We start from the raw sequence: 230,686 nt of genomic DNA, 5'->3' as shown, positions 1-230,686 counted from the left end.
CGCAGGTGTTGTTGCCGGCAGTGTTGCCAACTCTTACGGTTGGAACGCAGGTTTTCTGGTTGCCGGTATTGGTATGATGCTAAGTGTGGTACTTCAAGTTAGCCTTGGCCAGTCGTGGCTTGGGAAAATTGGTACCGTTCCTGCAGCTAAAATTGCACAGCAACAAAACAGCAATAAGCAGAAGGCTCCATTAACCAAACAAGAGATTGATCGCCTAAAAGTAATCATGGTGATGGGTCTATTCGTTATCGTATTCTGGGCTGGCTTTGAACAAGCCGGTGGTTTGATGAACATCTACACTCAGCAATACACAGACCGCATGTTAGGTAGCTTTGAAGTTCCTGCGGCTTGGTTCCAGTCTCTAAACCCGTTCTTTATTATGGTCCTTGCACCACTAATGGCGGCATTATGGGTGAAACTAGGCAAGCGTGAACCAAGCTCTCCTGTGAAGTTTGCTCTATCGCTGTTCTTCCTAGCAGTAGGCTTCTTATTCATGGTAGGCGCTGTGCTTCAACAAGGTGGTGACGAGACGGTGAAAACCTCAATGTTCTGGTTAGTAGGCGCGTTCTTCTTCCATACTTTGGGTGAGCTTTGCATCTCTCCAATTGGCCTATCTATGGTAACTAAACTTGCTCCGCTTCGCCTTGCATCATTGCTAATGGGTGCATGGTTTGGCTTCAACGCAATTGCTAACTACGTAGCGGGCTTCATTGGCTCTCACGTAGGTGATTACGGCGCTATGTCTATCTTTGGTGGTATTGCAGTCGCAGCAACCGTCTCTGGCGTTATTCTACTATTCATGTCGAATACGCTCGTTAAATGGATGCACGGTGCGGAAAGCAAGCCAGACACAATAGAAGACAAAGTGCACGATGCACAAACTCTTCCAGCATAATTTACACATTCTAAGGGTCGCATTTAGCGACCCTTTTTTATCTAAACACCCAGCGCGAGCTCAGCACATAATTACTCACTAGACCCGAGGCAACACCGCACACAAATGCAATAACATGAGTAATGGGGTTTTCCCCAAGAAAAAGCAGTATGCCTTTAAATACCAAAAGGTTGGGCAACATTGAGATGCAAGCTGAGAGGAAGAAGCGCTTCCATTGACCAAAGCGATCTGAAGTAACCTTAAAGGTATACAAACGATTACCGAGCCAAGTTGTGGTGGCAGCAACTATGAATGAAAGCACTCTCGATAGCATGGTAGGAAAGCCAAATCCGTAAACCAATATCGAGAATACTAAGATATCCACCACAAACCCTGCGGCGCCAACTTTAGCAAAACGCAAAAAGCGACCGTTTATCATTCCATACCTTTATATAAATTCGTTTTAATGTGAACAAATCATCTTGGTTTAAGGGGCAAATACCACTAAGATGTCGAACTTTTGCTGATTCGACTTACCGTATAACGATCGCTAAGCACACCTATGAAACTTGATACTAGTCCAGTTACACAACATATCTTTCGCGACCACTGCTTTTATTTAAAGCGCGATGACCAACTACATCAACATTTTTCTGGCAATAAAGCGAGAAAATTCATGCGGTTGTTACAAGATGACTATGCTGGCATCGACACTCTTATCGGTTACGGATCCATACAAGCGAACTCGCTCTACTCTTTAGCCGCTTTGTGTAAAATCAAAAAGTGGAAACTGGAATTTTACGTTCAGCGCATCCCACAATGGCTAAAAGACAACCCTAGCGGTAACTATCGAGGCGCTCTAGAGCTTGGCGCTAACATCGTAGAATGTGACAGTGCCTTTTCCGAGGGTATTCACCCTGCACAGTACATTCAAGATGTCAGGCAGCCCGAAGCAAACTGCTTAGTTATTCCCGAAGGCGGGCGCTCATATCTATCCGAAGAGGGTATTAAAGGGCTTGCAAGCGAACTCCTCACCTGGACTCGTTATCGCCCAAACCAAAAGTTTGCCATCGCCCTTCCCTCTGGCACTGGCACAACAGCGCTCTACCTGCACAAACACCTAAAGCAGCATGAAATCCCAGTACTCACCTGCGCCTGTGTAGGTGGTAAAGAGTATCTTCAGACTCAATGGCAAGAGCTGGGTGCAAAGGACTTTCCTACAGTTCTGTCAGCAGATTATAAGCATCACTTTGGCAAGCTCTATGAGAGTGAGTTTCGAATCTGGCAAGAGCTTGAAAAAAACACCAATGTGGAATTTGATCTGTTGTACGACCCGTACATGTGGAACTGCCTGCTCCCTTGGATGGATGAAAACCCAGACATCAATGTACTGTATGTTCACCAAGGCGGCATTTTAGGCAATGAAACCATGCTACCTAGATACTTGCGTAAGTTCGAAGTTCAGCCAGCGTAACGAGTCGTGAGATAGGTCGCATAATCGCAATAAGATAGCGACCGAATTACACTAATTTTGTGCCCTTTCCTCTCAATTTGTTACATTTAGCGCGTTTATCACTCTTTTGGCGTGGAGCGCACAATGAGAACATCAATCAAACCAATTTCACTGGCCGTTTTAGGTGGCATGCTAGCAATGGCTGGCCCTGCTATGGCAGACACTATTAAGCTTCGTATTATCGAAACGACCGACATCCATACCAACGTAATGGATTATGACTACTACAAAGATTCTCCTTCTCAAAAAATCGGTCTAACGCGTGCAGCAACTCTTGTTAAAGAAGCGCGCGCAGAAGTAAACAACAGTGTATTGGTTGACAATGGTGACCTTATCCAAGGTAGCCCAATGGGCGACTACATGGCCTCTAAAGGCATTAAGATGGGCGAAGTTCACCCTGTCTACAAAGCCATGAACCAACTTGATTACGATGTAGGTAATATCGGTAACCACGAATTCAACTACGGTCTTGAGTTTCTATTCGAAACTATCAACGACGCTAAATTCCCTTACATCAGCGCCAACGTATTTGACAAAAAAACTGGCGAGCACCTATTTAAGCCTTACATCATCAAAGAGCACACCTTTACAGATGTAGATGGCGAGTCGCATAAAGTTAAGGTTGGTTACATTGGCTTCGTACCACCGCAAATCATGGTATGGGACAAGAAAAACCTAGAAGGTCGTGTTTACGCTGAAGACATCAAAGAAACCGCTGAAAAGCTGGTTCCTCAAATGAAAAAAGAAGGCGCGGATATCATCGTCGCGATTCCTCACTCAGGTGTGTCACAAGACCCATATAAACAAGGCGCAGAAAACTCGACTTACTACCTATCAGAAGTTGAAGGAATCGACGCCATTGCCTTTGGTCACTCTCACGCAGTCTTCCCAGGCAAAGGCTTTGACAACATGCAAGGCATCGACAACGAGAAAGGCACCATCAATGGTGTAACGGCGGTTATGCCGGGTCGTTGGGGTAGCCACGTAGGTGTTATGGACTTAACCCTGGCACAAAAAGACGGAAAATGGGTCGTGACCGATGGTCAATCTGAAGCCCGCCCTATTTTTGATACTGCAAACAACAAGTCTTTGGCAGAACCTGATGCTGGCATTGTTAAAGCATTAGAAGAAGACCACAAAGGCACTCGCGAATTCGTTAACCAACCGATTGGTAAAGCAAACGACGTGATGTACAGCTTCCTTGCCCTTGTACAAGATGACCCAACGATTCAAATCGTAAACCTTGCACAAAAAGATTACGTTGAGCGCTTTATCCAAGGCGACCCTGATCTAGATGGCACTCCAGTGCTTTCAGCTGCTGCACCATTTAAAGTAGGTGGTCGTAAAAATGACCCAGCTAACTTCACCGAGGTAGAATCAGGCCAGCTCACCTTCCGTAACGCTGCCGACTTGTACCTATACCCGAACACACTTGTAGCACTTAAAGTAACGGGTAATGAAGTAAAAGAGTGGCTTGAATGTAGCGCAGGTCAATTTAACCAAATAAACGTGAACAGCACTAAGCCACAAGGCCTGATCGACTGGGACAACTTCAGAACGTACAACTTTGACGTTATTGATGGTGTTGAGTACCAAATCGATGTGACAAAGCCTGCTAAATACGATGCAAGCTGTAAGGTAATCAACCCTGAGTCTGAGCGTATTGTTGGCCTTACCTACCAAGGTAAAGCAATCGACATGAAGCAAGACTTCATCATCGCCACCAACAACTACCGTGCATACAGCAACAGCTTCCCAGGCACTGGCCCTGAGTTCATTGCGTTTGATTCTCCAGATGAAAACCGCACAATTGTTGCAAACTACATCTCACAAGTGAGTAAAGATAAGGGTGAGGTAACACCAAGTGCTGACAACAACTGGCGTTTTGCTCCGATTAAGGCTGAAACTAAACTTGATGTACGCTTTGAAACCTCACCAAGTGAGAAAGCGGCGCAGTTTATTAAAGACAAGGGTCAATACCCTATGAAGCAAGTAGCAACCGACGAAAGCGGCTTTGCTTTGTATCAGATTGACCTGACCAAGTAGGATATAACAGCCAAAACCTCGTCATCCTGGAAGCGACACCGTCGCTATCCAGGACCTTGGTGAGCACATGGCTAATTATGTGCTCTCTAGGATTCCGGCTAAAAGCATGCCGGAATGACGGTTGTTAGTAAGGTATGGTGACATAAGCGCAGTCTTTACTCTCTACCCTAGCTTCCAAAATAGTCGTCATTCTGGAAGTGACATCGTCGCTATCCAGAATCTTGGTGAGCACATTGCTTGATTATGTGCGCTCTAAGATTCCGCCTAAAAGCATGCCGGAATGACGGCTGTTGGGGGTTATGGAGGCATAGGTGTATTTGTCACCTTTCCTCGTATTCGCCCCGATACGTCATCCCGGAAAGTTCGCAGAACTTATCCGGGATCTTAGAGCGCACCCAATCAACTATCTGCCAAACTTACCTCTCCAATACCCTCTCAATCTCAGTAAGACTACTCGGATCATCAATCGTCGATGGCACCACGTACTGCTCACCATCCGCAATTTGACGAATCACTCGGCGTAGTATTTTACCCGAGCGCGTTTTAGGTAATCTATCCACCACCAGAGCCTGATCAAAACACGCTACTGCTCCAATTTCAGCTCTAACCTTGCCTACTAACTCAGAAGCAAGCGCGGCATCTTCCACCGATACTCCATCTTTAAGTACCACCAGCCCTAGGGGTTTCTGACCTTTAAGATCATCGTGAATACCGACAACCGCACACTCGGCAATTGCTGGATGTCCACCAACTACTTCTTCCATTTCGCCCGTCGATAGCCTGTGTCCTGCCACGTTAATCACGTCATCAATGCGTCCCATGATGAACAGGTAACCCTCTTCATCCATGTAGCCACCGTCACCTGATAAATAATACCCATCAAAGTGACTGAGATACCCAGATTGGAAGCGATCATGATTACGCCATACGGTTGGTAAACAGCCCGGCGGTAACGGACGTTTTAAGGTCACATACCCTTGCTGATTAGCCTGCGCCTTATCGCCCGACTCATCCAAGATCTCCACCTGATAGCCAGGCACAGGAACCGTAGCCGAGCCTGGTTTCACTGGCATCATTTCTATGCCCGTCATATTAGCAGCGATTGCCCAGCCTGTTTCGGTTTGCCACCAGTGATCGATAACGGGTTTGTTAGTCATCTCAGTGACCCATTCTAAGGTTGGAGGATCTAATCGCTCGCCGGCCATGAAAATCGTATCAAGCTTACTTAGATCATATTTTGCCAACTCTAAGCCTTGAGGGTCTTCTTTTTTAATCGCCCTAAACGCGGTTGGTGCCGAGAAGATAGCCTGGACCTGATACTCTTCGCACACTCGCCAAAACGCGCCAGGATCAGGGGTTCTAACAGGCTTACCTTCAAACAGTATTGTGGCGCAACCATGTATCAACGGTGCATACACAATGTAAGAGTGACCAACGACCCATCCCACATCAGAGGCCGCCCAAAACACTCTGTCTTGATCGATGTTATAGATGCTACTCATCGAGTATTTCATGGCCACCGCATGTCCGCCATTGTCGCGAACCACACCCTTTGGTTTACCTGTCGTACCTGACGTGTACAAAATGTATAAAGGGTCCGTTGCTTTAACGGGAACACACTCCTGAGGCTCAGCCTCACTCACTGCACTCTGCCAATCAACGTCTCTATCATGCCCCAGTTCTGCCAGAGCCTGTGGGCGTTGGAACACCACCACATTCGATGGTTTCCAACGGCTATCCATAATCGCTTTATCCACTAGCGGTTTGTATTCCAACACCTTGCTCACTTCGATACCGCAAGATGCCGTTAGCACAACCTTAGGCTCCGCATCTTCGATACGCACTGCTAACTCGTTTGGTGCAAACCCGCCGAACACCACAGAATGAATAGCACCCAATCTGGCACAGGCCAACATCGCCATTGCAGCCTCAGGGATCATCGGCATATAAATAACCACACGGTCACCCTTACCCACCCCAAGATTACTCAGCATCCCCGCAACTTTGGCCACCTCATCACGAAGCTCAACATAGGTATATTGCTTCTTGGTTGCCGTCACCGGTGAGTCATAAATCAGAGCCGTATTATTGGCCCTGCCATTAGCCACATGATAATCGAGCGCAAGCCAACACGTGTTGAGTTCGCCATCGGCAAACCAACGCTCAATGCCATTTTCATCATCAGACAGGATCTGAGTGGGAAAGGTAAACCAATCTATCTGCTGAGCCTGTTCTTTCCAAAACTGTTGAGGGTTGCTCGCAGCCTTGTTGTATTCATCCTGATAGTTCGACATAGCCTGTCTCCAATTAGTTGATGACCAACAGATTCATGAACTCTTGTACCGGGGTTTGCTCTAGGCGCTTCGCATCCTTGCATAAGCTAAAGACTTTTTGACAGCTTGCTTCTGGGTAGCGTGTGCGTAGATTGCTCAAGAATTTCTGCTCAAGCACTGGGATGCCCTCTTCTCTGCGACGACGGTGGCCAATTGGATATTCAACCTCAATCTTCTGCGTTGAACTGCCATCTTTAAAGAACACCTGAATCGCATTGGCAATGGAGCGCTTGTCTGGGTCAAGGTACTCTTCGGTATATCGAGAGTCCTCAACGATGCTCATTTTCGAGCGAAGCTCATCAATACGCTTGTCCCCTTGATGGAAGCTATCCTCATAATGCTCGGCAATTAAGTCACCGTGAATCAATGGCACTGCAATCATGTACTGTAGGCAGTGGTCTCTATCTGCTGGGTTAGCCAGTTCGCCCACCTTCGAAATAATGCGAATGGCTGACTCGTGCGTTGTCACCTCAATACGCTCTATCTCATCTAAGCGATTTTTTACTTCGCAATGCAGGGTTACCGCAGCCTCTACCGCAGTTTGTGAATGGAACTCCGCAGGGAAAGAGATCTTAAATAGAACATTCTCCATCACATAGCTGTTAAACGGCTGACTGACCTTAAATTTTTCACCTTTAAACAGCACGTCAAAGTATCCCCAGCCCGGAGCAGACAGAACAGTTGGAATGCCCATTTCTCCCTTCATAGTGATCATGGCAAGGCGCACAGCCCTTGATGTTGCATCCCCCGCAGCCCAAGACTTACGAGAGCCCGCATTCGGCGCATGACGATAGGTACGCAATGCACCACCATCGGCCCAAGCATGAGAAAGTGCATCAATCACCTGATCGCGATTACCTCCGAGCATTTTTGTCACGACCGCCGTTGAAGCAACACGCACCAAGAGTACATGGTCAAGACCTACACGGTTAAAGCTGTTTTCTAACGCTAATACCCCTTGAATCTCATGGGCTTTGATCATTGCGGTTAATACATCACGCATGGTCAAAGGTGCTTTACCTTCTGATACCGCAACTTGGCTCAAATAATCCGCCACAGCCAAAATTGCCCCAAGGTTATCCGAAGGGTGGCCCCACTCTGCCGCTAGCCATGTATCGTTGAAATCAAGCCAACGCACAATACAGCCAATGTTAAACGCCGCTGTGATAGGGTCTAGCACATGAGAGGTGCCCGGCACACGCGCACCATTGGCCACCTGCGTCCCTGGTACTAACGCGCCTAAATGCTTTGTACATTCAGGAAAGCGTAATGCCAGCAATCCACAACCTATTGTATCCATTAAGCAATTTCGCGCGGTGTCATAGGCTTCACTGGATTCAATGTCGGTGTTCATTACATAATCTGCGATGGTAACCAATAGCTCATCGGGTGCTTGACGTTCATTAATATCTACATTGTGACTCATGATAAATTCCTTTTATTTTCGCTTCTCAATCGGTAACCAGTCTTGATGTTCAGGGCCAGAGTAATCGGCGCTCGGTCGTATAATTCGGTTATTTTCACGTTGCTCATAAACGTGTGCAGCCCAACCCGTCAATCGGCTCATCACAAAGATCGGTGTAAATAATTTGGTGGGAATATCCATAAAGTGATAGGCCGACGCATGGAAAAAGTCCGCATTACAAAACAGGCCTTTTTCTCGCTTCATTACCGATTCAACACGCTCAGAAACAGCATAAAGGCTGGTGTCATTGACCGATTCAGATAACACCTTTGACCAGTGTTTAATGAGGGCATTTCTCGGATCTGACTCGCGATAAACCGCATGCCCAAAGCCCATGATCTTGTCTTTCGCCTCAAGCATCTGCAGGATCTTCTGCTCAGCTTCACCAGGGCTTTGCCAATCTTGAATCATTTCCATTGCAGCTTCATTGGCGCCGCCGTGCAAAGGTCCACGCAAGGTGCCAATGGCAGCGGTAATGCAAGAGTGGATGTCTGATAAGGTCGAAGCACAAACACGTGCCGCAAACGTAGAAGCATTAAACTCATGCTCTGCATACAAAATCAGTGAACAGTGCATCACTTGCTTATGAAGCTCTGAGGGAGCTTTATCCGTCAGCAATTTTAAGAAATAGCCACCAATACAAGACTCAGACTGATCTTCGGTATCCACTCGCACACCATCATGGCTATAGCGATACCAGTAGCAGATAATGGCCGGAAACAGCGCTAACATTCTTTCGGTTGCTTGCTGTTGTTCTGAGAAATCGAGCTCTTGTTCAAGGTTACCCAATACCGAACAACCTGTTCTCATCACATCCATTGGGTGCGCACTGGCTGGAATAAGCTCAAGGGCTTTCTTGAGAGCATCAGGTAAACCTCGCTGAGCTACCAATGCGGTTTTGTATTGATCAAGCTCTGTTTGATTAGGCAAATGTCCGCGCAATAATAAATGTGCCACTTCTTCAAATTCAGCATACTTGGCTAAATCGGAAATATCATAACCTCGGTAAGTAAGCCCAGTGCCAGACTTACCTACGGTACATAGCGAGGTAACACCGGCGCTTTGGCCTCTGAGTCCTGCGCCTCCAATTGGCGCCGTAGTTTCTAACGACATAATCACTCCTTGTTGCCTATCTGCGCGGTTGACTACTGCTCCATGAAAACGCGCTTTAGACTCTTCATTAATCTGTTATCACGACTGGCGAAATAGCTTGTCCAACTTATCTTCAAAATCGTGATAATTTAGGTAGTCGTATAGCTCTGCGCGGGTTTGCATTTCCCCAAGCAAGGCCTCTTGGTTTCGCTGTTTTAGCAGGTGCGTATAAGTCATTTCTGCCGCTTTATTCATCGCGCGAAATGCTGAGAGTGGATACAGCACCATGTCCACACCAACTTCGGCCAACTCATCGCAGTTATACAAAGGCGTTTCGCCAAATTCAGTAATGTTGGCCAAAATAGGCACATCTTTACCGGTCGCCGACTGCAATGCTTTTGAAAATGCCTGGTATTGGCTCAGCTCATTCATTGCTTCGGGAAAGATCATATCTGCGCCGGCTTCCACACAGGCTATTGCTCGCTCTATTGCCTTATCCATGCCTTCGACAGCAAGGGCATCGGTACGCGCCATAATCACAAAATCGGGGTCAAGACGGGCATCAACACAAGCTTTCACCCTATCGACCATCTCTTGCTGTGTCACAATCGCCTTGTTGGGTCTGTGCCCGCAACGTTTTTGCGCAACTTGATCTTCAATATGAACAGCACCCGCCCCTGCTTTTTCGATAGATTTAATGCAGCGAGAAATATTAAATGCGCCGCCAAACCCGGTATCTATATCGACTAGCAAAGGTAAATCACACGCGTTAGTCACACGCTCGACATCCACCAGCACGTCATTAAGGTCGGTAATACCTAAATCAGGCAGACCATAAGACGCATTGGCAATGCCCCCTCCTGACAGGTAAATCGCTTTATGGCCCGTCTGCTTAGCCATCAATGCGCAGTAAGCGTTAATAGTTCCGACAATTTGAAGCGGATGGTTATCTGCCACCGCCTGTCTAAATTTCTTTCCTTGGCTCATAATGTGTCCTCAATGGATCAATCAATTTCAGATTCGAGTAGGCGACGGCTACCAGAGATATGACGACGCATCAGTATCTCGGCCAGTTCTTCATCGCGGTTTCGAATCGCTTCTAATATAAATTGGTGCTCAAGCAGTGCTTTGTGTGGATCGTTATGCCTTCTAGGAGACTGATAACGGTACATTCGAATGAGGTGATACAGCTCGCCACAAAGCAGTTTTATTAAGTGAGAGTTACGGCTGGCATGAATGATTTGATGATGAAAATCAAAGTCCCCTTGTTGCAGAGCGTATGACTCTCCATCTCGGTTTGCTAGATGGTCGCCATGGGCTTCCAATAACAGAGCCAATCGTTCCACTTCCGAATCGGTAATGTGTTTTGCCGCAAGCCGTGCTGCCATTCCTTCAAGGGATTCACGAACGCAATACAACTCAACCAAGTGTTGCTTAGACACGCTAATCACTCGAGCACCAACATGCGGGATACGTTCAATCAGACCGACCCCTTCCAAACGCATTAACGCTTCGCGCAATGGACCTCGACTGACTTCAAAGCGCTTGGCGAGCTCAGGCTCAGAAATTTTGCTTCCTTCAGCTATGTCGCCACAGACCACAGCTTCAATAAGAAATTCGGTCAGGTTTTCCGATTTTGTTGAGTCTTTTACCAGTTGAGGAATGTTCATCTTCACCTAACATTGTCGACAATTTGTAATTTATGATTAAAAAATAGGCTTATTTTTCTCTTCACACAATCAAATTGTTTACAATTTAGACTAAAGGATAATACGAGACCCTTTGCAATTAGCTTTAGATCACGTTTTTATGGTTCAACTAGCAACGGAGAATTAATTAGGCGTGAAGTGACTGTTCACTTTGAGGGGTTGTAACGAATGGATAATAAAAAGGGACTTAGAGCTAGGTCTAAACCCCTTTTTAAAGATGATAGCAATAGATTAAAGGCTGATGCTATCAGGCATAGAAGCCTTGGCATGGAAAACTATTGTTGCCAGGCGATCTAATTCACGGCTTGTGGTTTCAGAAGTCATCAGCCAGCCCTTCTAATTACGTTAGATTAGATAACACAGCGTCGATATATGGCTTTATCTAAGTTCTGCTTAGTTGTGGCCCATCCATTAATCTATCACTTGCCGATTTTGCTGACGCAAACGGCTGAGTTCAATGGTACGAGGATCCTTCTTGTGTTCATACGCCTGCTGCTCTCTGAGGGCGTTTAGTTTTTTGGCTTTGCGACTTTGAATGATGGCTATACCAGTGCTTACAGCAGTAGTAATTGAGGCAAGTGTCAGTGCTCCTGCAAAATAGATATTCATATTCAATCCTTTGTTGATTTTTGATTAACTTTACAGCAGGAATGGCATGTTTTTGATACTGAAAACCTTGTTTTCAAACTAGAGTTTTGGCTTTTGGTAACAGGGTTTCTGCCAGGCTTGTCGCACGATTGGTTGAAGAGTAAGGATAGATTTCAATAGGATAATTTAACCATAAAATGATATATCGCAAGTTTCCAAAGCTAGAGCAGGAGGATACTGGGCTACTACAGAACATATAGGTAACAATCGAAATGGATAACCTGGTCGAGCGCTTTTTGCGTTATGTAAGCTTTGACACACAATCTAACGAAGCAAGTCAGCAATGCCCTAGCACACAGGGGCAACGTTTACTGGCAAAACAAATTGAATCCGAACTACTCGAACTTGACCTAAGTGATGTCCATTTAGATGATAACGGCTACCTATCTGCTCGCCTTCCTTCTAATGTCACCTTTGATGTTCCTGCTATTGGTTTTATAGCTCATATGGACACAGCGCCAGATGCCTCAGGCAAGGATGTAAAACCGCAGATCATAGACAACTATCAAGGGGGCGAGATAAGACTGGGGAAATCAGGAGAAGTACTGACTCCAGCACAATACCCTGATCTCGAAAAACTGCATGGACAAAGCTTAATCACCACCGATGGCACCACTCTACTTGGCGCAGATAATAAAGCCGGTATTGCAGAGATCATTACCGCTATTGCCTATCTAAAAGCGAATCCACAAATCAAGCATGGTGAAATTTGCATCGGCTTTACTCCAGATGAAGAGATCGGGCGAGGCGCAAATCTATTTGATGTAGAGGCTTTTGGTGCGCAGTTTGCGTACACCATAGATGGTGGGCCTGTTGGCGAACTGGAATACGAAAACTTTAACGCAGCATCAGCAAAAGTAACTTGTCATGGCGTAAATGTTCATCCCGGTACCGCAAAAGATAAGATGGTCAATGCCGCCAATATTGCGGCTCAGTTTCAACTGATGATGCCAAGTGAAGAAACTCCAGAGTGCACCGAAGGTTACGAGGGTTTTTACCACCTAAATTCAGTCACTGGTGCTGTCGCTAAGGCAGAGCTCTCCTACATTATTCGAGACTTTGACCGTGAAAGATTAGAAGCTCGAAAAGCATTCATGCAACAGCAAGTCGAAAAGTTAAACCAGCTGATCCCTAAAGGACATGTAGAGATAAACATCACTGATAGCTACTACAACATGCGCGAAATGGTGGAGCCTCACCCTCATATTATTGAGCTTGCAAAACAAGCGATGCTGGATTGTGATATTGAACCTAACATCAAGCCAATCCGTGGTGGTACTGATGGCGCCCGTTTGTCCTTCAAAGGCCTACCTTGCCCTAACATCTTTACTGGTGGCTACAATTTTCATGGCATTCATGAGTTCGCCAGCATTGATGGCATGAAGCAAGCCGTAGATGTGATTGTAAGAATCGCCGAAAACGCAGCCACTAACGCCCAATAAATAGTGTTTATCTAATATCAACTGATACCCAGCTTCTTGCTGGGTAATCTTTAGACATCGAACCCAATCAAAAGACACTTACAGTCGCTTTTAAAGCTAACCTATATACATCCGTCCTTTAACTAATACCGCGCCATGGCTACCCATTCATCTTTGTTTAATAAGCTCATCGATTGGCATCAAGCTAAACACCCTGATTTCGATGCTTCTAACACACCACAGTCAGACTCTGCGCTCTGCTTAACGTCATTAGTCACCGAGATCCTAGAACCTATTGAAAATAAGTTAGGGTCGGTATCCATCACTTATGGCTTCAACAGCGGTACGTTAAATCGATATATACAACGAGTCAGCCCAAAAGATACAGGACCAAAAGAAGATCAGCACGCCTCAATGGAACTCAACCTCGCAGGTAAGCGCATTTGCCAACGAGAGGGGGCCGCTTGTGACCTATTAGTAGAAGGTTATGAGCAGCGCATGCACCTAGTGGCCAAATTCGTAGCAGAACACCTCCCTTTCGATCGCCTGTACTTTTATGGCTCAAGCAAACCACTGCACATCAGCTTTGGGCCTGACCACAGCCGTTATATTCAATACCGCAAAACGCGAGAAGATGGCAAACGCGTGTTAGGTAAAGTCATTAAACTAGAACAAGCTTCGGTCTACTTCTCAAATGACATTCGATAAATTTCGTCAGGCATTGGCGCCTAGTGGTAAGCATTAATTTAGACTTCTCTGTAGTATATAAATCAAACAGGCATAACCTGTATCGAGCAGGATGTGCCTTCAGATTTATAGAGAGAGATTGATTATGTTTTCAGTTACGTTATTGCCAAGCGACTACAATTCTCAGCTTTGCTCAGACCTAAAAAGCACTCTGTCGCAAAAACTCTACGACTACTTTGATGCCTCTTCAGTCAAGTTTTGGGAATCATGTGAAGAACAAATCATCTTCATTGATGATACCCAAAAAGAAACTAACTGGGGAATCACCATCAACGCCAACAACCGTGTTGTCATTCAAGAGTTCTTAGAGCACATGGATAGCCCAGTTGAATTTAATGTGTTTGAGGCATAGTTAAGCTTATAAGCAAATAATGACAATGGGCGAAGTAGGATGACTCTGCTTCGCCCTTTTCACATCTCAGAATTACGCGTTTTTATAGACTAACTCATTGAAAAAGAGCTACATTGCAAAGAACAGTTTCATTAATGCATAGAGATCGTTAGCTACATGGATGCAGAGTTATTTAAAAAGCTTGTTTCACAAGTAAAGGTAGGCAAAAGCTTACCTGACGCAATTTATCTACATAAAGATGCTTTTGAAGAGTTGCCCCAAACTCTGGTTAAATTTATTCCTGCCGTAGCGAATGCTCTAAAACTAGATGAGTCGGATTGGGACCTAGTCAAGCTGTTCAAAAAAGACTTTCGATTATCCTTACTAAGCTATCCAACGTTTTACTCAGAAGCGTATCCTAGCCTTAAACAAAGCTTAAACGTCGATCTTTCAAAGCTATCGCACAAGATAGTGACCTACAATGAGACTGATAACCCACCCATACTCCACCGCAAGGAAACCATGATCCTACCTTCAAGTGATTACTACGAAGACTTCGTAAACATCACACAGGAAGGTGAGAACGCTGGATTGTATGAAAACGCACGTCTCATTGGGTTTAAACAATCTTGGGAAAACTTGATCCAACGCCACGGATATGAACTAGTTGATGGAAGGCTGTTTCGCTCATCTGCAATTGTAACTGGTAAGCAAGAGAGAGGGATAGACCGCCATAGAACAGCATTAGTCCGGCACGAACTCTCCTCACCGATGAAATCATTAATTAAGCATGGCTACCTTGAAGGCTCATATTCCATTTTTGATTACGGCTGCGGACGAGGCGACGACCTAAGAGAACTAGAGGCTCATGGTATAGATGCTATTGGCTGGGATCCTAATTTTAGACCAGATGCGGAGAAATCAGCCTCTGATATTGTGAACCTTGGATTCGTATTAAATGTGATTGAAGACCAAGATGAACGACTAGAGGCCTTACTGGGTGCGTATGATCTCGCAGAAAAGTTTCTTGTGGTTTCCGTAATGCTCGCAAATGAAAACTACATTGCTCAATTTAAGCCATATAAAGATGGCATCATCACTTCTCGCAACACTTTTCAAAAATACTACGCACAGTCAGAAATAAAATCCTATTTAGAACGAAGCCTAGGGGAAGAAGCAATCACTGTGGCCCCAGGTATCTTTTATGTATTCAAAGATAAGATAGAAGAGCAAGTATATTTACAAGGAAAGTATAAGCGACACCACAAGTGGAATCAGCTGACGACTCCGGAACTGCCCGACTCTAGAGATAAAGCGAAGCTCTTGATAACTCAACATGAGGCTCTATTCGCTGACTTTTGGAAGATCTGCTTAGAACTAGGCCGCATTCCTGCAAACGATGAATTCGAGCAATCTGATCGTATAAAAGAACTCATAGGATCTCATAAGAAAGTATTCAATCTACTAGTCGAAATGCACGGTGAGGATGACTTCAAACAAGCTGAGAAAGAGCACAAAGAAGATTTACTACTTTACTTCGCTATGGCCTTATTCGAAAAAAGAAAGCCATACACACAACAGCCAGAGAGTTTAAAGCGTGATATTAAGGCTCTGTTTATTGACTACAAAGCAGCCCTAGAACTTGCCGCTGAACTTCTGTTCGCCATTGCAGATACTGAACTGATCAATGCTCAATGTATAAAAGCGAACCAAACCCTGCCAGCAAGTCTTCTTAATGACGGACATTCACTCATATTTCACAAGCAGTACATACAAGACCTACCTCTACTCCTAAGAACCTACGTCGGTGCAGGACTACAAATGTATGGAGAACTAGACGATGACATTGACCTTATAAAGGTACACATAACATCAGGCAAGCTCACACTTATGGGATATGATGATTTTGAAGCCTCTGTTCCTTTCTTAGTAGAGCGAATCAAAATCAAAATGGCAGAGCAAGACATAGACTTTTTTGACTATGTAGATGTAAAACGCCGACCACCGCTACTCAACAAACACCTATTAATTCATGAGAATCACGAGAACTTTGAAAAGCAAAAAAGCTTCGACAAACGATTAGCGAAACTTTTAGATATTGATTGGGATAAAGAGGCGATTTTACATCGATCTGAATATGAGGTTTTACTCGATAAGCACAATAAGAAAGTGACCAATTTTACATTGACTAAACTCTAAACCATCAACTTACCGAACCCTGATAAGGAGGCAAGCTAATTCGATATGTCCTCCTTGCTTGTGACTCATCTAGGCCTATAGCAGTCAACACATGAGAAGGGGTGTTCGTCATAGCATTACACGCTGAACCTTGTGAAACCAGCCACTCATGCTTGGAAAAGAACCTCTTAACTTCAGCATCTGAACTAAAAGTAATATTCCAAGTTGTGGAAAGAAGGCGTTCTCCCCCATTTCTTTTAAAGTCAAACTCAGCAATCAAGCCATCAAAATCTCGATGTTGTAGGCTTTTATCTTCCGGAAATGCTTCTACTGCACAACCTAAGCCCACAATCAATGGTGTAGGTGACGTTCCACCTCGAAGTCCAAGTTCCTGGCCTCCTCCATGAATCAAAGGAACAATGTCCGAATCACGAGCATCTCGAATATAGAGCGCACCAATGCCTTTAGGCCCATAGATTTTGTGGCCAGACAGAGAAAGCATATCAATGTCCATGTCATCAACATCGATTTCTGCTTTACAAAAACTTTGAGCAGCATCGGTATGGAAAGGAATGTTATTATTAAAGGCTATTGCACCATATTCCCCAATAGGTTGCATAGTTCCCAGCTCATTGTTTATGTGGTGAATTGAGATGAGTATAGTGTTATCTTTAACAGCATTCATTACGGAAGTGCTATCTATAACACCATTACTATCTGGTGCTATATAAGTAACTTCAAAACCCAATGTTTCAAGAAAAGAACATGTATTGAGGATGCATTTATGTTCAATACTTGACGTAATGATGTGCCCTTTCTCATCTAAGTGTTTAAAGGCAATACCTTTAATAGCAAGATTATTAGACTCACTCGCCCCACTCGTAAAGAGAATCTCACTAGGCATAGCTCCGATTTCATCTGCTATCTTTTCTCTGGCGCGCTGTATCGCTTTAGTTGCATCTACCGCAGCGTGATGAGACGCAGACGGATTAGCAAAACTTTGTTGCTCCCAAGGCTTCATAGCGGCCAAAACCTCATCAGAAACTGGGGTTGAAGCGGCATAATCGTAGTATTTACTCATTATTCTATTTTAGTGAAATTCGTTGACTGTAATTAGGTCTATCTATATCTATCTGATCTTTAGCTAACAATTGTAAGTAAGACATCAAATTTACGATGTACTGCTTTATTTCGGACCTGTAGGGAAGAGTATCATCTTTCAATGCAGAGTGAACTAAAGCCGTCAACTCTCCAAAGTATAAATAACCATTTTCACTTTCTTGCAGACTACTTTTAACGAAACTAAATATTTTACTCGCTTTAAAGCGTCTCTCTATAGCACTAATACTTGATTCAAAGTGAAATATATCTCGATCATGCTCTATAGCAATACTATCTAGTGATGGTTCTGACAAATCAATCCAAGGTAAGTCTGTTACATACAAACCATCATCTATACTATACGTCTGGAGATCAAGAATAGCATCCCACCAACTATCAATCGGAACTTTTACAGTATCACAAGCTTTATTATCTCTTCTATATAATTCTAGTTTCTTTATCAAATCAGCCGTTACTAGTATCGAGTCTTGAATGATGGTCTCAATCAAACTCATGTCGGCATCACTTATATCAACCTTGGTCGATAACTCTAAGTTCCCATAGCCTGCTAATCTCAAACCATTATTCGTAAAATTGGCGCTACCTATGAATCCAAACGCTTGATCTATAATATAAATCTTGGCATGAACTTCTCTATTGAGATAGCATTTAACTCCACTGTAATGCATGGTTTTAATCGCATCTAGATCACAAGATCCGGAAAGAATATCTTCTGGCCTGGCTCGAACTACAAATGTTGCAGGTACACCTAGCGGCAATTTATCAAATAAAAAGTCTACTGCAGGCATGGTTAGATAGGCACTTACAACGACAAGAGAGTTCGCGTCGTTAAACGCGCTCTCTAAGTGTTTCGAAAAGTCTTTTCCTATTAAGCTCATTATGCCAATTTCTCATGTAGGTATTCGTCAAACTTATCATAAGAATAAGTAGATAAATGCTCCCTAGAGAATATCAATGCCTCATGGATGTTCTTCGATAAAGTTTCTTTCTCTGCAATCGCCCAAGAAAATATAAACTTATATATATTACTTCTTTTCTCTTCTTCTATATCGGATAGAAGTAACTCATAGAAAGGATGCCTTACGTTTAAACTTACTACTACTCTTCCATTAAACTGCTTAAAGTCCATCAACATAGTTGATGGTAATTTTTCTAAGCTCACGTTGACAGCTGTTCCCTCATGATAGAGCTGATGAAGAGACTTACCTAATACTGCCCTAGCTGTTTTTAACTTAGTCGTTGCTATTTCAGAATTGGTGTCTTTTCGCATAGATGCCCATAAGGTGAAAAACTCCATAAGAAATTTTTTTTCTAGATTATCCGTAAACCAATCAACACTTTCAAAAAACGCATGTTGCAAGTTAATCTTTACTTCTAGTTCGTTCTGCTCACTAATTTGAAACAAATCATTATCCAATAAAACGGTTGGCTTGAACGTTACAGTCACCCCAGCTGCTTCCGAGTAATACTTTTCTGCTATTGTGGGCTTTGATGAACTGTCGCTGTCTGCTTTTTCTACTTTAGTATATGTCAGTGGACTCTTTAAGGTTCGAGGCGATTTACTCTTAACACGTTTCCTAATGTGAAATTGCAAAGCGATAAGAGACATCGCAATTTGGCCAAGTTTAGCCTTATCTTCGTTATTGAGTCTCCTGACTTTCTCAACAGTAATATCAGCGCCTAGAGAACTTAAAATCTTAGACTTAACTTCAACCAAATGTTCTGGGACATCAACTTCAATTAATCTAGAAGAGTTTGTAACTATATCAACCAATTGCGATGCAAAAGTTACTTTTGTTATTGTATCGACTTCCTTAGATTCCTTAGATTCCTTAGATTCCTTAGATTCCTTAGACTCCTTAGATTCCTTAGATTCCTTAGATTCCTTAGATTCCTTAGATTCTGAAAATATTATTATCTGCTTTGCTTGTCTAAATTTAATTACTTCATCAGAATTTAGCCAAAGCCTTAGTTTTGCTTCTTTAATATCTAAACGATCTTTATTGTATTTGTGTATATGCTTTGTTCTTTCAACTACTTCGTGTAATTTACCAGGTAACATCGTTAGATCGAATTTGGAGTCTAAATTTTTATCGGACGACTCTGTTAGATCACCATTAGAACGTGTAAAACTATCTATTTCAGAGTTAGTAACTGTGCTTTCAGATATTTTATGTTCATTGCTACAAGCCTTTTCCTGTTCTTTTAATAAGGTGGCTATTTTATGAAAATGGTACCGCTTTACGTCTGAAGATAACGCATTCTTGAATTCAATTGAATCCAACTTTTTACAGCTATAGTTATGAAGATGAGCATTTAATCGAACTGTTTCGTGGTACCTTTTCGGTAACATAGACAAACTAAATGAATCATTATTAGTAGGCACGCTTTGAACAAGAACCGTATCGGATTTTACCTTCTTAGATAAAGTTCGATTAATTTCCCGTTGTTCAACTATTTCTCTTTCTAACTTTTCTATTCTTAATTTATAGTTAATTAGTTTCGAGTCATTGTTTTTTATGTACTCAACTATACCTTCTACTGCACTAAGTACGTCTTCAATATTTTTCACACACATATACCATTTCTAGTTGAAAGATGGGCTGCTTGATAATACATGCCCACCTAACATTTAATTACTCATCATCACTTAAATAGTCATGTAACATCTGGCCCCACAATTCCCTTGCAAACTGTAACTGCTTAAGTGAACGCTCTGACAGTGCTTCATTTTCCATGCGAGCCCATGCACCTAAACTAACTTTCAATAGATCACTCTGCTCATTCGGAGCATCAGATATTAACTTTTGATAAAATGCATGGTTTCTATTAATTTGAAGCAAAGTCAACCCATTAAACCTACTAACATCAAAGAATATATTTTGAGCAACTCCAATTTCCTGTATCTTGAAATGCTCATCATTATTAATTATCTCTTCAACTATCGTTTGAGCTTCTGGCTCAGAAATATTGATATCTCTTTTAATTGTTTTTATGATTTCAGGTTTATCTTTGGGTAGTATCTTCTCTTCTGGATCTGGGCCTTTACCACTTTCGCCACGTCTATTATTAACTTGTTCTATTATTTTTTCAAAAATAGGTCTTTCTACTACCCTATCACTAGTTCTACTAACAACTGTCAAATCTAATTTATTAACTTCTTTCGTGACTTCTTTTATCAGCTTCGAGAGACTGTCTGATACTTTATATAACTTTAATTTAGGATCATTGTTCTCTTCCAGATCTTTCTTATAGTCTTCAGAGTTTTCAAATCCTTGTTGTAAAGCGTCATCGTCAAAATCCATAAATTGAAAATTAACTGCTGCTTGCTTATTATTTAAGACTCCAAAAACTTTATCCAGACCAGGCGGAAAATTAACTTCTACGCCCATAAATCTAGCTTTTGTATTAAGAAAATCTTTTGGGAAGAAATCGGTTCTTGTCTCTAGTTCTCTATCGGCCCTTACTATGGATACGCCTGTATTTGTCGCCATATGTTTACCCCATGGCGAACTACCAACGAATTGCCCTGTTGATTGATCCGAGTTCTTAATTGCAGATAAAACCTCTGGTTTAATCATAGACACAACTAATTCAACATCAAAAATTTCCCCCTCGTAAGGTAGCTGCATTATTTCCCGCTGCATAACCTTAAAAGGTGCTTCTCCTTTCATATTACCAGGAAGCTCAGGTAAAGATGATTCATTGCACAGATAAAGTGGATCATTGGACCTAAAGTCAGTTACTTCTAGCGACTCTGACTCTAAGTATTTGCTCATATTTTCATTGTACAAATATGGGTGAAATCGAATTTTAACTTGATTCTGCTCAATATACTTTCTGTACATTCTCCCTACTAAGGCTTCCGAATGCTTGTAAATAGATGCAGCAGTCTTCCATTGCAGTCGATCTAATCTACTCCAAAGAATAAACGTACCTGATTCTGGAAAAATACCTGAACTTAGATGCTCTCGATATTCTAGCGGTAGCTGCGATTCAGTTGGATAAGGGATCGATTCAAGCTTTCCATCCTTCATCATATCGATATCAAGATAAGTATGAATAGGTGTACTTCCTTTTTCCCAGCTCCAAACATCGACTCTCTTACACTGAGAAATACTGGAGTTGGGAAGTCCCATGCCAAACTTTCCCATTCCATTTGGGTCGTCTCGATGCTTAGACCCTCCAAACTCTAGGGCTAAGTGTAAAGTTTCTTTGCTCATACCTTTACCATCGTCAAATATTCCAATCTTTTTAACTCGACGAGTAGTTCGATTTGAGGAAGATAACTCTGAATGTTCAAAGCACATCAAACGTACATTTGGAGCTCCAGCTTGAATACTATTATCTATTAGTTCGGCCAATGCATAGGCAGCATTCTTGTAGCCATTATCTCTCATAGATTCAATAGCTACTGCGCCTCTAATAAAAGGGCGTTCGTTTAAATTAGTCATTTTCTTCAATAACCTCACTCTGGTTTCCACATTTGATCCCAGTATGAAAATGCATGACATACACTTCTGAATTCTGGAATATTGTCGTTAACTGTATAAACTCGGCAATTCGTATTTCCGCCACTACGTTTACCACGCATAGCCCTTCCTGCCATTTGAGAATACTGAACCAACGAGTTAGTCGGCCTAGCAATAATCGCGACATTAGTACATGGAGCATCAAACCCTGCGGTAAGTACGCCATAATTTATGAGCACATTAATTTTCTTATTTTTGTAGTCACTAATAGCAGCAGCACGTACTATCGCAGGTGTGCCGCCATCTATACTTTGGCAAGATATACCCACTCCAGCCAATTGAAACGCCAATTCATTAGCATGCGCAACCGTACATGCAAAAACAATAAGTTGAGCGTTATGCTCTTCTATTTCACTACTTATAGTTTCTAGCAACTTAACATTTCGATTATCATTCGATGAAAGTACTTTCAAAAGCTCCGCATTACTAACTGTTCTATTATTTTTCCCAAATTTTTGATCTACTGACAAATCATCATAGTTAAGCTGAATAAACTCCGCCTTAGCTAAATATTGCTCTTCAACTAAATACTCAAGTGGGGATGTGTATCCTTTTACTATCATCGTAACTTTGTTGTTGTGAAAAAAATCACTCAGCTTTTGGTTCTCATGATGCATTTTTTCGTCATCGCCCATCACTCGACCAGGAGTTGCACTTAACCCAACTAAAAAAGCGTTGTTTTCCGAGTGATTTAGAAATTTCTCAACTGTATCTGCATAAGTTGGAGCGATAGCCTTATGTGCTTCATCAAATATGACTAAAGACGTTTTTCGCCTCAATTCACTATATAAGTAGTCAAGTGCATTCTTATCTTGCTTACCCAAACTACTCAATTTCTGTAGGCCTGCAACTAAAAAGCCGCGATTTAATCCACTAATGGATAGCTCCGAATCTCCAAAATAGCAATATGCAGGGAGACTATGATTTCCCAGAGTACCCCATGCTCTCTCAAATTCTTGAACAGCTTGTTCACAAAGTTCTTTGGTATCTGCTAACCAAACAACCAACTGATTAGGGTTATCTCGTAGAAAGTCACACACGACGTTCATCGAAGTTCGAGTTTTGCCTGCACCAGTAGGAAGATGCAAAAGCACCCTTTTTTCTGATTCGGAGTTTAGATAACGTTTGACTCGAGAAGCACAATCAATTTGATAATCGTAGAGAGGATAAGGAGGGGCAACCTGAGTTGTCCCTCTTACTTTCTCTTTCAATGAATCGTACTCTTCAAGTGATTCAGCTAAGCCTAATGCTTTAAAAAATTTTTCAGGGAACTGTTCGGCCACTACTTTTAATGTTTCATAAGCTACAAAAGATTCTTTTGGATCATACGAGATCCCTTCAATGTTTAACGCCTCTATGATTTCTTTGACTTGCTCTTTCTTGAGCCTTTCAATCACTAAATTACGCATTCCTTCATCAACAAGAAGCTTAACACCTAGGCTATGAAAGATAATGTTTACCAGGTCCAACTTTTCTTTTTGAATTTCACTAAGGCTATCAATAAGGTTGAGTTGTTCTTTAGACAATAAACGATATTTATCACTGTAAGACAAATTACTAATGATTTTCTTTAACATTTACGAACGCGCCTCTCAACAATAACAACAATAACAATAACATAGAGGAAGCTACCTAAATGTGAATTAAGCGGCTTTTCTTGTGAACATTGTTTGTTTATTAACTAAAAATTAACTTTATACTGAATAGCTGTTAATTGCTGATCATTTAACGCCATCACTGCATACTTATCAATATACGTACTTTGTACCTTTAAGTAAAATCAAATATACTCAATCACTCAGAAAGTGCAAAATGCAGTAGACGTTTAAGCTCAACTGCGTAAAATCAGCACGTGGATAAAATCTCCAAACAGCAAAGGTACGTAAATTGTCAATCGAGTCTAGTAGTCTGAAGTTTTCAGGTCATCAAACCTTCCCTGTCCGTTATGGATGGATTTACAAGATAATTCAAGAAGTTCAAACTAACGTTTCAATTTCTAGTAAAGAAACTATAGAACAACAAATGGTTTCAATGGGAATGGGTAAAAACATGGTCCTGTCAGTTCGACACTGGATCAAGACTCTTCAGTTAGTTCAACCTAGTCAAAATAAACAGCTAGATTTCGAACTTACAAAATTAGCTAAAGACCTTTTCGTTAACACTGAAGAGCAAAAAGCATGGGATGAGTTCTTGGATAAGATTGGAACGATTTGGTTATTGCATTGGTTGACTCAATCAATCCCTGCAAGTGATGCTGAGCTAAACACTGCTAGATGGTTTTTTAACTACTTCAATGGCGTTCGCTTAGATAAGCAGCAACTGGCTAGAGACATAAACCTGTCTTTAATCAATCATGACAAAGAGCTTACTGAAGCGACACTTCGCAAAGATATTGATTGCTTTTTTCAGACGTACTCTACTAAATATTCGATTAATAAAAAGCTGAGTGAAGATAGCTTTACGTCCCCTTTTACTGAGTTAGGATTATTAGTTCAACTTGATGGCAAGACATATTTATCAGAGCTCTCAAATCGAAAGTCCTTGCCGGATGAAATTTTCACCTATGCCATCATTGATTTTATGCAGAAAAAACAGATAGATAAATCGGGTAAAGTTATTAGTAACGAAAACACATTTTCATTCGATAACTTGCTAAATAGTGTTGGTTCTCCAGGAAGGATATTTAGGCTTACCGCAAATGGCTTAAGCGAAAAATTGGACTCTGTCGAAAGAATTACCGAGGGAAAAGTTGCCTGGACTGATACTCAGGGGTTACGACAAGTTCAACACTCTTTCGATGATTTACAAACCATTGAACCTTCAACTTACTTAACTGGCTACTACAAGAGATAAACATGACACTAGCAAATCAATACTCTATTTCTGTTAGGCATCAACGTTCTACACGCATTGATAGTGACCTAAGCGCAGAGTTTTTCCCTGGTCTTGTTTATCACGGTACAGCTCAGAATGCTTTGGAAACATTAGTTAGACAATATGCGCAAGCTGGGCAAAGTGCCTATACGCTAACTGGTCCTTATGGTTCTGGTAAATCCACAATTGCGCTATTGCTTACCGGCCTTCTTCATTTCGACCGTGAAATTAATAATGCAGCCCGATCTGTTTTAAATAATGAATCAAAGAAGCTTGTAGATAGTAGCTTAACTGTAGTTAAAGGCTGGCTACAAGTTAGATCTGTGGGTGGTGTAAATGCACCAATAGATACGTTTTGGAACGCTACTTTAGAAGCATTAAAAGAACACCCTAATACTGGATTGTTATTCAATCAATATTCAGACCTTATGCCGAAAAGCGAGTCAGAACTCATAGAATATTGGGAAAGGCTCTTCAATGAAATAAAAGATATCGTTGATGGTGTTTTAATCATAGGCGATGAGATGGGTAAATCCCTCGAGTTCATAAATAAGAACAAAGGCGAGCTTCATCTATACCAAGACTTAGCCGAAGTTTTAGGAAGGCTAGACACTCCTGTTTTATTCTTAGGCCTACTTCATCAATCATTCAGCGAGTACGCTAAAGAGCGCGGTACGAAGCTACAAGAAGAGTGGGCGAAGATCCAAGGACGCTATACCGATATTCTATACAACGTATCTACAGATGAAACAGTTTCACTGATAGCTAAATCTATTGTTCCTGCGAAAAAAACAACTACTGACCAGACTGCTTACGTTCAGTTGGTTCTGGATGCTCTCGAAGACACGAAGCAACGCAAAACGCAGTTACATGATCGTCTTAAAAACGTAGCACCATTACATCCTTTAGTAGCCTTAATCTTGGGTCCGCTCTCAAAGCGTCGCTTTAGTCAAAACGAGCGTAGTACTTTTGGTTTCTTGAATTCTCATGAACCTAGCAGTTTCCAACTATTTCTACAAAACACCGTAGATAAAGATGCAAGGTATGCGCTTCACGATCTTTGGAACTACCTTGAAACTAACTTGGAGCATGCAATCCTTAGCTCTCCTGATGGTCACGCATGGGCTGAAGCTTCAGAGGCAATTAATAAAGTAGATGTACCAGAAGACACACTAAATATACTCAAATCCATAGCCCTTATAAACTTGTTCGGCAAACCAGCAAAGCTTTACGCAACAGAAGCAATGCTCCAAGCAGCCAGTGGTATTGAGGATTCTTCGGAGCTAATAGAGCATTTAAGCATCCTAAAAGATGCATCGTCGATTATCTTCAGAAAGCACCAGTCTTCTTGGGTCATATTTGAAGGGAGCGACATAGATCTTCCATCTCTTCTAGAAGAAAAGATTGAACAATTGAGTTCGAGCTCTGAGGCAATTGAACATATTGCATACTCACAGCAGACAATGGCCAAGGGTCACTACCATTTGACTGGCTCTTTGCGTTGGGTAGAGCAAACGCTTTGTCAAAACCTTGCTATGTTAGATTTGGAAAGACTTACCGAAACTAAACTAGGTGAGTTTGCTCACTTTGTCTTATTAATGGAAGAAGCTAACGCACAAGAGCTCATTGATAAGTCGAAAAACTACCCGAATATTGCTTTCGCTGTTGCAAGCAATGCAGACGACATTACCGCTTACGCAAATGAAGTGTATGCATTAAATCTAATTAAAGCAGATAAAGAAGTCGGTGCGGCTATACAGCACGATAAAGTTGCTCAAAAAGAATTTGATAGCCGACTATCTGATGCTCAGAAAATGCTTTGGTCTTCAATTGAAGAAGGATTTACAACATCTTTTTGGACAGTTAGAGGGATACCGAGCGATAGAACTTATCCATTGAGTGAACTAGCTAGTGAATTAGCCGATCATATCTACTGCGATAGCCCGAAAATCCTAAATGAGCTGGTTAACAGGAACAAAATTTCTGGTACAGCAGTATCCGCTCGCAAGAAGCTTCTTGAAGCGATGCTAGATTTTGATGATGAAGAAAGTTTAGATATCGAAGGGTTTCCACCAGAGAAGTCTATGTATATTAGTTGTCTCAAGAACACTAACTTGCATATAGATAATGGCTCCGAATGGGAGTGGTCAACCGACAACATTGCTCCTGAGTTTAAAAAGCTCTTTAAATTTACTAGTGCGTATCTTAAAGAAAACGCGGGCGAGCAAATTAACTTAGCCACTATAGAACAAATGTGGGCTAAGCCACCGTTCGGTATCAGTAATGGTGTTTTCCCTATACTATTGCTCGCCTACTTAAAAACTCTAGGCCAAGACATTGCATATTACGAAAAAGCTCTATCGGGCGATTTCGAGTTCTTAGCAGAGCCTGACATAGATTATGTCCATAAGCTTCAAAAGGCACCAAAAGAGCTAGCAATTAAGTTTATTGTGTTAGAAGAAAATGATAAGCAGTGGCTACAACAGCTTGCAATGTATGTATCGATTCTTACTGGTCAGTCAACTCAGACTAACCTGTTATCAATTGCTACTCCATTAGTGACAACGATGCATTCTCTCCCCCATTGGGTAAGAAATGCTAGTAACCTTGTTGATGATGATCGTATGTTGAACAAAAAGGTTCTGCGTTTACGTGATATTTTCTTACAAGCGAATGATCCTCACGCACTGCTTATTCAACAGCTGAATGACGTTCTAGATCCAGATTCCAAGTTAACAGAAGCTGAAAAAATTGATGGGCTTGAACAATGCATAGCAATACTTCGTGCAGCCCATGGAAAAATGTTGAGTCGCATGCACTCTACTGTGAATCAATTTATACCCGAGGCTGGCGACTTGCTCTTACAGATGTGTCAAGCCGTTGAGAAGAGATCAGGCGATTTAAGACTCAAATCTTTTGCAAGAGAGTTAGGACGGAGTTCTGAAAGTGAATCTGGTTGGTTGGAATCATTAATCGCAGTAGTTGCTGGCCGTGGCATGACTAACTGGAACGAAAGCAATTTGCTTACTGCTGAACAGAAGATAAGCGATTTTTCACAAGATTTTTTACGCGTTTACAAAGCTTCTTCACAACGTAATAGCGATTTGACCGAGAACACGGTTCTGAACACAAGAAGTGTTTCACTTGTACTTGAAAATGAAGACGGTAAGTTCGTTAACTTTAGCAAAGAGATTAAAGCTGGCGATGATGCTATCATCTCGCCGATTAAGAAAAGTTTGTCTAAAGAATTAGATAAATTGAGTGAATTCGAAAAGATAGATGTGTTGAGACAGCTATTACAAGATGCATTAGAAGCTCAAGGTTAAGAAGTAGGTACCGATCATGAGTAATGATAGAAAAGTAAAACATGTCTTAGGTTTATCTGGTGGCAAAGATAGCGCAGCACTCGCAATATACATGGCTCGCGAATACCCAGAGTTAGATATTGATTACTTCTTCACTGACACAGGTTATGAACTTCCTGAGGTTTATGAGTTTATTGAACAGTTAGAAAGTATTCTCGGAAAGGAAATTCTTCGTCTCAACCACAACGAGCGAACCGTGAATAACGACGTGAAAGTGTTTGATAAACTATTAGTTGAACATAACAACTTCTTACCATCAGGGCGACAGCGCTGGTGTACTATTCGCATGAAGCTAGAGCCATTTGAAAAATGGATTAAGCCATACTTGAACGATGGTTATGAAGTGGTTTCATATGTGGGAATTCGAGCTGATGAACCATGGCGCGATGGTTATACACCCAATGAGTCTCAGAAATACTTGAAGATCAAAATGCCATTTGCAGATGATGGCATTAAACGAGCGGGGGTAATATCCCTGCTTGAAAGTTCAGGTATCGGCCTGCCTAAATACTATGAGTGGCGTTCTCGCTCTGGTTGCACATTTTGCTTTTTCCAACGAAAAATTGAATGGGTAAGGTTAATGGAACGATATCCAGAAGCATTCGAAGAAGCTAAAGCTTATGAAAAACGTGCAGAAACCAGTGCTAATGGAGAGACATTCTACTGGATGGGTCCAAATGAACCATTAACAACGCTTGAGGATCCTGCTCGTATTGCTCAAATCAAAGCTAACCATGAGAAATCATTAAAACGCTTTGAGAAGAAAAAGTCTCGTGAGCGCAAACGTAAACTTGGCCTTCATGCGATGGTAGACGAAGAGCAGCTTATCGATACTATGTTTATGGATGAGATTTACGATGAAGTAGAGGGTGGCGGTGCTTGTGTCACCTGCTATAAGTAGATACATGCCTAGTTTTCCTAAAACTTCTCACTCGTGGACCGTTATTAGTCCACGCTTGGGCCTTAAAGTTATCGATAAATCTTTGCTTGAAGCAAAGCAAACTGGGGTGCCTCACGATATTTGGAATGATCTTTTTCCTAATCTAACTCTAGAAACTGGCGAGAAAATAACTTGGTCGGCACTTTCAATCAACAATGAAGAAAAAAGCATCGTCATTGAAGTTACTAAAAGTGGTCGTGCTCGAGTTAATCACCTGCCAATAAGTTCAAACTTAAACATTGGCGACACCATTGCCTTTTATTTCGGTGATGGCCTAATCAAGATATTTGAGTGGCAATAAATGCTTCAAATCTCTAACACCGTCACCCTAGCCGACTGGGAAATCGAAATGACTGCTATCCGTGCTCAAGGTGCGGGTGGTCAGAACGTCAATAAGACTTCCTCGGCAATACATTTGCGCTTTGATATTAATCGCTCAAGCCTACCTGCCGTGTATAAAGAGCGATTGCTTGCTCTTTCGGACAGTCGCATTACCACTGAGGGTGTTGTGGTGATCAAGGCTCAGGCTTATAGAACCCAAGAGTTGAATAAACAAGATGCGCTTAATCGTCTGCAAGAGCTGATTAAAAGTGTCACTGTAGTACAGAAAAAACGCCGTCCTACAAAGCCAACACGAGCCTCTAAAACAAGGCGTCTTGAAGGTAAAAAGAAACGCGCTACGACTAAGTCACTACGTGGTCGAGTAGTTTAATTACTAGACGTAACCATGCTAACAAGCTTGAAGCTCATACTCTTTAAGCAATGAACCTCAATCATTAAGATAGAAAAAAGGGAAGACACATATGCATCTTCCCCTATTGCATTTTTAACGCTGGCGTTAATTCAACTCAATCTCAGGCCTCGGCCAACACAGACTGCTCAGCAGAATAATAAAAGTCTTCTGCCCTGCCCCAAATACCTTGTGGATCGCAATCTTTCGTCAAGTCGATAAGATGCGGAAGCAATTGACCCGCAAAGTCTTCACTGCTCTCTTTTGGTAATACCGTTGGCAGGTGATCAACAGCTTGAACGCGAACGCCTTCAACAATAGAGTCAATGATTGGCTTGGTTAGCTTAGTGCACTGGTTGTAGATTCTGATTGGGTTATCAGGGTTGTTTGGATCGCAACTTACATCGCTGATCATGCTCAAACGTGGTGAGTCACCAAGGCTTTCTTTGGTAAGGAACGGAGGCGTGCCTTCTGCAAGGTAGGCACAATTCACCAAGATATCGTAGTCATTGATTGCGGTGAACGGGCCGCCTGCTTTGGTTTCTTCAATATCCCAGCCTTGGGCTTGAATACCAAGTTCTGAAAATAGATCCATTGCGCCTTTTCCGCAGCGACCATACTGACCAATAACCAATACCTTTGGTGCTTCATTAGCGCTTTTTAACTGCTCTGCTAATACAGATAGGTACTCAGAGCGATCAGCGTAGCTTTGAACTGCTGGATAGGCTTCATTGCTTTGTGTGTGGTGTACATAGCCAGACAGCCCGATTGCGGCTCCCACATAGCCTGCCCAGTAACCAAAGGCACAAACACGACGACCTTGCTCATCACGAAGGAATTCAAGATCTAGCACTTGACCACTGCCCTCTTTAAAACGAGAAAGGATCTGAACGGCTTCGTCTTGCCCTTTAAAGGCATGCGCAAAGTAGATGTGCTTGTGTTTAAGCGCGAAGTTTTCTTCTGCTAATTCTTTTAGGCCAAGAATGTAGGCATGCTCCGGAGCATCAACCCATGAATGAGTCTCAGCGAGCTGACAGCCCACATCAACGTAAGCTTGGTCTGGAAAGATACGAGTATCACTGTGTTCAACTACGATCTCAGCGCCTGCTTCAATCAGTGCTTTGGCGCCAGAGGGAGTCAGCGCTGTGCGACGCTCTCCTGGTTTTACTTCATCGCGAAGCCAAAATAGAGTTTTCATAAATTTAAAGTCCTTCTTATACCGCAGGCGCGACGCGCTGGATTTTGCCTTGTCTACGCACCATAAAGGTTATGAGTGCAACCTGAAGAATTGCAATCGCTAGAATTGTGTATGGGCTACGAGTTATTTCTGCCAGCATAAAGCCAACCGATGCCGAAACGCCAGTCAAAATTGCATACGGGAACTGAGTGCGTACGTGAGAGACGTGATCACAGCCTGTCGACATAGAACTCAAAATCGTTGTATCAGAGATCGGCGACGTATGGTCACCTAGCATACCACCACTTAACGCCGCACCAATACAGATGATTGGGTCTGCGCCCAGTGCTGAAGCAACTGGCACTGCAATAGGAATCAAGATAGCAAATGTACCCCAAGATGATCCCGTTGCTACTGAAATAAAGCTACCAATAATAAAGATAATTGCAGGTAACAAGAATACTGGAAGGCGGTCATTCATCACTTGGCTAATGTAGTCGCCAGTACCTAGAGTTTTACAGATATCGCCAAGTGTCCAAGCCAAAAGCAAGATCATCAAAATCAGCATAATACGCTGCATACCCGCGACAAAGGTGTTGAATGCTGTAGAAGCTGTCATTGTCTTGGTGTAGGCGTAGTAACCAATAGCGGTAATGGAAGCAATCAAGTAACTGGTACCTAGACTTGCTCGAATCACTGGCCCATTAATAGTGCCATGCAGGTGGTAATTGTAAGTGAACAGTGCAATCAAAGAACCAAATAGCACGCCAAGCGGAAGAATAATCAGCGTCATAGATGCTGACTTACCTTCTGTTGCCTGTACTTTTACCTCTTCTACTTCAGAAGACAAACGTGCCTTAGCTTCCGCTTCAGCCATTGGACCCCAATCTTTTTTCAGCATTGCATATACAGGCACACTGAACAGCGCTAGCAGAGCATAAAGCTGATACGGGATCACTTGTAAGAAGGTGGTGAAGCCATCCACTTGTTGGCCCATATTGCTGTAGGCATTTTCAATCAAGCCTTGCGAATACACGCCCCAGCTAATGATAGGGATGAGCACACACACAGGTGATGAGGTGGAGTCGATAATAAAGGCCAGCTTTTCTCGGCTTAGCTTTAGCTTGCTAAAGATTGGCGAGAACATTGGGCCTAAGATAAGTGAGTTACCAGAATCAGTAAAAAACACGCCAATACCGGTTGCCCACGTCGCCACCTGCGCTTTTAAAGGCGACGAGATATAACGAGTTGCCATTGTCGAAAACGCCGTCATACCCCCGCTTTGCTCTACAAGGTAGATAAAGCCAGAGATGATGGTAATAACAATAATGATTTGTGCGTTGGTCGTTTGAGCGAGTTGAGTAAAGGGACCATCCGTTAGAAACATTAACGCCGTATCTACTGGGTTTCCTTGAGTGATAATCAACATACCACTGATCACGGCAACGCCGAGGGCCAAAACAACATGGCGAGTGGTGAACGCCAGAATCAATGCCAATATAGCGGGAACGATGGATAACAATCCATAATCAGCCATTCGTAAAATACTCCAAAAAAAGAAAAAATAATCGATTTAGAGGAAGGCTGTATTAGTGAGCACTGTTGAACAATAGACGGGCGTTAAAGCAATAGAAAATATGCAAGCGCATGACTGTTGTAGCTCCCCATCCCGACAGAGTCGGAGATGACAGTGTTATTCTTATTAAGAACAACCCCAGCAGTACGACTGACGATCAATACTGCTTCGGCATCGACTCCTTTCATTAAGCTTCGAAGGATGTCTACCTCCACTTAACTACTCTTAGGCGATGCGCCTCTACGTATCATCGAAGAACAATATTCTTCGCGACCGCAGAATAAAAACATATTTTATGGGATAGCAAATATTTTCAACCGACAAACGTGATGCGGATCACATTGCAATTCCGCGTTCGCATATGAATTGACCAGCACAAGCAAACGATTGCTCTAGCTTGTTATGGATGGAAAGATTGGTATAGCGAACTCTAGATATGAAAATAGCACCCTAATGAGTGCTATTTTGTCGTGATTTTCAGACGTTACGTCGCTTATCTACGAGAGCGATTTCTGCGCTCTTGCGCTTTTTTCTCTTTAAACGCTGATGCCGCTTTAGCTTGCGATGCCAAGATAGAATCTACCGTCAGTTCCATCGGCTCTCTAGGCTCAATACCATTGGCGAAGGTGCGCATTCTTGGTGGCATTTCTTTCTCTTCTTCTGTAGGACGCGGCATGCGCTTGAAGCGAGACAAGTAAAACGCCTCTAGCTTCTCTCTCGCCCACTCACTCTTACGAAGATACTTCACACTACTGGCTACAGATGGATTGGTATGAAAGCAGTTAAAGCGCATCGCAGTATCAAGAATATCCCAACCGTAATGGTCAACCAGCTCTTTAACCATGTCTTCTAGTTTAAGACCGTGTAATGGATTGTTTTGTAGTTCTTCTCTGTTAATGCTCATGTGCTGCTTATTACTCTGTATGGTTTGGCAGGATTATAGCAACGAGTTGAGGTTGTTGTTAGGGAAATATGCGGGATGTTTGTGTGGCTGGGCTTGATGGGTTTGTGTGAGGGGAAAGTACGGATTGTGCGCACTAAGATCCCAGATAAGCTATCGCTTTCTGGGATGACGGTACACATGGGCTAATACGACTAGTCCTAGCCCCATCAGCGTCATTCCGGAAACCCGATAGGGTTATCCGGAATCTTGGGTACCTCATAGCTACTGTTATGTGGGTAAAGCATACATTGTGCTCACAAAGATCCCGGATAAGCTGTCGCTTTCCGGGATGACGGTATACGTGGATTATTACAGCTAGACCCTGCCCCCATAGCCGTCATTCCGGAAACCCGGTAGGGTTATCCCGAATCTTGGGTACCTCATAGCTACCCTTGTGTGGGTAAAGCAGGCATTGTGCTCACCAAGATCCCGCTGGGCTGGCAATCCAGATAAGCTAGCGCTTTCCGGGATGACGGTTCAAAAGAACTAATGTACGTGAGTAACTAAACACCCGCGCGTCATTCCGGATGACAATACGAGTGCTCACTACAACTCAATATCGTTATCAGCCACAACTCCCTTAAATGAATCGTTCAAGTACTTCACATTGGTGTAGCCTTTTTTGCTGAGTAGCGTATACCCAAGCGCTGCTCTTGCTCCTGCTTCGCAGTGCAGAATGACTAAACCGTCTTTAGGCACTTTCGCTAGTTGCTTGTCGAGCTCAGACAGTGGGATATTGATGGAGCCTTTAATATGCCCGGTGGCAACTTCATCGGGATTACGTACGTCTATGATGGTGGCGTTGCCTTGTTTTGCTGCAGTAACAAAGACAGATTCTTCCACCGCTCCAGGCGCCATTTTTTTCTCGTAAACTAATTCAGTTGGAAAACCGTCGTCTTGGACTGGGTGCTTCGCTAAAGTCCACTCTTGCATACCACCTTTCAAGATAACTGCATTTTTGTATTTCCAGAACGTGAGTATTTCAAACGCTTCTATGGCTTCATCGCTATCATCCATATTAGCCACGATGATCACTGGCGCTTTTTTATCTCTAAGCCCCATAACCATGCGCTTTCCTACTGCAAATTTTTCAGCATTCCATTGGTCGTGCATTGTCACTAATTGACTTACTGGTACATGTACGGCGCCTTTGACGCTTGAGGTTGGGTTTTCTCGCACATCTAAGATCACATGGTGAATATCTAAGTTTTTCTCCATCCACTCAGGATTTACGTGCGCTGGATAAACGTCTGCCTTCCATGCAGGGAAGCCGTCAACGTAAGCTTTCACATTGGTGTATCCTGCGGCATTTGCAATCTTCAATGCAGCTGGGCTTAGTGGGCAAGTCACTCCGCCACAGTAAAACACTAACAACATATCTTTATCATTGGGTAGCCAATCTAAATTATCTTTCAATTGATTAGATGGGGTGGCTTTTGCGGTTGGAAGGTGGCCTGCATTATAGACAGACAAAGGACGTGCATCACCAATAAACACAGGTTTTCCTTCGTCCATTAAGTCCGCCAAGGTATCTGTATCGATGACTTTTTCAGGGGGCAGTTTTACTAGTACTCGTTTAATTTGAGTGGCGACATTGTCCTTATTAACTACCGCTTTAAATTTTGTGTTGACCGTTAAGTCTTCAAAAGAGCTCGCCTCCAATAGTTTGGTGTCGTCGGTATATTTCAAAACCTGCACTTCCTTAGTTTTAGGATTTAGGTATTGAATCACCTTCGATGAGTGAATAATGGATTGAATTTTACCGGTTACTTCTGCCGCGCTTGCTGTTATTGGCGTTGCCACTAAAGGTATTGCTAATAGCAGCGAGGCAATAATTCGATGAGTGGTTAACATAATAAATCCCTCTTTTGCTTTAGTCGCAGGCAGCTAACTCACCGCTGTCTGCTGCGTATTTCATGGCAAAGTCTGCTACGTCTGGCGCTATCTCTTGGAACTTAGCACTATTCAAAAACTCAGCAGCATCTGGGTGTTTACCGCTGTACTTTTTGATAAACCTAGCCGCATCTTTTTTAAAGTAGCGCTTCCACTCCACTTTCAAATGCTGACTCGCAAAATCCTGTCCGTTGTAGCCAAACAAGGGGCGAAGATATTCCAAATACGCCTCCTGCCCTTTTGCTGCATCTGCCTGCACGCTGCAAGAGAGCAAGCCTATCATCAAACCTAATATGAGCTTTTTCATCGTCATTACCTCGTATCTATCTGTCTGTATTCTCTGGCTTACTCTTTGCCCGTAATCATCGCTTTTAGGTGACTGGTCAATTTCTCACCCAAGGTGATCAAGTAAAGGTGCACAATAAGAAATGCCATCACGCTGTAGGCACAAAACGTATGTACAATCGCAACGAGCTCAGTGCTATTTAATATTCCAGCGGCTCTTAGCTCTGGATAGAAGAAGAAAATAATGCCCGTTAAGATCTGCAAAGGGACGAGGACAAAAAGCACCAACAAATACGCCACCCGTTGCAGGGGATTAAACTTATCATTAGGTGCCATATGATGCGGATGCTTTTGTCCTTTAAATATTCCAAATAGATAGAAACGTATTACGCCTTCAATGCCTTTGTGCTCTGGCATAAACTGGCGCCACTCTCCTGTGGTAAAAATCCACGTAAAAATGAGTACAACCAGTGCACCCCAAATAAACCCAGTCCAATGATGATATTCAGACGCGTTGCCCCACCCAAAAACAGAGACCAAACCGTGCAGCTCTAAACCTGAGACGATGAGTGTGAGAACTAGCACCGCCTGTGCCCAGTGCCAAAACCGCTCGAACCGTTTAAAAATGACTAAGGAATTACTCATAATTATTCTCCGAACTCTTTTTCAGCCAGCGATTTGCGTCGACGTATGCTGATTAATCGAACTAATAGATGTAAACCCACTCCCGCAAGACCGCCCCAAATAGCAATAGCGCCAAACCACTCTACGAACGCGTTTCTATCGCGACCTACTAAATAGAAGTCGTTCAATCCATTTAAGCGGCTATCAGTGCTGTGACATTCAGAGCAGCGAACAGACTGCTGCGCAGGTGCGACCATATGTTTAATTGGCCAATAACCTAAGGTCTCGATAAAACCGTAATCTCCGCTGAAATCCACCTCGTTTAACTTAGCTCCCGCGACCAAGGCTTTGTCCCAATCAAATTCTGTCCAAAAGGCTCCAGAGCCTTTTCGGCCGTAGAGTTTAATTGGCAGCATCTTGTTGTTCTGAGTATCAAAGGGCTGTTTGCCTTGATGGATTTTGAAAGGCCAGATACGCGCATCAGGGTCGTTGTAATCACCGGTTGGCGGGTTAATATCGATAGGTGCCATAGAGGGTTCAAAAGTGTCTTGGAATGTCATTTGTTCTAGCTCACCTTTATACCAGCGGTATTCAGGCACCACGTTCTTACCCCAAGTAAAGGTGCCTTTTTTGCTCATATAAGCGTGATGTTCGACACCGTCAAACTCAGCATCAATCACATAAGGTTTACCGTCTTTTAGGTTTCCGGCTGTCGACCAGTCCCACGACAGTTTAGTGAGATAAGGCCCACGGGCCATTTCAGGGATATGACATGAGGTACAAGCGACTTTCGCCGTATGATTGTCTATTTCACGGTTATCATGAGGAGTGCCACTATGGCAGCTTTCACAAGAGACATTGTTGCCCATGCGGTCTTCACGCCCCATGTTTAGCTCATGGTCTATGAAGGCTTTGCGATCATTATAGCGGCCGGAAATCTTATGATCGTTGGTGGTGTGACAGTCTTGACAGGCGAAGTCTAGCTTTTCGCTACTCATATGCACATCCAGCCCAAAGCTAGGATCAATCAACGAAAGATCCGTATCACCATGTTTTACGCCGTTACCTCCGCCTCCCACAGCATGGCATGCAAGGCAATTATCACGATCTGGCTTACCCACGTTTTGAGCGACAAAAGCTAAGTCGACCGCTTTTTGCAGTTTTCCACCAAGCATTTGATCTTCGTAGTAAGGGTGTCCCGATGAGGCAGCCGATTTCTTGTAAGTGCCGGTTGTGTCATGGCACACCAAACAATCCACATTCTCGGGGGCATCAAGTTCAAAGTCATCGTTGCGCCAGCCGTAACCCGTGTGGCATTGGGTGCAGCTTTGGTTTCCTCGGGCGGAAACGCAGTAGTTGTTAAATGCATTCTTTGCCTTCCCTACCATAATGCCATCTACTTCTTTAGCCCAATTCCAGTGGAAGGTTTCCTGCATCTGTTTTGAGGCTTCGGTATGACATTCTAAGCAGGCTTCAGTGACATCCGGCGCGTAGTCGAATTCTTGATGAAGGCTTTCAAAGGTTGAATGATCAGCAGTACTGGTGGGGGCTAGATTTGTTTTGGGTAATGGTTGCAGCTCTTCAGAAGATGCACCTAAGCAAGGAAGAGAGAATACGATAAGAAGTAAAAACCATAACTTGTTCATAAGCCACAACACCCTTTGTAAGCTAGCTTCACAAGCAATTGTTCCCTGCTTCATTACTTTATTTTTTATCGGCTAGAAGAGGTTAAATTGAGTATGAATAAGCTCTACTTACTTGCTACACCAAACACTAAATTAACTAATGCTAATGTAATAAATATAATACTGGATACTTATGTACGTACTCACATTGGTGGGTTTATGAACAGTTAGTTGATCTGCATCAACTAGGGGAATAATTGTGCAATACTGAGGTCTCAAATCTCATAATTAGCTTTGTTGCCAATATCAAAATGCAGTGGCATCTTCCATTTCTCTATGGCGAGAACCGTATAAATTAGACCGCTAAGACCGACTAATGCTGCTAGTATCGTGGGCTCTTTCATCCAAAGTACCAATACCGATAGGATTAATAATAGAGGCACGAGATTGAGCCCCTTCACTTTAAAACAGTAGGACTCTTTTAACGCGATTCCGGAAAAGGTAATGAAGATAAAGCCAATATACAGCCACTCTTTGCTAGGCAGAACGATAAACAAAGCCAATCCTATCCAACTCGACCATGCAATGATGGCGCGAACTTTCTTATCATAAACATGAATATTGGCGGCACTTAGCGCAGCTGAAACAGCAATAAAGTTGATACTCCATTCCCTGAGCACTGGAGCCGTTTCTAGTTCAAGCACACACAACAACTCGGCACTAAACAAAGAAAGCAATGACAAAGCAAACAGCGTAATGCCCAATCTATAGGACACTACGCTGATCTTATCTAACCCATCTAGTTGTTCTTTATGTTCAGGATTCGCCATCAGTTTTTCTGTGTGATTCATTCCTTACTAAAAAAGATATCACTAGTTAAGGTATTTACCTTAACTACAAACACACTATCGGGATCCGATTCACGCTTAAACTGAAACCTGAACTGATCTATGGGCGTAAAAATGGGAAGGTCGGTACGTTCTGTTAACTCATAGCCACCGTCGAGATAAAGATCGCTTTGAATTGCAAGATCATGTGCCCTTCTCTTGCGGGCATCACGATTAAAAATGGGCTGGCTGGATGCATTACTTGGATAGGAGTTACCATCGTATTTCAATAGACGCAGCGATCCATCACTCCAAACCGTTATGCTCTTCCAGCCGTTGGTGTCGGTATGCGAAATCAATACCGGTTTTTTAACAACAGTGAAGGTGTTCATTTTTTCAAACGAAGAATTGAACAGGTATGCCGAGCAACCTCCTGTTCCGCAGAAGTATGGGTCTTGCATCAATACAAAGACCTCGTCTTCCGTGTCGCCATTAAGATCGGCATAGCCGTAGTCAAATGAATAGCTTCTGTCCGTCAATCCCTCGGGCTCAAGAATCTGTTCAAACACCATTTTCTCAATGGGATCGCTGGGCGCTTCCATGACTGATTTCGGCTCAGGCTCAGATTGACAACCTGCCAACAGAGCAACAATAGGCAGTAAGGTCAGCGCTGATATCTTGTTAGTCGCTATAGGCATAGTGATTTCCCCCTGCTTAAAAACTAGGATAAAACACTATATTGATCAATAAGGTATGAGTTGTTAGACCGGCTGAACGTAGAAGTAAATGGCTAAGAAGTGGCATACCGCCCCTCCCAACACAAAGCAGTGCCAAATCGCATGATTGAAAGGGATCCGCTTATTGACATAAAAGACAATGCCTAACGAATAGATCAATCCACCTGCTGCTAATAGTGCCAATCCGCCAGAGTGTAGGGTTATCGCCAATTGATACACCACAATCAGCGATAGCCAACCCATCACTATGTAGCTAATTAAGGAGAAACGCTTAAAGCGATAGACAAAGGCCAGTTTCATCACGATACCCAGAATCGCAATACTCCAAATGACGATCATTAATCCGATGGCCAACGGCGTTCTCAGGCTCACCAACAAAAAGGGAGTGTAACTGCCTGCAATCAGCAAATAAATCGCACTGTGATCAAAGGTCTTCAGCCAACGCTTGGCGCGCTGATGAGGCACTGCGTGGTACAAGGTCGAAGCGAGAAACAGCACTATCATGCTAGAACCATAAATTGCCATACTGGCTATGGTCATAGTATCCGCGCGGTGGGCCAATGCTTTCTGTAGTAGCAACACAAGCGCCACAATACCAAAGATCATCCCTGCCCCATGAGTGACGGAATTGGCGATCTCTTCATTCTTACTGTACTGGTTACTGACTACACTGGACATGACACAACACTGGTTAACTTCCCGGCTGTTGAGTATGCCACTTTTAGCGTACACGTGTAAGCTTAAATGTTAGTTATCGAAAAATGAGGGTATATAAAGCTACGGCGCGCGTGGTCGCTGGGAGTTATTTGAAACGCTCTCGTCATCCTGACAAAAGTCAGGACCTTAGAATATTCAATCTTTACCATAGACCTCAGATCCTAAACCTTTGTTTTCATATGAGGTTATTAGAAAAGTTTGAGCTATCCTTTAAACAGATTTCATATAAAGGCGGAATAACTACATGAAAAAACTCATCATTATTGCAGCGGTAATTATTGTTGGTGGGCTATTTATCTGGAATAACAATACAGCATTGGCAAAAGTGTGCTCATCCATTGATGCAGTACAAAACCAATTCCCTGCAGATTGTACCAAGGCTCGTGCGCTGTCAGTGTTTGAGTAAACTCCCTTCATGAGTGGGCGGCTAAAGTTAGTCGCCCACTTTCACTATCAGGGTTTGTAATTACTAGATCAAAGCATGCCTTGCTTTTGCAGAAATCCATTCCGATACGATTACCGTCACCAGAATAGCGCAGAAGATTACTGTCACCTGAGGCCAAGCTAGCACAGCCATCGATTCTTGAAGCTTCAGACCAATGCCACCTGCACCCACTAAGCCCAACACCGTCGATTCTCGAATATTAATATCCCAACGAAATAGACTCGTGCCGATAAAGCTTGGCATCACCTGAGGTAGCACCCCGTAGTCAAGCACTTGCAAAGACGAAGCGCCTGTTGCGCGAATGGCTGACACTTGAGTGTGGTTAACCTCTTCAATTGCCTCGTACATCAACTTAGATACGAAGCCAATTGAGCGAAGTGCAATAGCAATAATACCGGCAAGCAAACCAGGACCAAGAATTGCGACTAACAACAATGCCCAAATAAGTGAGTTTATGGAGCGACTCGCAGCAATGATAAAAAGCGCAATAGGTCTGACAAAAACTACACTCGGCGTTGTATTTCGTGCAGCCATGAAAGCAACAGGAAACGCGAGCACAATACCTAGCAAGGTTCCGAGCGTCGCAATGTTTAACGTGTCCCATAACGGTAGCCAAAGCTGCTCTAAATAGCTCCATCTTGGTGGCCACATGCGAGAGCCTATGTCCGCGATTTGATTTGGCGAGTCAGTGACAAAGTACCAGATGGTATCTTGATTCATCACCTGCCAAGCAAACACCACCAATGCGACAAATGCTAACCAACATGCCCATTGGGTGATGGTTTGTTTCTGATCGTACTTTTGCCAAACAGTAGGCATCGATTGTAAATTTTTCATCGTATTTTTCCCTACTGTACGCGCTGGCGAATGATGGTTGAAACGTATTCACACAACATCACGATACCGATGATAATCAAAAGAATGGCGGCTGCAGCGCTGTATTCGTAGCGGTCCATTGCGGTGTTTAAGGTTGCGCCAATACCACCTGCGCCTACGATACCTATCACGGCGGATTCTCGGAAATTGATATCCAGACGGTACATAGATAAACCGATAAAACGCGGCATGACTTGCGCTTGTACTGCATAATTAACCTGTTGCAGCCAACTCGCCCCCGTGGCACGCATGGCGGTCAAGGGTGCTGGATCAATCGCTTCTATCTCATCAGCAAACAACTTGGCTAAAAAGCCAATGGTGGCGAATGTTAAGGTGACAAAGCCAGCAAAGGTACCAAAGCCAAACAATGCCACACATAAAATAGCAACGATGATTTCTTGAAAACTTCGCGCAATTGCTACAAATCCGCGACAAAAGAAATACACAGGCTTAGGTGCCAAATTCTTTGCCGCTCCCAGTCCAAACGGAATCGATAAAATCACACCCGCGACCGTTGAGGTGAGCGTCATAGTTAAGCTTTCTATTAAGCCTTGTGAAATATTGTCCCAACGACCTGCAAAATCAGGGTTCATGAAAGCGACAATAAAACGCCAACCCCTCTCGCTTCCCTCATAAATCCGCATCCAGTTAATGCTAATGGATTGCGTTGCCAAATAGAGATAAATCACCACAGACGCGGTAATGCCATAGCGAACCCAAGCATTGGAAATCAAGGGTGGCTTCTTCCACTGATTAGGGTAACTGCCACTCATGCTAGAGCCTCAGTCAACGTCGCTGTAGTCATCGAAGGCTCAGCTTCTTGTTCTGTCGTCGCATTCCAGTCTTCTTGACCATAGATGTTGGTCAGTACACTTTCATCCAGCTCACTTGGCTTTCCATCAAAAACGACCTGACCTGCATTGAGACCAACGATTCTCTGAACAAATCGCTTAGCGAGTTCAACATCGTGAATATTGATGATGGCAGGAAGCTGCTGCTCTTCGCAGATTTCACTGATCAAGCGCATGATCTGACGTGCAGTTCGTGGATCAAGGGCTGCAGTAGGTTCATCGATGAGTAACAACTTAGGCTTTTGAGCTAGTGCCCTTGCAATCCCAACCCTTTGACGCTGACCACCAGAGAGTGCATCGGCTCGTTTATTAGCGTGCTCCAGCAAACCTACGCGATCCAACAATGCGTAAGCTTCTTGTATATCTTCACCTGGGTAACGACGCGTAAAGCTACGCCAAAAGTTCACATAACCTAGGCGGCCTGACAGTACATTCTCCATCACCGTAAGACGCTCAATTAATGCGTACTCTTGGAATATCATCCCAATTTCTCGGCGAGCTTGTCTTAAGTTTGATGTTGAGAGTTTGACCAGATCTTTATCAGAAAACAGCACTTGCCCATCAGTGGGTTCAGTGAGGCGGTTAATACAGCGAATCAGAGTGGATTTACCCGCACCTGATGGGCCAATTAAGCCAACAACCTCACCTGGTTCGACGGTAAGATTGACATCGGTAAGCGCCTTATCCGATGAAGAATAATGCTTGGTTAAGCCCTTAAGAGTTAATGTAGACATGACCTTCCTTTGGGGAGGTTAGGTGGAAATTAAAATGATGTGAAGCAAGGCCCAAATTGCATTCTGGGCCTTTTTATTAAATGTATAGCTGGTTAGCTACAGGTATAAGAAACCTGGTTTGCCGTATCAATAGTGCGAATCACTTCCCAATGCTCTTGGTATGTGATCGGAACAAATTGTGCCTCACCATTGCGCTCAAACTCTTCTTGCAACTTAGTTCCTTGCCAATCGAAAGTGAAAAACGCTTGTTGAATCTTTTCTTGTAGCTCTGGAGCTAGGTTATGCGCCGTGCCGTAAGCCGTGGTAGGGAATGTCTGTGATTTATAAATCGACTTAATTTGCTGCTCGTTCACTACGTCACGCGACAACATACGATTTAGTACAGAGTTAGCAATCGCTGCAGCGTCATAGTCTTTGTGAGCCACACCTAGAATAGAGTTATCATGAGCACCAGAGAATGCAGGCTTAAAGTCCGCATCTGGTTTCAATCCATATTCTGCATCCAAAATAGCAGATGGTGCCTTAAAGCCTGAGTTAGATGTTTGTGCGGTGAATGCCAGGTTCTTACCTTTTAGGTCTTCAACGCTTTCAATGCCTGAATCAGGGTGAGTAATGATTTCCATCTCATAGCCAAAAGAGCCATCTTCTGCTGCCATCATAGTGAAAGGAGCAAAACCAGCACAGTTAACCGCAAGTGGCGTAGAACCCGTGTTAAAGCCAGCAATATGTAGGCGGCCAGAACGCATTGCCTCAATTTGGGCTGCGTTGTTCTGTACAGGGAAGAATCGAACATTCTTGCCCGTTTCTTTCTCTAGATGCTCAAGAAACTCACTCCATACATCTGCGTAAACTGCAGGGTCTTCAACTGGTGTGTAAGCAAAAATAAGAGTAGAAGGGTTTACCCATTCAGCTTCATTTTGTGGAACATCCGCAACTAGGTTTCCAGTGCGGTCTTGGTAACGTGAATCCATTGCTGAAACAGCTGCAGAGAACATTAACGCAGTAGCTACTGCAGTCTTAACGAGTTTCATTTTGCTTTCCTGTTGGCTAATAAACTGCGAAGAAAGGTAAGCAAATTAGATGACAGTTAAGTGGAATCTAGATGAAAGATTTATTTATAAAATGAATCTTTCATGACTATTCAGACTATTTATATTCAGAAAGTTACACTGAAACATTTCATTACAAATTGTTATAGATAGCTGTGTGGTAAAATATCAAAGCAAGGAAATGCTTTTGGTGGTGCATATTATATTGCAAATCTTGGTAGATTACTCAATAGATCAAATTGTATCTTTTATTCAATAACTCCAATTACTTCTATGTTTATGCCATTGGAAGTAGCCACTATTCCTATCTATTCAACCTTCACACACAATAGCGCCTATGCTAATAGACCTTATTTATTGTAAAGCAGCGAATTATCTACCAATGAGTATCCAATCTTTACTACGGTACATATACTTGCATAATGTCATACGATATTAATTCATATCGCAATGAAAATACGGAAGAAAGAAACTTGTATACTATTTAACAATATGAATGAAACCGATTTCATAGTAGTTAAATAGTATTTTGTAAACAGTTATTATTCATAACGCTTATGAATAGATATTCTAAGCTACAACGTTTAGCATAAACGTAATTCATTATTTTAGGCTACGCTGTAAGTAGCTATTTTACATGGTAGTTTTAGTAATCAATGAAGACTGTTTGTCAGTTCATGCTCGGGTTGGAGCCTGATCATAAAGGAAGAAGGATTGAGCAAATATGGGCTTTGGATTCATTCTGGTTAGAGTACGACCATGAGTACATTCAATGGTTGTTTCCAATCGACACCCCAAGCCGCTTTCACTCCCATAGCCCGATTGCCTGTCAATCAACGCAGGATTATTTCTGCGCTTGTGAAGTACTGCGTGAGGCGCAACTGCATTCACTAGGCATGATGCTCGACTTTTTTGGAATGCGCTTCTTTGGTAACTCTATTGTGCCAAAAGAAGATCTCAACATGCGCGACCACTCATGGTTAAAAGCCACTGACCATAATCATCTGCGAATCAGCCGTATCATCCGTAGCCTTGCCCTGTTAGGCCAACTAGAACTCAGCCAAACCTTTCAAATGGCGATGCTTAAAGCCGCTCGTGAGCAAGGTGAAGTTAATGAAGAGACGCTCGGCTATTGGCGCCAAGCGAATCTCATCGAAGAAATGATTAGTGAATAAGGCGAACAATCAGAGCACCCGTCGCCCTCATTGGTTCAACATTAAAACTCAATACAACCCCCGCTCTTGGTGCATAGTACCGCTTAACCTCTTTGCCAAACGAATCTGTTTGGACCGATAGAAGGTCGCCTTCCTTTACGGGTTGAAGTAACTCTACCTGAGGCTGATAGAAACCGCCGGTTTCTGCGCGGATGCTAGTCAACTCATTACCCTCCACAAACGGCGGTTCAGCGTCCATGGCTGTACCATCTGCCAATACCTGATAATCACTCAGCACATTCAGCACTCCGTTTGCGGAGCGCTCAACTAATGGGTAATCACTATAACGCCCTACTCCTACCTCAACAGTAATAGAAGGAATGTTATGTTGATTCCAAACGGTCTCTAAAATACCGGGATCACCCGGATCGTCAAAAATAACATCCGGATTCATTAGACGGGCCATGTTAAGGGCATCATCAAGACGGTAATCGGCAAATACATAGAGTGGATAGATAGTGCCACTGGTTTGGGTGTGAAGATCTATGGCAAGGTCGGCGTTAGGCTTTAGTAAATTCTCCCAAAGCTGATAAACATAGCGCTGCGCTTCATTGCCATTCTTATTACCTGGGAAAAAACGGTTAAGGTTGGCCGTGGAATGATCCGGATCGTTTGAACTGTAATCTCGGCTGTGGCTGAGCATCCCAGATAAATTCACCGTTGGAACGATCACCACCGAGCCTGAGATGTCGGCGGTAGCCAATTGAGATGCGACCTTTTGCGCCACCAGCACGCCATTGTACTCGTCCCCATGCACACCAGCTGTGATCATAAAACGCTTACCAGGCTTACTGCCCTTGTATACCATCACGGGTAAATGCAGCCATTGTCCTAGCGCATTACTACAGATCCGAAACCAAAAAGTGTGCTCTCCTACGCTCAAATCTGATACATCTAAGCTCTGAATCACCTTTTTACCATCAATAACATCTGCTAAGTATTCTGTTGCCATAATCTTCGCTTTATTCCTTGTTGCTTGGTGTTAATCTTCTAACCAAATTTGTTGAATGTCAGGCCAGCCCCAAGGGGTCATATCAACGCCATGAAACATATCCTGAAAACTCATAGACTGCATGTGGTGAAACAATGGCTTGGCGATTACTTCACTGATCAAGTAATTACCGATTGGCTCTAGTCGTTCTAGGTAGTGTGTGGATTGAACTTTCGAGCATAGCGCTGTTAGGTTTGAATCTAGCCATTGGCTTGTTTTATCGTTCATACAACTTCTGAGCGCAATATCGCTTTGAAACGCCAACAATGCCGACGTTGGCAGATTGTCGTCCAATAACAAATTCATTAACACGATGTCTTGAGTAAAACCGTCACCCTTAGCGCGTTTTGCGTACGTTTCAATCGGCACTTCTTCGATGTCAACTTCAATATCGTATTTGGCAAGCACGTTGCTAATAGCCTGCGCACATACCCTAAGCCCAAAATGGTTGTAGATAAGTATTGATAAACCTCTAAACGCTGTAGGTTTAGTTCCTGCTACGCACTCCCACGGCTTCCAAAACGGATAGAAATTATCAGCGGCTACGAGATTAATCGGCACTTTGTTTTTTTCTATATCCTGCCAAAGCGCTTCCCCTTGTATCACATGCGCTAACCATCGACGCGTTTCTGTGGGTAATTCCTTTGACGCATTTTGATTAAATACCGCGAGTAAACAACCATCCTCAACGCAAAGTTGCTTTGTAGGTGCTGCCGCTGACTTGGCATCATCTTCAGTTTGCTGAGACAGCATTTTATGACTGTATGAATTACCGCCATTTTCAGATTGTACATGCCAAACAGTCAGTTCATCGGTTAATGAGCGATACCCATGAAAAGCCTCATAAGCCCTTAGTTTTAGCCATTTGTCACTTTGTTCAAGTAAGGTAAAAGGGCCTGAACCAATCACATCCTTCTGCTTTGTGATGCTCTTAGTGACTTGGTTAACGGGCTGAATAGAGTACTTCACGTCTGACAGCTTTGATACAAAGTCTACATCCTCGGTACTTAAGTAGAATCTAACTACTCTAGATTGAGGTGACTCAACTCGCAGCAGATGCGAAAGATCCTTTTTATATCCCGGTAATTTTCGGTAGGCATTGAAGAGTTCGACAATCGCTTGCCCATGGATTGGGCTTCCATCATGAAATTGCACCTTGGGCCTTAAATAAAGTGACCACTGCTTACCGTCTTCACTCATCTGCCAGTGATGAGCAATATCGGGCGAGATATTCCCTTTAGCATCTTGTTTTACCAGACAAGAATAGAGTTGCCGTACAAAGAAGCGCTCGCTGTTTCGTAAAATATTGTGGGGGTAAAGAGCACCGAAGGTGCGGTTATAGGTCAACTGCACATGCAACTGCCCGTTGTACAAACCTGCGCCAGAAGATTGTTTGAGCAATTCACCAAACAATTGCTGATTATCCTGCAGTACCTCCAGAGCCTCTTCAAATTGCTTTTGAGAGATGAAATCTAAAGCTATTTGACGGCGAATATCGGCTTCTGAATACAGCTTTTTAAGAATTGAGCGCTGGTTCCTTCCGGTTTTTGGTGTCCACTGTAGCCAGTCATTCTTTTGCATGTCGCCGAGTAAAGTGCGCGCATAACGTGTTGTTGTATATAAAAGTTCCGATACTTCATCGAGCAATACTGCATTCTCTTCATGCACTGCATACGGCTCAAGTCGAGCAAAAAATCTCACCAGTTTAACCGGCTTCATAAAGCTTCCATTCTATTTTCATTCCTTATTTAGACTAAAAATAGCCTAACCAAGATGAAAAAGAAGTAATAAATACAATATGAGGAACATTTTTCTACTTTCCTATCTGTTTTAAAAGTTCGTAAAACAGCGATACTGAATGTGTTCACTAACAACGCGACTCATTTGAGGTGACGCTTATGAAAGCTACTCAACAAAACAAGTACGTTCTTTGCATTAACGATAGGTTAATCGCAACTAGAAATAACAAACGTAAAGTTGCAGTAGTGGCGTCATCCAAATTAAACAGCCCAACGAATAGCGGCTAACCAGTTTAAGGTGATAATTAATTTATCTGTGTTTTTTGCTCCATCCCCCCCCCCCTTGTAAAACACAAATAGGCTAATTATCACCTCCCTTTTCAGAGCTTGGTTCTTCTTCAAGGATTGAAGATAACCGGCTCTCCCCTATTTTAAAAACCAAACTTTCTTGCTCATTGACAAACCAGAATAACAAACCATAAGCATATAAAAATCAGAGAGTTAGTTTTCATTAATACGTTTTGAGTAATGGTATTGAAAGCGTTATTTTTCGATGCCTAAAAATATAAAATAGAAGGGTAATCACATGTTCAGTAACTTTTTTGCCAACCTGTCCAAGGTTGGTAAGGCGCTTATGCTGCCTATAGCATCCATGCCAGCAGCCGGTATTTTGCTGGGTATTGGCTCAGCTAACTTTGACATCATCCCACCAATCGTTTCACAGCTTATGGCTGAAGCAGGCGGCGCCGTATTTGGAAACTTACCGCTTATTTTTGCTCTAGGCGTTGCAATCTCCTTTACCGATAACGACGGTGTAGGTGCGGTCGCAGCAGGTATTGGCTATTACGTTCTGATCGCAACCTTAAAGGTTATGGCGGGTGTATTGGGCGTCTATCACATCGACATGGGCGTGCTAGGCGGTATCATTTCTGGTGCGGTTGGTGCGTACATGTTTAATCGCTTCTACACCATTAAGATGCCAGCTTATTTGGGCTTCTTTGCGGGTAAGCGATTCGTTCCTATCATCACTTCATTTGCGATGTTATTACTTGGTATTGTTCTTGCCTTTATTTGGCAACCCATCGGCTTAGGTATTGATGCCTTTGGTCATTGGGCAACAGAGCAAAACCCAGTAATGGCATTTTGGGCTTATGGCACTGCAGAACGCGCATTGATCCCATTTGGTTTACACCACGTTATTAACGTTATCATTCAACTGCAAGCCGGTGACTTCACCAATGCAGCTGGTCAAGTGTTCCATGGCGAGATCCCACGATTCTTCGCCGGTGACCCTAATTCCGGTAACCTTGCAGGCGGTTATTTGTTTAAGATGTTTGGTCTACCTGCTGCTGCTATTGCTATTGGCCGCGCGTCTAAACCAGAAAACCGCGTCAAGGTTATGGGAATCATGGTATCTGCTGCCCTCACCTCTTTCCTAACCGGAATTACCGAGCCAGTAGAATTTGCATTCTTGTTCATCTCACCTGCTCTGTATGCAGTGCACGCTATCTTGGCCGGACTGGCATACCCGCTTTGCATCATTCTTGGTGTTAAACACGGCTATAGCTTTAGTGCAGGTCTCATCGATTACGTCACCTTCTTTGGTATTTCCACTAAAGGCTGGATGATCATTCCTCTTGGGCTAGGTTATGCCGCGGTTTACTACGCAGTATTCACATGGTTTATCAAGCACTTCGATCTGAAAACTCCCGGCCGTGAAGACGTTAGCGAAGAAGCGCAAGACGCACTCCAAGGTGATGACTTCACAAAGGAATTAGTCGCAGCCTTTGGCGGTAAGGGAAATATCGTTTCTGCTGATGCGTGCATTACTCGATTAAGAATGCAGGTGAAAGATCAAGACCAAGTTGACGATGCCAGACTAAAAGCACTGGGCGCGGCTGGCGTAGTTCGTGTCGGCACAGGTGTGCAAGCCATCTTTGGTGGCAACAGTGATGTCTACAAAACACAGATGCTCGACTATATGAAAAATAGCTAACATAACTGAGTAAATAGTTTGTCCGTTTGGAGTGGAACCCTGTCCGGGGGAACCACTCCTTTTTTATTGCTCGTTATCTGGAAGTAGCGATTAAGTATCTCTGTCATTTTGCAATAAATTCAGCTTGTTACACCACTATTGTGACGTCAATCTGATGTAGCACAATAAAATAACCACACCATTGATACGGTTAACAATTCAGCAATAACTTCATTTCAAATCCCCACAAATCATGTGACCATTTATTAACCCAAAAGTGGTAGTCCCTACTCTTCGTTTTACAACGAATTCTTGATCATAAATACAACAAGAATGAGCTATTGAGGAATAATAATATGAACAGAAACGATAGTGTCCCTCTCCCCACTAACACCAGAGAGTGGTTTTTTAACCGGAACAGCCTGATTATCCTTGCCGATATTGTCCTTTTCTTTGCGCTATACAAGTCTTTACCTTTTGAACCACAAGTCGTATTAGGTATCAGTATATTGGTATTCATTGCTGTGCTTTGGTTAACCGAGGCACTCCATGTCACAATAACCGCTATCCTGGTGCCCATACTGGCTATTGTGTTCGGTATATTTAATACCCCAACGGCGCTAAGTAACTTCTCAAATCCCATTATCTTCCTATTTTTGGGAGGCTTTGCCTTAGCAGCTGCGATGCACGTGCAAGGACTTGATAAAGTCATTGCCGATAAGGTGCTAATTTTGGCTAAGGGCAAGATGAGCGCCGCGGTATTTATGCTGTTTGGGGTCACGGCGGGTTTATCCATGTGGATCAGTAATACCGCTACTGCGGCAATGATGTTGCCACTAGTACTAGGCGTGCTAAGTAAAGTAGATGCCGACAAAGAGCGTAAGACTTACGTGTTCGTGCTACTTGGTGTTGCATACAGTGCCAGTATTGGCGGCATTGCAACGATTGTTGGTTCGCCTCCTAATGCAATAGCGGCAGCGGAAGTAGGACTCACCTTTACTGAATGGATGTCCTTTGGCGTTCCTGCTGCAGTGATCATGTTACCGCTGGCTGTTGGTACCCTATATTTCGTACTTAAACCTAAACTAGAAGGCACATTTGAACTCAACAAAGAGCCGGTTAACTGGGATAAAGGAAAGATTGTAACACTGGCGATCTTCTCCCTAACGGTCTTCTGCTGGATCTTTAGTAAACCTATTAACTCTATGCTTGGCGGAATTTCAAACTTCGATACTGTCGTAGCACTGGCCGCTATTGTCATGGTGAGCTTTGCGCGAGTGGTTCACTGGAAGGACATTGAAAAAACCGCTGATTGGGGCGTGCTTATCTTGTTTGGTGGCGGTATCTGCCTAAGTAACGTGCTTAAGGCTACAGGTACTAGTGTGTTCTTAGCTAACTCATTGAGCACCCTAATTTCAGACTTTGGTATCTTGTTCATCATCGCCATCATTGCGTTATTCGTGGTGTTCTTAACCGAGTTTGCTAGTAATACCGCCAGCGCCGCACTGTTAATTCCTATCTTTGCGACCGTAGCTGAAGTGTTTGGTATGTCGCCAGTGGTTCTGTCTGTGTTGATTGCCGTCGCCGCATCTTGTGCATTTATGCTTCCTGTTGCCACACCACCGAATGCGATTGTGTTTGGCTCTGGACACATCAAACAGCAAGAAATGATGAGAGTAGGTATAGTGCTCAACATCGCTTGTATTGGCGCACTGACCTTTATTGCGTCGTTATTCTGGCTATAAGCCCACTCATAATAGAGAAGCGTTCGCCCAGATCGCTTCTCTTTTGTTCAAATACGCTCGAAAACTCCTCGCTTAAGCACAATCTACAGATACATTTCTTTAACGTTCCGTGATTTATTTGTAAGCTAGCACTAACAGTTACTACCCTTTCAGAGCAGGACGCTCGGCTATTGATGTTAAAGTCTTTATTAAAACCCATACCTAAGTTTTCCTCCCTCGCACTCTTCACGCTTAGTGTTTGTGCAACCAGTGTATTTGCCGCGACTCCCGTTGGTATGAAGTACACCATCACGCGCGCTGAAAACGCTAACAACACTAAAAATGCGATGGTACTGCCCTACTTCTTCTCAACAGAAAGCATGGGGCTCAACGTCGGTGTCGGTGGCGTTGTTCAAGGCGTAGGACAAGAACAAATGGTGATTGGTGGAACTGGCTGGGCAGGTGCTGAAAGCTATGGTGTGTCCGGCGGGTTATGGAACTATCGTCCTTGGTTTGCCAACCGCGCGTTTATTTCTGTTGCAGGTATGTACGCCTACTTCCCTGAGCAAAGAGCCTATACCAATGGCAATAGACCATTTGAAGATGATCGCTGGGGAAGTTCTGGTTCAAGCCAAGATGACTTTATTGAAGGTGATGGTTTTTCAAACTGGTTAGATTTTAAAATTGAATATGTACTGCCGATAGGTTCGGCCAAAAATGACCCTACCGCCCACTATCATTTAAGAAACGGTATGCTTGTCGATGGCATTACCAAAACCCACTGGAATCCTCTGGAAACCGGCACCACTATTTTACTGCTTCGCCAATTCAACCGATATCAGTCTTATGAAGACACTACTGGTGTCGAACGTGCAGGTGATATGAGCGCGTTTGAACTAGGTATCCAGTATGACAATACAGACTTTGCACCAAACCCCTCAATGGGAAGCAGGCAATACATTGGGTACACCTATGAGGGGCATATTGTCTCTCCAGACAGTACATGGGATTTCGTAGAGTTAGATGTCAGTAAGTACATGTCCATTGGTGAGAGTGATTGGGCTAGGCAACGTATTTTTGCATTCAATTTTTGGACTGGTTATTCACCGTCTTGGAATCTTGTTGATATAGACGGTCAGTCAAAAGTTGTAGAAGACGCTCCGCCATACAACGAAGGCGCAACTTTAGGTGGGCATGCTAGAATGCGCGGCTTTGACTCAAATCGCTTTCACGATAAGGCCAGTTTATACGCCACTGCCGAGTATCGATATACCCTTCGTTATAACCCAGTTCAAGACGTATCTTGGCTCAGATTCTTAAATATTGATTGGTTTCAATTAGTGGCGTTTGCCGAAGTCGGTCAGGTAGCCCCAAGCTACGATTTAGGCGAGCTAACATCAGACATGAAAGTTGATGGCGGTGTAGCGGTAAGGGCGCTGGCTGCAGGTTTAGTGGTTCGACTCGATTACGCGGTATCTGAAGAAGGCTCTTACATGTGGTTTATGGTCAATCAGCCGTTCTAGAGTGCTCTTCCTTTACTGCGCCAAAGTGCAGCCAACTCACCCAAAACAAGGGAAGTAAATAGATGATCGTGGATACCATATCAAGATAGGTATGGTAGTCCTGATGATTCATCAATTGTAGGTAAGCCAATAAAGAACCAACGGCTATGAGCTTACCCCACACTCCAACCTTTATTGCTATGTGCACCACTAAGGCCAATGCCACAGCAGTATGGGTGCTGTAATCAGCGCTAAATGCAGGCCAAATTCCTAGCCATTCATCGACAAATCTCGACACATACACAATACAGATAGTCACCACCAGAGCGGTTAAGCTTATCTTGCGATTATGTGTAGTCTCACGAAGAATTAAGCGCGCACTCCATAACGCGAGTAATGGAGTGTATATATCCGCAATAAGCGCCCACTGTTCAAAAGTTAGGTTTAACATGAGTCGCTTACTATTGTAGCGGTTCTAGCTTGATGATCTTGGTACGATCAAACGTGACACGGTAACGTGCAGTTCTCTCTTTAACGCCACCTGGCTCAGTCTTTTTCTCATGGATCTTAACCTCGATACGACCACGACGAGAAATGCTCACCTTACGAGATTTATTGCCCGTTGAGTACACATACATATCTCTGTTTTCACTTGGAAAACAGCGCATAATTGGCCCTAGATCGATAGTAGTATTGGTTTTGATTTTCTTAAAACCATTATATTCAAAGTTCTTAAGGCTCACTATCTCTCTAAAGAACAAAGAAATGTTTTCACGGTTAGCAATCGCGACTTTCGAATTCGGTTGAGAGTTAAACCAAGTTTCGCCAGTTCCAATACCGGTTTTTTTATCCGGCATGCCAAACCATGAGACAACACGAGGTTTATTGCGGATGATTTTCTCAAACACCCAAGCCTTTATGCTTTCCTTAAACACATCTCGCACCACATAAAGGGCGGCAAATGCGAGCACAAACTGCAAGTCGGTATCTAATCCCATTAAGCGGAACTGAAAGATCACCACACTAAAGCCTAACATGATTAAACCTGTCGCAATGGCTAGGGACAAGTAGCGTTCCTTTTCCCCTACTCGCTTACTGCTGCTGTGAACGCGAAGTGGAAGCTCGAGTAGCTTCTTTTGCAGATCAGTTTGGTTGAAAACACGAGTCAATTTTTCTTGGTCTTCAGCCTCTAAGCTCTTAACCGAGTAGATCCCCTCGTACATTTGGGTAACGCGATACTCATCTTCTGCGATTGAGAGCTGGGCAAGATAGTCTCTTGCTACTGTGGCACCTTTGATGTTTTGCAAAGTGGCAGTTTGACGAAGAAGGTACTGTTCGAATTCGTAGGAAAGAATCGCATCGACTTTACGAAAGCGCTCAAATTTCTGGTCATCTTCAAGAGAGAAGCGACGAAATGAGGTCAGGATATTGGAATGACCCTTCGCCTTCTCAATGATCTCTTCTACTGCCTGCTCTTCTTTTTCTTGATTGGTCTTAAACGATCGAATGTCATTGATAAAAAGATAAGCAAACAAGCTAATCGAGGTCTTGTAAGATTCGTAAGGAAGCTGCTCTTTTTCCAAGATCTTAATGTATAGCAACATTAAGCTGATGCTTTTTCCTTTGTGAAAGCGGCGAATCTGAGTAAATGATTTATCGAAGAAATCCCCAGCCGAGAAGGTGTCACCCAGATCGATACTACTAGGTATGACAAATTCTACTTTAGTTTCAGACTGCGAATCGGCTGAGAGTGTTTGTTGCAGTTCAATACTCTTCTTTGCCGTTACCTTCAGATCCAACATTTATTAGCACCATCCTTAATGTGACATTTTTATTACACGTCATTGTACCATTGATCCTGTTACAAAGAGTATGCCAAATTTCGGCAATAGGCACTTGAAATTACTAATAAAAAAAAGCTGACACTGTCAGCTTTAATGATTACTTTGCGATACGACTATTTTAGCCAAAACCACCACACAATAAAGGCGATTAGAAATAAGCCGATTATATTAACCATGACGAATACCTGCTGATGATTTTGGTGAGAATAATCTTAAGCGATTAGCATTACTCACTACCGTGATAGAAGAAAGCGACATCGCGACCCCTGCAACAATCGGACTTAGTAACATACCAGTCAGTGGAAATAACACACCTGCCGCAATTGGGATGCCTAAGGAGTTGTAGATAAACGCGCCCCATAGATTTTGCTTGATGTTCTTCATCGTGGCTCTACTGACCTCTATTACTTGAGACACGCCAAATAGCGAGCCTCTCATCAAGGTAATATCAGCGCTTTCAATCGCCACATCGGTGCCATGCCCAATGGCAAAGCCCACATCAGATTGTGCCAACGCGGGCGCATCATTAATGCCATCTCCCACCATAGCGACAACCAAGCCTTGCTGTTGATACTTAGTCACCCACTGCAGTTTATCCTGAGGCAGAAGCTCGGCATGAATCTCATCAACACCTGTTTCTGCTGCCACTGCTTGCGCTGTATGAGCATTATCTCCTGTCAGCATAACCACTTTAATACCTAAGGATTTAAGGGCTGCTATTGCCTGGGGAGACTCTTCCTTTATCGGGTCGCTGATAGATAACAAAGTGGTAAGCTGATTATCAATAGCAAAATAAACCACAGTCTGAGCCTGTTTCTCCCATTCATTAGCAATGGATTCAGCGCCTTCAATTTCGACACCGTGCTCGCTCATCAACCTTTGGTTTCCAAGTAGCACTGTATGGCCATCAATTTCAGCTTGTACACCCAAACCATTTAATGATTGGAAGCCCGCTACATTATGAGCGTCTAGCTGTTGTGTGTTCTCGCGACAATAGTTAATCACCGCAGATGCTAATGGATGGGTAGAACCTTGTTCTATGGCATGTAGATAGCCCAAAGTAGCGGTGTTTTCTTGGATAGTTTTTACATTGACCACACTTGGCTTACCTTGGGTAATAGTGCCAGTTTTATCCAGTACCACCACATCGATATCACTGGCTTTTTGTAAGGCATCACCATTACGAATCAGGCCGCCAAATTCTGCTGACTTTCCAATCCCTATCATGGTCGAGATAGGTGTTGCTAACCCAAGTGCGCAAGGGCAGGCAATGATCAGCACTGAGGTTGCAGTCACTAGCATGTTGATCACTGTTGGCGCTGGACCAAAGTTGTACCACATCAAAGCCGTGATGATGGACAGTATCATTACCGTCGGCACAAACACACTGGATACTCGATCAGCTAGGTGACTGATTGAAGGCTTAGAGTTTTGAGCGTTAGAAACCATCTCGATGATCTGAGCTAACATGGTGTCGCTGCCAATCTTGCTCGCCACTATGCTAAGGGTTTGATCACCATTTATCGTGCCCGCAGACACACTGTCATCTTTTGTTTTGATAACAGGAATGGGCTCACCCGTTAGCATAGATTCATCAATAGACGATTCTCCATCGACTACCTTGCCATCCACCGGTACTTTCTCACCAGCGCGAATCAACAGGGTATCGCCAATGACAACCTCCTCTACAGGTAAAGTAAGCGTTTTGCCGTCTCGAATCACTACCGCTGTTTTGGTTCGAAGATCCAGTAGACGTTTGATTGCTTGAGACGTTCTGCCTCTAGCTTTTAGCTCCAGTGCTTGTCCTAGATTAATTAGACCAATGATCATCGCGGAGGCTTCAAAATAGAGGTGACGAGCACTCTCTGGAAGCAAAGATGGCATGGCAACGACCACAATAGAGTAAAGCCACGCTGAACCTGTGCCTAATGCAATCAAGGTATCCATATTTGCGCTTCGATTTACAAAGGCTTTGCTCGCACCCACAAAGTAATGACGACCACTAAAATAGAGTACCCCTAGCGTCATCAGACCGACAACCAACCAAACAAGTTGCTCTGAGGTTGTATTCACTGTCATGGAGCCACCAAGCAAGCCGTAAAGCATCAGCGGAACACCCAATCCAAGGCCCACAATCGTGTGGCGAATCTTATCGCGATACTCTTGCTGCTCCGCCTGTTCACGCTCCTGCTCTGCTTGGGTTTCATCCAAAATTAGTGATGCGCCGTAACCTGCGCCTTCTACGGTTTCAATCAAGCTATCCGCAGAGATACTTGAATAGATACTTGCTGTTCGATTAGCAAAGTTAATATTTACTGAATCCACACCTTGTTTACCGGTTAGCGCTTTTTCTATGGTCGCAACACAACTGGCACAGGTAACACCTGACAGGTTAAGACGCGTTAAGTTGGATTCATTTGTTAAGGTCGGTTCACCCGAAGTTAGATTTTCAGTAGCTGACTCTTCGACATCTAGTGGGTTGTCTTCTGCCTCATCAGATGCAGCGTAACCTAAAGTTCGCAATACAGATTGCACTTGTTCTATAGACAGCAGGCTACTTACATCAATAGTTTGAGCTTCAATATCGACAGTAACCAACGCATCTTTATCAAGTTCAATCAGTGCATTGGTGATTTTCTTAACACAGCCTTGGCAAGATACCTTAGCTACTTTGCTGTGAATGTTTGGCAATGGCTGCTCGTTGGCTTTATAGCCGAGATTTGTAATGACAGCTAAGGTGCTATCAATACTCAAACTAGTCGCAACGCGAGCCCATTTCTTATCTTCGCTGCTTGCGATGGTAAACTGAGGATCTTGTTCAAGAGCGGCGCGTTTTATCTTATTGATACAGCCGCCACAAGAAACGCCCTCTAGTTGAAGGCTAAACTGGTTCATTACTTCTTCTCCTCAGTCCAAGACTCAATCAGACAACAAATAGAATCCCCCGTTGGTAAGCTATCTGGCAGTTCTCCCCACTGATCAAAGGTCTCTTTTAACATGGCAACATGTTGTTGTAGTCTGAGGATCTGCGCCTCTGTCTCTACAATCTTCTCTGCCATCATTTTCCGCACCTTAGGACACGGTGAACTGCCATCTTGTGTGGATGCCAGAATTTCCTCAATTTCCTTTAAACCAAAGCCAAGATCCCTTGCTTGATGGATAAACTTCAGCCTTTGCAATGCATTTAGATCATACTCTTTGTATCCATTGTCAGGATTTCGAGTCGCACTAATTAGTCCACGCTTGGTGTAATAGCGCACCGTATCAGGGGAGACATTGGCTGATTTAGCAAGTTTTGAGGTAATCATTGGCTACTTCCTAGAGTTCTCTTTTTTAACTATAACCTTAGTGTAAAACCTAGGAGCTACACACAGGTCAAGAATTTAATTAGCAAACATTGCAAGAATGAAAATGACTGCGAACAACAGTCCCACCAATTTAAGCAGTGGCCCTAAGGAACGCGTGCCTCCCGCTGGTGCTTTGTTACAACATCCCATGTAGATTCTCCTCATCAAATTAGGGTCACACTAGTCTAAAACCTATGAGCAGGTCACAGGTCAAATAATTTAAGGTATTGATTTATGGATGTTTAGGTTTCATCACTGAAACTAAGATTTGTATTGACGAGAAAAATTAATATGAGCTATAACGAATAGGAACTTTACGGATACTGACGATGCTAAAACGATTTCATTCAAATAGCTTAATAGCTTTAACACTGATACTGGCTCTGCTAGTTGCAGGTGTTTTGCCGTCAGTAGCTCAAGCAACTTCTATCGAGCATCACCAATCAGTCGAGACATCTATGACCGCGGACTGCTACGAGGAATCGCATCAACAAGTGGCAAGTGAGTGCTCTAGCGCCGCGCATCAGTGTTGCGAACAAGCCTGTGGCAGTTTAATTAGTTTACCGTCATCAGCGCTGTTACTCTCCAGCACGATTCTTGATGAAACAAGTTACTCTCTACCCTCTTCAGATATTCTACCGCCCTACAAACAAGCCGTATTACGGCCTCCTATTGTTTAGCGTTCTATTTAGCGAAATCGAATTATCAAAAAGTGTCTTACACTTTTCTAAACAATATTAATTTGCCTAGCAAGATGCTTGGCAATGGAGCAATACAATGAAAACGTTTAATAAAGTAATCCTTAGCGCATCCCTTCTATTTAGTGGCCTAAGCTTCGCCAGTAGCAATATTGAAATGTACAAATCCCCAAGTTGCGGATGCTGCACAGAATGGGCGAATATCATGGAGCAGAAAGGCTATCAAGTAGATATCCAAGAGCAAAAGGACTGGACTAACGTCAAGCGAGACTTTGGCATGCCAGCCAAGCTGCAATCGTGCCACACTGCGATTATCGATGGATATTTAATTGAGGGGCATGTGCCAGAAAAAGAGGTGGCACGCCTTCTTAAAGAACGCCCACAAGACATTAAAGGGCTGGCAGCACCAGGAATGCCAATGCACTCTCCTGGTATGGCTAAACCAGGGGATGCATACAAAGACTTTGATGTAATCGCCTTTCATGCCGACGGCACGACAAGTGTTTATGCTGAGTATTGATTGACTTAGGATGTACATTACGGGCTTTGGCAGTATCTAAGATTCCGGCTAAAGGACTGCCGGAATGACGGTAATCGGACACATTGAGCGTATCGAATGCATGGAGCACACTATAGACCACGTCATCCTAGAATTTACGCAGTAAATATCTAGGATCTTAGCGTGCACATTGCTGGCTTGGGCACTCCCTAAGATTCCGGCTAAAACACTGCCGGAATGACGGCAAGAGGACACATTGAGGGTATCGAATGCATCGAGTGTACTAGATACACCGTCATCCTAGAATTTGCACAGTAAATATCTAGGTTCTTAGCGTGCACATGGCTGGCTTGGGCACTCCCTAAGGTTCCGGCTAAAACACTGCCGGAATGACGGTAATCGGACACACCGAGCGTATCGAATACAACGTCATCCTAGAATTTGCACAGCAAATATCTAGGATCTTAGCGTGCACATTGCTGGCTTGAGCACTCCCTAAGATTCCGGCTAAAACACTGCCGGAATGACGTGAGTTGGAATTTTCGAGAGTATCGAATACCACGTCATCCTAGAATTTGCGCAGTAAATATCTAGGATCTTAGCGTGCACATTGCTAGCTTTGGCACTCTCTAAGGTTCCGGCTTAAAACACTGCCGGAATGACGGTAACTGGACACATTGAACATTCCGTACAGACCATAATGGCCGATCACTCAGATCGGCCATCTTTACTTAAACTCACTCAGGCTAAAGCGCCTGCTTGTATCCCAACATATAATTAAGCTTGCTGGTTTCACGCGTCATCTTCTGAAAACTTTTCTCATCGAAGTTGTCAAACTGCCCCATCGCTTTTGCAGACAGACCTGAGCCGCCTAAGTTCTCTGTATCCAGAGATAGAATGACCTCTCCTGCTTCCTTCACCGCTTTCATGTAACCTTGCTCTGTTGTTAGGTCATATTGGTTTAGGTCAAATACTGGCTTCAGTTCTTTAGCCCAGTAAAACTCAAGAAATGGTACTGGTTGCTTTGGCTTATTCCAGCTTACGTCACGTGAGTAGTACATCAGGGCGCGGTATGGATCATTAGCAAAATTAGTGATGCCCATTTGCTGTGGCAGGTCATCATGGGTAATCGCTGTATTGTTTAGATCATACAACCACGCATTTTTATCAGCCTCTAGCTCAGCCCAAAATGCCTGCATGTTTTCTAGGTGACGATAGTCTTTATCAACAATCACATGCACCTTAAAATCACTGCCGCCGCCTGACATATGCCAGAAGGTATTGAATGTATGATGGCCATCAGTTAGGTAAATTTCATTGTTCGGCGCAAGCACGATCGTTTTCATATCTTTACGCTTCTCACCAATACCTTGCTCACAAACGAAGGTCTCTGGCTTTGAAGGCACTGAATTGTCATCAAACGAGGTTAACCCTTTCTGACCATTCGCTTCACAAATTTCATCAAACTGCTTTTTCACATCGTGTTGGTAGCGACCTAGCTTGTAATAAATCTGATCGTAACCCACAGAAGGCTGTGTAGGCTTAAGCTCAGACAGAGTCACTTGATAGACATCCCCTTCTTTAACTAAAGCTAAATCTTGAGCCCATACTGACGTTGCGCCTATTAAAGTAGTTAGTGCAATAAGTGACTTGTTCAAACCGTTCATTGTGTACCTTTGTGTTTGTGCCGATGATGTTGTGCAAATACCCTAAAATCAGAACATTACGAACTTATGACATACAGGTTGCATTTGCATTATGAAAGTAAACACCCGTGCTATTAACTGATAAGCATTTGTATTTCATTGCCTGCCTAGAGTGTGCTAAGTTACGCTTAACGGACTCAATCAAAGCTCAAAAACGATATCGTGAAGCCCAAGCAGAAAAGGCACCTAACCGCAAAATACTCCCTACTACTGGTATGGTGGGTCATTTTGGTGTGCCTGGCAAAAAACGTTGGCTTTGTTAGTCTTTGTACCGTTTCTCCCGAGCAAACTGTTTCAGCAGAGGTAAGCCAACAAGTCGCTTCCACATTAACTGAAACGTCCTGCTCGTTATCGGAAAAATTATTGAGCTTTCACCAAATCAGCATGGAAGACCTTGCTGTTGCCCTGTTACTGATTGCTCTGATTGGCATTTTCACCGTTATCACCGCCTTTAAGCCTGTGCGTTTTTTTGCACAGCCAACAGGCCCTCCTCCGCGAATTTACCTTCGGCTGTGTGTATTTCGTGAATAAACAAAAAGATGGTTATCAACAACTATCACTTTGTTATTTATGGAAAAACTATGCTTAAAACAAAATTTATGACTCGCACTCTACTCAAGCCTCTATTGCGTGGATTGCTATTGCTATGGGCAATCAGCTTTGTGCAGATAGCCTCAGCTTCTGAGATGAGCTCAGGGTGGATTACCTCTGCCGATCATCCTCCTGTTCAAGTACGTTTTGATCTCACAGGCCAAAGAAACAGTGACACTCACACCGTCGAAGGTTTGTTAGAGGTTAAACTCGATGATGGCTGGAAAACCTACTGGCGAACGGCAGGTGAAGCCGGAGTTGCGCCCAGTATCGATTACTCAGATTCAAGTAATATTGAATCTCTCGAGTGGCACTGGCCATTCCCAGAGCGTTTTTCGCTGCTCGGAATAGAAACCTTGGGCTACCAATCCGATGTGATATTTCCTATCACATTGCATTTAAATGAGTTCTCACAACCAACAATATTGAATGCAACACTGACGCTTCCGTCATGCACGACGATCTGTGTTCTCACCGACTACCCCATCTCGCTTTCGTTTGTGGCCAATGACCTGACAACAAACGATCAAGTAATGCTCAATTACGCCAAGGCGATTAGCTCTGTACCAAAGGATTCACCTTTGCTAAGCGACGTAGCTGCAACTTGGGACAAGGCAAGCTCTAAGCTAGAAGTCAGCGTAACAAAGACCACACCTTGGCACTCTCCAGATGTGCTTGTGGATGGCAAAGCTGAAAATGTAGAAGATGCAAGCTTTAAGAAACCAACCATTACTGTAAATGGCAATACTCTGCATGCCGTATTTGAAGTAACCAGTTGGTTGGGCGCTCCATCTCTCGAGAACGAAACCGTTTCTGTCTCATTCTCAGATTCTGACTTTCTCGCCGAAGAACAAGTAGCGGTTAGCACCGGCGCGGTAGACCCTAGTACGACAAATCTATTGCAGATGTTGCTGTTTGCAGTTATTGGCGGCCTTATTCTCAATATCATGCCTTGTGTATTGCCTGTTTTAGGTATGAAGCTTGGCTCAATTGTCAGTATGCAAGGGCAACAAAAGCGTAAGATCCGATGGCAATTTATCGCATCTGCGCTCGGCATATTGGTCTCGTTTTGGTTGATCGCACTGTTTTTGACAGTGGTAAAACTATCCGGCGGAGCTTTAGGCTGGGGCATTCAATTTCAAAGCCCATGGTTTTTAGGCTTCTTGTTTGCAGTCACCGCACTGTTTGCAATGAATATGCTGGGTTTGATGGAGATCCGCTTACCTTCAAGTATGTCGACTTGGGTTGCCGATAAAGGAGATAATTCATACTCAGGACACTTTGTTCAAGGCATGTTCGCTACTCTACTCGCCACTCCCTGCACAGCGCCATTTTTGGGCACAGCCGTCGCGTTTGCCCTAGGCGCCAATATAAGCACACTGTTTGCGATCTTTTCAGCCCTCGCTTTAGGTATGGCCCTTCCGTGGCTACTGGTTGCCACTTTCCCGTCAATGGCGAGCAAACTGCCTAAGCCAGGTGCGTGGATGAACAAGGTGAAGATCTCATTTGGTTTGATGATGCTAGCGACCAGTATCTGGTTACTATCCTTACTTGGAAATCATCTATCACTGCTATGGATCATCGTCTTAGGGCTAAGCCTGTTTTGCGTGCTTATCGTTAAATCTAAATCAGCCTATGGAAAGAACGTCGCGGCAGTAATTGGCGTTGTGGGCATTATTATTGTGGGCGGAGGGTTAGTGACTGCAAGTCTGACTGCGGATAGTTGGGCAACTCCCCTACCCAAACAGCGCGAATGGCACAGACTGTCCGTTCCAGACATAGAGAAATACGTTGCCGCTGATAAAGTCGTCTTTGTAGATGTCACCGCGGATTGGTGTATTACCTGTAAAGCCAACAAGATAGGCGTCCTGCTTCAAGAACCGGTTTACTCAACATTGGACAATACCGAGGTGATTCGAATGAAGGGCGACTGGACGAGACCGAGTGACAGGGTTACTGGATTTTTGAGGAGCTATAACCGCTATGGCGTGCCATTTAATATCGTGTATGGCCCAAATGCCCCGCAAGGTATCGCCCTGCCAACGGTTCTTAGCAGTGAAGCAGTGCTCACGGCAATAGAACAAGCGAAAGGGACATATTAATGAAGAACGTCCTTAACCTCATTAAAAAGTCACTTATCTACATCCTGTTGTTTACTGTAATTTCAGTAGCGGTGGATCTATGGCGTACAAGAGACTTTACCTCTAGCCAGAGTCCAACGACACAAGCTACAGCGCTATCGGGAAACAACATAGACTTGAATGCCCTTAGCCAAGACAAACCCGTGGTTGTGTACTTTTGGGCAACTTGGTGTGGCGCGTGTAAGTTTGTGACACCCACGATTAATTGGCTAAGCCAATATTATGACGTTGTCGCCATCAGCGCCTCATCTGGCGAAGCTCGGCGCGTACAGGCCTTTATCAATAGTCACGACTATCACTTTGAAAATATTAACGACCCTAGAAGTCAGATAAGTTCTCGCTGGAATCTCAGAGTGACCCCAACAATTGCCATTGTTGAAAATGGCGAGATCAAAAACATTACCACAGGAATTACAACGCCAATCGGTCTACTTGCTAGACTGTGGCTTCTTTAAGGCATCTCATGAACATTAAAACATTACTTATTAGCCTATTCGCGTCACTGCTTGTTTTTGCCGCACCCGTGTTTGCAAACCAAACGACTACGACACAAAAAATACAAGAAATTGCTGACATGCTTCAGGCACACCCTGAGTTGGTTGATAGCCTACATGGCAATTTGCAGGCGTACATCGAGCAACAAGATCAGGTACAAAACGTTCTAACGCAGAATCACGATTATCTATACAACAACGATCTTCAGCCTTCTATTGGTAGCAAAGAAGCACCCGTAACCCTGATTGTATTTACTGATTACAGCTGCCCTTGGTGCAAGAAGTTCGATCCGGAGCTGTACAAACTTGTCGAGAACAACCCCGACACCGTTCGAGTGATTAATCTCTACGTTCCCCTTAAAGAGCAAAGCAGCGTTAACTCTGCTTCTTTTGGATTGAACGTATGGCGCGAAAAGCGCAGCAGTTATGAAGAAGTTCACCAGTTAATGGTGGCAAAACCTGGTGCTCATAATCTCAACTCCATCAGTAAGGTTGCGAAAAGCACCGACACCACAGCATTAATGAACCCATCCATGAAAAGCGATGAGCTTATTAATAAAAACCTCGAGCTTTTCCGATCACTAGGTATGAGAGGTACGCCTGCAATGCTCATCGATGGCGAGATGGTCAGCGGTTACCTTGCCTATGACAAACTACAAGCCTTAGTGGACGACAAACTATCCAATCTTAACTAAGGTTATCCGGTATTAAGGGCTCTTTGAGCCCTTCTAAATAGCGTGAGATGCATAAGCAAAGGAATAATAAGTGCGAATACTCTTTTTGACTGGACTTGCGATGATAGCGTTTGCAGCCAACTCTTTGCTTTCACGCTTAGCACTGGTTGATGGGGCTATTTCCGCAGAAGCCTTTACACTAGTTCGTATCGTCTCTGGAGCCTTGACCCTTAGCGCAATCTTAATGGTATTGCAGGGAGCCAAAGGCTTTTACCATCAATGGCGCATCGGATTCTATTCCGGTATGTGCCTTTTTCTGTACGCTTTACTTTTTTCTTTGGCCTACACCGAGCTCACAACTGGCTTCGGTGCACTCATTTTATTCGGCTCTGTACAGTTTTCTTTACTAGGCATACATCTATTTCAAGGACATCGCTTTAGCTCTATAGAGTGGCTTGGGATCTTGGTGTCTTTTTTAGGCTTTATTTGGCTAGTAAACCCGTCCTCTTCAACGCTTGCTCTGTGGCCAATGTTAAGCATGTTATTTTCAGGAGTAAGTTGGGCTGGATTTACTCTTCTAGGCAAACGATCCGGCGCAGCACTGCCGGCAACCACCAAGGGCTTTATTGTTGCTTCGGTTATTTCTATGGCGCTCATTCCTTGGGTATTGGATACTCAAAGCATAACCTCCCAAGGCCTTACCTATGCAGTGATCTCCGGTGCTATCACCTCTGGGATGGGGTATGTGCTTTGGTATGCCGTTGTTCCAAAGATATCCTTGCTCAGCGCATCACTATCACAACTCCTCGTTCCTGCCATTGCTATGATCATGGGCGTCTTGTTCCTTCGCGAATCCATAACCACTGAAAACCTACTCAGCATGTCGCTTATTTTGGGTGGTATTGCACTCACTCTCTATCAGCAACATCGTAAGTCTGCTCATTAATTCTCTGCTGAATTTGGCTCACAGTTCCCACAACCCTCGTACATTTAAACACCACTTAACGCGCCAAAGCCCACAATTGGCGCCAGTAGTGTATTCATTTGTTGACACCTAAAGGTTATATGATATTTATAGACGGTATTGACAATGCAAAAATAACAACATGGACGTAGTAATGGAAAATGCAATACCCTCTCAATCCTCCCCATCTAGATTAGGAACATTAGTTCGCTCATTGGGCCCAGGAGTAATGGCGGCGGCAGCGGCTGTTGGCGGCTCTCACCTTGTTGCTTCAACTAAGGCGGGCGCAATTTATGGATGGCAACTCGCTATTTTGATTTTGCTAGTTAATCTTTTCAAATATCCATTTTTTAGAGCTGGCGTTCAATATACGGTTGGAACAAAGACAAGCCTTGTTGAAGGGTATTCAAACCTAGGTAAACCTTATTTGATCTCGTTTGCGCTACTTAGTGTTATCTCCGCAATCGTCAACACAGCCGCACTGCTTATGTTCAGCGCAAGTTTGCTAGCCTATTTCATCCCTGTTGATCTATCCATGCCAACCTTGTGCATGATTGTGCTAGCAACCTGCCTTACTATCTTGTTTGTGGGGCACTACAAGGCATTGGATACACTATCAAAAGTGATTATGGCAGTGCTAACCGTGACTACGCTTATTGCTGTAGCCATCGCTTTTGGCAACCCTGTTGAACCTCAGCCAGACTTTGTATCACCTTCTCCGTGGACACTAGCTGCCATCGGCTTCATTGTTGTGACTATGGGCTGGATGCCAGCACCTATTGAAATATCAAGCTTGACCTCAATGTGGCTAAAAAGTCAGTGCAAAGGGCAAGAAGTCACAGCAAAATCGGCTCTGTTTGACTTTAACGTCGGTTACATCGGCACCGCATTATTAGCGATGGTGTTTGTGGCTTTAGGTGCGCTAATGCTTCATGGCTCAGGTGCACAGCTTCAGGCGTCTGGCGTGGGTTTCTCACATCAGTTAATCAGCCTTTATGCGGCGACAATTGGTGAGTGGTCTCGCTACCTCGTCGCTGTCATTGCCTTCTTCTGTATCTTTGGTAGCACCATTACGGTTATCGATGGTTACTCTCGCGTTATTACTGAATCTCAGCGCTTACTTCGCAAAAAGAAAACCATTCACCCAGCAATGAATCAAGCTTGGATGTTGATCGTCTCTCTATCAGCGCTGTTTATTGTGGTATTCCTAGCAAAAGCGCTACTACCTATGCTCGACTTTGCGATGGTTCTGGCCTTCATCACAACGCCATTCTTTGCGCTGTTAAACTACATTCTAGTAACACGCACGCCGTTGCCTGCTGAATTGGCAGTAGGACCAAGACTGAAAGCACTGTCTATCGTTGGATTGGTTTACTTGTTTGGCTTCTTAGCGCTGTTCGTGTGGTGGAAGTGGTTCATGTAATCTAAGCGAATCAAAACCAAAAAGAGAACCTTGATAGGTTCTCTTTTTATTTGGAAGCAATTTAAGTCAGGTTAAGTTCTATTGGCTCACCGAGCCAGCCTGCTCTTTGGGTATGGTCGATAAGAAAACTGCCAGCTTCAGGGTGAAGAAGTATCGTTAGGCCTTGCCTATTGGCATCCAACCAAGCGATGATCTCATCAAACTCGTCTTGCGAGAACAAGATTTGGTAGCTCCAACAAGGGTGCGGACCTACTGGCTTGGTATGCATTTGGCCAAGTTCAACATTGAATTTATTTGAAACAGGCTCTCGCAAGCTCTGTGCAAAAGCTAGGCTAGTTTCGTCAAAATACACATGTGCATGGTAACGCTCAAACCCTCGACTCGGTAACATCATACCTTTTAATGTCCTTATCTTCCCACAGCAATAAAAGAATTATACACCCTTGAAGTATTGCTTGTTGCCCGTTGGCGCAACCTTACTATGAATAAGTTGTACTGCGTTTGAGTCGCCCATATTATTCTGCAGTGCTTGTTGGAACAATGCGATTAACTCTTGCTTCCCTACTTGCAATTGGGTCTCTGTTTGAATATCTCGCAAATCAATCAGCACATCGGTAAACAGCTCCGGATAGTCCGACAACAATTCCAGATTGAGCACGTTATGTTCACTGTAGATACTGTTATGGCTACCTTTGTGCTTTTGAACCACATAAGGATTATCTTTAAGATTAATGATTGAGGTGCGCTTCTCACATTTTCTTAAACAGCCTTTGTTTACTTTAATCTTCTTACACCCTTCCGTTTGTTGGAACAGGCATTGACGGCTAGTTAACAGAGTATTTGGATGATAAATACTGTAGAAGGTTCGAAAGTTTTCCGGTCTCTTAATATGGCGAATCTGCTTTTTACTTAATTCATTAGAAATAAAGGCACCAGAGGCCGCGAACTCTTGCTGCTGGCAGTACATTGCAAATGAATTTGTAGTGTTCATGTGCGGGCCGGCAACCCAGCCAAGGCCAAGTTGTTTGGCCTGATACGCAACGCCTGAGTTATTGGTGATCAGTAGTTCAGGTTGAACCGTTTCCAAGAACTCAGTGGCAGCTAGAAAATCATCACCAATCAATATTGCAGGGAAACACGGTTTCAATCTTGGGTGTTCAGTGAACAGCTCAATCAAATCACTTAGCTCGGCCTTCATTCCCATTGGAAGTTGGTAATAATAATCGGCATCATCATTATTAAGCAGCTCGAGATCTTCTTTAGAAGAGATAAGAACAGACAGTTTAGGCGTCGCTTCTTCAGATTTATGATGGGAAAGCTTTTCAATCGTCGGTGTATCGATAGCGCCTTTTAAGCTGGAGCCATTATGATGAGCTCCTGTTATATCAAAGTCGGCGGTTTCTTTGGCGACACGCTGAATAATCTCCGTTTTATCATCGTAAAGCTTGGTTTTCACCCGCTTTAGCTGCTCTTCGGATGTCGCACCATAAACCTTTGAGAAGTGCGTTACAGCATTGTCTCTAGGGTTATCGATGTACATGTTTTTGCCAAAATCTGCCTGCAGAAACGCATTGGAGAAATCGCGATTGAACACTGTATACAGCTCAGTAGTGTCACTCGATAATGCTTCACCGTCACACAATCTATCGATTTGCTTGCGCCAATTGTCGACAACCGTAAACACGTAATGAGATTTTTTAATACGCCCTTCCACCTTGAGCGAATACACCCCAGCATCCACCAGCGCTTCTAGATCGCCAAATGCCGAATTATCTTTTAGATTGAGGGGATAATCATTACCTGTTTGTGTGGTTTCATACTGCTCACGACACGGTTGGCTGCATCGCCCACGGTTACCGGAAGCGCCATTGCGCGCCGAACTGATGTAACACAAACCTGAGAATCCAATGCAATAGGAACCGTGTACAAATACTTCCATCAGTACGTCGTGCTTTAGACCAAACTGAGCTAAGTGTTTAATTTCTTTAATGTTCAGCTCACGAGAAAGGTTCACCCTGCTTGCACCCAATTGGTTTAAAAACAGTATCTGTCCTTCATTGTGGGTGTTTAGCTGAGTTGAGGCGTGGACATCAAGCTGTGGAAAGTAATGCTTCAAGAGATAGGCCAGCCCCATATCTTGCACAATAACGCCATCAATCTTGGTGGTATTAAGCTGACTAAGAAGACGAACGATAGCTGGGATTTCGCTCTCTAGAATAAGAACGTTAAGCGTCAGGAAGATCTTACATTGATGCTGATGAGCAAGTTCAAGTACCCCATTCAGGTTATCTAGAGTCAGATTCGTGGCTCTATTGCGCGCATTAAAGCGATCAAGACCACAATATATCGCGTCTGCTCCCGCTGCGATCGCTGCCTTGATCGAGTCTAGATCGCCACCTGGTGCTAATAACTCAAACTGTTCTCTTTTCACAATGTCTTCCCGAGAAAAATTAGGCGCACATCTTACGTGATTAAAAGCAAAAAGTAACCTTAGCTGATGAAATAGTAATCAATGATTATTGCGTATTTAGCCTCACTTCCTCGGATTTCACTTTGCCAAGCACGTGAAAAACATGGCATTATAGGCATTACTGTATATTTGTATTACAAATATACAGTGAACAGGTGCTCTCTTAAAATTTTATCTATGTAGGCTGTTATGGGACTTTTTGACCAACTCGCTTTCTCAATTTCTGTTACCGGACCAATCTGTCTAATTTTGGTGATGGGAGTTGTTCTAAAAAAGGTCGCTATTATTAACGACGCCTTTATTGAAAGTGCCTCTAATCTCGTATTCAAGGTAACGCTACCTACTATGCTATTCCTTAGCTTAGTTGAAGCGGACCACGACTTTGCTACCAGTGCTTCGTTGGTGGGATTTAGCGTAGGCAGTAACGTGCTGTTCTTTGCATTTTGCACCGCCTTAGTGGGCATACTACTGAAGGGGAACAATGATAGTGGCGTAGTGGTGCAAGGGGCATTTCGTGCTAACACGGGCATCATTGCCTTAGCCTATGTCGCTAACATGTATGGTACAGAAGGACTGGCCACCGCCGCCATTTATGTTGCTGCAACCACCCTGCTTTATAATGTTCTTGCGGTGATCTCCCTAACACCTAAGGGCGCTCAAACGGGTGCCAGTGCACTCAAGACCATGACCAAGAGCATTACCAGCAACCCATTGATCATTTCAATTATGGCTGGCTTTGCCTACTCATTTATCGGACTGCCTGTTCCAAAAGTCGCCTCTGACGCAGGGCACTACTTCGCTAGCATGACACTTCCTTTGGCACTGTTGTGCACCGGAGGCTCACTCAATCTTAATTCGCTAAAGCATGAAACCATGCCAACTTGGATTGCCACAACATTAAAGCTCATTGCAGCGCCTATCGTCAGCTGTCTATTAGCTTATGTGCTTGGTTTTCGTGGTGAAGCGCTCGGTATCATCTTCTTTATGACTGCCTCTCCAACTGCTGCTGCAAGCTACGTAATGGCACGCTCTATGGGAGGCAATTCAACCCTAGCGGCTAACATCATTGCCCTTACTACTATCTTATCAGTCGTGACCACCACCATTGGTTTGGTGATTCTTAATAGTTTGAATTTGTTGTATTAGTGCTGATAGTGCTTTAACTATGTGCTTCAGTGTATTGAGTCGGACGTCATTCCGGAATTTGTAGAGCAAATATCCGGAATCTTGGGAACTGCCTTAACCGAGTAATGTGCTCACTAAGATCCTAGATATTTACTGCGTAAATTCTAGGATGACAGTTTGGGGTTCGTTTTTATGACAAAATGCCTTTTCTCACACGTTTTCAATTAGTCATAAAGAGGAACATTCCTCTTACATCAAATCAATCCACCCCCCTCCCACGTCATTCCGGAATTTGCAGAGCAAATATCCGAAATCTTGGAAACTGCCTTAATCAAGTAATGTGCTCACTAAGATCCTAGATATTTACTTCGTAAATTCTAGGATGACAAGGGGTGTTCTGTTTTAGTGCTCAAGTGTCATGCCTGATAACTCTCTAAGTCCGTCTATTAGCGACACGTTCCATATACGTCAAATCGCTCCACACGCCACCAACGTCATTCCGGAATTTGCCGAGCAAATATCCGGAGTCTTGGGAACTGCCTTAATCGAGTAATGTGCGCACCAAGTTCCTCGATATTTACTGCGTAAATTCTAGGATGACGGGTTGGGGTTCGTTTTGATGACAAAATGCCTTTTCTCACACGCTTTCAATTAGTCATAGAGAGAAACATACCTCTTAAGTCAAATACACCACGCACCCGCGTCATTCCGGAATTTGCAGGGCAAATATCCGGAATCTTAGAGTCTGCCTTAACCGAGTAATGTGCTCGCTAAGATCCTAGATATTTACTTCGTAAATTCTAGGATGACGGATTGAAGCTCGTTTTGGTGCAAAATGCCTTATCTGAACACGCTTTAAATTAGTCATTGAGAGGAACATTCCTCTTAAGTCAAATTCACTACACATCCGCGTCATTCCGGAATTTGCAGAGCAAATATCCGGAATCTTGGAGTCTGCCTTAATCTAGAAATGTACTTACTAAGGTCCTGGATATTTACTGCGTAAATTCCAGGATGACGGCATTTGCTGATGTGATGATTAGATCCATCATAAGTGATTTATACGATTGCATTTATCATCATAATCTACTCCCATACTAGAAGTCGGAGTAAAGAACATGAAAAAACTATTATTCGGTGTAATCGGCAACATGGGCCCAGAAGCAGATGCGCTATTTCAAGACATCGTAGCTAAAAAAGAAATGGAACATGGCGCTCTAAAAGATCAGGATCATATGGGTATGCTTGTTGTGAAAAACCCGGATATCCCAGATCGCTCTGAGGCAATCAATGAAGGCGGTGAAGACCCTGTACGTGAACTTCTGAAATCTGCACAAATGCTTGAGCGTAACAACGTGCGCTTTGCAGTCATGACGTGCAACACGGCGCATTACTTTAGGCAGCGCGTTCAGCAATGCACTGGTGTGTATATTGTAGATATGCTAAAAACCACAGTAGACGTAATCAAAGAAAAAGATCCTGAGTCTATTGTCGGCATTCTTTGTACCAATGGTACATATAACTCAGGCATCTACGACCAATATCTAACAGAAGCAAACCTTGTTTTCGTTAAACCAGATAGCTTTGCACAAGAACATTATGTTCACTGTGCTATCTACGGCGAAGTTACTGGAGAGAAAACCGAATGCGGACAAGATATCCGCATAAAGAACGGCATTAAATCTGGTGTGTTTGAACGCAATGCTGAACTACTTGCCAAAGCCGTTCAACCCCTTGCTGATAAGGGTGTAACAACCGTAATTTTGGGGTGTACAGAGCTGCCGCTAGTACGCAATTTATTACAAAAGCAGTTCCCAGACATCCACTTCATTGACCCTATGGAAGCAGTTGCTGACCGTGTTGTCGGGATTTACAACATAGCTGAACAGCGAATGAAGTCGAACTACATACCAAAGGTAGGCTTGAACCCAGAGAAAATTCAGACCGATGAAGAGATCATCAACTACATCTTAAGCCACATTTCTTACTAATTGGCCTAAAACCAAAAGCCCCAGCCTCTTTAGGTTTTTCGACCAAAAAGAGATTGGGGCTTTTCGTTATTCAAGTGGTGACTATGAATTGTCACAACCGCAACGGGAGCAGACACACGGACGTTTCATCAAGCCTCTCCACAACCAGATAACGCCCCAAATGCCACCAGTAAAAATGGTCATAATGAGGTGAATCCAATGCATAGGGTGTGATGTTTCATGGGTTGTGCCCTCATCACATGCTGGGCAGAATTTGGTTACTAGCGCCACTAATACTCTCCAAAGTGTCGTTCTATCTGACTAAACGTGTTTAGGCTATATATACCGCAAATGATGGGTATCTCGCCATATTAAACTCGTTTACAAGGGCAATTTTGTCGCATTAAAAGCCAAAACAGCCATTCAATTAGTCTCGAGAGGCTTTTAGAGCACCAAAATACTCCCTCCAGCTTATATGAGGTCTACCAGCAGCGAGACTGTACTGACTTTGGTTATCGGCTTTACCTTCACTGATTCCCTGATAAATCCCCGCAATCACAGTCCCAATGAATTCGCCTAGCTCAGCAACTCTGTCTTCACGATATTCTTCTACCGATATCGGTTTGTACTCTAATTGGGTATCAAGCGCTGCATTGATAAGGTCGGTCAATTGGTATTGAGACAGGGCTTCGCCATTGAGATTATAGATCTGCCCGTTGTGTTTTTGTTCTGTCAGCATCTTAGCATAGGCATAAGCTAACTCATCTCGGGTGGTGTAGCCGCATTTGCCGTTGCCAGCGCAGTTGATAATTGCACCAAGTTTTTGATAGCTGTCGACATACTCAATGTCGGGCTCAATGTAGATGCCGTTTCGACCAATTACCCACTCTAATCCAGATTCTTTTACATCGCTTTCTGTTTGACGATTACTTTGAATCACAGGCGAAAATGCCGTGCCTTCTTCTGCACCTTGCACACTGGTATATACTATTTTTTTAACGCCTGCATCTTTGGCTGCAAAGATAACATTACGATGCTGTTGTATACGTTTATCGGGAGCATCCATCCCCGAGACAATAAGCAAGGTATCGACTGATTGCAGGGACTGTTGTAATAAAGCTTGGTTGTCGTAATCCCCACCACGAACCTCAACACCCAAATGCTTAGCCTTTTCTGGAGTGCGGGCGAGTGCTACCACTTCCTCTTTGGGGATAAGAGTGATAAGTGCATTCACAATTGCACCACCAAGTTGGCCACTTGCCGCTGTTACCGCTATTTTCATCAGCATTTCCCCATTCGTTGTGAGTGTTAATCGTAGTAGAAAAAGACGAGGCACTGTTAATACACAGTGCCTCGACTTTTTCTATGCTTTAACCGAAGTCTTGATTGTACTTTTTAGGTTCTGCATAAAGGTTTTAAAGTGTGGCATAAAGTCAGCAAATAGTGGATGTTTTCTGTTTTGCATCATCACAGGTCCCAACAAACGAAGTGCTACCGCCACTCTAGTTGCATCTTGTTTCGGTAATTCACTGCCTTTATTGATCATTTCGACCACTTTGAACATATCTTCTCTATCTTGAAATTCAAACTGCAGCGTTCTGCTCTCTTCTTGCGCAATTTCTTCAATAGTGATGCGATAGTTGTGATCTTGTCTGATTTTACGAATCATAGGGTTACCTCATTATTTCAATTAGTACTTCTAGCTTTTTAAAAAGCGCTCAACTCTTGGTTTAAGCGTTACCGATACCACTGCCATTAACAGCAATGCTAAAGGTAGGGCCGATACCAAGGTATCTAGCCAAGTGTTTACTAGCTTCGATGTGTCAGCAAAACCAACACTGTTAACAGCGGTGCTAAGTGCCATGCCCGACTCCATCACCATGGCCATAGTCATGCCAATCAATACATTTCGTTTTTTCTCACTGGTGTTAGGTAAGAAGCGCTCAGCGAGCTTGGTCAATAGCGCCATAAACGCAAAGCCCAATGGCATCACAGTCACCGCGGCGGTAAAAAAGGCTCGTATCCACTGGTCAAAAAACAATTCGCTATAACCTTGGTTTAGGTAAGTCATCAATCCGGTGATAGAGCCACCCATTAATGTCATCATCCCCATCACAGCTAACACCTTCAGAAATAGAGACGGACTCTTAGCTTCTAGGCTTGTTACTGGCAATACAGCAGTTGTGCTCATGGATTATGTACCCTCTCACTTAGTTGACAAGCGCAACTATAATAGCTCAAGTTGATAGTGTCAACTATATTCTCATGTGACAACAAAAAACCCCGACTCAAAGAGACGGGGTTGAATAGATTTTTACTAAAAGAAATCGAATGCTAACTAGCGTTCACAGTCTTGTGTGAGCGCCACTGTAGCAGTGCTATTCCTACAATGATCACCGCACCTAATATACCCACATTAAATGGGTTAAGAAGCAGCAATGGAATAGCTATAGAAGATGCCATTCTCTCCATCTTGTTAAGCGTCCCTAACAAGTAACCCTCAATGGTGATCGCAATAGCCACGATTATGGCTAGGGTCTGTCCCACTGATAGCATAAGCGCAAGTATTCCCTCATGAGGATTTACCAAGTTAGTGTATGCCATCATGATTGGGATGATGAATAGACCACCTGCCAACTTAAACGCTTCTACTGAAGACTTCATAGGGTTGGCATTTGCCACTCCTGCCCCAGCAAACGCTGCCAGTGCGATTGGTGGAGTCACATTTGAGGTCTGAGATAGCCAGAATACAATCAGGTGAGCGGTTAATAACGGTAATCCAAAGTCAGTCAACATAGGCACCGCCATAACGGCCAGTACGATATATGCGGCAGTAACAGGTAAGCCCATACCTAATATCAGCGCTACGATACTGATAAGCCCAAGGGCGATAATCATGTAACCGCCAGAGAAATCCATCACAAATTGAGTAAATTGAAGCCCTATTCCTGTTTGTCCTACAACCCCAACAATGATACCGGCAGCGCCACAGGCAGCAGAAATTGGCAAGGCCAGTAACGCGCCATTTTTCATGCCTTCAAAGAATTTCTTAAAGCCAATTCGGCTGTGCTTACGCATGCTTGCCACAACTAAGATAGCTGCACACCCTGCTACACCCACCAAAAGTGGTGAATACGCCATCATCAATAACGACGTGATCAACACAAGAGGTATAAGGTGATGAGCACCGTGCTTCATTACTGCAATCACAGCCTCTGTCTTACTCACTGCCTGCAGGTTCAATTTACAAGCCATAAGGTGCACATAAAGCAAGGTACAGAAGAAATACAGAATCGCTGGCGCAATGGAGGCAAACATGATCTCGCTATAAGGAACACCCGTAAATTGAGCCATGACAAACGCACCCGCCCCCATGATCGGTGGCATGATTTGTCCACCGGTCGAGGCCGCGGCTTCAATTCCTGCAGCTTGTTCCGATTTATAGCCAAGCTTTTTCATCATCGGAATGGTGATAGAGCCAGTGGTTACCGTATTGGCAATCGCTGAGCCAGAAATAGAGCCCAATCCTGCAGATGCGAGTACAGCCGCTTTCGCTGGACCGCCTCGATACTTACCAGCAATAGCAAACGCAAGATCAATAAAGAATTTACCTGCGCCCGTCACCTCTAAAAAAGCACCAAATAGAACAAAGATAAATACGGTTGTTGCTGCGATGCCGAGTGCAGAGCCAAACACGCCATTAGCAGAAAATATTTGGAACTGTATCAGCTCTTGTAAGGAATAAGTTTTAATCGAGATTGCACTTGGCAGCATGTCACCAAACATGCTGTAGCTAAGAAAAAGCACAGCAATCAGCACCATCACCCAGCCAACGGTGCGGCGACAACCTTCCATTAGCAAGGCAATCAATGCCCCGCCAGCAAACATGTCTGCAGGCTGTAATCCGTAGAACAAGTAATTGATATCGTTGTAGTCAAAGATTGACATGCGGTAGCCCGCGAACACAACCACAGCACATAAAACGAGATCAATGCAGCGACCTGCTATATAGAGCTTGCTCCTACGGTTACTGATTAACGGAAAGTGCAAAAAGATCAGCACTAACACCCAGCATAAATGTATAGGTCTAAAATAAGTGGCTGAGATAGTTGAGCTTATTCCCTGCCAGATTTGAAACACTGATAACGCAACAGCGATCAGTAATATTGAATAGCCAAAGAATGTTGTCACTCTTTCATAGGGCAAGTTAGCACTAAGATCTTGGTTATTTTCGTTATTAGTTACATCCATAACGGCGCCTGAAAGAAAATTAGATAAGAATTGGAAGCACAAAAAAGCAAGCGTCATGCTTGCTTTTTTGTTAGGTGGTTTTACTTAGATACAGAGTCTAGGTACTTCTTCGCACCTGGGTGTAGAGGCACACCTTGTAGTCGAGAAGCGTTCTCTGGTGTAGTCATTTCAGCCATCTTAACCACCTTACGAATATCCCCCATATTTTCATAGGCAGCCTTCGTTAGGCTGTACGCCATGTCATCATCCATATTCGCGTTAACCACCAATACGTTCCAAACACTTAGCGTAGAGACTTCGCCAACGTTATTGTAAACGTCTGCTGGAATATCATAAGAGCTGTAAGCTGGGTTTGCGGTTACAAACGCTTGGCTCTCTTCATCTGAGATAGAGAGGACTTTGATTTTATGGGTTAGTGCTACTTGCGTTACCGCCCCAACACCTTGTCCACCAACGATGAAGCCAGCATCTACCTGACCATTTGCCAGTGCGTTAGTCGTTTCTGAATAATTTAGATATACCGCTTTGATGTCTTTTTCAACATTGATACCGATAGACTCAAGAAGTGCAGCTGACGTTACGGCTGTGCCACTGCCTGGAGCGCCTAAAGAAACACGCTTGCCTTTTAGGTCAGATAGCGAGTTGATGCCTGACTTTTCTAGAGTAAGGGTATGAACCAGGTTTGGATAAAGAGCAAAAAGTGTCTTCACTGGCATTTTTGAAGGGAATTTACCCTGACCATTGTAAGCATCTAACACAACATTACCCATTGCAATCCCTGCAATCATGTCGCCGCGCACAACCTTGATGGTATTTTCTACGGAAGCTGCGGTTACTTCAGCCTTAGCGTTTACTTCTGGTACATGTTCAGACCAGACTTTTGCCAGTGCACCGCCAAATGGATAGTAGATACCGCTTTGACCGCCGGTACCAATTGAATAGTTTGCAGCACTTACTGATAGGGGCAGTAAACACGCTAAAGCCAACATAAAGTTTCGTTTAAACACAACCATCTCCTTGATTATTAGTCCAAAACGATTGGGTTATTGTTATTCAAATTTACCCAAATCGTCGCATATACCTTACTAGTGGACTAACACAAGTCAAAATATTGATTGGCTGAATGTGACGCTAGTTTTACTAAATGTGGCTTTAGACCGTTTATTGAGACAATTTCAGTTCAGGCTAAGTTGCATAGTTTGATGTTCTATACCCACCTCATCATAACGCTCACCAATAGATTCAAACCCCAGTTTTTCATAAAAATCTAGCGCATGTACCTGAGCGCCTAAGTAGACTCTTGCGAAATTTCGACGGCGCGCTTCATTCACTAGCGCCTTCATGATAGTGGTGCCTAATCCCTTACCTCTCTGACTAATAAGCACAGCTATGCGGCCAATATGGCCATCCCCAAGCATTCGGCCCGTTGCAACGGGTTCATCATTATCATAAACAAGAGCATGGACAGATTGTTCATCTTGGCCGTCAAAATCTAGGTTAGTATCTATGCCTTGCTCTGCGGTAAACACGGTATTTCGAACAAGAAAAATCTCATCTTTTGATTGCCAATCTACAATCTCTACTCGCATTGATTTGGTACCTCTTTAACTTCGATTGCTCATTACAGGTCATAGGTGTTTTTTGCACAATAACCATAATCACAAACTAATATTTATATTCATTCAATTGTCTGTGTTAAGGTGCACGCCATTTGCACCCTTCACTTAACTTAATTAGGAACTACTTTGACTAATAACGATATTTTGCGCCGTATCCGCTACACCTTCGACTTCAGCGATGCTGATATGATTGAGGTGTTTAATTCTGCTGATCTTACCGTCACTCGTGAACAGGTGATTAATTGGCTAAAGAAAGAAGAAGATGACTCTTTTTGCAAAATCATCGACAAACAATTAGCTCAATTTCTTAATGGCCTGATCAATCAAAAACGCGGTAAACGCGAAGGTGCTCAACCAGAGCCAGAATCACGCCTTACCAATAACATGATCTTTATGAAGCTTCGTATCGCCATGAACATGAAGGCTGAAGACATTCTTGATACATTGAAGCTTGTCGACTTTAGACTAAGCAAACACGAACTAAGTGCCTTTTTCAGAAAGCCTGACAACAAGCATTACCGTGAGTGCCAAGACCAGATCCTACGTAATTTCCTAATGGGTCTTCAACTTCAACTGCGCCCGAACAGCACTACTCAAGATTGATTATGTCGTTTTCACAGTTATCCCTATGTTCTGAGCTAAGTGACACTCTGCAGGCCAATTTCACCAAGCCTACCGAGGTTCAAAGCCAAGCCATCCCTGCAATCTTAGGGCGCAAAGATGTGCTCGCGATTGCTCAAACCGGCAGTGGTAAAACGCTGGCGTATGGCCTTGCGATCCTCGAACAAGTCAAATTGCAGCCCTGTAGCACCCAAGCCATTATTCTGGTTCCTACCAGAGAACTGGCAACTCAGGTGTGCGAAACTCTTGAACCGTACGCCAACACCGTCGATATCACCGCACTATCGCTGTGTGGCGGGATCGATAAAGAGTGGCAAAAAGAGCAGCTGCTGTTAACTCCTGAAATACTGGTTGCGACTCCAGGAAGGCTACTCGATCTGTTAAAAGATCAGTCAATCGACGTCACTAGACTGAGCTCGTTTGTGCTAGATGAAGCAGACAGATTGTTAGATATGGGCTTTTGGCCTGATATTCAAGAGATCGTGTCTCTTATTCCAGCAAAACGCCAAACCTTGATGTTCTCTGCTACCTTCTCTGAAAAGCTAGAAACTCAAGCCAAAGGGTTACTGCATGCGCCGCAACGTATTCAGACCAGCGTCGCCAATAGTGTGGTTGAAGGTATTGAAGAAACGCTCTATCTGGTGAACAAAGGCAGCAAGACCAACGCTTTGATTGCTCAATTGAAGCAACACAATTGGTCGCAAGTGTTAGTGTTTATTGGTGCTAAAGATAACGCTGACGCATTGACTAAGAAGTTAACCAAAGCGGGCATTTCAGTCGCCGCTCTGCATGGCAACAAATCCCAGCAAGAGCGTGAAGAGACTCTAGAGCTATTTAAGCAAGGTAAGGTTAATGTACTCATTGCTACAGACCTTTTAGCCCGAGGCATTCATGTACAGCGTCTGCCAGTGGTGATTAACTTTGAGCTACCGCAAAGCGCTGAGGTCTACGTGCACCGTGTCGGACGCACTGCACGCGCAGGTGAGCAAGGCATTGCTATCTCTTTGGTTTGTCATGGCGAAACAGAGTACTTGAGCGCTATTCGTCAGCTGACCCTCCGCGAACTTCCTCTTGAGCAACTTGAAGGCTTCCCTGTTACGGACAAGCCATCTTCTGGGCAAAGTAAACGTGCCCCAAAAGATAAGAAAGCGAATCGACGTACCAATAGTAAGAAGAGTATTAAGCAGTTTCAGAGGAAGCCTAGGAACGGTTAAGTGGTGCTGAATCTTAGAAAGTGCCTAAGCCGGCGATGTGCTCTCTAAGATCCTAGATATTTACTGCGTAAATTCTAGGATGACGGTGTGTAGTCTGTACGATATACCTGACCCTCGTCATTCCGGCAGTCTTTTAGCCGGAATCTTAGAGGATGCCCAAGCCTTAAATATGCACCTTCTCTGTAAGCATAAAAAAACACCAGTGGTTCGCACTGGTGTTTTTGTTTTTAAGTCTTGTATATTCAGGTTAAGTCTGAGAAAACTGATGAAGCGATTTTGCTTGAACCACAGGCTTGTTTTCTTTCAGTAGGCGCATGCCTCTGAACATTCGGACAAACCATACCGCAATCGCTATGGCAGAGATGACGCCACCTGCGATAGGAATAAAGTGCGCAATCTCAACTAGCGCGCTGTTGCGTGCCCAGTAATCGTTAACCCCGATAAGTACGCCGTTGGAGGTTGCGACTGTAACAATCAGCACCACAAAGAAGGTCAAAAATAGAAAGAAGTTTCTGATCAAGCTGTAGTAGTGAGAAATCACCACATCGCTATCTTCGTCCTTATCTAAGCGATACCCTGCATACACAATCGCGATAACACCCGACAGTAACAAGGTAAATGGAGTAAGAATACTGCCTATATAGGCGTACCAAATGCCTTTATGATGATCATTCATTGCTCACCCCATCCTTTTTATTGGCTCCCTTAACAGGGGCATCTTCCAATTGATCTTTGACCTCTTCGTACCATAGGTCGTGGTGCTCTTTGGCCCAGGTTTCATCAACCTTGCCTGTTACCATACCTTCAAGTGCACCTTCCATACCAAACAAGCCAATATAGATATGGAAAACAAATCCACAGATCAATATTAGTGCTGAGATCATGTGCACTAAGTTAGCTATCTCCATATCTCGTCGAGTTTGATCGAAGATTGGGAAATCTAGGATAACACCACTGGTTGCCGCCACTGCACCGAATACAATCAGTAGCCAGTAGATGATTTTTTCGCCGCCATTGGAAAAGCCCGCTGATGGGTGTGATCCTTTATGCTTACCCATCATGCCGCCCATCTTCATAAACCACTGCACATCAGTTTTGTTGAAGATAGATTTACGCCACCATTTCACTAATATGAAGATAAGTAGGATATAGAAAATTGGCCCTATGTAGTTGTGGTATTGCTTGGCCGTCATAATCACCAAACCCCATAACTCAGTCGGAATAAACGGCTTTAAGAAATGCTTACCGTACACCAACATCAAACCACTAAACGCGAGAGTCAAAAAGGTAAAGGCCATTGTCCAATGAAGCGCCCTATCCATCCGAGACCAGCGATTGAGTTTTCTGCCCGTACGCGGCTTACTGAGCATCAACGGTCCAACTAAGAAGTAGGCCAATACCACCATCATGATACTGCCAAAGATGGCTACCGCTGCCGCGGGAGACATCCACTTCTCTTTTAAGATGAACCAAGTTTGCCCTGGTACACTAATTAGCACACCATGCTCAGGAGACTTTGAGGTTGTAGTGCCCTCAACGCCTCCTTTCACATCTCGCCAATAGTCAGCACCGGCCAATTGAACCATTTCTTTTTCTGCTGCGGTGTTGGCCTTTTGCTCTTCTGCATAGCTTGCTGTGCTCACTAGCATCAAAACACTGGCGAACACCGTTAACAGCAACAAAGTCCATTGTTTCGCTAACTGCATCTGATTGCTCCCTCTAGCTAGCTTTTGGTTGCATCAAACGCTATATCTTCACCATCGCTCCATCCAGCGCCTTTTGCTCCGCGCTCAACAACACGTTGACGGAAGATGTCCGAGACCACTTCAGCATCACCGGCAAGCAATGCCTTGGTAGAACACAGCTCAGCACACATAGGCAGTTTGCCTTCTGCAATGCGGTTTGCACCGTATTTCGCGCGCTCTTCTTCAGAGCCGTTCTCTGTCTCAGGACCACCTGCACAGAAGGTACATTTATCCATCTTACCGCGCTCACCAAAGGCTGAGGTGTGCGGGAATTGTGGTGCACCAAACGGACAAGCAAATAGACAATAACCACAACCAATACATAGATCTTTGTTGTGCAGCACAATGCCATCTTCAGTGTACTCAAAGCAATCTGCAGGACACACCGCCATACACGGAGCATCGGTACAGTGCATACACGCTACAGAGATTGAGCTTTCACCCGGTTCACCGTCGTTCAGTGTTACAACGCGGCGACGTTGAATACCCCACTCTAAGGCATCATCGTTTTCGTTTTTACATGCAGTGACACAGCCGTTACATTCGATACAACGCTTGGTATCACATAGAAATTTCATTCTAGCCATAATTCAGGTTTCCTTACGCTTTTCGAATATTACACAGAGTTACTTTGGTTTCTTGCATCTGAGTAACGGGGTCATAACCATAGGTCGTTGCAGTGTTTGCTGCTTCACCTATGACATAAGGAACTGTGCCTTCTGGATAGCGTTCCGTAAGGTCTTCACCTTGGAACTTACCACCGAAGTGAAATGGCATGAACGCAAGCCCTGGAGTAACTCGTCTGGTCACCATAGCCTTCACATGCACTTTACCTTTCTCGGCACCCTCAACCCAAACCATGTCACCATCTCTGATGCCAAGGTCATTCGCGTCTTTAGGGTTCACCTCAACAAACATTTCTTGTTGAAGCTCAGCTAGCCAAGGGCTAGAACGTGTTTCTTCACCACCTCCTTCGTACTCAACCAAGCGACCAGACGTAAGAATTATTGGGTATTCTTTCGACTTGTCGACATCCTGAATACTCTTGTACAGAGTAGGTAGTCGATAGATAGACTCGCTGTCATCCCAGGTTGGGTAATCTTTAACAAGATCCCTGCGAGGCGTATACAGTGGCTCACGGTGCAATGGCACTCTGTCTGGGAAAGTCCATACAATGGCACGAGCCTTAGCATTACCAAATGGGATACAGCCATGCTTAATTGCGACACGCTGGATACCGCCAGACAAGTCAGTTTTCCAGTTTTTACCCTCAGCTGCGGCTTTCTCTTCAGCGGTAAGGTCATCCCACCAGCCTAAACTTTTCAGTAACTTATCGCTGAACTCTGGGAAGCCATCTTGCAGTTCACAACCTTTCGAGTAGCTGTCTTCTGCCAGCAGGTTTTCACCCTCAAACTCAACGCCGAAGCGCGCGCGGAAGTTACCGCCACCCTCAGCTACCGGTTTAGAGGTGTCATACAAGATATGAGTACCTGGATGCTTCATCTCTGCTGTGCCCCAACAAGGCCATGGCAGACCATAGGTTTCGCCGTTCGCCGGTCCACCTTCTGCAGCCAATGTGGTTTTATGGAAGGTGTGCCAGTTTTGCTGATGCTCTTTTAGGCGCTCAGGGCTTTGTCCGGTGTAACCGATCGTCCACATACCTTTGTTGAACTCTCGAGTGATGTCTTCAATAACGGGTTGGTTGTCTTGAACTTCAATGTTTTTGAACAGCTGTTCGGAAAAACCCAGCTTTGTAGACAGCAGATACATGATCTCGTGGTCAGGTTTTGACTCAAACAAAGGCTCCACAACCTTGTCACGCCACTGCAACGAGCGGTTTGATGCGGTTACTGAACCATGAGTTTCAAACTGAGTAGTCGCTGGTAGCAGATAGACACCATCGGTACGATCATTCATAACGCCCGCTACGGTTGGGTACGGGTCGACGATAACCATCATATCCAACTTCTGCATCGCTTTACGCATCTCAGGACCACGTGTTTGCGAGTTTACTGCGTGTCCCCAATAAAACATGGCGCGAATATTGTCATTTTGTTCAATATTCTCTTTGTTTTCTAAAACACCATCTATCCAACGAGATACTGGGATACCCATGTTGTTCATAGGCAGCTTGCCGCGGTATTTGTTTTGGTCGAAGCGCTCTTCAATCCACTTGTAATCGAGATCCCACACCTTAGCCCAATGTTTCCATGAGCCGGGTGCAAGGCCGTAGTAACCTGGAAGTGTGTGCGATAGTACGCCAAGGTCTGTCGCACCCTGTACATTATCGTGACCACGGAAGATGTTTGCACCACCGCCAGATTTACCCATGTTACCCAGAGCAAGCTCAAGGACACAGTATGCGCGAGTGTTGTTATTACCTGTGGTGTGCTGAGTTCCCCCCATACACCAAACAATACAACCAGGGCGGTTATCCGCTAAGATCTTCGCGGTTTTGTACATTTGCTCTTCAGAGGCGCCTGTTACACGTTCAACCTTGTCTGGTGTCCAGTTTGCGACTTCTTTGCGGATCTCATCCATACCAAATACGCGCTGGCGGATGAACTCTTGGTCTTCCCATTTGTTTTGGAAGATATGCCACAACAAGCCCCAAATGAAGGCAACGTCTGTACCCGGGCGAAGTGAAATATAGTGATTAGCCTTAGCTGCAGTGCGCGTTCGTCTTGGGTCAGCAACTACTATCTGACAGTTGTTTTTTTCTTTTGCGATTAAAATGTGCTGCATGGCTACTGGGTGAGCCTCTGCAGGGTTCGAACCAATAAACAGCATCGACTTACAGTTGTGCATGTCATTAAAAGAATTGGTCATCGCACCATAACCCCAGGTATTCGCTACCCCAGATACAGTGGTGGAGTGACAAATACGTGCTTGGTGGTCAACGTTGTTGGTACCCCAAAGCGACGCCATCTTTCTAAACATGTAGGCTTGTTCGTTGTTGTGCTTCGCACTACCTAGCCAATACACTGAATCTGGGCCAGATTCTTTACGAATTTGCAGAGCTTTATCGCCAATCTCATTGATGGCTTCATCCCAGCTCATTTTTTTCCACTTACCACCCTCAAGCTTCATCGGGTATTTAAGGCGTTTTTCACCGCGACCATGTTCACGCAGCGCCGCACCTTTGGCACAGTGACCGCCAAGGTTAAATGGATGGTCAAATGCAGGTTCTTGGCCTGTCCATACGCCATTTTTCACTTCGGCGTAGATACCACAGCCAACCGAGCAGTGTGAACAGATAGTGCGTTTGATTTCAACGTTAACGTCTTTGTTTTCAGTATTGGCTTGGGCCTTTTTCATCATACCGGGAGCAAAGATCCCCGCACCTACCACAGCACCACCTGCGGCGAGTGAAGAGTTCTTCATGAAGGTACGACGGCTAACACCGAACTTTTGATTAGGATTTGAGGTGCTTTCAGAGCGCTTGGTTAGTTTCATAGTCTTAGGCTCCTAGAGTGAATCATAATAGTCACGGATATGCTGGGTTTCTTTATATCCCTGCTCATCTTTCGATTGTTCGTTGTTCACATCAATCGGGTTCGCCTGAGCTGTTGTTGTAGCCGTGCTCAGTACTGCACCAGCAACAACGCCGCCTCCTAAAGCCTTTAACGCTTTACGACGATGACTATCAATTTCTTTGTTGTTTTTCATGACTCCATCCTCAACCTAATCCAGTTCACTCGAGCGAACAGCAATGCTCTGCTCACTCAATGCTACGGCTTCTAGCTCCAAAAAGGAGGCAAGAAGACTTGCTACAACCACGTAAAATCCAGCCGCTTTTGCGCTCTGGATTTGCTTAACTAAATCTTTATACCAAGTCGCAATGTGGCGATTAAAAAACACCCCTTGCTGCGGTGAGTTTTCTTCTACCAACATCGCCATCACCTCGCAAATGGCGGCAATGTGATCCTCTGGCTCTTTCACGCTGTCATTTCTTTCAAAACCCAGCGCGGTAAGATCTTGCCTTAGAGCAATCAAGGGTTTCTCCATCAAGGCGCCACTGAGGTGCCAAGAAGCGAAGGGCATTACTTCCCCTCTTCCAATCCCTATGAATAAATCTTGGTATTCTTCTTCTAATTCTTGTTGATTCGCTTGGCTTGCAGCCTGCTTAAGGGCTTGCCAGTCAGCGCTCATCTGACTGTTACTGTCTTCCGTTTCTATCTCAGATAGCCATTCAAGCAAGACGCTGTTTGGGGCTTGTCTGAACAGGGTAGCAAGTAACAAATAAATATCGGCGCGCGGTGCCTGTAGTGCTTCTTGATTCATGCTTACCCCTAATATTTTAGCTGTTTTGTAGGATCTTTCGCCATTTCTTCAAAAACATCCGCAACTCGGCAGTCTTCACACATGGCAATTCGACGGATTGCGTTGTCATCAGAGAAGTGAGAATGCCCCTTTAATTTCCCTTGAAGCATAGTAATCATTGACTTGGGCGCGAATGGTTTTTGACAACGCAAACAGAGCGCAGGCTCATCTTGGTGTAATACAGTGGCATTGGTGCGCTGCGCCTGATTCCAGTTCATTCTTGGCGTCAGGGTGAGTGCATCTTCAGGGCAGGCTCCCTCGCACAAACCGCACTGCACACAGTCTTGCTCGATGAAATTCAGTAAAGGTAACTTACCTTCATTATGGATAGCCGTCGTTGGGCAAACCGCAACACACGCCATACACAAGGTGCACTTGTCGGTGTCACACTCAACAGTGCCATAAGGTGCGCCTTCCGGAAGAGCAACTTGTTGCTGAAGAGGGGTGAAAGATTTTGCCAGTCCATCTAGAGATTGAAAGAGTCGTGAACGTTTATCACCTTCAAGTTCACCAACAGCAACCCCTAGAGGCTGTTCAATCAAGTTGGGCGCCTGAGATCTCAAATCTTCCAAATACAAAATATCAACACAGCCAGCATTAATGCCTAGCTGCCTTAGTAAGGTTTGTGCCACGGCAACTTCTTCATTGAGCACGCGGATAATCGTGGCTGGCATTCGACGACTTGCTGCGAACAATACCTGAGTAGCACCGTTGGACAGTGCAGCAAACCAAGTATCTATCCCCACAGAAGGCAGTTCGTTCACCACAATAGGGATGACGTTATCTGGCAGTGCGCTAAGCGCCATTAAGTTATAGGTTTCATGCTGTTCACTGCAAAATAGGATAATTGGCGACTCGCCGCCTTGCTCTTGGTAGTTTTGCAGTGTTCTCTCAATGTAACCTTGGGTTTCTTGAGGATATGGGAGTGCGTATTCAATCGCGCCAGTAGGGCAAGATGTGGCACAGGTGCCAACCCCTTGGCAGAGATAAGGATTGATCTCAATTTTATGTCCTATCTCGTCGCTCCCCTCGCTGGTCAATGCTCCAGCAGGACAAGACAAGATGCAACGTTCACACCCTTTAACGCCACGTGAGCTGTGCGCGCACTTGTCAGTATCTAAACGGAAAAACTTGGGCTTATCGAACGTGCCAACCAATGCGTTAATTTCTTCAATGGCATCTTCAAGCTTTGGATAGCCTCTTCCTACAGGGAAATAACCTACCGGCGGCACTTCATTATCAATCAGTGATTTCGGGCTCAAATCTAAAATCAGGTCAAAGTGTTGCTGCCCAATAGCTATGGGAGCAAGATCTATCTCTGATAATAAGTCAGGCTGCGACAATTGAAATGAAAATCGCCCCATATATCCGCTAAGAGACGCTGATGAGAAGTAATAAGGCGTTATTCCGTCTTGCACTTGAGCATTTACTGGGGTGACGAAAGTTACCGAACTCAAGCCAGAAAATTGCTGCTGAAGTGATTTAAGGTCTTGCGTTGCAGCAATAACGAGCAAGGCACCGTGACTTTCATAGCTGACGGTGGGTGGAATAAGATTAGAGAGCTCTAACGTGTTGTTAAAGGCGTAATTGCGCGCTTGGCCATTGCTTGAAGTCGATTGAGCCAAAAATTCCTTTAGCATTCGCATCCTGTGAGTTAATGAATAAGCTCAGCTTACTGTTGTGAATAGTTTGCTTAAGGATTGCAGATAATTTGTAGAATCATGTTAAACCCATAGAAATTTTGAGGCATTACGCAGAAAATTTTGTTAACTATGTGATTTTCTAAACATTTTTATTTGAATCCTCTCTAAAAGACGTAGATTCAACCTCATCGGAGTTGTTCTCAGACCCTGAATATGTTTCTTTTTTGTCAACAGATTGATTCTCTACAAGCTCAGATTCAGCCTCATTGTCTTCTACCTTATCTTCCCTTTTTTGCTCTTCAACAGCCTGTGATTGCAACTCATCGGTAGGGCTTTGATCCTCAGCTAACTCCTCTAGTTGCTCCACTTTCTCTTGGGTCCAATTGCGAAGCTTACTTGCCACATCGGCAGACAAGGATTTCACTTGGCTAAAGTCTTGGTTGTAATCATTGAGCTCATCAACTTCACTAAACTGCCCACTGAGAAAGAGACTGCGCAGCGCTCGCTTCTTTAATTCAGGTGCAGCATCTGACGCCAACAACGCAGACATAGCATTACCCTTTTTTTGCTCTTCTGTAACTTCTTTATCTTCGTCTTGTGTGTGATCTAACTCTTCACACTCGGCCGAGTCTAAGGGCTCTAAATTAGGTTCGTCGAGCTCTGGTTGTTCTTCCGTTATCACCTGCGAATCCACTTCCTGTTGTGAATTCTCTGTTTGTTCTTCAAGTTCAGCCGGCGCTGTATGCTTGTGCAGCAGTCTTTCAAACAATCCACGACTCATGATGACTCTCCTGCTCTATCTTTATCGACTGGCACGTCCCGCTCCTTTGCGTTTTTTCTTTCTATGCTCAATCAATTCCCCATGACGAGCAAGGTAGGCTTCCATCCATGCCTGCACAGCCAATGGCATATCCACCGATAGCACCAGATAGTCGCCATCCAGAAAACTGCCTGCTACGCTTTGCGACACAGTGACAGAAACAAGGTTGAGTGATTCAGTGTCATTTTCCAGCACCACGAACAGTTTTGGGGTCTGTGAATTGAGGTTAAAACGGTAGTCGGTTCTCTCATCTCTGAACAGTTGTATTTCAGCATCGGTACCTGTCTCACTCTTCGAAGGGTCTAAAAATATCTCTTCGATGTTCCAATTGCTGGTTTGCCACTTAGAGTTTTGTGTTTGATGTAGAATAATCTGACATCTAATGGGCCAATTATCTTCCGTTTTCATTGGTACCTCGTTAAGCTAAGTCATTATTATTTAAATAGTTCTACTCGAGCCAACTCGAATAACTGAAAGATGGGCTACGCCCCCTTACCTTTCTACACAACACAGTTCTAGTATAGAAAAAGGAATTTTTGATGCCTAAAGCGCCCCATATCGTTGCCGTTGGCCAACCTCCGTCTCAGACGCAAAGTGTGACCGTTTTTGATGAATATGGAGAGCCACTGAGCAAAGATATTGCTTGCGAGTGTCCCTTAACCGTCTTGCTTAATTGGCGAGAGATAGTGACATTGATGACACTAGGGTCTCACCCTGGCGCTCTAGTACTAGGTTATCTTAAAAATCAAAGCTTTATATCAGACCCTACCCAACTTGATTCCGTGTTGATAGATTGGGAGACAAACAGTGTGGCAGTGGTCACCAAAGAAAACACTGACTTCCTAGAAAACGCCTTGAAGAAGAAAACCGTCACCTCGGGCTGTGGACAAGGCACTATGTACGGCAACGTCATGAAAAGCCTAGAAAATTATCAAGTGCCGCAAACAAAAATCAAGCAAAGTGCGCTTTATTCCACGCTGATGGCACTCACCCACTACAACGATACCTACAAAAAAGCCGGTGCTGTACACGGCTGTGCCGTTTGTAGAGAAGGGGAAGTGGTTTCCTTTGTCGAAGATGTAGGCCGTCACAATGCGGTGGATACGCTAGCGGGCGAGATGTGGCTTAATCAAGACACGGGGGATGATAAGATTTTCTATACCACAGGTCGCCTTACCTCAGAGATGGTGATTAAGGTGGCGCAAATGGGCATCCCTACTCTGCTTTCTCGTTCTGGGGTTACCCAAATGGGGCTTGAATTAGCAGAGCGTTTTGGTATCACTATCATCGCCAGAGCCAAGGGGCTTCGCTTTCAGGTCTACCACGGGGTAGAAAAAATCGAATTCGATGGCAAACACGCCAATAACGAAGACATCAAAAAGGATCGATAAGACTCATGTTTCTCAAATCATTGTTCCAACGCATTCATTCACGCATTCAAAAGCGTACAGCGCTACTGGTTGCGCTATCTTCCCTACTTATTATCACCATACCAGCACATGCGGACTCCAAATCGCTGCGCATGGCAACCACCACCAGCACCTATCACTCAGGCTTACTTGATTACCTATTGCCGACCTTTACCAAGGACACGGGATACGAGGTGCAGCTATTGGTTACCGGATCAGGTAAGGCCCTAAAAATGGGTGAAATGGGCGATGTAGACATCGTTCTTACTCACTCTCCAAAGGCCGAAAAAGCCTTCCTTGATGCGCAGTTTGGCATCGATGCTCGCTCGGTAATGTACAACGATTTTATTCTAGTGGGTCCTAAAGATAATCCAGCTAAGCTTGCCGAAACAGATACAGCGGCTAGTGGCTTAACCAAAATCGCAGACAGCAAGTCTGTGTTTATATCTCGCGGAGATGACTCGGGCACCCACAAAAAAGAGCTGGCATTATGGGAAGCGGGTAACGGTACTCACGATTGGAGTAACTACCGCTCTATCGGCCAAGGCATGGGGCCAACTTTGAACATGAGCTCGGAATTACAAGGCTATACTTTGACGGACAGAGGTACCTGGCTTGCTTATCAAGAAGCACTTGATCTGGCTATTTGGGTGCAAGGCGATCCGGCTCTATTCAATCAATACCAAATTATTCGTGTTAACCCGAAGCGGTATCCTGACCTGAACATCGATGGCGCTAAAGCCCTCAGTGATTGGATAGTGAGCGACAAGGCTCAAGACTTGATTGATCAATTTCAGGTCAAGGGGGAAAAACTGTTTACTGCTGATGCGAAACCGTCTAACTAATGAATATTGGTGACACCACAATAGAAGCGATAAAGCTGCTTCTTAGTCTTGACCCCGCGCTGTGGAAGGTAGTGTCTATCTCCTTCAGCGTGTCGCTGTTCGCCCTTAGTTTATCTTTACTGCCTGCCATAGCCATAGCACTAGTGTTAGCGTACGCGCCGTTTCCAGGGCGAAACATTATCACCTCTGTAGTCAACACACTGCAAGCGGTGCCTACGGTCGTCATCGGCTTATTACTGTACATGACACTTTCTCGCTCAGGTCCAATGGGCGACTGGCAATGGCTGTTCACACAAAAGGCAATGATACTTGGACAGATACTCATCGCAATGCCTATCCTTATCTCTATGCTCCAAGCTGGGTTTCAAAGCGTCGATATGCGCAATGTCGAAACCTCTATTACCTTGGGTAAGTCCTATCCTCAGGTATTTAGAGCACTGCTATGGGAAACACGGTTTGCGTTGATTGCTGCTATTGTGACCGCATTTTCACGAATAGTCACAGAGGTCGGATGTTCAATGATGGTTGGCGGGAATATCCTAGGTCATACACGTAACATCCCCACCGCAATTGCCTTAGAAAGTTCAAGAGGCGCATTTTCACAGGGTGTGGCGTTGGGTATTGTGTTGCTGCTTTTGGCACTCATACTCAATTTTGTCTTAACGTCTTTGCGTGGGCAAAGTCATCTTCGAGTCTAGAGGCGAGAATCAATGTCAATACAACTAAGAGCCCAAGATTTGTCTAAGCGCTATGATGATCGGGTTCTGTTCCACATTCCTAGCCTAACTCTAGGCCCTAGCGATGCCATCTACTTGAAAGGTCATAATGGTGTTGGTAAAACAACGCTGCTGAAGATCCTTGCTGGCCTCACTACCCCAAGTAGTGGCACCATCAACGGCAATGAGATTTCCACATTCCAGCGACTATTTAAACGAAAGTTATTTAGAGACGTTGTGTATCTGCATCAGTCGCCTTATATGTTTGATGCAAGCTTAGTGGATAACATTCGCTACGCCTTGCCTCTTACCTCTCAGCAAGGTTTAAACAGTCGTACGCGCGCTATCCACGCCTTGAGACAAGTAGGTTTAGAGTCTCTGGCGGATGAGCATTGTTCCGTTCTTTCTGGCGGGGAGAAACAACGCTTAGCGATGGCGAGAGCTTGGATTGTTAATCCATCAATACTGTTGATGGACGAGCCAAGCGCATCATTGGACATGGAGTCTACGCAAGGCATAGTGTCTCTTGCCAAAGACCTGCTAGACCGAGGCTCTAGTATCGTCATCACCAGTCATCAACAAAATGGGCTAACCAATCTCTGCGAGACTCAGTGGTGCATCGAAAATCAGGGGCTAACTGCAACGCCTCATCTTCGAATTATCGATGAAGACATCAAGCACATCGAACCTATTACCCACAACATTTTAGGGAACTAATATGAATTCAATAAGCTGGGTCGTCCTAGCCGGAGGCCAAGCCACTCGTATGCAAGGTCAAGATAAGGGATTAGTGGAGCTCAATGATAAACCACTGATCGAATACGTTCTTGAGGTTCTCAAATCGCATACCGATTCTGTTTATATCAATGCCAATCGTAGCCAAGAGCGTTATCAAGAGTATGCGCCTGTTTTTGCGGATCAGTATCAAGGATTTGTTGGCCCAATGGGGGGCATTCATGCCGGTCTGACCCACGTAGATAGCGACTGGGTTGGATTCGTACCCTGCGACTGCCCACAAATCTCTCCCACTTTGATTTCACGCATGCAACAAGAAATCAGCGATGAAGATGAAATTTTAGTGGCGCATGATGGCGACTTTATTCAACCCGTGTTTACGGTATTTCGTCGCAGTGTATTGGAGCGATTACAACAATTTCTCGATGATGGTGAGCGCAAGATCATTCTCTTCTATGATCGCTGTCATACCCGACAGATCGATTTTAGCGACATCAAAGACAGCTTTGTGAACCTTAACTCGAAGCAAGAATTACTTAAATTTAAGCAGTAGCCATGAAAATGATTTGTAATACGCCAATTCTTGGCTTAGCCGCGTTTAGCGGCACGGGGAAAACTACCCTACTCGAGCAGCTAATTCCTTTGCTTACCAACGCAGGTCTTAAACTTGGGGTCCTCAAACACGCCCATCACAACTTTGACATCGACCAAGAAGGCAAAGACAGCTATCGATTGCGAAAAGCTGGAGCAACGCAAATGTACATCAGCTCTCGCTATCGTAATGCCATGATTACTGAAACCCGTGACGAAGAAGCAACCTTCGAGCACCTTCTGATGCAATTTAAGCATGATGAACTCGACCTGATCCTCATCGAAGGATTTAAAAGCCAGTCATTCCCAAAAATTGAATTGCGCCGTGAAGCCCTACAAAATCCTTGGATGTATCCCAATGATGACAATATTGTCGCTGTCGCAACTGATATCGCACTAGATTGCTCACTGCCTAAGTTTGATATTAACGATCTTGATGCTATTGCCGAGTTTATTATTTCTAGCGTGAAATCTAGCGACGCTACATACAAGAAGCAAAGCGAAGACAGTGTTGCTGCCTGCTGCGATACCCTCTCCCCTGCTTTCCTTTCTGTTGAGCAAGGCATAGAACGCATATTAGATGCGGTTTCAGAGATTGAGGGTCAAATCAGTGTAGAGGTCGATCACGCCCTCAAGCATGTCTTAGCTGAAGATGTCGTGTCGAACATTAATGTACCGCAACACACAAACTCAGCAATGGATGGCTTTGCTATCCGCGATGAAGACGTGTCTCTAGAACGCTTTAAGCTAGTTGCCGAAGTGATGGCGGGTCAAAACTATCCTCATCCTCTGCAAGCAGGTGAGGCGGTTAAGATCATGACTGGAGCCCCAGTGCCGAGCAATGGCACAACAGTCGTGATGAGAGAACAATCAGGTACCTTCAGCGAAGCAGGAATTAATTTTGTTACTTTTAATGGCGCAGCTGTCAAAGCAGGACAAAATGTTCGCTCCGCTGGAGAAGACCTTAGCGAAGGCCAAAGCGTGTTCGAAAAAGGGTGCAAAATAGGCCCAGCCGAAATGGGAATGATCGCCTCTCTAGGTATCAACCAATGCTTGGTTAAGCGTAAGCTAAAGGTGGCCATATTCTCTACCGGCGATGAGGTTCAACACCCCAGTCAGCCACAAAAAGAAAACTGCATCTATGATTCAAACCGATATTCCCTAATAGGTCTTCTGACTCAGCTCAACTGTGAAATCTTAGACCTTGGTATTCTTGAAGATGATCATCACCAAATAGAAAAGGCCGTTTCAGACGCCGCGCAGAACGCTGATCTGGTACTGACAACAGGTGGCGTCTCGGTTGGTGATGCGGATTACATCAAAGACGTGTTGGAACAAAACGGCAACATCGATTTTTGGCGTATCAATATGCGACCAGGCAGACCACTAGCCTTTGGTAAAATTGGTGAAACGCCTTTCTTTGGTCTTCCAGGAAATCCTGTTGCCACTATGGTTTCGTTTATTAACTTTGTAGAGCCTGCTATCCGTAAGATGCAAGGCGATGAAAAGTGGACACCCACCAAGCTGCGCGCTCTAGCAAGTGAGCCACTGCGCTCTCGCCATGGACGCACAGAGTTTACTCGAGGGGTCTACAGCCTAAACGATCAAGGCCAACTTGTTGTCCGCTCCACCGGTAAGCAAGGTTCAGGGATATTGCGCTCTATGAGTGAAGCCAACTGCTTGATTGAGATAGAGCCTTTGTATGCCAAGGTTGAAAAAGGTGAATTAGTTACCATCATCCCTCTAACCATTTAATCCTTAGTTCCAACGTCATTTCATAAGGGTTTCGATTTATCGAAACCCTTTTTATTATAAATTTTCATTATTATATGAATAAGCAATGATAATTTCTTATCTTTAATACCCTTAGGTATAGTGAGCTCAATCGAATTCCACTCATACCACGCATTGGACAGACACCGATGCAAGCGAGGATATGCCATGAAATTTCTACACACAATGCTTCGAGTTGCCGACCTAGATAAATCGATCGAGTTCTACACCAAGGTTCTTGGCATGAAGGTTCTTGAGCGTCACGAAAACACTGAGTACCGTTACACGCTTGTATTTGTTGGCTTTGATGACGTATCAAGCTCAACCACTATTGAGCTTACCTATAACTGGGATACTGACGCGTACGACCACGGTAACGCATTTGGTCATATCGCTCTTGGCGCAGAAGATATCTACGCGGCATGCGATAAGATCAAAGCACTAGGTGGCAATGTATCTCGTGAACCAGGTCCAGTAAAAGGCGGCGAGACTCACATCGCATTCGTTAAAGACCCAGACGGTTACGCAATCGAACTGATCCAACTAGGCTAATTAGAGAGAGAATAATAATGACTAACGCACTATTTCAACCAATTCAACTAGGTCCACTATCTCTTAAAAACCGTATCGTGATGCCGCCAATGACTCGCTCTCGCGCAAGCCAACCAGGTAACATTGCTAACGATATGATGGCTGAATATTACGCACAGCGCGCAGATGCAGGCTTGATTGTAGCTGAAGGCACGCAAATCTCAGCAATGGGACAAGGCTACGCTTGGACTCCAGGTATCTACTCTGCTGAGCAAATTGCTGGCTGGAAAAAAGTAACGGATGCGGTACATGCTAAAAATGGCAAAATCTTCGCGCAACTATGGCACGTAGGCCGAGTAACGCACCCTGACAACATCGGTGGTGAGCAACCAATCTCGTCTTCAGCAATGAAAGCAGAAAATGTAAAGGTATTCATCGACAACGGCACTGACGCACCGGGCTTTGTTGATGTTGTTGAGCCTCGCGAGATGACTAAAGCTGACATCGAAATGGTGGTTGAGCAATACCGTCAAGCAGCGCTGAACGCTATCGAAGCAGGCTTTGATGGTATCGAACTGCACGCAGCAAACGGCTACTTGATCAACCAGTTTATTGACTCAGAAGCAAATAACCGTACTGATGAATACGGCGGCTCAATTGAAAACCGTCTGCGTTTTCTTGGTGAAGTAGTGACAGCGATGTCAGAAGCTATTGGCGCAGAGCGCGTTGGCGTACGTCTAGCTCCGTTTACTTCTTTAAACGGCACTGTTGACGCAACACCTGTTGAGACTTACGTTGCAGCAGCAGCACTACTAAACAAACTGAACGTGGTTTACGTGCACATTGCCGAAGTAGATTGGGAAGATGCACCTGAAACACCAAAAGCGTTTAAAACCGCTGTTCGCGAAGCATACCAAGGAGTGCTGATTTACGCTGGTCGCTACGACGCTGAAAAAGGCGCTGAAGCCATCGAAGAAAACACCACAGATATGGTAGGTTTTGGTCGTCCATTTATTTCAAATCCAGACCTTCCTAACCGCATCAAGAAGGGTTATCCTTTAGCTTCTCATAACCCAGAAACGTTATTTGGTGGTGCAGAGCAAGGCTTAACAGACTACCCTGTCTACCAAGCTTAATCATCGCTCAACACAATCAAAAACCCTGCGCTCTCGCAGGGTTTTATCGTTTTTAAGCGTATCTCAATTAGGATAACCATGAATCTGAAGGCTCTCAAAGGTGAGTTGTTTCTTGTATTGGCAACCATTCTAGCCGCAATAGGTTGGATTGCCTCTAAACTCGTGATTCTCGAAGTCCCGGGCGAAATCTTCATCACTAGCCGTTTCCTGCTGGCAAGTTTAATTCTTTTTCCCTTCTGTTATAAAAAAGTCCTCGCACTCAAACTAAAACAGATAATCTCTCTACTTGGTGTAGGCTTCGTCTTAGCCCTGTCTATTCAAGTTTGGGTGTATGCGGTCTCTATCTCAACCACTCTGGCCGAGGGAGCCTTTATCATGAGCCTCGCTATGATAATTGCGCCATTCGTGTCATTGATATTGTTTCGAGTTAAGCCTAACCGAGCCTTTTGGGTCGCCTTACCTATTGCCATCTTAGGTATGGCTCTACTCACCCTAGCTAACGGCTGGCAAGTAGACAGAAGCCAATGGTATTTCTTACTCGCTTCGGGATTGCTGTCGCTGCACTTTGTCTTAAACAAACGTGTGATCACCAATCTGAACCCATTAACCTCCATCTGTGTGCAATTGTTTGCTGTTGGGTTGATTGGAGCCATCTCTGTAGGCATTACCCAGCCAGATGCTTTCGAGCTGAATAGGCATGTATTGTTTTGGTTTGCGGTATCCACCCTTATTGCCACCTCGATTCGCTACCTAGCGCAAACGGTAGGTCAATTCTCAGTGAAGATGGAAACCGCGTCTCTCATTATGATTTTAGAGCCCGTATGGACATTAATGCTCAGTATCAGCATGCTTGGTGAAGTCGTGGGTACGCAAAAACTGCTCGGTGGAGGCGTTATCTTCTTATCGCTATTGGTGTACATCAAGCTGTCTAAAAAAGGCTAGATGTAATACGACTAGGCGTCAGTCCAGCTACTACTGTCAATTTTCTGCTCACTATCTAGTAGTTTTGCTAGTTCATTGATCATGGCCCCAAGGCTAAAGTTACCTCACTGGTTACGAGATTTTGGGGTCACACTATGAGTCATTCATCTATCGCTTTATATGCCATTAACAGCAATGGGAATCGAACCCTTAGCGACACATTTTCAGGTTCGTATCGCCAATGTGCCTTCCTTTTTTCGCAAATGAGCAACGAATACGCACCAGAAGGCAGTAACAGTTACCAAGTCTTGTTTCTTGATGACAATGAATCTGTTGTCTCTACAAAGTTACTGCGTAACGTAATGGATGGCGATGTACTGTTCTTTGCCTAGTAGTAGTCCTGAATAACTAAGAGAGCACAACGCGATCCCCTCTTATCTAAACCTTCTCGGTAAGTACGCGGGCTTATCTTCAGGGTTACGCTCCCGTTTAGCGGCAATAACCCTGTTTTTACCTACGCCTACCTTTATCTGATACCAGGTTTCTAACAGTAATGCTTTACCCGGGCTAGACCACCATGTGTTGTGATAGAGCTTTTTGTTGGCTGCCAATACATCTGGGGAGCGATTGATACACTCCAATGCTAGCTGGTAAGCACATGCATAAGGATCTTCGGCAATCTTAGTGACCAGCCCGTAATCTTTAGCCGTTTGACTATCGATCTCCTTCGCTGTCATCGCCATTTCTAATGTATGGTCTTTACGCATCAACTCACGAAAAGCGATTGCTCCTCCCATATCAGGAATGAGTCCCCATTTAGCTTCCATAATGGAAAAGGTAGCGCCGGGGCTTGCTATACGAAAATCTCCTCCGCTAGCCAACTGCAATCCACCACCCCAACAGCGACCGTGGATAGAAAATATCACCGGACACGGAATATCTCGCCAACCCAAGGAGAAACGCTGAGCATCGTTGGCTCGAGTTGGCCACCACTTAAAGAGTAAAGAGAGCGCTCCACTCTTGCTTGTTAATAGAGACTTTACATCAAGCCCAGAGCAAAAATCGCTCCCCTCGCCTCGAACGATCACTGCCCTTACTCGTTTATCGTTTTTTAACTCACGGGTTACGGCATTGACTGCTTTAAACATCTCCATATCGATAGCATTAAGCTTATCAGGGCGATTAAGGCTGACTATTGCAATCTGATTATCGTCAATAGTGCAGGTCACTCGAGACATATCGCTTCACCTTACGTAGTGGTCAAACCACTAAGTTATACAAATTATTAACATTTGGAAAGACGCCTATATTGTTTTTCATACATAAGGCATTAGTTTTATATTCTTTTCCCTTTCAACAGTATCGCTCCTACAACTGTAATTACCCTCAAACAATACACACATTTTACAATGCATTTACTTCTACACCAAACCACGTGATCAACTCGATAAATAGAGAATTTCTTATTTTAATCATGATGTTATGTGATGAGAAAAACAAATAACCCTGATGAATAGGAGGATAATTTCATTAGGAATTTGTAATTATCAATGGTGAACATTAATGCTGTATTTTGAGTTTTTGTTCCTTCTGATTGTGCTCTATATTGGCTCACGGAAGGGTGGTATTGGACTGGGGGTTGTTTCGGGCATCGGCCTAACCATAGAGGTATTCATCTTTAAGATGCCACCTACCTCTCCTCCAGTTACCGTTATGCTGATCATCTTGGCGGTGGTGACTTGTGCTTCCATATTGGAAGCTGCTGGAGGTCTAAAGTACATGCTCCAGGTTGCCGAGCGTGTACTTCGAAAAAATCCCAAGCGTGTGACTTTAATTGCCCCATTTGTCACTTACAGCATGACATTCTTGCTAGGTACGGGCCACGCTGTGTATTCAATTATGCCAATCATCGGCGATGTAGCATTGAAGAACGGCATTCGTCCTGAGCGCCCTATGGCTTCTGCCTCGGTTGCATCTCAGATAGCCATTACTGCATCGCCAATATCTGCAGCCGTTGTTTACTACCTTGCGCAGCTGACCGATATTCGCCCTGACATTAGCTTACTTTCCATCTTAATGGTTACAGTGCCGGCTACCCTATTTGGTACCCTACTTATGGCGCTGTATAGCATGAAACGCGGCAAAGAATTAGATGACGATCCTGAGTATCAAAGTCGCTTGAAAGACCCAGAATGGCGCGACCGCATTCTCAATACAACTGCGACATCATTAGACGAAACCTTACCCACTTCCGCTCGCAACTCAGTCCTGCTGTTCTTGCTATCAATTGCAGTGATTGTCGTGATTGCGATGGTGCCAGAAATTAGAACTATTGGTGAGGCGACTAAGCCCATCAGCATGGCCGTCGTCATTCAGATGATGATGCTCTGCTTCGGCGGTATTATTTTGTTAGCCACCAAAACAGACCCTAGGCTCGTTCCCAATGGCGTCGTGTTTAAATCAGGTATGGTCGCCGCTATCGCCATCTTTGGTATTGCCTGGATGTCCGACACCTATTTCCAATACGCAATGCCACAATTCAAATCAGGCATCGTTGAAATGGTAACGACTTACCCTTGGACCTTCGCGCTAGCACTATTCATTGTTTCGGTCGTAGTGAATTCTCAGGCCGCAACCGCGCGCATGATGCTGCCTGTTGGCTTAGGCCTTGGCTTAGAGCCTGCGCTGTTAATCGGTTTGATGCCAGCGGTATACGGTTACTTCTTTATTCCTAACTACCCATCCGATATCGCAACAGTCAACTTCGACTCTTCCGGTACAACAAAAATCGGCAAATGGTACTTCAATCACTCGTTTATGAGTGTGGGTCTTATTGGGGTAATCAGTGCTTGTTGTGCAGGTTATATGTTGGGTCAGATAATTATAGGCTGAGGTCCATAACATGAAGATTTTCTATGAAACCAAACGAGGCAAAAACAAAGGATTAATTCAACAGCCCCATAGGCATAAAAATGGAAAATTTGCCGTTAGTAAGGCAAGGTTCGATGAAGGCTATACCTATGTGGAAAGCACAGAAGATATCTATAAGTATTTGCGACAGGGCTATAAAGTAAAAGTGAGTAGCGTTGAGCCACTCACAGCGCCAAGTCTGGTTGGCTTAGCCTCTCTTACCATCGAATAGAGAATGGTCTCTAACTCAATAAATAAGAACGCCCCTAAGAGTCATCCTCTTTAGGGGCGTTGACTTAACGGCTCTTCATTATTCCGGCTCTATCAACTTGTGATCAATCTGGCTTTGACGCTCTTGCGGCTTAAATTGATTGAACCTTGGTAAGAACTTATCCCAATCAATGATGTGGCTGTCTATCTCAGGGCCATCAATACAGGCATGCTTACGTACCAATTTCCCATCTTGCGTCACCGGTACCATACACGCACCACACATACCTGTCGCATCAACCATGATCGAATTAAGGCTCGCGACACAAGGCACCGAAAAGTCCTTAGTCAGGTCGCTCACCGCACGCATCATCATTGGCGGCCCAATGGTTATCACCTCAGAAACCTGAGCCTCGATTAAGTTTTTATGTGCAAGCATCATCTGCTCAAGCGGAGTGGTGACAAAGCCCTTAATGCCAAGACTGCCATCGTTACTGGCATAGATGATCTTAAGAAGCTCAGGGTAGCGCTCTCGTAACCTCTCTAATCGGCCACTAGGCTCAGTCCAAAAGCTGTGTGTCTTACCCCTAAATCCAGAAATAAGCGTCACTTTGTTGCCCATCTCTAAATGTGCTCTCAAGATAGGAAATACCGCAGGTAAACCAACGCCACCAGCGGTAAAAACGACTCTTCCTGCGTGCTCAGAAACCTTACTAGCCTGACCTAGAGGACCGGCTACTGCGCAGAAACACTCACCAACCTGCATTTTATTCATCAGCTTAGAACTGCTTCCCAGCCCCTGAATAACAAGGTCAATGGTACCTTCCTCACAGTTCCAGTCAGCCAGCGTTAAAGGTATTAACTCGCCCTTTTCATCGCTCAATACGCGAACAAACTGCCCCGCCCTAGCCGATTGTGCGATTAACGGTGCCTTGATGGTGAATTCAACAATCTCGTCTGTTAGCTGTTTACGTTTCACGATCTTAGCTGGGGTTTGACCAAGCTTGGTATAACGGCTGGCGCTGTCCACTAAGCCTTGCAACTCTTGGGCATTGAACTCTAAGTTAGCCATTATCTCACGTGCGGCAGCCTGTCCATCCCCTGCCGCCTTGATAGCCGTAGAACCGCCTCTTGTGGCATCACCGCCGCTATACACGCCCTCTATTGAGGTTTGCTGTGAATCCTTATCCAGCAGCAGGGTTCCCCATTTTGAGGTGTTAAGATCTGGGTTAGCATCTTTAACGATAGGGTTGGAGCTATTGCCCAAGGCCATAATGGCAAAGTCCACCTTTATGAGCTCTTGCTTACCTGTAATCTGAGGGCGACGACGGCCAGATGCATCAGGCTCTCCTAGCGCCATCACATCAACTGTGGCACTGCTTAATACATGATTTTTGTCGCCGTGAAATTCGCAAGGTGCACGCAATTCTTTGAGTTTTATCCCTTCCTCAAGGGCGTGGTGAAGCTCTTCGACTCTAGCCGGCATTTCTTGCTCGGTTCGACGATAGACTATAGTGACATTAGCCCCCAACCGGCACGCCGTTCGCGCGGCATCCATCGCTGTATTACCACCACCTAGAATCATTACTTCTTTATCCTGCATCTGAGGTAAAGGTGTTTCGTAATCCGCTAAGTTGGCATGCATTAGGTTGACGCGAGTAAGAAACTCATTCGCCGACATGATATTCAGCAGGTGTTCACCAGGGACATTCATAAACCTAGGTAAGCCCGCTCCTGTTCCTACGAAAATCCTCACAAAGCCCGCTTTCTTAAGATCGCTCAAAGCGGCCGTTTTGCCCACGATGTAATTTGTCACAAAACGCCCACCAAGAGCCTTGATCTTCTCAACCACATCGTCAATCAATTGGTTGGGTAATCGAAACTCTGGGATTCCGTAACGCAACACTCCGCCAAGAGCATGAAAGGCCTCAAATACAGTGACAGGGTGCCCTTCTTTAGCCAGCAAGTAGGCATTGATAAGACCCGACGGCCCAGAACCCACGATAGCGATAGGCGGCTTAGTAGCCATCACCCAAGGATTGTTGGTTTTTTTCTCAGCAGAACCTGCGTTGTTAAGCTCGCGTTCGCGCTGGGGCAAAAACCACTCTAGCTGACCGATTTCAATAGGCCTATCGTTGTGGGTACACACTCCTTGGCACTGCAATTCTTGGGGGCACACCCGGCCAGTGACATTAGGTAGAGGGTTAGCGTCTCGAATAAGCTCAAAGGCTTCCTTCAATTTACCCTCTCCCATCAAATTGAGCACCTGCGGTATATGGATCTTAACAGGACAACCGCCCTCAGCTTCTGCCTGGGGCGCACCTTGCGGGTCACACTGCGGCACGCCTATCTCACACGGACGGTCTTCACATTGCTTATCCCGCAGTACCTCTAGCCAAACAAACAGCTCCACCTCACGCAGGCTATAACCCAATCCCATATAACCCAGATAACCCTGACTGACTAAATCAAAATCCTTACGTCTCTCATTTGCAGGGCGCACATAAGGGGGAATATTATTGCTGCCCGGCCACCCCTTTGATAAACCCTCAAACATCGGATAGCGAGTACTGAGGTGTCTATCGATGCCTCGAACAAAAGCACGCTTCTGCTTAAGAGGCACTCGCCACAAATAGCGTTGTAGCGTGGTGCTCAATTCATCATCAACGAGCAATAGTTCCCACAGCTTTGCCACAAAGGAAGCCGAGAGCTCTCCACGCTTCAATGCCCCTTGAATGGCCTGCATGCTCTCATCAATCACCATCTGCTGAAAGCGCTTGGGGTCTTTTTGCATTCTCTGCTCTAGCAGCGCGTGTTGCGCCTTACTGATTGTCGAAACCATGCTACACCTCCGAAGCCTGCGAGACATTAACGTGAATAATCTCAGCGTCACATTCATCAGCAATACGTGAGGCACGCTCAACGAGCTCATCGGTAATCACAAGAGTATCAAAGACGTTAGGGATCACCCGACTGACGATCTTTGCCTTGCCCTCTTCGATAATAGTGGTCTTCTCAAACAGTTCAGGAAGTTGCTGATAACAGGTTTTACAGTCCGTACAACTTGCCATATCGGAATCGGCGATACTCACCAGTCTGTTATTCGTTGCTTCACTGGCAGCAGGCCTAGACTCCGTTGATTCGATTTGAGTCACCGGAATTTGCACCTCGCTGTCTACGGTAAGTGCCAACTCTGCCAATCCATTGGCTATGGTGTCTATGGTGTGTTCATTGCGCTCTACTGCGCCCTCATAGCGCGCTTTCCACTGAGCGACCTCTGCTTGGTGCTCAGTCTTAAGCTTAGCCATCTGTTGCCCGCTCAGATACTGCAACCGATGCCAATTATTTAATCGCTCTTCAGTAAGCGCGACAATGGAGCTTGATACCCTAAGTTGAATGAGGTGCTGCGAGCTATCCACAGACCAGATAAATGGCGTTTTATCTGCACGCTCACTCGCGCTCATGCCAACATAATCGGCCAACTCAATGAGGTTTCGTTCACTTGTCGCGAGGGAGAAGTGTTTCTTAAATCGCCCCTCAAATAAGGCAAAGTCTGCTGGGGTGAGAGCCGTTTCTAGAAGCTGAGTCATACCATCATCATCAAGATAGGTAATCATTTGCGTGGTCCAATCTTGCAAGATATCAGGGTTGCCCTCTAACGAAAGTCGTTCTGCTAATGTTTCGCCTTTACGCGGATCATGCACAAATATAGGGTTCATTCGACTTTCAACCGCAAAGCGTGAATGCCTAGTGCTGGCGTCATCCGCTATTCCATGCTCTCCCATGCACGGGGTATAGACATCAAACAAAGCAGGCGCATGTTGATAATTGAGATACTCCACTAAGTTAGACATAAAGTGACCTTGAATCGCAGTCGAGGTTTGCACCACCAATACCTCAGGGTGGAACATCGCGATGATCCCAAGCTCTTTGCGCGCCTCTTCCTTACCACTATGTGCGCTCCCCACTCGACTCAAATCTGAGTCTTGAGCGGTAAAGCTCGCGGTTGAGGCCTGCCCACCAGTGTTGGAGTAGCTCCCCGTATTCAGCACCAATACCTTAATGGGTGTCGAGGTGGTAAGGAGTCTCGATAGCGCTCCAAAGCCAATGTCATAGGTGGCACCATCGCCCCCGATGCTGAACACCGTTGGTAATAGATTAAGCTCATCACTGGAGAGTTGTGACCATTCTAGGTAGTTAAGCTGCTTATCGTGAATACTAGGATCATAGAGATCTTCTACTTCCAACTTAGCTCGGCGTAGCGCCTTGATCTGCTCTAGCTGATTAGCAACCTCCCCTTCAAACAGACCTTTAGCCAATGCGGGGGTATCTTGGAACAAACTGTTTACCCAAGGCACTTTATAAGGATTAGACGGGAAGGTAGACGCATACACACTGCTACACCCAGTTGCATTGGCAATCAGTGCATCTGCAGGTCCGTCACCTGTTGGTCCATGCTCAAACTCATACAAGCGTCGCTCTAATACCTTAACCGTATCTTCTATGCGTTTAACGCGCTCAGGCTGCTGCTCAGTTTCAAACAATTGACGGTGCTTACTCTCAAGCTTTTCTAAAAGCATTTCTAGCTGACTTCGATGGGCTTCATTTCGGCGCTCAGCCATGGCTCGGTTAATAGAGGTCACCAATCGAAGTGCTGTCACTTCTCCACAGCCACGACACGCACCGTGACCTGCGCTCATCGCATAGTAATTGTCTCTATCTAGCAATAAACGCTTAGCCTCTTGCCCATCAATAAATCGAATCGGCGTATTGGGAAGCGCTGCGAGCGTTTCAAAGTTGTGATGCAGCTGCTTATTCAGCTCTGTAGTTTGACGCACTTTTTGCAGCGCGTTAGGTCCACATACATCGACACACTCCATACAGCCACTGCACTTACTGGAATCTATTGCGACCGAATACAGCCCACCACTGCCAGGCATGGATTTTTCCATGGCATCAAAGAAGGGTTTGGTACGAGCCACCGGCATCGACTCTAATGCAATACAGACACTGGCAAAGTGCTGCTGAACTTTGCCATCATTGAAGGTCATGGTATCTAGCATCGATGCTATCGCTTTATGCAGAGGAAGAGACTCCTCTTTAGAGTGAGAGCGATAGTAGTGTCTTACCGCATCACTTAGCTTAGGCACTTCCGCTTTTAGCGCCGAGATTTGCGCTGGAGGCACTGCAAGGGTATCTATTGCGTTATTGATAATGTCGTGCACCTCATGCACTGCATTTGGTATAGCACTATCTGGGCAAGCAATGGTGCACTCCATACACCCTGTGCACTTATCGGGATCAAACAAAGGCACATTCAAACGGAACAGCCCTTTATTTTTCGTTTTGGCGCTAGAAGGTGGCATAAACATGCCAGAGCCAGGGATAACCGGCGCTTCTGCAATACTGCCGTCGGCATAGTGTTTACCGGCAATACTGTCAAAGTAGTCTTGGTCAAATAGACAGCTACTGGCACGCGTTGTTTTTTCATCCAGATTCACTTGGGCGTTGCTGTCGTTAGTAACAGCAACATCCTCATAATCTTGATAACGTACCTGCTTAGTGGCATGCATCCCCTCGCGAATCACGGCCATGTTACCGTTCACCACCGCCTGTCCTTTGCTAGCAAATTTCTTGGCTATTTGCTGCTCGATTCGATTTAGCATGGCCTCTTCATCAGCACTACCGATAACCTGGCGAGCATGACCACACAGTGCGCCAATGAAGGCGATTCCCATCATGCGGATCTCTAGGTCTCGGCTAGGAGCTTGCTCTTTCGCTACCTTAAAGGCATCCACAATAAAGAAGTCAATATTGTGCTGACGAATGTATTGCCTAGCCGCTTCCGGGATCTCTTGCCACACCTGCTCTGGGGTATGGTGGGTTTGTAGAATAAAGGTGCCGTTCTGGGTCAAACCTGCTAACGGGTTGGTATGCATAAAGACCTTGTGATCAGGCGATAGCACCACCTCTACCTCTTGCAGTTCTGCATTGGTGATCTTTATGGGCTCTGGTGACAAGGTAATGAAAAAGTTTGTCGGCGCGCCGCTTTTCTCTGAGCCGTATTTAGGCATAGATTTAGAATGCAGTTCCAATGCACCTGCTAGGATATCGGTTAATAACTTACCTGTGGCAATGGTGCCGTAGCCACCCACCGAATGAAAACGCGTACGTATTGCCTCCTCAGGAAGCAGCTGAGGATTCTCATTGGTTGATAGTGCCATCAACTCAGTCTCTGGATACGCATCCCTGAGTCTTCTTTGTATCACCTGCAACTGCTCAGAGGCTTCACTATCGAAGAACTGGCTGCCAAGATAGAAGAAAGGCTTACTTTTCTCCGCCTGCATATTGGCAAATGCGGCTACTAAATGACGAGGCTGAAGATCATGGCCACCGAGGCCAAATACGCCGGTACTGATTTGCGGAAGCTCACGAAGAAATGGAATATTTTCATGGCGATGACTGTCAGCGTTTTCTCTGGCTTTAAATAACGCTCGCGTAACGCGCTCAGTCAATTTGGTTTCATCACAGCGCTCCAATATGGTAACGGCTTTCTTACCCGCCAATGCCTCGGTGAGCTGCGCCTCAGGGAAGGGTTGCAACTGCTTAATACTGACCACGCCCACTTTCTCGCCTTTACCTCGAAGATATTCTGCCACCGCTTCCGCATCGTCAGTCACTGAGCCTAAGCCAAGAATTACAGAATCGGCATCTTCACATTCATACTGCATTACAGGGGAGTAATGTCTGCCGGTAAGCAGGGCAAACTCGCGCATCGCTTGTTTGATAAATTTTGGTACATCCGATTGAAAGTGGACTCTATGATCAACAATCCCTGCTTGATAATCAGGCTGATTTTGCACTCCGCCAGTTAGCCCTGGATTATGGGTATCCATTAAAGCAGGCACTCGTTGACGACTGCCTTTTTCATAACTATTTACCCAAACTCTTCGCCATTTTTTATGTAGCTCAGCTGGAATAAAGTCCAGTGTATGCCGGATGAATCGCCCATCTTTATCTTGCTCTAGCTGTGTTTCGTTGGCCTTTAGGTAATCCTTTAACTCTCCTAATTTATCGGGCCAGAAGTCATCTTGATGCTTGTCTAAAAACACATTGAGTTGCCAAATGCGCCCTTTAGCACCGTAGAGCATCTTTTGGGCAACGGTTGGGGCTTGAATGCGCTCTGACGGATCACCTAGGTAGGTTTTTAACAGCTCAGGCTCAGGTAGCAGTACTTCGCTTTGAATATGACTGGTGGCAAAGCCATCCATACAGTTGGCAACAGGGATGAGAGATAGTGCGCTGACTCGATAAGAAATAGCGGCCAGATCGGCCACTTCTTGAGCATTACTGGCGAATAAGGTTGTGTAACCCGCAGACAGCAGTGCATAGACATCATCGTGCCCTGCCATCACATTCAACGAGTGTCTTGAAACAGAACGTGCCGCTACGTGCAGTACAAAACCTGCGGCCTTTTTACCTACAGTCACATAGTGAGACTCCAGCCCATACAAAATACCTTGGCTTGAAGAGGCATTGGAGATATATTTTCCCCCTGTAAGGGCAGCGCCTAGTGCTCCACTTTGTGCAGAATGCTCCCCTTCAGGTTCGAAGAAGAAAGGATGCTGCCCCCATACATTCATTCCGCCTTGGGCACGGAAGGCTTCGTAAAGCTCGGAGATTTCAGTTGAAGGAGTAATGGGATAACCAATAACGCCTCCGCAGACATAATCCATAACGTGAGCAACCGCTCCGTTACCATGAATGACGGCAGGCGTACCGGGGTAGGATGGGTATTCAATGGTTTTTGATAACGAGGACATGCGCTGTTTCTCCTAAACAGGTGGACAAACAGACCGCACACAATTGCAGTATTATTTACCCACAAACTAAGTCAAAATCACGCATTTCGCCTCAAATTTTCTTCCACATACGACAAAGGCACATTTGCGTGCTGTTTAAATTTTACACCGCAAATATGCCTAATGTTGTCTATTCACTCACAAATTGTAGGGTTTTATTTGATACTAAACAAAAACTCTCGATTTACTGACTGAAGTCTCTTATTTCACTACAGAGCGCTCAGGTATGCTTTCAATGATTTAAGCCTAACCGTTGCTCCGCCAATGATATCCATGAACCCTAGAATTGGGTGCGGTTTAGAGGCAGAAATCCACGCTGAACCTGTTGCACCAATAGGAATGTTGTACCCTTTTGGTTCTTCAAACTCGATGATGACAGTTCGGCCGTGTGCACCGGCATTACTAGCAACATGCTGAGTAACATTTTGCGCGCCATTTTTCACTGATACCGTTGCTTCACCCGTGCCACTAGTAATACTGTGCACCTTGCCTCTAAACACTTCGCCTGGATGAGAATTCACATAGAACTCTGCAAACTGACCTTTTTTGATATAGCGATATGTCTGGTCACTGACGCGCATTTCCATGAATTTTTTGCTCGTATCATAGATGTGCATGTTACCTGTACGTGTACCTTTAGAGATGTTAACCACACCTATTTGGCCATCAAACGGCGCAACCACCTGGTTCATTTCATTCAGCCACTGGTTCTCTTTGATCTGAGCGTTAATGGTCGCGATCTCAGCGCGCAGTTCAGATAAGCGTGAGTATCCTTGCAAGATAGCGTTTCTAACATCATCACGCTCTGCTTGGCTGCTGTACTCTTCTAGCTTCATCAAACGCGCCATAGTGGTTTCGTCTGTTTTGATCTGGGTTTCCGTTGCTGAGATTTGGTGATGAATCGCTTGGATCTGAGCTTCAAGACCTTTGATCTCCTCAACAGAGTCGGTTGCTTCAAGGGTATAAAGCAGATCGCCCTTCTCAACAACTTGGTTATGATTGACCATAACATTTTCAACTTTCTGCCCTACCAGCGGGCTCAAAACGGCGTGTGGTGCTTTAACGGTACTGCTATCAGTCAAATCAACAGGAGCCCAGAAACGGCTCACAGTAAACAAGGTCATCGCTAAAAATATACCGAATGAGGTAATCATGGTTGCATTGCGCAGGTTCCATTTAATGACTCCGGCTTTTACCAGAATCCACATAATGAATACATAAGGAAGCATAATCTCTTTCATTATTTAGACTCCTGCGTTGATGATTCTGTTTCTTGTGTTACACCGCGGCGAATAACACCACTTAATGAATTGCCAATGATGTCCCAACGGGTGAAAGCGATAATAATAGCCAGTACCCACCAAGTCTTGCTGATGAACAAGCCACACAATGACAAGGCAAACACGATAGTGGTATGGGCGCTGTTGCGATGCTCACTCTCGTGAACCGCAACTTCATGCAGTTGCCACAACAAGTAGGCGACGTAGGCAAAAATAGACAGTGTCACAACGAAGATGAGACCCATAAAGATCTCTGAGTTAAGAAGTTGGATAATGCTTGGATTACCGTCAACAAATTCACTCTCCGGCATCGATTTGCCGTGTATGTTGGACAGGGTAGAGAAAAACAGGGAGGTTGCTGCTGCAGCGGAGATAACTCCTACGGCCTTCATCAGCCACTTTAAAATACTGAACAATCTTTTCATCACTCACTCTCACTTTCGTTGGGCTTAAAACGAGTAGCGACTACGCGTATGCTGCCCCAACTTCTTAGAGTGGTCAGCCATCTCCCTTTTCCGTAATCTCCACAACACAGTGACAATAAGGAATTACTTAGATTACCTCCAATTATTCATTTTTATACCGGATATGCGCTCATTGTATATCACAGCGATAAGTACGCTAGGGTGGCAGATAAGGTGACTATTCAATACAATCTGTTATTCGACTGTTTCCGCCTCCATTTCGATTTAAGGTACATCAACCTCATGAGCATCGACCCTCTTTTCACTTCGTTCGATCAAGCAACATCAGCATTAACGATGCCACAGCGATTTACCTTTCCATTTTATTATGACCCGCATCCACTCTCGATATTAGCTACAGAGCAATTGCAGAAGCACCTTGGCTCCAATCATCGATTTAATCAGCTGTTTGGCCTGAAGGATGATCACAGCTTAAATACCGCTTTAGCAACCCTACCAAGTGGCAAAATGTTTGGTGTGCTGGTCGTAAAAGATGCCGAAGGCGCGCTTGGGTATCTGTCCGCATTTTCCGGCAAGATTGATGACAGTAATCATCACCAAGGTTTCGTGCCGCCCGTGTACGATATGCTCGATGACGATGGCTTTTTTAGAGGTGAACTTGAAAAGGTTAACGAGGTTTCAAGAAAGCTAAAAGACTTTGAAAGAGAGTCCAATCTGCAAGCGCTATCACTGCAGCTGTCTCAGCTAATTGAAGATGAATCCGCGCAGATAAAAAGCCTGCAAAGCGACATTGCCGAAAGTAGAAAGCAGCGTAAATGGCAGCGAAGCCAAGCAAAACAGTCCTTAGCAGAGCAAGAATATCAACAACTTGAAACTGAGCTTGCTAAGCAGAGTGTGGCGCAAAAAAATCAGTTAAAGTGGCTCAAGCAGCAATGGGCTGATAAGCGCGTTGCACTTTCTCATCAGATTACGCAGATTGAACAAACCATTGCCCAATTAAAAGACGAACGTGCGTCACGTTCTAATCAACTTCAACATAAAATCTTCGCCCACTACTCATTTTTAAATGCCGAAGGTGAGTCTCAAGATTTGAATCAAATCTTCGTACAAACGGCGTATAAAGTGCCACCAGCAGGGGCTGGCGAATGTGCTGCGCCCAAGCTGATGCAATACGCTTACCTAAATGGCTATACGCCTATCACAATGGCCGAGTTTTGGTGGGGACACTCTCCAAAATCTGAGATCCGTCAGCACAAGCAGTACTATCCTTCATGCATGAGCAAGTGCCAGCCTATTCTCTCACATATGCTCAAAGGCCTAGACGTAGACCCTAACCCACTTTTGGAAAACCCTGCACAAGACAAACCGCTACCCATCATTTATGAAGACGAGCATATTGTGGTCGTTAACAAACCCGAAGGGTTTCTTTCTGTACCGGGCCGACATATCAAGGACTCTGCCTTCACTCGTATCGAGCAAATGTACCCTGATGTTGAAGGACCATTTGCTTTGCATCGTTTAGATATGGCGACGTCAGGCCTGCTGGTGTTTGCGCTGAGCAAACGTGCGAACAAGCACTTACAAAAACAATTTATATCCAGAGAAGTCAAAAAACGCTATGCCGCGCTTATCGATGGCAAATTATCTACAATAGAGGGGGAAATAGCTTTGCCCTTGTGCGCCGACCCTTACGATAGACCCAGACAAAAAGTCTCTTTTGAAGAAGGGAAGCCAGCGCTTACACGCTATCAACTCATAGACACAATAGAGGGTAGATCAAAGGTATTTTTGTACCCTGAGACAGGCCGAACGCACCAATTGCGAGTACATTGCGCACATCAACAAGGGCTAAATATGCCGATTGTTGGCGACACCTTGTATGGTCAAAAAAACACCCGACTTTACCTGCATGCACAACAACTGAGTTTTACCCACCCGATCAATCAGCAGTGGGTAACGTTTGAAGCGGATATCCCATTTTAGGGCTTAGACATCCGCCAAACTAAGCGCTCTAATGAGGTTAATTACTTCTTGAGCTTAGTGCACTTGGTGCTTTGATCGTTTGGATTGTTTGCGCAGTGCACTACAATTTCGTAGTCTTCAGAATTATTGTTTACCTTAGCCTCAGCCAAAGGTACAAACTCTATTGAACTGGCGGCTATTGCTAGCACTGCAATTACATACTTCAAATACATTCTCCGCTATCATTTACTGAATTAGCGCTAAGTGTATGTTTAGGCAACATTATTTGCTTATCATAATGCGCCATACGAAGTGAAAATATAGATTTGCCCAGCCAACTTTGGCTTTGAGCGAGTCGTCACCACAACCTAAAGCGTCTATGAATTGGCTAAGCTAGCCAATTGCTTTTGGTAAACAAAATGACTTACCACACATCGCAATGTGCTGTAATCGTATTTAGCCTCAAAGTGCTCAAACAGAGGTTTAAGTTTTCGCTCTGATAGTAAATTTAGCTGTGTGATAACAACTCCAAATTGTTCAAGTTCCGAGGGTTCAACCTCAATCACCTGCTGCAAAGGGCAAAGGCCGATTTCGATGGCTGAAGCCAGATGGCTCATGACAGTATTGGCAGCAATACCTCTCTCAGCGGCCACCAAATCTACTTTATTAAGTTGATTAAAAAGGTCGACGGTGGTTTGTTCCGTTGCTGTGAGTACCAAGGTGGCTTTAGGCTGAGCAATCATTAACTCAACAATTGCATCACCGTATTTCGCCACTTTAGCGTCGCCAAAGCCCGAGACCTGCCCCAGTTCTTCATGGTTAAGCGGCCTCTTTAACGCTATGTCAGCCAAACTGGCGTCGTGACATATCACATACGCCGGTACATTTTGCTGTTTTGCCAGTGAAGCACGTAGTTCTCTGAGTTTTTCAAATACCTCTGCATCTTGCGCAGATAAAGCTGTGCTTTTCTTAGTGCTACTGGTCTTTTTCTTTTTAGCTTTACGAAGCTCACGAAGTTCTATGGTTTGTTCACCGCGCAGCACTGTGCGGCACAATTCAGTGAGTTTGAGGTTGTTATACATCCCCTCAACCGTGAGGTAATTCATCGCAATCAGCTGACGAAATACCCCTTTCCACTGCTCAGCTGTCAACTCAGTTCCGATACCAAAGGTCGACAATGACTCGTGACCGAAGCGCTGAATTTTCTCATCGCTTTTACCTAGCAATACGTTCACCAAATGAGTGACTCCGAACGTTTGTCCAGAGCGATACACAGTCGACAACGCTTTTTGTGCCGCTTGGGTACCATCCCAAGTTTTTGGTGGGTTCAAACAGTTATCGCAATTCCCACAAGGCTGTGACAATGATTCGCCAAAATAGCCCAACAGCGTCTGGCGACGGCAAGAGCTCAGCTCGCAATAGCCAAGCAGCGCATTGAGTTTACCCATCTGCACTTGTTTATATTGTGAGTTGCCATCAGAGTTTTCTACCATCTGTTTTTGCATCACTAAATCTTGTAGACCATAAGCCATCCAAGCATTGGCTTGTGCGCCGTCGCGGCCTGCCCTTCCCGTTTCCTGATAGTAAGACTCTATACTCTTAGGTAGGCTCAAATGTCCGACGAAACGCACATTGGGTTTATCAATACCCATACCAAACGCGATGGTGGCGACAATGATCACCCCTTCTTCGCGCAAAAATCGTTGCTGATTCTGGTTTTTTTGCTCAACTGACATTCCTGCATGATATGGCAGAGCCACACGCCCCTTGCCCGACAGCCAGGTTGCTGTTTCCTCAACTTTTTTGCGTGAAAGGCAATACACGATGCCCGCATCTTGAGGGTGGTTTTGCTCAATGAAATCCCAAAGTTCATGCTTAGCATTCGCCATTTCACTGACATGATAACGAATATTCGGACGATCAAAGCTGTGAACAAACACCTTAGCATTAGACAGTTGCAGCTGGCTGATGATTTCTTGTTTCGTGCGCTCATCTGCGGTAGCCGTCAGGGCAATACGCGGCACATTAGGAAAGCGCTGCGGCAAAATGGAAAGCTTCTGGTATTCAGGTCTGAAATCGTGTCCCCATTGACTCACACAGTGAGCTTCATCAATGGCAAACAGCGACAGATGAGCTTGCTCTAATAAATTAAGAGTACGCTCCATTAAAAGACGTTCTGGAGAGACGTAAAGCAGCTGAATCTCACCTCGCATCAATGAGGCTTCAACTTCCATCTGTTCATATTGATCTTGGGTTGAGTTTAAGAATGCACAAGCCACACCCACTTCTCTTAGCGCATCCACCTGATCTTTCATCAATGCAATCAGGGGGGATACCACTACGCCAACGCCTGAGCGGACCATTGCGGGGATCTGATAGCAGATGGATTTACCACCACCGGTTGGCATTAGGGTGAGAACATCTTGTCCCCCTACCACACTTTCAACTATGGCTTGCTGCTGGTGACGAAAGCTGTCGTAACCAAATACAGAGTTTAATACCTCTAGAGGCTGTGGTTTAGTGGCGTGTTCGAACTGACTCAATGCTGAAGATCCCGAGGGTTAGATGAATAAAAAGGATAGCGAAGAGTCAGCCCTAAAGCAGAGGGTAATAGTATTAAATCACGTCCTATTCAGAAGACGATTCTTGCTTCACTGACAGCATCATTTGCAATCCGCCGCCATTATGCACATGTTTATACCCTTTCGTCAGCAGTATTTGTTTCGCATTCCCCGAACGATTGCCACTGCGACAATACACCACTATCTGATCATCCTTATCGACAAAAGAGAGATCGGCTCGAGAGAGATCAGAAACAGGAATATTCACAGCGTTGTCAAGATGCCCACCACTGAACTCTTGAGGGGTTCGCACATCTATGACTACCGCGCCAGAGTCAATCCAGTCCCATGCCTTTTGTGCACGCTCTGTTGCAAAAGCCCCTGATGAAAACGCCATACCAGGAATAAGAAGCGCCAACGCCATTAGTCTTTTAATCATAATGCTCTCTTACTTTTCACAGCGCAGGTAAGCCGAATGTTACTTTCGACTTTACCAGTTCTAGTAAATCTCCATCACCCAAGAACCCAGCTTTTTCTCTTGCCACAACTCTATGATCATTGGCTCTAAAGCTGCGATAACACGCTTAAGATCGTCTGTAGTTTTGCTGTCATTAAACCAGCCATTGATGGAGTCCAAGTTGAACGCAAGCTGCTTCAAATTACCGGAATTCGTTAATAGCTCCTCGCCATTCGTCGCTTGCTCTTGCTCTGATAACTGGATACGAGACTCAAAGTACTGGTCTGCCGCTCGATACAGGTTCCAACCATCTTCTCTCGTGGCTAAAAGTCGCATATTTCATTCCCTTTTATTGCTCATAGTAAGCATAATCACAACACACCTATGTTGCTAATCAAAGGATGCACTTCACACACTCAAAGTTCGAAAGCGTAAAATTGTCAATGCTACTATCGAGCGCAAGTTTATGAGAAAAAACAAAAACAAGCAGGATTGAAATTGGTAAAATACGCGCTTATCAACATCAGTAAATCGCACTATGACAACATCGAATAAACCTTGGTTAAACACCTACCCTAAAGACGTTCCCGAATTCATCAATATCGACCAATATGCCAACATCAATGAAATGTTCAAAAAGCCATTTGAACAATTTGCTGATAACACCGCATTTATCAATATGGGACACTCTCTCACCTATCAGCAACTTAATGATAAAAGCGATGCTTTTGCTGCCTATTTGCAATCTGAGTTAAACGCTAAGAAAGGTGACAGAATCGCACTGATGATGCCAAACCTATTGCAATACCCTATTTGTATTTTAGGTGCTCTCAAAGCAGGTCTTGTGGTGGTCAACGTGAATCCACTCTACACTCCTCGAGAGCTTGAACATCAACTAAGAGATTCAGGTGCCACCATCATTGTGGCAGTAACAAACTTTGGCGACAGCTTGCAGCAAGTCATTAGTCGCACCAGTGTAAAGCACGTAATACTCACCAGTATCGGCGATGAACTAGCACCTCATAAACGGACCCTAGTTAATTTTGTGGTGAAGTACGTAAAGAAAATGGTACCGAAATACCACCTTCCAAGCGCGATATCTCTAAGACGAGCACTCACCCATGGTAAGCGACTAGACTTTAATCCACCTAAGATTGAGCAGGATGATCTTGCGTATTTGCAGTACACCGGTGGCACTACTGGCCTTGCTAAGGGCGCGATGCTGACGCACAAGAACGTAATGGCCAATGTGCTGCAGGTCTTTGGTCACTTCGGCCCACGTACCGCAAAAGACAAAGAACACGCCGTAACGCCACTGCCGCTTTACCATATCTTCGCCAATTCTGTCAGCATGATGCTGATGATGTATATGGGGGGCACCAATCTGCTGATCACTAACCCTAGAGACTTAAATACCTTTGTTAATGATCTCAGCAAGTACCCATTTACCATGATCTTTGGCTTAAATACTCTATTTGCTGCCCTTATTAATCATGCAAAATTCAAGCAGCTCGATTTCTCAAATGCCGAGTTCACAATCGCCGGTGGGATGGCAACACAAAAACACATCGCCGATGAATGGCAAGCAATCACGGGAATGCCAATCATCGAAGGCTATGGCCTAACCGAATGTTCGCCTGTTGTGGCAGGTGGTGTGCACACACAGCAACAATTTGTACCTGCGATTGGCGTGCCATTACCTAGTACAGAAATGAGAATCGTCGATGACAATGGCGAGCCTTTAAGTACTAACCAAGTGGGTGAGATCCAAATCCGCGGTGACCAAGTCATGGCTGGGTATTGGAAACAAGAAGCAGAAACTAAAGCAGCAATCACCAAAGATGGCTGGCTAAATTCTGGTGATATTGGTCGTATGGATGAAGACGGCGTTTTCTATATTGAGGATCGTAAGAAGGACATGATTTTAGTATCAGGCTTCAACGTATTCCCAACAGAAATTGAAGAAGTTGCCACCCTGCATCCAAAAATTATTGAAGCTGCGGCGGTGGGCGTTGCTGATGACGTTGCAGGAGAGCGAGTAAAACTTATCGTAGTCACCAATGGTTCTGTTTCTGTGGACGATATTAAAAAACACTGTCGCCAACACCTTACTGGCTACAAGATCCCGAAAGTGATTGAGTTTAGAGAAGAGTTACCAAAAACCAACGTCGGTAAAATTCTTCGCCGGGAACTGCGCGACTAGCTATTACCTCGTTTAGTACTGAGAACAGAGAAGTATAAAAGGCAGGCTTAACTTTTTAAGCCTGCCTTTATTATTTACAATCCGACAAAGAAGCTAATCACTAGCGCATTCAATATATCGATAAAGAATCCACACACCAGAGGCACCACGATAAAGGCTTGCGGACTCGCACCATAACGACTGGTTACTGCTGTCATATTCACAATCGCTGTCGCAGTAGAGCCCAAGGTTATCCCGCCAAAGCCAGAACAAATAACCACCGAGTCGTAGTTTCTACCCATCAAGTAGTAAACCACTAGGATAGTGAATAGCAGAGATAGCAGGATTTGAGCTGACATGATCACTGAGATATAACCAAACATCCCATCTAGATCCCAGATATGAAGCCCCATCAACGCCATAGTTAAGAACATACCCAAGCAGATATCAGAGATCATCGCCAGTCCCTTACGGCCCTGCTCAATCTTCTCTTTGGTTCGACGTTTCTTAAACAAAGCACGGCCAATGTTGCCAATCAAGATACCCGCAATCAAACAGCTCACAAATAATGGCAACTTAAAGCCAGCAGCTTCAATAGACTCGCCAATACTGTAACCTAGCATCAAGGTAACGTTTAAAACTAACCATGCATACAAGACGCCATAATGACTAAGCTCTACGGTTGTTTCATGGTCTTGGAACGCACCCACCGCAACGTCTTCTTGATTAGATGGGCTCACCTTGTGCTTATTCAATAGGTAGTTAGCGATTGGACCACCGATAACACAGGCAGCGATTAATCCGACAGTATTCGACGCTACCCCTAATTCCATTGCATTGCTGATGCCATACTCTTGAACAAATGTAGGTGCCCATGCCAAGGTCGTCCCGACACCACCAATCAAACTGACCGAACCAGATAGCAAGCCTGCCTTAGGATCTAAGCCAAACGCGGTAGCTACAGACATACCAACGACGTTCTGCAATACAATGAAGGCACCTGCAAGCACCAACAAAATGAATAGTGGTCGCCCGCCTTTGATCAGGGTTTTAAGATCGGCTTGAAGGCCAATGCCAGCAAAGAAATACAGAAGCAGAAAGTCTCGCACTTCTAAGCTAAACGTGATTTGAGTGTCAAAAACATAATAAAGAACAGCAACAGTAGCCGCACAAACAAACCCACCAATCACAGGCTCAGGCAGTGAATATTTTTTTAAGACTTCTGAGCGCTCAATAATGGCTTTACCAATAAAGAGCAAGGCAATAGCGATGGTAAAGGAGACTAGCGGTGGTACTAATACTTCTGACATAAATTAATCTGTTCCTAGGCAAAAAGTGCGATGGTGTATGAAACGCAATGATAAGCTACAAGTGTAATGTAAACCTCAATAAAATCATTAATTTATTGACGGCAACTGGTTAACGTTTAACCAGGCCGCCTGCAAAAATACCCGCAATAATCGAAGATACCGCTATTGCCCCCGCAGGTGAAAGAGCGGGAAGCGCAACTAAAAGCTGAGTGTCATTGCCTCGACCAGCCAAAACTGCGCCAAATCCCATTAAGCAGCCCGATCCTAAGTGCCAAAAGTATCGCTTAGCGCCGGCCATCTCAAGATGAAAAGAGCGAGTAGCGATGGCCGCAAGCAACATGCCCAACACTAAACATGCAATCAACATAAAGCGCTCTAGGCTTGGCCATAGATGCTCTCCATTACTCCACACATAAAAGCTCACATCTTTAAGCAACCCACTGGGCGTCCAATGAGGTTCGAATACAAAAATGCAGCCTCCCATAAAACCTATCGACAACATTGATAGCCATAGTGTTCGGCTGGTTTTATCTAGCCTAAAGACCAAAATACTGAGCAATATAGAACCTATAATCAGCGAACCATACTGCATCATCACTGGCATCTCATATCGACTGGGTTTGACATCCACCATCCACGTAGAAAAGGCTATCCACGCTATAATCCAACCGGCTATTGTTGCCAACATCACTAGTTGCCCTCGAGCTAAACGACTGATTGTCGACACCCCACAACCTTGGTTGAACGCAGCTCCTAAGCCAAATAAAAAACCGCCGACAGCAAAATGCCAACTGGGTAAGTAAGCCGTGAATAAATTCTGCTCTGTGTAAACATAAATAAGGCCGATAGAGAGCCAAGAAAGTGTCCCACTAAAAATAATGGCAATAAGGAACATAGGACTTCCAGAGCGGACTTTCTTAACACCGCGCACCATACACAAGCCAGTAGTTTGTGCGAGATACCCAAGTATTCCAATCATCACCAAAGATAGATATAGCACCCTCGTTCCCCATGATTCACGCCAATTTGAACTCGCTCTACAAGCTCATAGATGAGGTAAATATAGTCGAGGCCATCAACTATAACGATGAATTGAGTTTGTTCTCATATAGCTTAACGGGTTAGAAAACAGCAATTATCCCTTGTACTGGCCCGCCCTTTTCTCTCGGGTCGGCAACTGCCGTTCAGGTAACGTCTAGTAATTGGCAAAGAAGTGAAACTCTAAAGCGGTTTACTTTGTCTCATCGCGACTGATGATAAATGCATAAATGGCTGAAATTATAATCACAAAGCAGAATATATTGATCAATGTGTTCATCTAGTGCTCCCCAAAACATAACATTGCCTTTAGACTAATCAATCCAAGTGACAAGAAGAATCAACCCCATTTATTTGCAACATTAAACCCGTTGAGGTTTACCATCAGTGGTGGGCACAAAACGCATAGTGTTAGCCGCCTCACTCTTATATACTGAGCTTCTTTCAAAGGAATACCTATTATGGAAATGCTCATCGTTTCTTCAGAGCAACAAAAACGTCTGATCATGCTTTTTATTCGCAAAAAAGCGTCAATGTCAGACAAAGCCCTATTAAAAAACCTCGATGCTTACTCTGTAAACTCTTCGGTTTATCCCGCTTTTAAGATGGCATCAGACTTGCTTGTAGAACGAATTACTCTGCCTTTTGCTGATGAAAAGACAGGTAAATTATTAGGGGGCGATTTCCTATACCGGTACTTATCTAAAGGTTACATTTGTTTAGGTAACTATACAGGTCAACCAAAACCAGACCTGACGCCTTATGGTGTTCGTTCAGTGCGTATGCTACCCAAAGTGGGTTTTGGGCTGTAAATTTTCACCTCACATTTTAATTGCCTGCTTAATCAAGCCAAAAAGCAACACCGCATCACAGTAAAGGATCAACAGAAAATGAGTGAGCTAACCCCTCAACAAGAACAAGCCATTACCACATTTAAAGCGAATATGCATTTCCCAGAAAATGGTTTTCATAACTTGATCATTGAACTGTGCAAGACCTATCAGCTGCCTTTTCAAAAAGTGCGTAAGGTGTTGATGAGCTCGCAAGTAAAATTAGAAAAGAAGATTCGCCTTCAATTCGATAACCTGCAAAGTAGTGAACTCACCCAGCAAGCTTGGCTAGAAACTGTTAATGTTGAGTTGAGTGAAATGGCTAAAGAAAACATCCCAGTAATGAGCGCATTGCAGGCGAATAATAACTACGTCAAAGCGATGACTGCTTTAAAAGCTGTCATTCAAAATGAAAGTGAGCGCGAAGAGGTATTAGAGTATCTATTCTTAGCCTATGAAAAAGAGGTATTTAAACCTCTACTGGCAATGCTACGCACCACGCCAGTTTACTGGAAGTTAATGCGCGCGGAAGAAATCAGCAAAATGACACCTGAGTATCAACAAAATTTTAGTGATTACCCGCAATACGTAGACGCAGCCAATCACTTGTTTGAACTAGAGGTACAAGTAAAAGCCTTGATTCTCGAATAGGCATACCTAAAATCATTGGATAGCAGTGGACATCTTTGGGTGGATGTCCATTATAAAATGATTGTTTTTGCTATATTTCAGACATAAAAAAAGACGTCCTAGGACGTCTTTTTTTATAAATGTGGCGGTGAGTGAGAGCTTACAATGATAAAACATTAAGCGAACATTAAGTGACTGATTTATAATGACTTATAATGATTTATCTTGAAATTTCCTTTGTTGATTTCCATATTTCTATCCAATTTTCTATCCTTTGAATAAATGTGACAGTCATCACAAATAGTTAGTTCCAATTGCTAAAAAACCGGCGAGACGCCGGCTTTTGACTACTGGGTAGTACGAAAATACTATTACGTTTTACGCTTTGATTTTTTGCGGTCATGCCAATCAATGACCTCACTTTCCACCCAGCCGACGCGACGCGCTGATAACTGAACAGGATAAGGGAAACCTTCATTTTTCATCATGTCGTACACAGTTGAGCGAGCTAAGTCGAATTCCGCCCTCAATGACGCAATGCTATGAAACCTTAAAGGCCGGTTTTCATTTTCTAGGCAATAATATTCATAGCATTTCTTTTTGCTATGGTTCCGCTCCACAATCCGCTCCCTCATCCAATACTCAACCTCCCCAATATCCCAACGCTTGGCCCTGCCTAAAATCTGAATAGGCGCTGGAAACGACTCCTGCTTCATCAATGTATTGATAGTGCTACGTGATAATGCACATGCAATGACTAGGTGTCGGATGTTTACAATTTTTACTTTGTTGTTCATAGTTTTTATAAATATCTCCATAGAACAAAAAAAACAACGAACTCGTTCTCTATACAAGAACTCTATCCCTCGCAAAAAAACATACCTCAGCTTATAGTCATTCGGTACAACTCTTTTTTTTCCTTCGTCTCAACTCGCAAAGATAGAATTGTAACACTTTAAACCGTTGACTTTACTAAGAAAAAATCAGATATGAGTGCGGGAAAACATCCTTGAAATGAGTTGTAAGTAATTACAAATTACAAACATCAAGAGCTATTTGAAGTGCATATTTACTCTATCGAACGTGCCAGAGCGTACTGACCTTCATACCTACATTTCGTCATTCACGAAATCAAGAATCTAAAAACCGCGTCTTAAAATCTCCTCGCCCATACACACTGATGTGTGCATGGGCTCAAAAATTTTCTCGGCCTATCGGCCTCGCTGTGTCGAACACCTTCGACACAGCGAGGCCTTAATCTACACAAAGCGTTACAGCGCTATCGCGCACAAAACCGCAGTGACAAGCGCACGCACACCAAAAGCTCCGCTTTTGAAGCACGACCCTACTTTCCTCTCCGACTTTTACGCATACCCAAAGTAACAGTGCAAAGCACTAAAGAGTCCGGACTCTCGAACCGGAGCCTGCATTGGTAGGTATAGAGGCTCATAAAAGAGCATGAAGCAATATGACTCATCACGTGAAGACCAAAATGTCAGAAATTGATGAGACCGACTGACCTCGAACAGATGAAATCGAGTCTAGCAACAGAGCAGAGCCGGAGCCCGCCGTCATCGGGCGCTGAAAAGCATGACTATCCTGAGCTGAACAGATGAAACAGGGGAGCTTGACCCCATCAAGACGAGAAGAAACCGCTCGATAGAAGGTTAAAAGTGGTCAAACACGCTGAAGTCTCTCGCACGCTGACAAGCATTAAGTCGAAGACTCAGGCCGGTACCTATAGAGGTATCTCTAACGAGGTCTCGAACAAATAATGTGAGTAAGTAATGGAAGAATTCAATGCTGAGAAAGAGCTCAACACTCTGCGAGAAAAACGAAAAGTACAACGCAAACGCAAGCGCTACCTTGCGTCAAAGTTAGACAAGTATGGCTTTCAGATTCTAGCACTGCATTGCAATGGGGCTAATCCCACTGAAATTCATGTATGGCTACTCACCAACACAAAAATCAAGGTGGCTCGAACCACCGTTTACCGATGGATTAAAAAACATGACCAAGATTAAAGACCCCCTTAAAGTCGCAAAAAAGCAAACTTCTAATGTGATGGAAAAACTGAACCTTCGTAGCTTGGGAACTAAGCGAAATTACGCTCGCTCTCTCACTCTGTTCAGCCAACATTTAAATCTCAATAAGAGCACCAGTCTTCGGCATGCCACCAAAGAGCACGCCATGCAGTTTCTTACCGACCGCGCTGTCTGCGTGGGTCAGAAGCAATTAGATATGGACCGACAAGCCATTCAATCTCTACTGCGATACAACGGTGAATTAGAGCAAAAGCAAACCCTTGAGGTGATAGAGACCGAGCTAGACGAAGTCACCCACTCCCGAGCTTACCTGGATGAACAAATTGATTTGGTGCAGCAAGCTCAGAGCGACAAACATTCTCTGACCACTCGTATTGCAGCAGCAGCTGGTTTCAGAGCTCATGAACCGGGAACCCTATTGCCTAAGGATGAAAGAGAGCCCGATTTTAGAGAGGCCCATTCGGAGCATCGTTTTGCAGGACAGGAGGATTGGGTCGCCTACACCGTCATTGGTAAAGGGGGATTGTGCAGAGAAGCAAGGCTCCCCAAAGAACTCGCCGATGAATTGGAAGCGCGACGACTCGAAAAGCCTATCTGGCGAATCGACAGAGGCATTCCCTATAAAACCTACTACGACATTGGCTTTGGCAAGCAATGGTCAGACTCATTCTCAAAAGCATCAACACGAGTTCTTAACTGGAGCCATGGTGCGCATGGGTTGAGGCACACCTATGCCCAAAAAAGAATGGAAGAGTTAATGCGCTATTGCTGCTACGAAGAGGCGCTAAAGGCTGTGTCTCAAGAATTAGGGCATCTTAGACCTGATATCACCCTAGCCTACTTACGATAGCGGACGCCTCTCATCAGAGGGGCCTTCCCTATATTGAAGACTCAATATCCACAACCGAATAAAAAGCGCAACTCAAAAAATAAATACTGCTACTTAACCTAACTCAGTTGAAGGCCAATTCTGGTCTGCAAACACCATTAATTTTAAGTGAGGTAAAAGGTATGAAATACAGTCAATTCAATAAACACATTGAGATGATAGAGCACCACATCAAGATGATGGAGCACAATGCATCATGTTTAAGAAGCGAACTGTGGGAGTTACGATTAGCCTTTGTTGAAGGTGCATTACCAGGGGAGTTTAAAGATTCGGGAGAAGATAACGGTCAAGACGAAGTCCCATTCTAGTAATCACTGGGCGATGGGTACAACAGCACTCCGACTGTGGAGTGCTGTTTTGCCCTACTTCATGCTAGAACTCTTGCTTTCCTTTGTATCGAGCCAGTTCTGCCAACTTATCGGACAGTTCGTCTTGCATCATTTTGTAGCGCACATCCAAAATGTCATAGCGCATCCGATATTTAACGGATGTAACCGCAATATACGCGACCCAAAGCATCAACATCCAATGCATCCAACTCATCCCTTCAACCCAAGGGTTAAACCCCATAAATTGAAGCTCGAGCTCATCAGAAAGTACCGCGTGGTTGTCTGGCATCAACAGCGTCACCCACCCTTTATCTTCAAGCCCTATGTAGTAGTTATCTTCCAATACTTCACTCGTATAACGGCATTGAAGATTAGCGCACTCATACAGGTTCACCGTATCACCTTGCGCTTTGTATACCCCTACTGAGCAGGTCAGCAGTAGCACTATTGCAACAAACGTTGCACCGAAGAATCTCAACATGATGTCCACCTTATTGATTTGATTGATTTTACAATCACTCTATCAGGTCGAACCGACCCCGAAAGTCTCATTCACAAAGCCGTAAAAAAGAAATTTAAGTCGTTTTATCAGTCTGGATTTAGAGTTTGGAAATGCGCGAGGACTGCGCTCAATGAAGCAACACCGTGAATACGGGTGTCGCGCTTTTCGACTGGAGCAACATTGAAACTTTTTTCCGAGCACTGACTTACCGTGCTTCGAAGCAGCAGCGTAACGTTGGTGCCAAAGGAGAAAGACAATGACAAAACATGAATCGGCAATCAACGCAGTCAATCAGCTACAAACCATCATTGAGACGGTGTATCTAAAATCGTATGCAGAATCAACCGCACGCATCTACATCCCCTGTCTTAGCAAAGTCTGCAATTATATTAATGAGAACCTGAGCTTCACCGAGCTATCGCATGACGATATTGTTACCTTCATCAATCAATGCCAAGAGCGCCTTGCTCCTTCCACCATCAACAACTACATCAGACAATTTCGTTGCCTCACTCGGCTTGCCTGTAAAGCAGGTATCTTTAAGACAGACCCGTGTAAATCGATTAATAATCTGAAGCTGAACGCTAAATACGCTGAAAAACCGGCTTTCTCAAAGGATACCCATCTGGACTGTAACGCTTCATTGCAAGTGAGCCAAACAGGTACAATTGCTGCGCTCATTAAAATTTCCCCCTCTCCCATCATTTCCAAGACACATTGGCCTAAAAACAAGGAGCTTTCTCAAACATTTTTCGTAGAGCAACTGTCCGCTGCAAATGTAAGCGCTCAACCTACGCTCGCCCCAACTACTCTTACCAAGACCAAAACTAAAGGTAAGCATGAAAAGTCGGCCACACGCTCCAAACAGGCAAGCAGGTTTCACTGGTTCAAGTGGTTTCTGATAGTTGCGTTAAGTTCCATCTGGAAATGACCAACAAGGAGTTAAACCATTGGGACACAAGATAATGCTGTGTGTATCCACACAGTAGTGAAATAAAGTCGCCAACCAAAGGGCAAGCCAGCGACTTTATCTCCATGGTTTCTCGCTACCTTTCTTTCGAAGACTTCCTTGATAGGCAGTGATGCTAACTTTTATATGATGGGCAACCCTTCAGTTGACCACTGGTGACTGAGAAAACAAGGCAGAGAGCGGAGTGGGTTAGGCTCCCTTCTCGAAAGTGGCGGTCCTACCCACTTTCAATTGCCTTTCGGGAAGTCCCCCCTGCCTTGCAATGTAGGTATTACAAACAAGAGTTCTTAAATTTTGTGTTCAGCTTTACTTTTGAGCCAACAGCAAAAATTGAAACCCAAAGCCTTACACCACTTGGCTTCAACGCTAAGATTTTATTTTTTCTTTTCTCAAAATAGACTTTCGAGCGAAGTACGGGCAACCATAATCTAAGTGAATCAAAACCTTCTACACAAACGGTTTACGGCGCTATTGTCCTGAAACCTGGCTCTGTAAAACGTTTATGGACAAAAGCATGTTAGCCGTAGGGTTACTACGCCTTGATATATCAAGACAAGTCAACACTAAACAGTTAGCGTATTACGATACTTTACCCAAGTATTCGAAGTGCCCCTAACGAAGTTTAAAGGGGCTTATCCTTAGGTAGTTACCTACCTTCTTTAACCCCTGCGATGATTGGATCTTTCTGATCACTGATGATGCTTGGATTCACTCCGTAATGACGAGTGGTAAACGTAAAATCATTCCCCTGAGTATCAATGTTATTCTTGGCTGTTTCACCACAGTTAAATGACACTGTGATTGTCCCGTCTCCATTGGTTTCCCAAGTGTTTGAATTAACGTTCTTAACCCCCTCCATCAAGTATTTGTCTTGGTCGTAAGCAGTAATTGAAGTGAAGAATTTGTTTTTGGGATCATCAAATGTTGTGGTGTAGCAAATACTTGCACTCATCTTAGGGCTGTTAGAGTATTTGTTACCTACGAATGCTTCAGGACTCGCTCCCCCCCATCCTGCAGCATTCTCGAGGTTCCACTGGTGTAAGTCGGTTACTTTGTCGCTGGTTCTTGGGAAGGTATAGGTAAAGTTAACCATGCTGTTTACTTCAGCTGTGTATTTCTGAACCCACTTTTCGACTTCGTCATAATCGTATGGCTTTACCTGATAATCTGTAGCAAAGTTAAAGTCACCTACGTTTACCTTGTCCAGTTGAGCTACTGCATTCTCGATACCTTTTTCAGTACCTGAGCGGTAAATCAACAAGGCGTAGTCAGATTCAACGGGTAGATTGTAGCTGCTATCCTCCACAACATAATGCTGCCCGTGGCCACGCTCTGTGACTACTTGAACCGCCATGTAGTTGTTTGTTTCTGGGATAGAGAAGGTGACTTCCCCAGCCTTGGCTTTTACGATAACCACTCCGTAAAGAGTATCATCGTTCATCTGAACCGTTGGTGCAGCTTTGCCACGTGGAGGTAGTCCCTGCATCTTCACAAACTTCTCAGTGGCCCCCTTGCTTGCCCAGTTGCGATAGTTTCGAGCCGTTTCAGCGTGAGTGAAGTTTTCTTCCGTCACTGTAATTGTTTGGTTGGGATTTGAGGTTGGAGAACTGCCCTGAAATTGAGAGCATGCGGTTATATACGTAATAGCGAATGCCAATGCAGTTAGTTTAATGCATTTCATTTCTCACTCCTTGAGTTTAAGTGCTTGTTCAAACTACCAATACATTAACAGGATCAATGCATCAATGACGAGGAAACAAGCCGTTTTTTACATCTTTTTGAACGACAGAAGTTCAAAGAATAAGAAGATATGCGAAGTGTAGCTAAACTACATAAGGGCGAATAAAAAGGAAACTGGTTTAATTAGCGGTTTAAACCCATCAAACTCGATGGGCCAGACAATAAGAGGTTCGGGATTGAACTTTTCTGGAAGGAGGAAAATTCAACCCTCGTTTTAGATTATAACTGGAAGGCACAAGATTTAGCAGTCCTGAGTTTCTATGATGATTTGATATGCGTCAGGAAAGCCTTTGTCTTCTGCTTCGATATACCGAACACGACATTTCCGTAGATCGTCTTCTAGTATGTCGAAGCCGACTCTTACTTCTCCATTACCGGTAGCTCCCTCTGGGTAACAATTACCGCTTCTTGAGGCATAACAAATATCCCAATCAGTCGATGCACCGCTTCCATCTTCAGGTACGAACCCTCCGAAATCAGTAAGCTGAATGATGCCCACGCCACCATCTTCGGCATAAGCTTCGGGATAACCTCTTTTTAACTCTAGGATACCTAAGTTAGTTTCTGAATATGGGGGACTTTTGGGGCCAGATCTGCCTTCATTTTCAATACCATCTATCGCCGCTTTCGAATAAGCCAACTTAGCCGCATCATGCAAGGCGCCCGCCGCTCCATGCACAGCAGCAATACGGGCATCCCTTTGCAGATTCAGATACTTAGGAAGAGCAGTAACGGCTAATATACCCAAAACGACAATAACCACCACTAGCTCTACTAGGGTGAAACCACTAACTCGCTTCTTCATGTCACCGACTCTCTGACTAAAAAATAGACAGAGAAACTATCAACTGAGTTGATGTATGCCTAATGATTCTCGGTAACATCTGTTATTACCGAGGTGACTATTGGATTATTCTTAAAAAATCGAAAGTATTAATTGCTACTTTAAACGTACCTGCGTAAAAGCAACGTCATTTAGCAGAGAAACCTGACATATCACTATATACTAAGTCTTTCTTCTTATCTGGCAGTTGTGATTCTTGTCATTTGTATCATTCAATATAAATCCTCCACTGTTTTCCATTTCATGCTAGGCCAACTAGGGCTCACTTTTGTCCCAAAGCTTGGATCTGTAAAACGTTCTTGGACATAAACGAGTTAGATGTCATATTCAAAAACAATCTACAAGTGTTAGATGTACGTTTCGTATATTTTCCTTTACCACGTTTTATCCAAATCTTGTGCATATAAAGAAATCGCTCTCTGATAGGTTTTAATTGCTTCGCTGTTCGTGGTTGATATCAGAAGTTCGAGCAGCAATGAAGTCGCTTCTTTATGACGTCCTAAATTGTAAAGGCATATCGCATAAAAAGGCTGAACCTCAATTGAGCTAGGATACTCATTAAGAGTTTGTTCAAAATAGCTTAATGCCTCTGCGTACATACCAAGGCTTCGATAAGTACTCGCCAAACCAAACAAGGCATCAAACCTTTCTGTTGAACTGAGAATGCCCGAGAGCGATGACAAATAATGAGTGATTGCCTCTTTCTCTTTGCCCTCGTTGTCGTAAGACCATGCAATCTGCAAATGAGCTCTCGCAGAATACTTGTCATTGTTCAACAACGAGGCTAACAAGGCTCTAGATTCGCTGTACTTGGCTTCTTTTCGCAGTTCAGTTGCTTGTTTAATGATAGTTTCCATTCTTTTCCTTTAGATCTAACAACAGCTATTTATATTGTGAGTTAAGGTTCATTGAATCCAATCTACCCACTTGGACTATCAATATGTATTGTTTCATATCCGTATAATTTAGGCGCATCGACGCTGAATCAGGTAACCGATTTGGTTTCAATAATACCAATCTAATTTACATTCAAAACAACTCTGTTACATTAGAAGCGTATGCGTAAACTATTCACTCAAGGATGAGAGTCGTATGAATAAATTACTCGCTTTAATGGCAACCTTACTCGTTTCAAATTCCGCTTATTCAGCTACTTATCAAGTAACTAGTAATGCCGCTACAGGCAATGGGACTTTGCGATGGGCGATTGAACAAGCAAATCAAAACCCTGGACCAGACATTGTTGAAATTCCAGCGACCTTTGGCAATAACGCGCCTATCTACCCTGGCCTAGCAGGCGCTGGAGTCTCTTCTAACCCGATTATTATTGAAGATGATGTAATCATTCGTGGACTGGGTAATGACAGAGTAGTCATAGATGACAAGCAAAGGTGGATAACATCCGGCGGTCTTCTCAATGCGGGTTACCCGTTCGATGCTGGTGTGACCATACTCAAACCCTCTTCATTACTTTTTAGAGTGAACCCGAGAAATGTTGCAGGAAGAGTTATTGATGTCACTATCGAAAATATTGCAGTGACTCATACTGGCAGTGTGCTCAATGCTGATGATGCAAACGTAACGTTAAACAACGTCGCATTGTTTAACAACGTAGTCCAAGACAGCTCTTATAACTTGATTTTACATGGCTCATCAGATTTGTCTGGGCCAAACGTTGGTAGCCTTACCATCAACGATAGTCTTATTTTTGAAAACCGCGTTAATAACGGTAAAGAGCTTATTCTAGCTTTCGATACCGATCTAATTATCTCTAACACAGCCATAGCAGATAACTCTACTGGGCAGAAAGCGATAAGCTCGTCTCGAGTCCTTTCTCATGTATCGTTGCAACAAAGCACAGCGACGATAAAGGATTCATATTTCGCAGGTTTTCGGGATGCAGCTTTCTCTTTTAAACGAGCAGATGTTGAAATAGCAAACTCGCTTTTTGATGGCAGAAACTCTCTTGCTACTCGTAGTTTATTAGTCGATGATGGCGATCTGACACTGACTAATAGTACCTTGTACTTTACACCAAAAACTGCAGGCGGCTTTCCCCCTCTTTTCAATGCCACACATATTGATCTTTTGGGCTCGGCACAACTTATCGCAAACAATAACTTAATTTTTTCGACGGACCCTGAAAAAAATACACTGCCATTGATCTCTCCAACAAATTGGGCCGATACGACAATTTATCCAAGGGCTGTAAATAAAAATAACTACCTTTCTACGAATGGTGTTGCAGATACAGCTTTGAACCTAAACGCACTTGGCTGCTTTAATCGCAATCGCTGCTTTGTTCCCAATGAACTATCGTTACCACTTGTTGACATGGGTAACGATGAAGCCGCGAAGTATTCGGATGGTACCTCAATTGCTAGCGATTACCTTAAGGAGGTTCGCCCACAAGGCGCTGCCATTGATATTGGGGCATATGAAAAACACGAATCGCTATATCCTCATAACGATAGCTATACCACTGAAGAGGGTGTTTCTGTTCTCAAAAATAGCGCAGAGGGCGTCCTAGCAAATGACACAACGCCTGGAGGTTTAGATGCAACCCTTACTAAAGATGTCCTACACGGTTCTCTAACTCTTGAGGTAGACGGCTCATTTTTATATACACCCAACGACGGTTACTATGGTCACGATTCTTTCGAATACGATCTAGGAGGGAAAACGGCAACGGTAAACATCGATATACAATCAACTAATTGGATTTCTATTCCAACCAACTCTCGACCAACGACTCAGCAAGACACTTATAGCCTTCATACAACAGAAGTGCTGACCATTCATGGTCCGGGGGTTCTTGCAAATGACAGAGACGATCAAAATAGTTCAGAGCCATTTTATCAAGGACTCACATCAAGGCTTTTTAGTGATGTTTCTAATGGACAGCTTCAATTTAACTCTGATGGAAGTTTTACATACACACCAGAAGCTGATTTTGTAGGTATTGACGAATTTTACTATGATGCAGTCGATCTAAACCTCGCACACAGTTTTCCCCAAAGAGTGACTTTGCAAGTCAAGGCGGGTGAGCCTTTAATCACTGAAACTGACGAAGATAGCTCAGGACAGGCCATTGTAGGTGGTTCAGTAGGTTACTCTGGCTTGATAGTTTTACTATTGCTCATCTATAGACGTCTAACTTTAGTTAGGAGAGGTCTATTAGCAGTAGCGTTGTCGTCAGTTGCGTTATCCACCAATGCATCGACTATTGACAATAACAGTGAGGATAAGGGTTTTTTCGTTAACGCCGATCTAGGAATGTCTTACTTATCTCCTGATTTAGACGATACACAATGGAAACAAGATGATAAGTACCAGCCTGCTTTTGGTATCGGTTTTGGCTACCAATTCGATTCCAACTGGTCTACTTATGTCAGCTATAACTGGTTAAACGAGGCCAAACTAGAATCAGACGCTGTAGGCTACCCTAACACTGATGTTCAGTATCACCTGTTTAGAGTGAATGCAAAATACCGTATCAATCAGCTCTGGGGAGACAACTTTGCCCCTTTTGTAGTACTAGGGATTAGCTATATAGAGCCGAGTATCGACGGTGCGTCTGAGCTTATCGATATAGATGAAAACACTCATTTCAATTACGGGATAGGTATTAACCTTAACCGAAATGACTACGGGAAAATCGATTTGTTGTGGGAAAAGGTGTCTGATGATGTACAAATTGTCAGCGCACAATTTGTATTTGATTTGCCGCTTTAGCTATCTGTTCGAGGCTTATCGAGGGCCTCTTTACCTATTGATTATGTATCCTGAGCATATGAAGCCCCAAAATTTTCGTAACACACTTTGGGGCAAAGACGAGTTAGCGCTAGCCCCGCCAAAACGTCTCTGGACAGAAGTTTGTTTGCAGTAGCCAAGAAAATTTGACCATATGACTAGAGTTTTTCACAAGGAAAAGTAAGTCAAATACCAAACTGAATGCTGTGTAGAAGAATAACTTAAAACACAATGGAGTACAGACTTCATGAATTAACTAGCTAGGTTTTCATCACTCCAAATATCTTGAAGAACAGGCCAGCCCCAAGTATTCATCGCCACATTTTTGAGTACACCTTCAAAACGCAATGTCTGACGATGGTGGAACATTGGGATAACCCAGCCGGATGTAATCAAAGCCGAGGCTAAAGGTTCTAGTTCTTTAAGGTAAGTTGTTATAGGTTTATCACTTCTGATTTCGGTTAGACGCCCCATGAGCCAAATAGCTTCCGGCTCGGGTAAGCTTTGATGAATTATAGGGTTCGACCACATCCAATAAAACGCGGAAATGGGGCGGTTCTCATCTAGGTTCATACTGGTGAGTAACAAGTCTTCATTCAGTTCATTGTTGACGGCCCTTTGGTGAAACTCTTCGAATGAATAAACCTTGGTTGTGCATTTCACCCCTACTTGCTCCAGCAACTCAGTGATTATCGGGGCACATTTTTTGAGTGCTTTGTGCTCAAAGATGCCTATAGTCAGTTTTTTAGGGAGCGGTTCAACACCATCTTGTATTTGCAACATACCAAGCCAATCAGGGAGCAGATTGTAGGCGGGAACAGCTTCGACTTTATCCGTGGTAGAGGCTATCTGCTTCAAAAGCCGTTCAGTGGAAACAAGTTGGCTTAGGTACTTACGCTGAGACAGAGACAATTTCGCACGGCTATTCACGAGAGTCAGTAGACACCCGTCCTCTATCCTACTTCTCTGCTCACTCTCCAGTTCAGATTGCCCACCATCTACAGATAAGTAATTGGAGCAAAGAGTGCTCGTTTGCTTTCCCATTTCAGCTTGAAGAACAGTGTCTCCAAATACTCGTGAAGATTGCTCAGCAACCTGCCAAATCGTAATCGACTCTGTAAGGGCTCGAAAGCCATGATAATCATCAAAGGCCTGTAGCGTCAGTTGCTGAGGAGTGTGCTCAGTAACCTTGAACATACCGCTTCCAACCACTTTCCTCGCTCTTAAGTCTTGAACATAAGGCTGAATTGAATACTTGATCTGAGATAACAGCCCCGCTAGTCCGGGGTCAGACTCACTTAATTCAAACTCGATACAAAGGGGATTAATAGCCCTTATATCCTTGATATGTGAGAATTCTTGCTCGTAAACTGCAATGCCTCTTAGTTGCTGAAATAGTTCTGCGACCACTTTCGAGGTAATGCCACTGCCATCATGAAACTTGAGATAGGGCCTTAGATAAAATCGCCACACCAGCGTTTGCTCATCATAATTCCAATGGTGAGCAAGGTCTGGCTGAATGTGTCCTAGTTCGTCACATCGAGTGAGGCAACTGTATACCTGCCGTAACAAGAAGCGCTCACTGTTTCGTTGGGAAATGTGTGGAACCAAGGAAGAGAACTGGCGGTTATAGGTAAGCTGTACATGCAGTCGCCCCTGATGTTGCTGTGCTCCAGAGGTTCTTTTCAGCAATCGCCCAAACAATTCCTGGTCATTGTCTATTAGGTTGAGCGCCTTTTCATAGCTCCCCTCTCGCATGAGTTGCTGAGATAACTCTGACTTCATGCCTTCCAAGCTGTAGTTTAGGAAGAGGTGCGAACGTTGATTGCGCCCTACTTTTGGAGTCCATTCTATCCAACCTGCAATGCTGAGCTCTTTTAGTAACGCACGACAGTGCCGTGTGCTGGTGAACATGGTCTCAGCCAATTCGGGTAACGTCGTAAGTATCTCTTTATTTACGCCTAGCTTGGCTAAACGAGAAAAATACAGAATCTGTTTTTCGACATTCAAATTAGGCACTCCTAACTGTAATTTATTTCCACATTTAATCCCATATCGCCGATTCTATACTATAGCATCGCTGCAAATAGTGATATGTGGAAATTCCATAAATTCTATTCTCTGTTTTTGATCTCCGTATTTTATTGATAATAAACCCAACTAACGGAGGTTATGACATGTTGACAGCAATAAAGACTTTTCTTCAAAACCTGAACTCAAAATCTATTACCACTTACTACCAATCCCGATGCGAGCAAGCAAAAACGGCATTGGAATTGGAAGCGATAATCTATACACAATCACTGCTTTCTCTGTACGACTGGCGTGACTCTAACAATGACAAGGCAAACAAATGAAAATCGAACACATAGCTATCTGGTGTGAAGACCTAGAGAAAATGAAGTCTTTTTATCAAACCTTCTTTAACGCTGAGAGCAACAACAAATATGAAAACCCGAAAAAGGGTTTCTCTTCTTATTTCTTGTCTCTCTCAAAGGGTGCTCGCATCGAGTTGATGAAAATGGATTCGGTTGAGATTCTACCCAAGAATGTTCAAAAACAGTTTACTGGGATGGCACATGTAGCGTTTTCACTTGGAAGTGTCGAGAAGGTTGACCAGTTGACCGAATCGCTCGCCTCAAACGGAATTGAGATTATCAGTGGACCACGCTGGACCGGTGACAGATATTATGAGAGTGAAATCTTAGACCCTGAAGGCAATCGTGTGGAGATTACGGCTTAATTATGAAGACTGAAAAAGAAAAGATGCTAGCAGGCGAAGCGTACCTGGCTTCCGATAACGAACTGTTTGAAGAGCACTCTCGATGTCGCGAACTCCTAATGCAACTAAACCAAACCACGCGTCACTCAGATACTTGGAAATCGACTCTAGAAAGCTTGTTGCCAAACAGAGTAGACCTACCGCAGATCAATCCGCCCTTCTACTGTGACTATGGCAGTAACATCATTTTTGGGAAGAACTTTTACGCCAACTACAACTGTACTGTGCTAGACGTAAACACGGTGGAATTCGGCGATAATGTCATGCTCGCCCCTAACGTGCAGATATACACCGCCGGTCACCCACTTGATGTAAAACAGCGCGTCGAGGAAGGCGTTGAGTTCGGACTGCCAATTAAGATTGGACACAACGTATGGATTGGCGGCGGGGCAATCGTCTGCCCTGGAGTAAGTATCGGAGACAACACAGTGATCGGTGCAGGCTCTGTAGTCACCAAAGATATCCCAGCGAATGTGCTCGCTGCAGGAAATCCTTGCCGTGTACTGAAGGAACTGCACCAATAGAAAACAGCACTATGAAACAGTACCAGGGTTTTCTGTGCTACCCGAGTAAGGCCTAGATTCATTGCTGACCAGATTGATATTGTATTTCCAATTCACAATTTCCTAGAATTGCCCACCTAATGTACTGGAGTTCTTAGAGCTCCAGCATATTTGAACCCTTTAAAATTTCAGCAAAGCCAGAGCAAAGCTATTAAGGCAGTATTAGACGTTTATAGCTAACTTTTGGACATTTCCGTGTCAGGGGATTTACTAATTTAGTGAACAATGAATTACCTCAGGTATACCAATACTGCTGTTAAAGTGACCGTGCTTTAGTTAGATAAGAGTAAAATGTTCAGCTCACCAAGAATAAATGGCATCAGCTCTTTTCTCTTGCCATACTATAGCTTTTGCAAGATTTAGCACCAAGCCCCTCAACAGATGTGGCTTCGAAGTGGTACTTGGTCAACATTGGCAACTGGCGGCCAAATTTCTACATTGTCTTTTGAGCCGTACTAGCCACTATCTTCTGTGTGCTCTAACTACTAGCGAATCGACTATCTTGCTCATATGCCCCTAATGAATACCAATTAGCCTCGCTCTGCCAAAAAGAAGCTATATGGGACAAGTGTGGGTCAGTAGCCATATCATCAGCCACTATTTGCGCCGCGACCGCACATTCGAGTAAATCATGAATAGTAGGTTCAGCAGAGACTGTCAGAGGCGCTGCTATAGACAGCACAAATAATAATTTTTTGTAGGACTGTTTCATTATTCTCTTTATCTGCTTTTTATAACTTTCATCAGTGATTTACTTAGCCATCGGGTCATAGGGTCACTCATAAGTCGGTTGGAATAAAAAAGGCCGATATCCCCAACTGTTATTTCTCTATCTACTGGTATGACCGCAAACTGGTCATCTAATTGTGCTCCGGTCATAGCCGGACAGAAGAACACCATATCAGAAGTTAAGATGCTCCGAAGTATTACGCTCATATGACGGCACTGTAAATGGACATCCATATTGAATCCATACTCTCGGAATACCTCCATAGCCTTAGGCTCTTTGTCATTCCAATCCTTCATTATATGTACAGCGAATGCTTGGTCTTTCACGTCATGAATACTGACTTTTGATAGCTGACTCAGGGGGTGTTGTGCACGACATACCAGAACGATGCCGTCTTTACCCACCTTCCGTTGAATGAAACTCTTAGGTAGATCGATTGGGAAGTAATTCACACCCAACTGGATTTCCTGAGAGGACATTAAATTCGGTGTAGACCGATCCCAGTCCTCAATAATCAGGTTCATGTTCGGGGCTTGAGATTTGATGAGCTGAAATAGTGGCGGTACTAACCATTCGGCGATAGAGGAATTTATCGCAATCGTGATGGTCTCGCTACATTCCGCAGGATCAAAATCCTGTTTAGAGAAGATACTTTCCATATTAGAAAGCAGTACAGGAACGTCACGTTCTAGTTCAAGGCCACGGGCTGTAAGCTCTAGGTGTTGGCCATTGCGAACCAGTAACTCGTCCCCTAGCAGGTCGCGGATTTTGGCCAAAGACCGACTAACGGCCGACTGGCTGGTTTTCAAGTGGCTAGCCGCTACGGTAGTACTTTTGTACTTTAGGAGAGCGTGCAGTGTGGTCAACAAATTTAAGTCTAATTTAGACATAGATCCAATGCTCAAAATTTAATAACCAGCCAAGTCAGTGACTATGGCTGGTTTTATCAGGTAGGTAAACTTATTTCTCTACACGTATGAAAGGAGCTGATTGCCACACATCTTCACGAGCATCCTCACCTGGAGTGTAGATTCGAAGAACCGAGTACCAGGTACCGTTAGGAATAGGGAGGAAGTTAGGGTCATCAGCCTTATCTTCCGTTTTAGCACTCATGGTTAGGGTGTATGTGCCATCTTCATTTGGAACCATTGTGCGGTCACCTCGTGAGTGCCGGTTCAATTCATTGTATTCCATGATCAGACTTTCACCACCGTAGTTGGTGTATGACCAGAAACCACCGTCTTCAATCGGTGGCGCAGTGAATGTCACTGTGTAGTCGTATTTGGAACCGTCCAGCTGCTGACCTTCACTATCAACGTACACTCCTTGATACAAAGTGTGCTCTGCAGGAAGACCCCACTGACCCAAGTACGTACCAAATGCGTGTTGGAAACTAGGTACAATGCTCATTTCTTCACGAGTACCAAGGATTAGACGTGAATCATCGAAACCAGCGTTTGAAATGTGTTCGAAACCATCCTTCTCACCTTGCTCAATTAGTTTCAGCTCGGCTGTAGTAAATTTGGTACCCACGGGTTCACCGAGTTTGAGTAGGCTGAACTGTTCTAGCAAATCCGCATCATGGTCACGCATAGTACCTTCGGACAGAACAAAGTTTACACGCTCTATCCAGTTAGTATCTGCTGGATTCGGATAGTCACGAACCACTGGATCTGGGCCTTTCTCACCAAGAAACTCAGACAGAGTACGGAGGTTCCAACCGTCCATATTACGACGAGCTTTAACTGAGTCTTCGCCGCCCGTATCCATGATACGCCCCATCAACTTAGAGATTGGATGCTCAACATAGATAACCTCGGTCACACTTTCAGGAACTTCACCCTCCCAGCCTTCAAGAGCGTACATGAACATCCCTCCCTCAGCGCCGTAAGCGACAGAGCCGATAGTAGAATCCGTGTAGTGACCCATATCCATAGTATGCAATAGCCAGTAACGACCTTCATCCTGCTTAGGAATCGTGATGATGACCGGTTCAGCAGCAAGATCCATCCACCCCATAACATGTAGAGTATCGTTGTTGATAGTAGGGTGCGCAGTATATGTGTGGTCGGCAAGAATGCGGATGTTCTCGAAACGGTTTAGCGGATAGTCTGCCTCAATTGCCGTGTGGTAAAAGTATTTGTAAGCCTCATCGATGGAATAAGCATACTCATAGGCCAATTGAGCGATTTTTTGCTGGTCTTGAGCCTGAACAGCCTCCGATGCTTGCGTAAAACGGATAGTATCTTCTGCCGAAGCAACCAATGGAGTAGCAAATAGCGCACTTGTAAGTGCTACTGCGATAAATGTTCTTTTCATGTTAATCCTTAAAGTTGATAGTTGAATTCGATGCGGTGGTCACCATCGTCGAATGAACGCACCTGATCCCAGTTAGCGTAATAACGGACATTGAAGCGCGGCTGGATTTGATAGGAAACAGCAAATTCGTGAGTAAGCAGGTCACTTCGACCAGCAAAACCGTTGTCGGTAAAGTCGTCTGAGCCAGAAAGGGTAGTCATCCACATCGGGTTGTAATTCAGCCATAACTTATCGGTGACATTAATCCTCGCGTAAGTACCGATAACACCGAAAGTACCAGGGATAAGATATCCCGCTTCTTTAGATCCATCGTCTTCGACAGCATTACCAAAGGCCACACCCGCTCCCGCTAGAGGGTAAAGGGTTAGTGGACCAAATGAAGGTAAAGCTTGGATTATGCTGTAAGAGACCGTACCCGACTCGTTCTGGAAGTCGTAGTTCATATCGATTTGCTTACCACGTCCATTGGTTAGTTCAACACCGAAGTTACGAAAGCGAAATGAATCAACAGAATCGTTAGCATCACTTCGACCTCCAAGAGTTTCGCCACCTATACCTTTAATCTCGATGACGTTCATTGCCGCAGTGATGTCACTACCGGTGTCGTACATCTGACCAATTTTTAGGTTAAGGCCTCTATCCGTCATACCCGCACCAACTTGGGTAAAAACCGCTAGTGGATCGGACATATCAGCAACTTCATCATTGGCAATTACGATTGTTGGCGCAACTAAAGGTATAGTCAGTAATAACAGTTTTTTATTCACACTCAGCCTTTATTAATCAGGGTAAACTAGGTTTTGAGGCGATAATATAGAAGTTTAGAGGCGGCAGATATGAGTTCTCGCGGGTATGATATATATCAATATTGATATACCTAACAACTTCTGAACATCAGCAATTAAGGGTTTGATACACATAGTAGTTAAGCGATTTGTCGTAATATGACTGGCCGTTTTCAGGCTATTTGCTTTCTGGTTTAACTGATAATCAACCTTAAGAAAAGGATATGAATAGCCACCAAGTTAGTAAGTGTAAATTAACCTACAGAGCATTTAACTATTCATTACCCCTCATGGAGCAAGTAGCGAATTAAACCGTTGTAACTAAAAGGGGCATAAATGAGTTTGAATGAATTGACGTGATGACAAAACCTATAACTGAAATGTATAGGTCATCCAAAAATATGTGGAATGTGACTTTTTAATTATTTATCAATGCTTTAAGTGGCAACTAAACCTTAGTCACTAAACCTTAGTTCCCTGAGTCTAACTGGGCGAATAATGTCTATTAGAGTCTGTCAGTTCAATATCAAACAAATAAGTAACTAATGCCTATTGGCCCTACGTAGCTCTTTAGTTTTATTTAAGCTAACGCTCTGAATTTAAATAAAATTATTTAAATTCGCTATCTTTTAGTACGTTTTAGTATTTGATTTACTAATTAGTAAATCAAATACTAAATTGGTGACTCCAAATGCTCAATGTGAGTGAACTAAGGGATGTTTAACTGGCTTATAAACAACAGCTTAGCTATTTTAGATTTTCGGGGGTTATTGAGTTTTCTTGGCCGGACTTTGAGGCGTAAACAATGCTGTGCTACTAAAATTTAGTTCCAACCACCTGCCTCAATATATTGCATCAACAAACTAGGGTCGTGTTTAATGCCCCATCAGCACACAATAGGCATTGACGACATTATGAAATAACGCCTATGTGCGTCATTTAGTAAGCACAACAAGACGTTATCATCGAATGGTAATCGCCACCCTAACAAACTTTGGGGCATCTATGAGTTACAGAGATCTACCCCGCCAACACGAATTTGGACATTTCTGAGTTAGCGCTAGCCCAATCAATGCATCGTTGGACAGTTCTGAGTTCTCTATCTCTTTATGAAAAGGAATAGCATCTTTTCGCCTCACTCCCTGGGCATCAAAAATACTAGAAACCTTCAAATTGTGGCGTGTGAGGAATTGCAACTGCTCCGCAGTTAGACTAGCTTTCATTCGTTATTATTAAGCTGAAAATTTCGTTAAAGTATGGTCTTCAGATTCTAATTAAAATGCTACACCTAAAGAGAATGATAGTTGGTCCATTTCTGAAAACATAAAATCTGAACGTTTATATTCAATTGATGAAGACAAGAACCCAAAACTCACTGATCGTAACCCAACACCGTATGTTAATGCGTTCTCTTGATATGAGTCAGTGTCATAACTTGCTTTCATCTTTTCTTTGGTGAAATTCCAACCGACTATCAGATAAGGTTTTATTTGAGAGTGAACAGCATCGTCGAAAGCCCAAGTGTAACCAATATTCAATTGTGGCTGAATAATCTCAGAATCACTTTTTTCAGACTTTAAACGTTGATAAGCTGTTGAGATGCTAACCAAATGATTTACATCAAAATTCACTACACCACCGATACCACGATCATGAATATCGTTACCATCAATACTTGAGGACATAAACTCAATACAGATATTATTTTCAGGCTCTCGGTAACTGATGCCCAACTCTGGTTGACTAGGTTCTTGAGAGAATGCAAAAGCAGGCAACATGGCTATTGCTAAGATTAGCTTTTTCATTGTGAAATCCATGAGTCTGATTTAATCAGTTCTGCAATTAGGTAGTGATTGCCACCTATAAATTGTGGTAAAAATTCAACATTCGCAGGGCGCGAGCCCACACCCAACTTGCTTTTGACTTTTGGGATATACTTGAAAGAGGCATCTTTGATCGGTATTGGAGTGAAAGTTGAGTTTTTAACTTCATATCCATTGTTATTAAAGTCACCAATGTTGTCCAACCGAACGTTCCATGCATAACGAATTGTAAGGTTATCATAATCCTCATCAGTTTCAGGTTCGGGGATCGTAACCTTTACGGTAGTTTGAACACCAAGTTCGGAAGGTAAAAGTGCAGTTTTGTCATGTCCAGAAAAGAATGGGATGATACTAATTGCATTGCTCTTTGGCTCAAAATGCTGAATGTACTGAACATCAAATTTTTTGTCAGTCAAGTTCACGATTGAGATAGTTTGACTTGTCTGCTCAATATCACCATCTTCATGAACCTTTTTATGTACTACGGCAACAATAGCTTTTTCTTCCTGGTGATCATCTTCACCAACAAAGCATTTTGCTTGAACCACACCGATTGAGGTTCCTGTGTCTAGATCTCCACAGTATTTGTGTAAACTTATCTCAGGCGCACCTGATGCTCTAGCAAGATCATAAAAACGATCCATACTATGACCAAGTTTAACTTTGATACCGCTATCAAGAGTGCAAGTTTTATCTTTCTTGTTAAATTTTCCATCAAGCTCATGCTCGCAATTCCAAACTTGCTTGCCTACATCAACAGCTTTTTCCGCTTTGTCTTTTAAATCATCTAGGTAACAACCTGATAGGGTTGAGGTGATCATTGAGACTAGGATTAGTTTTTTCATTTCGAGAAATCTCATATTTCAAAAATATATGGCAAGCACGACTTGCTACCAGTGGTTTATATAATCATTAATCGACGCAATGATTTATTAGTAATTTGAGGGCCACCGCTAGGACTCGTGATATATGAAACCTTTGCAGCTATCGAAAAACGAGTAAGTAATAAGTCAATAACTTTTCCATTTACTTACCGCACTCCTATTTGGTGCTTCCCTAACTTGAATCGATGAACTTTATAGCTGTGTAACCGCTCAATTTGTGGCATAAGTTACGATTAAATTTAAATAAAAACAATCATAATTTACCGCAATACGATAACTTATGATTGAGAAGGGAGATTTTGAATTGAATCACATGTTTGTCGCAAGAACTATGAAAATCAATACTTTAGAGTGGACCGTGAGATGAAAAAACGCTGATTTTTAACCATAAAATTACACAGTGAAAAATAAGATTTCACGTTGAAATGCGGGGTCGTAGGTGACTTTTGAGGAAGTTTACTTCATTAACAGGAAACCCAAAGTCTTACCTGTATCTAGGAAAGGCTCATTACTCAAGAACAATGATGGGTCGCCCCTAGAAGCCTACCCTGCAGGAAAATTTTAAAACTCGAACTGTTGTGTAAGATAAAAGGACATCGTATTGCGATAATTTCTTCTCGTGCTAACCTGTTTACCGAGTGTGATGTCGCTCGACAGACAGAGATTAATCCGGAGTTAAATATGGAACAAAGTATCGTTAGATTCTCAGTAATCGTTCATCGAACATTGACTACCTTGATTGCTATTAGCGCCATGGTATCTGTAATGCTTTGGGTTATGGCGACCTTATACCCAGCAGAATGGCTCGACGCATCTTTCCCTGTCGAAGTGAGTATGCCGATATCCCTAGAACGATCTTTACTTGGCTTCATACCTGCAATGTTGCCAGTCATGCAATTCATTGTCATTTTCTATTTGCTTGCTAGTCTATTTCAGCTCTATGCGAACCATCAGATATTTGAAATTGGAAACGCACAGAAAATTAAGCTGATCAGCTACGCTCTTCTTGCCACACCCATTATTACTTTAACTTCCGACCTAACTCTTTCTTTTGTTTTAACTTATTCAGAGGGAGACTGGCACACAAATGTCCATTTTTCAGACAGCGATCTGACGTTCTTTATTGTTGGATTGGTTGTCTTCTGCATCAGTAAAGTAATGTTGTTTGGTGCTGAAATTAACGAAGAAAACCAACTTACTATATGAGTATCACTGATTATGATTATTTTTAATATTGATGTGATGCTAGCAAAACGTAAGATGCGTTCCAAAGAATTGGCATCTAAGATAGGGATTACAGAACAGAACCTATCCGTACTGAAAAATGGTAAAGCTAAGGCCTTAAAGCTAACTACGCTAAACGCTCTTTGCCAACATTTAAATTGCCAGCCTGGTGACTTGCTTGAGTTTGTTGAAGATATCGAATCTGAGTCCGAAAATTAACGTAAAAATAACCATGTAACTGCCGACCCATTGGCGAATAGCTACAGGTACTCTCCCATAAACTTTGGATTTGCTGACTATTCGTGCTCATATAATACTCAAGAGGCATAGAAAGCACTTGAATTAGATTTGTGACATCAAAGCTAACTTAAGTCGCTTCTCCTAACAAACTTTGGGGCATTTCTGAGTTACGGAGATCTACCCCGCCAACACGGATTTGAACAGAAGTGAATTACAGTTTTTGCTAAATTAGTATCTAACGGATAAATTGTGGTATTGAAAAACCTCTTAGCGACTGGCCAAGTCAATTCACCCACTACAGAATTGCTACATCACACTTTCTGGGTATTTTGATTGAGTTTTGTACAGCCTGCTTTAACCCAATTTCGAGGTAATTTTGGCCTCGATTTTGTGCTCTACTTTGCGTTCATCTGAGCAACATATTTGTGAGCATTTCGAGTAATGGTGAACTTCTTACTGCCACTGCTGTTATACCCTGCTGTGATTAAGCCCAACCGACAAAGGGCATCGAAGTCATCATCAACAAAAATTGGCTCTGTGATACCCAGTGAACGTCTATCACCACCTGCAATCATATAACCCTCGCCACCGCCACCAAGAGTTTTTAGCTCCAGTATGAAGCTAGCTTTGGACTCGACAAAGTTCTTGAGAATACGCAAAGCTTGCTCTGACAACTCCGCACTCGGACGAATAACGTGAGCTATGGTACTTAGGCCGGATAAACCAGCCGCAATACCGGCTACTGAATCTTCGATGAAGTTCAGCTTACTCATAACCGCATCGTGGTTCTCTTGGAGTAGCCCATCGACACCACGTACCAGTTCACTGTTACCTTCAATCTGAGTACGGATGTTCTGGTATCGGTTTTCTTGTAACCAATTTAAGAAGTCGTGGTACTCCCTATCCGACTTAGCATCTCGACCGGATTTGAAGTTGTAGATTAGTCCAATGATTGTTGCTGCTCCGCCCAATAGCTCCATGCTGCCCTCTGACAATTCATTTTTGTGGTTATTACCATACCAGTTGCATGGAAAATTAAGAAGGTAGTAAACCCCAGTTCGAGATCACCATATAACTACCTTTAGACACCAACAAAGCACCCAAAATTGAATACTTCTGACGCGATCCCATTGCTTGCGGTACAAGTGGTTGTCGCGTAAATCAGACGAGAAACCCAACCGTCTAAAGTTAGGTCATTCTATTATTGATACTTAAAACCACATTGCTGAGCCAACATGTTTTGGGGCATTTCCGAGTTACGAAGTGCTAGCTGTGAAAGTTTTGGACATTTTTGAGTTATGAAATTCCCACTGTGAAAAAGCGACCAGAGAAGAGGTCGCTTTTATTACAATTTTTCCATATTAAGAACTATGGTTAACAGCCATCAAGGACCTTTGTCACCGTGGGTAGTTCACCACGTACATTTGTTCTTTGATATTCTACGAAGCATTCGTTGTTAGGCTGATCCTTTAATGAAATTCTAATCACTGGCCCTTCGACTTCTTGTCCGTTATCTTGACGATCGAGATTGAACTCATCTTCTGATAGTTGCACAAAGTACGTCAATGTCGGGCTGTGTGTATCCATGTAGCCATAATGAATGCGCACCCCCTCTGGACCTATATCCTTGTGCCTCCAGTCAGGTGTGTTTTCTTCGCCTTCAATAGCCGCTTTTCCGTAGACGATGTGGTTCGCATCATTAATTGCACCCACAACACCTTGTAGTGCGCTTACTCTAGCGTCGGATTGTAGATTTAAAAATCTCGGTGCGGCCGTAACTGCCAAGATCCCCAAGATTACAATAACTACAACTAATTCAATTAGAGTGAAGCCTGATTGCTTATTCATTGTTTGTTCCACAAATGCATGATTCTCTGAGACGCGATAGTGCCATGAATTAGCCCTAGATATTTACCATTACGCGCCTAAGAGGGAATCTTATGGGTTCTTCGAGTCATTTGTGGACTCAAAAAAGGGAAGTGAACGAAGCTCCTTGTTAATCTAACAGTCTTTTGTGAACCTGCGACCAGTTGTGTTTTATCTGAGTGGCTTTTTGAAATGAAATCAACGCTTCAGCATTAGAGTAATTATACCAAGTTGTCGTTTTGCCGTTATGGAACACTGTGAGGTCTAACAAACTTTTGGACATAAACGAGCTAGCGGTGATCGTGCTAGTACGTCTCTGGACAAAAAAGCGTTAGCATTAGTCGCCCTTACACATCTTCAGACAGGAATGTGCTCACCCCCTTCCCCGCACACTGCAAGAGCTAGGTTTCAAACTAACGACTCAAATTACGAAATGATTGCGGTTATGACTTCAATTAGAGGGCTATGTTCGTTGAAGTTAGTTACAACAGCCTTCAACTGAAGGTCAATAAAGTCACTCCACTCTTCCATGACTTTAACTCGTGGGCCATAAACATTCTCTCTATAGTATGCTGCACGCATACTATTGCTATCAATATGGGAGAGACATGCATCTACAACGTGGCTAGGGATCAAATCTTCGTGTAGCTTCGTACACCCATGCTTCGCGTGCCATTTGCTGCCATCTTACCTCTTTAATAAGTCAACGAAAGGCATATTAAATTCTACCTATATAATTTTTGGCTAGAAAACCTACTAGTAGTAACTCGCATATTTACTAGCTAGTAAATATATCAGCGAGTACCCGTATATTATCGAGTAATAAAAAACAATTGATTATTTAACATTTCCTTACTGTCGAATTACTGTAAGGACGAACCATGTTTTATTTAAAAGCGATGAATATCGGTGCGCTCGTCGCTCTGTTAATATCTCAGTCAGCGGTGGCCATGGTTCAATCAACACCACTTCGCACCTACGCCTCATCTCCTTTTCAATCAACATCTTCAGCAATGCAGTTGAGAAGTGGGTTTAATCACGAAAAGAACGAGATATTTGCTTTTGCCAGTATGGCTAGCATATGGGCCCAAAGTGATGAGTTTGAACTGGACTACTACCAAAATCATGCTTTTGTTGGGTTTAATTTCCAACCTACTGACAGGGTGATGACTGAGTTTACGTATCAATATTCTTGGGCAGGAGATAACGGTTTAGACTCATTTGTAGCGGATTTTCATGATGCATTTGATATTGGACACAATGGACGAGATCTTGTTTCAGAAAATCAGTTTAATATGCGAAGCAAAGCATACAACTATACCGCTACTGAATTTAAAGGTGAAACAATGGCGAATGCAATGCACCTTTACATTCAATATCAAATACTGGAAAACGCTAATCATGGATTATCTATAGGCGGCACATTGTATTTTAATGATGTCAATAATTATCCATTTGAGAAATCCACTTTTGAACAAGCTATTCAATTAAACTATGCATACAGAAAAGACAATCACTCATTATTTTCAAGCTTAGGCTACACCTTTCATGACGATGATGCTTTGTTTATGAGTAATATTCTCAATAGTTCCACCTTAGCGTTCTCAGCGGGATATGCCTATCGATTCTTTAACAATCACGAAGTCATTGGCCAATACCACATATATGAAGGTGCCCTGAGTGATAACAGTGAGTTCTCAGACCCGTCTCAAGAAATCATTCTAGGCTATCGCTACACCTACAACGATTGGTTAGCCGTTGAGGTATCAGCGACTGAAAACATGGGAAACATGGACAACTCAACGGATATCCATTTTACCGGCGGCCTTAGATTTTACATCGACTAACCTACTGGCTCATATCCGAATTGTTGCTAGAGGCGCAATGACACAACCTATTGACTTATTGACGCGATAACTGCTGGAGGCAAAGATGCAGATTAATACCTATAACCTAACACTGTCACCGGATTTGCGAGCCATCATCGAAGAAGAACATATGTATCTCTATCGATTCAACATCGACATCCTATTGCTACAGTGCGATATTGAAAAACTTGAGACCATAACACAGACTCACCAAGTTAGTTTAACTCTCTATTTAGAAGACAGAACTTACGTTATTATTCACAAAGACCATAACCTAGAAAGTGCGTTGGAAGAGGCATTTCTTGCGCTCCAAAAAAAGTTGATGAGGCAAAGAATTAAGTCAGGTCACAAACTTCTTAGAAATAAAGTTGCTCAGTTTTTAATTAGCCTCCCTACCAAAGCTTCGAATCTCTTTATAGCAACTAGAAAACCTCAACTAAAAGGCTGAGGCTAGGTAATGACTCGAACTATTCCATTGCGAAACCTCACTACATTCTGTTTTTTCAATCTTGTAGTTGACGACATGCGAAGGGGCTAGGTCTAGCCAACCTCCTTCGCATTTAACTACAAGTCACTCATAGTCTATAGTAAGACTGGCTTGCAGAGTGGCCTTAGCGCGAACTCAATACGCCTTTGCCCAAGCCTCATGCTTAATGCTCGATATCAACTGTAATTGTCGTACCTTCATTACTTGATGTTATATCAAAAGAGGCATTAATTAATCGCGCACGTTCGGTCATACTCTGTAATCCTAATCCTTGCGACTTCATTGCTTCCTCTACGTTAAAACCAATCCCATCATCGATAACTTGTAGAACCACATGTTGATTAATAAAACTGAGCGTAACCAGTACTTTTGAAGCCTCAGAGTATTTTGCAATATTCCTTAACGCCTCTTGAGTAATCCTGAATAAACCAAGCTCGGAGGACTTACTGAGATCAAGTTCTTTGTCAGTTGGTTCAAAATGTACCGCAATCAATTCTCGATCCGCAAAATTGCTGATTTCAGACCTCAAAGCATCAACTAGGCCTAAGTCATCAAGTATTGATGGATGTAATCGGCGAGAAAGCCCATGAATGTCTTTTGCTACTAAAGAAAGGTCTTGCTTTAGTTCACTTAGGCGCTCTTTAGCAGGTGAAAGATTCGGGTCGAGCTCTAAAGAACCAATAGAAATGGATAAAACGGCAAGTCGCTGACTTAAGTCGTCATGCAGTTCCCTAGCTACGCGTCTTCGCTCTTCTTCTTGAACGTATAGCAGTTTAGAGGTTAGCTCCCGAAGTTCACTCTCGTTATGCTTGGCTTTAAGCTCAACTAACTTTTGCTCAGTAATTTCCTGAATCGTGCCACTGGCTGAGTTAAATCTCCCTCTTTTATCAAAGGAGAGTTCAGCTACCTCTCGTACCCACTTCTGAACTCCAGCCACTTCAATTCTATACTCATGTTGGTACAAACCAGTCTTAAGAGCACTAAGCCAGCTTTTTCTAACTCCTTCTTTATCATCAGCAAATATGAACTTTGCGTACTCTTGCTGAGTTAATGGAATATCACTGGAGAGCCCTAGTAAATTTCTTACTTGCTGAGAAACTTGTACTAGTTCTCTTTTTTTGTTGAGTTCCCAGTTACCAATCTTTGCCACCCTCTGAGCATTGGTGAGTCGCTTGTCATTAGCACCTAGTAATCTTATGGTTCGAGCCTTATTGATACTCAGTACAGTAGTCACAATCAAGGCTGCAATTAAACTAACCCCCAGTATCCAATAGATAAGCGAGGACCAATCCGTTCTGTGGACAACTTTTATATTGGTCCACCTATCCATAAATTCCTCAATTTGGTTATCACCTAAATCAAAGATCATCTTATTGAAAAGAGCCAGCAACTCTGGCTTGGAAGGATGGACAGCGATTGCTAGCTCAAACTTAAACTCAGTTTCCGCCGACTTTACAATATTGTCTAAGCCAAATTCATTGATTGTTTGATACATCACGTGCGGACTGGTTGCAGTGGCATCAATGTTTCCGTTGGAGAGCGCTTTGTAGACGTCCACGCCATTGTTGTAGGTTACGTAAGTTAAGTTTGGGTAATTTGTTTTCAACAATCGAGCTACAGATGAGTTTTTACTAATACCCACCCTATAACCCAAAAGGTCATCCAAGCTGTTAAATACAGGGCCATCATCGTGAGAAAAAATGGTCAGATAATAGGTAAGTACGGGCTCTGTAAGCAGTACTTCCTTTCTTCTCTTATCATTAATATTAATGGCTGGTATGAAATCAATCTCACCTTCTAACAAAGCTTGATAAGTGTCTGTCCAATTCGGGTAATCGATATAGAAGCTTTGCACCTCGTACTCTTCGTTGAAGCTTTTTACCAAGTCAGCTGCGAGACCTCCTAGGAGACCGTCTTCTTCAACATAGGAGTAAGGAGAGTACTTGGTTGGTTGAGAATAGAGAAGTCGCTTATTGCTCTCTATCCATTGTTTTTCAACTTCAGACAGTTCACTGCCAGCCGAAGATGGTGCATTGTTTTTTTCAACCCATCTGTCAGCCAGTTCTTTTTTCTCCTCAGGTGTAACCGACAGAATTGCTTTATCTAGTATTGCGACCAGCTCAGGCCAATCGTTTCGGACAGCAAAGTAAGCTTGCTTGGGTTTTGATAATTCATCAATGTTGAGGTGCCCTCTAGATTCCACTAGGGTCAAAAATCTTTGATTTATGTAATTGTCGCAAATACTTGGGTAACACAAAAAATAATCACTTTCCCCTTTTAAGACGCTATTTAGGCCCTCGTGAGTGCTATCCACTCCAAGCAACTGAATATCAGGAAGGTTATGCGACAAAAAGCGCTGCTCCACACTGTCTCTAATAACAGCTAATGTTGACTGCTCAAGTTGTTCGTAACTGCTCACCAAAGGTTGACTTTTCTTTCCGTAAAGTAAGGTCGGTGAGCCAGTAAAATAAGGGCGCGTGTATATTAGGTAGCGTTGACGATCCTCTGATTTGCTAATCAAGTGCAGCATGTCGATATGCTTATCTTCAGCAAACTGCTTATATTCACTCCATGTCTTTCCTTGAATAAATTCGAAAGACAAGCCAACCTTGCTTCCCAGCAACTGTAAATACTCAACGGAATATCCTGTAGGGGTACCATTTACAATATAATCAAAAGGTGCATTGTCTTTGGCGTTATTCACCTTTATTGGAGGGGCACTTTTTATCCACTCTAGCTCTTCTGAACTGAGTTCAACACCACTAGCATAAGTAAACGGTAAAAATACAACATAGCTTAAAACCAATGATAGAAAGTGCTTCAACATTTTTGAACGATCCTTGTGAAAATGTGGCTACTACTTATCCTAGCTAATTAAACAAAATTAGGACTGTTGTAAGTGTCAAACGTAACAAACCTCGATGTCAAGAAACTATTCTGATTCCTTCGAATCACGACGGCTAATTAATTGAACTACACACTCTTTACTTGGCTGAAAGTTACCCGTTAATTAGCATCATTTTGAATAAAGATACCTAAATGCTATTTGGACATTAACGGCGTTTTTTTAAGATAGTGGTAGCTCATACCCCGCTAATAAAAGACCCGCCACAACCTTCCTAGAATCCCTTTCTAGTGGCCCTAACTAGCCCCGCTTACGTTCTATTTACTCACTCTGGCACTGAACATCGATACTGACACGATGAAACAATTACTATGGATTGTTCAGCCATCAAATACTCACTCGCTGTCGGAATATATTTGAAGCGATTACAAGTCTTAATTTATTCAAAACTAGAAAACTTTCTAGCCACACCTAGTAAATTGCCCAGTACTTACTTAAGCCCTCAACACATAAACTTAATCCAAGTTATCCATTTACCGAAAAATTGAAAGCTAAATAAAGCGCGAGCTTCTTAAACACAAATAGATGGCATCGACTAGGGTGCTGCTAGTTCTGAATAAAAGCACTAGCTGATGCCGATTAACAAATAAATACCGGGAGAGAGTTATGAAGTTTAATCAAATTGCCAAAGTCTCAACCATAGCGCTAGCATTGGCCTCAGCGTTTGGTTGCTCTGACACTGAAACAGGTGTAGCAGATAAATCAGCTCGACCTGTAAATGTTATACAGCTAGGAAATGTCAATGAGTCCCACTATCAGCACTTTCCGGGTCGCCTTCAATCCGAATACCAAGCAAACGTATCGTTTCGTGTTGCTGGCATGATCGAAGAAGTATTCGTTGCTCCTGGTGACGTGGTATCAAAAGGTCAAAAGCTAGCCAAACTAGATGATCACGATTACAACGTTGTGCTTTTAGAGTTACAAGCTCGTTTATCTGAAGCAGAGTCTGCATATGCTCTGGCAGCATCAGAGTACAAGCGCGTTAAACAGGCTACTTCGGAAAATGCCATAGCGAGTGTCAACCTTGATCGTGCACGCAGTGCTTTCCAACGCTCAAAAGCCGCAATTGAAGTGGTTAAGCAAAATATAGAAAAAGCACGTGATGCGATTCGTTACACCACCCTGTTAGCACCTTTTGATGGTGTCGTTGGAGAGCAATACTCTGAACAATTTGAGCAAATACTGCCAGGTGTGCCGGTATTCAATGTTCACAAGCCGTCTAGTCTGGAGGCTGTAGTTGATGTTCCTGAGACACTGATTACAAAAATTCGTAGTGGACTATCAGCCGAGATTTCTTGGCATGGCTCAACAGACACGTATGTAGCAACAGTATCAGAGATTGGCACCGTTCCTCACCCTATCAAGCAAACTTACACGGTCAGCTTCACAATTGATGACAAAAACCTTAATGAGTTACCGGGTAAAGCCGTTGCTGTTTCTGTGGATCTATTAAGTTCAGCAGGGTCATATTGTGTGCCATACACAGCGTTAAAGGGAGAGAAAGGTCAGTACTCACTGATGATAATCGAGAATGGGCGAGCAATGCAAAAGCCTGTAGAAATCGACCACCTACAAACATCAACCGCGTGCGTTGTGGGCAACTTGTCTGACAATGAGTATCTAGTTACCGCAGGAGTGAGTTATCTAGAAGATAACGATCCGGTCGGTGAAATGATAGACGTAACGACTAAATAGAGGGTAAAGGTATGAATATTGCAGAATTTACTATCAGGCAGCGAACGTTTGTTCTCTTTTTTACCACTTTATGTATTGTTGCTGGCGTCCTTTCATATTTCAAAGTAGGCAAACTTGAAGACCCCACATTTACAGTAAAAAGTGCCGTAGTTGTGACACTTTACCCTGGCGCTTCAGCAAAAGAGGTAGAGGAACACGTAACAGATAAAGTCGAAACTAAACTTCAAGAAATGGGTAGCCTCTTAAGGTTGCGCTCTCTTTCTCGTCCAGGCTCTTCAATGATATTTGTTGATTTAAGAGAAGATATCGTATCAACAGAGCTACCACAACAATGGGATTTGCTGCGTCGCAAGGTAGAAGATGTGAAGCTTACGCTTCCAGTGAGTGCTCAAATTAGTGTTGTACAAGATGAGTTTTCTGAAGTGTACGGCATGCTATTTGCTATGTCTGGTGAAGGCGTTGAGATGTCAGATCTCAAGAACTACGCTGAAGAGTTGCAAAGACGCCTCAAAACAGTGGAAGGAATAAAGAAAATTGAGCTACACGGTGTTCAGCAACAAGTCGTCAATATTGATTTGCCAGAAGAACGTCTAGCTAACTTTAATCTTTCAGCAGGACAGGTTATAGCTCAACTAAATAGCCAAAACACGACTTATGATGCAGGCCGTTTCAAAGCAGGTATCGAGCGCGTACGTATCGCACAAAGTAGTGAGTTTAGAACGGTAGAAGACGTTGCTAATTTTATGATCAAAGGAGGAGTTGGTGACCTTTCTTCGGGTCTTATTCGCCTTGGTGATATTGCAGATATTTCAATGTCTTATAATGAGACTCCTTTAAGTATGACTCGTTTTGATGGTACAGATTCTATCGTACTAGCAGCAAGTCCTGTAAATGGCATTAACGTTGTAGATCTTGGTGATAAGTTGCGCTCAGTTATCAACGAATATCAAGCAACTTTGCCTGTCGGTGTAGAAATCAACGATATCGCTTTTCAGCCAGATGAAGTTCAGAAGTCAATTAATAACTTCGTGACGAACTTGCTTGAAAGTGTCCTGATTGTAGTTGTTGTACTTTGGCTGTTCATGGGCGTTAAGAGCGCAATCATTGTTGGCTCGAGCTTACTAATTACTATTCTGTGTACTTTGGTGTACATGAACATGATGAGCATTGACCTACAACGTGTATCGCTGGGTAGCTTCATCTTGGCACTAGGTATGTTAGTAGACAACGCCATTGTTGTGACAGACTTGTTCATTGTTAAGCTTAACAAAGGGATAGACCGAACCAAAGCAGCTATAGAAGCTGTAAAAGAAACGGCTGTACCGCTATTGGGCGCAACTGTTATCGCGATGATGGGTACTCTACCAGTATTGACCGGCCGGTCTGATGCTTCTGAGTTTGCGGCAAGTCTACCTCAGATTATGATGTCATCTCTGCTTCTATCATGGTTAGTCGCTGTCACAGTCACTGTACTACTTTGCTGGATTTGGATTAAGCCAGCTCCTGAAGGAAACGAGGCTAAAGAATCCAAGTTCGTTGCTCTTTATCGCAAAGCGGTAAGCTGGATGGTAGACAACCCATGGAAAGGACTATCAGCGATAGTACCGGTACTATTAGTCACCGTGTTACTTATCTCTAAAATCACCGTTGTATTTATGCCAGCATCGGATCGTGCGATTGTATTCCTAGATTACTGGTTGCCGAACGGAGCACAAATTGAGCAGACATCCCAGGATATGCAGCAAATTGAGCAGTGGCTACTTGAACAACCAGAGGTTGTCAATATTTCAACTTTCGTTGGTGCTAGTGCCCCTCGCTTCTCAGTAACCGTTGAGCCGGAACCATTTGACCCGAGTTATGGCCAGTTCCTAATCAATACCAAGGATTATGCTTCGATTAAGGTGCTACAAGAGCGTGGTGACAAATGGTTGAAAGAAAACTTTACCAATGCAGAACCTCGCTTCCGCAACTTGAAGTTGGCTACCAAAGATAAGTTTAGTATTGAAGCCCGCTTTAGCGGTCCAGACCCTAAAGTATTGAAGGAGCTATCACATCAAGCTGAAGAAATCTTAAAGCAAAACCCTTACGCGACTTATATTCGCAATGATTGGAGACAAGAAAGCAAGGTACTAAAACCGATTATTAACGAAGATAAAATGCGTCGTGCTGGTATCAACCGCACAGATATTGCAATCGCTCTAAAACGTGCTTCAGAGGGCTTCCCTGTGAGTCAAATGAAGATGGAAAACGAGATCATTCCAATTCGCGTGCGTGGTATTGGTGCTGACATGAGTGTTCTAAACACTATTCCAGTTCAATCACTACTTGGAGTACATAACGTACCACTAGGTCAACTGGTCGATGGTTTTGAGTTTACTACCGAAGACTCAATGATTTGGCGTCGCAACCGTGTGCCGACTATTACCTCACAAGCAGGTGTTGTTGGAGCAACAGTCGCGGTCGCAAGAGAGTATAGCCTAGAAGCAATCGAAGCTATTGAGCTACCACCTGGCTATTCCCTTGAATGGGGTGGTGAGTACTATGATGAGCACAAAACGATAGTTGATACTTTAATGGAGTTACCTACAGCTCTAGTCGTGATGGTCATTATTATGGTGGCTATGTTTAACGGTTTTAAACAGCCTATCATCATATTTGGAACCGTGCCGTTAGCTGCAACAGGTGTGGTTGGCATGCTACTACTACTGGGCAAGCCATTTGGGTTTATGGCGTTAGTCGGTGCAATTTGTTTGTCGGGTATGATTATTAAGAACGGTATCGTATTGATGGATCAGATTGAATTGGAACGCAAGAATGGTGCATCACTCTCTGATGCAATAAAAGAAGCCACCATGAATCGAACAATGGCAATTACTATGGGCGCACTGACAACAATGTTAGGAATGATGCCACTACTAACTGACCTTCTGTTCGACCAAATGGCTGCAACAGTGATTGGTGGTCTGCTCGCAGCAACTGTACTGTCACTATTTGTTATGCCAGCGCTCTATAAAGTCTTCTATCAAAACGAAGAGAAGCAGGAGCAAGAAGCCGAAACACTACAAGTCATTGAGGAATAACAGCATGAAACTACGTAAATTATCACCGATTATTTTGAGTATGGTTCTAGCTGGCTGCGCTGTTGGTCCTGAATACCAGGCGCCTCAAGATACTGTGGGAAGCGCGTTTTTGGTAGAGCAAGTTGAAGGGACACAAGCTAGCGATGAGACAGTTACAGCGGGTTGGTGGGCTCAGTTTGATGATGAGACACTAAACGAGCTAGTGAAAGTTGCACAAAATGAGAACATATCATTGCTGATTGCGGCTGAACGCGTGAAGTCAGCGCAAGCATATCAGCGCGCTATAGAATCTTTCAAGGTGCCAACCATTAGCGTAAACATGGGAGCCACGACGTACGGTTTTAGTGAGAATGACCCTTTGGTTGGTCCACTGGTTACTCCAGGGGGATTAGGGCAAATTAACCAAGCAATTGGCCAAGATACGTTAATCGATAGTAGCTATGATTTTACATCCGTGAGTGCCAATATCTCTTGGGAATTGGATGTCTTTAACCGCCTAGAGTATCAAGCGCAATCTGCTGAGGCGCGAGCAGAGCAAGTAGAGATTATGCGTGAAGGCATGGTGACCTTAATAACTTCAGATGTTATTCATAACTACTTCCAGTTCCGAGGGGCGGAAGAACGCAAGCAAATAGCATTAGAAACTCAAGAGTCACAACAAGAAACGTTAAAATTAGTACAAAGTTTGGTGAGAAATGGCTATGGCTCGGACCTAGACCTTGCACAAGCTAAGGCAGCCCTATCAGCAACGAAAGCATTGTTGCCACAGTTAGATATTGCTATGAAGGTACACAAACAGCGTTTGGCTATCTTGCTAGGCAAAAGTGCAACGGAGATGGATATCTTGCTAGCAGAACCTGGCAAGGTGCCTGATTTCAAGGGCACAGTGCCTATTGGCTTACCATCTGATGTGTTACAAAGCCGCCCAGATATTCGTATTGCCGAGAAGGAAATGGTTGCCATCAATGCAGATGTTGGCGCAGCAGTAGCAAACAAGTATCCACGTTTCTACCTAACCGGCTCACCGGGTCTATTAGCGGGTGACTTTAGTGACTTGTTTAGCAGTGACTCTGCAGCTTGGGTCGCAAGTGTCGGAGCAAGCTGGACTGTATTTGATGGGGGGCGTTCTGACGCTATGGTAGAGTTGCAAGAGTCTCGCTTTAATGCTGCTGCACTTAGCTATGAGCAAACTGTCAATACGGCAATCAGCGAGGTTGAAACCCTGCTCTATACCTATGGCAGTAGCCAAGAAGCTGAAACCTACGTTGCTGATACTCTAGTAGAAGCAGATAATGCAGTCGCTAAAGCTGATTCGCTGTACCGCGCAGGGCTAGTAGACTACATATCCGTTTTGGATGCTCAGCGCCAGCAGAAGGTCATTCGTGATGCACAGGTATCGGCTAATCTGCAAACGTCACAGGTGCTAGTAAGTTTGCACAAGGCTCTGGGTGGTAACTGGGAAATTGAACCTCAACAATCAAACACAGAGGGTGAAGATTAACTTTGCACCACTGACACTGGCAGTTTCTGATTGCCAGTGTCAATCCCCATTCATAACCCGAAAATCCTTCTTCCCTACCTAGTAATTCTTCGAGTACTTCAGTACCCCCACAAGTCTTATAGTTCATATATACCTTGATGAATGCCCCATTTGCGCAGCTCGCACAAGCTTATAGGCGGCAGTTATCAGTGAATCCGAAGTAAGAATTATAAGGAGTCATTATGAGCTTAGTCAGCCTCCCATTTGTGGAAAGTGGCGCAGATATTGGATTGCATGTGGTTGCGACAGTCGTACTTGTTGGGTCATTGGTTGCGATATGTATCGCGTTCTGGAAATTACACGAGTTACCTATCCATAAGGCTCATAGCAGTGGGCATCACCAGATAGGACTCATCACAATTTTAACCTGGATAGGATTTGTTTGGCACTGGGTATGGGTATTGGCCATCATTGCCGCCTTTCTGGATGTTGAAGGTGCCATTATCCGAGTCAGAGATATATGGCGTCACGGTTCTTTAGATAAAGCAGGCAACCCAATCACAAAAGAAGGAAAAGAGTCATGTTAGAAGGTCTAGCCATTTGGGCTCTATTTATCTATATACTCCGACTATTAGGAGTGCCGTGGGGCAAACCATTTAAAGCTTTTGCTTATATTGGTGGTGGCTTATGGCTCGGGTTCGTGTGGATAGGTCTAATCAACTATACGCCTATGGATATGTCTGGCGGATCGGTAGTGCAATCCCCTCACGTACAGTTGAGACCGGGTAATACTGGGATTAAGGGTAAAGTGAAAAAGGTCCACATCGAGCCAAATACTGAAGTGAAAAAAGGCGATTTAATCTTTGAAATAGACCCTGAAATTTATGAAATTGCACGAGATAAAGCAGCGACGCAGCTAAAGGCTGCAGAAGTGGCGTACAACGTGGCGAGCGAAGATATCCAGCTTTCTGAAACGGATTACAACACGACGCTGATTAACCTTGATATTGCCAAGGTTGAATTGTCGTCAGCAATCAAAGAGTACAAGCTGCAAAAAACCACCCTAACTCGTTATCAAAAACAGAATGCTAAAGCAAAACACACTGTCACTGAAAGCCTTATGGATGAGCAGAGCACTGTTGTGGCATTGGCAGAAAATAAAATATCGTCATTACGCAGTCAAATAGCACGTAGCGAAGTAGAAATTGCGCGAGCTAAGGTCAATGTAGATAAGTCAAAATTGCATCTAATGAATGCACAGGCTGATCTTGAAGAAGCAAAAGAACGCTTGGCTGAAGCACAATGGAACCTTGACGAGACGAGGGTTTACGCACCAGCTGATGGTTTTGTCACTAACTTCATACTTCGTGAAGGCCAGTACGTGGGAATCTTGTCGCGTATGCAGATGTACACCCACGAGAAATACGTTTTGATGCGTGTTAATCACCAAGCTATCCGAAATATAAAACCAGGTCAAATGGCAGAATTTGCATCTCCTGTATACCCAGGTAAAGTGTTCTCTGCAGAAGTACAAGGTATTGTTGAGGCCACAGGTGAAGCACAAGCGGGTAGTATGGGGCGTGAGGCTTCAGTATCTGAGACGACGGTAAAGAATGCTCGTAACAAATTCCATTTTGTTCGTCTGAAACTGAATGAACCTGAAGGCTATGATATCCCTGTTGGTGCTGTCGGTCTGGCGTGGGTGAGTGGCGAAAAACCTCATCCCTTCTTATCATTCCTCGATGCTATTCGTGGCATCATTCTAAGAATGAAAGCTCAGATCTACTACGTATACTCTTTGTAATTATGAACAAGGTCCTGAATTAGATTCAGGACCTTGTTGGTATTCGAGGCCACCAGTTATTTTCAGATTCCTTGCCTTCACAATATTTTATCGAACATCTAAGCGCTAATACCCTTCTAGAAATCTGATTCGAGACTTCGGTAATGAAGAACCTAACTTGACCATTTTGCTCGCGAAGCAATATCGACACTAATAATAGAACCACTGCTAAAAATGAGCCTCATAAAAGTCATTGTATCTAAGCTCAATACCTTACTTCACTATTCATATCACAAACTCTCTCGCTTTCTAAGAACACTCGTAATTTGAACTGCGTTAACTGGTACTTTTACGAGGAGTTATTTAACACTACTGCAGTAGAATTTCAGTAGTACTTAGAGTGAGAGTAACATTATGGAATTCGACGGCAATATTTTAAATTTAGGCTCGTTCTTTACCGTGACTATGGGCATCATAGTTCTGTTCTTTGGTAAACGAATGAATCAACTAATCCCTTTTTTACGCGAGTTTAGTATCCCAGAACCTGTATCGGGTGGGATATTAGTCTCGATCATAATCGCATTGATTTATCAATTTACCGCAGTTGAGGTGCAATTTGACTTAATGGCTCGTGATGTGCTTCTAGTGTATTTCTTCACTACAATCGGCATTAATGCGCATTTCAAAGACTTACTAAAAGGTGGTAAGCCTTTATTAATTCTTTTGGGAGTCACCATCGCCTTTATGATCATGCAGAACGTTGTAGGCGTGACAACGGCAAGTTTACTTGGCCTTGAACCGGTAGTGGGCCTGCTGTCTGGTAGCGTTTCTTTAATTGGCGGTCATGGTACTGCTATTGCATGGGCTCCACGTATTGAGGAAATGTTAGGCATTGAAAATGCTATGGAGATTGGTATCGCCAGCGCTACATTTGGTTTGATATTAGCTAGTATGATGGGTGGACCAATCGCAAAGTTCTTGATTAAACGTTACAACCTAAAAGCAAATGAAAATCAGGCAGTTGACCAAGAAGAAGACACCAAAGACGAAACGGAATCTTTAACCTCATTTGCGTTCCTTGACTCTGTGTTGGCTATTCATATTTGCATCATTGTTGGTGTTCTACTTGATGAAGCAATTAGTCAGACTGGTTTACAGTTGCCATTGTTCGTGTCGTGTCTGTTTGCGGGCATCTTGATTACTAACTTAATCCCAGACAGCTACCCTCGTATCAGTGGTACTAAGTGGCCAACTCGCACTCAATCGATTAGCTTGATTGCTGATATTTCTTTGGGTTCTTTCCTCGCTATGTCATTAATGAGCATGCAATTGTGGACCCTAGTAGAGCTAGCAGGCCCTATTTTAATTATCTTGACGATGCAGTTCATTTTAGCTGTGTTGACGGCGTCAATCATCGTATTTAAGGCTATGGGTAAAACCTATGATGCCGCAGTGGTATGTGCTGGTTTCGGCGGGATTTCATTAGGTTCAACACCTACTGCTATGGCCAATATGTCATCAATTACTGCTAAGTATGGTTATTCAGCCCAAGCATTCATCATTGTACCCCTGGTGTGTGCCTTCTTTATTGATTTAGCTAATGCACTCATTATTCCTTACTTTTTGAAAATGATGTAGATGAAGATCGCTGAGGGTGTGCGAAAGCCACCCTTCGCTTCAGTTGAATGGGTATGAATCGCACAGAGGAAATGGGTATGAACATAAACAAGTTAATCGCATTAGTATTAGCAAGTGTTTCGCTAATGGGTTGTAGCGCAAAAAATGTAGTGAGCAACCAACAGCAAAAAGTTTATACCAATAACAGTGCTTATTCTGCTGAAAACTTTGGCCAACACCATGACGAAGTGACACTGATTCTTTCATTCTCTGGCGGTGGTACACGTGCAGCTGCGCTGTCATACGGAGTCCTTGAGGCGTTGCGTGATACCACCATCCATATCGCCGGACAAGATATTCGTCTTCTTGATGAAGTAGATATGATCAGTTCAGTCTCTGGAGGGAGCTTTACCGCAGCCTATTACGGGCTTTATGGTGAGCAAACTTTCGATAATTACAAAGAGACTTTTTTATATCATGAGGTGACCGATGATCTTGCCTCTCTTTTTCTTTCACCCCTGCGGTGGTTTTCTACCAAGACGCGAACCCGTCTAGCTGAGGACTACTACAAAAACAATATCTTTGGTGACAAGACCTTCGCTGATATTTCTCGTGATAATTCGCCATATATAGTAATTAATTCGACAGACCTATCCACTGGAACCCGCTTTTCTTTCACACAGGGCTACTTTGACATGCTTTGCTCTGACCTTAATTCCTATTCAATTTCTAGTGCGGTAACTGCTTCATCTGCTGTTCCGTTGTTGTTTACTCCTGTCGTTATTGAGAACAGAGACGATTGTGTGACTCAAATCGACAAAGATGTAATGTTTGATACATCTAATTACCGCAATAGAAATGCTGTTTCCACCATAGAGCAATATCAAGACAAAGAAGCGGTTAAGTATGTGCACCTAGTTGATGGTGGTATTACCGATAACCTTGGATTGGTTGCTGTTTATGAAATGGTCGAGTATCTGAGGCTAAATAAATCCAAGAGCCTAGACCCTCGTAATAACCGAGGTCAAATTAAACCCCTGATTATAATTTCAGTCGATGCAGCGACAAACCCAGAGCTAGGTATTGCAGACAGTATTGATACACCGGACCTAAAACAAACGGTGGATGCCATTACTGATATTCAGCTTCACCGGTACAATGACTCGACTAAGGACTTAATGATTGAAGCAATGCATGATTGGGGAAGGTTGGCCTCAGAAAAGGGAGACGATGTGACCCCTTACTTTGTTGAAGTGAGCTTTACTAAGACCCTAGATAGAGACAAAAAATTCCTGCTAAATCAGATCCGTACTGATTTTAACTTATCTAATGACAATGTTGACTTGCTGGTTGATGAGGGCTACCAACAACTGAATTTAGACTCAACATTTCAAGAATTTATTCATGCACACTCTTTTGACGCAAGTCGCTCTGAACACTCACAAACTCTGCTCACAGCAGATGAGGAGATCTAATGAAAATTAACTGGTTGCTACTTATCCTTTTCCCCTTTGCGAGTCTCGCGGAAACTAATTGCTGGCAAATTGACGATGATAATGAGCGCTTATCGTGTTACGACAGTATTGGTGCGAAACCTGAAACTATCACCTCTGAAGATGAGTTTGATCTCGATAGTATGAGCTTTCATCAAGTAGTAGACTATATAAATAACCAAGGGATATTTAAACTTACACCGCACCAACCTAATTATATCCTGCCATTATCATATAACGATAAACCTAATAAAGACTATTGGGAGTCAGTCAGGCCCGGCTCTAATATTGATGATATTGAAGTAAAATTTCAATTCAGTGGTAAGTTGAAGCTGTGGAATGATTTTTATAGCGATTGGGATATGTGGTTTGGCTATACACAAACCTCATGGTGGCAATTGTACAATAAGAAAGAGTCGGCACCATTTCGTGACACCAACTATAGCCCCGAGTTTATTGTCAGTACCTATCCCAACGTCTCTTTTCTCGGCTTCGACTTAGTTCAGGCGGACTACGCTTTTATCCATCAATCTAATGGACGCTCTGAACCTTACTCACGCAGCTGGAATAGAGTTTACGCAAACTTTGAGTTTGTTCGTGATGATTTTGTCATCGGAATTAAACCTTGGTACCGAATCCCCGAGGATGATGAGGATGATGACAACCCAGATATTAATGATTATTTGGGCTATGGTGAAGTCATTCTTGGTTACAAGGACGGTGGCAATTTCTATAGTATGCTACTTCGTAATAATATCAGTAGCGATAGCAAAGGGGCTGTTGAGTTAAATGCAGCAGTACCTATCTTTGATACCGTTAAACTGTATGCCCAATATTATTACGGTTATGGAGAAAGCCTTATCGACTACGACCATAGAGTGAATCGCTTCAGTATTGGTATTTTGATCTATGATGTCATCTAATTACTACTTACATGTATCAACACTATCTACTTCACGAGAGCGATACAGGGAGTATTGCGTTTTTTATTGATGATGAGAACAAGAGCAGAGTCTGGAAGTATAGTATTGTCGCAGCTCTTTGCTAACTAGAAAGGCATTTACTAGCTAGCTTTTAATTAGCACTAATACCATACGAAAACAACTCACCAAATAACTAGGAAGGCAACTATACCAGGCTGCAACAGACCCTGTGTTACTGCCATTTTGTTAGCATGCTTTTTTAGAAACCCCTCGAACTGAAAAAGAGCCCCCCCCATAGTTTAACGTCCGTTGAAAATGGCAGGATTACCCTAGCGATATGTGACAACTAGGCAACAGGATTGGATGTCAATAACTTAACGTTAATAGTAATACTGGAATGAAAATAGTGAAGGCGTGCGAATTCTAACTGAAATATTTGTTGGTTCTATCTATAGACACCCCTTAAATGATGGAATGTCTATGACTGATACATTGGATGAAATAATGTACCTTCTACCTGATTTACTCAACGACGCCATAATACGTCGCTCCAAAATGTATTTCATGTTTCTAGTGTACTTTGCAACAACAGGTTGTTTCTTTTCGCAAAATTAGACAAGGTATCATATTTATTTAAGTTGAGTTTATCAGATATCCGATAGCGATGTGACTCTATTGTTCTTACGCTTAAGTTAAGGGCGATTGAAATGTTTTTCGTTGACATTCCACTGCCAATCATTCGTAGTACCTCTAACTGTCGCTTGGTTAGAAATCGTAGTTTTTCACTAGCTAATATTCTCGACTCTGATTCTATTTCGCACAATTTATTAGATATTGAACCGTAAAGATTCATAAACCACAGAGAACCAATTAATTTCAAAGAGTTTATTAATGCTAAAGAAAATCTCTTATCTTCAAATCTACTCACGCTTAGCCCTGCATTTAGTTGGCCAAACGTCCTTATTGGAATAACAATATGCCACTTCACACCATCAAACTCTAGCAAGCGCAAAGTATTAATTGGACTGGATTTCATTTCATCTCGACTAAAGATGTGGTAAGTATTCCCATCATTGGTCATTGAGATATAGTCTTGTAATGATGTGCTGATATCTTTTTCTAATACGTGCCCTCCCACATCGCCTCGCTGTATTGATATAAGCTCTTCAATTTCTATGTTGATGTTAGGAAACGGGTATAGACTGAGTCTATCCAGGTCATAAGCATCTAAAGTACGCTCAATACTTAGCATTACCGGGCTCGATAGGTCTGTACCTAAATAAGAAGTGAGCATATTAACCTCTTGCAAAAAGTGTTTTTCATATTCAGTCATGTCTTGCCTCTTCGATGATGGATAATAGAAGTTAGCCGTATAGTAATCTATTTACGTATTAGTATGTAATGACCCATATGTTATTTAGGAAAATTTCATCTTGTAACCGGTATTTTTACTAGCAATAAAATTTAGTGCTAATAACCTTGTCGAATAATGGACACAAATCAAAGGTAGTAGAGCAGAAAGATAATATTAAACTCCTCCTTGTAACTTCCATCTTTAATCTATGGCCAGATCACAAATAATATTAATCACAAAACCACCAAATTTATATCCCTCTCGAAAACCCACTTAATATATTGCTAGAGGACACCACTAGTAAATTAAAACCACTCTACAAGTAAATATACTTTACCCTCTTAGTAAAATATCTAGTTAACCAATGGGGTAAATTAATAAATAATGACCTCATCAAAACGAAGCAATGCAATTGCTAAGAATGATAAATAATATTTTCAATTATCTTTTAATAAGAATCTAAATATGAAAAAACTAACTGCTATCTCATCTGTACTTCTTACTGCTCTTATCTCAGCACCGAGCCTTGCAAATGATCTAGATGTAGATTGGTTCGCAGGTGTGGGTACAGGTTATCAAATTGACGATGTAACAGGTGCAAATGACATGAATGGTGAAGATGTAGCGTTTGAACTACGTGGTGGCGCAATCTTGAATGACCATCACCGTGTTATGGGTACTTATGGCTACATGGATAAGCTAGAGCAACACTCTTTTCTAGCCTCATATGACTACCTATTACCAGTGTACGAGAATGTTAACCTATTCGCTGGTGTTTCTATGGGTGTTGCAGACAGTGAAATCGCTAACGAGAGCTCTACAGAATTCGTTTGGGGTGGCCAAGTAGGTGCTATGTACCAGTTCAACGAGTCATGGTCGGCGGAGCTTTCATACCAATATCTCGATCAAGATTATGAAGAGAACAACACCAAGCTTGAAAACACTCAGCAAATTATGGTGTCAGTAGATTATCACTTCTAAAACCATAGAAAACAATACGACTACGATAGCGGGCACATGCCCGCTCGTTTTTTTAGATCATTCAAATAACCAATCAAATCCTCCTGCAACAAAGCTCATTGGCTTCTATAGTTTTTAAAAATAAGAAGTCAATACAATCCACTCGCCAAATAAGAATGGCTGTATCTAGTAGGAGTTTTTCATGGCAGGGTACCTGCGTCTTCTCATTATCTCTGTTTTTACTTTATTGATTCACGACTGTTGGGCAAAACCGTCAGACAAACATGACTTATTTACAAACGACGAATTGGCCTGGATTGAGAAAAATCCTAGCATTCGCGTCAGCAACTCTACTGACCTCCCCCCGCTGGCATTTAAAAAAGATGGCCAAGTCGTTGGCTACTCCATCGATTATATCGACCTCATAAGCCAAATCACTGGGTTAGCCTTTGTATTCGAGTATCAGGAAGATTGGTCAGAACAATTGCAACAAGCAGAGGAACGCCAACTAGATATGCTGCAATTGGTGCGAGAGAGAGATAGCATTGGGCGCTTTATGGATTTCACTCAGCCCTATATCTCAGGAGGGTCAACTGTGCTCTATGGCAGAGAGGGGCAACCAAGGGTCAGCTCTATCGGTCGTATAAAAGATCAGCCTATCGCCGTACGTAGAGACTTCTTAGAACAGCGTTATTTAAGCACACACTACCCCAATTTAAATTTGATCATCGTCGAATCCACCGGTGAAGGATTAAATGCCGTTCTAGGAGGCGAAGCAGAGTATTTCATCTGTGCTGCTAGCACTTGTGAAACCTATATCTATCAAAACTTTTTATCCAACTTGGAAATCGTGGGAAGTCTTGGCATAGCCGAACTTGAAAAGCAAAATCAGTCTAGGTTTGCCACAAGAAATGATTGGCCAGAACTAAACTCCATCATCAATAAGGCGATCGCTGCTATCACCGCTGAGCAGAAACAAATGCTAAGGGATAAATGGTTCGATAAAAACAATAGACAAAAGCTACTTATAGAAACTCTCACAGATGAAGAGAGGGACTGGATTGAAAGCCATAGTCGTATCGCCTTTAGTTTACCTCTCAAACTCCCCCCTTTCGCCTATGTCATTGATGATCAACCAAAGGGGATAGCCGATGACTTCGTGCGCAGGTTTGAAAAAGAATATGCTATTGAGGCCCACTTCATTGCATATGATAGTTGGAGCGATATCGTCAATGCAGTCATGTCAGGGGAGATCGATTTTGTACCTGGCATGAATATTACTAAAGAGCGCAAACAAAGCCTGCTCTTTACCGACCCTTTCATTGAAATGCCAGCCGCCATTTATACCAAATCAGGAAGAGCTATCTATAGCACCCTACAGCAAGCTAAGGGCAAGAAAATTGGTCTGGCAAAAGGAAGTGCATGGATGACGCCGATCAAGCGAGATTTTCCAGGCTTGCTCGTCGTGGAATACGCAAAATTAGACGATGCCCTACTTGCACTTTCCAATGAGGAGGTAGATCTTACCGTAGTTAATACATTTGTCGCCAAGCATCATATCGTCACCCTAGGCCTTGATGATCTTGTTCGCTCTGGTACCACACAGTACAGACAGGCCACTGCCATCGCCGTTCACCCTTCTAAACCCGAATTAGTAAGCCTATTTAATAAAGTAATCGCATCCGTAGATGAATCACAGATGACGCTCATTCTCGAAAAATGGAACAACATTCAAGTCATTGAGAAAAACCCTTGGCGTGATTTTATTGGCTGGACGGTCCTATTGGTCTTTGCAGTAATATTTATCATACTGCTGTTTAACTACTTGAATAGAAGGAAAAGCATCAGGGTTATAAAGAAAGTCAGCCACAGGCTTTCTAATGCACAGCGTGTAGCCAAGCTTGGTAGCTGGGACGTAGACAGCGATGGCACCATTACTTCGCTCTCGGTAGAGGCAGCTCAAATATTAGGCGTGGCCGAAACCAAGTCAATGAAGCGCATCGATTATGTACAAATGATCTATAACCAAGACAGAAAGCGCTACCTAAAGAACATAGATGACGCACTAGAATCAGGCCTACTCAACGTTGAATATCGCATCATAGTCAATGACAAGCTTAAATGGGTCAAAGAGGTCTCGGAGCTCAAGTTCAACAATAATAACCAGTTCGTTTCTGCCAATACCACCATTCAAGACATTAGTGAGTTCAAGAAACAACAAGAAAAGCTCATCGAAAGCCAAGATGAATTACGGGTTCTAACTTCTAAGCTTCTTAGTGTTCAAGAGGAAGAACGCAAACGAGTCGCAAGAGACCTGCACGATGACCTAAGCCAGCGCTTAGCGGTAGTTGCCATCGATTTGGGAGCAGTACAGATGTCAGTGGAATCTGAGTCATTAATGAATCAAATAAAAGGCATCAAGCAAGCCCTAGGTAAAATAGCCGAAGACACCCACAGCTTATCACGTAGGCTTCACCCTTCGATTCTAGATGACTTAGGCCTTATCGACGCGCTACGCTCTGAGGTACAAAGCTTTGAGCTACGTGAAAAGATCAAAGTTGAGTTTATCCATACCTCAAGGGAGCTAAACCTTCCCAAAGATGTTGCTTTAGTACTGTTTCGCATAGTGCAAGAGGGGCTAAGAAACATCGCCAAATATTCAGAGGCGAACAAAGCTCGAGTGTCGTTTACCCTAATAAAAGACACCCTTGTATTACAAATCCGAGACGATGGAATGGGGTTTGATGTCGAGCAGGCGAAGCGCTCGCCAGGGCTGGGGCTGCAAAGTATGATGGAGCGAGCCAAACTCATTAACGGTGAGTTGCATATACATTCAGAAGAAAACAAAGGCACTACCATTGAGCTCAGCTTAGCTGCTCCAGACGACTTTGTTGCTTAATCGATGGGACTAAATTAAGAAGCTGCGACCCAACAGGGTACATCCATTCATAGGCTCAGCCCATGCCTAAACCTCGGCACGAAACGACTAAGTGGAAGCAATAGCCACGTGGGCGCGAACAAAACAAGCGTGTAAGATCTCCTCAATTTAGCGACAAGGTTATTACTATTGCATTTATGGTGAAACGCGTTTTCTTCGTGCCATTGAGAGTGCTTCAAGGCTTTCAAGACTCAGTATTTTAGATGCCGAACTAGACTAAGCCATTTTTTATAGCAAAAGGCACTAACTCACTGGCATTTTTGAGCTTTAGGATCTCGACCATCTTGTACTTGTGAAATTCAACAGTACGACTTGATACATTTAAAATATTAGCGATTTCTTTCGCTGAATGACTCTCAGCAAGTAGCTGCAAAACCTGTTGCTGTCGAGGTGTAAGTAAACTAATAGGATCCTCAGCTTGGCCCTTATTATTCCTATATGCCTCCATGATATCTGCGGCTAAAGCGGAGGTGATAAAGGTCTTATTCATAAGCACCGTCTTAATAGCGGTGAGCAACTCGTCAGATGCGGAGTGCTTTAATAGATATCCCTTTACTCCCACATCCAAAGCACGCATCGCATACTTTATCTCCGGGTGCATTGTAAGAAGAATAATCTTACAGTCCTTATCTGTAGCCAAAATCTTCTCGGCTGCATTAATACCATTCATTATTGGCATTGAGATGTCCGACACTATCACATCAGGCTTTAACTCCTTAGCCTTCTGCACCAATGCCATCCCGTCCTCTACCAGACCCACAACCTCATACTCGTCGGCCAGCAGATTTTTTATTCCCTCCGCAACCAACACATGATCATCGGCCAACAATACGGTTTTCTTGTTCAAAGCGTGACTCCAAAAATTACATCTACAACCTAAACAGTGTTGTTCTAATGCAGGATAAGGCAAGTTCTCTAGTGATAACGTCTTCTGCGCGAAGATATTAAAGAATATAGAACACTATCAGCCCGATACACCTAAACATCAACTAAAATCTCAACAATTACTGAATTAGTTGATGCCATTAACCAGTCTAGTTCCTTTTTCTAAATCATTGTATTTCTTCATCTAACTTGCAAGTCAAAACGCAAATTTAGCAAGAAAGCGCAACATACAATCCAACCAACAGAGTGAATACTGGTAAATTTTCTAGTACTTCTAGAAAGTGAATAGAACGATACTATTAGATAATCTGAATTCTAATATGCTCGAGGCACACCCTAAATGAAAATAAGCCATATTGGTCACAGTGAGCTTCTAACCGCTATTCAAAGAATGGCGATTGAGCTAGAGCTAGACTGTCAAATAGAGAAGTTCTCTACCCCCATCGAGTATCGAGAAGGGGATTACGATCTGCTTATCGTAGATAGCCAACATTTCAAGCCAATCATATTGCCTAACCTACACCTTCTATATAGCCATGTGCTTGTCCTCGGGCATTACACAGAAGAGTCTATTCAACAAGCTTTCTGCATCAACCAACAGATTAGCTATATTGCGTACAGCAACATCGAAACGGAACTGCCCCGCTACCTCAATCGAATTCTTTCTCAAAGTCATCCTGTGGTCTAAATTGCCACGCCTGATAGCACGCGTATTGTCCAGCTATAACTTCGCGAACTGTCACACTACTTTCCCTGACTCTTTATGAGCCACTCGTAATTTTTCTATGTGTGTCTGGTAATAGTCCTAGTTACTATTCCCTGCCCTCTGATTAACAATTAGAGCATAGTGAAAATGATAGAGAGGAACTTTCATGGACGTATTACTAATCGAAGAGGACCTACATCAATCAACACTCATTGGTAGCATGCTTGAAGCTAATGAGGGGACACGTGTATGCGTTGCACACTCAGATGTCGATGCGTTCAAAAAGATCACTTTACAAGGCTTCATTCCAGATTTAATCGTTTGTGACGGCGTTGAAATGCTCTATTACCTCTCAAAGGCAGTGCCTAATGCTAGCTATGCTATTCTCAGCGCAGCAAACGATGATGTGCTCGAATCTGCGGTAGATGCAGCGCACGGGTGCGGTATTGAGCACATGAATGTCTATTCCACACCGCTCTCACCATCACAAGCGGAACAGTTAATCAATATGTCAGTGAATAGAGTGGCGCATTAGCTTCCTTTTATCTCCACAACCATATGCTTAATTTTTATCCCTTTGGAGACTGACAGCTAGCAAATCCAAAACCACAAACTAACGAAAGAGCAGCACCTAGATAAACTAGTGTCAACGCCATCTCTAGCACGGTCCTTCATATATTGGTAGTGGAAGATAACGAAATAATGCGTTCTTTCGTCCAATATCAATTAGAAAAATTGGCAATAGGAATCTATTCACGCCTTGCCTGAAAACTAACAGAGCTAGGTTTTAAACTACCGACGCACATTACGAAATAATTGCAGTGATGACTTCAATTAGATGACTATCCTCGTTGGAGTTCGATACAACAGTCTTCAATTGAAGGTCAATAAAGTCGCTCCACTCTTCCATGACTTTTACGCGTGGACCATAAAAATTATCTCTATAGTATGCTGCTCGCACACTATTGCTATCAATATGGGAGAGGCATGCCTCTACAACGTGGCTAGGGACCAAATCTTCGTGTAACTTTGTACTGCCTATGCTTCGCGTGCCGTGTGCTGTCATCTTGCCTTTGAGGTTCAGGTTATTTCGGATAGCATGACCTACTGTTCCAGCCCCAATACAACCTGCTTTTGAGTTTCCAGGAAAAAGATATTTTTCATCTGGAAAATACTTGGTAACAAATGTGAATATTCTAATTGCGCTTTCCGTGAGGGGAATACAGTGTTCAGAGTCATTTTTGAGATTTGCAATAACAAGCTTGCGCTCAGCAAGATTAATATTTTCATGCTCACTACTCGCTGCTTCACCTGGACGTAACAACAAATGTAATTGCCAAAGAAACAACAAAAATACAAGTATCGACGTATTCGAATGAACAAAGCCATTGATCAATTCGCCCACTTCTTCTGGCTTCATTGCAGGATAGTTTTTAGACTTTGGCTTTCTAAAGTATTCCTTCAATTTATCGGTTTCTATCGAATCCACCAAGCCGCCTTTAACAGATGCGTAGTTCAATATAGTGCATATAAGCACCAGAGCTTTGTTTCTTACATTGCCTGATTCTATGGTGTTAAGGGCATCCCAAATAACATTTAAAGTAAGAGACTTTAAGGGAGAGCTACCAATAATCTTTGCCAAATGGTTTTCTACTATGCCTGTTTTATCTTTTATGGTGTTTTTGGCCCAACGCTTGGGGTTTTCAGAAAAATAATGTTTACAATAATCACTAAACGTGACGTTCCCTGCATACTCTATGGATTCTATAACGCCACTTTTGACCAACCATGGGTCAATACCATTGTGCAAAGCTTGGTGATAATGCTGAATCTCTTTTCTTGCATCGGCAATGCCAACAAACGGGTAAGATCCGATACGCATATAGGTGTCTTTCCCATTAAAAGGCTTCCTGTAGCGAAACTCCCAGTGGGCGTTTCCGTTTGCTTCTGCACAAATATAAAGTTTATTTCCGTCATTGACCCTCTGCACTTTTCCGAAGAACTTGGAGTCAGAAATTAATCTCGCAATTTTTGTTGTACTGAGCTTGTTAATCGCCATCTCTAACCTCTCATAAGTAATGAGAGACCAAGATAAACTCATAGGCAAACATATTGGAAGGCTTGTTGCTGCAATAGTTTCCCATAGACGCTATAGACGGAAATATTTGTATTTATTTAGATAGATCGATAACAGAACAACGAGAGATATGCATGCTCCACCAAGACATCAATCTCACCCTTTCGTTAAAAAAACTGGATCGATTGTAAGCTTCTCGAACTCTATTTTTGTCTGAATGCGATAGTGCAGCCTCGATAACGTGTGTATCAAACCCTTGCTCATGAAGGGTCGTACTTGCTAAAGAACGTAAACCATGAGCGGTTGTTCGATTCTGAAGTCCTAATCTATGAAAAGCTTTGTTTATCGATTCGGTATGCGCATGAGTTATGCGATCACTTATAGCCGGAAATATAAACTCACATCCATCGCTGTAAATGCGTTGCTGCTCCAGAATCTCGATAGCCTGGTCTGTAAGTGGTACTTTATGAACTCGATTGTTTTTCATCCTTGATTTAGGGATAGTCCAAACACGAGCTTCCAAGTCAATGTCTTTCCATTTAGCTGTAGCAGCTTCGGCAGATCGAACCATGGTATGCAACTGCCATTCAAACATCAGCTTTGTTGAAGGTCTCATCGTTGAAAGCGCGACAAGCCTCAGTAACTCAGGAAGCTCACTTGGTTCCAAAGAAGCTACATGCTTCACTCTAGGCTTCTGGAAGACTTCACCAATCCCATGTAAATTGTGACTCGAAATAATTCCGAGATTGACTGCATGATTCATGACTGCCTTTAGAAGTTGAATGCACCTCTTGATAGTTTCAAACTTACGTTTTTCAGCAAGAGGCCTAAACACGCCGATTGCAACCGGCGCTGTTACCGACTCAACAGGCATGTTACCCAACTTCGGCATTACATGAATTTCAAGCTTACGTCTAATATCCTGGAGTGTTTTAGGCTTCAATTGCCCTTCCTTGCTCTCAAACCAAGACTCAAAAACCAACTTCAAAACGTTCAATCGAGCCGCTTTCTTTTCTAATTCAATCCTTTGACGTTCTACTTGAGGGTCTACCCCATCTTTCAATAAATCTCGGTACTCAAGTGCGTTTTGCCGAGCATCAGAGAGCGAAAGAGACGGATATGTTCCAAGAACAATATAGGTATCACCGCCTGTGGGTCTCCTGTATCGAAATTCCCATGCGTGTTGACCACGCTGTTTTGCGTGAAAATAGAGACCACCGCCATCACTGAAACGTTGGCTAATTTTATTTTTAAGGGGTTTTAAAGCGCGAACTTGCGCTGAGGATAGCTTACCTTTTGCCATTTTCGACCTCCGAAACTGTATAGAGTTGGACAGTAAAAAGAGATAGATCTAGCTATATACAAAAATTAATGTAACACATTGAATGTTAGGTGATTCTAGGTTTAGAAAAAACAAAACATGCTTCCCTAAAAATGATTCAATCCTAAACAATATTGCTCAGTTTTGTATATTGCTGCCGGCGATATACATTAAACAATACTAATTTCTATACATCAAATCGGAGACACTATAGACATCGATAGACATTACTGAAAGGTAAGTTATTGATTAGAAACGAAAAAAGACGCCCATGGACGTCTTTGATCTTGAATGTGGCGGTGAGTGAGAGATTCGAACTCTCGAAGGGTTGCCCCTTACACACTTTCCAGGCGTGCTCCTTCAGCCACTCGGACAACTCACCGAATTTGATTGTTAACTGTGTCAGTCAACGAGGCGCTAATTTAATGATTTGTGGGCGGTTGGTCAAGTAGAAATCAGTGCTTTTTAGGTGGTTTGCGGTTGTTTGGACAATTATTGTGTAGTTCGATGAAAATTGAGGCATTTAGGGCAATTTAGCAGTGCAGTTGGATTTAAAGGCTTGCTACACTATGCAAAACCTTTTTTACGGATAGCCATTTTGGATTTAGCACAAATTATTGCTCAGCCTGAGCTGGAAGATCGCCTTCTTCCTTATCATCAAACCCTTGGATTTATCACGGCTATGGCAGCTGCGCCTAATGTTCTTGATCCTGCTGAATGGATTGCCTACCTATGGGGTGGCGAGGAAAGCGCTCCTTTCACCGATGGTGAGCAGTTGGAGTCTTATCTAGAAGCGGTCATCAATGCTTGGAATGCGGCGCGCCCTGCGCTGTTTGAAGGCACCTGGCAGTGGCCTGTTGAGTGTGATCTTAGCGATAAAGAGATAGTGACAGAAGCGACTAAAGAGTTCTGTGAAGGATTGCTACAAGGCTGGCAGTTGGCTCAAGACGATTGGCAGACGCTGATGCCTCAAGATAGCCAAGATAACGCCCTATTAGGCGGTGTATTGCTGTCAATTAGCATGCTTTATGATCCTGAGACGTCACTGGCTACGCTTTCTGAAGAAGGCATGAATGGCCTTGATCAGTTTGCTGAGATCTTTAATGCCATGCCGGCAATGTTGTGTGGTTTAACACAGCGTGGTGCGGCGTTGGCGGAAGCTCAGTAGAGTTAGGCTAATAGCCAAGTGTTGGTGTTGCTAAGGTCCTAGATAAGCTGCGCTTTCTAGGATGACGAGACCCACTACGCTTGATTACCATAGCTATATAAAACAAAACCTCGGCATCTGCCGAGGTTTTTTTATTGTTAGTGCTACATTTTAGTTAGGCGTTGCCTTTGACCTTAATGTTTAACTGCTCTGCGAAATCTAGCATGCGATTTAGTGGGATAAGTGACTTCACCCGCACGGCTTCATCAACGAAGATTTCGTGCTCTGCTCCGCCCTCTTTCAATGCTGATTCAATCGCTTTAAGACCATTCATTGCCATCCAAGGACAATGAGCACAGCTACGGCACGTTGCGCCTGCACCTGCTGTTGGTGCTTCAATAAGCTCTTTTTCAGGTACTAGCTGTTGCATCTTAAAGAAGATGCCTTTGTCTGTTGCTACGATCAGTTGCTTGTTAGGAAGCTCCTTCGCCGCTTTGATCAATTGGCTAGTAGAACCAACCGCATCCGCCAACTCGACAACACTTGCCGGAGATTCAGGGTGCACTAGGATAGCGGCGTCTGAATAGACAGCCTTCATATCTCTCAATGCTTTTGCTGAGAACTCATCGTGTACTACACACTCGCCGTTCCAAAGTAGCATCTCTGCGCCTGTTTGGTTAGCGATGTAAGAACCAAGGTGACGATCTGGACCCCAGATAATTGGCGTACCTTCTGCGTCTAAATGCTCAACGATCTCCAGAGCAATACTTGACGTTACCACCCAATCAGCGCGCGCTTTAACAGCGGCAGAGGTGTTAGCGTATACCACTACAGTATGATCAGGGTGCTCATCACAGAACTTAGAAAATGCCTCTTCTGGGCAGCCTAAGTCTAGAGAGCATTCTGCTTCTAGGGTTGGCATCAAGATGGTTTTCTCAGGGGTGAGGATTTTCGCTGATTCGCCCATAAAGCGTACACCGGCAATGATCAGAGTCTTTGCAGAGTGACGGTTACCAAACTTGGCCATCTCTAGAGAGTCGCCTACAAAACCGCCGGTTTCTTCGGCAAGTGCTTGGATTTCTGGATCGGTGTAGTAATGGGCAATCAGTACCGCATCTTTCTGTTGAAGAAGGGTTTTGATGCTCTCCTTGTAAGCCTGTTTCTGGTCTTCGCTCAGAGGTACTGGCTTAGGAGGAAATGGGTAAATTGTTGGTGCTGTTTCTAATATTTGGCTCATTGCAATGCTCGGGCAACTTCCTTTAACTTCGGGCATTGTACACTGCTTTGAGTGTGCTTGCCAAAAGCAAAAAAGCTCAGCAAATAAATGCTGAGCTTAACGATTATTAATTGTAGTTATTTCAAGTCAGACAGCTTCTTCTTAGCTGAATTTGCTGACGATGTATTCGGGTGCTCATCAACCGCTTGCTGATAGTATTTTTTCGCTGCGCTAGTGCTGTTATTTCTAGCAGCAATATCCCCTAACTTAACCAGTGCATCAGCACGTTTGTTTGAGTCTTTATACGCAACGACAGCAGCAAATGCTTTCGCTGAATCTACGTCTTTCTTCTTCGAAAAGTAGAGCTGTCCTAACCAGTAGTTCGCATTAGGCGAATACACTGATTGAGGGAAATCTTTCTTAAACTGCTCCAATGCAACGGTCGCTGCGTCGTAGTCTTTATTCTTCAAGATCAAATCAACGGCGCTTTGATACGCTTGTTGCTCGTCTTGATTTGAAGAGTATTTACCGGCTGGGGCTGACTCGGCAGGTTGTGCTGGGGCTTGTTTGACTTTGGCTAGTTCAGAACGAACTTTGTCTAGCTCAATAAACAGCTCTCGTTGTCTATCGATAAGCTGACGCATTTCGTGGTTGTTACGTTCTAATTCACCACGTAACTCACTCACATCAAGAGACATCTCGTCGACTTGCTGCTGTAAGTTGGCTTGTACTCGGTTGCTGTTTCGTAGCAGACGCTCCAAGCGCTCTGTCTCGGTTTCTTTAGCGCTAGATGACGACGACTTAGAGGTCGAGGCACTGCTAGAGTTGAGATCAGAAACGGGAGCCGGTGCGGCGAATGAAACACTCGCCGCACTTGCTAGTAACGTAAGCGCAACTGCTCGCTTGTAGTTACTGATCATGTTTACTTCCTAAGATTAGTAAACTAGAACCGCACGACGGTTTTTCGCGTACGCTTCTTCAGATTGACCAAGCTCTAGAGGCTTCTCTTCACCGTAGCTTACGATTGAAAGTTGGTCAGCTTGAACGCCAGATGCTTGAAGGTAATTAGAAACTGCGTTAGCACGACGCTCGCCTAGTGCGATGTTGTACTCAGGAGTACCGCGCTCATCAGCGTGACCTTCGATAGTTACTTTAACGTCTGGGTTTTCGCTTAGGAAAAGAGCGTGTGCAGATAGCATCTCTTCGTACTCAGAGCTGATAGTAGAGTTATCGAATGGGAAGTAAAGAGTCGTGTTTTCACGTAGCGCTTTCTCAGCCATTTCACGCTCTTCAGCTAGCTTCTCTTCTTCAGTCATTGGAGAAACAACAGTTGTATCTGTAGTTTCAGTTGCGTTCGCTTGAGCTTCTTGGTTAGTAGTTTGAGCATCAGAAGCGTCAGTTGCTTCGTCAGTAGAACTACAAGCTGTAACAGCTAGAACAGGTAGTGCGATTAGCAGCCCTTTAAAAACCTTGTTAAGTTGCATGTTAAGTTTTCCTTATTGTATAAAAAGTAACGTCGTTACAAAAACGGTGACCAGGCGGGTGCTCTTACACGCCCATTGGTTGCTGGTAGTCTGGCTTTAAACCGTCCATCAATTGAAACCATCGATAGCACATTGTTTTTATTATACATTGAGCTGTATATCACCATTCCTCCATTTGGAGCTATGCTCGGAGACTCGTCTAGTAGTGTTTTTGTTAACACTTGAACGGCTCCGGTCTCCAAATCCTGTTTTGCCAAATTGAAACCTGAAGAAGACTGATTCACCATAATCATGAAACGTCCGTCAGGAGTAATCTGACCACCCAAATTTTGGCTACCCTGCCACGTCAATCTCTTCGATGCACCGTTACCTAAATTTACTTGATAAATCTGAGGCTTACCACCTCTATCAGAGGTGAATATAAGAGATTGACCATCAGGATGCCAAAATGGTTCTGTATTATTTGATCTACCACGAGTTATCTGTTTCAACTTACGTGATTCCAAGTCCATGGTGTACACCTGAAGGCTGCCTGTTTTTGACAATACCAAAGCGATAGACTTGCCATCAGGAGAGAATCGAGGTGCGCCATTGTGACGAGGGAACGAGGTTAGTTTCTCTCGCTTACCCGTGTAGATGTTCATTAAGAAAATTTCAGCTTGGCCGTTTTGGAAGCTGACATAAGCAAGCTCTCTACCATCTGGAGACCATGCTGGAGACATCAAAGGCTGTTTAGAGCGTAATACTAAGCGCTCGTTGTAGCCGTCGTAGTCTGCGATACGTAGCTGATATGGGTAGTTGTCTTTGTCATTTACCACAACGTAAGCAATGCGCGTCAAAAATGCGCCGCGATCGCCTGTCAACTGCTCATACACTAAATCAGAGATACGGTGAGCGTATTCGCGTAAACGTGGACCAGGAACAGTTGCTTGCTTATTAAACAAGATATGATCTTTAGACAATACCAAGGTGCCGTCTTGCAGCGATTTAGCCTGACCATCCGTCAATGCTCCGCGTACAACATCAATCAGCTTGTATTGAACCTTGTATTTGCCGTCTCCTGCATCAGTGATCGTGCCGGTCAGTAGCGCATCAACACCCATTGATGTCCAAGCTGAGTAGTTAACGTCTTTATCTTCGTAAGGCGTCTGTGGCATTTGATTCGTCGCCACTGGACTGAACTTTCCGCTACGCTGCAGATCGGAAGCTATCACCGCCGACACATCGTGTGGCAGTTTGCCAGGGCCGTCCCATTTAAATGGAACAATGCCAATTGGGCGCGCAGAGTTGACGCCTTCGGTAATGACCAATTCCAATGAGGCATGGGCTACGGATACCCCCATGCTGCACATCATCAATAGACTTACAAATAATCGTTTAATCACCAGGTTTTCCTTCTTAAGGTGCAACGGTTAAGTTAATGCTCTTCAATTTATCAATAGCAGCCTTGTCGCTTGGTAGTGGGAAGCTCCCTACTTTTGAGACTGCTACTTGCGCCGCACGACAGAGCCCTGAATCTCCAGATAGGGTTCTTAGGTCGCTTACAATGAAGTTAGAGCCTGTGTTGAGCAATCGCAAATTCACTCGGCACTCTTTTCCTCTAAAGGAGTCATCTAGCAATAATTCTCGTTGAATCATTTGCTTATAGATTTCACCCATTCGGGTTACTTCATCGGTAATCGCTCTGCTACGAGCTGTTGAGTTCGTTTGTTGTTCTGCTTCAAGGCCAGAGAATATATCGCTCAGCGCTGCTTCTTGCTCTTTGCGCTCTCGCTCAAGTTGCGCAAGGCGTGCTTGCTCTTGCTTGGCTTTCTCAGCAGCTTCTCTCGCGGCCTTCTCTTGAGCTAGTTTTTCTTGCTCAGCTTTGCGCGCTTTTTCAGTGGCTTCTTTAGCGGCCTTTTCTTTGGCTACCCTATCCGCCTCTGCTTTCGCAGCTTCTTTTTTCGCTTGTTCAGCAGCTTTCACCTTAGCAAGACGCTCTGCTTCTGCCTTTTTAGTCGCCTCTTCTTTTTTCTTGCGTTCAGCTTCAGCAACTCTAGTTCGCTGTTCTTCTTCTTTGCGCTGTTTCTCTTTTAACTGGCGCTGCTTCTCAGCTTCGCGCGCTTTTTTCTCAGATTCGGCTTTCTCTTGAGCTAAACGACGAATGCGCTCTTCTTCGGCCTTTCGGTTCTGCTCAAGTTGCTTGCTTTGCTCTTGCAATTTGCGAATGCGCTCTTGCTCAGCCTTTGAGGCAGCCTCACGCTCTTGGCGAATCTGCTGAGCCTGCTTTTGAATAGCATTAGGGTCAATGACCACCGCCTCCACCATATTGGGTGTAGGTTCTGGTTTTGACATATTGAAGTTAGTTCCCCAAATCAAAGCTATCACCAGAAGCAAGTGTACTGCTGCTGAGATGATGAGCGATCTAGTGAACTTTTTATCTTGTTTCATCGGTTATTGGAATCTATCCCTTGATATCCGTCAGCAAGCCAACCTTGGCTATACCCGCTTGCCCTAGTTCATCAAGAACCAGTACTACCTCAGCGTATGGCGTGGCGGCATCACCACCCACCGCAACAGGTGCATCGGGTGAAATAGCGCGCTCTGCTTTAACTCGAACAATCACATCTTCAATGCTCATGCCACGTTGCACTTCTTCATCATTAACACTGAGGCCTAGCTCGCCGTCAGCGGTGATTTCAATAATGATAAAGCTCGCTTCGCTATCACCTGCAAGCTCTGATGCAGGTGTCGCGCTATGTGTTTTTGGCAACTCAACATCCACACCTTGAGTAACAAACGGCGAGGTCACCATAAAGATAATCAGCAGAACCAACATGACATCAATGTAAGGAACTACGTTGATCTCTGCCGTTAGCTTGCGTTTTTTAGGTTGATAACCCGCCATTGATTAGTTCCTGTCGCTCATCGCTTGACGGTGCAAGATAGCGTGAAACTCTTCAGAGAATGTCGCGTATGAGTGTTCTAGCTTGCCAACACGGTTGCTAAGGCGGTTATAGAACATTACCGCTGGAATCGCAGCAAACAGACCCATAGCTGTCGCAATCAAAGCCTCAGCGATACCCGGTGCCACCATAGCCAGCGTTGCTTGCTTAACCTGACCTAACGCGATGAAGGCATGCATGATGCCCCATACGGTACCAAACAGACCGATGTATGGGCTGATAGAACCTACTGTCGCCAAAAATGGCAGGTTAGTCTCTAGGTTGTCGACTTCTCTTGCCACCGATACACGCATCGCTCGCCCAGTTCCTTCCATAATGAAGTCTGGTGAGCCTGCGTTTGTGCGGCGAAGACGAGCAAACTCAGTAAAGCCTGAGTAAAAAATTTCTTCGATGCCTGATAAGCGGTCTTTACGCGCTTTTACTTCTTGATATAGCTTGCCCAGATCTTTGCCTGACCAAAATTTATCTTCAAAACGCTCGGTATGAGCATGAGCCTCAGAGATAACCTTGCTGCGACTGATGATCATTGCCCATGAGGCTACCGACATGCCAACCAAAGTGAGCATCACCAGCTGAACTAATAGGCTTGCTTCTAGGATAAGATCAATAAAATTGATTTCTGCGGACACTTTACGATAACTCCGTGATCATGAAACTTGGTATGGCCTGAGGCCTCATATTGGCGGTATTGATACATGCTACCTTAACCATAGCTTTGCACAATACTCTGCCTTCTAGATTGACTATCTCCTGACAAAAATCGAGAGATGCGCGTTTTAATTGAGCAATATGTGTTTGGACCGTCAATTCTTGGTCGAGTTTCGCACCTTTTAGAAAATCGATATCCATATGTCGAACCACGAAACCTAAATTCTCTTGAAGCAACACTTCTTGTGACACGCCAATGCTTCTTAGCATCTCTGTTCGTGCGCGCTCGAAGTACTTCAAATAATTGGAATGATAAACAATACCACCCGCATCCGTATCTTCGTAGTAGATTCGTATTGGCCAAGTGAACGGCGCTTTATCGGTCGACGACATGCCCTAGGTCCCTGATTTCTTTGCCTGTAATATACACAATGTAACTTTTTATTTTTTAGGCAACACGTTTTTTTTGATGCATGCACGGCTTTCGTGAGCTAAGTGGCCAAAATTTGACTAATGTCGCAATATTTGGATACATTCTTAGGGGTTTGGTTGGTTACCTATTTGGTTTGTGCGAGCTAAGGTCCTGACTTTTGTCAGGATGACGTTTATCACCTTCCACATAGATAGAACAAATCCTTTATAAAAAAGGCCAGGGCTGGAAATCAGCTCTGGCCTTTTTGAATGTCAACTAAGCTTAATCTTGCTTATCGTTATCCATCATTTCTGTGTGCTCTAGCCATAGAGCATTGATGATGCCGAAAGCACAAGCTAGCAACACACCCAAAATCCAAGCGAAATACCACATATCTTGTCCCTTCTTAGTAAAGTGAATTCTTGTTTTCTTCGATGAACTTGTCATCTAGACGACCAAACATCTTGTAGTAGGTCCAGCTGGTGTAAGCCAGAATTACTGGAACCATAACAAAAGCTACTGCCGTCATAAGATTAAGAGTCAGTTCACTAGAGGTAGAATCCCACATAGTTAAGCTGTGTGCCGGGTTAAGGCTTGATGGCATAACGAATGGGAACATCGCAAGGCCAGCTGTAAAGATAACGCCAGCGTTGCCCAAGCTTGAGAACAAGAAAGCAAAACCACCCTTCTCAGCGCGGGATGCAAGCAGAGCAAGCAATGGCATAGCCACACCTAGCGCTGGCGCTAGCCAAAACGCTGGATATTCAGCAAAGTTCTTCATCCAAGCGCCCGCTTCTACTACTACGTCTTTAGCAAGAGGATTCGAAGCGCCATTGTGGTCGATTTGACTTGTAATCACATAGCCGTCCATGCCTTGAACCCAGAAACCGCCAAGAACAAAGAGTACTGCAGTCGCGATACCAGCAATTTGAGCTAGGTTACGAGCGCGCACATGAATGTCTGATGTGGTTTTCATCTGTAGCCATGTTGCGCCTTGCAGCAGTATCATCGACAAGCTGACTAAGCCACATAGCAATGCAAATGGGTTTAGTAGTCCGAAGAAGCTGCCATGATAGCTAGACATCATGAATTCATTCAGCTGGAACGGTACACCTTGCAGTAGGTTACCAAAAGCAACACCGAAGATAACCGGTGGCACGAAACCACTGATAGAGATACAAATATCCCACGTCTTACGCCATTTTGGCTCTTCAATCTTAGAACGGTAGTCCAAGCCAATTGGGCGAAGCCACAACGCAGCAAGGGTCACGATCATCGCGAAATAAAAGCCAGAGAACGAGGTTGCGTACACTAGAGGCCATGCGGCAAACAGAGCACCACCCGCGGTAATTAACCAAACTTGGTTGCCATCCCAATGGGGAGCAATAGAGTTGATCATGACACGACGTTCGTTATCCGTTTTACCTAAGATAGGCACAACCGCACATACACCCATGTCAAAGCCGTCAGTGACTGCAAATCCGACGAATAACACGCCGATCAGCACCCACCATATAAATCTTAAAACTTCGTAATCAAACATAATTACACTCCCTTATTATGCTTCAACTTGACGACCGATTTTCGCTTTCGCTTCATCGTCGTTGTCTTGTTCAAAGTGGTAGCGACCTGTTTTCAGGCTGCTCGGTCCCTTACGTGCAAACTTCACCATTAGGTAAACTTCTGCAATCAGGAACACAGTGTAAAGTGCCAGAATTGCGGCTAGTGATGCCCATAGCTGACCAATAGTGAGTGCCGATGCAGCGACGTGTACAGGCAAGATCTCACCTACAGCCCATGGCTGACGACCAAACTCGGCAACAAACCAACCGGCTTCAATTGCAATCCACGGAAGTGGGATACCAAATAGCGCGGCTTTAAGTAGCCAAGGCTTTTGTTCGATCTTCTGACGACACGTTTGGTAAAACGCCATACCGAAGATAAACAGCATGATAAAGCCACACGCAACCATGATACGGAACGACCAGAATAGAGGCCAAACGGTCGGGATAGAATCATCAGCCGCAGCTTGAATTTGCGTCTCTGTTGCGTCAACTACGTTGTCGGTGTAACGCTTAAGAAGTAAGCCATAACCAAGGTCATCTTTCACCTGGTCGAAGGCTGCTACATTGGCGTCAGACTTGTCACCTGCACGAAGCTTTTCAAGAAGATCGTAAGCATACATACCGTTACGGATGCGATCTACGTGCTCTTCACGAAGGTCGCGAAGGCCCGTTACCTGCTTATCAATAGAACGCGTTGCGATAATACCCATTACGTAAGGGATCTTAATCGCGTAGTCCGTTTCCATTGTCTCCTGATTTGGAATACCAAATGCAGTGAAGGCTGCTGGTGCTGGCTCGGTATGCCATTCAGCTTCGATAGCGGCAAGCTTAACTTTCTGTACGTCACCAAGCTCATAGCCTGACTCATCGCCAAGAACGATTACAGATAGAATTGCTGCCATACCAAATGAGGCGGCAATAGCAAATGAACGACGAGCAAAAGCCACATCTCGTCCCTTCAATAGGTAGTATGAACTGATACCTAGAACGAACATTGCGCCGGTTGTATAACCTGATGCCACAGTGTGAACGAACTTCACCTGAGCCACTGGGTTGAAGACGACTTCTGAGAAGCTCACCATCTCCATTCGCATGGTTTCAAAATTGAACTCTGCGCCCACTGGGTGCTGCATCCAGCCGTTTGCAATAAGGATCCACAATGCAGAGAAGTTAGAGCCCAATGCAACTAGCCAAGTTACCGCCAAGTGCTGACGCTTAGACAGTCTGTCCCAACCGAAGAAGAATAAACCAACGAAAGTGGATTCTAAGAAGAAGGCTACCAAGGCTTCAATGGCAAGAGGAGCACCAAAGATATCGCCAACATAGTGAGAATAGTAAGACCAGTTTGTTCCGAACTGGAACTCCATGGTAAGGCCTGTTGCTACACCTAGGGCAAAGTTAATACCGAATAACTTACCCCAGAACTTGGTCATATCTTTATAAATCTGCTTGCCTGTCATCACGTAAACGGATTCCATAATCGCAAGCAGGAAAGCTAGACCTAAAGTTAATGGTACAAACAGGAAGTGGTACATTGCTGTCAACGCGAATTGCAATCGCGACAGATCAACGACATCTATCATAAGAACTCCTTGGGTGTCTTCCTAGACACTGGTTCAACCTAAAGCGCAAAGTTAAAAATTAACAGGAGCTGTTAAATAACTGTATCAATCATTAATTCCCTGAAAACTAACAGTTAAACAGTTGTTAAGCATCCTCTAATATATCTGTGGGTTATATTATCGGTTTAGTTTGTTGGTTTCAAAGGCTTTATTTCAGAAAGTTTCCTTGATTTGAATCAAGAATAATGAATTGAGATAGGTCTTTTATTGAGCAGAAAGAGAGCAATATGTAAGCAAGGTTAAGAAGTTGGTGGGGTTATTGTCAGACAAATAAAAGGGGCGTTACACCCCTTTAACTATTCATCAATCTTTTAGATCAAATCCAAAATGTAAGTAGGCTCGATCTGTAACAATTCGGCCTCGAGGTGTTCTTTGCAAGTAACCTTGCTGAATTAAATAAGGCTCAAGTACATCTTCAATTGTATCTTTTTCCTCACCGATGGCTGCAGCCATATTATCGAGCCCGACAGGTCCGCCGTTAAACTTTTCAATAATAGCCAGCAGTAATTTGCGGTCCATATAATCAAAACCAAGGCTATCGACATCTAACATGTCCAACGCTTTATCGGCGATGTCTGAATCGATATGTCCATCTCCCTTCACTTCAGCGTAATCTCGTACTCGCCTTAGTAAACGGTTAGCAATACGTGGGGTACCGCGAGCACGCCTTGCTACCTCAAGAGCGCCCTCTTCTTCCATCGATAAATTCAAGCAATCAGCACTGCGCTGAACAATGTGTTGTAGATCTTCAATTTTGTAATACTCAAGGCGCTGGGTAATACCAAAGCGATCTCGCAGAGGCGAAGTTAAGGAACCCGCTCGTGTGGTTGCACCAATCAGAGTAAAGGGAGGAAGGTCAATCTTAATAGAGCGCGCCGCAGGGCCCTCACCTATCATGATGTCTAGTTGGTAATCTTCCATTGCTGGATATAGCACCTCTTCTACCATAGGGCTCAAACGGTGTATTTCATCAATAAACAACACATCGTTTTCTTCAAGGTTTGTGAGAAGTGCTGCCAAATCGCCGGCCTTTTCTAGTACAGGCCCTGAGGTAGTGCGGATGTTCACACCCATCTCATTGGCCACAATATTAGCCAGCGTGGTTTTACCTAAGCCAGGAGGGCCGAAGATAAGCAAATGATCCAAAGCTTCATTGCGCATTTGAGCGGCTTTAATGAAAATCTCCATCTGACCACGCACGTGATCTTGACCTTGATAATCTTCAAGCTTCTTAGGACGAATCGCGCGATCTATCGCTTCTTCGTCTCTAAAGGTAGGATTTTCCGGTGCAATGAGTCGGTCAGCTTCAATCATCGATTACACCATCGCTCTTAGGGCTTCTTTGATCAGGGATTCGCTAGTCATATCAGGCTTGGCAATTTGTGAGATAGCTTTTGAGGCCAATTGCGGCTTGTAACCCAGCGCCAGTAGTGCACTTACTGCTTCATCAATGGCGCTTTCGTCGCTAGACAGCCCTTTATCCATTGGCGCGGCATCAGTGGCAGGAGTAAACAGATCTCCAGCGCCCCAGCCTTTAAGACGATCTTTCATCTCGACCACTAAGCGCTCGGCTGTTTTCTTACCTACACCTGGTAGCTTAACAAGCGTCGATATATCTTCGTTTTCAACACAGCTAACAAATTGACCCGCCGTCATACCAGATAAGATACCCAAGCCCAATTTAGGACCCACGCCATTGGCTTTAATCACTTCACGGAATAGAGCACGCTCATTCACGCTATTGAAACCATACAAAAGCTGCGCGTCTTCTCGCACCACGAAGTGAGTATAAATAATCGCTTCTTGGCCAATTTCCGGCAGCTCATAAAAACAACTCATCGGCATCTGTACTTCGTAGCCAATCCCACCTACCTCAATTAAAAGTTCTGGGGGCTGTTTTTCGATAAGGGTTCCACGTAAGCGTCCAATCACTGTCTATTTCCAATCACTGTTTACAATGTTATTGATGATAATAAATAACTGGACGGATAGCCAGTACTCCGGACAAATAGCTGTATTTGAGTGAAAAACTCTATGGTGTGATCGAGTAGCTGAAAAACGTCATTCCCGCATGCTTTTAGCGGGAATCTTAGGACGCACAAAGTACAAGACTGCTAACCGGGGTGCCGGCCCAGAAAAGATCTCGGCAATGACAGTGAATGAGTGAAAACTAACGGCTTAAAGCTGTAACCTGACAACTAACAGTACATTTAACGATATCGACCGCGTCGTGCTGAGGTTGCTCTTCCTGCAAGTGCCACCAGCGTTTTGTTGGTGTTGGCATGACATATTGCTACGCCTAATGCATCGGCAGCATCGGCTTGAGGCTTCGCCGGAAGCTTAAGCATTTGTTGAACCATGTGTTGCACCTGGGCTTTGTCTGCTCCGCCAGTGCCTACTACCGCTTGCTTGATAAGCCTAGCGGCGTACTCATGCACCTCTAGATCAGCATTCACCGCTGCAACAATTGCACTGCCTCTAGCCTGCCCTAGCTTTAATGCGGAATCTGCATTTTTTGACATAAAGACTTGTTCGATGGCAAATACGTCTGGTTGAAACTGAGTGATAATTTCGCTCACGCCTGCGTAAATTTGTTTTAGCCGACCTGGCAATTCTTTTTCTGACATGCGGATGCAACCGCTGCCTAGATAATATAAGTGCCTGCCATTTTGACGAATAACCCCATATCCGGTGATTCTAGAGCCTGGATCTATTCCTAAAATAATCGTCATTGATGTTTTCTATCCCTCAAACAAAAACTCCCGCGATATAAGCGGGAGTTTAGACTAGTTAGATGCGAATGTTATTCGCTTTCTTTCTTCGCAATATTCACTGCAATAGAAAGCTCTTCTAGCGCAGCTGGGTTTGCAAGGCTAGGAGCGTCCGTTAGTAGACAAGATGCATTGGTCGTTTTAGGGAATGCAATTACGTCACGGATATTCTCTGTGCCACATAGCAGCATCACTAGACGGTCAAGACCGAATGCCAAACCTGCGTGTGGAGGCGTGCCGTACTTAAGTGCTTCTAACAAGAAACCAAACTTAAGTTGCTGCTCTTCAGCGTCAATACCTAGGATGTCAAACACCGCTGCTTGCATCTCTGCATTATGAATACGTACAGAACCGCCACCAACTTCGTAGCCGTTGATAACCATGTCGTATGCATTAGAGTTTGCCGCTGCTGGGTTTGCTTTTAGCTCTTCTGCTGTTACACCAAGAGGAGATGTGAACGGGTGGTGCATCGCGTGCAGTTTACCTTCGCCATCTTCTTCAAACATTGGGAAATCAACAACCCAAAGTGGTTTCCATGCAGCTAGATCTGTTAACTCTAAATCAGTACCTACTTTAAGACGCAGTGCGCCCATCGCTTCTGAAACTACGTTAGCTTTATCCGCACCAAATAGGATGATATCGCCACTCTCAGCGCCTGTGCGCTCAAGAATACCGTTGATCACGTCTTCGTTTAGGAATTTAGCCACTGGAGATTGGATACCTTCCATGCCTGCTGCACGATCGTTTACCTTCATCCATGCCAAACCTTTAGCACCGTAGATACCAACGAACTCTGCGTAGCCATCGATTTGCTTACGAGTGAGCTTAGCGCCACCTGGTACACGAAGCACTGCTACACGACCTTTTTCGTCATTTGCAGGACCTGCAAATACCTTGAATTCAACATCTTTAAGGATGTCAGCAACGTCAACCAGCTCAAGAGGGTTACGTAGATCTGGCTTATCAGAACCAAAGCGACGGATTGCCTCTGCGAATGGCATTACTGGGAACTCACCAAGGTCTACGTTCAGTAGCTCTTGCCACATGTCGTGAACCATTTTCTCTGTGGTTGCACGCACTTGATCCGCAGACATGAATGAAGTCTCAATATCAATCTGAGTAAATTCAGGTTGACGGTCCGCACGCAAATCTTCATCACGGAAGCATTTAACGATTTGGTAGTAACGGTCAAAACCAGACATCATCAGCAGCTGTTTGAACAACTGAGGAGACTGTGGAAGCGCGTAAAAGTTACCTTTGTGAACACGGCTTGGTACCAAGTAATCACGTGCGCCTTCTGGTGTTGCTTTAGTCAGAACAGGGGTTTCAATATCTAGGAAATCGTTGTCATCTAGGAAACGACGAACAAAGCTAGACGCTTTTGCACGTAGTTTAATGCGGTCGCTCATCTCAGGACGGCGCAGGTCGATGTAACGATATTTTAGACGCTGCTCTTCAGAGTTATTTTGGTTGAAATCCAGTGGCAACACGTCTGAGCGGTTGATGATTTCTAGACCTTTAGCGATGATTTCTACTTCACCAGTCGCCATGTCTTTATTAACTTGGCTGTCAGGACGAACGCGAACTTCACCCGTTAGCTTGATGCAGAATTCGTTACGTAATTCGTTTGCCACGGCAGTAGCTTCTGCCATCTCTGGGTCAACAACTACTTGAACGATACCTTCACGATCTCGCATATCGATAAAAATAAGACCGCCTAGATCACGGCGACGGTTTACCCAACCGCAAAGTTCTACAGTTTGTCCTGCTAGGGACTTGTTCAGTTGACCACAATAATGGCTACGCATATTGAATTTCCCGACTCTTTTCTAATTACTAATAAGGTTCTATCGAGACAATAAGATCTCGACGCAATTAACCGACATTTATACTCGGAAATAGCCTTAAAATCGACAGTCAAAGCAACTTTTTATGCTTGAAAGGTTGGCTTTGCTCTGTTTTTGAGCAAACAAAGGGAAAAACAACAAGCTTAAATGCAATTGAGCTAGATTAATGACAGCTCGGTGCCTTTTCTCTAAACTTACGCTTGTCATTACTTACACACCCAGATCCCAATGAGCACAGATAAGATTTTTTCCGCTCCAATCGAAAAGATTGGCGACTTTACCTTCGATGAACGCGTAGCAGAAGTGTTCCCAGATATGATTCAACGTTCTGTACCTGGATACAGTAATATCATATCGGCGATTGGCATGTTAGCTGAGCGCTTTGCCACAGAAGGGTCGAATCTCTATGACCTTGGTTGTTCCCTTGGAGCTGCTACCTTGTCTATGCGCCGTAACATCACCACGGATAACTGCAATATCATTGCGGTAGATAACTCTTCTGCCATGGTGGAACGCTGTAAATTGCACATCAATGCTTATAAAGCGAAAACCCCTGTTGACGTTCGCGAAGCGGATATTCGTGAAATCGTAATTGAAAACGCCTCTGTTGTGGTCTTGAATTTCACGTTGCAGTTCTTATCTCCAGATGACCGTCAGGCGCTTCTTGAAAAAATCTACAAAGGGTTGCTACCAGGTGGCATCTTAATCCTATCTGAAAAGTTCATCTTTGAAGATCACACCTCTCATGAACTGCTTATCGATTTGCATCATGATTTCAAACGCGCCAATGGATACAGCGAGCTAGAAATTAGCCAGAAACGTAGCGCTATCGAAAACGTTATGCTTCCTGACAAGATTGAAACTCATAAACAGAGATTTGCTGACATTGGCTTTAGCAGCAGTGAAGTTTGGTTCCAATGTTTTAACTTCGGATCCATGTTCGCTATCAAGTAAATCCGACGTTACACGGTAATCGCTCTATAATTTGAAGATCAAGTTGATGGAGCGACTGCCGATGCGAACGATTGGGATTTTTTTATTAACGCTATTTTGTATAGTTCCTGCTGCGTTCGCCTCAAAGGGTTTACCTCCTGGTGACCTTCCCTTAAAAGTAAACACCGCCCTATTCGTTGCTGACGTAGATGGCATTGATACCTCGTCACAAAGCTTTGATATTCGCCTTTTCTATCGCTTGAGCTGGCTAGACAGCCGTGAAGCTCACCCTGGCCCCGAACCTATTACCAAAGATCTAGAAGAGGTTTGGCACCCTCAGTTTCAGATCGTTAGTCAGCAAAAGATCTTCTTTCACAACAAAGATAGCGTCACCATAACTCCTGAAGGTCAAGTATCGTTCTTAGTCGCAAGTTGGGGGGGATATTCACAGGCAATGCGTTTGAACCGCTTTCCGTTTGATACTCAAGACTTCAACTTCCATTTAGTCGCGCCTGGATACACTCCTGATGAAATTAAAATGGTGGATATAGAAGAATTCTCAGGTATTGCGAAAAGTTTGTCTCTGGCGGACTGGCGTATCCTAGACTGGTTTTCTGAAACTAAAGCCTATCGACCTTATGAAAACGACACCATCAATGTCGCAGGTATCAATTACGGCTTTGTTGCAGAGCGACTTAGCAGTTACTACATCCTAAAGATGATCCTACCGTTAGCATTAATTGTTGCTATGTCTTGGGCGGTGTTTTGGATGGACCCACTCAATGTCGCCAGTAATGTAGGTATCGCAATAACCTCTATGTTAACTTTGATTGCCTACCGCTTTTCCGCAGACACTATCTTGCCTCGTCTGCCTTATTTAACCAGCCTAGACTATTTTATTTTGGCATCGACTATTTTGGTGTTTGCCAGCCTTCTACAGTGCATTGCAACGTCTGCGCTAGCAAAGGAGGGTAAATTGGAGCTTGCCCACAGGTTGGACATTATTTCTCGAATTGCGTTTCCTGCCCTGTTCGGCATTGTGGCACTTGAAACCTTGGTATTTAGAATCTTTGTCTAATCTCAGAAGTATGATGAAGGTGCTTTCAAACTGCATGCCTAAAATATGCACAGACACACATATGCAAAAATACAAAAATCATTGCAATATGAAAATGCAATTTGCGAATAAAGTGAAAATTTAAAACTTAATCCTTATATAACAAAGGCTTAATAAATAAATTCAAAAGTTGGCACGCATACTGCATTAGTAGGAGTGATCCTTTTAAGCCAAGGATCACCTAGCCAACTGACGTTGTTAGTGAACGTAGTTTTTTGTTCACAAGAATACAAGCCGATCGCACGTTTTTTCGTGGTCGGCTTTTTTTTTGCCTGAAATTTGACTCGTTAAATAGCAGGTACAAAAAAACCACCAAGTATAAGTTGGTGGTTTTAGTATAAAGTACTTTTGTTACAAAAAGTTGTTAACTCGCAGGCAACTCTTCCACTTCATCGTGGTCTGCTAATTCCGCTTCCTCATACTCAGCCAGTTTAGCTTCTAGCTCTTTGATTCGGATTTCAGCTTCTAGCTCAGCAAGTCTCTTTTCGGCATCGCTACGGTTATCCTGACTGATGCCATCAGCAAGCACTTCATTTCGATCTGCTGAGCGAGAGTCTTCTAAGTCTTTCATAGAACCGGCAACACCTCCGGTCACGCCACCAGCAACAGCCCCCATGACCGCCAATTCTGGTTCGCCAGTTAGCGCTCCTAGTGTTGCTCCAACAAGAGCACCACCTGCCGCACCTCGGTTACGAGCAGCGTTTTCATTCTCAGCATCAAAAGCAGGAGATGAGCACCCCACTAACATCGCGATACTTAATACACTGCTCATTTTCATTAGGCTTGATTTCATTTTCTGAACTCATCAACAATTTAAATTGAGCGTAAGATACAGCTAGCTAAAGCAATAGAGAAATTAGCTCTAAGTATTGCAACCATAAGTAAAACAAATCACACCGTCAGGCCTTAATCCTTAATCATGAGGCAAAAAAACACTGAATGATTCTTAGTGTGATTTCATTTTATTGCCAAAGAATGCTCACGGCTGTTCGTTTCTGAATAAAATTGCTTCTCACACGTTGACAGTATATTTCGCATGCAATAGAATTCCACACAATTCGTACCTATTACGCAAAAAAAATAGCATTCAACAATATAAGATACCGACCATGAAAAAAGTTTTGCTAGCAACACTTATTACTACATCACTTATTGGCTGTGGTTCTTCGTCATCTTCCTCAACAACAGAAGAGCCGGAGCACTGTTCAGTAAATACTGAAATGGAAATAGCGGTAATGGATGTCACTACTACATACATGCTTACTTATAACGAATGTAATGACACGATTGAGTTTACAGTTGATGAATCTAATGAGTTAATTCACGTTGCATCGTACACTCACACATACACCCTCGGTCACTCAATGGATGTACTCAATCACAAAACCGATATTGGCTGGATTGAGTATGAAATCACCGAAAACTACGTTTGGGTAACACACCCAACAGACGGTGAGTGGATGGTGTATCCAGATGAGTCTATGTACCAAAATGTAGTTGACCAAGCTAACCAACTACTCATTGATACTCAAGAAGCTACTCTTAGTTACTAATCTACCAACTAGGATTATTTGTTTATCCGTCACCATGGGCATAAAAAAACCACCGAGATTAATCGGTGGTTTTTGTTTCAATCATGAGAGGTTAAGAAACCTCTAATGGCCCACCAAAGGCAGTCACTGGAGGTACTTCGCCTTTGAACTTCTCGATATTCACCAAACACGTATTGGCTGATGTTGCCTGTGCCAACTCTGATGATGGGATGTCTTGAGTTAGGGTGTTTGGATCGCCATAAGTATCTATTGCGCCAATCTTCTCATTGAGTGGTCCATACCATGCCCCTTCTTCAATTCGAATCACACCCTCTGGGTAGTGGTCACTTACCACTGCCCCAGCAAGAAGCTGTCCGCGATCATTAAACACGCGAATCAAATCACCATCTTTAATGCCTTTTGCTTTCGCATCATTAGGATTTAGGTAGCAAGGTTCACGTCCCTGTACCGCATATGTTGCGCGGAACTCTTCAGATTCACACATCTGTGAGTGAAGACGTTTATCAGGGTGACAAGACTGTAGCCAGAACGGATGTTTATCAGAACCTGGTCCGCCGTGGGAGCGCTCTGATTTTTCAAACCACATTGGGTGTTCTTGGCAATGTTCGTAGCCATAACGCCCAATTGTACGGCTGGTGATCTCTATAAAGCCCGATGGGGTACCTAGCGCACTAATCTCTGGGTCTTCACGGAAATCGGCGTGACGAGTCCATGGTTGCCCCTTACCAAAGTCCAGGAAGCCTTTCTCCCAGAATTCTTCAAACTCTGGCAGGTTGAACTTAGGGTTAGATGCCTTACAGCCATCATATAGACTCTTCACCCATTCCATTTCTGACATACCGCGCGTGTAGTCCTTTTCACGGCCCCAGCGAGCGGTAAGCTCTGTCATGATGTCAAAGTCAGTTTTAGACTGGAATAATGGGTCTACTAGCTTATGCATGGCAACGAGACCACGACCTGAGTATGCACCATAGCCGTCAATATCATTGCGCTCAAACTGAGTACAAGCTGGCAGAACGATATCTGAGAATCGACAAGTCGCTGTCCAAGCAAAATCAATGGTCACCATGGTTTGAAGGTTTTTAAACGCCTTCTTCATATTGTTACGATCTTGGTGGTGATGCCAAGGGTTGTTACCACTAATCACCATCATTTTGTAAGCAGGAAGGGTGACCTCACTACCATTGGCTTGAATTTTCTTACCAGGTTCTAGCAAACAATCAATCCAACGGGCAACGGGGATAACGCTGCTATAACCGTTGAAGTCCTTGTTGGTGTACTTAGGCTCTTGGCCGGTATCGATGTTTAGAGGGTAAGAGCCTGGCGCGCCAAAGCCTGTAGAGGAAACGCCAATACCAGAGTAATGGTGGCCATAAGATACACCGCCGCCTGGCAAGCCAATTTGGCCAATCATAGAGGCCAATACTGCTCCCATCCAGTAAGGTTGCTCACCATGCTCTTGACGCTGTATACACCACCCAAACAAGATTTGAGTACGGCCGCTCACTAGCATACGAGCAAATTCACGAATCTTATCTGCAGGCACACCACAGATTTCTGCTGCCCACTCAGGTGTTTTCTCAACCTTATCTTTGGTTTCACCCATCATATAAGGAACAAACTCATTGAAGCCGAGACAGTACAGTTCGATAAATTTCTTGTCGTACAGCTCTTCTTTATACAGGGTATGAGCCATACCTAACATGAAGGCCACATCTGTTTGTGGATTCACATACAAATGCTCATTGCCAAGGTATTGCTGAGTCTTGTTTTTCACCGGATCCACCGAGATCACATTGATCTCTTTCTTCGCGACCTTCTCTTTTAGTTGCTCAAGATACTCAAACGACTCATGGGTTTCACAGGTCCAACCTACCTGAAGGTTCTTAACTGGATCATTTGCCCAGATAATGATGTTGTCACTGTTCTCTAGGATAAGCTCCCAAGAAGTACCTTGCGCATACACCTCAGTAGAACCAAGCACATATGGCAATATCGTTTGACCAGCACCAGTAGAGTAATCCCCTACTTTCTTCACCGAATAGCCATGCAAACCAATAGCACGCTGCATGTGGTTGTTACAGCTGTGCATTTGGCCTGTTTGACGCCAACCTGTTTGACCTGCATGTAGCGCCCAAGGACCGTAGTCTTTTTGAATACGTTCAAGCTCTCGATAGAAAAGATCCAGGGCCTCATCCCATGTCACGCGAACAAAGCGGTTATTACCGCGCGTATCTGTCGCGTACTTATGTTTCTTCAACCAATCTAAGCGAACCATTGGATAACGGATACGTGATGGGCTGTAGATAATACCCTTGATACCATTTAGCATCTCAGTCGGGTATTTATCCACTTCTAGTGGCTTTATCTCTTGAACCTTACCGGCCCACACTCGAGCACGAAAAGCGCCCCAGTGAGATCCCGACGTCTTCCATACACCTTCTGTTTCTGAAGCGGCGCTAGCGGAGCTTGATACTAATAAGCTTGGACCAATCACTGATGCTGCAGCACCTGATGCCCCTAAACCTTTCAGAAAGCTTCTTCTTGATAATGACATTATTTCTCTCCGTCCAGAATTAGTGATGCTCATCTGAGAAATCAGATGAATGTTTCTGTAGGTATTTCAATACCAACGCTTCACTATCAGTATCTAGGTTTACGAATGCTGACATACCATTGAACATTCCCGGCCAAGCGTTAGCACTGAAGTGTGCTGGAGCTGGCTGTGTATGACAGGTTGAGCAGTTAACGGTGTATGACTCACCCGCACGCTCCCAAATTGGCTCGTAGCCTTGTACTAGTGCTTCTGGTTTCATCCAAACTGTTGCAACAACTCGGCTCCATGGTAAACCGGTTAGCTCATCTTCTTTTTCTTCAAAGCTTTGCACAATAGCATCACTTTGTGCTGCCTCTTTAAGAAGGGAGCCCACGGCGATATTCATACCAAAGTCTTCTTGAATCACTCGACCAAAGCCTTTGTCTTTACGCCAGCCACTAATCTCAACCTGCAAAGCTTTGTCAGTGACTTGAAGAACCTTAATCTGAGATGCAGGGTTCAATAGACCAGCTTCAACAGAAAGGTCTTTGTCTTCATATAGAGGAAGGTGGCGAACAGACACATAAGAGGAGTCTTTAGAATAAGAGGTTGAGTGCGCTATCTGTTCTAGCTCACCGACCATACCACCAGAGGTATCCATATTTTCAGGCAGTTTGTGAGCGATACCTTTGTGACAATCCAAACAGCTTTGATCACGTTCAGCCGCTTGTTTCATCTGAATTCGAGCCGTTGGAGACATCAACTCGTAATCCATTGAATCGTAGTTGTGACAGTTTTTACATTCCAAAGATTGGTTAGCAGAGAAACGATCCCACTCATGACGAGCTAGCTCAAAGCGACGTGCTTCAAATTTCTCTGGGGTATCTAAGTCCCCAAAAATCTGGGCATACACTTCTTTAGAAGCTTGGATCTTACGCGCTATCTTCGCAGTCCATTCATGAGGAACGTGACAATCTGGGCAGGTTGCACGAACACCAGAATGGTTTTTCCAGTGAACCGTTGTTTGGAGTTCTTCGTATACGTTGTCACGCATAGTGTGGCAGCTAATACAAAACTCTTCAGTGTTGGTCGCTTCCAAAGCGGTGTTAAATCCGCCCCAAAACATAACCCCGGCTAAAAAGCCGCCTAGGGTGAGCACGCCTAAACTTATGTGTTTTGCTGGGCGCCCCATCGTTTTCCATAATTTGACGATTAGTGACTTCATCTTACTCTCGCTCTTAAATCAGTTTTCTGAATTGCAACTTGCTTAGCCATGAACGCCAGGTGGCCCCCATACAAATACTTGAAGCATCCAGACGACAAAACCATACCCACCTACAAACACTACGCTTAAGATTGGGAATAGAACGACTGCAATGAAAAGAAACGCTTTCCACTCAAGCGAACGTTTCTCTTCTTCTTGGATATTATTCATATCACTCATACACATTGCCTTGATTGTTGTTATTCATTCACCACAGCGATACCACGGTGAGCCAATACTAAAAACTTAGACCATTTCCTTGATCTATCCAGTTGTTGCTAATGATATTCCCTATCAAAAAGAGTTATTCACAGCTTGAATACGCAACCGGATCACTAATGAAATTTTTAAAGCGCGCAATTTGACGCAACTTAAATTGAAAGTAAATGTAAATAACTAATTTAATTTACTTTACTGTGTTGTTTGATGGATTTTTAAACACTGCTCTTTGCAGGTTTCTAGGGCGGTTATCCACAATAATTGTGGATAAAAAGTGTAAAGTCTTGTCCTATCTGGGCTGACAAAGAGTCAATGTTAAATTTGACTTTTTTTACGCGACAATGACATTTCTTTTAAATTTCCGTCAGAATGCTCTTTAGTGATGAACAATTGAGCGAGCGTAGGATATAGATAACGTTTTTTACTGTTTGTTGTTGATTCACTGCTATTCCAGTCCTACTGTGGAAGAAAGTATCAAAAAGGAAAAAGCATGAAATTCAACCAACTATTGATCGATGAACTTAATCTACTTCTTCAATTCGATTTAAGCAGTGCTGCAACAGGTATCAAAGTACACAGCGACGCAGAAGAACATATACAACTGGCCGTCAAAAGACTTTTCGATAAAGGTTTATGTACTCTCAGTGATGGCGGCTATCTAACAGACGAAGGCATTGAAATTGCAGAGCACGCCGAAAAAGTATTGAGAGCACTTAGTCACTAACTATGACTGCTGTCTTAATTATAGGCGCAGGCTGGCTTGGCCGCCCATTAGCCAAACAGCTTAGCGCCTCGAATCATACGGTTCACGTAACAAATTCCAGTCATGAGAGCACTAAAGAAAGCCTTGAACTGGGTTTATCTGCTCACCAATTACAACTTCCCTTACCTTCCACGCAGTCCCTAGCCTCACTCATTGAGCAATCGCAGATAGAGGTGGTTATAGGGTGCATCACTCCAGGCTTTAGACGCAGTACTACTCCCGATTGGGACAGTTATGCCAATAACTGGCAACAAATCTGCGAAGCAGCAAAACAAGGTGGTGCTAACAAAGTCATAATGATTAGCTCAACTGCGGTCTACCCTTCTGAATCTAAAGATATGAAAGAGGAAGATGCTAGCCTAGAGTTAGCGCTTGGCAATAATGAGTTTTCCGATAAAAGCCTTGCACTGTTGCAAGCAGAGCAAAGGGTTATTGATTGTGGGATGGATTCTGTGGTGATCCGCTGCAGTGGATTAGTCGATGAGATACGCCACCCTTCGCGCTTTGCAACGCGATTGCGCTCGGTGAGTCGCAATTCTCCTGCAAACATGCTGCATCGCGTTGATGCGGTAGGTGTGGTTGAGTTTGCGATGAATTATATCAACCACGGCATCATCAACGCCTCGACACCCAGCACTTGTGACAAAGCGCAGTTTTATCAAGCTGCGATTGAATCAAGAGATCTTGATATTACCTTGCCTGAGGTTATTGATACGCCGGATAAGCGAATTGATAGTTCGAAGTCGGTAAAGTTGGGGTATCAATACCACTATCAGCATACGTTTGATTTGCTGTAGAGGGTTTGAAAATATACTAGGTTGGGCACTCGCTAAGATACTGGATAATCACTTTGTGATTTCCAGTATGACGGGTGTTTGGGTTTTGCTGACATGGGCTGTATCTAAGATACTGGATAGCCACTTTGTGGCTTCCAGTATGACGGGTGTTTAGTTTTTGCTGACATGGGCTGTATCTAAGATACTGGATAGCCACTTTAGTGGCTTCCAGTATGACGATGTTAAGCGTTAAGTATCGTCTTGAAGCAGCGTCATCCTGGAAAGTTCGCAGAACTTATCCAGGACCTTAGAGCGCACTCCCCGCTAAATCTAAACCACCTCAGCCTCATCAATAGGCTCCGAGCCCACCGATAGTTGACCAAAGCCGCGCAGGCCAACCCCGTATCACCGCATGACGATCTTAAGCGTTGAGTATCGCCTCAAAGCAACGTCATCCTGGAAAGTTCGCAGAACTTATCCAGGATCTTAGAGCGCACAACCTCCGCTAAATCTAAACCACCTCAGCTTCATCAATAGGCTCTGAGCCTACCGATTGTTGACCAAAGCCGCGCAGGCCAACCACATGTACGTGTTCGTGGTCTTTGAATACCTTACGGACTAGCTTATAGGTGGTCCCCTTCTCAGGGCTGATGTTTTCAGGAGCAGCAATCAACAATTGCATATTCAAGCGATCACACAGCTCGAACAGGGTTGCAATAGACTTCGCATCAAGACGCGCTGCTTCATCCAAGAACAATAGACGACACGGAACAATATCCTTGCTACGTAAGCGTCGAGATTCTTCTTCCCAGCTCTGAACAACCATCAACAAGATAGATTGACCGGTACCGATCGCCTCACCCGTAGATAGTGCACCCGACTCCGCCTGTAACCAGCCCTCTGAGCCACGGTTTACCTCAACACCCATTTCTAGGTAGTTACGGTAATCCAACAGTTCTTCACCCATTACCTGTGGTGAGCGCTGTCCCATGTCGATGTGAGGATTCACACGTTGGAATAGCTTAGCCATGGCTTCGGAGAAGGTCAGTCTTGAGTTATCAAACAGTTGCTGATGCGTTTTATCAGGGCAAGCCAAGCTGCTTAGCAAGATTTCGTGACTTTCACGGATCTGAACATTAAGTCGCACCCCCTTAACCTGACCAAAGTGAATGTTCGACAAACCTTGGTTCAAGATACGAATACGGTTTTGCTCACGCTGGATAGTTTTCTTAATAATACTTGCCACCGACTCCGAGCTGATCGCTAAGCGGTTTTCACGCTGATTCAACTCTTCAGTCAGACGCGCAAGCTCCACTTCCATCTCTTCGATAGCTTCTACAGGATCGTCAGTGTGGATGATGTCCTGACGAATACGCTCTCTTAAGTACTGGTAGACCGCAATATAGAACAGAACCTTACGCTCTGGATACGCAGTATCTTCCGATGCACGCAGTGAGTCGCGTAGGTCATCCTCGTTAGCTACAGCTAAGCGAAGCGCACCCAAGGATTTATCTGACATAGAACGGAGCTCACCCTCTGAAAGGTACGCCAGTTCACGCTTGTGCAGCCTGCGTTCAACATCATGCTCTCTTGCAAGCTTGAGCACTGAACACCAACCCGCTTTTGCCGTCACAACGAAGGTACGAAGCTCTGAGTACTCTTTCTGCTGCTTCTTAAGTGCCTTAGTGGATGTTCGAAGCTCCATTTCTGTCGCTGTCAGCGTCTTTTGCATCTGCGATTGAGCGGTGCGAGAGGTTTCAATACGTTGATGTAAGCTTTCTTTACGCGTTTGCGCACGCTCAAGGATGCCCTCATCTAGAGTAATGCCCGCATCTGTTAACTCTTGGCGGAATTCTTGGACCGTTTCCGATTTTGCTTGATGCGAACTCTTCAATGTAGCCAGTAGCTGATTATACTGCTGGAACTGTTGCTGAGCCTGTTTAAAGCCTTCGCGAGCACGATCTTTTTCTTGTTCTGCACTAGCAAGCTTCAGCTTCAGTTGCTCACTGAGCTCACTGCTTTTATCTAGCAGTTTCACTGAGTCTGAATAAGCAAAGTGTGCTTTTCGCCCCAATACATTCGACAATGCAAAGGTCTTTTGTTTATTGAGCTGAAGTGCTTGGTCTAAGGCCTCATATTCCGCCTGAATAGCATCAAACTGCTCAGGATCAGCCTCTAGTGCATTAGCAATCGGTTCAAGCTTTTGTAGCGTTTGACCAAACTGGTCAAGGTAACGCTTGCTCTCTGATAACAGCTCTAGTTTTTGCTCTACTTCCTCTAGACGCTCGCTCAGCGACTCATCTTCGAGTAGGTGCAGAGACGGCGCAATCTTATCCAGTGCAGATAGTGCTTTCTTGGCTTTAGCGAGCACAGCTTTGTGCTCGGCTTCTGCAGATTGCAGTGATGATAGTTTTTCAATCAGAGTACTGCGCTGGCTGCGCAAAGAGCTAATGCTTTGCTCTGGATCGTCTTCAAATGCCACTTGGGCGTGATTTGCCACGAAGTCATTGTATGATTGGTACAAACGCTGTGCTTTTTGCGCATCAAAAGAGGCTTTAGCGTAGTCTTCAATAAGTTGATCGCGCTCTTCGCGAAGTGTCTCTAAGCGAGATTCGCGGGCTGCTCGACCAAATAAAGGTACCTTAGGGAAGCGAGAGAAACGCAGCTGCTGTTCACTAACCTGAACACACACAGCCCCTTCAAACTCTTCTACCTCAAACTGGCTATCATCAAAGGCATCTACATCGCCCTCAAGGATATATACGTCATCAGGGCAATCATCAAACTCGACTAGACGCTCTTTCACACCGCTCATGTCCGATACGACGATAGCGTGACGAGCTGGACCATACATAGCGCTGAAGTAAGGCGCATCTTCTAAGGTGATGTCATCGTAAATCTCAGAAAGAAGCACACCGCCTAAGCTATCGGCCAATGCCTTAAGACGAGCGTCATTTGCACCGCCCGGTGCGCCTAATGCTTCAATTTCTTTCTCGACTTGAGTACGACGAATCGCCAACGCATCCTTATTTGATAGTAAGGCTTTCTCAGACTCCAATACCAACTGCATTGAAGCCATCACCGACTGCGCATCATTAAGCTCAGCGTCAGTTTGGTCACTTAGCTGAGTTAGTGCATCATTGGCCTTAATCCAAGAAGGTGCGATGGATTCGAAGCGTTGGATCTCAGAGTTGATTTGCTGTTCATTGCGGCGCATCTCTATCAGGTTTTCTCGACCCGATTCAATGTTTTGCTCTGCCATCTCAATAGCTTGAGATTGACGCTCATACTCCACTTCAAGATCCGCATCATCAACAAGCAAGGTAGCAAATTGCTGCTGATAATCGCTCACCAATGAGCGAGCGGCTTGCTGCTTGGCTACCGCTTTGGTCAGATCTTGTTTTTGTGACTGCCAATGAGTCAATTGCTGCGCGTCATTGTGCGCGCTCACCGCTTTTGCCAATGCATTCTTGGCAAAGGCTGCTGCGCCACTGCGTTCGCAGCTAGGATCAAGACGCTTAACCAGTTCAAAGGCTTGGTTGAACTGCTCAACACCTGCAGAATTAATATCTAGCTTGTGCTTTAGCGATAGAATTTGCTGCGTTTGCTGTTGCTGCTGCGCCGTTAGCTCTGCAATTAATGCTGGGATCTGCTCAACAGACTCAATGTCTAAGTCACACAGCGCACGAGTGTCTTCAAGAGCTTTAATCGCTTGTTGGTATTGCAAAGCGCGGGTCTGCTGCACATCAAGTGCTTGTTGGTAATCAGCAAGCTGAGATTTAAGGCTATCCACCTCTTGCTCTGTAAGCTCACTTTGCTCTTCTGCCATGATAAGGGCTTCTTGAGCCTCTTCCACCACCATGATTTGCTCTTCAAGACGTTCACTGAGCTCAATCAAGTCTTCTTCATAGCGGGCAATTTTTTGTTGCTGCTGAAGTGCATTTTGAACTAACTGTAAGTAATCAATAGCCGACTGATGGTCTTGCTCTAGCGCAGAGTGCTCTTCCAACACTGCCTCAAGTTGCTGCTGAGTGGTATTAAGTAAAGCATTGTTATCAATGATTTGTTGGCGGTTGCTAAACAGCTCAGCTCGTAAACCTAAGGTCGCTTCTAGCTTTGAACGACGCTGATTTGCATGGCGCATGTAATCTGCAGCCACGTAGTTAGTCGATTCAGTAAGTAGATGCTTGAATAGATCACGATCTGCTTGGGTGTTTTTAATCGCTTCTAGGGTGATGCGGTTTTCACGCAGCGCCGATTCCATATCTTGGAATGCTTTTTTAACACCACCATTTTGTGGTAATAGGTAGTCACGTAAAGAACGAGTGATAGTGCTTGAGATACCACCGTACAACGATGCTTCAATCAGGCGATAGAACTTCGATCGGTCACTTGAGTTGCGCAGTTTCTTTGGCACAACACCAAAATCAAACATCTGTGCATGGTAATCAGTAATAGAGTTGAAGGCCTTAAATTGAGCACCCTCTATTTGAGCAACACGCTCTTTCACCTCATTTAACTGGCAAACCTTAGCCTGAGTTTCGTTTACGGTCTCGATAAACAACTGCGCTGCCTTGATTGAACTCGGCAGTCCTTGAATCACAAAGGGCTTGATATCAACTTTCTTATCTCGGCCCGCTATCTGCTGCAACTTAACCGCAAATACCAGACGCTGATTTCGAGAATTCACAACTTCTAATGCTGAATAACACACGCCCGGCTGCAACTTACCGTACAAGCCTTTGTCTCGAGAGGCTTGCGAGCTACCCGCTTCTGTGGTGTTTCTAAAGTGAAGTAAGCTTTGATCTGGAATCAAGGTGGTAATAAATGCCGCCATAGTGGTCGACTTACCCGCACCGTTACCGCCCGAAAGTGTGGTCACAAGGCCATCGATGTCAAAGGTACGCGCGAAGAAGCCGTTCCAGTTCACCATCGTCAGCGACTGATATTTTCCTCTCTCAATCATGCTTGTTCCTCACTCTCAGACTCATCTAGCAGGGTTCCTTGCTGCACTTCTTCTGAAGGTACGGCTTCACCATCTCTAATTAAACGCATTTGTGCTTGCTGAACATCGTCACCAACACGAACATCAGCACCAAAACGGAATACCGCTTCACTGATGCGGAATTTATCGCCCTCACCAATCGGTAGAAGCATCCCTAGACGCTTCAAACGGCGCAGAGAGGTGCGAACCTTGTCGTACAGTTTTTCTTTGTCCAGATCGGTACCGGTTGCCTTATTGGTCACAAACTTCATCAGCGTCTTGTGATCGGCAATAGACAGCAATTCTTCAAACATCTCTTGATTGCTGAAGATGCCTTCTTGAGCCAAGCGCTCAGGACTTAGATACAAGAAACACAATACCTTGCCCACCAGCATGTCTAATTCTGATAGTACGCTACGGTTGATCAATGTTGTTGAACGAGGGCGCAGGTAGAAGAAGCCTTCCGGAGCGCGAACCAGTTCCGTGTTGTAACGCTGATAGAACAGCATCAAGTCAGTTTCAAAATCACTCAATAGTGCGTGATTATCCATGTCGTCTTGCGTAATGTGACGACCAGAGCGAAGCAAGCTATCCAAGGCTGGAAAAAGCGGATTTGCAATCGCTCGTGCCAGGTTCTCTGGCATATAAGTATCAGAATTTGTTGATGACATTTGCTTGTACCTTTGCACCATATTCGTTAATCGACTGCCAATCTGGCTGAATGGCCGCGTAGTCTTGTTCTGAGTAACCCAAGCGCACTGCTTGGTCGACTACCATTCGAGCCAAATCAAAATGGCTCGCTTGTGGGTGAGTGGCAAGATAATTGCGCAGTACCTCACCGAGGTCGATTTTCGCTCCCTGGTTTTTATGATTTTTCAGCATACCCTTAACCTGCTCAGCTAACTCATTCGTTACCTGTAGCATCTCTTGGTACTCCACCTCTGGTGGCAGTTCGCCTAGTGCTTCATCATTCTTAAGCACCATAGATTCATCTCTTAGATCCCGTAGGCGTTCTGCATCCGCAAAAGTGAGCAACCATGAGCTCGATCCAAAATCTTGAATGGACTGGCGAAGTCTTTGGCTAAAGGCGCGGTTTTTATCCATATCGATAGCGGTACGAATAAATTTATGTACGTGGCGGTCATACCCAATCCATAGATCGATGGATTGTTGACCCCAACTAATGATTCGGTCGAGTTTTACCTGCAAGCTAAACAGCACCGCATCGATGTAGTCCAACTCTTCATTGCCATACACAACTTGTTGTAGGGTCAATAACTGAGATTGCAACTCGTCGCCGGCCGCCTGCAAGGAGGATTGCAGTTCTGTTAGGGTGTTAGAGGTAGCAGATAGCAAGTGTTCACATTGACTGATGGCCTCGCGCCAATCTTGATTCAATAGTTCCGCTATTTGCGTTTTTACTTGGCCTTGCTCTTCATCCATGACCCTTTGGTTAAGGTCAATTTGATCAAAAATCTCAGCCACCGAAAACTTAAGCGTGCCATACACATCTCGGCGCCAGCCCTCAGAGCTTGGCTCTTCTTCGGCAATGTTAACAACATTGGTTAGCTCTTTACCGGCGAGGGTCAGCTGAATGGATAGCTTCAGCTTAGAAAATTGGCGATGCCTCAAGTAATACTCAGAAATACCCACAGCCAAAGGTGACAGGCGGTAGATGCTACTGCCCTCTTGTCCTTCACTGGTAAATCGACTGAGGAGTCTTTGTGCCACTAAGCTGTTAATCGCATTATTGGCTTTGAACGCTGCATTTCCGGAGCTTTCGGTGCCATTAAATTCGCGCTGCACAATGGCAAATGCATCGTGCAGTTCGCCTTCACCCAGTTCTTCATCAAAACGCTCTTGACTTAACAGGGCGATACCGACCAAAAAGCTCAAGTGTTCGCTACTTAAATTAAGGGAGAAATCGTGTTGTTTAACCCACCCGACCAACTCATCTACTGTGACTTGATCGTTTTGTTGCCCTTCTTGGGAGAGTTGACTCATCCAGTTCCCTACTGTTGTTCCTTCTGAACCCATACATGAATGTATCTTCCTAACGAAAGGTAGGGTTCAGTTCTGCATAATTGCTGTTCAAGTTGCATCAGATCTTCTTGACTGTAATCACCCACGTACTGAGTAAATCCAATATAGTCATGAAAAGATCGAATTCCTGATTTACCGCAAATGCGTAAATCGCACTGTTGTAACCATTGGTAGACCTCTTCTGGTAACAACCCTTTCTGAGGTTGCAACTTAAACCGTTTACGATGGGGCATTCCCTGCAATACATGAGGTATGTTGCCGCAAATTACGTTCTTCATCACCAATCCGTGGTGGTTATAAAACATAATCGATGCCATGCCACCTGGGGCTACATGACGCATTAATTTCTGGAGCGCTTGTTTAGGATCCGCTAGCCATTCCATTACCGCATGAAACAGTATTAAATCCACTGGTTGTTCGAGATGTTTATCCAACTCTTGAACCGGCGCGTGTATAAACTGATACTGCTCTAGCAAGCCTTTTTGCGCAATATCTTGCTTAGCTAACGAAAGCATTTCGTTAGACACATCACACAAAATAATTTTGTGACCTTGTTGCGCCAACTTTTGTGACATTTGCGCTAAGCCACCTCCCGCATCCAGTACGGTAAGGGGTTTCGAGTCGCCACCTATCTGGGTTATGATTTGCTGCAAATCTTCCCAGACGATAGTCTGACGTATATTACCTTTGTCCGAACCATAGATATTTTCGGCAAATTTGTGGGCAATATCGTCGAAATTACGATCTTGTGTCACTTTTATTTGAGGTATGATGTTATTTAAGAGTGTTTCGTATTGTGTCACAAGGACGTCAAGAATAAAGCGCTGTCGTCGATTTGACTCTTCGATCGACTAAAAAAACGGCCAAATGCGGGGCATTTATTCCCGTGACACATTTTTTGCCCTACCTAACCTAGGAATTGGTTTATCTCAACATGTTTGAACTGAAAAAAATTATCACCGCTTTTCTTATGCCACTGCCTGCAATGCTGCTGGTTGGCTTTGCTGGATTAGCGCTTGTTATGTTTACACGAAGGCATAAAGCTGGCTGTATCTTCATCTTTATCTCACTGATATCGATCTTTGCTATTTCATTCCAGCCAATATCTACTTCTCTCCTCAAGCCTTTAGAACGAAAGTACACCGCCTTTTTACCCCCCTCAGAGAGCCTAGATTATGTCATGGTTCTAGGCAGTGGACACGTTGTTGACGCTGAGATCCCCCCGACTTCAGAGCTAAGTCGCACCGCATTAATGCGCTTAAGTGAAGGCATTCGTATCTTACGTATGTACCCAGGCGCCAAGCTTATTTTATCTGGATACGATGGAGGCTCAGAAATGAGCCAAGCACGAATGATGGCAACGGTCGCTTTAGCATTGGGCGTAGCAAAATCAGACATCATTCTTTTAGAAACGGCGCAAGACACATGGGAAGAAGCAAGACAAGCTGCTGGGTTTGTCGGTCAAAAAAGCCTAGCCCTAGTCACTTCAGCTAGCCACATGGACAGAGCTTTAGGCGAGTTTCATAGCGCGGGTCTTGAGCCACTGCCAGCACCAACCAATTACCTAGCACAGTCCAATATCAATCAGGCATGGGTCAAATACACGCCACAAGCTCGTTATCTCGAACAAACAGAGCGCTATTGGCACGAAACCATGGGAATTTGGTGGCAGAAGATACGAGATCTTGTCAGCTCCAACTAACTGATTCATAATTTAAGATTCTATTTAACACGATAAGGCTATCTATACAGATAGCCTTTTCATTTGTGTCAAAGAAACGGATTTATCTATGCAAGAACTAAAACAGTTCAACGAACAACGTGCTGAAATCTACTGGTGGTTTTCAAGCCTGTTCTCTAAAGAGCTGACCGAAGATGATTTGAAGGCCTATCAATCTGCTGAAGTACGAGGCTTTTTGGGTGGTCTGGCTGAAAATGAAGAACTGGTTAAGTCTGTAGAACTCGTGGTTGACGCACTCAATCGTCTTCAAGATAGAGAAGATGCCCAGCTTGAATTAGCAGCCGATTTTTGTGATTTATTTTTAACGTCAGATAAGTACGCTGCTCTGCCCTACGCATCGATCTATCTAGATGAAAGTAAGCTCCTTAACGGCAAGCCCGCTCAAGATATGGCGCAGCTAATGCTTGAAAAAGGCATTGAAGTGGATAAAAACTTCAATGAGCCTGCCGACCATTTGGCGTTAGAGTTGGATTTTCTTGGCAATTTAATTATTCGCTCCAATGAACTAGAACAAGAATCTCACCTTGAAGAAGCTCTGGCAGAGCAGAAGGCACTAATTGAAGAACATATCCTTTCTTGGATACCACAGTTTTCTGAAAACTGTACTCAATATGATGAGTTTGGATTCTATTCTTCAGTGGCCGAATTGCTAGTTAACTTTTGTGAATTAGACTGCCGCTATCTGGGCAATGAGTAATTGATTCACATTATGGCCATAAATGCATTGTCAGCACTTGCATTTATGGCTAGACTGCCCGGCGCAATCGTTTGCAACATAGGCTAAGAGTGCTAACCTCTTCCTAACTTTCCATTTTCAATAACCCTCAGTTTTCTTTACAAGGTATCGCATGGCAACCATTAAAGACGTCGCAAAGCTAGCTGGTGTGTCCACTACCACTGTTTCCCACGTTATTAACAAAACTCGTTTTGTTGCAGAAGCAACGCAAGAGCGTGTAATGGAGGCAGTAAAAGAGCTTAACTATGCTCCAAGTGCAGTGGCTCGTAGTCTTAAATGTAACACCACTCGCACCATTGGCATGCTGGTAACTCAGTCGACGAACCCATTCTTTGCGGAAGTGGTCGATGGCGTAGAAAGCTACTGCTACCGCCAAGGTTATACTCTTATTCTTTGTAACACTGGTGGGTTATATGAGAAGCAGCGTGACTACATCCGCATGCTCGCAGAAAAGCGTGTCGACGGCATTTTAGTCATGTGTTCTGATCTGACTGAAGAGTTACGTGAGATGTTAGATTCACACCCAGGTATCCCTAAGGTTGTTATGGACTGGGGTCCTGAGTCTTCATCTGCAGATAAGATTATTGATAACTCAGAAGAAGGTGGCTATTTAGCGACTAAATACCTTGTTGAGCATGGCCATAAGCGAATCGCTTGTTTAACAGGCCAAGCAGAGAAACTAGCCTGTATTGAGCGCATCTCTGGGTACAAACGTGCGTTAAAAGAAGCGAACATCGACTTCGACGAGAAGCACATCTTTGAAGGCAACTTTGAGTGTGATACGGCCGTTGAAACAGCCGATAAGCTGTTCGCTATTCCAGAAGCACAGCGCCCTACTGCTGTGTTCTGTTTTAACGACATCATGGCACTAGGCCTTATCAGTCGCCTAAGACAGCATGGTCTATTAGTTCCAGAAGACATTTCTATCATTGGATACGACAACATCGACCTTGCAGCCTACTTTGCTCCGCCACTAACTACGGTTCACCAACCTAAACGTCGCGTTGGTAAGACTGCATTTGAAATTCTTCTTGAGCGAATCAAGGACAAAGAACACGACCGCCGTATCTTTGAGATGCATCCAGAGCTGATTGAACGTGCGAGTGTGCGTAATCTGAATGCTGAATAATTCGTAGAATGTTTGAAAACGGCAGCCCTTGGGCTGCCGTTTTTTTATGTGCGAAATAACAGATGTCCATTGAGCATACTCTAGGCTCAAAGATAGTGCATATTGCTGGCATGGGCACTTTCTAAGATCCTGAATCAAGTTCAGGATGACGGAGGTTATGGAGAGCTACTGTCCACTATTGATGACAACAATAGCGTCATACTGGAAATCGCAACGCGGTTATCCAGTATCTTGGAGAGTCGAAATGCTGAGGTTGGGCACTCCCTAAGGTCCTGAATCGAGTTCAGGATGACGATGGTTGTAGAGAGCTACTGTGCGCCATTGAAGCGAACAATAGCATCATACTGGAAACCGCAACGTGGTTATCCAGTATCTTGGAGAGTCAAAATTCTGAGGTTAGGCACTCCCTAAGGTCCTGAATCAAGTTCAGGATGACGGAGGTTATAGAAAACGCAGTTGTGCGCTATTGAAGCTACACCAACGTCATACTGGAAACCGCAGCGCGGTTATCCAGTATCTTGGAGAGCGGTAATGCTGAGATTAAGCACTCTTCAAGGTCCTAAATCAAGTTCAGGATGACGTGTTAACAAATAATCTACGTATTGAATTATTAGCAGGCAAAATAAATTAATTTGAAAGTTTTTAATTGCTTGTCGTGTCTCTATACTTACTCAGGATGATAAGGGCAGAATCATGAATAAGAAATTGATAATCGGACTAATTTTAGTGGTCGCCATTGTATTACTTGGTGTGAATTTTGGTCAGCATCTGACCCTAGAAAACGCCAAAGCGCAACAGTTAGCATTGAATGCACACATCGAAGAAAACTTCGTGCTTTCTGCCGCTGTGTACTTTATTGGCTATGTATTCATTACCGCCTTTTCTATTCCTGGTGCCGCTGTAGTAACGCTGCTAGGTGCAGCCCTATTTGGCTTTTGGAGTAGCTTACTACTGGTGTCTTTCGCTAGTACCATTGGTGCAACCTTGGCTTTCTTGAGTAGCCGTTACTTACTGCGCGATTGGGTACAAGCTAAATTTGGATCGAAGCTTGAGACGATTAACAAAGGCGTAGAAAAAGACGGGGCATTTTATCTGTTCTCGCTGCGTCTTATTCCAGTATTCCCATTCTTCTTAATCAACTTACTTATGGGCCTTACTCCGATTTCTATCGCTAAGTTTTATGTGTTTAGTCAGCTAGGTATGCTTGCAGGTACTATGGTGTATTTAAATGCGGGAACACAATTAGCAGAGATAGACAGTTTATCTGGCATTGTTTCGCCTACCGTATTAGCTTCGTTTGCATTGCTAGGCCTATTCCCACTCATTGCCAAATGGGTAATGGGCAAAATCCGCCCGCAGAATGGCTCAAGCACGGCATAGAAAAGGAATAGAATGAAACTATTTGTCGCGCAAAATCCCCCACAAGCTCACATACTCTGTGAGCTTTTGCTTAGTCATAACATCCAGGTTGAAGTCCGTGGAGAGGGTATGTTTGGTTTGCAAGGTGAACTGCCAATGGACGATTCTAGTTTGCCGTACTTATGGTTGATTGACGAACATAAGCAAACACAAGCTAAAGCCATCATTGCAGAGTTTGAACAAACTAATAGTGCATCTGCAAACAGCGAATGGCAATGCGAAGAATGTGGCGAAGTTAATGAGGGGCAGTTTGCATTGTGTTGGCAATGTGGACACGCAGCGGCCAGTTAATCAACCAAATTCGCAAGTTATGCAGCTTTACTATTCACCATAGACTGGATGAAAGCGATTGATTGCTGGTTGAACTCTTGAGGGCGCTCTACATTACACACATGGCCGCAGTCTTCAATTTCAACCAATTGGCTGTTTTGATGAACAGAAACCATCTCTTTAACTGGCTTGATGAACATGTAGTCTTTATCGCCCATCAAATAGAGAGTAGGTATGTCGAGTTCTTTGTCCTTGAAATAACGCATGATAGGGTTCACGTCTGAGGCTAATTTAAACCAACGCTTAAACTCTTTTTGACATAACTTTCTCGCCTCACGAACAAACATCAAGCGAGACTCAACTTGGCCTTTTTGCGGCATCACAATCCAGGCAAACAAGCTATACAGCCACATATAAGGGATAATGTTCTTAAACAAGCCGCCAAGTTTGACCAGAATTTGTGAACGAGTATCAAAACGCGTTACCGCTCCACCCAGCACCATAGACTTAACACGCTCTGAAGCCATCTCTGCCAAGGTACGCACAATAATGGTACCTAGTGACATACCCACAAAGTGTGCTGACTTAATCTTTAAGTGATCCAAGACATTGACGATGTCTTTAGTCACTGACTCGAACGTATAGCGTTTGCTAATGATATCTTGAAATAGAGTGTTGGATTTGCCGTGACCACGTAGGTCGATGAGCAAAATGTTGAAATGCTCTTTGTACGCTTTAATTTGCTTAAACCAAATAGAAGAACTGCCGCCCGCACCATGCACAAATACCACCCATTCCTTAGACTCAGGATGGCGGTATGTTTTATGAAATAAGAGGGGGTTAGTTTCAGCTATTGCAGTCATTAATCACATTGTAAATAAAGCGTATAGTGCTTCGATTCTACCATAATCGACCTTAACACTGACGTATCAGGCCGCGCAATTTGTAACAAACGGTGATCTGCTGCACAAGTTCGCGCTAATCATTACGTTGGAAAAATAGCGTCAAGGTACCAAACTCAATACCAAACTTCCTTATGGAGGTTAAATTAAACAGATGCTTATCATCCTGACGGTAAAGCCAATCGTCGAAACCCACCACTACTGTTGAATCACCACGAGGCAGCTCGAAGTCATAAGTCCAACGAAGGGCATTGCCTACCTCTTCTCCCGTGGCAACACCGATGATGTCGTCAGCTTTGCCTTCATAAGTCCCGTCTTCCAAACGAGTAATGACCCAAATTCGCGTCGACTCTTCTCCATCATCAAACACAAAATCTTCGTTGAGGGTTAACACGTTTCCTTCAACGCTACCGATTAACTCAACCTCAAACCTACGGGTTTGCTTGCCACTGCGGTCTTGAACCATTCCCCAAGCCGTTACACTGCCCTCAAAATACTCGAACAGATCGAACTTAGGGCCTTCCTGCTGGTAATCACTAAGATCTGCGCTACAACCCACAAGGAGCAAAGCGCCAATGAGTGCCACGAAAGCTCTAAATGCTCGACTAATCATCGCTGGTTCATTCCTATAAGTTGTTGGCGGTGCTTCGGATATTCAGTATTTGGCGAGAGCCAGATAGCAAGAAAGGCATCATTTAAGGCCTCATTCGTAATCGTGCCTCGTAGCTGTGTTGCACCGTCTTGTGTAATGTACAAAAACGAGCCTGTTTGACCGTCAGTGATATAAACCAGCTGCTCGCCTGTCGCGACATCAGGATAGATAGCGTCTAGTGTCTGCGTCCATCGATCGGAATCGGCCGATGAATATCCAAGATGCAGCCACTGCTTTTTTGTCTCTTTCAGAAGGTGTTTTTTAGAAATGTTTCTCTCGTAGGTGATAGCAAGAGCCACAGGATGAGGTGTAATGTCGCTATCAACGGTATAAACGCCATCAGGGGCGCGAAGCTCTGAAGTGTATACATCAAAGAACATAAAATTAAGGTCTGCCGAGCCCACCGTTGGCCAGTGCGTCCAACCTTTAACAACATCGATAGTGCTGGTGTTTTGGACCTCTGAAGCCACTGTGCCAAATGAAGCCATGCAAGCAAACAGCAAGGTCTTAAGTGTGATGAGTCTCATGGTGATTATGTCCCTTTCCTCGTTTGTCTAACGCTTTAAGGGAGTAGATGACAAGTGCAAAAAGTAAGAACCATTCTATGGTTAGAACCACAAAGGTCAGTTCGTCAGAATATGGCCATTGCACTGCACCTAGTTTCAGCCCTGCAAAATAACTGCCGGCTGCTCCGAGCGCTCCTATCATGCTTACGATAGGTAGAGGAAAACGGGTCAAAATTGTTTTCATTTGATACGCATACCAAATAAAGATCACCCACAATAGAATCAACCAGGCTGGAATCCATGACTGTGGAAACAAGAACAAGCCTATAAAGCCATGGAAGGTATCTAAGACTATGCCGATAATAACTAACGTGGCTAGCCAAGCGAGGTTAATTTGGTCTTTCTTAACCGAATAAATGAGGGTTGCCCCCACAGCGAGTAGCAATAGAAAGAAGGTGCTGTCTCGACCAATGACGGCTAAGAACCAAAGACCTTGGAACCAGATAGATTTGACCAACAGCCCCTTGTCCATCATCAGTTACTTTGGATTGCGAAAGGTTAAATGAACAGTACTGATTCGCTGCGCGAGAAAGCCTCCTTCGCAGTAGCATAGGTAGTAACGCCACATACGCATAAAGCGCTCATCATAACCAAAGCTCGCAAGCTCTTTCTCTGACAAATTGAATCGATGTAGCCACTCGCGAAGCGTCTTTGCGTAATCTAGCCCTATGTCATGGAGATCATGCAAAACCAATTGACTGTGTTTTGTGGTTTGTTGCAATAAATGGGTTACGGATGGTAGGAAACCACCGGGGAAGATGTATTTTTGAATGAAATCAACGCCCTTGCTGTAAGATTCAAATCTTTGGTCGGCAATGGTTATGGCCTGAATCGCCATAAGCCCACCAGGTTTTAGGAGGCTCTGACATTTATCGATATAAGAAGGTAAAAACTCTCTGCCAACTGCTTCTATCATCTCGATAGACACTAGCTTGTCGTACTGTCCCTCAAGATCCCTATAATCTTGCTTTAAAAGGGTGACTTGTTCAGAGAGTCCCTGCTCCTGCACTTTTTGCTGGGCGTAGGCGAACTGCTCTTCTGAAATTGTAGTGGTCGTCACTTGGCATCCATAAGTTTTCGCCATGTATATCGCCATGGCGCCCCAACCAGTGCCTATTTCAATCACCGAATCACCTGGTTGCAATTTCAGTTGCTGACAAAGCCTGTCCATTTTGTTGATTTGAGCTTGTTCTAGAGTGTTACTACTGCTGTTGTAGACCGCCGCTGAATAGAGCATGTTACTGTCTAGAAAGCGAGTATATAGGTCGTTGCCTAGGTCATAGTGGGCGCCGATATTCTTTTTTGAATTAGAGTGGGTATTTCTGTTAAGCCAGTGCCCCAGTTTGTACGCGAGTTTCTTGACCAGGGTTTGTTTACTGTTCATATTGTCGAGCGAATTGAGATTGAGCGCCATCAGCCTCATCACCGCGGTAAGATCGCTACTGTCCCACCAGCCATCCATATACGCCTCTGCAGCAGCAATACTGCCGCCACTTAGCATTCTCGAATAAAAATCGGGATGACACACCTCGATAGAAGCGTGAAAACTTTCTGAGGCAGGACCAAACTCTAAAGATTCTGAAACCGACTGAGACTCGAATCGTTCGATGATGGTTAGCCTGCCATGCTGAAGTTTCTGTAGGTTATTAAGAAGAAGCGATCGAGCGGAACGCTGCAGAGGCGAAAGATCCTTTTCGATAACCAAAGATTGTGAATCATACATTTTGAAAAGCCTCCTGCTTTCTCATTATTTATTTTTTGCTGGATGCGGGTAGATGGGTACTTTCTTAATCCACAACTTCAATGCGTGCCAGTAAATGCCTGTGAGTACTTTTACTGTCAAAATCGGCGTGGAGATCAACTGTTTAACAAGATTTCTACTATTGAAGGGCCTCGCTTTCATAGAAAGAGTAGCATCAAACTCTTTGATCCCTTTGTGGCACTCTAGATGAACCATCAGATTTTCTGAAAGTGGTTTGAGTCGCCATACATATTGCTGGTCAACAGGATTAAAAGGCGATACATGAAACGCCTTATCATGCTTCCAGTTTTCTCCGTTTTCACCCTTATCGGCATCAATGGCATAGTAGTGCCGCTCGTTCCATGGCGTGTTACTCACTTCCGCCAGCAGCATCTGCCATTGTCCTTCACTATCATAAACATAGTAGAAGTTAACAGGGCTGAAGTAGAGACCAAGATAGCGAAGGTGTACAACCGCGACGACTTTGCCGCTAAATCGCTTTCCTGTAAGTTCAAATACCTTATCTTGAACCGCTGATTTGAGGCAGCCTTCTCCCACATAATCACTGCGGTTGAAACGAGCCCAGTGCCACCACTTATCTCCAAATCCCCATACCGAATTTTTCAGCGATTGAAATTCATCAACATCAATACTAGGCATGAACAACGGGTAATTAAGCGCATGCTCCGTCGGAGAGAAACGCCTATGCCTCACCGTCCCCACTAAGATTGCGCTGTTCATGCCGCGCCTTTGCGTTGAATGCGCTCTTGCATCGCGTTAATGCCTTTCACTACCTGCAGCGCACTATGAACACCGTCTTCATGGAAGCCATTGCGCCAGTATGCACCACAGAACCAGGTCGAGTTATTGCCTTGAAGCTCATCGCTTCGCTGCTGTGCGGCGATAGATTCTCTAGTGAAGACTGGGTGGTGATAGGTGAAACTACGTAAGATTTTACTCTTGTCTATATTCGGGCTGTTATTTAATGATACGCAAAAGGTATGCTGAGACTGAATATGCTGCAGAATATTCATGTCATAGGTCAGAGTGGGTAATCGGTTTTCTTGATCTTGTTCACCCGATAAATAGTAGTTCCAAGAAGCCCAGGCTTTATTGCGTTTTGGCAATAGGCTCGTGTCCGTATGCAACACCACCTCATTAGCTTGATAGCGCATGTCTCCTAATATATCGGCCTCTTGCTGGGTCTTCTCTTCTGCTAGAATTTTCAGAGCCTGATCGCTGTGACAGGCAAAGATAACTTGATCAAACTGTAGCCAATCTCCATTCACCAATAATCGAACTCCCATAGGCGTTCTTTGCACTTTTTCGACCGGTGAATTGAGTAAGATCCTATCAGAAAACCCTTGGATCAACGGCTCTATGTAGGCTCTAGAGCCCCCGTCAATTACATACCATTGCGGTCGGTTCTTAATATCAAGCAAGCCGTGATTAAGGAAAAATCTTAAGAAGAAAGAAAGGGGAAATGCTCGCATGTCTGCAAGGGTCGATGACCAAATAGCCGCCCCCATTGGTAAGATGTAGTTTTCACTGAAATAGTCACTAAAATCGTGCGCTTCAAGGAAAGATCCAAGTGTCTGCTCTTTGGTTGAATCGTCGCCTGCCAAAGATTTTGCGAGTTTATTAAAGCGAAGTATCTCCGAGATAAACGAGTAGAACTTCGGATTAAACCAGTTGCGCTTCTGAGCAAACAGAGTTGATAGCGCATGGCCATTATATTCCAACCCATTGCCGTCGTTTCGTACACTAAAGCTCATTTCTGTCGGATTGCCACGCACGCCTATCTCGTTCATCATCTCGATGAAATTTGGATAGGTGCGATCGTTGTAAACAATGAACCCTGTATCAACGCTGTAGGGCTTACCGTCAACCTCGACATCCACAGTCGCTGTGTGACCGCCAATATAGTCGTTCGCTTCAAACAAAGTTACATCGTGTTCTTCATGTAGGCGATATCCACAAGTGAGTCCAGATATCCCTGTACCTATGATCGCAATTTTCATTACTGTTTTTCCTTAATCAGTTTCTTGGCAAGACGATGCTGCAGTGAATACGGCAAGCTACCCAGAATTCTCAGAATCCATGTAAAACGCTTGGGAAAGTAAATATTGGTTTTGCCTGACTCGATACCCTCTCGTATCGCCTTGGCAGCTTCGCCCACTTCGATCATCATCGGCATTGGAAAGTCGTTTTTATCTGTCAGCGGGGTTTTAACAAAACCTGGAAACACGGTGCTTACCCTAATTCCCTTAGGCGCTAGGTCAACGCCCAAAGTTCGAGACAAATAACTCACAGCCGCCTTTGATGCCCCATAGGCTTCTGCGCGAGGTAATGCCATCTCGCTCGCTATAGAGCCTACAATGACCAAATGATGGCCTGCTGAGAAGTGATGCTGGGCACCTTCAATGGCATTGGCCAAGCCAATGACGTTTATCGTAAATACGCGCTTTATCAACGCGGCATCCATTACACCGTCGTCAATGTACTCACAGTCTCCGGCATTGAGCACCCAAGTTTGTGGAATAGGATCCAAATTTTTCAGGGCTTCCTCGCACGAATCAAGGTCGGTGAGATCAAACTGAAGTGGCTTTACGTGACTACCTAGAGCGGCTAATTCCTGAAGCTTTGCCGAGTTTCGTCCGCAAACATAAACGGTTTGCCCTGACTGGGCATAATCTTTGGCAAGCTGCTCCCCTATTCCTGAGGTTGCTCCAGTAATCAAGATTGGGTTCATGATTGACCCAACCTTTTCTTGATAGTTTTAATCACCGAACCTAGTACAGGAAGATTCTCGTAAAGCATCTCACCCATATCGAAATAGTCACGGTGATGTATCACCTTGCCATCGCGAAACTCTAAATGGCTGATTCCCTGAACCGCGACCTCACTGCCTCCCTTTAGCTTGGGATGACGCAATCGCATAGTCCAAATAATGAACCCAGCATCGCCGGCTTGGTGCTTACTCAGAATGTCGAAACGACAATCAATCACGTTCTGATATAAGTTATCGAAATAAGACGATAGCTCTGCCCAGCCATTTAACTTATGTGCCGAGTCCTCAAAAATCACATCTTGGTGATAAATCCGAGTCAGACTGTGGAGCGTATCTTTGCTCAGGCTTTGATATACATCTGCAACAGTATCAATGTTCATCGTCCATTTCCTAATGGCTATGACGGGGCTTCCCTACCCGTCTGGTTTAATCAACCTTTAAGACCTGATTGTTAATGGGTCTAGTTAAAGGTAGTGTATTTTATGAAAACTTACCTTAACTACGTGTTTTACAAAGCATTAGATCAAAAAAAAGCTTGGTTTTTACACCAAGCTTTTTCATCAATATTCTTGTTAGCTAATTAGAACTGCTGAGTGTTTCTCAACGCTTCAATTCGCTTGTCTAATGGTGGGTGAGACATAAGCAATTCTGTTAGAGAGCTTTTACCATTAATGCCAAAGGCCATCATAGAGCCTTCTAGCTGAGGTTCATGACTTGTTTTAAGGCGCTCAAGAGCAGCGATCATCTTATGCTTACCTACTAAGTGTGCAGCCCCTGCATCCGCATGAAACTCGCGCTTACGGCTGTACCACATAGTAATAAAGCTCGCTAAGAAACCAAACACTAGCTCCAATACCATAGACACACCGAAGTACACCATCATGTTAGTGCCACCTTCGCCCTCGTCGCTGTTGTTATTGGCAACCATGTTGGCAATGAAACGCGATAAGAAGATAACAAAGGTATTCACTACGCCTTGCATTAGAGTCATTGTGACCATGTCACCATTAGCAATATGGCTGACCTCATGTGCGAGTACCGCCTCTGCTTCATCTTGAGTCATGCTGTTCAGCAGTCCTGTAGACACCGCAACTAATGAGTCGTCACGCTTAGCACCGGTGGCAAATGCGTTGATGTCCGCAGAATCATAAACTGCAACAGTAGGCATACCAATACCAGCTTGCTGTGCTTGACGAGATACCGTCTCCAAAAGCCAGTGTTCTGTTTGGTTGCGTGGGCTTTCTATCACCTGTCCACCAACCGAACGCAGCGCCATGCTCTTGGACATCATCAATGAAATGAAAGAGCCACCAAAACCAAAGACTGCGGCCAATACAAGTAGACCAGAAAGGCTACCGGATTGTATGCCAGTGAAAGCATAAACAAGGTTTAACACCACACTCAATACTGCAATTACAGCAAGGTTGGTCAGTAAAAATAACGCTACGCGCTTCATTCATTTTCTCCAAAGTAAGAAGCTAGAACAGTGTAATTATGGTTCCAATCCGAGGTTGTAGACAAAGAAAAACATTCTTTGTTCCCTGAGGGGTATCTCAGTTGGATTAGCAAGTTTCTTGCTATCACATTCTATATATAGGGACGCAAAGCGAAAACTCAATAGCAGTAACAATTTGCGACAGAATGAGAGCTCTGTTCGCAATTGACGTTTTTTTTAGCAAAGTGTCTTGCGTTAAATCAATGAATGGGTATAAATGTTAGCCAAGCAAATCATTTATTAACCAAGCATTAACAAAAAGGAGTGAGTTATGGCTGATGGTACTAATCATGAAATGGCGTTGGACATACTTCGTTGTCACCTTGGAATGAGCAAAGAAGAAGCGCTCAAAGAACTGGGGCTTTCTGAGTCCGAATCAGTGGAGCAACAAGTATTAAATGTTCAGTCGCAATTGGCTCGCGACACTAAGTAACTCAATACAAATGACAGAAAAAACGCCCTCTTTTTAAAGAGGGCGTTTTGCTTCTCAGTCGATACGAATGCGTTTAGATAATCGAATCAAGATTGATGTATTTGCTAAGATCTTTTTTCTTAACGCCACGCATATAAGGGATTTCACCAATCTTAGGAGCACCAATCTGCGACTCTAAGAATGCGATAATATCGCGATAATGCTCTTCGCACGGGTTCACTCTGTTGGCGACCCAGCCAACAACCTCTAGACCGTCATTTCGAATTGCTTCCGCCGTTAAAATGGCATGATTTAAACACCCTAGTTTAACGCCTACCACTAGGATCACTGGCAATTTCTCGTCTGCAACCCATTCAGATAAATAACGATCGCCTGCGATCGGTACTCGCCAACCACCCGCACCCTCAACGAGCACAAAGTCGGCATTTTGTTGGTGCTGATGCAGAGTTTCAGATAGCGCTACAGTATCAATAGGCTTATCGTCGATTTCCGATGCGATATGTGGCGATGCCGGCGTCATTAATGCCGCAGGGTTCACTTGGTCGTAATCAAGCTCAATGCTAGCAGCGGCTTGCAGATACAAGGCATCAGAGTTACGAGCGCCATCTGCAGTCATTTCGCAGCCCGCAGCAACAGGCTTGTAACCGATCGTCGACAGACCTCTGGCATTGAATGCTTGCAACAAAGCTCGAGACACAACCGTTTTGCCTACATCAGTATCCGTTCCAGCAACGAAAATTGTCTTGTTCATTTCTTTATTAGCCCTAGGCAAACTTGGTAGGTTGCCGGTAATTTGAGATTGGTCTGAAATAATTTTTGATAGACCTGCTCAACCTTAACCAGTGAGCTTTTCTTGGTTAGGCCATGTGAGCGGCCACCTATTTGAGTAGCTCCAATGCCTTTTAAATCTTTCATTAGCTCAAAGGCGCTACGATACCAATAGGTCATTTTTGCCAAGTCTACTTGAGAGCCATCACAATTCGATTGAGCCAACGCAATTTTTATTGCCTTTTTGGTAACAAACTCCCTCACATGTTGATACTGATCAACATAGCTCCACGCCTGTTTTAATTCATCCAATGACCCTTCGGCCAATGTTGAAAACAGTACATGTCCTCCCACTTTACACACACGTTTCATATCTCGAATAGGGACACTCAAGTCGTCACACCATTGCAAAGCCAAGCTGGATACAACGTAATCGAAGCTATCATCATCAAACGGTAGAGCTTCAGCATCACCTAAGTAATAAGTGGCCAGCTCACCACAGCGTAATCTCGCTTGTTCTAGCATTTTGTCCGATAGATCAAGGGCAACCACTGTTGCTCCTCGCTGGATGAGTTTTTCTGTGAGATAGCCTGTACCACAACCTACATCCAAGATGCGCTTACCTATCAAACTGATGGGCAACCTTTGCAGTAGCTTATCTACGACATCTCTTTGAAATTGAGCATGCTGATCATAGCTAGGAGCAGCACGACCAAACGCACTAGCAATCGCCTGTTTCTCAGGTGTAGAAATCAAAGCGCCATTTAAATAAGAGCCGTCTAAATTGGTCACTAACAATCCTCCTTGGCATATTGAAATTCAAACTGCTTAAGTGATTGAGCGAGTTTACTGATCTCTTCAAGCTTATGATTTGCCGATAGGGTCACTCGAATACGAGCTTTCCCTTTAGGTACTGTGGGGGGCCTAATCGCTGTTGCCCAAAGCCCTTGCTGACGTAAGTGATTTGCCAACGACATTGCACGGCCTGCAGAACCCACTAAGTAGGGTTTTATTGGTGTTTGCGTATCGATATACCCAGGCAGATCGCCAATCAGGCTCGAATAGGTATGTTGTAAATCCGATAATTGATCACGGCGCCATTGCTGGGTGCGAGTGAGCTCGATTGCCTTGGTTACCGCGGCGGCCTGTGCCGGTGGCATCGCCGTTGAATACACGAAATGACGGGCATACTGACGCAAGTATTCTGCGGTAGATGAACTGCATAGGATAGCCGCCCCTTGCACGCCTAACGCTTTTCCAAAGGTCACCACCAGCAGTTGCGGCTTTATCGAAGACTCCGCGCAGCTACCTTTACCTTCTTTGCCTAAAACGCCGACCCCATGGGCATCATCAACCATTAGCCAACAACTTTGCTTTTGACACTGAGCTTCGATATTGGCGAGTGGAGCCCTATCCCCATCCATACTAAATACACCTTCGGTCACCACCAAACCGGCGCCATTACGTTCAATCAGGTCGTGCAGACGCTGAGTGTTGTTATGGGGAAATCTGTATTGGGTCGCAGGGCTTAACACACCCGCTTCAACTAAAGAGGCGTGATTGAGCTTATCTTGGTATAAGCAGTCATTCTTGGCGAGTAGTGCAAACAGGGCTGCTTGGTTGGCACTAAATCCCGAATTAAACAATACTGCCTGTTCAAATCCAAGCCAGTTGCATAAATCGTCTTGCAACTCCTGATGGGCATAGGAAAACCCCGTCACCATAGGAGAGGCTGCGCTACCTGCTCCATATCGATCTACGGCTGCTTTCCAGGCTTCTTTCAAAGCGTCATCATTCGCAAGCCCGAGATAATCATTGCTAGAGAAATTGGTAAAGCTTTGCTTTGCGATTTTAACCTGCGCTGTATTCCCCCCGTGAACAGGGCTTAGGGTTCTAAGTAGCCCCTGTTCGCGTCTTTGTTGCAGTGCGCTAGTGATGCGTGAATCAAACAGTGGCATCGTAGAAAAGGTCGTCTTTCGTTGGTCTTGCCGCCACCCTTTCATTCACCTGCTCGAGCAGTTCATGCTCTTGGATCTGATCCGGTTTCTGGCTGGTTGCCAAGGTGTTGATACCCAGCTTTTTAAATAGCTGCATATCGCTATCTTCATCTGGGTTAGGCGTTGTGAGTAGCTTACAACCATAGAAAATAGAGTTAGCACCCGCCATGAAGCACAACGCCTGCATCTGCTCGTTCATATTTTCTCGACCCGCAGACAAACGCACAGCCGATTCAGGCATCATGATTCGAGCAATGGCAATCAGCTTGATGAATTCAAAGGGGTCGACATCCTCAACATCTTGCAGTGGCGTACCCTTAACCTTGACCAGCATATTGATAGGAACGCTCTCAGGGTGGACGGGTAAGTTAGCCAATTCAACTAATAAACCCGCACGATCTGCAGTGCCCTCACCCATGCCAATAATACCTCCAGAGCAGATCTTCATACCTGCTTCACGTACATGAGATAGCGTATCTAGGCGATCTTGGTAGGTTCGAGTGGTGATGATATTGCCATAATATTCTGGCGAGGTATCGAGGTTGTGATTGTAGTAATCAAGCCCCGCAGTAGAAAGCTCTGAAGCCTGCTCAGGTGTTAACATACCTAGTGTCATACAGGTTTCTAAACCTAGAGACTTTACACCTTTAATCATATCTGTGAGCAAAGGCATATCGCGCGCTTTAGGGTTCTTCCAAGCAGCACCCATGCAGAAGCGTGTAGAGCCAGAGTTTTTCGCCTTTTCTGCGGCCTCTAATACTCGTTCTACCTCCATTAACCTCTCTTTATCAACATCCGTACGATAGTGGGCACTTTGAGGGCAGTATTTACAATCCTCAGGACAAGCCCCCGTTTTTATCGAAAGTAATGTACTGACCTGCACATAGTTGTGCTGCTGATGCTGACGATGAATGGTCTGCGCTTGATACAACAGATCCATAAATGGGAGATTAAGTAATTGCTGGACCTCTTCAACTGTCCAATCATGGCGAACTTCCACACTGTTATCCTTTTCTAAATGCATTGTATAAACGGCATTATTTTTAATGCTCTGTTGCTTGGCTAGTCTAACCCGAAGCGGTACACTGTCAACACAACAAGGATAACTTTGTTTACTAACGAACAATTATTATACAACTTGAGCTCTATTATGGATTTAAGCTTCGACAAAAAACACCTTTGGCACCCGTATACCTCAACTCTCAACCCACTCACTTGTTACCCAGTATCATCCGCATCCGGCGTTGAATTGACGTTAGAAGATGGCACCGAGCTTATTGACGGCATGTCTTCGTGGTGGTCTGCCATACACGGTTATTCTCACCCAAAGCTAAATGCAGCAGCTCATCAACAAATAGACACTATGTCCCATGTCATGTTTGGCGGTATTACTCATGAACCGGCAATTCAGCTAGGTAAAAAGCTACTCGAGCTTGCACCAAACAACCTTCAGCATATTTTTCTCGCTGATTCAGGCTCAGTGTCAGTTGAAGTGAGTCTTAAGATGGCACTGCAGTATTGGCATTCGTTGGGCGAACCTCGTTCCAAGTTTCTTACTTTAAGGCATGGATATCATGGTGATACCTTCGCAGCTATGTCGGTGACAGACCCAGATAATTCGATGCATTCACTCTATAAAGGCTTTCTGCCCGAACATATCTTTGTCGACTCTCCGGAGTGTGGCTTCTTTGACAATTGGGATGAATCGGATATAAAGCCAATGCAAGACGCGCTTGAGCTGCATCACTCTAGCATTGCCGCCATTATTTTGGAGCCAATCGTCCAAGGGGCGGGTGGAATGCGCCTCTATCATTCAACCTATCTGAAGCGCGTACGAGAACTATGTAATCAATACGGCATCTTGCTTATCGCCGATGAAATTGCCACAGGGTTTGGACGAACGGGAAAAATGTTTGCTGTCGAACATGCGGCTATAGAGCCTGATATTTTATGTGTGGGTAAGGCTTTGACTGGCGGGTATATGACTCTCTCAGCAACGCTTGCGACACCAAAGGTTGCAAACACTGTCTGTGGTGGAGATGCGGGGTGCTTTATGCATGGGCCTACCTTTATGGGTAACCCACTGGCCTGCGCCGTAGCTTCCGCAAGTTTAGAAATACTGCAATCGGGCAAATGGGAACAGCAAGTTGAGACTATTGAAAACCAGCTCTCTCTCTCGCTCTCTAAACTATCTCAGTACGATTTAGTAAAGGAAACCCGCTATTTAGGTGCTATTGGTGTAGTAGAAACACATAAACCGGTAGATATGGAGAAGATACAGGCACACTTTGTTGAGCAAGGAGTGTGGATACGCCCATTTGGTAAGCTTATCTATATTATGCCGCCTTACATTATCCAGCCCGATGAGTTGCAGAAGTTGATAGATGCTATTGAAAGTGCAGTGCAGGATGAGGGGTTATTTCTTAATAACTAACAGAGCCGTCATCCTGGAAGTTGCGGAGCAACTATCCAGGACCTTGGCGGTGTTCAAAGTTTAAACTTGTGCGCTCTAAGGTCCTGACTTTCGTCAGGATGACATTTGTACTTGGCGTTTTTGGGCACTATTGAAGCAAACAATAACGTCATGCTGGAAACCGCGACGCGGTTATCCAGCATCTTAGGGATTGGCAATGCGGAGACTGGGCACTCTCTAAGGTCCTGAATCGAGTTCAGAGTGACGGGTGACGACGGTGCTAATCGTCTCCTAGTGCTCGATAGATTTTGCCAACAATGGCTTCTGAAATCATGATGGCGAAAACAACACCGAAGAAGGCAACAATACCGTTGTAAGGACCACTAAACACGACAGCATCACCGAATACAAAGTCTATGGCTGCGAGCATGACAAACTTTGAGCCCACCAAAATGATATAGGTGGTGATGCCACGATATACCTTAGGTGCAGTGCCCGGTTTAGACTTAAAGTAGTTCGCTAATTTATGCTCTAAGCCTATAGACAGTTTCAATAGTAGCTGCAGCAAAATCGCCGCACCTAACGAGACAATAAATGATGAGATATTTACGTACTGCCAAAACTCATCGAGCAAATTGAGAACGGTCAGATCGACCAAAATCGCTAGGGTATAGCCAACAAATAGTTTCTGGGGAGTACTGAAATACTCCAAGCCTTGTTTTTTCTCTTCCATAAGAACCTCCAATAAAACAAAGATTTACAATCTATTAACACACATTCAAAGTAATAAATCTATTACTATTTACCTATCGACTAGATCCATTTCCGACAGGCATAAAAAAACCGGCTAACAAGTAGCCGGCTATTCATACAATCAGCAATTAACCAATGTGGGTTTGACCACCCATGTATGGCTGAAGTACAGCAGGGATCTCGATACGACCGTCCGCTTGCTGGTAGTTTTCTAGAATCGCAACCATAGTACGACCAACCGCTAGGCCTGAGCCATTAAGTGTGTGCAGAAGCTCTGGCTTCTTCTCACCCTTGCGACGGAAACGCGCTTGCATACGGCGTGCTTGGAAATCCCAAGTGTTCGAGCAAGAAGAGATTTCACGGTATGTTTTCTGCGCTGGAACCCAGACTTCTAGGTCGTAGGTCTTACGAGCACCAAAGCCCATATCGCCAGTACAAAGTACAACTTTACGATAAGGAAGCTCTAGCAATTGAAGTACCTTCTCAGCGTGTCCTGTCAGTTCTTCCAAAGCATTCATAGAATCTTCTGGACGAGTGATCTGTACAAGCTCAACCTTGTCGAACTGGTGCATACGGATCAGGCCGCGCGTATCACGACCATAAGAACCCGCTTCAGAACGGAAACATGGAGTGTGCGCCGTCATCTTGATTGGCAGGTCTGCTTCATCAACGATGGTATCACGAACCATGTTGGTCACTGGAACTTCAGCTGTTGGAATTAGAGAAAGCTTACGAGGCTCTTCGTCATTCACTTTTTCTGTTAGTGGCTCAGTGTGGAATAGGTCTTCACCAAACTTAGGCAATTGACCTGTGCCAAATAGGCTGTCTGAATTCACTAGGTACGGTACGTACATCTCTGTATAGCCGTGCTCATCAGTGTGTAGGTTCAGCATAAACTGAGCGATAGCACGGTGAAGGCGAGCAAACTGGCCTTTCATTACGATGAAACGAGCACCGGTGATTTTAGTTGCGCTAGCAAAGTCTAGACCACCTGCCATCTCACCAAGATCAACGTGATCTTTAACTTCAAAATCGTACTCTTTTGGCGTGCCCCAACGAGAAACTTCCACGTTCTCATTTTCGTCTTTGCCATTTGGTACAGAATCGTCTGGAAGGTTTGGAACAGAAAGCGTGATGTCTTCTAGCTGAGCTTGAACTTCTGCTAGTTCCACTTTCTTAGCGTCTAGATCTGAACCCAGAGTACCGATTTGTTTCTTGATCTCTTCAGCGCCTTCTTTATCACCAGCAGCCATTTTTTGGCCAATTTGCTTGGAGATAGAGTTACGTGAGGATTGCAAGTTTTCAACATCAACCTGAATCGCTTTACGCTTTTCTTCCAGTTGGCGAATGGTATCAACGTCTAAGGTAAAGCCTCGACGCGCTAGTTTTGCTGCTGTTTCGTCCAGCTCAGCACGAAATAATTTAGAATCTAGCATTGCTAATCCTGCGTATAGTTAACGATAACTCTCAAGGAGCTAAAAAGGGTAAAATTTCAATCGAACAAAGATATCTAAAAAACACTACTTTTTATAGCGCTTTCGCGTGCTTTTTTCGTCTAAAGAATGGAGATAGTTCAGCTTTTCAGCAATTTTTGTTTCTAGGCCACGATTTTCAGGGAAATAGTAGCGAGTCTCACTCATTTCTGGAGGGAAATAGCATTCACCTGCTGCATAGGCACCGGGTTCATCATGAGCATAACGATACTCCTCACCATAACCTAAATCTTGCATTAATTTAGTTGGTGCATTGCGAAGATGATGAGGTACTTCTAATTCTGATGTATCGTCGGCATCTTGCAGCGCTTGTTTCCACGCTTTATAAACGGCGTTGCTCTTTGGGGCGCACGCTAAATAGACCACAGCCTGAGCCAATGCCCTTTCGCCTTCTGCGGGGCCTATGCGAGTAAAGCAATCCCACGCACTGATCGCTACTTGCATGGCACGTGGATCAGCATTGCCAATATCTTCAGAGGCAATGGCTAACAAGCGACGGGCAATATACAAGGGATCGCAACCGGCCTTGATCATACGAGCACTCCAATACAGCGCCCCGTCGGGGTTTGAGCCTCGTATTGATTTATGCACTGCCGAAATCAGGTCGTACCAAATATCGCCTTTGTTATCAAAGCGTGCCACTTTTGAGCCAGCCACCTGTGCCAGCAGTTCAAGATCTATCTGTTTGACGCCATTTTTTTCTGGCGCCATATCAAACAGCAGCTCTAGGTAGTTCAGCGCCATACGCGCATCACCACTGACAAGCTCAGCTAAGCGCTGATCGCTCTCACCGATAAACTCTGCCTTGAGCTTACCTAAGCCGCGTTCATCGTCACTTAAGGCTTGCTGAATCACTTGCTCAATATCTTGCGTATTTAGGGACGCCAGCTTATAGACACGCGCTCGCGACAACAGTGCGTTGTTGAGCTCAAAAGAAGGATTCTCGGTGGTTGCTCCAATGAAGGTGACCGTGCCATCTTCAATATGCGGCAAAAAAGCGTCTTGCTGGCTCTTATTGAAGCGATGCACCTCATCGACAAACAAGATAGTGCGATGTCCAGCCACCTTGTTGTCACGAGCCTTTTCAATGGCTGCTCGAATGTCTTTCACGCCGGAGGTTACCGCTGACACTCGCTCTACCCTAGCGTCGGCATAGCTTGCAGCTACCTCGGCTAATGTAGTTTTGCCAGTGCCCGGCGGGCCCCATAAGATCATGGAGTGAAGCTGCCCTGCCTGTAGGGCTCGGTATAAGGGCTTACCTGGGCCTAAGACATGCTGTTGACCTACGTATTCCTCAAGGGTTCTTGGGCGCATACGCGCTGCAAGAGGACGGAAATCCTCTCCCGTTGAGAAATCAAATTGCATATTGCTCATGATATAGGTTTAGTTACGCTGGTCGTCAACTTCAACCCCATTTGGGATTTCAAACACAAATCGCGTCTTAGCTGGCGTTTCGGTGCGGTAGTCATTAAAGGTAAACTTACTACGCTGACCATCTTGCTCCACTACATTAAAGCCAGAGATTGCTCCTGCTTCATTGATGTCGATCTGGAACTGGCCCTGCGTTGAGGTTGCGTCCGTTGGGGTTAAGGTGAAGCGATCGCCATTTTGAATTACGTTGTATTTATCCCAATCACTCGCTTTGTTGCGTGTTAGCAATACAAACGGCGTTTGTTCTGTCGCTTGCTCTTGCCAATAAATACTCACTTGTTCAATAAACGGGCTGTAGTACCACAGTGTTTCACCATCAGACACCAATACATTTTCGTCAGGGGTATTGGTGGTCCAGCGAAATAGGCTTGGCCTTGCAATCTCAACAGAGCCTGTTCCTTCCATAACAACTTCATCATCAGGACTTACTACTGTTTGAGAAAACTGCGCAGTAAAACCATCGGTTTTATCTAGACGTTGTACCAATTCTTGTTGTGGGTTGGCAGACACAGCGCCTGATACCAACACTAATAGACTCACTAATATTTTTTTCATACTACTCTCAAAATATTGGGCCAAAAGGCCCTATTACATATCTTTAATTGGCGGCGGTGCAAGCACCTCTCGGTTGCCATTATGGCCAGGAGCCGACACGATACCTTGCGCTTCAAGTTGCTCAACGATGCGAGCTGCGCGGTTGTAGCCAATCTTAAACTTACGCTGCACGCCTGACACAGAGCCACGGCGAGTTTCAGTCACATGCTCAACCACTTGATCAAACAGCGGGTCAGTATCCTCTTCCCCTTCCATTTTTTCGCCCGGAAGCAAGGTTTCTGGTGATGGTTCACCTTTGGTGATCTCATCAATGTACTGAGGTTTACCTCGCGCCTTCCAGTCATTCACTACCGCATGTACATCGTCATCTGACGCAAACGCGCCATGTACACGAATGGTATGGCTAGAACCTGGTGGTAAGTACAACATGTCACCCATACCCAACAAGGATTCTGCACCACCCTGATCGAGAATGGTTCGAGAGTCAGTCTTGGTGGATACTGTAAATGCAACACGGGTTGGGATGTTTGCCTTAATCAGACCTGTAATCACATCCACTGATGGACGCTGAGTAGCCAGAATAAGGTGGATACCCGCTGCACGCGCTTTTTGCGCGATACGAGCAATAAGCTCTTCAACTTTTTTGCCCACAACCATGATAAGGTCAGCAAATTCGTCAACCACAACCACGATGTACGGCAGTTTTTCAAGAAGAGGCGCTTCTTGATCCATACTGTCACCTGGCTGCCACAGAGGATCGTGGATTGGATGTCCTGCGTCCGCAGCCATTTTCAGCTTCTCATTAAAGCCTTTCAGGTTTCGCACACCAAGAGCTGACATCAGCTTGTAGCGACGCTCCATCTCTCCAACACACCAGCGCAGCGCGTTCGACGCATCCTTCATATCCGTAACCACTTCGGATAACAGATGAGGAATGCCTTCGTAAATAGAAAGCTCAAGCATTTTCGGGTCAATCATGATGAAACGCACATCATCTGGCGTTGATTTATACAACATACTCAGAATCATCACGTTCACACCTACCGACTTACCCGAGCCTGTAGTACCCGCCACCAACACGTGAGGCATCTTAGACAGATCTGCCACAACAGCATCACCGGCAATGTCTTGACCAAGAACCACAGCTGTTGGGGACTTGTTCTCGATAAACTGCGGGCTACAGATAACATCAGACAAAAATACGGTCTGACGAGTCATGTTCGGAAGCTCAAGACCCACGTAAGGCTTACCTGGAATGACTTCGACAACACGCACTGCTAATGCAGATAACGAGCGGGCCAAGTCCATAGACAAGCTAGAGATCCTTGATACTTTGACCCCTGGTGCTAGGTCTAGTTCAAATCGTGTGATTACAGGGCCTGGGAAAATGCCTACTACCGCAGCCTTAATTTTATAATCAGCCAGCTTAGACTCAACCAGTCGCGCTATGTTTTGCAGCGCTTCTCTATCAATATGATTTTCACGCTTTTCAGGGTGATAAAGCAGTTCCAATGTTGGCATTGGGCTGGTTGGCACCGGAAGGTCAGCATCTTTGCGAATCAAGAAAGGATTCTGAGAGGCAGCCTGCTTTGCCTTGGCATCGGCAACTTGTTTAGCAAAGGCTTCCGCGTCCGTTAACTCTTCAACGACGGTGTCTGGTTGTTGATCATCTTGCTCTGAGACAGTGTTTTGCTCTTCCATCTCATCAAGTGACTCGACAGAAATGCTTGGTTCTGGCTTTTCAGATTCTTCAACAATATCAAAATCGGAAGCGTC

Annotated in this window: 204 protein-coding genes, 1 tRNA gene, 1 pseudogene and 1 riboswitch (2 of these 207 cut by a window edge); of the genes and pseudogenes, 83 read left to right on the top strand and 123 right to left on the bottom strand. The window is 44.1% G+C overall.

The genetic code is table 11. From position 1 onward, the window contains the following. Positions 1-895, top strand: the 3' portion of a protein-coding gene (locus tag OCU46_RS06060; protein WP_141270061.1) for a peptide MFS transporter. 497 nt of this gene lie to the left of the window's left edge; the window shows 895 of its 1,392 coding nt (coding positions 498-1,392); its start codon lies off the left edge, out of view; its stop codon occupies positions 893-895. A 37-nt stretch (positions 896-932) separates the two neighbouring features. Here the strand turns inward: OCU46_RS06060 and OCU46_RS06055 are convergent, their stop codons facing one another. Then, positions 933-1,313 (bottom strand): GtrA family protein, encoded by a 381-nt coding sequence (locus OCU46_RS06055; protein ID WP_141270059.1) that lies wholly within the window; start codon positions 1,311-1,313, stop codon positions 933-935. A 123-nt stretch (positions 1,314-1,436) separates the two neighbouring features. Between OCU46_RS06055 and OCU46_RS06050 the strand changes: the two genes are divergently transcribed. Both OCU46_RS06050 and cpdB read left to right on the top strand, forming a co-directional pair. After that, positions 1,437-2,348 (top strand): 1-aminocyclopropane-1-carboxylate deaminase/D-cysteine desulfhydrase, encoded by a 912-nt coding sequence (locus OCU46_RS06050; protein WP_141270057.1) that lies wholly within the window; start codon positions 1,437-1,439, stop codon positions 2,346-2,348. A gap of 123 nt (positions 2,349-2,471) precedes the next feature. Beyond that, positions 2,472-4,433: a 2',3'-cyclic-nucleotide 2'-phosphodiesterase gene (gene cpdB / locus OCU46_RS06045; RefSeq protein WP_141270055.1), complete on the top strand. Its 1,962-nt coding sequence runs from the start codon at positions 2,472-2,474 to the stop codon at positions 4,431-4,433. Positions 4,434-4,849: 416 nt separating this feature from the next. Here cpdB and OCU46_RS06040 read toward each other — a convergent pair whose 3' ends face one another. The 6 genes from OCU46_RS06040 to OCU46_RS06015 all read right to left on the bottom strand — a co-directional run bounded on the left by OCU46_RS06040 (position 4,850) and on the right by OCU46_RS06015 (position 11,641). Beyond that, positions 4,850-6,727: a propionyl-CoA synthetase gene (locus OCU46_RS06040; RefSeq protein ID WP_141270053.1), complete on the bottom strand. Its 1,878-nt coding sequence runs from the start codon at positions 6,725-6,727 to the stop codon at positions 4,850-4,852. A gap of 13 nt (positions 6,728-6,740) precedes the next feature. Beyond that, positions 6,741-8,192 (bottom strand): bifunctional 2-methylcitrate dehydratase/aconitate hydratase, encoded by a 1,452-nt coding sequence (locus OCU46_RS06035; RefSeq protein WP_141270052.1) that lies wholly within the window; start codon positions 8,190-8,192, stop codon positions 6,741-6,743. Positions 8,193-8,204: 12 nt separating this feature from the next. Continuing rightward, positions 8,205-9,344: a bifunctional 2-methylcitrate synthase/citrate synthase gene (gene prpC / locus OCU46_RS06030; RefSeq protein ID WP_141270050.1), complete on the bottom strand. Its 1,140-nt coding sequence runs from the start codon at positions 9,342-9,344 to the stop codon at positions 8,205-8,207. Between the two features lie 78 nt (positions 9,345-9,422). Further along, entirely contained in the window at positions 9,423-10,310 is an 888-nt protein-coding gene (prpB, locus tag OCU46_RS06025; protein WP_141270048.1) for a methylisocitrate lyase, read from the bottom strand. A gap of 17 nt (positions 10,311-10,327) precedes the next feature. Further along, on the bottom strand, positions 10,328-10,993 hold the full coding sequence (locus OCU46_RS06020; protein ID WP_141270046.1) for a GntR family transcriptional regulator: 666 nt from the start codon (positions 10,991-10,993) through the stop codon (positions 10,328-10,330). A gap of 450 nt (positions 10,994-11,443) precedes the next feature. Beyond that, entirely contained in the window at positions 11,444-11,641 is a 198-nt protein-coding gene (locus tag OCU46_RS06015) for a hypothetical protein (RefSeq protein ID WP_141270044.1), read from the bottom strand. 251 nt (positions 11,642-11,892) lie between these two features. Here OCU46_RS06015 and pepT point away from each other — a divergent pair, with 251 nt between their 5' ends. The 4 genes from pepT (at position 11,893) to OCU46_RS05995 (ending at position 16,378) form a co-directional block, all read left to right on the top strand. Continuing rightward, positions 11,893-13,122 carry a peptidase T gene (gene pepT / locus OCU46_RS06010; RefSeq protein ID WP_141270042.1) on the top strand — a complete coding sequence of 410 codons (1,230 nt, stop codon included), beginning with the start codon at positions 11,893-11,895 and terminating at the stop codon, positions 13,120-13,122. A 135-nt stretch (positions 13,123-13,257) separates the two neighbouring features. Then, complete coding sequence (locus OCU46_RS06005) at positions 13,258-13,809, top strand: hypothetical protein (protein WP_141270040.1); 552 nt, start codon at positions 13,258-13,260, stop codon at positions 13,807-13,809. A gap of 124 nt (positions 13,810-13,933) precedes the next feature. Beyond that, positions 13,934-14,200 (top strand): hypothetical protein, encoded by a 267-nt coding sequence (locus tag OCU46_RS06000; RefSeq protein WP_141270038.1) that lies wholly within the window; start codon positions 13,934-13,936, stop codon positions 14,198-14,200. A 156-nt stretch (positions 14,201-14,356) separates the two neighbouring features. Further along, entirely contained in the window at positions 14,357-16,378 is a 2,022-nt protein-coding gene (locus OCU46_RS05995; RefSeq protein WP_141270036.1) for a DNA phosphorothioation-associated putative methyltransferase, read from the top strand. Between the two features lie 4 nt (positions 16,379-16,382). Here OCU46_RS05995 and OCU46_RS05990 read toward each other — a convergent pair whose 3' ends face one another. The 5 genes from OCU46_RS05990 to OCU46_RS05970 all read right to left on the bottom strand — a co-directional run bounded on the left by OCU46_RS05990 (position 16,383) and on the right by OCU46_RS05970 (position 23,588). Continuing rightward, positions 16,383-17,438 carry a cysteine desulfurase family protein gene (locus tag OCU46_RS05990; RefSeq protein WP_141270034.1) on the bottom strand — a complete coding sequence of 352 codons (1,056 nt, stop codon included), beginning with the start codon at positions 17,436-17,438 and terminating at the stop codon, positions 16,383-16,385. Positions 17,439-17,442: 4 nt separating this feature from the next. Further along, on the bottom strand, positions 17,443-18,357 hold the full coding sequence (locus OCU46_RS05985; RefSeq protein ID WP_141270033.1) for a phospholipase D family protein: 915 nt from the start codon (positions 18,355-18,357) through the stop codon (positions 17,443-17,445). Continuing rightward, positions 18,357-20,051, bottom strand: a complete 1,695-nt coding sequence (locus OCU46_RS05980; protein WP_337972455.1) for a hypothetical protein — start codon at positions 20,049-20,051, stop codon at positions 18,357-18,359. Before OCU46_RS05980 ends, OCU46_RS05985 begins: the two co-directional genes overlap by 1 nt. Positions 20,052-20,115: 64 nt before the next feature. Continuing rightward, positions 20,116-21,963, bottom strand: a complete 1,848-nt coding sequence (locus OCU46_RS05975; protein ID WP_244311353.1) for an ATP-binding protein — start codon at positions 21,961-21,963, stop codon at positions 20,116-20,118. Further along, positions 21,948-23,588: a DEAD/DEAH box helicase gene (locus tag OCU46_RS05970; RefSeq protein WP_141270029.1), complete on the bottom strand. Its 1,641-nt coding sequence runs from the start codon at positions 23,586-23,588 to the stop codon at positions 21,948-21,950. Before OCU46_RS05970 ends, OCU46_RS05975 begins: the two co-directional genes overlap by 16 nt. Positions 23,589-23,898: 310 nt before the next feature. Here OCU46_RS05970 and OCU46_RS05965 point away from each other — a divergent pair, with 310 nt between their 5' ends. From OCU46_RS05965 to arfB, 5 genes are read left to right on the top strand one after another with little or no spacing between them, the layout of a single operon-like run. Beyond that, entirely contained in the window at positions 23,899-24,864 is a 966-nt protein-coding gene (locus tag OCU46_RS05965; protein ID WP_208733521.1) for a DUF4007 family protein, read from the top strand. A 2-nt stretch (positions 24,865-24,866) separates the two neighbouring features. After that, entirely contained in the window at positions 24,867-28,211 is a 3,345-nt protein-coding gene (locus tag OCU46_RS05960) for a hypothetical protein (RefSeq protein WP_141270027.1), read from the top strand. 16 nt (positions 28,212-28,227) lie between these two features. Then, positions 28,228-29,151 (top strand): phosphoadenosine phosphosulfate reductase domain-containing protein, encoded by a 924-nt coding sequence (locus OCU46_RS05955; RefSeq protein ID WP_141270025.1) that lies wholly within the window; start codon positions 28,228-28,230, stop codon positions 29,149-29,151. A 4-nt stretch (positions 29,152-29,155) separates the two neighbouring features. Further along, positions 29,156-29,491, top strand: coding sequence for a hypothetical protein (locus OCU46_RS05950; protein ID WP_141270023.1), 336 nt, complete (start codon positions 29,156-29,158; stop codon positions 29,489-29,491). Continuing rightward, positions 29,492-29,902 carry an alternative ribosome rescue aminoacyl-tRNA hydrolase ArfB gene (gene arfB / locus OCU46_RS05945; RefSeq protein ID WP_141270021.1) on the top strand — a complete coding sequence of 137 codons (411 nt, stop codon included), beginning with the start codon at positions 29,492-29,494 and terminating at the stop codon, positions 29,900-29,902. A 142-nt stretch (positions 29,903-30,044) separates the two neighbouring features. On the opposite strand, the gene OCU46_RS05940 is transcribed toward arfB, so the two are convergent. From OCU46_RS05940 to trhA, 10 genes are all read right to left on the bottom strand, one after another. Then, complete coding sequence (locus tag OCU46_RS05940) at positions 30,045-31,118, bottom strand: saccharopine dehydrogenase (RefSeq protein ID WP_141270019.1); 1,074 nt, start codon at positions 31,116-31,118, stop codon at positions 30,045-30,047. A gap of 16 nt (positions 31,119-31,134) precedes the next feature. After that, positions 31,135-32,634, bottom strand: a complete 1,500-nt coding sequence (locus tag OCU46_RS05935) for a Na+/H+ antiporter NhaC family protein (protein WP_141270017.1) — start codon at positions 32,632-32,634, stop codon at positions 31,135-31,137. Positions 32,635-32,746: 112 nt separating this feature from the next. Next, a riboswitch (Lysine riboswitch) is annotated at positions 32,747-32,924 on the bottom strand. 242 nt (positions 32,925-33,166) lie between these two features. Further along, on the bottom strand, positions 33,167-33,577 hold the full coding sequence (locus OCU46_RS05930) for a VF530 family protein (protein WP_141270015.1): 411 nt from the start codon (positions 33,575-33,577) through the stop codon (positions 33,167-33,169). 585 nt (positions 33,578-34,162) lie between these two features. After that, positions 34,163-35,470, bottom strand: a complete 1,308-nt coding sequence (locus OCU46_RS05925) for a rhodanese-like domain-containing protein (RefSeq protein ID WP_141270013.1) — start codon at positions 35,468-35,470, stop codon at positions 34,163-34,165. Between the two features lie 19 nt (positions 35,471-35,489). Further along, a complete protein-coding gene (locus OCU46_RS05920) occupies positions 35,490-35,816 on the bottom strand; it encodes a hypothetical protein (protein ID WP_141270011.1) in 327 nt (108 codons plus the stop codon). Between the two features lie 38 nt (positions 35,817-35,854). Beyond that, positions 35,855-36,439, bottom strand: a complete 585-nt coding sequence (locus OCU46_RS05915; RefSeq protein ID WP_141270009.1) for a cytochrome b/b6 domain-containing protein — start codon at positions 36,437-36,439, stop codon at positions 35,855-35,857. Positions 36,440-36,441: 2 nt separating this feature from the next. Continuing rightward, positions 36,442-38,064 carry a tetrathionate reductase family octaheme c-type cytochrome gene (locus OCU46_RS05910; RefSeq protein WP_141270007.1) on the bottom strand — a complete coding sequence of 541 codons (1,623 nt, stop codon included), beginning with the start codon at positions 38,062-38,064 and terminating at the stop codon, positions 36,442-36,444. A gap of 254 nt (positions 38,065-38,318) precedes the next feature. After that, positions 38,319-38,873, bottom strand: a complete 555-nt coding sequence (locus OCU46_RS05905) for a DUF2301 domain-containing membrane protein (RefSeq protein WP_167495348.1) — start codon at positions 38,871-38,873, stop codon at positions 38,319-38,321. Between the two features lie 17 nt (positions 38,874-38,890). Further along, a complete protein-coding gene (locus OCU46_RS05900) occupies positions 38,891-39,568 on the bottom strand; it encodes a hypothetical protein (RefSeq protein ID WP_141270003.1) in 678 nt (225 codons plus the stop codon). Between the two features lie 63 nt (positions 39,569-39,631). After that, on the bottom strand, positions 39,632-40,285 hold the full coding sequence (gene trhA, locus OCU46_RS05895; RefSeq protein WP_141270001.1) for a PAQR family membrane homeostasis protein TrhA: 654 nt from the start codon (positions 40,283-40,285) through the stop codon (positions 39,632-39,634). 283 nt (positions 40,286-40,568) lie between these two features. On the opposite strand from trhA, the gene OCU46_RS05890 reads away from it, so the two are divergent. Further along, positions 40,569-40,730: a hypothetical protein gene (locus OCU46_RS05890; RefSeq protein WP_167495344.1), complete on the top strand. Its 162-nt coding sequence runs from the start codon at positions 40,569-40,571 to the stop codon at positions 40,728-40,730. A gap of 63 nt (positions 40,731-40,793) precedes the next feature. Here OCU46_RS05890 and phnE (OCU46_RS05885) read toward each other — a convergent pair whose 3' ends face one another. From phnE (OCU46_RS05885) to phnD, 4 genes are all read right to left on the bottom strand, one after another. Next, complete coding sequence (phnE, locus tag OCU46_RS05885; protein WP_141269999.1) at positions 40,794-41,606, bottom strand: phosphonate ABC transporter, permease protein PhnE; 813 nt, start codon at positions 41,604-41,606, stop codon at positions 40,794-40,796. 11 nt (positions 41,607-41,617) lie between these two features. Then, complete coding sequence (gene phnE, locus OCU46_RS05880; protein WP_141269997.1) at positions 41,618-42,418, bottom strand: phosphonate ABC transporter, permease protein PhnE; 801 nt, start codon at positions 42,416-42,418, stop codon at positions 41,618-41,620. After that, positions 42,415-43,230 carry a phosphonate ABC transporter ATP-binding protein gene (phnC, locus tag OCU46_RS05875; RefSeq protein ID WP_141269995.1) on the bottom strand — a complete coding sequence of 272 codons (816 nt, stop codon included), beginning with the start codon at positions 43,228-43,230 and terminating at the stop codon, positions 42,415-42,417. The genes phnE (OCU46_RS05880) and phnC overlap by 4 nt, the downstream gene beginning before the upstream one ends. A 92-nt stretch (positions 43,231-43,322) precedes the next feature. Next, positions 43,323-44,261 (bottom strand): phosphate/phosphite/phosphonate ABC transporter substrate-binding protein, encoded by a 939-nt coding sequence (gene phnD, locus OCU46_RS05870; RefSeq protein WP_141269993.1) that lies wholly within the window; start codon positions 44,259-44,261, stop codon positions 43,323-43,325. Positions 44,262-44,935: 674 nt separating this feature from the next. On the opposite strand from phnD, the gene OCU46_RS05865 reads away from it, so the two are divergent. After that, entirely contained in the window at positions 44,936-45,454 is a 519-nt protein-coding gene (locus tag OCU46_RS05865; RefSeq protein ID WP_141269991.1) for an opioid growth factor receptor-related protein, read from the top strand. Here the strand turns inward: OCU46_RS05865 and OCU46_RS05860 are convergent. Then, positions 45,444-46,445, bottom strand: a complete 1,002-nt coding sequence (locus OCU46_RS05860; RefSeq protein WP_141269989.1) for a succinylglutamate desuccinylase/aspartoacylase family protein — start codon at positions 46,443-46,445, stop codon at positions 45,444-45,446. The genes OCU46_RS05865 and OCU46_RS05860 overlap by 11 nt on opposite strands. Before the next feature lie 30 nt (positions 46,446-46,475). Beyond that, positions 46,476-48,203 carry an SgrR family transcriptional regulator gene (locus tag OCU46_RS05855; protein WP_141269987.1) on the bottom strand — a complete coding sequence of 576 codons (1,728 nt, stop codon included), beginning with the start codon at positions 48,201-48,203 and terminating at the stop codon, positions 46,476-46,478. 606 nt (positions 48,204-48,809) lie between these two features. Between OCU46_RS05855 and ptsG the strand changes: the two genes are divergently transcribed. The 3 genes from ptsG to OCU46_RS05840 all read left to right on the top strand — a co-directional run bounded on the left by ptsG (position 48,810) and on the right by OCU46_RS05840 (position 53,445). Continuing rightward, positions 48,810-50,219, top strand: coding sequence for a PTS glucose transporter subunit IIBC (gene ptsG, locus OCU46_RS05850; protein WP_141269985.1), 1,410 nt, complete (start codon positions 48,810-48,812; stop codon positions 50,217-50,219). A gap of 335 nt (positions 50,220-50,554) precedes the next feature. Further along, positions 50,555-51,943 carry an SLC13 family permease gene (locus OCU46_RS05845; protein ID WP_141269983.1) on the top strand — a complete coding sequence of 463 codons (1,389 nt, stop codon included), beginning with the start codon at positions 50,555-50,557 and terminating at the stop codon, positions 51,941-51,943. Positions 51,944-52,116: 173 nt separating this feature from the next. Next, positions 52,117-53,445: a BamA/TamA family outer membrane protein gene (locus OCU46_RS05840; RefSeq protein WP_141269981.1), complete on the top strand. Its 1,329-nt coding sequence runs from the start codon at positions 52,117-52,119 to the stop codon at positions 53,443-53,445. On the opposite strand, the gene OCU46_RS05835 is transcribed toward OCU46_RS05840, so the two are convergent. The 4 genes from OCU46_RS05835 to OCU46_RS05820 form a co-directional block, all read right to left on the bottom strand. Then, complete coding sequence (locus OCU46_RS05835; protein ID WP_141269979.1) at positions 53,429-53,875, bottom strand: hypothetical protein; 447 nt, start codon at positions 53,873-53,875, stop codon at positions 53,429-53,431. The genes OCU46_RS05840 and OCU46_RS05835 overlap by 17 nt on opposite strands. A 10-nt stretch (positions 53,876-53,885) precedes the next feature. Beyond that, positions 53,886-55,226, bottom strand: coding sequence for a hypothetical protein (locus OCU46_RS05830; RefSeq protein ID WP_141269977.1), 1,341 nt, complete (start codon positions 55,224-55,226; stop codon positions 53,886-53,888). A 210-nt stretch (positions 55,227-55,436) separates the two neighbouring features. After that, positions 55,437-58,163: a heavy metal translocating P-type ATPase gene (locus tag OCU46_RS05825; RefSeq protein ID WP_141269975.1), complete on the bottom strand. Its 2,727-nt coding sequence runs from the start codon at positions 58,161-58,163 to the stop codon at positions 55,437-55,439. After that, positions 58,163-58,576 carry a MerR family DNA-binding protein gene (locus OCU46_RS05820; protein WP_141269973.1) on the bottom strand — a complete coding sequence of 138 codons (414 nt, stop codon included), beginning with the start codon at positions 58,574-58,576 and terminating at the stop codon, positions 58,163-58,165. The genes OCU46_RS05825 and OCU46_RS05820 overlap by 1 nt, the downstream gene beginning before the upstream one ends. A gap of 368 nt (positions 58,577-58,944) precedes the next feature. Between OCU46_RS05820 and OCU46_RS05815 the strand changes: the two genes are divergently transcribed. Both OCU46_RS05815 and OCU46_RS05810 read left to right on the top strand, forming a co-directional pair. Next, entirely contained in the window at positions 58,945-59,295 is a 351-nt protein-coding gene (locus OCU46_RS05815) for a hypothetical protein (RefSeq protein ID WP_141269971.1), read from the top strand. A 97-nt stretch (positions 59,296-59,392) separates the two neighbouring features. After that, positions 59,393-59,833: a DUF411 domain-containing protein gene (locus tag OCU46_RS05810; RefSeq protein WP_141269969.1), complete on the top strand. Its 441-nt coding sequence runs from the start codon at positions 59,393-59,395 to the stop codon at positions 59,831-59,833. Positions 59,834-60,558: 725 nt separating this feature from the next. On the opposite strand, the gene OCU46_RS05805 is transcribed toward OCU46_RS05810, so the two are convergent. Beyond that, on the bottom strand, positions 60,559-61,479 hold the full coding sequence (locus OCU46_RS05805; RefSeq protein ID WP_141269967.1) for a ParB/Srx family N-terminal domain-containing protein: 921 nt from the start codon (positions 61,477-61,479) through the stop codon (positions 60,559-60,561). Between the two features lie 270 nt (positions 61,480-61,749). On the opposite strand from OCU46_RS05805, the gene OCU46_RS05800 reads away from it, so the two are divergent. The 6 genes from OCU46_RS05800 (at position 61,750) to OCU46_RS05775 (ending at position 67,805) form a co-directional block, all read left to right on the top strand. Then, positions 61,750-62,049 carry a hypothetical protein gene (locus OCU46_RS05800; RefSeq protein WP_244311352.1) on the top strand — a complete coding sequence of 100 codons (300 nt, stop codon included), beginning with the start codon at positions 61,750-61,752 and terminating at the stop codon, positions 62,047-62,049. 50 nt (positions 62,050-62,099) lie between these two features. Further along, the gene (locus OCU46_RS05795) at positions 62,100-64,211 is read left to right on the top strand and encodes a protein-disulfide reductase DsbD family protein (protein WP_141269963.1); all 2,112 of its coding nucleotides are present in this window, start codon (positions 62,100-62,102) and stop codon (positions 64,209-64,211) included. Beyond that, the gene (locus tag OCU46_RS05790; RefSeq protein ID WP_141269961.1) at positions 64,211-64,705 is read left to right on the top strand and encodes a protein disulfide oxidoreductase; all 495 of its coding nucleotides are present in this window, start codon (positions 64,211-64,213) and stop codon (positions 64,703-64,705) included. Before OCU46_RS05795 ends, OCU46_RS05790 begins: the two co-directional genes overlap by 1 nt. 8 nt (positions 64,706-64,713) lie before the next feature. Further along, a complete protein-coding gene (locus tag OCU46_RS05785) occupies positions 64,714-65,439 on the top strand; it encodes a DsbA family protein (RefSeq protein ID WP_141269959.1) in 726 nt (241 codons plus the stop codon). Between the two features lie 70 nt (positions 65,440-65,509). Continuing rightward, positions 65,510-66,364, top strand: coding sequence for a DMT family transporter (locus OCU46_RS05780; RefSeq protein ID WP_141269957.1), 855 nt, complete (start codon positions 65,510-65,512; stop codon positions 66,362-66,364). 172 nt (positions 66,365-66,536) lie between these two features. Beyond that, complete coding sequence (locus tag OCU46_RS05775; protein WP_141269955.1) at positions 66,537-67,805, top strand: NRAMP family divalent metal transporter; 1,269 nt, start codon at positions 66,537-66,539, stop codon at positions 67,803-67,805. 61 nt (positions 67,806-67,866) lie between these two features. On the opposite strand, the gene OCU46_RS05770 is transcribed toward OCU46_RS05775, so the two are convergent. Then, entirely contained in the window at positions 67,867-68,199 is a 333-nt protein-coding gene (locus OCU46_RS05770) for a DOPA 4,5-dioxygenase family protein (protein ID WP_141269953.1), read from the bottom strand. A 39-nt stretch (positions 68,200-68,238) separates the two neighbouring features. After that, positions 68,239-70,236, bottom strand: coding sequence for a peptidase U32 family protein (locus OCU46_RS05765; protein WP_141269951.1), 1,998 nt, complete (start codon positions 70,234-70,236; stop codon positions 68,239-68,241). 228 nt (positions 70,237-70,464) lie between these two features. On the opposite strand from OCU46_RS05765, the gene OCU46_RS05760 reads away from it, so the two are divergent. Together OCU46_RS05760 and OCU46_RS05755 are read left to right on the top strand one after the other, a co-directional pair. Beyond that, positions 70,465-71,421, top strand: a complete 957-nt coding sequence (locus OCU46_RS05760) for an AEC family transporter (RefSeq protein ID WP_141269948.1) — start codon at positions 70,465-70,467, stop codon at positions 71,419-71,421. Between the two features lie 1,097 nt (positions 71,422-72,518). Then, complete coding sequence (locus OCU46_RS05755; protein WP_141269946.1) at positions 72,519-73,391, top strand: aspartate/glutamate racemase family protein; 873 nt, start codon at positions 72,519-72,521, stop codon at positions 73,389-73,391. Positions 73,392-73,797: 406 nt separating this feature from the next. On the opposite strand, the gene OCU46_RS05750 is transcribed toward OCU46_RS05755, so the two are convergent. The 6 genes from OCU46_RS05750 to OCU46_RS05725 all read right to left on the bottom strand — a co-directional run bounded on the left by OCU46_RS05750 (position 73,798) and on the right by OCU46_RS05725 (position 79,210). Beyond that, a complete protein-coding gene (locus OCU46_RS05750; protein ID WP_141269944.1) occupies positions 73,798-74,652 on the bottom strand; it encodes an SDR family oxidoreductase in 855 nt (284 codons plus the stop codon). An 81-nt stretch (positions 74,653-74,733) separates the two neighbouring features. Beyond that, positions 74,734-75,039, bottom strand: a complete 306-nt coding sequence (locus OCU46_RS05745) for a DUF3861 domain-containing protein (protein ID WP_141269942.1) — start codon at positions 75,037-75,039, stop codon at positions 74,734-74,736. A gap of 30 nt (positions 75,040-75,069) precedes the next feature. After that, a complete protein-coding gene (locus OCU46_RS05740; protein WP_141269940.1) occupies positions 75,070-75,561 on the bottom strand; it encodes a DUF2798 domain-containing protein in 492 nt (163 codons plus the stop codon). 143 nt (positions 75,562-75,704) lie between these two features. Next, a complete protein-coding gene (locus tag OCU46_RS05735) occupies positions 75,705-77,621 on the bottom strand; it encodes a TRAP transporter permease (RefSeq protein ID WP_141269938.1) in 1,917 nt (638 codons plus the stop codon). An 80-nt stretch (positions 77,622-77,701) separates the two neighbouring features. Next, the gene (locus OCU46_RS05730; protein ID WP_141269936.1) at positions 77,702-78,634 is read right to left on the bottom strand and encodes a TAXI family TRAP transporter solute-binding subunit; all 933 of its coding nucleotides are present in this window, start codon (positions 78,632-78,634) and stop codon (positions 77,702-77,704) included. 162 nt (positions 78,635-78,796) lie between these two features. After that, positions 78,797-79,210: a GNAT family N-acetyltransferase gene (locus OCU46_RS05725; protein WP_141269934.1), complete on the bottom strand. Its 414-nt coding sequence runs from the start codon at positions 79,208-79,210 to the stop codon at positions 78,797-78,799. Between the two features lie 156 nt (positions 79,211-79,366). Between OCU46_RS05725 and OCU46_RS05720 the strand changes: the two genes are divergently transcribed. Both OCU46_RS05720 and OCU46_RS05715 read left to right on the top strand, forming a co-directional pair. After that, positions 79,367-79,843, top strand: coding sequence for a YehS family protein (locus tag OCU46_RS05720; RefSeq protein ID WP_141269932.1), 477 nt, complete (start codon positions 79,367-79,369; stop codon positions 79,841-79,843). A gap of 2 nt (positions 79,844-79,845) precedes the next feature. Continuing rightward, entirely contained in the window at positions 79,846-81,075 is a 1,230-nt protein-coding gene (locus OCU46_RS05715) for a DEAD/DEAH box helicase (protein ID WP_141269930.1), read from the top strand. Between the two features lie 247 nt (positions 81,076-81,322). Here the strand turns inward: OCU46_RS05715 and OCU46_RS05710 are convergent, their stop codons facing one another. The 9 genes from OCU46_RS05710 to OCU46_RS05670 all read right to left on the bottom strand — a co-directional run bounded on the left by OCU46_RS05710 (position 81,323) and on the right by OCU46_RS05670 (position 90,014). Then, positions 81,323-81,751: a hypothetical protein gene (locus tag OCU46_RS05710; protein ID WP_141269928.1), complete on the bottom strand. Its 429-nt coding sequence runs from the start codon at positions 81,749-81,751 to the stop codon at positions 81,323-81,325. Then, the gene (locus tag OCU46_RS05705) at positions 81,744-82,724 is read right to left on the bottom strand and encodes a formate dehydrogenase subunit gamma (protein WP_244311359.1); all 981 of its coding nucleotides are present in this window, start codon (positions 82,722-82,724) and stop codon (positions 81,744-81,746) included. Before OCU46_RS05705 ends, OCU46_RS05710 begins: the two co-directional genes overlap by 8 nt. A 74-nt stretch (positions 82,725-82,798) precedes the next feature. Continuing rightward, positions 82,799-83,407, bottom strand: a complete 609-nt coding sequence (fdh3B, locus tag OCU46_RS05700) for a formate dehydrogenase FDH3 subunit beta (protein ID WP_017027593.1) — start codon at positions 83,405-83,407, stop codon at positions 82,799-82,801. Between the two features lie 13 nt (positions 83,408-83,420). Continuing rightward, the gene (locus OCU46_RS05695) at positions 83,421-86,276 is read right to left on the bottom strand and encodes a formate dehydrogenase subunit alpha (RefSeq protein WP_141269924.1); all 2,856 of its coding nucleotides are present in this window, start codon (positions 86,274-86,276) and stop codon (positions 83,421-83,423) included. Between the two features lie 12 nt (positions 86,277-86,288). Continuing rightward, complete coding sequence (locus OCU46_RS05690; protein WP_017027595.1) at positions 86,289-86,489, bottom strand: hypothetical protein; 201 nt, start codon at positions 86,487-86,489, stop codon at positions 86,289-86,291. 15 nt (positions 86,490-86,504) lie between these two features. Beyond that, positions 86,505-87,104 carry a TorD/DmsD family molecular chaperone gene (locus OCU46_RS05685; protein ID WP_141269922.1) on the bottom strand — a complete coding sequence of 200 codons (600 nt, stop codon included), beginning with the start codon at positions 87,102-87,104 and terminating at the stop codon, positions 86,505-86,507. 8 nt (positions 87,105-87,112) lie between these two features. Next, positions 87,113-88,783 carry a 4Fe-4S dicluster domain-containing protein gene (locus OCU46_RS05680; protein ID WP_141269920.1) on the bottom strand — a complete coding sequence of 557 codons (1,671 nt, stop codon included), beginning with the start codon at positions 88,781-88,783 and terminating at the stop codon, positions 87,113-87,115. 142 nt (positions 88,784-88,925) lie between these two features. After that, entirely contained in the window at positions 88,926-89,567 is a 642-nt protein-coding gene (locus OCU46_RS05675; RefSeq protein ID WP_141269918.1) for a DUF3306 domain-containing protein, read from the bottom strand. A gap of 21 nt (positions 89,568-89,588) precedes the next feature. Then, the gene (locus OCU46_RS05670; protein WP_141269916.1) at positions 89,589-90,014 is read right to left on the bottom strand and encodes a DUF3305 domain-containing protein; all 426 of its coding nucleotides are present in this window, start codon (positions 90,012-90,014) and stop codon (positions 89,589-89,591) included. Between the two features lie 131 nt (positions 90,015-90,145). Here OCU46_RS05670 and OCU46_RS05665 point away from each other — a divergent pair, with 131 nt between their 5' ends. The 10 genes from OCU46_RS05665 to OCU46_RS05620 all read left to right on the top strand — a co-directional run bounded on the left by OCU46_RS05665 (position 90,146) and on the right by OCU46_RS05620 (position 98,655). After that, entirely contained in the window at positions 90,146-90,997 is an 852-nt protein-coding gene (locus tag OCU46_RS05665; protein WP_141269914.1) for a formate dehydrogenase accessory sulfurtransferase FdhD, read from the top strand. 5 nt (positions 90,998-91,002) lie between these two features. Further along, positions 91,003-91,860, top strand: a complete 858-nt coding sequence (locus OCU46_RS05660) for an ABC transporter substrate-binding protein (protein ID WP_141269912.1) — start codon at positions 91,003-91,005, stop codon at positions 91,858-91,860. Beyond that, complete coding sequence (locus OCU46_RS05655; RefSeq protein ID WP_141269910.1) at positions 91,860-92,558, top strand: ABC transporter permease; 699 nt, start codon at positions 91,860-91,862, stop codon at positions 92,556-92,558. The genes OCU46_RS05660 and OCU46_RS05655 overlap by 1 nt, the downstream gene beginning before the upstream one ends. 12 nt (positions 92,559-92,570) lie before the next feature. After that, positions 92,571-93,293 carry an ABC transporter ATP-binding protein gene (locus OCU46_RS05650; RefSeq protein ID WP_141269908.1) on the top strand — a complete coding sequence of 241 codons (723 nt, stop codon included), beginning with the start codon at positions 92,571-92,573 and terminating at the stop codon, positions 93,291-93,293. A gap of 1 nt (position 93,294) precedes the next feature. Further along, positions 93,295-93,864, top strand: coding sequence for a molybdenum cofactor guanylyltransferase MobA (gene mobA / locus OCU46_RS05645; RefSeq protein ID WP_141269906.1), 570 nt, complete (start codon positions 93,295-93,297; stop codon positions 93,862-93,864). A 2-nt stretch (positions 93,865-93,866) separates the two neighbouring features. Then, complete coding sequence (locus OCU46_RS05640; protein WP_141269904.1) at positions 93,867-95,657, top strand: bifunctional molybdopterin-guanine dinucleotide biosynthesis adaptor protein MobB/molybdopterin molybdotransferase MoeA; 1,791 nt, start codon at positions 93,867-93,869, stop codon at positions 95,655-95,657. A 186-nt stretch (positions 95,658-95,843) separates the two neighbouring features. After that, positions 95,844-96,227, top strand: a complete 384-nt coding sequence (gloA, locus tag OCU46_RS05635) for a lactoylglutathione lyase (RefSeq protein ID WP_141269902.1) — start codon at positions 95,844-95,846, stop codon at positions 96,225-96,227. A 17-nt stretch (positions 96,228-96,244) separates the two neighbouring features. Further along, a complete protein-coding gene (locus OCU46_RS05630; RefSeq protein ID WP_141269900.1) occupies positions 96,245-97,342 on the top strand; it encodes an alkene reductase in 1,098 nt (365 codons plus the stop codon). 78 nt (positions 97,343-97,420) lie between these two features. Then, positions 97,421-98,284 (top strand): DMT family transporter, encoded by an 864-nt coding sequence (locus OCU46_RS05625; protein WP_141269898.1) that lies wholly within the window; start codon positions 97,421-97,423, stop codon positions 98,282-98,284. 134 nt (positions 98,285-98,418) lie between these two features. Beyond that, positions 98,419-98,655: a hypothetical protein gene (locus OCU46_RS05620; protein WP_141269896.1), complete on the top strand. Its 237-nt coding sequence runs from the start codon at positions 98,419-98,421 to the stop codon at positions 98,653-98,655. 42 nt (positions 98,656-98,697) lie between these two features. On the opposite strand, the gene OCU46_RS05615 is transcribed toward OCU46_RS05620, so the two are convergent. Beyond that, positions 98,698-99,501, bottom strand: a complete 804-nt coding sequence (locus tag OCU46_RS05615; protein ID WP_141269894.1) for a crotonase/enoyl-CoA hydratase family protein — start codon at positions 99,499-99,501, stop codon at positions 98,698-98,700. Positions 99,502-99,826: 325 nt separating this feature from the next. Here OCU46_RS05615 and OCU46_RS05610 point away from each other — a divergent pair, with 325 nt between their 5' ends. Continuing rightward, entirely contained in the window at positions 99,827-101,155 is a 1,329-nt protein-coding gene (locus OCU46_RS05610; RefSeq protein WP_141269892.1) for an anaerobic C4-dicarboxylate transporter, read from the top strand. 10 nt (positions 101,156-101,165) lie between these two features. Beyond that, positions 101,166-101,405, top strand: a complete 240-nt coding sequence (locus tag OCU46_RS05605) for a hypothetical protein (RefSeq protein ID WP_102490137.1) — start codon at positions 101,166-101,168, stop codon at positions 101,403-101,405. A gap of 78 nt (positions 101,406-101,483) precedes the next feature. On the opposite strand, the gene OCU46_RS05600 is transcribed toward OCU46_RS05605, so the two are convergent. The 4 genes from OCU46_RS05600 to OCU46_RS05585 all read right to left on the bottom strand — a co-directional run bounded on the left by OCU46_RS05600 (position 101,484) and on the right by OCU46_RS05585 (position 110,950). Next, the gene (locus tag OCU46_RS05600) at positions 101,484-104,225 is read right to left on the bottom strand and encodes a sulfide/dihydroorotate dehydrogenase-like FAD/NAD-binding protein (RefSeq protein WP_141269890.1); all 2,742 of its coding nucleotides are present in this window, start codon (positions 104,223-104,225) and stop codon (positions 101,484-101,486) included. A 1-nt stretch (position 104,226) separates the two neighbouring features. Further along, the gene (locus OCU46_RS05595; protein ID WP_141269888.1) at positions 104,227-109,206 is read right to left on the bottom strand and encodes a 2-oxoacid:acceptor oxidoreductase family protein; all 4,980 of its coding nucleotides are present in this window, start codon (positions 109,204-109,206) and stop codon (positions 104,227-104,229) included. Between the two features lie 248 nt (positions 109,207-109,454). Continuing rightward, complete coding sequence (locus tag OCU46_RS05590) at positions 109,455-110,486, bottom strand: HlyD family secretion protein (RefSeq protein WP_141269886.1); 1,032 nt, start codon at positions 110,484-110,486, stop codon at positions 109,455-109,457. Next, a complete protein-coding gene (locus OCU46_RS05585; RefSeq protein WP_141269885.1) occupies positions 110,486-110,950 on the bottom strand; it encodes a magnesium transporter in 465 nt (154 codons plus the stop codon). Before OCU46_RS05585 ends, OCU46_RS05590 begins: the two co-directional genes overlap by 1 nt. 282 nt (positions 110,951-111,232) lie before the next feature. On the opposite strand from OCU46_RS05585, the gene OCU46_RS05580 reads away from it, so the two are divergent. Continuing rightward, positions 111,233-112,933 (top strand): RluA family pseudouridine synthase, encoded by a 1,701-nt coding sequence (locus OCU46_RS05580; protein ID WP_141269883.1) that lies wholly within the window; start codon positions 111,233-111,235, stop codon positions 112,931-112,933. Between the two features lie 41 nt (positions 112,934-112,974). On the opposite strand, the gene OCU46_RS05575 is transcribed toward OCU46_RS05580, so the two are convergent. The 4 genes from OCU46_RS05575 to OCU46_RS05560 form a co-directional block, all read right to left on the bottom strand. Beyond that, the gene (locus OCU46_RS05575) at positions 112,975-113,139 is read right to left on the bottom strand and encodes a hypothetical protein (protein ID WP_167495343.1); all 165 of its coding nucleotides are present in this window, start codon (positions 113,137-113,139) and stop codon (positions 112,975-112,977) included. A 150-nt stretch (positions 113,140-113,289) separates the two neighbouring features. Beyond that, the gene (gene recQ, locus OCU46_RS05570; RefSeq protein ID WP_141269881.1) at positions 113,290-115,455 is read right to left on the bottom strand and encodes a DNA helicase RecQ; all 2,166 of its coding nucleotides are present in this window, start codon (positions 115,453-115,455) and stop codon (positions 113,290-113,292) included. A gap of 85 nt (positions 115,456-115,540) precedes the next feature. Then, entirely contained in the window at positions 115,541-115,912 is a 372-nt protein-coding gene (locus OCU46_RS05565) for a rhodanese-like domain-containing protein (RefSeq protein WP_141269879.1), read from the bottom strand. 60 nt (positions 115,913-115,972) lie between these two features. After that, positions 115,973-116,266 (bottom strand): hypothetical protein, encoded by a 294-nt coding sequence (locus OCU46_RS05560; protein WP_141269877.1) that lies wholly within the window; start codon positions 116,264-116,266, stop codon positions 115,973-115,975. A gap of 202 nt (positions 116,267-116,468) precedes the next feature. Here OCU46_RS05560 and OCU46_RS05555 point away from each other — a divergent pair, with 202 nt between their 5' ends. Beyond that, positions 116,469-118,133, top strand: a complete 1,665-nt coding sequence (locus tag OCU46_RS05555; RefSeq protein WP_141269875.1) for an AMP-binding protein — start codon at positions 116,469-116,471, stop codon at positions 118,131-118,133. Between the two features lie 74 nt (positions 118,134-118,207). Here OCU46_RS05555 and gltS (OCU46_RS05550) read toward each other — a convergent pair whose 3' ends face one another. Together gltS (OCU46_RS05550) and OCU46_RS05545 are read right to left on the bottom strand one after the other, a co-directional pair. Then, positions 118,208-119,422, bottom strand: coding sequence for a sodium/glutamate symporter (gene gltS / locus OCU46_RS05550; RefSeq protein ID WP_141269873.1), 1,215 nt, complete (start codon positions 119,420-119,422; stop codon positions 118,208-118,210). Between the two features lie 109 nt (positions 119,423-119,531). Then, entirely contained in the window at positions 119,532-120,422 is an 891-nt protein-coding gene (locus OCU46_RS05545) for a YeeE/YedE thiosulfate transporter family protein (RefSeq protein ID WP_244311351.1), read from the bottom strand. Between the two features lie 499 nt (positions 120,423-120,921). Here OCU46_RS05545 and OCU46_RS05540 point away from each other — a divergent pair, with 499 nt between their 5' ends. Together OCU46_RS05540 and OCU46_RS05535 are read left to right on the top strand one after the other, a co-directional pair. After that, positions 120,922-121,272, top strand: coding sequence for a hypothetical protein (locus OCU46_RS05540; RefSeq protein WP_141269871.1), 351 nt, complete (start codon positions 120,922-120,924; stop codon positions 121,270-121,272). Positions 121,273-121,350: 78 nt separating this feature from the next. Beyond that, positions 121,351-121,941: a hypothetical protein gene (locus OCU46_RS05535; RefSeq protein ID WP_141269869.1), complete on the top strand. Its 591-nt coding sequence runs from the start codon at positions 121,351-121,353 to the stop codon at positions 121,939-121,941. A gap of 350 nt (positions 121,942-122,291) precedes the next feature. On the opposite strand, the gene OCU46_RS05530 is transcribed toward OCU46_RS05535, so the two are convergent. After that, complete coding sequence (locus OCU46_RS05530) at positions 122,292-122,717, bottom strand: helix-turn-helix transcriptional regulator (RefSeq protein WP_167495342.1); 426 nt, start codon at positions 122,715-122,717, stop codon at positions 122,292-122,294. A gap of 990 nt (positions 122,718-123,707) precedes the next feature. Between OCU46_RS05530 and OCU46_RS05525 the strand changes: the two genes are divergently transcribed. The 3 genes from OCU46_RS05525 to OCU46_RS05515 all read left to right on the top strand — a co-directional run bounded on the left by OCU46_RS05525 (position 123,708) and on the right by OCU46_RS05515 (position 125,162). Next, complete coding sequence (locus tag OCU46_RS05525) at positions 123,708-123,944, top strand: hypothetical protein (protein WP_141269865.1); 237 nt, start codon at positions 123,708-123,710, stop codon at positions 123,942-123,944. Continuing rightward, on the top strand, positions 123,931-124,815 hold the full coding sequence (locus OCU46_RS05520) for a site-specific integrase (RefSeq protein WP_141269863.1): 885 nt from the start codon (positions 123,931-123,933) through the stop codon (positions 124,813-124,815). Before OCU46_RS05525 ends, OCU46_RS05520 begins: the two co-directional genes overlap by 14 nt. Before the next feature lie 161 nt (positions 124,816-124,976). Further along, complete coding sequence (locus tag OCU46_RS05515; protein WP_141269861.1) at positions 124,977-125,162, top strand: hypothetical protein; 186 nt, start codon at positions 124,977-124,979, stop codon at positions 125,160-125,162. 64 nt (positions 125,163-125,226) lie between these two features. Here OCU46_RS05515 and OCU46_RS05510 read toward each other — a convergent pair whose 3' ends face one another. Then, entirely contained in the window at positions 125,227-125,664 is a 438-nt protein-coding gene (locus OCU46_RS05510; RefSeq protein WP_141269859.1) for a hypothetical protein, read from the bottom strand. A 277-nt stretch (positions 125,665-125,941) separates the two neighbouring features. Between OCU46_RS05510 and OCU46_RS05505 the strand changes: the two genes are divergently transcribed. Further along, positions 125,942-126,616 carry a phage integrase SAM-like domain-containing protein gene (locus OCU46_RS05505; protein WP_141269858.1) on the top strand — a complete coding sequence of 225 codons (675 nt, stop codon included), beginning with the start codon at positions 125,942-125,944 and terminating at the stop codon, positions 126,614-126,616. Between the two features lie 685 nt (positions 126,617-127,301). On the opposite strand, the gene OCU46_RS05500 is transcribed toward OCU46_RS05505, so the two are convergent. From OCU46_RS05500 to OCU46_RS05490, 3 genes are all read right to left on the bottom strand, one after another. Next, on the bottom strand, positions 127,302-128,336 hold the full coding sequence (locus OCU46_RS05500; RefSeq protein ID WP_141269856.1) for a hypothetical protein: 1,035 nt from the start codon (positions 128,334-128,336) through the stop codon (positions 127,302-127,304). Positions 128,337-128,636: 300 nt separating this feature from the next. Further along, a complete protein-coding gene (locus OCU46_RS05495; protein WP_141269854.1) occupies positions 128,637-129,200 on the bottom strand; it encodes a prepilin-type N-terminal cleavage/methylation domain-containing protein in 564 nt (187 codons plus the stop codon). Positions 129,201-129,613: 413 nt separating this feature from the next. After that, complete coding sequence (locus tag OCU46_RS05490; RefSeq protein WP_141269852.1) at positions 129,614-130,096, bottom strand: tetratricopeptide repeat protein; 483 nt, start codon at positions 130,094-130,096, stop codon at positions 129,614-129,616. Between the two features lie 235 nt (positions 130,097-130,331). Between OCU46_RS05490 and OCU46_RS05485 the strand changes: the two genes are divergently transcribed. Next, positions 130,332-132,974, top strand: a complete 2,643-nt coding sequence (locus tag OCU46_RS05485; RefSeq protein WP_337972454.1) for an Ig-like domain-containing protein — start codon at positions 130,332-130,334, stop codon at positions 132,972-132,974. Between the two features lie 270 nt (positions 132,975-133,244). Here the strand turns inward: OCU46_RS05485 and OCU46_RS05480 are convergent, their stop codons facing one another. Then, a complete protein-coding gene (locus OCU46_RS05480; RefSeq protein WP_371858849.1) occupies positions 133,245-135,002 on the bottom strand; it encodes an SgrR family transcriptional regulator in 1,758 nt (585 codons plus the stop codon). 167 nt (positions 135,003-135,169) lie between these two features. Between OCU46_RS05480 and OCU46_RS05475 the strand changes: the two genes are divergently transcribed. From OCU46_RS05475 to OCU46_RS05465, 3 genes are read left to right on the top strand one after another with little or no spacing between them, the layout of a single operon-like run. Continuing rightward, positions 135,170-135,349: a hypothetical protein gene (locus tag OCU46_RS05475; RefSeq protein ID WP_141272291.1), complete on the top strand. Its 180-nt coding sequence runs from the start codon at positions 135,170-135,172 to the stop codon at positions 135,347-135,349. Beyond that, positions 135,346-135,735 (top strand): VOC family protein, encoded by a 390-nt coding sequence (locus tag OCU46_RS05470; RefSeq protein ID WP_141272289.1) that lies wholly within the window; start codon positions 135,346-135,348, stop codon positions 135,733-135,735. The genes OCU46_RS05475 and OCU46_RS05470 overlap by 4 nt, the downstream gene beginning before the upstream one ends. Positions 135,736-135,737: 2 nt before the next feature. Beyond that, a complete protein-coding gene (locus tag OCU46_RS05465) occupies positions 135,738-136,298 on the top strand; it encodes a sugar O-acetyltransferase (protein ID WP_141272288.1) in 561 nt (186 codons plus the stop codon). A gap of 759 nt (positions 136,299-137,057) precedes the next feature. Here the strand turns inward: OCU46_RS05465 and OCU46_RS05460 are convergent. From OCU46_RS05460 to OCU46_RS05440, 5 genes are all read right to left on the bottom strand, one after another. Further along, positions 137,058-137,957, bottom strand: a complete 900-nt coding sequence (locus OCU46_RS05460) for a LysR family transcriptional regulator (RefSeq protein ID WP_141272286.1) — start codon at positions 137,955-137,957, stop codon at positions 137,058-137,060. 70 nt (positions 137,958-138,027) lie between these two features. After that, the gene (locus tag OCU46_RS05455) at positions 138,028-139,386 is read right to left on the bottom strand and encodes a DUF1254 domain-containing protein (protein WP_141272284.1); all 1,359 of its coding nucleotides are present in this window, start codon (positions 139,384-139,386) and stop codon (positions 138,028-138,030) included. Positions 139,387-139,394: 8 nt separating this feature from the next. Then, entirely contained in the window at positions 139,395-140,159 is a 765-nt protein-coding gene (locus tag OCU46_RS05450; protein ID WP_167495420.1) for a hypothetical protein, read from the bottom strand. Positions 140,160-141,445: 1,286 nt separating this feature from the next. Then, positions 141,446-141,976, bottom strand: a complete 531-nt coding sequence (locus OCU46_RS05445) for an outer membrane beta-barrel protein (protein WP_167495419.1) — start codon at positions 141,974-141,976, stop codon at positions 141,446-141,448. After that, the gene (locus tag OCU46_RS05440; RefSeq protein ID WP_141272278.1) at positions 141,973-142,839 is read right to left on the bottom strand and encodes a hypothetical protein; all 867 of its coding nucleotides are present in this window, start codon (positions 142,837-142,839) and stop codon (positions 141,973-141,975) included. Before OCU46_RS05440 ends, OCU46_RS05445 begins: the two co-directional genes overlap by 4 nt. A gap of 720 nt (positions 142,840-143,559) precedes the next feature. On the opposite strand from OCU46_RS05440, the gene OCU46_RS05435 reads away from it, so the two are divergent. Together OCU46_RS05435 and OCU46_RS05430 are read left to right on the top strand one after the other, a co-directional pair. Continuing rightward, positions 143,560-144,084 (top strand): DUF2975 domain-containing protein, encoded by a 525-nt coding sequence (locus OCU46_RS05435; protein ID WP_141272276.1) that lies wholly within the window; start codon positions 143,560-143,562, stop codon positions 144,082-144,084. Positions 144,085-144,093: 9 nt separating this feature from the next. Further along, entirely contained in the window at positions 144,094-144,321 is a 228-nt protein-coding gene (locus OCU46_RS05430) for a helix-turn-helix domain-containing protein (RefSeq protein ID WP_141272274.1), read from the top strand. A gap of 416 nt (positions 144,322-144,737) precedes the next feature. Here OCU46_RS05430 and OCU46_RS05425 read toward each other — a convergent pair whose 3' ends face one another. The 3 genes from OCU46_RS05425 to OCU46_RS05415 all read right to left on the bottom strand — a co-directional run bounded on the left by OCU46_RS05425 (position 144,738) and on the right by OCU46_RS05415 (position 146,790). Continuing rightward, the gene (locus tag OCU46_RS05425; RefSeq protein WP_141272272.1) at positions 144,738-145,322 is read right to left on the bottom strand and encodes a hypothetical protein; all 585 of its coding nucleotides are present in this window, start codon (positions 145,320-145,322) and stop codon (positions 144,738-144,740) included. A gap of 394 nt (positions 145,323-145,716) precedes the next feature. Beyond that, entirely contained in the window at positions 145,717-146,190 is a 474-nt protein-coding gene (locus OCU46_RS05420; RefSeq protein ID WP_141272270.1) for a type II secretion system protein, read from the bottom strand. Between the two features lie 444 nt (positions 146,191-146,634). Next, on the bottom strand, positions 146,635-146,790 hold the full coding sequence (locus OCU46_RS05415; RefSeq protein ID WP_167495418.1) for a hypothetical protein: 156 nt from the start codon (positions 146,788-146,790) through the stop codon (positions 146,635-146,637). 299 nt (positions 146,791-147,089) lie between these two features. On the opposite strand from OCU46_RS05415, the gene OCU46_RS05410 reads away from it, so the two are divergent. Both OCU46_RS05410 and OCU46_RS05405 read left to right on the top strand, forming a co-directional pair. Continuing rightward, positions 147,090-148,055, top strand: coding sequence for a DUF3187 family protein (locus tag OCU46_RS05410; protein ID WP_141272269.1), 966 nt, complete (start codon positions 147,090-147,092; stop codon positions 148,053-148,055). Between the two features lie 85 nt (positions 148,056-148,140). Then, positions 148,141-148,524 carry a hypothetical protein gene (locus tag OCU46_RS05405; protein WP_141272267.1) on the top strand — a complete coding sequence of 128 codons (384 nt, stop codon included), beginning with the start codon at positions 148,141-148,143 and terminating at the stop codon, positions 148,522-148,524. A gap of 202 nt (positions 148,525-148,726) precedes the next feature. On the opposite strand, the gene OCU46_RS05400 is transcribed toward OCU46_RS05405, so the two are convergent. After that, the gene (locus OCU46_RS05400) at positions 148,727-151,390 is read right to left on the bottom strand and encodes a transporter substrate-binding domain-containing protein (protein WP_141272265.1); all 2,664 of its coding nucleotides are present in this window, start codon (positions 151,388-151,390) and stop codon (positions 148,727-148,729) included. Between the two features lie 684 nt (positions 151,391-152,074). Here OCU46_RS05400 and OCU46_RS05395 point away from each other — a divergent pair. The 8 genes from OCU46_RS05395 (at position 152,075) to OCU46_RS05360 (ending at position 163,539) form a co-directional block, all read left to right on the top strand. After that, positions 152,075-153,163, top strand: coding sequence for an efflux RND transporter periplasmic adaptor subunit (locus OCU46_RS05395; RefSeq protein ID WP_141272263.1), 1,089 nt, complete (start codon positions 152,075-152,077; stop codon positions 153,161-153,163). Positions 153,164-153,174: 11 nt separating this feature from the next. Then, the gene (locus tag OCU46_RS05390; RefSeq protein ID WP_141272261.1) at positions 153,175-156,243 is read left to right on the top strand and encodes an efflux RND transporter permease subunit; all 3,069 of its coding nucleotides are present in this window, start codon (positions 153,175-153,177) and stop codon (positions 156,241-156,243) included. Positions 156,244-156,247: 4 nt separating this feature from the next. Further along, a complete protein-coding gene (locus OCU46_RS05385) occupies positions 156,248-157,744 on the top strand; it encodes an efflux transporter outer membrane subunit (RefSeq protein ID WP_141272259.1) in 1,497 nt (498 codons plus the stop codon). 221 nt (positions 157,745-157,965) lie between these two features. Continuing rightward, complete coding sequence (locus OCU46_RS05380; protein WP_141272257.1) at positions 157,966-158,310, top strand: MFS transporter; 345 nt, start codon at positions 157,966-157,968, stop codon at positions 158,308-158,310. After that, a complete protein-coding gene (locus OCU46_RS05375) occupies positions 158,304-159,527 on the top strand; it encodes an HlyD family secretion protein (protein WP_141272255.1) in 1,224 nt (407 codons plus the stop codon). Before OCU46_RS05380 ends, OCU46_RS05375 begins: the two co-directional genes overlap by 7 nt. Before the next feature lie 393 nt (positions 159,528-159,920). After that, positions 159,921-161,144, top strand: a complete 1,224-nt coding sequence (gltS, locus tag OCU46_RS05370) for a sodium/glutamate symporter (protein ID WP_141272253.1) — start codon at positions 159,921-159,923, stop codon at positions 161,142-161,144. A gap of 77 nt (positions 161,145-161,221) precedes the next feature. Next, positions 161,222-162,598: a patatin-like phospholipase family protein gene (locus tag OCU46_RS05365; RefSeq protein ID WP_244311438.1), complete on the top strand. Its 1,377-nt coding sequence runs from the start codon at positions 161,222-161,224 to the stop codon at positions 162,596-162,598. Continuing rightward, positions 162,598-163,539: a phospholipase A gene (locus tag OCU46_RS05360; protein WP_141272249.1), complete on the top strand. Its 942-nt coding sequence runs from the start codon at positions 162,598-162,600 to the stop codon at positions 163,537-163,539. Before OCU46_RS05365 ends, OCU46_RS05360 begins: the two co-directional genes overlap by 1 nt. 562 nt (positions 163,540-164,101) lie before the next feature. On the opposite strand, the gene OCU46_RS05355 is transcribed toward OCU46_RS05360, so the two are convergent. Continuing rightward, positions 164,102-164,872 (bottom strand): response regulator transcription factor, encoded by a 771-nt coding sequence (locus OCU46_RS05355; protein ID WP_141272247.1) that lies wholly within the window; start codon positions 164,870-164,872, stop codon positions 164,102-164,104. A gap of 486 nt (positions 164,873-165,358) precedes the next feature. On the opposite strand from OCU46_RS05355, the gene OCU46_RS05350 reads away from it, so the two are divergent. From OCU46_RS05350 to OCU46_RS20240, 3 genes and pseudogenes are all read left to right on the top strand, one after another. Next, on the top strand, positions 165,359-165,874 hold the full coding sequence (locus tag OCU46_RS05350) for a porin family protein (RefSeq protein WP_141272245.1): 516 nt from the start codon (positions 165,359-165,361) through the stop codon (positions 165,872-165,874). Between the two features lie 181 nt (positions 165,875-166,055). Further along, on the top strand, positions 166,056-168,752 hold the full coding sequence (locus OCU46_RS05345; protein ID WP_141272243.1) for a sensor histidine kinase: 2,697 nt from the start codon (positions 166,056-166,058) through the stop codon (positions 168,750-168,752). Positions 168,753-168,880: 128 nt separating this feature from the next. Further along, a pseudogene (locus tag OCU46_RS20240) lies at positions 168,881-168,994 on the top strand (IS5/IS1182 family transposase); the annotation flags it as partial. 8 nt (positions 168,995-169,002) lie between these two features. Here OCU46_RS20240 and OCU46_RS05335 read toward each other — a convergent pair. Next, positions 169,003-169,638, bottom strand: a complete 636-nt coding sequence (locus OCU46_RS05335; RefSeq protein WP_141272241.1) for a response regulator — start codon at positions 169,636-169,638, stop codon at positions 169,003-169,005. A 378-nt stretch (positions 169,639-170,016) separates the two neighbouring features. Here OCU46_RS05335 and OCU46_RS05330 point away from each other — a divergent pair, with 378 nt between their 5' ends. Further along, on the top strand, positions 170,017-170,364 hold the full coding sequence (locus tag OCU46_RS05330; protein WP_141272239.1) for a hypothetical protein: 348 nt from the start codon (positions 170,017-170,019) through the stop codon (positions 170,362-170,364). A 184-nt stretch (positions 170,365-170,548) separates the two neighbouring features. Next, a complete protein-coding gene (locus OCU46_RS05325; RefSeq protein ID WP_141272237.1) occupies positions 170,549-170,917 on the top strand; it encodes a response regulator in 369 nt (122 codons plus the stop codon). Between the two features lie 270 nt (positions 170,918-171,187). Here OCU46_RS05325 and OCU46_RS05320 read toward each other — a convergent pair whose 3' ends face one another. The 3 genes from OCU46_RS05320 to OCU46_RS05310 all read right to left on the bottom strand — a co-directional run bounded on the left by OCU46_RS05320 (position 171,188) and on the right by OCU46_RS05310 (position 174,162). Beyond that, complete coding sequence (locus OCU46_RS05320; RefSeq protein ID WP_167495417.1) at positions 171,188-172,441, bottom strand: tyrosine-type recombinase/integrase; 1,254 nt, start codon at positions 172,439-172,441, stop codon at positions 171,188-171,190. 112 nt (positions 172,442-172,553) lie between these two features. Then, on the bottom strand, positions 172,554-173,762 hold the full coding sequence (locus tag OCU46_RS05315; protein ID WP_141272234.1) for a tyrosine-type recombinase/integrase: 1,209 nt from the start codon (positions 173,760-173,762) through the stop codon (positions 172,554-172,556). A gap of 312 nt (positions 173,763-174,074) precedes the next feature. Further along, a tRNA-Ser gene (locus OCU46_RS05310) sits at positions 174,075-174,162 on the bottom strand. Positions 174,163-174,378: 216 nt separating this feature from the next. Between OCU46_RS05310 and OCU46_RS05305 the strand changes: the two genes are divergently transcribed. Further along, positions 174,379-174,948 carry a UPF0149 family protein gene (locus OCU46_RS05305; protein WP_141272233.1) on the top strand — a complete coding sequence of 190 codons (570 nt, stop codon included), beginning with the start codon at positions 174,379-174,381 and terminating at the stop codon, positions 174,946-174,948. 154 nt (positions 174,949-175,102) lie between these two features. Here OCU46_RS05305 and nadA read toward each other — a convergent pair whose 3' ends face one another. The 15 genes from nadA to aspS all read right to left on the bottom strand — a co-directional run bounded on the left by nadA (position 175,103) and on the right by aspS (position 189,398). Then, a complete protein-coding gene (nadA, locus tag OCU46_RS05300) occupies positions 175,103-176,164 on the bottom strand; it encodes a quinolinate synthase NadA (RefSeq protein WP_141272304.1) in 1,062 nt (353 codons plus the stop codon). A gap of 116 nt (positions 176,165-176,280) precedes the next feature. Further along, on the bottom strand, positions 176,281-177,063 hold the full coding sequence (gene ybgF / locus OCU46_RS05295) for a tol-pal system protein YbgF (protein WP_141272232.1): 783 nt from the start codon (positions 177,061-177,063) through the stop codon (positions 176,281-176,283). Positions 177,064-177,078: 15 nt separating this feature from the next. Beyond that, positions 177,079-177,627, bottom strand: a complete 549-nt coding sequence (pal, locus tag OCU46_RS05290) for a peptidoglycan-associated lipoprotein Pal (RefSeq protein WP_141272231.1) — start codon at positions 177,625-177,627, stop codon at positions 177,079-177,081. 35 nt (positions 177,628-177,662) lie between these two features. Further along, positions 177,663-178,982 carry a Tol-Pal system beta propeller repeat protein TolB gene (gene tolB / locus OCU46_RS05285; protein ID WP_371858851.1) on the bottom strand — a complete coding sequence of 440 codons (1,320 nt, stop codon included), beginning with the start codon at positions 178,980-178,982 and terminating at the stop codon, positions 177,663-177,665. A gap of 43 nt (positions 178,983-179,025) precedes the next feature. After that, a complete protein-coding gene (gene tolA / locus OCU46_RS05280) occupies positions 179,026-180,057 on the bottom strand; it encodes a cell envelope integrity protein TolA (RefSeq protein WP_141272229.1) in 1,032 nt (343 codons plus the stop codon). A gap of 13 nt (positions 180,058-180,070) precedes the next feature. Next, positions 180,071-180,514, bottom strand: coding sequence for an ExbD/TolR family protein (locus OCU46_RS05275; RefSeq protein ID WP_141272228.1), 444 nt, complete (start codon positions 180,512-180,514; stop codon positions 180,071-180,073). Between the two features lie 3 nt (positions 180,515-180,517). Further along, positions 180,518-181,201, bottom strand: a complete 684-nt coding sequence (gene tolQ, locus OCU46_RS05270; RefSeq protein ID WP_141272227.1) for a protein TolQ — start codon at positions 181,199-181,201, stop codon at positions 180,518-180,520. A gap of 1 nt (position 181,202) precedes the next feature. Continuing rightward, positions 181,203-181,613: a tol-pal system-associated acyl-CoA thioesterase gene (ybgC, locus tag OCU46_RS05265; protein ID WP_141272226.1), complete on the bottom strand. Its 411-nt coding sequence runs from the start codon at positions 181,611-181,613 to the stop codon at positions 181,203-181,205. A gap of 301 nt (positions 181,614-181,914) precedes the next feature. Next, a complete protein-coding gene (cydX, locus tag OCU46_RS05260; protein WP_141272225.1) occupies positions 181,915-182,025 on the bottom strand; it encodes a cytochrome bd-I oxidase subunit CydX in 111 nt (36 codons plus the stop codon). Between the two features lie 13 nt (positions 182,026-182,038). Then, positions 182,039-183,175 carry a cytochrome d ubiquinol oxidase subunit II gene (gene cydB / locus OCU46_RS05255; RefSeq protein ID WP_141272224.1) on the bottom strand — a complete coding sequence of 379 codons (1,137 nt, stop codon included), beginning with the start codon at positions 183,173-183,175 and terminating at the stop codon, positions 182,039-182,041. 15 nt (positions 183,176-183,190) lie between these two features. Next, positions 183,191-184,780, bottom strand: a complete 1,590-nt coding sequence (gene cydA / locus OCU46_RS05250; RefSeq protein WP_141272223.1) for a cytochrome ubiquinol oxidase subunit I — start codon at positions 184,778-184,780, stop codon at positions 183,191-183,193. A gap of 342 nt (positions 184,781-185,122) precedes the next feature. Beyond that, a complete protein-coding gene (gene ruvB / locus OCU46_RS05245; RefSeq protein ID WP_141272222.1) occupies positions 185,123-186,133 on the bottom strand; it encodes a Holliday junction branch migration DNA helicase RuvB in 1,011 nt (336 codons plus the stop codon). A gap of 3 nt (positions 186,134-186,136) precedes the next feature. Beyond that, complete coding sequence (gene ruvA / locus OCU46_RS05240; protein ID WP_017027645.1) at positions 186,137-186,751, bottom strand: Holliday junction branch migration protein RuvA; 615 nt, start codon at positions 186,749-186,751, stop codon at positions 186,137-186,139. Between the two features lie 278 nt (positions 186,752-187,029). Continuing rightward, complete coding sequence (gene ruvC, locus OCU46_RS05235) at positions 187,030-187,551, bottom strand: crossover junction endodeoxyribonuclease RuvC (protein WP_141272221.1); 522 nt, start codon at positions 187,549-187,551, stop codon at positions 187,030-187,032. Between the two features lie 71 nt (positions 187,552-187,622). After that, entirely contained in the window at positions 187,623-189,398 is a 1,776-nt protein-coding gene (aspS, locus tag OCU46_RS05230; RefSeq protein ID WP_141272220.1) for an aspartate--tRNA ligase, read from the bottom strand. 267 nt (positions 189,399-189,665) lie between these two features. Between aspS and cmoA the strand changes: the two genes are divergently transcribed. Further along, on the top strand, positions 189,666-190,391 hold the full coding sequence (gene cmoA, locus OCU46_RS05225) for a carboxy-S-adenosyl-L-methionine synthase CmoA (protein ID WP_141272219.1): 726 nt from the start codon (positions 189,666-189,668) through the stop codon (positions 190,389-190,391). Between the two features lie 61 nt (positions 190,392-190,452). Further along, positions 190,453-191,448 (top strand): ligand-gated ion channel, encoded by a 996-nt coding sequence (locus OCU46_RS05220; protein WP_141272218.1) that lies wholly within the window; start codon positions 190,453-190,455, stop codon positions 191,446-191,448. Between the two features lie 403 nt (positions 191,449-191,851). Here OCU46_RS05220 and OCU46_RS05215 read toward each other — a convergent pair whose 3' ends face one another. After that, positions 191,852-192,280 carry a glycine zipper domain-containing protein gene (locus OCU46_RS05215; protein WP_371858848.1) on the bottom strand — a complete coding sequence of 143 codons (429 nt, stop codon included), beginning with the start codon at positions 192,278-192,280 and terminating at the stop codon, positions 191,852-191,854. A gap of 316 nt (positions 192,281-192,596) precedes the next feature. Between OCU46_RS05215 and OCU46_RS05210 the strand changes: the two genes are divergently transcribed. Then, positions 192,597-193,040 carry a hypothetical protein gene (locus OCU46_RS05210; RefSeq protein ID WP_141272217.1) on the top strand — a complete coding sequence of 148 codons (444 nt, stop codon included), beginning with the start codon at positions 192,597-192,599 and terminating at the stop codon, positions 193,038-193,040. Positions 193,041-193,131: 91 nt separating this feature from the next. Here OCU46_RS05210 and torA read toward each other — a convergent pair whose 3' ends face one another. Genes torA through torE form a run of 3 tightly spaced genes read right to left on the bottom strand, consistent with a single transcriptional unit; the run spans position 193,132 to position 197,020 of the window. Then, complete coding sequence (gene torA, locus OCU46_RS05205) at positions 193,132-195,597, bottom strand: trimethylamine-N-oxide reductase TorA (protein WP_141272216.1); 2,466 nt, start codon at positions 195,595-195,597, stop codon at positions 193,132-193,134. Between the two features lie 19 nt (positions 195,598-195,616). After that, complete coding sequence (gene torC, locus OCU46_RS05200; RefSeq protein WP_141272215.1) at positions 195,617-196,801, bottom strand: pentaheme c-type cytochrome TorC; 1,185 nt, start codon at positions 196,799-196,801, stop codon at positions 195,617-195,619. Positions 196,802-196,843: 42 nt separating this feature from the next. Further along, positions 196,844-197,020: a trimethylamine N-oxide reductase system protein TorE gene (gene torE, locus OCU46_RS05195; protein WP_141272214.1), complete on the bottom strand. Its 177-nt coding sequence runs from the start codon at positions 197,018-197,020 to the stop codon at positions 196,844-196,846. 529 nt (positions 197,021-197,549) lie between these two features. Between torE and OCU46_RS05190 the strand changes: the two genes are divergently transcribed. Together OCU46_RS05190 and OCU46_RS05185 are read left to right on the top strand one after the other, a co-directional pair. Next, complete coding sequence (locus OCU46_RS05190; protein ID WP_141272213.1) at positions 197,550-197,783, top strand: TIGR02647 family protein; 234 nt, start codon at positions 197,550-197,552, stop codon at positions 197,781-197,783. 2 nt (positions 197,784-197,785) lie between these two features. After that, positions 197,786-198,619 carry an NAD-dependent epimerase/dehydratase family protein gene (locus OCU46_RS05185; protein ID WP_141272212.1) on the top strand — a complete coding sequence of 278 codons (834 nt, stop codon included), beginning with the start codon at positions 197,786-197,788 and terminating at the stop codon, positions 198,617-198,619. Positions 198,620-199,109: 490 nt separating this feature from the next. On the opposite strand, the gene mukB is transcribed toward OCU46_RS05185, so the two are convergent. From mukB to cmoM, 4 genes are read right to left on the bottom strand one after another with little or no spacing between them, the layout of a single operon-like run. Next, the gene (gene mukB, locus OCU46_RS05180) at positions 199,110-203,564 is read right to left on the bottom strand and encodes a chromosome partition protein MukB (RefSeq protein WP_141272211.1); all 4,455 of its coding nucleotides are present in this window, start codon (positions 203,562-203,564) and stop codon (positions 199,110-199,112) included. Next, on the bottom strand, positions 203,561-204,253 hold the full coding sequence (mukE, locus tag OCU46_RS05175; protein ID WP_167495416.1) for a chromosome partition protein MukE: 693 nt from the start codon (positions 204,251-204,253) through the stop codon (positions 203,561-203,563). Before mukE ends, mukB begins: the two co-directional genes overlap by 4 nt. After that, complete coding sequence (gene mukF, locus OCU46_RS05170) at positions 204,234-205,586, bottom strand: chromosome partition protein MukF (protein ID WP_167495415.1); 1,353 nt, start codon at positions 205,584-205,586, stop codon at positions 204,234-204,236. Before mukF ends, mukE begins: the two co-directional genes overlap by 20 nt. A gap of 8 nt (positions 205,587-205,594) precedes the next feature. Next, positions 205,595-206,380 carry a tRNA uridine 5-oxyacetic acid(34) methyltransferase CmoM gene (cmoM, locus tag OCU46_RS05165; protein ID WP_167495414.1) on the bottom strand — a complete coding sequence of 262 codons (786 nt, stop codon included), beginning with the start codon at positions 206,378-206,380 and terminating at the stop codon, positions 205,595-205,597. A 179-nt stretch (positions 206,381-206,559) separates the two neighbouring features. Between cmoM and elyC the strand changes: the two genes are divergently transcribed. From elyC to OCU46_RS05140, 5 genes are all read left to right on the top strand, one after another. Further along, the gene (gene elyC / locus OCU46_RS05160) at positions 206,560-207,327 is read left to right on the top strand and encodes an envelope biogenesis factor ElyC (RefSeq protein WP_141272207.1); all 768 of its coding nucleotides are present in this window, start codon (positions 206,560-206,562) and stop codon (positions 207,325-207,327) included. A gap of 88 nt (positions 207,328-207,415) precedes the next feature. Further along, positions 207,416-208,063 (top strand): molecular chaperone TorD, encoded by a 648-nt coding sequence (gene torD, locus OCU46_RS05155; protein WP_141272206.1) that lies wholly within the window; start codon positions 207,416-207,418, stop codon positions 208,061-208,063. A gap of 151 nt (positions 208,064-208,214) precedes the next feature. Next, positions 208,215-209,231 carry an HTH-type transcriptional repressor PurR gene (gene purR / locus OCU46_RS05150; RefSeq protein WP_141272205.1) on the top strand — a complete coding sequence of 339 codons (1,017 nt, stop codon included), beginning with the start codon at positions 208,215-208,217 and terminating at the stop codon, positions 209,229-209,231. A 693-nt stretch (positions 209,232-209,924) separates the two neighbouring features. Then, the gene (locus tag OCU46_RS05145; RefSeq protein ID WP_141272204.1) at positions 209,925-210,611 is read left to right on the top strand and encodes a TVP38/TMEM64 family protein; all 687 of its coding nucleotides are present in this window, start codon (positions 209,925-209,927) and stop codon (positions 210,609-210,611) included. A 12-nt stretch (positions 210,612-210,623) separates the two neighbouring features. After that, the gene (locus OCU46_RS05140; protein ID WP_141272203.1) at positions 210,624-210,941 is read left to right on the top strand and encodes a putative signal transducing protein; all 318 of its coding nucleotides are present in this window, start codon (positions 210,624-210,626) and stop codon (positions 210,939-210,941) included. Positions 210,942-210,958: 17 nt separating this feature from the next. Here the strand turns inward: OCU46_RS05140 and OCU46_RS05135 are convergent, their stop codons facing one another. The 10 genes from OCU46_RS05135 to htpX form a co-directional block, all read right to left on the bottom strand. Beyond that, on the bottom strand, positions 210,959-211,783 hold the full coding sequence (locus tag OCU46_RS05135) for an alpha/beta fold hydrolase (protein ID WP_141272202.1): 825 nt from the start codon (positions 211,781-211,783) through the stop codon (positions 210,959-210,961). 115 nt (positions 211,784-211,898) lie between these two features. Next, positions 211,899-212,435, bottom strand: coding sequence for a DUF3833 domain-containing protein (locus OCU46_RS05130; RefSeq protein ID WP_141272201.1), 537 nt, complete (start codon positions 212,433-212,435; stop codon positions 211,899-211,901). Beyond that, positions 212,432-213,001 carry a chalcone isomerase family protein gene (locus tag OCU46_RS05125; RefSeq protein ID WP_141272200.1) on the bottom strand — a complete coding sequence of 190 codons (570 nt, stop codon included), beginning with the start codon at positions 212,999-213,001 and terminating at the stop codon, positions 212,432-212,434. Before OCU46_RS05125 ends, OCU46_RS05130 begins: the two co-directional genes overlap by 4 nt. Beyond that, entirely contained in the window at positions 212,982-213,512 is a 531-nt protein-coding gene (locus OCU46_RS05120; RefSeq protein WP_141272199.1) for a DUF2878 domain-containing protein, read from the bottom strand. Before OCU46_RS05120 ends, OCU46_RS05125 begins: the two co-directional genes overlap by 20 nt. Before the next feature lie 6 nt (positions 213,513-213,518). Continuing rightward, positions 213,519-214,763 (bottom strand): SAM-dependent methyltransferase, encoded by a 1,245-nt coding sequence (locus OCU46_RS05115; RefSeq protein ID WP_141272198.1) that lies wholly within the window; start codon positions 214,761-214,763, stop codon positions 213,519-213,521. A gap of 24 nt (positions 214,764-214,787) precedes the next feature. After that, on the bottom strand, positions 214,788-215,522 hold the full coding sequence (locus tag OCU46_RS05110; RefSeq protein WP_141272197.1) for a DUF1365 domain-containing protein: 735 nt from the start codon (positions 215,520-215,522) through the stop codon (positions 214,788-214,790). Continuing rightward, positions 215,519-216,802, bottom strand: coding sequence for an NAD(P)/FAD-dependent oxidoreductase (locus OCU46_RS05105; protein ID WP_141272196.1), 1,284 nt, complete (start codon positions 216,800-216,802; stop codon positions 215,519-215,521). Before OCU46_RS05105 ends, OCU46_RS05110 begins: the two co-directional genes overlap by 4 nt. After that, positions 216,802-217,533 carry an SDR family NAD(P)-dependent oxidoreductase gene (locus OCU46_RS05100; protein ID WP_141272195.1) on the bottom strand — a complete coding sequence of 244 codons (732 nt, stop codon included), beginning with the start codon at positions 217,531-217,533 and terminating at the stop codon, positions 216,802-216,804. The genes OCU46_RS05105 and OCU46_RS05100 overlap by 1 nt, the downstream gene beginning before the upstream one ends. Further along, entirely contained in the window at positions 217,530-217,952 is a 423-nt protein-coding gene (locus tag OCU46_RS05095; protein WP_141272194.1) for a nuclear transport factor 2 family protein, read from the bottom strand. Before OCU46_RS05095 ends, OCU46_RS05100 begins: the two co-directional genes overlap by 4 nt. A gap of 200 nt (positions 217,953-218,152) precedes the next feature. Next, entirely contained in the window at positions 218,153-219,028 is an 876-nt protein-coding gene (gene htpX / locus OCU46_RS05090) for a protease HtpX (protein ID WP_065210041.1), read from the bottom strand. 310 nt (positions 219,029-219,338) lie between these two features. On the opposite strand from htpX, the gene OCU46_RS05085 reads away from it, so the two are divergent. Further along, on the top strand, positions 219,339-219,500 hold the full coding sequence (locus OCU46_RS05085) for a hypothetical protein (protein WP_167495413.1): 162 nt from the start codon (positions 219,339-219,341) through the stop codon (positions 219,498-219,500). A 73-nt stretch (positions 219,501-219,573) separates the two neighbouring features. Here OCU46_RS05085 and bioD read toward each other — a convergent pair whose 3' ends face one another. Genes bioD through bioB form a run of 4 tightly spaced genes read right to left on the bottom strand, consistent with a single transcriptional unit; the run spans position 219,574 to position 223,265 of the window. After that, the gene (gene bioD, locus OCU46_RS05080) at positions 219,574-220,251 is read right to left on the bottom strand and encodes a dethiobiotin synthase (protein ID WP_141272193.1); all 678 of its coding nucleotides are present in this window, start codon (positions 220,249-220,251) and stop codon (positions 219,574-219,576) included. Next, positions 220,248-221,060: a malonyl-ACP O-methyltransferase BioC gene (gene bioC / locus OCU46_RS05075; RefSeq protein WP_141272192.1), complete on the bottom strand. Its 813-nt coding sequence runs from the start codon at positions 221,058-221,060 to the stop codon at positions 220,248-220,250. The genes bioD and bioC overlap by 4 nt, the downstream gene beginning before the upstream one ends. Then, complete coding sequence (gene bioF, locus OCU46_RS05070) at positions 221,060-222,226, bottom strand: 8-amino-7-oxononanoate synthase (RefSeq protein ID WP_141272300.1); 1,167 nt, start codon at positions 222,224-222,226, stop codon at positions 221,060-221,062. The genes bioC and bioF overlap by 1 nt, the downstream gene beginning before the upstream one ends. After that, positions 222,213-223,265, bottom strand: a complete 1,053-nt coding sequence (bioB, locus tag OCU46_RS05065) for a biotin synthase BioB (protein ID WP_141272191.1) — start codon at positions 223,263-223,265, stop codon at positions 222,213-222,215. The genes bioF and bioB overlap by 14 nt, the downstream gene beginning before the upstream one ends. 150 nt (positions 223,266-223,415) lie before the next feature. Here bioB and bioA point away from each other — a divergent pair, with 150 nt between their 5' ends. Beyond that, complete coding sequence (gene bioA, locus OCU46_RS05060; protein WP_141272190.1) at positions 223,416-224,699, top strand: adenosylmethionine--8-amino-7-oxononanoate transaminase; 1,284 nt, start codon at positions 223,416-223,418, stop codon at positions 224,697-224,699. A gap of 259 nt (positions 224,700-224,958) precedes the next feature. On the opposite strand, the gene OCU46_RS05055 is transcribed toward bioA, so the two are convergent. From OCU46_RS05055 to OCU46_RS05035, 5 genes are all read right to left on the bottom strand, one after another. After that, positions 224,959-225,411 (bottom strand): hypothetical protein, encoded by a 453-nt coding sequence (locus tag OCU46_RS05055; protein WP_141272189.1) that lies wholly within the window; start codon positions 225,409-225,411, stop codon positions 224,959-224,961. Positions 225,412-225,559: 148 nt separating this feature from the next. Further along, positions 225,560-226,867, bottom strand: coding sequence for a serine--tRNA ligase (gene serS / locus OCU46_RS05050; RefSeq protein WP_141272188.1), 1,308 nt, complete (start codon positions 226,865-226,867; stop codon positions 225,560-225,562). Between the two features lie 84 nt (positions 226,868-226,951). Continuing rightward, positions 226,952-228,298: a replication-associated recombination protein A gene (locus OCU46_RS05045; protein ID WP_141272187.1), complete on the bottom strand. Its 1,347-nt coding sequence runs from the start codon at positions 228,296-228,298 to the stop codon at positions 226,952-226,954. A gap of 9 nt (positions 228,299-228,307) precedes the next feature. After that, the gene (lolA, locus tag OCU46_RS05040; protein ID WP_141272186.1) at positions 228,308-228,910 is read right to left on the bottom strand and encodes an outer membrane lipoprotein periplasmic chaperone LolA; all 603 of its coding nucleotides are present in this window, start codon (positions 228,908-228,910) and stop codon (positions 228,308-228,310) included. 33 nt (positions 228,911-228,943) lie between these two features. After that, positions 228,944-230,686, bottom strand: partial view of a DNA translocase FtsK gene (locus tag OCU46_RS05035; protein WP_208733567.1) — the 3' portion only. Its footprint extends 1,158 nt past the window's final position; the window shows 1,743 of its 2,901 coding nt (coding positions 1,159-2,901); its start codon lies off the right edge, out of view — the gene reads right to left on this strand; the stop codon is at positions 228,944-228,946.

It is taken from the genome of Vibrio comitans, assembly GCA_024346835.1.
Classification (GTDB): domain Bacteria; phylum Pseudomonadota; class Gammaproteobacteria; order Enterobacterales; family Vibrionaceae; genus Vibrio; species Vibrio comitans.
This window is presented reverse-complemented; position numbering and strand designations above follow the sequence as displayed.

Excerpts from the sequence above, each read along its gene's own strand:
- OCU46_RS06055 (WP_141270059.1), bottom strand. The coding sequence starts at position 1,313 with ATGATAAACGGTCGCTTTTTGCGTTTTGCTAAAGTTGGCGCCGCAGGG.
- OCU46_RS06050 (WP_141270057.1), top strand. The coding sequence starts at position 1,437 with ATGAAACTTGATACTAGTCCAGTTACACAACATATCTTTCGCGACCAC.
- cpdB (WP_141270055.1), top strand. The coding sequence starts at position 2,472 with ATGAGAACATCAATCAAACCAATTTCACTGGCCGTTTTAGGTGGCATG.
- OCU46_RS06040 (WP_141270053.1), bottom strand. The coding sequence starts at position 6,727 with ATGTCGAACTATCAGGATGAATACAACAAGGCTGCGAGCAACCCTCAA.
- OCU46_RS06035 (WP_141270052.1), bottom strand. The coding sequence starts at position 8,192 with ATGAGTCACAATGTAGATATTAATGAACGTCAAGCACCCGATGAGCTA.
- prpC (WP_141270050.1), bottom strand. The coding sequence starts at position 9,344 with ATGTCGTTAGAAACTACGGCGCCAATTGGAGGCGCAGGACTCAGAGGC.
- prpB (WP_141270048.1), bottom strand. The coding sequence starts at position 10,310 with ATGAGCCAAGGAAAGAAATTTAGACAGGCGGTGGCAGATAACCATCCG.
- OCU46_RS06020 (WP_141270046.1), bottom strand. The coding sequence starts at position 10,993 with ATGAACATTCCTCAACTGGTAAAAGACTCAACAAAATCGGAAAACCTG.
- OCU46_RS06015 (WP_141270044.1), bottom strand. The coding sequence starts at position 11,641 with ATGAATATCTATTTTGCAGGAGCACTGACACTTGCCTCAATTACTACT.
- pepT (WP_141270042.1), top strand. The coding sequence starts at position 11,893 with ATGGATAACCTGGTCGAGCGCTTTTTGCGTTATGTAAGCTTTGACACA.
- OCU46_RS06005 (WP_141270040.1), top strand. The coding sequence starts at position 13,258 with ATGGCTACCCATTCATCTTTGTTTAATAAGCTCATCGATTGGCATCAA.
- OCU46_RS06000 (WP_141270038.1), top strand. The coding sequence starts at position 13,934 with ATGTTTTCAGTTACGTTATTGCCAAGCGACTACAATTCTCAGCTTTGC.
- OCU46_RS05995 (WP_141270036.1), top strand. The coding sequence starts at position 14,357 with ATGGATGCAGAGTTATTTAAAAAGCTTGTTTCACAAGTAAAGGTAGGC.
- OCU46_RS05990 (WP_141270034.1), bottom strand. The coding sequence starts at position 17,438 with ATGAGTAAATACTACGATTATGCCGCTTCAACCCCAGTTTCTGATGAG.
- OCU46_RS05985 (WP_141270033.1), bottom strand. The coding sequence starts at position 18,357 with ATGAGCTTAATAGGAAAAGACTTTTCGAAACACTTAGAGAGCGCGTTT.
- OCU46_RS05970 (WP_141270029.1), bottom strand. The coding sequence starts at position 23,588 with ATGTTAAAGAAAATCATTAGTAATTTGTCTTACAGTGATAAATATCGT.
- OCU46_RS05960 (WP_141270027.1), top strand. The coding sequence starts at position 24,867 with ATGACACTAGCAAATCAATACTCTATTTCTGTTAGGCATCAACGTTCT.
- OCU46_RS05955 (WP_141270025.1), top strand. The coding sequence starts at position 28,228 with ATGAGTAATGATAGAAAAGTAAAACATGTCTTAGGTTTATCTGGTGGC.
- OCU46_RS05950 (WP_141270023.1), top strand. The coding sequence starts at position 29,156 with ATGCCTAGTTTTCCTAAAACTTCTCACTCGTGGACCGTTATTAGTCCA.
- arfB (WP_141270021.1), top strand. The coding sequence starts at position 29,492 with ATGCTTCAAATCTCTAACACCGTCACCCTAGCCGACTGGGAAATCGAA.
- OCU46_RS05940 (WP_141270019.1), bottom strand. The coding sequence starts at position 31,118 with ATGAAAACTCTATTTTGGCTTCGCGATGAAGTAAAACCAGGAGAGCGT.
- OCU46_RS05935 (WP_141270017.1), bottom strand. The coding sequence starts at position 32,634 with ATGGCTGATTATGGATTGTTATCCATCGTTCCCGCTATATTGGCATTG.
- OCU46_RS05930 (WP_141270015.1), bottom strand. The coding sequence starts at position 33,577 with ATGAGCATTAACAGAGAAGAACTACAAAACAATCCATTACACGGTCTT.
- OCU46_RS05925 (WP_141270013.1), bottom strand. The coding sequence starts at position 35,470 with ATGTTAACCACTCATCGAATTATTGCCTCGCTGCTATTAGCAATACCT.
- OCU46_RS05920 (WP_141270011.1), bottom strand. The coding sequence starts at position 35,816 with ATGAAAAAGCTCATATTAGGTTTGATGATAGGCTTGCTCTCTTGCAGC.
- OCU46_RS05915 (WP_141270009.1), bottom strand. The coding sequence starts at position 36,439 with ATGAGTAATTCCTTAGTCATTTTTAAACGGTTCGAGCGGTTTTGGCAC.
- OCU46_RS05910 (WP_141270007.1), bottom strand. The coding sequence starts at position 38,064 with ATGAACAAGTTATGGTTTTTACTTCTTATCGTATTCTCTCTTCCTTGC.
- OCU46_RS05905 (WP_167495348.1), bottom strand. The coding sequence starts at position 38,873 with ATGGCGAATCCTGAACATAAAGAACAACTAGATGGGTTAGATAAGATC.
- OCU46_RS05900 (WP_141270003.1), bottom strand. The coding sequence starts at position 39,568 with ATGCCTATAGCGACTAACAAGATATCAGCGCTGACCTTACTGCCTATT.
- trhA (WP_141270001.1), bottom strand. The coding sequence starts at position 40,285 with ATGTCCAGTGTAGTCAGTAACCAGTACAGTAAGAATGAAGAGATCGCC.
- OCU46_RS05890 (WP_167495344.1), top strand. The coding sequence starts at position 40,569 with ATGAAAAAACTCATCATTATTGCAGCGGTAATTATTGTTGGTGGGCTA.
- phnE (WP_141269999.1), bottom strand. The coding sequence starts at position 41,606 with ATGAAAAATTTACAATCGATGCCTACTGTTTGGCAAAAGTACGATCAG.
- phnE (WP_141269997.1), bottom strand. The coding sequence starts at position 42,418 with ATGAGTGGCAGTTACCCTAATCAGTGGAAGAAGCCACCCTTGATTTCC.
- phnC (WP_141269995.1), bottom strand. The coding sequence starts at position 43,230 with ATGTCTACATTAACTCTTAAGGGCTTAACCAAGCATTATTCTTCATCG.
- phnD (WP_141269993.1), bottom strand. The coding sequence starts at position 44,261 with ATGAAACTCGTTAAGACTGCAGTAGCTACTGCGTTAATGTTCTCTGCA.
- OCU46_RS05865 (WP_141269991.1), top strand. The coding sequence starts at position 44,936 with ATGAAGACTGTTTGTCAGTTCATGCTCGGGTTGGAGCCTGATCATAAA.
- OCU46_RS05860 (WP_141269989.1), bottom strand. The coding sequence starts at position 46,445 with ATGGCAACAGAATACTTAGCAGATGTTATTGATGGTAAAAAGGTGATT.
- OCU46_RS05855 (WP_141269987.1), bottom strand. The coding sequence starts at position 48,203 with ATGAAGCCGGTTAAACTGGTGAGATTTTTTGCTCGACTTGAGCCGTAT.
- ptsG (WP_141269985.1), top strand. The coding sequence starts at position 48,810 with ATGTTCAGTAACTTTTTTGCCAACCTGTCCAAGGTTGGTAAGGCGCTT.
- OCU46_RS05845 (WP_141269983.1), top strand. The coding sequence starts at position 50,555 with ATGAACAGAAACGATAGTGTCCCTCTCCCCACTAACACCAGAGAGTGG.
- OCU46_RS05840 (WP_141269981.1), top strand. The coding sequence starts at position 52,117 with ATGTTAAAGTCTTTATTAAAACCCATACCTAAGTTTTCCTCCCTCGCA.
- OCU46_RS05835 (WP_141269979.1), bottom strand. The coding sequence starts at position 53,875 with ATGTTAAACCTAACTTTTGAACAGTGGGCGCTTATTGCGGATATATAC.
- OCU46_RS05830 (WP_141269977.1), bottom strand. The coding sequence starts at position 55,226 with ATGTTGGATCTGAAGGTAACGGCAAAGAAGAGTATTGAACTGCAACAA.
- OCU46_RS05825 (WP_141269975.1), bottom strand. The coding sequence starts at position 58,163 with ATGAACCAGTTTAGCCTTCAACTAGAGGGCGTTTCTTGTGGCGGCTGT.
- OCU46_RS05820 (WP_141269973.1), bottom strand. The coding sequence starts at position 58,576 with ATGATTACCTCAAAACTTGCTAAATCAGCCAATGTCTCCCCTGATACG.
- OCU46_RS05815 (WP_141269971.1), top strand. The coding sequence starts at position 58,945 with ATGCTAAAACGATTTCATTCAAATAGCTTAATAGCTTTAACACTGATA.
- OCU46_RS05810 (WP_141269969.1), top strand. The coding sequence starts at position 59,393 with ATGAAAACGTTTAATAAAGTAATCCTTAGCGCATCCCTTCTATTTAGT.
- OCU46_RS05805 (WP_141269967.1), bottom strand. The coding sequence starts at position 61,479 with ATGAACGGTTTGAACAAGTCACTTATTGCACTAACTACTTTAATAGGC.
- OCU46_RS05795 (WP_141269963.1), top strand. The coding sequence starts at position 62,100 with ATGCTTAAAACAAAATTTATGACTCGCACTCTACTCAAGCCTCTATTG.
- OCU46_RS05790 (WP_141269961.1), top strand. The coding sequence starts at position 64,211 with ATGAAGAACGTCCTTAACCTCATTAAAAAGTCACTTATCTACATCCTG.
- OCU46_RS05785 (WP_141269959.1), top strand. The coding sequence starts at position 64,714 with ATGAACATTAAAACATTACTTATTAGCCTATTCGCGTCACTGCTTGTT.
- OCU46_RS05775 (WP_141269955.1), top strand. The coding sequence starts at position 66,537 with ATGGAAAATGCAATACCCTCTCAATCCTCCCCATCTAGATTAGGAACA.
- OCU46_RS05770 (WP_141269953.1), bottom strand. The coding sequence starts at position 68,199 with ATGATGTTACCGAGTCGAGGGTTTGAGCGTTACCATGCACATGTGTAT.
- OCU46_RS05760 (WP_141269948.1), top strand. The coding sequence starts at position 70,465 with ATGGGACTTTTTGACCAACTCGCTTTCTCAATTTCTGTTACCGGACCA.
- OCU46_RS05755 (WP_141269946.1), top strand. The coding sequence starts at position 72,519 with ATGAAAAAACTATTATTCGGTGTAATCGGCAACATGGGCCCAGAAGCA.
- OCU46_RS05750 (WP_141269944.1), bottom strand. The coding sequence starts at position 74,652 with ATGAAAATAGCGGTAACAGCGGCAAGTGGCCAACTTGGTGGTGCAATT.
- OCU46_RS05745 (WP_141269942.1), bottom strand. The coding sequence starts at position 75,039 with ATGATTCGTAAAATCAGACAAGATCACAACTATCGCATCACTATTGAA.
- OCU46_RS05740 (WP_141269940.1), bottom strand. The coding sequence starts at position 75,561 with ATGAGCACAACTGCTGTATTGCCAGTAACAAGCCTAGAAGCTAAGAGT.
- OCU46_RS05735 (WP_141269938.1), bottom strand. The coding sequence starts at position 77,621 with ATGGATGTAACTAATAACGAAAATAACCAAGATCTTAGTGCTAACTTG.
- OCU46_RS05730 (WP_141269936.1), bottom strand. The coding sequence starts at position 78,634 with ATGGTTGTGTTTAAACGAAACTTTATGTTGGCTTTAGCGTGTTTACTG.
- OCU46_RS05725 (WP_141269934.1), bottom strand. The coding sequence starts at position 79,210 with ATGCGAGTAGAGATTGTAGATTGGCAATCAAAAGATGAGATTTTTCTT.
- OCU46_RS05715 (WP_141269930.1), top strand. The coding sequence starts at position 79,846 with ATGTCGTTTTCACAGTTATCCCTATGTTCTGAGCTAAGTGACACTCTG.
- OCU46_RS05710 (WP_141269928.1), bottom strand. The coding sequence starts at position 81,751 with ATGAATGATCATCATAAAGGCATTTGGTACGCCTATATAGGCAGTATT.
- OCU46_RS05705 (WP_244311359.1), bottom strand. The coding sequence starts at position 82,724 with ATGCTAGTGAGCACAGCAAGCTATGCAGAAGAGCAAAAGGCCAACACC.
- fdh3B (WP_017027593.1), bottom strand. The coding sequence starts at position 83,407 with ATGGCTAGAATGAAATTTCTATGTGATACCAAGCGTTGTATCGAATGT.
- OCU46_RS05695 (WP_141269924.1), bottom strand. The coding sequence starts at position 86,276 with ATGAAACTAACCAAGCGCTCTGAAAGCACCTCAAATCCTAATCAAAAG.
- OCU46_RS05690 (WP_017027595.1), bottom strand. The coding sequence starts at position 86,489 with ATGAAAAACAACAAAGAAATTGATAGTCATCGTCGTAAAGCGTTAAAG.
- OCU46_RS05685 (WP_141269922.1), bottom strand. The coding sequence starts at position 87,104 with ATGAATCAAGAAGCACTACAGGCACCGCGCGCCGATATTTATTTGTTA.
- OCU46_RS05680 (WP_141269920.1), bottom strand. The coding sequence starts at position 88,783 with ATGCTAAAGGAATTTTTGGCTCAATCGACTTCAAGCAATGGCCAAGCG.
- OCU46_RS05675 (WP_141269918.1), bottom strand. The coding sequence starts at position 89,567 with ATGAGTCGTGGATTGTTTGAAAGACTGCTGCACAAGCATACAGCGCCG.
- OCU46_RS05670 (WP_141269916.1), bottom strand. The coding sequence starts at position 90,014 with ATGAAAACGGAAGATAATTGGCCCATTAGATGTCAGATTATTCTACAT.
- OCU46_RS05665 (WP_141269914.1), top strand. The coding sequence starts at position 90,146 with ATGCCTAAAGCGCCCCATATCGTTGCCGTTGGCCAACCTCCGTCTCAG.
- OCU46_RS05660 (WP_141269912.1), top strand. The coding sequence starts at position 91,003 with ATGTTTCTCAAATCATTGTTCCAACGCATTCATTCACGCATTCAAAAG.
- OCU46_RS05655 (WP_141269910.1), top strand. The coding sequence starts at position 91,860 with ATGAATATTGGTGACACCACAATAGAAGCGATAAAGCTGCTTCTTAGT.
- OCU46_RS05650 (WP_141269908.1), top strand. The coding sequence starts at position 92,571 with ATGTCAATACAACTAAGAGCCCAAGATTTGTCTAAGCGCTATGATGAT.
- mobA (WP_141269906.1), top strand. The coding sequence starts at position 93,295 with ATGAATTCAATAAGCTGGGTCGTCCTAGCCGGAGGCCAAGCCACTCGT.
- OCU46_RS05640 (WP_141269904.1), top strand. The coding sequence starts at position 93,867 with ATGAAAATGATTTGTAATACGCCAATTCTTGGCTTAGCCGCGTTTAGC.
- gloA (WP_141269902.1), top strand. The coding sequence starts at position 95,844 with ATGAAATTTCTACACACAATGCTTCGAGTTGCCGACCTAGATAAATCG.
- OCU46_RS05630 (WP_141269900.1), top strand. The coding sequence starts at position 96,245 with ATGACTAACGCACTATTTCAACCAATTCAACTAGGTCCACTATCTCTT.
- OCU46_RS05625 (WP_141269898.1), top strand. The coding sequence starts at position 97,421 with ATGAATCTGAAGGCTCTCAAAGGTGAGTTGTTTCTTGTATTGGCAACC.
- OCU46_RS05620 (WP_141269896.1), top strand. The coding sequence starts at position 98,419 with ATGAGTCATTCATCTATCGCTTTATATGCCATTAACAGCAATGGGAAT.
- OCU46_RS05615 (WP_141269894.1), bottom strand. The coding sequence starts at position 99,501 with ATGTCTCGAGTGACCTGCACTATTGACGATAATCAGATTGCAATAGTC.
- OCU46_RS05610 (WP_141269892.1), top strand. The coding sequence starts at position 99,827 with ATGCTGTATTTTGAGTTTTTGTTCCTTCTGATTGTGCTCTATATTGGC.
- OCU46_RS05605 (WP_102490137.1), top strand. The coding sequence starts at position 101,166 with ATGAAGATTTTCTATGAAACCAAACGAGGCAAAAACAAAGGATTAATT.
- OCU46_RS05600 (WP_141269890.1), bottom strand. The coding sequence starts at position 104,225 with ATGGTTTCGACAATCAGTAAGGCGCAACACGCGCTGCTAGAGCAGAGA.
- OCU46_RS05595 (WP_141269888.1), bottom strand. The coding sequence starts at position 109,206 with ATGTCCTCGTTATCAAAAACCATTGAATACCCATCCTACCCCGGTACG.
- OCU46_RS05590 (WP_141269886.1), bottom strand. The coding sequence starts at position 110,486 with ATGAAAGAGATTATGCTTCCTTATGTATTCATTATGTGGATTCTGGTA.
- OCU46_RS05585 (WP_141269885.1), bottom strand. The coding sequence starts at position 110,950 with ATGAAAAGATTGTTCAGTATTTTAAAGTGGCTGATGAAGGCCGTAGGA.
- OCU46_RS05580 (WP_141269883.1), top strand. The coding sequence starts at position 111,233 with ATGAGCATCGACCCTCTTTTCACTTCGTTCGATCAAGCAACATCAGCA.
- OCU46_RS05565 (WP_141269879.1), bottom strand. The coding sequence starts at position 115,912 with ATGATTAAAAGACTAATGGCGTTGGCGCTTCTTATTCCTGGTATGGCG.
- OCU46_RS05560 (WP_141269877.1), bottom strand. The coding sequence starts at position 116,266 with ATGCGACTTTTAGCCACGAGAGAAGATGGTTGGAACCTGTATCGAGCG.
- OCU46_RS05555 (WP_141269875.1), top strand. The coding sequence starts at position 116,469 with ATGACAACATCGAATAAACCTTGGTTAAACACCTACCCTAAAGACGTT.
- gltS (WP_141269873.1), bottom strand. The coding sequence starts at position 119,422 with ATGTCAGAAGTATTAGTACCACCGCTAGTCTCCTTTACCATCGCTATT.
- OCU46_RS05540 (WP_141269871.1), top strand. The coding sequence starts at position 120,922 with ATGGAAATGCTCATCGTTTCTTCAGAGCAACAAAAACGTCTGATCATG.
- OCU46_RS05535 (WP_141269869.1), top strand. The coding sequence starts at position 121,351 with ATGAGTGAGCTAACCCCTCAACAAGAACAAGCCATTACCACATTTAAA.
- OCU46_RS05530 (WP_167495342.1), bottom strand. The coding sequence starts at position 122,717 with ATGAACAACAAAGTAAAAATTGTAAACATCCGACACCTAGTCATTGCA.
- OCU46_RS05525 (WP_141269865.1), top strand. The coding sequence starts at position 123,708 with ATGGAAGAATTCAATGCTGAGAAAGAGCTCAACACTCTGCGAGAAAAA.
- OCU46_RS05520 (WP_141269863.1), top strand. The coding sequence starts at position 123,931 with ATGACCAAGATTAAAGACCCCCTTAAAGTCGCAAAAAAGCAAACTTCT.
- OCU46_RS05515 (WP_141269861.1), top strand. The coding sequence starts at position 124,977 with ATGAAATACAGTCAATTCAATAAACACATTGAGATGATAGAGCACCAC.
- OCU46_RS05510 (WP_141269859.1), bottom strand. The coding sequence starts at position 125,664 with ATGTTGAGATTCTTCGGTGCAACGTTTGTTGCAATAGTGCTACTGCTG.
- OCU46_RS05505 (WP_141269858.1), top strand. The coding sequence starts at position 125,942 with ATGACAAAACATGAATCGGCAATCAACGCAGTCAATCAGCTACAAACC.
- OCU46_RS05500 (WP_141269856.1), bottom strand. The coding sequence starts at position 128,336 with ATGAAATGCATTAAACTAACTGCATTGGCATTCGCTATTACGTATATA.
- OCU46_RS05495 (WP_141269854.1), bottom strand. The coding sequence starts at position 129,200 with ATGAAGAAGCGAGTTAGTGGTTTCACCCTAGTAGAGCTAGTGGTGGTT.
- OCU46_RS05490 (WP_141269852.1), bottom strand. The coding sequence starts at position 130,096 with ATGGAAACTATCATTAAACAAGCAACTGAACTGCGAAAAGAAGCCAAG.
- OCU46_RS05485 (WP_337972454.1), top strand. The coding sequence starts at position 130,332 with ATGAATAAATTACTCGCTTTAATGGCAACCTTACTCGTTTCAAATTCC.
- OCU46_RS05475 (WP_141272291.1), top strand. The coding sequence starts at position 135,170 with ATGTTGACAGCAATAAAGACTTTTCTTCAAAACCTGAACTCAAAATCT.
- OCU46_RS05470 (WP_141272289.1), top strand. The coding sequence starts at position 135,346 with ATGAAAATCGAACACATAGCTATCTGGTGTGAAGACCTAGAGAAAATG.
- OCU46_RS05465 (WP_141272288.1), top strand. The coding sequence starts at position 135,738 with ATGAAGACTGAAAAAGAAAAGATGCTAGCAGGCGAAGCGTACCTGGCT.
- OCU46_RS05460 (WP_141272286.1), bottom strand. The coding sequence starts at position 137,957 with ATGTCTAAATTAGACTTAAATTTGTTGACCACACTGCACGCTCTCCTA.
- OCU46_RS05455 (WP_141272284.1), bottom strand. The coding sequence starts at position 139,386 with ATGAAAAGAACATTTATCGCAGTAGCACTTACAAGTGCGCTATTTGCT.
- OCU46_RS05445 (WP_167495419.1), bottom strand. The coding sequence starts at position 141,976 with ATGAAAAAGCTAATCTTAGCAATAGCCATGTTGCCTGCTTTTGCATTC.
- OCU46_RS05440 (WP_141272278.1), bottom strand. The coding sequence starts at position 142,839 with ATGAAAAAACTAATCCTAGTCTCAATGATCACCTCAACCCTATCAGGT.
- OCU46_RS05435 (WP_141272276.1), top strand. The coding sequence starts at position 143,560 with ATGGAACAAAGTATCGTTAGATTCTCAGTAATCGTTCATCGAACATTG.
- OCU46_RS05425 (WP_141272272.1), bottom strand. The coding sequence starts at position 145,322 with ATGGAGCTATTGGGCGGAGCAGCAACAATCATTGGACTAATCTACAAC.
- OCU46_RS05420 (WP_141272270.1), bottom strand. The coding sequence starts at position 146,190 with ATGAATAAGCAATCAGGCTTCACTCTAATTGAATTAGTTGTAGTTATT.
- OCU46_RS05415 (WP_167495418.1), bottom strand. The coding sequence starts at position 146,790 with ATGCGTGCAGCATACTATAGAGAGAATGTTTATGGCCCACGAGTTAAA.
- OCU46_RS05410 (WP_141272269.1), top strand. The coding sequence starts at position 147,090 with ATGTTTTATTTAAAAGCGATGAATATCGGTGCGCTCGTCGCTCTGTTA.
- OCU46_RS05405 (WP_141272267.1), top strand. The coding sequence starts at position 148,141 with ATGCAGATTAATACCTATAACCTAACACTGTCACCGGATTTGCGAGCC.
- OCU46_RS05400 (WP_141272265.1), bottom strand. The coding sequence starts at position 151,390 with ATGTTGAAGCACTTTCTATCATTGGTTTTAAGCTATGTTGTATTTTTA.
- OCU46_RS05395 (WP_141272263.1), top strand. The coding sequence starts at position 152,075 with ATGAAGTTTAATCAAATTGCCAAAGTCTCAACCATAGCGCTAGCATTG.
- OCU46_RS05390 (WP_141272261.1), top strand. The coding sequence starts at position 153,175 with ATGAATATTGCAGAATTTACTATCAGGCAGCGAACGTTTGTTCTCTTT.
- OCU46_RS05385 (WP_141272259.1), top strand. The coding sequence starts at position 156,248 with ATGAAACTACGTAAATTATCACCGATTATTTTGAGTATGGTTCTAGCT.
- OCU46_RS05380 (WP_141272257.1), top strand. The coding sequence starts at position 157,966 with ATGAGCTTAGTCAGCCTCCCATTTGTGGAAAGTGGCGCAGATATTGGA.
- OCU46_RS05375 (WP_141272255.1), top strand. The coding sequence starts at position 158,304 with ATGTTAGAAGGTCTAGCCATTTGGGCTCTATTTATCTATATACTCCGA.
- gltS (WP_141272253.1), top strand. The coding sequence starts at position 159,921 with ATGGAATTCGACGGCAATATTTTAAATTTAGGCTCGTTCTTTACCGTG.
- OCU46_RS05365 (WP_244311438.1), top strand. The coding sequence starts at position 161,222 with ATGAACATAAACAAGTTAATCGCATTAGTATTAGCAAGTGTTTCGCTA.
- OCU46_RS05360 (WP_141272249.1), top strand. The coding sequence starts at position 162,598 with ATGAAAATTAACTGGTTGCTACTTATCCTTTTCCCCTTTGCGAGTCTC.
- OCU46_RS05355 (WP_141272247.1), bottom strand. The coding sequence starts at position 164,872 with ATGACTGAATATGAAAAACACTTTTTGCAAGAGGTTAATATGCTCACT.
- OCU46_RS05350 (WP_141272245.1), top strand. The coding sequence starts at position 165,359 with ATGAAAAAACTAACTGCTATCTCATCTGTACTTCTTACTGCTCTTATC.
- OCU46_RS05345 (WP_141272243.1), top strand. The coding sequence starts at position 166,056 with ATGGCAGGGTACCTGCGTCTTCTCATTATCTCTGTTTTTACTTTATTG.
- OCU46_RS05330 (WP_141272239.1), top strand. The coding sequence starts at position 170,017 with ATGAAAATAAGCCATATTGGTCACAGTGAGCTTCTAACCGCTATTCAA.
- OCU46_RS05325 (WP_141272237.1), top strand. The coding sequence starts at position 170,549 with ATGGACGTATTACTAATCGAAGAGGACCTACATCAATCAACACTCATT.
- OCU46_RS05320 (WP_167495417.1), bottom strand. The coding sequence starts at position 172,441 with ATGGCGATTAACAAGCTCAGTACAACAAAAATTGCGAGATTAATTTCT.
- OCU46_RS05315 (WP_141272234.1), bottom strand. The coding sequence starts at position 173,762 with ATGGCAAAAGGTAAGCTATCCTCAGCGCAAGTTCGCGCTTTAAAACCC.
- nadA (WP_141272304.1), bottom strand. The coding sequence starts at position 176,164 with ATGAGCCAAATATTAGAAACAGCACCAACAATTTACCCATTTCCTCCT.
- ybgF (WP_141272232.1), bottom strand. The coding sequence starts at position 177,063 with ATGATCAGTAACTACAAGCGAGCAGTTGCGCTTACGTTACTAGCAAGT.
- pal (WP_141272231.1), bottom strand. The coding sequence starts at position 177,627 with ATGCAACTTAACAAGGTTTTTAAAGGGCTGCTAATCGCACTACCTGTT.
- tolB (WP_371858851.1), bottom strand. The coding sequence starts at position 178,982 with ATGATGTGCAGCATGGGGGTATCCGTAGCCCATGCCTCATTGGAATTG.
- tolA (WP_141272229.1), bottom strand. The coding sequence starts at position 180,057 with ATGAAACAAGATAAAAAGTTCACTAGATCGCTCATCATCTCAGCAGCA.
- OCU46_RS05275 (WP_141272228.1), bottom strand. The coding sequence starts at position 180,514 with ATGGCGGGTTATCAACCTAAAAAACGCAAGCTAACGGCAGAGATCAAC.
- ybgC (WP_141272226.1), bottom strand. The coding sequence starts at position 181,613 with ATGTCGTCGACCGATAAAGCGCCGTTCACTTGGCCAATACGAATCTAC.
- cydX (WP_141272225.1), bottom strand. The coding sequence starts at position 182,025 with ATGTGGTATTTCGCTTGGATTTTGGGTGTGTTGCTAGCTTGTGCTTTC.
- cydB (WP_141272224.1), bottom strand. The coding sequence starts at position 183,175 with ATGTTTGATTACGAAGTTTTAAGATTTATATGGTGGGTGCTGATCGGC.
- cydA (WP_141272223.1), bottom strand. The coding sequence starts at position 184,780 with ATGATAGATGTCGTTGATCTGTCGCGATTGCAATTCGCGTTGACAGCA.
- ruvB (WP_141272222.1), bottom strand. The coding sequence starts at position 186,133 with ATGATTGAAGCTGACCGACTCATTGCACCGGAAAATCCTACCTTTAGA.
- ruvC (WP_141272221.1), bottom strand. The coding sequence starts at position 187,551 with ATGACGATTATTTTAGGAATAGATCCAGGCTCTAGAATCACCGGATAT.
- aspS (WP_141272220.1), bottom strand. The coding sequence starts at position 189,398 with ATGCGTAGCCATTATTGTGGTCAACTGAACAAGTCCCTAGCAGGACAA.
- cmoA (WP_141272219.1), top strand. The coding sequence starts at position 189,666 with ATGAGCACAGATAAGATTTTTTCCGCTCCAATCGAAAAGATTGGCGAC.
- OCU46_RS05220 (WP_141272218.1), top strand. The coding sequence starts at position 190,453 with ATGCGAACGATTGGGATTTTTTTATTAACGCTATTTTGTATAGTTCCT.
- OCU46_RS05215 (WP_371858848.1), bottom strand. The coding sequence starts at position 192,280 with ATGAAATCAAGCCTAATGAAAATGAGCAGTGTATTAAGTATCGCGATG.
- OCU46_RS05210 (WP_141272217.1), top strand. The coding sequence starts at position 192,597 with ATGAAAAAAGTTTTGCTAGCAACACTTATTACTACATCACTTATTGGC.
- torA (WP_141272216.1), bottom strand. The coding sequence starts at position 195,597 with ATGTCATTATCAAGAAGAAGCTTTCTGAAAGGTTTAGGGGCATCAGGT.
- torC (WP_141272215.1), bottom strand. The coding sequence starts at position 196,801 with ATGAAGTCACTAATCGTCAAATTATGGAAAACGATGGGGCGCCCAGCA.
- torE (WP_141272214.1), bottom strand. The coding sequence starts at position 197,020 with ATGAGTGATATGAATAATATCCAAGAAGAAGAGAAACGTTCGCTTGAG.
- OCU46_RS05190 (WP_141272213.1), top strand. The coding sequence starts at position 197,550 with ATGAAATTCAACCAACTATTGATCGATGAACTTAATCTACTTCTTCAA.
- OCU46_RS05185 (WP_141272212.1), top strand. The coding sequence starts at position 197,786 with ATGACTGCTGTCTTAATTATAGGCGCAGGCTGGCTTGGCCGCCCATTA.
- mukB (WP_141272211.1), bottom strand. The coding sequence starts at position 203,564 with ATGATTGAGAGAGGAAAATATCAGTCGCTGACGATGGTGAACTGGAAC.
- mukE (WP_167495416.1), bottom strand. The coding sequence starts at position 204,253 with ATGTCATCAACAAATTCTGATACTTATATGCCAGAGAACCTGGCACGA.
- mukF (WP_167495415.1), bottom strand. The coding sequence starts at position 205,586 with ATGAGTCAACTCTCCCAAGAAGGGCAACAAAACGATCAAGTCACAGTA.
- elyC (WP_141272207.1), top strand. The coding sequence starts at position 206,560 with ATGTTTGAACTGAAAAAAATTATCACCGCTTTTCTTATGCCACTGCCT.
- torD (WP_141272206.1), top strand. The coding sequence starts at position 207,416 with ATGCAAGAACTAAAACAGTTCAACGAACAACGTGCTGAAATCTACTGG.
- purR (WP_141272205.1), top strand. The coding sequence starts at position 208,215 with ATGGCAACCATTAAAGACGTCGCAAAGCTAGCTGGTGTGTCCACTACC.
- OCU46_RS05145 (WP_141272204.1), top strand. The coding sequence starts at position 209,925 with ATGAATAAGAAATTGATAATCGGACTAATTTTAGTGGTCGCCATTGTA.
- OCU46_RS05140 (WP_141272203.1), top strand. The coding sequence starts at position 210,624 with ATGAAACTATTTGTCGCGCAAAATCCCCCACAAGCTCACATACTCTGT.
- OCU46_RS05135 (WP_141272202.1), bottom strand. The coding sequence starts at position 211,783 with ATGACTGCAATAGCTGAAACTAACCCCCTCTTATTTCATAAAACATAC.
- OCU46_RS05130 (WP_141272201.1), bottom strand. The coding sequence starts at position 212,435 with ATGATTAGTCGAGCATTTAGAGCTTTCGTGGCACTCATTGGCGCTTTG.
- OCU46_RS05125 (WP_141272200.1), bottom strand. The coding sequence starts at position 213,001 with ATGAGACTCATCACACTTAAGACCTTGCTGTTTGCTTGCATGGCTTCA.
- OCU46_RS05120 (WP_141272199.1), bottom strand. The coding sequence starts at position 213,512 with ATGGACAAGGGGCTGTTGGTCAAATCTATCTGGTTCCAAGGTCTTTGG.
- OCU46_RS05115 (WP_141272198.1), bottom strand. The coding sequence starts at position 214,763 with ATGTATGATTCACAATCTTTGGTTATCGAAAAGGATCTTTCGCCTCTG.
- OCU46_RS05110 (WP_141272197.1), bottom strand. The coding sequence starts at position 215,522 with ATGAACAGCGCAATCTTAGTGGGGACGGTGAGGCATAGGCGTTTCTCT.
- OCU46_RS05105 (WP_141272196.1), bottom strand. The coding sequence starts at position 216,802 with ATGAAAATTGCGATCATAGGTACAGGGATATCTGGACTCACTTGTGGA.
- OCU46_RS05100 (WP_141272195.1), bottom strand. The coding sequence starts at position 217,533 with ATGAACCCAATCTTGATTACTGGAGCAACCTCAGGAATAGGGGAGCAG.
- OCU46_RS05095 (WP_141272194.1), bottom strand. The coding sequence starts at position 217,952 with ATGAACATTGATACTGTTGCAGATGTATATCAAAGCCTGAGCAAAGAT.
- htpX (WP_065210041.1), bottom strand. The coding sequence starts at position 219,028 with ATGAAGCGCGTAGCGTTATTTTTACTGACCAACCTTGCTGTAATTGCA.
- OCU46_RS05085 (WP_167495413.1), top strand. The coding sequence starts at position 219,339 with ATGGCTGATGGTACTAATCATGAAATGGCGTTGGACATACTTCGTTGT.
- bioD (WP_141272193.1), bottom strand. The coding sequence starts at position 220,251 with ATGAACAAGACAATTTTCGTTGCTGGAACGGATACTGATGTAGGCAAA.
- bioF (WP_141272300.1), bottom strand. The coding sequence starts at position 222,226 with ATGCCACTGTTTGATTCACGCATCACTAGCGCACTGCAACAAAGACGC.
- bioA (WP_141272190.1), top strand. The coding sequence starts at position 223,416 with ATGGATTTAAGCTTCGACAAAAAACACCTTTGGCACCCGTATACCTCA.
- OCU46_RS05055 (WP_141272189.1), bottom strand. The coding sequence starts at position 225,411 with ATGGAAGAGAAAAAACAAGGCTTGGAGTATTTCAGTACTCCCCAGAAA.
- serS (WP_141272188.1), bottom strand. The coding sequence starts at position 226,867 with ATGCTAGATTCTAAATTATTTCGTGCTGAGCTGGACGAAACAGCAGCA.
- OCU46_RS05045 (WP_141272187.1), bottom strand. The coding sequence starts at position 228,298 with ATGAGCAATATGCAATTTGATTTCTCAACGGGAGAGGATTTCCGTCCT.
- lolA (WP_141272186.1), bottom strand. The coding sequence starts at position 228,910 with ATGAAAAAAATATTAGTGAGTCTATTAGTGTTGGTATCAGGCGCTGTG.